The sequence below is a fragment of the Streptomyces sp. NPDC042371 genome (assembly GCF_056437465.1).
In genome coordinates, this window is sequence record NZ_JBWKAP010000008.1 from 114,051 (window position 1) to 339,997 (window position 225,947).

A 225,947-nucleotide genomic window follows, 5' to 3' on the forward strand; every position below is an offset into this window, starting at 1 on the left:
CCGCGACGATGCTCGTCGTCGGCGGGCACGTCTGGTACTCCTACGGCGCATCGGACAACATCGGGCGCGAGGTCAGGCCCTCGAACGCGATGCAGTGGCGGATGCTCCGCGATGCGTACGCCATGGGCGCCACGGTCTATGACCTGCGCGGCATCTCCGACTCGCTGGACGAGACGGACCACCTCTTCGGCCTGATCCAGTTCAAGGTCGGCACCGGCGGCGAAGCCGCCGAGTACATCGGCGAGTGGGACTTCCCGCTCAACAAGCTGCTGCACAAGGCGCTGGACATCTACATGTCGCGCCGCTGATCCCGCACAATTTCCTTCCATAACTCTGATACACCGCAGACACGAGAAAGGTTCCGGGATCCAGCCATGGCGCTCACGCTCTATGTCGACACCGCGCGCTGGCGGGCACACCAGAAGCACATGCTGGAGCAGTTCCCGGGCATCGTCCCGGTCTGCAAGGGCAACGGCTACGGCTTCGGGCATGAGCGCCTCGCCGAGGAAGCCACGCGCTTCGGCTCCGACGTGCTCGCCGTGGGCACCACCTACGAAGCCGCTCGCATCAAGGACTGGTTCAGCGGCGACCTGCTGGTCCTGACCCCGTTCCGGCGGGGCGAGGAGCCGGTGCCACTGCCCGACCGCGTCATCCGCTCCGTGTCGTCGCTCGACGGCGTGCACGGCCTCGTGGGGGCCCGCGTCGTCATCGAGGTCATGTCCTCGATGAAGCGCCACGGAGTCAGCGAGCAGGAGCTTCCGCAGCTGCACGCCGCCATCGAGGACGTACGCCTCGAAGGCTTCGCGATCCACCTGCCGCTGGACCGCACCGACGGCTCGGACGCCGTCGAGGAGGTCATCGGCTGGATGGACCGTCTGCGCGCGGCCCGCCTGCCGCTGCACACCATGTTCGTCAGCCACCTCAAGGCCGGTGAACTGGCGCGTCTTCAGCAGCAGTTCCCGCAGACCCGCTTCCGTGCCCGCATCGGCACGAACCTCTGGCTGGGCGATCACGAGGCCACCGAGTACCGCGGTGCCGTCCTCGACGTCACCGCCGTCGCCAAGGGCGACCGCTTCGGCTACCGCCAGCAGAAGGCTGCTTCCGACGGCTGGCTGGTCGTGGTGGCCGGGGGCACCTCGCACGGTGTCGGCCTGGAGGCCCCGAAGGCGCTGCACGGCATGATGCCGCGGGCCAAGGGTGTGGCGCGCGCGGGCCTCGCGACCGTGAACCGCAACCTCTCGCCCTTCGTCTGGGCGGGCAAGCAGCGCTGGTTCGCGGAGCCGCCGCACATGCAGGTCTCGATCCTCTTCGTGCCTTCGGACGCCCAGGAGCCGAAGGTCGGCGAGGAGCTGGTGGCCCACCTGCGGCACACCACCACGCAGTTCGACCGGATCGTCGACCGCTGAGGCGGATCGATCCAGCACGCGGAGGGGCCGGTACGACGACGATTCGTACCGGCCCTTCCGCGTTTGTGAACGGCTCTTCCGCGTGTGCGAACGCTCCTCAGCCCGGCAGATCGGCCGCCGAACCCCACTTCACGGCGGGCGCCTCCGAGGTGTGCAGTGCGGTCCGCCTCGAACGGCCCGCGTTCCCCAGCACGAAGACGTCCCGCGCGCCGTCCAGGACGCCCCCTGACGGGTCGTCGTCCCCTGCGATCCGCACCACGTCCCGCTCCGGCATCAGGATGTCGCGCACGATCACGGCACACAGGTACAGCGTGCCCAACAGATGCACGACGATGGCGAGTTGGTATCCCTCGGTCGGCAGCCCCTTGTGGGCGTCTCCGCTCGTCGTGTACGCCAGGTAGAGCCAGATCCCGAGGAAGTACGCGACTTCGCACGCCTGCCAGATCAGGAAGTCGCGCCAGCGCGGCCGGGCGAGCGCGGCGAGGGGGATCAGCCACAGGACGTACTGCGGCGAGTAGACCTTGTTGGTGAGGACGAAGGCGGCGACCACCAGGAAGGCCAGTTGTGCGAAGCGCGGGCGGCGCGGGGCGGTGAGTCCGAGGGCGCCGACTCCCAGACAGGCGAGGAGCATCAGCACGGCCGCCAGGGTGTTGACCGTGTCGGTGGTCAACGGGGAGTCCATCCGCTGGGAGAGGATCAGCCAGAAGGAGCCGAAGTCGACGCCGCGCTCCTGGCTGAACGTGTAGAACTTCGACCAGCCGTCGCTCGCGAGCAGTATCACCGGCAGGTTCACGACCAGCCAGGCGCCCACCGTGCCGAGCAGCGCGGTCCCGAACTCCCGCCATCTGCCCGCGCGCCAGCACAGGATCAGCAGCGGGCCGAGGATCAGTACGGGATACAGCTTGGCGGCCGTGGCGAGCCCGAGGAGCACACCGAAAGCGACGACGCGCGCGCGTGACCACATCAGCATCGCGGCGGCCGTGAGGGCCACGGCGAGCAGGTCCCAGTTGATGGTGGCCGTCAGTGCGAAGGCCGGTGCGAGGGCGACGAGCAGCGCGTCCCAGGGGCGGCGCCGGTGGGTGCGTGTCACACAGACGGCGACGACCGCGGTGCAGGCCATCAGTATCCCGGCGTTGACCATCCAGTAGATCTTTTCCTGGTGCTGGATGGATCCGCTGCCGGGCGTCACCCAGGACGCCATCTCCATGAACACCCCGGTGAGGACGGGGTACTCGAGGTACTCCATGTCACCGGGGAGCCTGTCGAAGTACGGCACCAGGCCGTCGGCGAAACCGCGTCCCTGATAGAGGTGCGGGATGTCGGAGTAGCACGCATGCGTGTACTGCGAGCTGGCTCCGAAGAACCACGCACCGTTGTAGCACGGCATCTTCTGGATCATCCCGAGCGCGAACATCCCGAGCGCGATGAGCGCGATGACGCGCACGGGAGTCCACCAGGAGGCGGCGAACAGCACTCTTCGGCCTACCGGGCCGCCAACCAGCTCACTACCGGCCCGGGCGACCTCGTCCTCCCTCGTGGGCCGTACCGGCTCCTGTTCCTGCTCCTGCGGGCTCACAGGCTCGTACGCGCTCGTGCGCGGCGTCTCTGCGCTGGGGTCTGCACTGGGCATGCCCGACATCCTGCCGTACGCGACTGGGAACGCGGAGAGGGCCGCCGCACCCATCGGTGCGACGGCCCTCGTTTCACGTGAAACATCCGTGGGGGAGCGCCTCTATGGCGGCCCGCCGGGACTCTCCGGCATCTTCGGCTCAGCCTGTCGGCCCGCCGAAGATGCCCCCTCCGTTGCCATTGCCATTGTTGCCTCCGCCACCGGCCGGGTCCTCGGTCGCGGGTGGGGACTCCCCGCCCGGGCCACCGTCGACGCCGCCGTCGGCACCGCCGTTCTCCTGACCGCCGTTGTGGTTGCAGTCCCAGTCGAACGGATCACAGCTCTCGCCGGGATCGGGGCTCTGCGTCGGCGGCTTCGTGGTCTTGGTCTCCGTGGGCGTCGGCGACGTGGTCTCCTCCGGCTCCTCGGTCTTCGTCGGCGTCGGCGTCGTCGGCGGCGGCGTCTCTCCGACGACCTTGCCGATCGGCCCGGGCACCGGGAAGTTCATGACGGGCTTGCCCTTGAGCGCCTGCTCCATGTAGTCCTGCCAGATCTTCGCGGGGAACGAGGCGCCGTGGATCTTCTCCTCGCCACCCGTGCCGAACATCTCCAGGAACTTGCGCTTCTTGTTGGTCTCGTCGTCGTCGAGCCGGTACATGCTGACCGCCGTCGACAACTGCGGGGTGTAGCCGACGAACCAGGCGGACTTGTTGCCGTCCGTCGTACCGGTCTTACCGGCGACCTGACGGCCGCTGAGCTGGGCGGAGGTACCCGTGCCCTTGTCCACGACGGTCCGCAGGACGTCGGTCACGTTGTCGGCGACCTCCGAGCTGTAGGCCTGCTTGGGCTTGTTCTCGTGGCGGAAGACCGTGTCGCCCTCGTGCTCGACCTCCTTCACCGAGTACGGCTCGTTCTGCTTGCCGCTCGCCGCGAAGGTGGAGTACGCCCCGGCCATCCGGATCGCGCTCGGCGACGAGGTGCCGAGTGAGAAGGACGGATAGGTGGCGCCGGCCATGGAGCTGTCATCCTTGAGACCGGCATCCATGGCGGACTGCTTCACCTTCTCCAGTCCGACGTCCATGCCGAGCTGCACGTAGGCCGAGTTGACCGACTCCCTCATCGCCTCGCGGAGGTCGATCTGGAAGCTGGGCCGGTTGTACGACTGGTTACCGTCGTTCTTCTGGTTCCACTGCTTGCCATCGCGGTCCGTCCAGACGTCACCGTTGTACTTCTGGATCTTCAGCTCGTTCTTGCCGCTGTAGAGACTCTTCGGGTTGACGATGGTGCGCTCGGCCTCGGTCTGCTCCTCCGGGCCGTCCGGGTCACGCACGCCGTACTTGAACGCGGCGGCCAGCACGAACGGCTTGTACGTCGAACCGACCTGGGCACCGGTCTGGTCGGCGTTGTTCGTGAAGTGCTTGGTCGCGTCCTCGCCGCCGTAGATGGCCTTGATCGCGCCGTCCTTCGGATCCACCGAGGCCCCGCCGAACTGAACGTGCGTGTCCTTCTCCGGACGCACCTTCGGCTTGATCTTCTCCTTGCGGACCTTGTTCACCGACTCCTCGAGAGCCTTGACCTTCGTCCTGTCGAAGGTCGTGTGGATCTCGTAGCCGCCCTGCTGGAGCTGCTCGGCGGTGATGTTGGTGTTCCTGATGACGTACGCCTTGGCCAGGTCCACGAGGTAACCCGTCTGACCGGCCAGGTCCATGTTCGACCGCGGGTTCTGCAGCTTCGGGAACTCCTGGTACTCGGCCCGCTGCTCGGCGGTCAGGCGGCCGTCCTTGACCTCTTCGTCGAGGATCCACTTCCAGCGCTTCTTGGCGCGGGCGGTGTTGTCCTGCTTGTTCGCCCCGGGGTCGATCTCCGGGTAACCGGCGGGGTCGTAGTACGTGGCGCCCTTCAGCACGGTCGCGAGGAACGCGCACTGGCTCGGGTTCAGCTCGCTGGCTTCCTTGTTGAAGTACGCCCGGGCTGCCGCCTGGATGCCGTAGGCCCCACGTCCGTAATAGGCGGTGTTCAGATAACCGGCCATGATGTCCTCCTTGGACACCGTCCGGCCGACCTTTATGGAGATGAAGAGCTCTTTGAACTTCCTGGTGAACGTCTGCGACTGATCGCCGAGTCGCGCGTTCTTCACGTACTGCTGGGTGATCGTGGAGCCACCCTGGGTCTGCCCGCCCTTGGCCATGTTGACCACGGCCCGGGTGATGCCCATCGGGTCGACGCCCTTGTCCTTCTCGAACGTCTTGTTCTCCGCCGACATGACGGCGAAGCGCATCTCCTTGGGGATGTCGTCGTAGTCGATGATCTGGCGGTTGCGCTCACCACCGGTAGCGACCATCTGCTTGCCGTCAGCCCAGTAGTAGACGTTGTTCTGGGCCTTGGCCGCCTTGTCGACCTCCGGCACCTCCACCAGGGCGTACGCGATGCCCGCGACCGCCATCAGGCCGCCCATGAAACCGAGGAACATGCCGGTGACCAGGCGCCACGACGGGACCCAGCGGCGCACGCCGTCCTTGCCCACGCGCGGGTAGTCGATGAACCGCTTCTTACGGGGCGGCTCGGCACCGCGGCCCCTGCCACGGCCTGCCCCGCCCGGTCCGCCGGACCCGCCGCCACCACGGCGGCCTCCGCCACCGCCGCCCGCACGGCCACCACCGTCGGGCGCCCTTCGGCGACCGCCGCCGGAGCCGACCGAGCCGCTGCGCTGTGCGGCGCGTCGGGCCTCGGCCCTGCCGCCATAGGGGCGGTCCCCATCGTCCGGGGTCCCGGAATCGTGTCCCGGCCCCCCGTAGGAGGAAGAGGGTGATCCTGTGTCGCCCCGCGGTGCCGCGCGACGACCCGACGGCGCCCCTGGGGTGCCGCGCCGGGCCGCGGCGCGTCCGCCGCCCTGCGGCTGCGGCGGTTTGCGACGGTGCTCGCTCATCGAACGATTACTCCTCGGGCAGGCGCAGTTGTCCACGCCTGGAAACGGCGGCTGGTTTCCGGTCCCCCCGAAGTGCGGATGCGCCCGTTCCTGAACGCGCCCGCACTACACCGGGGACGACGACGCTCCCTGACGTCACTTGGTTCCCGGCGGCATGCATGGCGCACAGACTACGCACCGTCAAAACCCTCCTAGAGCCGAAGTTCACCCCAAATCAGGCAAGTTACTTCCTACGAATCGGTGATGTGACGCCGTTCACCGTGCCCCCTCTTGTATCAACCGGATCGCCGTTCTATCGTCTCGATGTATCGAGTCGATACATCAGCTCGGCATAAAGGCCGTACTGAGGGACCGTGGCAGACGGGAGGCGAAGATGAGCAGGCGCTCCGGCATCCTGGAATTCGCCGTGCTCGGTCTGCTTCGCGAATCCCCGATGCACGGCTATGAGCTGCGCAAACGACTCAATACGTCGCTGGGAGTGTTCCGCGCCTTCAGCTACGGGACGCTCTACCCCTGCCTCAAGACGCTGGTCGCCAACGGCTGGTTGATCGAGGAGTCGGGCAGCACCCCCGAAGATGCCCTGGCAGCTCCACTCACAGGGCGTCGCGCCAAGATCGTCTATCGGTTGACGGCGGAAGGTAAGGAGCACTTCGAGGATCTGCTCTCGCAGACCGGCCCCGATGCGTACGAGGACGAGCACTTCGCCGCCCGCTTCGCCTTCTTCGGGCAGACCTCGCGAGACGTTCGGATGCGGGTGCTCGAGGGCCGCCGCAGCCGACTCGAAGAGCGCCTGGAGAAGATGCGCGCTTCCCTGGCCCGTACCCGGGAGCGCCTGGACGACTACACGCTTGAGCTGCAGCGGCACGGCATGGAGTCCGTGGAGCGCGAAGTGCGCTGGCTGAACGAGCTCATCGAGAGCGAGCGAGCAGGGCGGGACCAGCAACGGTCCGCCCCCGGCAGCTCCGCTCAGCAGAACAGCACATCTGGGGAGTCGGCGGACCTGCCCCGGCGGCGGGAGAACGACCCGCCGCCGGATCCGTCCGATGACCCCGCCAAGTGAGACCCAGCGTTCCGCCGGGTTTCATCCGGAATACCGAGATCACACAGGGAGCAACCGGAATGGGTTCGGTTCGCGTAGCCATCGTCGGCGTGGGCAACTGCGCCGCCTCGCTGGTCCAGGGCGTCGAGTACTACAAGGACGCAGACCCGGACAGCAAGGTCCCGGGCCTGATGCACGTCCAGTTCGGCGACTACCACGTCGGTGACGTCGAGTTCGTCGCCGCGTTCGACGTCGACGCGAAGAAGGTCGGCCTCGACCTCTCGGACGCAATCGGCGCCAGCGAGAACAACACCATCAAGATCTGCGACGTGCCGAACTCGGGCGTGACCGTCCAGCGCGGCCACACCCACGACGGCCTGGGCAAGTACTACCGCCAGACCATCGAGGAGTCCTCCGAGGCCCCGGTCGACGTCGTCCAGATCCTCAAGGACCGCCAGGTCGACGTCCTCGTCTGCTACCTGCCCGTCGGTTCCGAGGCTGCCGCGAAGTTCTACGCGCAGTGCGCCATCGACGCCAAGGTCGCCTTCGTCAACGCCCTCCCGGTCTTCATCGCCGGCACCAAGGAGTGGGCGGACAAGTTCACCGAGGCCGGTGTCCCGATCGTCGGCGACGACATCAAGTCGCAGGTCGGCGCCACCATCACGCACCGTGTGATGGCGAAGCTGTTCGAGGACCGCGGTGTCCGTCTTGAGCGCACCATGCAGCTCAACGTCGGCGGCAACATGGACTTCAAGAACATGCTCGAGCGCGACCGCCTCGAGTCCAAGAAGATCTCGAAGACGCAGGCCGTCACCTCGCAGATCCCGGACCGCGAGCTGGGCGAGAAGAACGTCCACATCGGCCCGTCGGACTACGTGGCGTGGCTCGACGACCGCAAGTGGGCGTACGTCCGCCTCGAGGGCCGTGCCTTCGGTGACGTCCCGCTGAACCTGGAGTACAAGCTCGAGGTCTGGGACTCCCCGAACTCGGCCGGTGTCATCATCGACGCCCTGCGCGCCGCGAAGATCGCCAAGGACCGCGGCATCGGCGGCCCGATCCTCTCCGCGTCGAGCTACTTCATGAAGTCCCCGCCGGTCCAGTACTTCGACGACGAGGCCTTCGCCAACGTCGAGAAGTTCATCAAGGGCGAGGTCGAGCGCTAAACAGCTCTCTCCTTGTTGCTTGTCGAGGGTCCCCGGGCATTCCGCCCGGGGACCCTCCTCGTATGTGAGGCTGTGATCCATGGCTGTCGTCGGTGACCTGCGGATACTGCTGCGGCTGCGGGACTTTCGACGGCTGCTCGCCGTACGGCTGATCTCCCAGGGGGCGGACGGCGTCTACCAGGTCGCGCTCGCCACGTACGTCGTGTTCTCCCCGGAGAAGCAGGCCTCGCCGGGGGCGATCGCTTCCGCCATGGCGGTGCTGCTGCTCCCCTATTCGCTGATCGGACCGTTCGCGGGCGTCCTCCTCGACCGCTGGCAGCGCCGCCAGGTCTTCCTCTACGGCAACCTCCTGCGGGCCGCCCTGGCGTCCCTGACCGCCGTACTGATGCTGAGCAGCGTCCCCGACTGGCTCTTCTACGCCTCCGCCCTCTGTGTCACGGCCGTCAACCGTTTCGTCCTGGCGGGTCTCTCGGCCGCGCTGCCCCGGGTGGTCGACGCCGACCGTCTGGTCGTCGCGAACTCCCTCTCGCCGACCGCGGGCACGTTGGCCGCGACACTGGGCGGCGGCCTCGCCTTCGTGATCCGCATCGTGGCGTCGGACTCGGACGCGGCCGTGGTCCTGTGCGGCGCCGCCCTGTATCTCTGCGCGGCGCTCGCCTCGCTCCGCATGGCGCGCGAACTGCTCGGCCCCGACCCGGAACTGGTGCGGCCACGCCTCGGCGCCGCGCTCGCCGGAACCGCCCGCGGGCTGACGGCGGGCATGCGGCACCTGGCACAGCGCCCGGCGGCCGCCCGCACGCTGGCCGCGATGACGGTGATGCGGTTCTGCTACGGCGCCCTGACGGTCATGGTCCTGATGCTGTGCCGGTACGCCTGGTCGTCGACGGAATCCGACGGGCTCGCGCTGCTCGGGCTCGCTGTGGGGATCTCCGGCGCGGGGTTCTTCGTAGCCGCCTTGGTGACGCCGTGGGCGGTGGGGCGGCTGGGAGCGGCCGGCTGGATCGCCGTCTGCGCAGGGGCGGCAGCAGTCCTGGAACCGGCGCTCGGCCTCCCGTTCGCCCCCGTGCCCCTGCTCATCGCCGCCTTCTTCCTCGGCGTGACGACCCAGGGCGCGAAGATCGCCACCGACACGGTGGTGCAGTCCTCGGTGGACGACGGCTACCGAGGGCGGATCTTCTCGGTCTACGACGTGCTGTTCAACGTCGCCTTCGTCGGCGCGGCGGCAGTGGCCGCTCTGGTACTGCCGCCCGACGGGCGATCGGTTCCGCTGGTCCTGTTCGTGGCTTTGCTCTACGCGGCAGTTACTGGTGCCATGACCCGCTATGGCGCGCATGCAAGTAGTGCCTGACGGGCTTGGTGCGCCAGCGACCCAAATCCTGAAAGAGCTCCTGGCGCCCGGTCATTCCAGAGCGCCAGGAACAGCATCAATTCGACGACCCGGTTACCTGGGGTCGAATCGCCACGAGCTCAGGTAGTCCTTACCTCTACAGAAAGCCTTGGACATGGACAACTTGGGCGTTGCCCACTTTCCGTACACGGTGTAAGCGTCACCGCTGTACGGGTCGCAGACGGCGATGACACGGAACTGCCCCGACCCCGCACCGCAGGCCGAGTGGGCATACATCGGGTAGCCGTCCCGCTCGCCGCCCGTGAGGCAATTTCCAGGCTGCGCAGAGGCCGTCGCGGGCATCGCGATCATGCCGGCAACTACGCCCATGGTTGCCACGCCCATGGCCAATATTCGCTTCAACTGTTCCTCCTGGAGCACGCGTTCCACTGTCTGGATCATCTTCCGATGGATTCAGCACAGAAGAGGAAGCGTCACTCAAAGTGAGATTCATATCACTCAGGGCAGCCCCTTTGGGATATCGGGACGATCGCCACAACTGACCGACGGCTGCTTGACCGGCTTCACGCCGAGAGGCGCCACTCTGGTGGCGATTGCTGACGGTACGGATCGCTATGGCGCGACGTAAGTGTCACATCAGCGCCACAGAACCCCTCCCGACTTCAGATCCACCCCTCCGTATCGATAACTTACGCAGGTCTTATTCGCGCCATCGCGTTCTCGTTCGAGGGGGACCCCAAAAGTGACTTTTCCGCCGCCCCAAGGCCAGGCTCCATACCCACCCCAGGGCCAGAACCCTTACGGCCAGCCTCAGGGCAGCGCTCCGTACGGCCAGCCGGCTCCGGCCGCGCCGTACCCGCCACAACAGGGGCAGCCGCAACCGGGGCAGCCGGGCATACCCCAGCAGCCGTACATGCCCTTCAACCAGGGCGCCCCGCTTCCCCCGCCTCCGCAGCAGCGTCGCCCCATCAAGGCGTACCTGCGGGGAGCGGCGGTCGTCGTGGGCCTGATCGTGATCGCCGGTGGCTGGTGGGCCAGTCGGGATGATGCCGACACCGCCGCCGTAGGCGACTGCTTGAAGGCGGCCTCGTCCTCTTCGCAGCGCATGGAGGTCGTCGACTGCTCCTCCTCCGAGGCGGAGGTCAAGGTCATCAAGAAGATCGAGGGCCACTACACCTCCTTCACGGCGGAGACGGAGTGCCGCAAGGTCGAAGGTGCCACCGGGTTCTACGCCGAGACAGGGAAGGGCGAGGACTTCCTCTTCTGCACGAAGGAAGCCTGACCCTCGGCCGATTCCCGACATGACGTGCCGAGGGGCGTTGTTTCACGTGAAACAACGCCCCTCGGCACGTCCAGGACAGTGGATGTTTCACGTGAAACCGTGAGGCGCCCACCGCCCCTTCTCAGTTCTGCGCGGCCTCAGAGTTCTGCGCGGCCCACCACTCCTTGAGCGCAGCGGCAGCCGCGTCCCGCTCCATCGGCCCGTTCTCGAGGCGCAGCTCCAGAAGGAACTTGTAGGCCTGGCCGATCACCGGGCCCGGTCCCACGTCCAGGACCTTCATGATGTCGTTGCCGTCCAGGTCGGGGCGGATCGAGTCCAGCTCCTCCTGTTCCTGGAGGCGGGCGATGCGCTCCTCCAGGCCGTCGTACGCACGCGACAGGGCGTTCGCCTTGCGCTTGTTGCGCGTGGTGCAGTCGGAGCGGGTCAGCTTGTGCAGACGCGCCAGGAGGGGGCCTGCGTCGCGTACGTAGCGACGGACGGCCGAGTCCGTCCACTCTCCCGTGCCGTAGCCGTGGAAGCGCAGGTGGAGCTCGACGAGGCGCGAAACGTCCTTCACGAGCTCGTTGGAGTACTTGAGCGCCGTCATGCGCTTCTTGACCATCTTGGCGCCGACCACCTCGTGGTGGTGGAAGGAGACGCGGCCGTCGCTCTCGAAGCGCCGCGTCTTCGGCTTACCGATGTCGTGCAGCAGCGCCGCGAGCCGCAGCGTCAGGTCCGGGCCGTCCGTCTCCAGCGCCATCGCCTGCTCGAGGACGATCAGCGAGTGGTCGTACACATCCTTGTGGCGATGGTGCTCGTCACGCTCCAGACGCAGCGCGGGCAGCTCGGGGAGAACCCGATCGGCGAGGCCCGTCTCGACGAGGAGAGCGAGGCCCTTGCGCGGATGTACGGAAAGGAGCAGTTTGTTCAATTCGTCCCGCACGCGCTCCGCGGAGACGATGTCGATGCGCTCGGCCATCGCCTTCATCGCGGCGACGACGTCGGGCGCCACCTCGAAGTCCAGCTGCGCGGCGAAGCGCGCGGCCCGCAGCATCCGCAGCGGGTCGTCGGAGAAGGAGTCCTCGGGGGTGCCAGGGGTGCGCAGGACACGCTCCGCGAGGTCGTCGAGCCCGCCGTGCGGGTCCACGAACTCCTTCTCCGGGAGCGCCACGGCCATCGCGTTCACGGTGAAGTCGCGACGCACGAGGTCTTCCTCGATCGAGTCGCCGTAGGAAACCTCGGGCTTGCGCGAGGTCCTGTCGTACGCCTCAGAGCGGTAGGTGGTCACCTCGATCTGGTAGCCGTCCTTCTGGCTGCCGACCGTGCCGAAGGCGATCCCGACCTCCCACACCGCGTCGGCCCACGGCCGGACGATCTTCAGTACGTCCTCGGGGCGGGCGTCGGTCGTGAAGTCCAGGTCATTGCCGAGCCGGCCCAGCAGGGCGTCCCTGACCGAGCCGCCGACCAGGGCGAGAGAGAACCCGGCCTCCTGAAAACGGCGGGCGAGGTCGTCCGCGACAGGGGACACACGCAGCAGCTCACTGACCGCGCGGCTCTGCACCTGGCTCAGGGCGCTGGGATTGTCTTCATTGGCGTTCGGCACAACAGAAAAGGGTACGTGCCCCGGCCGCCCGCGGCCGACCCGATTCCCGCCGCGCCCCGCAGGGGGGCGTGCAGCCGCCCCTGCCGCGTCTTCCGATCACGTGGAGCAGTCCGCGGCACTTCGCCACAGCGCGCATCGTTACCATGCGTGGACGCACAACCGACGACCACTGACGACGAGGGACGGGCGAACGCGTGGCCGAGGCGGCAGACTTTCCGGGGACGAGCCCCTCACCTGCCAGCCGGTGGCTGCGGCGCACCGCAGCACTGCTGGTGGGTACCCCATTGCTGGCCGGACTGCTGCAGGCACCGGCGGGCACCGTGGCGCACGCCACAGTGCCCAGCACGAAGGCGGAGGCCGCGCAGTCACGCGTGAAGGCCGACGCCACCGGATCCCGCACCGTCGACGTCTCCCTGGACTCGCTCACCCCTACCGCGCCCGGTGAGGGCGACACGCTCACCGTCTCGGGCACGGTCACCAACAACGGCAAGCAGACGGTGACGGGGGCGCAGGTCGGGCTCCGCGTCGGCTCGCCCCTCAACAGCCGCAGCGAGATCGACAACGCCGCCAAGCGCACGGGCTTCCAGCCGGGAGCCGACGGCACGGAGGTCGGCGGGAAGTACGTCGAGAAGATCGCCCGGCTCGCACCGGGCGTGCGGCAGGACTTCAGCATCTCCGTGCCGGTCAAGGCACTGTCCCTCGGCGTCGGCGGGGTCTACCAGCTGGGGGTCTCCCTCACCGGTCAGAGCGCCGCCCAGCCCTATCCCCAGGTGCTGGGCATCGAGCGGACCTTCCTGCCCTGGCAGCCCGACGCCACCGACACCAAGACGAAGACCACGTACCTGTGGCCGCTCACCACCGCCACGCACCTCACGGCGAAGACCGGGTCCGACGACCAGCAGACGCCCGTCTTCAAGAACGACGACCTCGCCGACGAGCTCGCCCCGGGCGGGCGCCTGGAACAGCTCCTGTCCCTCGGCAGCCGGCTGAACGTCACGTGGGTCATCGATCCGGACCTGCTCGCCTCGGTCGAGGCGATGACGAAGAGCTACCGGATCGAAAACCCGGACGGAAAGACCACCCGGGCGGGCAAGCAGCAGACGGTCGCCAATCAGTGGCTCAACGACCTCCAGGCCGCCGTCAAGGACAAGAAGATCGTCGCGCTTCCCTTCGCCGACCCCGACCTGGCCTCCCTCGCGCACACCGGCAAGGCGGTCGGTGGCTCCCTCGGTCACCTCAAGGAAGCCACCGACGCGGGCTACAAGGCGGTCACGACGATCCTCCAGGTGAAGCCGAGCACCGACTTCGCCTGGCCCGCCGACGGAGCGATCGACCCGTCGATCGTCGACGTCGCCACCTCCGCCGGCGCCCACACGGTGATCACCCGCAGCGACAGCCTGCGCGAGACCAACGGCCTGCAGTACTCACCGACCGCGGCCCGGCCCATCGGCGGCGGCACCACCGCCGTGGTGACCGACGCACGGCTCTCCACGGCCTTCCAGGGGGACATGAGCGAGGCGGAGAACTCCACGCTCGCCGTCCAGGAGTTCCTCGCCCAGAGCCTGATGATCAACCTGCAGGACCCCGACAAGGGGCGGAGCATCGTCGTCGCTCCGCAGCGCATGCCCACGGCGAGCCAGGCGCAGACCATGGAGAAGGCGCTGAGCTCCCTCGCGGACGGAAAGTGGTCGCAGCCGCAGGACCTGGCCGCCGCGGCGAAGGCCAAGCCGGATCCGCAGGCCACCACCCGGGTCCCGTCGGCCGCTGCCTACCCCAACGCACTGCGCAAGCAGGAGCTGCCGCGGTCGGCCTTCGAGAACATCCAGGCCACCCAGAACTCGCTCGACCGCTTCCAGGTGATCCTCACCGAGAAGGACCGCGTGGTCACCCCCTTCGGGAGGGCCATAGACCGTGAAATGGCGACGTCCTGGCGCGGCCACAAGGTAGAGGGTCAGGCCTATCGGGACAGCGTCTGGGCGTACCTGAAGGACCTCACCAGGCAGGTGTCCCTGATCCAGAGGTCCGACGCGAAGCTCTCCGGGCGCAGCGCGACCATCCCGGTCTCGGTGCAGAACAACCTGGTCCAGGGCGTCGACCATCTGGTCCTGCGCCTGTCCTCCAGGAACCCCACCCGACTGAAGATCGGCGACGGGCAGTTCGAAGAGAAGCCGATCAAGATCGCGGGCGGCCACTCCCAGTCCGTGAAGTTCACCACCACGGCCAACGCCAACGGTCCGGTCCCGGTGTACGCCCAGCTGTACACGGAGGACGGAGAGCCCTACGGCAACGCCGTGCGCTTCGAGGTCAACGTCACCGAGGTCACCCTCACGGTGATGCTGGTCATCGCCGGTGGACTCCTGCTGCTCGTCCTCGCCGGGTTCCGGATGTACACGCAGCGCAAGCGCGCGGCCCGCAAGCGCGCCCAGGAGGGACCGGACGAGGGGCCGGATCAGGGCGCGGAGGAAGGCCCGGACAACGGCCCCGAGGGCGAATCCGGCGGTGAGCCCGGGACGGACGACCCCGAGCACCCGAGTGACCCGACACCGGACACCGCTCCGGAAAGCACCGACCCATCGGACACGGGTGAGAGAGTGGACCGTTGAGCGATGTCGTGGCCGGTGGGCCCGGGGACGATGAGGTGGGGTAACCATGAACGCGCCGTACGACGGTGACCGTGGCCAGGGCTCGGGCGGCTCCGCCTCGCCCGGGGGCCCGCCGCCCGGCTCCCCCGAGCACGGGCAGGTGCCCCCGCAGCCCGCGCCGGACATGTATCTCCAGGACGCCTACGACCAGGACCCCTACCGGGCACAGGACCTCTCCGCCCAGGACCCGGTGGCCGAGGCTCTCTACGACCGCGCGGCACACCCTCCGCCGCCGCCCGGCACCTACCAGCAGCAGCCGCCGCTCTACGCCCAGCCGCCCTCCCCGCAGCACGCCCCCGACCCGCGCATGTGGGCGCAGACCCCGGCTCCCGAGCCGGAGGGCCCGACCCGCCACCTCCCGTACGGCGACGACGCCCGCACGACCCAGTTCGTGGGCGTCGACGACCTGGTCACCCAGGCCGGTGAGGAGCACCACGAGCCCGACGCGTTCGCCCACCTCTTCCGGGACCAGCAGCCGGGCGGCTACCGCGGCCAGCAAGCAGGACACCAGCAGGCAGGTCACCAGCAAGCCGCCTACCCGCAGGACGGGTACCAGCAAGAGGGATACCAGCAGGGCGGCCATCAGCAGGCCGGATACCAGCAGGCGGGCCCCCAACAGGCCGGGTACCAGCAGGGTGGCTACCCGCAGGGTGCGTACCAGCAGGGTGGTTATCCCGAGAACGACGGCTACGCCCAGGGGAACGGCAACGGATATCCCCAGGGCAACGGATATCCCCAGAGCAACGACTACCAGCAGCCCGTCAACGGCGGATACCCGCCGGTCGAGCAGCCGGTCGTCCCGGGTCCCGCGGCCGCCCCGGTCGCCGCCCCCGCGCCCCCGGCCGCACCGGCGTCTGCCGCCAAGTCCGGAGGCCGCGCGTCCAGCCTGCTGAAGTCGAGCGCGCTCATGGCGGCGGGGACGATCGTCTCCCGCCTCACCGGCTTCCTGCGCACCCTGGTCATGGCCGCCGCGATCGGCGTCGGCACGCTCAACGACTCGTACCAGGTCGCCAACGTCCTGCCGACGATGATCTACGTCCTCGTCGGTGGCGGCGCCCTGAACGCGGTCTTCATCCCGCAGCTCGTGCGGGCCATGAAGAACGACGAGGACGAGGGCGAGGGCTACGCCAACCGGCTCCTGACCCTCGTGATGGTCCTGCTCGCGGCCGTCACCGTCATCTGTGTGGTCGCGGCGCCCATGCTCATCCGCATGATGTCGCCGACGATCGCCGACAACCCCGCGAAGATGGACGTCGCGGTCACCTTCGCCCGGTACTGCATCCCCACGATGTTCTTCATGGGCCTGCACGTCGTGCTCGGCCAGGTCCTCAACGCGCGCGGCCGCTTCGGCGCGATGATGTGGACCCCGGTCCTCAACAACGTCGTGGTCATCGCGACGTTCGGCGCTTTCATCTGGGCCTTCGGCAGCTTCACCGACTCCGGCGTCAACGCGGGCAGCATCACGCCCGACGGCGTACGGCTGCTCGGTCTCGGCACCCTGCTCGGCCTGACCGTGCAGGCGCTCTCGATGCTGCCGTACCTGCGCGAGGCGGGCTTCAAGCTGCGGCTCCGGTTCGACTGGCGCGGGCAGGGCCTCGGCAAGGCCGCGGGCCTCGCCAAGTGGACGTTCTTCTTCGTCCTCGCCAACCAGCTCGGCATGATCGTCGTGACCCAGCTGGCCACCAGCGCCGGTGCGACGGCCGAGGACCACGGCCACCCGGGCACCGGCATCACCGCGTACAACTACGCGCTGCTGCTGTGGCAGATGCCGCAGGCCATCATCACGGTCTCCGTGATGACCGCGGTCCTGCCCCGCATCTCCCGCTCCGCGAACGACGACGACCCCGCTGCCGTCCGGGACGACATCTCGTACGGCCTGCGGACCTCCGCCGTGGCGATCGTGCCGTGCGCCTTCGCCTTCCTCGCCCTCGGCGTCCCCATGGCCACGCTGCTGTACGCGGGCTCGGGCGCGGGTGCGCAGAACATCGGCTACACCCTGATGGCGTTCGGCCTCGGCCTGATTCCGTACTCGTTCCAGTACGTCGTCCTGCGCGGCTTCTACGCCTACGAGGACACGCGCACGCCGTTCTACAACACCGTGATCGTTGCGGCCGTCAACGCGGCGGCCTCGGCCCTGTGCTTCTTCGTCCTGCCCGCCCGGTGGGCCGTCGTCGGCATGGCAGCCTCCTACGGCCTCGCCTACTCGGTGGGCGTCGGCGTCGCCTGGCGGCGGCTGCGCGCGCGGCTGGGCGGCGATCTGGACGGCGCCCAGGTGGCACGCACCTACACCAGGCTCTTCGGCGCCTCGGTCCCGGCGGCCGTCGTCGGTGGCGGCGTCGGCTTCGCCATTCTGCAGGCGATGGGCACCGGCGCAATCAGCTCCTTCGTGGCGCTCGTGGCCGGCGGTGTCGCACTTCTCGGTGTCTTCTTCGTGGCTGCCCGAAAGATGCGGATTGCGGAGCTCAATTCCATGGTCGGCATGGTCCGTGGCCGTCTCGGCCGGTGAGATGAGCGGACCCGCACAACCATCGTCGGCCACCGTGTGTCGTGCATAGCGCCGGGTTGTGGGCACAATTGGCTTTGGCGTCTGACGGAGCGCAATGGATGGGGAGGCAGGAACGACGGTGGCAGAACGGAGCACGGCTGCCGTCGACGTGGCAGACAACAGTGGCGACGAGCCGCTGACCGCCAAGGCGGAGCAGGCCACGGCCGACGGGGTGGCCCAGACCCGGGAGCGGGACACGGCAGCAGACGAAGAGGCGGCGGAGACCGACAAGCCCATGAGCCGCGAGGCCTCCTCACCCCCAGAACTGCACAGTGGCCACAAGCTCGCCAGACGCTATCGACTCGAAGAGTGCGTCACCCGTCTGGACGGTTTCAGTAGCTGGCGTGCGGTCGACGAGAAGCTCCGCCGTGCCGTCGGCGTGCATCTCCTGCCCGCCGACCATCCGCGGGCCCGCTCGGTCCTCGCCGCGGCCCGTTCCTCGGCACTGCTGGGCGACCCGCGCTTCGTGCAGGTCCTGGACGCCGTCGAGGAGAACGACCTCGTCTACGTCGTGCACGAGTGGCTTCCGGACGCCACAGAGCTCACCGCGCTCCTCGCCGCGAGCCCACTTGAGGCCCACGACGCCTACCAACTGGTCAGCCAGGTCTCCCAGGCCATGGCCGCGGCCCACCGTGAGGGCCTCGCGCACCTGCGCCTGACGCCGGGCGCCGTGCTGCGTACGTCCACGGGCCAGTACCGCATCCGCGGCCTCGCCGTGAACGCCGCACTGCGTGGCATCAGCTCCGAGACCCCGCAGCGCACGGACACAGAGGCGATCGGCGCTCTCCTGTACGCCTCGCTGACCCAGCGCTGGCCGTACGAGGACGATGCGTACGGCCTCTCAGGGCTCCCCAAGGACGTCGGCCTCATCGCACCCGACCAGGTGCGTGCGGGCGTCCACCGCGGCCTGTCGGAGCTCGCCATGCGCGCGCTCGTCAACGACGGCGCGACCGCTTCCCGCCAGGACCCCCCGTGCACGACGCCGGAGGAGCTGGTGAAGGCGATCGGTGAGATGCCCCGCATCCGCCCGCCGGAGCCCGTGTTCACCGCGCCGCCCGAGTACCAGCGCACGACGTACCAGCAGGGCACGTACGGCCGCCCTGCGGCCCATCCCGGAGCCACCCAGCCCGTACCGACCCCGCTGCCTCCGCTGCAGAGCCGCACCGGCAGGGTCCTCAAGTGGGGTGTCTCCGCGCTGCTCATCGCCGCGCTCGGCCTCGGCAGCTGGCAGCTCGCGGACGCCCTGATGGACCGGGAGAACTCCGGGGACTCCGGTACGTCGCACACCAACGACGGTGGCGACAAGGGACAGCCGAAGCCCGCGAAGCCGATCCGTATCGCGAACGGCCAGGAGTTCGTCGTCAAGGGCGATCCTCAGGACCCGCTGAACGTCGGCCGCACCTACGACAAGAGCCCTACCTCGCTCTGGCGCACGAAGACGTTCAAGGCCGGGCCTGCGCTCGCCCCGTTCAAGCCGGGTGTCGGTATCGTCTACGACCTCGCCTCGGAGCAGGACGTCTCCGAGGCGTCGGTGGCGCTCCGGTACAGCGGCGACCGCACCACGATCTCCCTGTACGCCACGGACTCACTGACGCCTTCGGCGGGCATCGAGTCCATGAAGAAGATCGGCACCGGCACCACGTCGGGCAACACCGTGAAGATCAAGGCCAAGAAGCCCGTGAAGTCGCAGTACGTGCTTCTCTGGATGACCGAAGTGCCTAACTCGCCCGTCGACGGGTACTACGGAGCGGGTTTCAAGCAAGCGATCACGGACGTGAAGCTCAAGGGCTGAGGGATCGGCCCGCCACGGCTCACTGGGGGAGGGGGTTCGACGGTGGACAGCACCGCGCACGGTGACATGAGCGATCAGGACCTCCTCGCCGCCCATGTCGCGGGTGACACGGACGCCTTCGGCGAGCTGGTGCGGCGCCATCGCGACCGGCTCTGGGCCGTGGCGCTGCGCACCCTCGGGGACCGCGAGGAGGCGGCCGACGCGGTGCAGGACGCCCTCGTCTCCGCCTATCGCGCGGCACACACCTTCCGCGGGCAGTCCGCCGTGACGACGTGGCTGCACCGGATCACTGTGAACGCCTGCCTCGACCGGGCGCGCAAGGCGGCCTCCCGCAAGACCTCCCCCATCGACGACACGGAGCGCCTCGAGCAGCTCCTGGAACCGGAGGAGTCGGCCGCCGCTCCAGTCGAGCGGGGCGACCTCCACAGGGAGCTGGTGGAGGCTCTGGGCACCCTCCCGCACGATCAGCGCGCCGCTCTCGTCCTCGTCGACATGCAGGGCTATCCGGTGGCCGAGGCCGCCCGCGTCCTGGACGTACCCACCGGCACGGTGAAGAGCCGCTGTGCCCGCGGCAGAGCCAGACTGCTGCCGCTCCTCACCCATCTACGTACGGAGCCGCCTCCGGGCGGAGGGGACGGCGGCGACGCAGGAAGCAGGAAACCCCGCTCAGGAAGGAACCGGACGCAGGGGACATCCGTCCCACCGGCAGCAGGGCCACGGGATACAGGACCAAGTGATTCAGCTGCCGTGAAGGGCGGAGGTGGGCGAGCGTGACAGACACGACCGACTCGGCCGGGCACCCGGACGTCGCTGAAGTCTCGGATCTAACTGAGGGCCTGCTCTCCCCGTCGCGCACGAGTGACGTGCGACGGCACCTGGACGGCTGTGAGCTCTGCGCCGACGTCTACGCCTCCCTCGAGGAGATCCGCGGCATGCTCGGCACACTGCCCGGCCCCCCGCGCATGCCGGACGACGTCGCCGGACGCATCGACGCGGCGCTGGCGGCCGAAGCCCTGCTGAATTCCACCGCGCTCGAAGGCCTTCACGCGGAGGACGAGGCATCCGAGCCCGTGTCCGTCGTCTCGTCTTCACCCGCTTCTTCTTCCGTCTCGGCTTCTCCCGCTTCCTCCTCCTCGTCCGCGGCGGCGCGTGTTTCACGTGAAACAACGTCCGCCCCTGCCTCCTCCGGGGCTGCCGACCGCCCTGCGGGCCATGCCCGTGCGGCCACCGGCCCGGGCCGCGGAAGCCGTCTGCGGGGCATGCGCCGACGCACCGCGGTGCTCGGCGCCGTCTTCACCGCAGCCGCGATCGGTCTCGGCTCCCTGCTGATCCAGACCATGGGCGGCGATTCCGGAGGTACGACGGAAACGGCCTCGGGTCGGAGCCCCGAGAGCTCGTTCTCGGGAGAAAAGATCGAGGGCCGCGTCGCGGATCTCCTCCAGAAGAACGCCCCCAACAAGACCGGCGGGAAGACTGACGCCTCGACGCCGTCCTTCGACACCCGCTCCAGCCCGGAGTCCCCCAAGAAGAACTCTCCGAAGACTGCGATCCAGGTAGAGGTACCGGACTGCATTCAGCGCGGCATCGGTGACAGGACTCCGCTCGCGGCCGAAGAGGGTTCGTACGAGGGCAAGCGCGCCTACCTCGTCGTGGTGCCCCACGACTCCGACACCACCAAGGTGTCCGCGTACGTCGTCGACGCCGCCTGTGTGGGCAAGTCCTCACCGCCCGCAGGCAAGGTCCTCATGACGCACGCCTACCCGCAGAGCTGACGCCTCGACCTCTGCCCGAGACTCTTTCCGGGGCTCTTTCCTCGGGCTTTTTCCCGTGCCGTTCCACGGACACTCGACGCTGCAGCCAGCGGTCTTGTGGCGCATGGCACTCCTCACCCCGAAACGCTTCCGTGTGCTCGGACACTGAGGGGAATGCATGCCCCGTAGGATCCGTTGGGTGGGGTGAGAGCCATGAGACAGGCACCCACCAGCAGTACGCAGCAGTCCCCAGAGACGAGGAATCAAGCCGTGACCGACGTCCGTAACGTGATCATCATCGGCTCCGGGCCCGCCGGCTACACGGCGGCGCTCTACACCGCGCGCGCGTCGCTGAAGCCGCTGGTGTTCGAGGGCGCCGTCACCGCTGGCGGTGCGCTGATGAACACCACCGAGGTGGAGAACTTCCCGGGCTTCCAGGACGGTGTCATGGGCCCCGACCTCATGGACAACATGCGCGCCCAGGCCGAGCGCTTCGGCGCTGAGCTCGTGCCGGACGACATCGTCACCGTCGACCTCAGCGGTGAGATCAAGACCGTGACGGACACCGCGGGCACCGTGCACCGCGCCAAGGCCGTCATCGTCACGACCGGCTCCCAGCACCGCAAGCTCGGCCTGCCGAACGAGGACGCCCTCTCCGGACGCGGTGTCTCCTGGTGCGCCACCTGCGACGGCTTCTTCTTCAAGGACCAGGACATCGCCGTGATCGGCGGCGGCGACACCGCGATGGAGGAGGCCACCTTCCTCTCGCGCTTCGCCAAGTCCGTGACCATCGTGCACCGTCGCGACAGCCTGCGCGCCTCCAAGGCGATGCAGGAGCGCGCCTTCGCCGACCCGAAGATCAAGTTCATCTGGGACAGCGAGATCGCCGAGATCAAGGGCGAGCAGAAGCTCTCCGGTCTGGCGCTGCGCAACCTCAAGACGGGCGAGACGTCCGAGCTTCCGGTGACGGGTCTGTTCATCGCGATCGGCCACGACCCGCGCACGGAGCTCTTCAAGGGGCAGCTGGAGCTCGACGACGAGGGCTACCTGAAGGTCGACGCGCCCTCGACCCGGACGAACCTGACCGGTGTCTTCGGCGCCGGTGACGTCGTCGACCACACGTACCGCCAGGCGATCACGGCGGCCGGTACCGGCTGCTCCGCCGCTCTCGACGCCGAGCGCTTCCTCGCTGCCCTCACGGACAGCGAGACGGCGGCCGTCACCGTCTGACACCTCTTCCCCACCGCACCACCGAGTTAAAGGAGCCTTCCCGTGGCCGACCTTCAGAACGTGACCGACGACTCCTTCGAGGAGGTCGTCCTCAAGAGCGACAAGCCCGTACTGGTGGACTTCTGGGCTGCCTGGTGCGGCCCGTGCCGCCAGATCGCTCCCTCCCTCGAGGCGATCGCGAAGGAGCACGGCGACAAGATCCAGGTCGTCAAGCTCAACATCGACGAGAACCCCGGCACCGCTGCCAAGTACGGCGTCATGTCGATCCCGACCCTGAACGTCTACCAGGGTGGCGAGGTTGCCAAGACCATCGTCGGCGCCAAGCCGAAGGCTGCCATCGAGAAGGACCTGGCGGACTTCATCGCCGAGTAATCAGTGGCGATGTTTCACGTGAAACACGAATGGACCAGTCCCCGCGGGGGCTGGTCCATTCGTCGTTCAGGAGTCTGCTTCCCGACTCACAACGGCCGGAGCGCCGGTTCCTTCTGCACCGCTCCCAGCAGGCGGTCGAGCGCCAGCTCAACATCTTCCTTCCAGGAGAGCGTCGTACGCAGTTCCAGCCTCAGCCGCGGATAGGCAGGGTGCGGGCGGACCGTCTTGAAGCCGACCGCAAGAAGATGCTCCGCGGGCAGCACACACGCGGGCTTCGCCCACTTCGCGTCTCCGAAGGCCTCGATCGCCTTGAAGTTTCTGCGCAGCAGGTCCTTCGCGACCGTCTGGACGATCACCCGGCCGAGCCCCTGCCCCTGATAGCCCGGCATGATCCAGGCCGTCATCAGCTGGACCGCATCCGGTGACACGGGGCTCGTGGGGAAGGCCGTGGAGCGCGGAACGTACGCCGGAGGGGCGTAGAGCACGAAGCCCACCGGAACGTCGTCCACGTAGACGACCCGGCCGCAGGACCCCCACTCCAGCAGGACGGCGGAGATCCACGCCTCCTTCTCCAGCTCAGGAGTTCCGGCCTTTACCGCGGCCTGGCCGCTGACCGGGTCCAGCTCCCAGAAGACACATGCCCGGCAAGGCGTGGGGAGGTCCGGGAGGTTGTCCAGTGTGAGCGGTACGAGCCGACGCCCCATGAAGGCGGTTCCTCACTTCCGTCGGCCGCCGCGCTGCGGGCGGCTGTCAGCGCGCTGCGTTCCCTGAGCAGGCTGCCGACGAAGCCGCCGACCGCTCCCAGCCCGAGGCCCGCGGTCATCAATCCGGTGCGGCTCATCGTTCGCATGGCCCCCGCCTCCCCAATGAGGTGCCGTCAGGTGGATGCGCCATACCTGAACGCATCGTATCCACGATGAGATTGCATCGATACCGTAGGAAAGCAAAGAGCGGGCCGTGTTCCGGTACAGACCGGACACGGCCCGCTCTCGCGGTGCTGACCTGTGCGAATCAGGCCTTGCCGTCCTCGGAGGCGTCGTCCGAGGTGTCTTCGGCCAGCCCGTTCTTCAGGACCGGTCCCTCTCCCGGGGCCAGCGTGCTGAGGATGCGCTCCAGGTCCTCCAGAGAGGCGAAGTCAACGACGATCTTCCCCTTCTTCTGGCCCAGATCCACCCTGACCCGCGTCTCGAACCGGTCCGAGAGCCGGGTCGCCAGCGTGCTCAGAGCGGGCGAGAGCCGGGCGCCGGCACGCGGACCCTTGGCCTTCGGGGCGCTCTGGGGCCGCGAGCCCATGAGGGTCACGATCTCTTCGACAGCACGCACCGAGAGACCCTCGGCCACGATCCGGTGCGCAAGCCGGTCCTGCTCCTCCGAGTCCTCGACGGAGAGCAGCGCCCGAGCATGACCGGCGGAGAGAACTCCGGCGGCGACCCTGCGCTGCACTGCCGGCGAGAGCTTCAGCAGTCGCAGCGTGTTGGAGACCTGCGGGCGGGACCGGCCGATGCGGTCCGCCAACTGGTCGTGCGTGCAGTTGAAGTCCTTCAGCAACTGGTCGTAGGCCGCGGCCTCTTCCAGGGGATTCAGCTGAGCACGGTGCAGGTTCTCGAGAAGCGCGTCCAGGAGGAGCTTCTCGTCGTCCGTGGCCCGCACGATGGCGGGGATGCGCTCAAGACCCGCCTCACGGCAGGCCCGCCAACGCCGCTCACCCATGATGAGCTCGTAGCGTGCGGGGCCCAACTGACGCACGACGACCGGCTGGAGAAGGCCGACCTCCTTGATGGAGGTCACCAGCTCGGCGAGGGCATCCTCGTCGAACACCACACGTGGCTGCTGCGGGTTCGGCGTGATGACGTCGAGCGGCAGCTCGGCGAAGTACGCGCCGGCCACGGTCTGGCTCTCCGGAGCCTCCACGGCCTGCTGGGGCGGCTCCACCGTTTCATGTGAGACAGGGCTCTGCGGGAGCGCCGTCACCTTCGCGGCGGCCACGCCTCGCTCGGCGGTCAGCACCGGCACTGCCGAGGGAGAGGTCGAGCCTCCTCCCACGCTCTGCGAGGGCTGCTTCTCCGTCGGGGCTGCAGGGATCAAGGCACCGAGGCCTCGACCCAGTCCTCTGCGTCGCTCGCTCACTGCATCCCCTCCGTCATGCTGTGCTGGTCGTTCTGAGCGCCCATGTGGGCGTGCTGGACGTCGTAGTGCACTCCGACCCCTCGCAGCGCGATCTCACGTGCCGCTTCGAAGTAGGAGAGGGCGCCGCTCGATCCCGGGTCGTAGGTGAGGACCGTCTGACCGTAGCTCGGGGCTTCGGAGATGCGGACCGACCGCGGGATGCTCGTGCGTAGGACCTCGTCGCCGAAGTGGTTGCGCACCTCGTCCGCGACCTGCGAGGCGAGCCTGGTCCTGCCGTCGTACATGGTGAGCAGGATCGTCGACACATGCAGGTTCGGGTTGAGGTGGCCCCGCACCAGATCGACGTTGCGCAGGAGCTGTCCGAGTCCTTCCAGTGCGTAGTACTCGCACTGGATGGGGATCAGCACCTCCGCACCGGCCACCAACGCGTTGACCGTCAGGAGGCCCAGCGACGGCGGACAGTCGATGAGGATGTAGTCCAGCGGCTGCTCGTACGCCTGGATCGCTCGCTGCAGTCGGCTCTCCCGTGCCACGAGTGACACGAGCTCGATCTCCGCACCGGCGAGATCGATGGTGGCCGGGGCGCAGAAGAGACCCTCGACGTCGACGACCGGCTGGACCACGTCGGAGAGCGGCTTGCTCTCGACCAGCACGTCGTAGATGGACGGGACTTCGGCGTGGTGGTCGATACCGAGAGCCGTGGAGGCGTTGCCCTGTGGGTCGAGGTCGATCACCAGGACACGGGCGCCGTGCAGCGCGAGTGAAGCGGCGAGATTGACGGTCGTCGTCGTCTTGCCCACTCCACCCTTCTGGTTGGCGACCACCATGACGCGGGTCTGCTCGGGGCGAGGCAGACCCTCGCCTGCGCGGCCGAGCGCTTCCACCGCCAGTTGGGCAGCACGACCGATGGGTGTGTCGTCCATCGGGGTCGGTGTTTCACGTGAAACATCCTCCCCCGCCGACTCGGTACGGGGACCGGGGACCGGATCGGTCATCGGTCCCGCGATGTTGGCGTCGGACCGCAAGGATTCACTCTCCTCGACATCAGGCTCGCAATGAACAGAGCCTCCCATGCTTTGAGGGTCGTGAACCAGCGAGGCCCGGGCTTCTGTGGACGAATCCACCTCTGTGGACAACTCCGTGCCCTTATCGAGGGAACCGAGTGGTCGGCGGTCGCGAGGTTCCGCAGCGCGGCCGCGACTGATGATGCCATGCAGCAGTGAGCGACGTTTCACGTGAAACACGATGCACGGCAGCCGGGGTGCCGCTGGTGCGACACCCCGGTATGGGTACGTTTGACTGCTTTTGTGGAGTACGGCTCGTCGTCAGGACGGATGAGTGAGGACGGACCAGCGTCGGCGGATCGCGCGGCTCAGCGGCGGCGACGCGCGCGAGCGGCCTTGGCCCGCTTCGCCGCGAAGCGCACACCACCGGGGCTCTCCCCGACCTCGACGCGCACGACCGTGGACAGCGGGTCCACCACACCCTCACCGACGTGCAGCACGGACGTGTCCACCGCACCGAGCTTGCTCAGGGAGGCGCCTGCCGCCTTCACCTCTTCCTCGGCGGTGTCTCCCTTGAGGAGCAGCATCTCTCCGTACGGGCGGAGCAGCGGGACGCCCCAGGCCGCCAGGCGGTCCAGCGGTGCGACGGCGCGAGCAGTCACTACATGGACGGGCGGCAGCTTGCCGAGGACTTCCTCGGCACGGCCCCGCACGACCGTCACATGGTCGAGGCCGAGCAGCTCCACGACCTCGGTGAGGAAGTTCGTGCGCCGCAGCAGCGGCTCCAGGAGCGTGATCTTCAGGTCCGGGCGGACCAGCGCCAGCGGGATACCCGGCAGCCCGGCACCGGAGCCGACATCGCACACCGTGACGTTCTCGGGCACGACCTCGGACAGCACGGCGCAGTTCAGCAGATGCCGCTCCCACAGCCGCGGCACTTCGCGAGGGCCGATCAGGCCTCGCTGGACTCCCGCGTCGGCCAGCAGTTCCGCGTACCGGACCGCGTCCGAGAAGCGATCACCGAATACCGTTCGGGCCTCTTCCGGCGCCGGGGGGAGCTCCGCTGCCTCCGTCACGGGGACCGTCCTTCCGTACCGCACTGGGGTGGCTGTCTATCAGGCTGACAAAGATCGGCCCCGCCTGCGAACAGACGGGGCCGGTTGACGCTGTGCCGATCAGGCAGGGAGTACGACGACGAAGCGCTGCGGCTCCTCGCCCTCGGACTCGCTGCGCAGACCGGCGGCCTTGACCGCGTCGTGCACGACCTTGCGCTCGAACGGCGTCATCGGATCGAGCTTGGCCGGTTCACCGGAGCTCTTCACCTCGGCCGCGGCCTTGGCGCCCAGCTCCGAGAGCTCCTCGCGCTTCTTGGCGCGGTAGCCCGCGATGTCCAGCATCAGGCGGCTGCGGTCACCGGTCTCGCGGTGCACGGCCAGGCGCGTGAGCTCCTGGAGCGCCTCCAGGACCTCGCCGTCGCGGCCGACCAGCTTCTGCAGATCGCGGCCGCCGCTGTCGCTGATGATCGAGACAGCGGCCCGGTCGGCCTCGACGTCCATGTCGATGTCGCCGTCGAGGTCGGCGATGTCGAGCAGACCCTCGAGGTAGTCCGCTGCGATCTCCCCCTCCTGCTCGAGGCGGGTCAGGGTGTCGCCGGCCTCAGCTGCGGCGGAGGTGGTGGTGCCTTCCGTCACTGGATGGGCTCCTTCTACTTCTTGGAGGACGGGTGCTTGGGCCGCTGCTGGCCCTTGCGCTGTCCCGACTTCGCTCGGCTGCGCTGACCGGAGCTGGGCTGGTTGCCCTGCTTGTTGCCGCCGGCCTGCTTGGTCTTGGGGGAGTCGTCCTCGGGCTCGGCCGCGGTCTTCTCCAGCGAGGGCTTCGCGTCGGAGGGCTCGCCCGCCTTGGTGTCGTCGGCGTCGCCCTGGGCGGCACCGGCCGCTCCCTGCGCGGTGCCGGACTGACGCTTGGCCTTGCTCTGGCGCTTGGGCTGCTGGCGCTTGGGGCCGCCCGCCGGGGTGCCGTCCTCGGTCTCGGTGAGGACGGTGGTGTCGCTCTCGGTCACGGTGCCGTCGGTCTGGGCCGCGAGGCCCGCCTTGGTCAGGCCGTTGATGAACTTCCGCTCGAACTCGTTGCGGTCCCGGCCCTTGGCGACGATCGCCTTGATGACGTTCGTGTTGCCGCGCCCGCTCACCTTCTTGTGGTGCGTGATCTGCTTCTGCAGGCGCTCCAGGAACGCGGCCTGGGCCTTGGAGCCCGGAGTCGGGTTCCTGCGGATCACGAACATCTGCTGGCCCATGGTCCACACGTTGGTGGTCAGCCAGTAGACGAGGACACCGACGGGGAAGTTGATACCGAAGACGGCGAACATGACCGGGAAGACGTACATCAGCATCTTCTGCTGCTGCATGAAGGGCGTCTTGACCGTGGTGTCCACGTTCTTCGTCATCAGCTGGCGCTGCGTGAAGAACTGCGAGGCCGACATCAGGACGATCATGACCGCGGTGACGACCCGGACGTCCGTCAGGGTGGCGCCGAGGGAGGCGACCTTGTCGGCACCGTCGGTGAACTTCGCGGCCAGCGGGGCACCGACGATGTGCGCCTTACGCGCGCTCTCCAGGAGCTGATCGTCGATGACACCGATCGTCTTGCCCGTCGCGATGCCGTTCAGCACGTGGTACAGAGCGAAGAAGAACGGCGACTGCGCCAGGATGGGAAGGCACGAGGAGAGCGGGTTGGTGCCCGACTCCTTGTACAGCTTCATCATCTCTTCGGACTGGCGCTGCTTGTCGCTCTTGTAGCGCTCCTGGATCTTCTTCATCTCGGGCTGCAGCGTCTGCATCGCCCGAGTCGCCTTGATCTGCTTCACGAAGAGCGGGATCAGACAGATCCGGATGAGGATCACCAGGGACACGATGGACAGGCCCCAGGCCCAGCCCGTGTCGGGACCGAAGATCTTCCCGTACACCGAGTGGAACTGGACGATGACCCACGAAACTGGTGTCGTGATAAAGCTGAAGAGACTGGCAATCGTGTCCACTAATCAGGCTCCTTGAGCATGGGACGGGGTCTCGGTCTCGGCGGCCGTGCCCGGGGGAAGATCCCCGGTCGGCTCGCCTGCGGCGGAGGGCCCGCCCTTGCGTTCGCGCCAGGAAGCGCGCAGCATCTCGTGCCACCGCGGACGCTTGCGCGGCGGAACATGGTCGACACCACCGAGCGACCACGGATTGCACCGCAGGATGCGCCAGGCCGTGAGCGCCGTTCCCTTGAGCGCACCGTGCCGGTCGATGGCCAGGTAGCCGTATCGGGAACACGACGGGTAGTACTTGCACACTGGGCCCAGGAGTGGACTGATCGTCCACTGGTAGAGCTTGATCAGAGCCAGCAGCGGGTACTTCATCGCGCGCCCCCTCCCAGCAACCGCTGCAAGGCGGCGTCCAGGTCTCGGGCCAGCTGTGCATGGTCGGCGTCGCCCGCTCCGGGCAGCGCTCGTACTACTACCAGGCTACCGGGGGGCACCAGGGCCAGCCGGTCGCGCATGAGGTGACGGAGTCTGCGCTTCACGGTGTTGCGTATGACTGCTCCACCCACGGCCTTGCTGACGACGAAACCCGCACGTGTCGGGGGAGAGCTCTCCCCAGGCACGTGCGGGTCCGTTGCACCGCTACGTAGATGGACGACGAGAAGCGGGCGCCCGGCCCGGCGTCCTCGGCGTACCGCGGTCGCGAAGTCTTCGCGCCGCCTCAGCCGATGCTCGGTAGGCAGCACGACGTCATGACCTGACTGAAATCAGGCGGACAGGCTGGCGCGACCCTTGCCACGACGGTTCGCGAGAATCGCGCGGCCGGCACGGGTGCGCATCCGCAGGCGGAAGCCATGGGTCTTGGCGCGACGACGGTTGTTCGGCTGGAAGGTGCGCTTGCTCACTCGGGGGCTCCAGAAATGATTCGTTGGTGGCGGGACATCGCCTGGCTGTCACCGTGCGCCCACGAGAAGCTCGCGAATACGCACCGAGTGCACCGCTTCACAATCACAGATCGTGATCTTTGCCCATCGGAGGCAGGCGGCAGCAGCCATCGACAACTCGACCTGGTCACGGTACGCGGGGCTACGCCATCCGGTCAAACCGGCCGTCATGGAGAGACACTGTGCACAGCCTGTGGACAACAACTTGAACCGCACCGGTCGCCCTGACTACCGTGACTGGACTCCGATTCGTTCCCTTCCTTCACTCCATACCGAATTCCGTCCCATGAACCACACGTTCGTGGGACCCCGTGAGAGAGCGTGCCCTGTGGCTGACGTACCTGCCGATCTTGCCGCAGTGTGGCCACGAGTTCTGGAACATCTGCTGGGTGAGGGCCGCGGGCAGGGTGTCGAGGCGAAGGACGAGCGGTGGCTCCGGAGCTGCCAGCCCCTGGCACTCGTCGCGGACACCGCGCTGCTGGCCGTTCCGAACGAATTCGCCAAGGGCGTACTGGAAGGCCGTCTCGCGCCGGTGGTCAGCGAGTCCCTGAGCCGCGAGTGCGGCCGCCCGATCCGCATCGCCATCACGGTCGACGACTCCGTGGGCGAACCCGCGGGCCCGCCTGCGCCTCCGATGCAGCAGCAGCCCGCTCCACAGCAGTCGCCCCACCAGCACCGCTACGACGAGCCCGAACTGCCGCCCGCCTCAGGCCAGGGGCGCGACACGTACGACAGTTATGGACGCCGCTCCTCGGACGACCACCAGGACGGCTCCCGGCCCGGCCAGATGCCGACCGCACGCCCCGCCTACCCGGACTACCAGCGCCCGGGCCCCGGCGCCTGGCCGCAGCCCCAGGACGACTACGGCTGGCAGCAGCAGCGGCTCGGCTTCCCCGACCGCGACCCGTACGCGAACCCGGTCCAGCAGCCGCAGCACGACTACCGCTCGCAGCCGCCGCAGGAGCGCTCGCCCTACGAGCAGCAGCGCTCCGAGCCGCAGGACCGGCGCGAGCGTCATGACATGTCCGACCAGCACGGCGGCCCCAGGGGCGGCGGGCACGGCGGCCACGGAGTGCACAGGGGCGGACCGGTCGGCCCCACCTCGTCGAGCGGCGCTCCCGGCCCGCTGGCCGCGCAGCCTGCGCCCGCGACGGGCCCGGGTGAGCCCACCGCACGCCTCAACCCGAAGTACCTCTTCGACACCTTCGTCATCGGCGCGTCGAACCGTTTCGCCCACGCGGCCGCGGTCGCTGTCGCCGAGGCGCCCGCGAAGGCGTACAACCCGCTCTTCATCTACGGGGAGTCGGGTCTCGGCAAGACGCACCTGCTGCACGCGATCGGGCACTACGCCCGCAGCCTCTACCCCGGCACGCGCGTGCGGTACGTGAGCTCGGAGGAGTTCACCAACGAGTTCATCAACTCCATCCGCGACGGTAAGGGCGACAGCTTCCGCAAGCGCTACCGCGAGATGGACATCCTGCTCGTCGACGACATCCAGTTCCTCGCGGACAAGGAGTCGACGCAGGAGGAGTTCTTCCACACCTTCAACACGCTCCACAACGCGAACAAGCAGATCGTGCTCTCCAGTGACCGGCCGCCCAAGCAGCTGGTCACTCTGGAGGACCGGCTGCGCAACCGCTTCGAGTGGGGACTGATCACAGACGTCCAGCCGCCCGAGCTGGAGACGCGTATCGCCATCCTTCGTAAGAAGGCGGTGCAGGAGCAGCTCAACGCTCCCCCGGAGGTGCTCGAGTTCATCGCGTCGCGCATCTCGCGGAACATCCGTGAGCTGGAGGGCGCGCTGATCCGGGTCACCGCCTTCGCGTCGCTCAATCGGCAGCCTGTGGACCTGGGACTCACCGAGATCGTCCTCAAGGACCTGATCCCGGGCGGTGAGGACGCGTCTCCGGAGATCACCGCGCCGGCCATCATGGCGGCCACCGCCGACTACTTCGGTCTCACGGTGGACGATCTGTGCGGATCCTCGCGCAGCCGGGTGCTGGTGACGGCCCGGCAGATCGCCATGTACCTGTGCAGGGAGCTGACCGACCTCTCCCTGCCGAAGATCGGCGCGCAGTTCGGCGGCCGCGACCACACGACCGTCATGCACGCGGACCGCAAGATCCGCGCGCTGATGGCGGAGCGTCGCTCCATCTACAACCAGGTAACCGAGCTCACCAACCGCATCAAGAACGGCTGACAGCCTCCGTAGAACGTCGTTGAAGGCGCTCCAGGACTCCTCCTGGGGCGCTTTTTTCGTGTCGGCACGCGCGCGTGCGGTTCGCCGCTGTTCGATTTCCCCTGCTCAGGCGCCTGTTCTCCACAGATTGGGCGACTTTTTTCCTTCCACACCCTGGGGACTGGGAAGTTGTCCAGACACTGTCCACAGGGGAGGCTGCTGAGAGATCATCAGGCCAGGTCAGGCGACTGTGGATTCGTGGACGAAGACTCTCCACAGGCTGTGGAGAAAAATTTCGTCCACAGGCTGTGCATGAAGTTGTCCACCGGCGGCCCACAGGCTGCGGCTCGTTGTCCCCAGCTTTCCCCAGCTTCTCCACACGGCTGTCCACTGTTCGGCAACGCAACGCGCCCTCTCACCGGGTCGAGTGAAAGGCGTCACACCAAGGTGGTCGGTTGGCCTGTGGGGAAGCTGGGTAAAGCTGGGGACAGCGCTGGGGAGAAGTCGCCCCTGCCTGTGCATCGGGTGTGCAGAACTTTCGCCCGTCCACAGAAACACCCGGTTGTCCACGGGCTCCACCCACAGGGTCAGTGGATAAAAAACCGGGCCTGACCTGCGCTTTCGCGGTTATCCACGGTTTCCACAGCCCCTACTACTACTCCCAACTAGAGAGACCAGGGAAATGGTTTCGAAGTTGGGGCTGTGCACAACTCTCGCTCCGGAGCTCCGACACCGCTCGGCACGACTTGACCCCGACAGGCACCGACTGTCAGTGCGGTGCGTCAGACTGGTCCCCGGTGTCCTTCCCACGGCATGGCTGAGAGACACCGAGTCAGACGACGAGGGCCACAGGCCCAGCGGGCGAAAGCAGCCAGCAACAGCAGGAGGCGGCTTAGGTGAAGATCCGGGTTGAACGCGACGTACTCGCGGAGGCGGTGGCCTGGGCTGCGCGCAGCCTCCCGGCCCGGCCCCCGGCGCCTGTCCTCGCGGGCCTGCTGCTGAAGGCCGAGGAAGGCGCACTGAGCCTGTCGAGCTTCGACTACGAGGTCTCGGCACGCGTCTCGGTGGACGCGGAGATCGACGAGGAAGGCACGGTCCTCGTATCGGGCCGACTGCTCGCTGACATCTGCCGCGCCCTCCCCAACCGCCCGGTGGAGATCTCCACAGACGGTGTACGGGCGACGGTGGTCTGCGGATCCTCGCGATTCACACTCCACACCCTCCCTGTGGAGGAGTACCCCGCACTGCCGCAGATGCCGACCGCCACCGGCACCGTCCCCGGTGAGGTCTTCGCTTCTGCCGCCTCTCAGGTGGCCATCGCCGCGGGCCGCGACGACACGCTGCCCGTGCTGACCGGTGTCCGCATCGAGATCGAGGGCGACACGGTCACCCTGGCCTCCACCGACCGCTACCGCTTCGCGGTCCGCGAGTTCCTGTGGAAGCCGGAGAACCCCGAGGCGTCCGCGGTGGCCCTGGTGCCCGCCAAGACGCTCCTGGACACCGCCAAGGCGCTCACGAGCGGCGACACGGTCACCCTGGCCCTGTCCGGCTCGGGTGCCGGTGAGGGCCTGATCGGCTTCGAGGGCGCCGGTCGGCGTACGACCACGCGTCTCCTCGAGGGCGACCTGCCGAAGTACCGCACGCTGTTCCCGACCGAGTTCAACTCGGTGGCCGTGATCGAGACCGCCCCCTTCGTGGAGGCCGTGAAGCGCGTGGCCCTGGTCGCCGAGCGCAACACCCCGGTGCGGCTCAGCTTCGAGCAGGGCGTGCTGATCCTGGAGGCGGGATCCAGCGACGACGCACAGGCTGTGGAAAGGGTCGACGCCCAGCTCGACGGCGACGACATCTCGATCGCCTTCAACCCGACGTTCCTGCTCGACGGCCTCAGCGCGATCGACTCGCCGGTCGCCCAGCTGTCGTTCACGACGTCGACGAAGCCCGCTCTGCTGAGCGGCAAGCCGGCCCTGGACGCCGAGGCGGACGAGGCCTACAAGTACCTGATCATGCCCGTACGTCTGAGCGGCTGAGCCCACAGGTGTGTGCGTGCGTCCGGGCGTAGGCTCGGACGCAGGTACGAAAGTGCCGTAACGCCACCTCGCTAGTGAAGGAACCTCTGATGGAGCTCGGTCTCGTCGGCCTCGGCAAGATGGGCGGCAACATGCGCGAGCGCATCCGCCGCGCAGGTCACACCGTCATCGGATACGACCGCAACCCGGATCTCGCGGACGTCCCCAGCCTCGAAGCGCTTGTGGGCAAGCTCAAGGGCCCGCGCGTGGTGTGGGTGATGGTCCCGGCGGGGGCCGCGACCCAGGCCACCATCGACGAGCTGGGCGAGCTGCTGCAGCCCGGCGACATCGTCGTGGACGGCGGCAACTCCCGCTGGACGGACGACGAGAAGCACGCCGAGGAGCTGAAGGCCAAGGGCATCGGCTTCGTCGACTGCGGCGTCTCCGGCGGCGTCTGGGGCCTGCAGAACGGCTACGCGCTGATGTACGGCGGCGACAAGGACGACGTCGCCAAGGTGCAGCCCATCTTCGACGCGCTGAAGCCCGAGGGCGACTTCGGCTCCGTCCACGCGGGCAAGGTCGGCGCCGGCCACTTCGCGAAGATGGTCCACAACGGCATCGAGTACGCGATGATGCAGGCCTACGCCGAGGGCTGGGAGCTCCTGGAGAAGGTCGACTCGGTCACGGACGTCCGTGAGGTCTTCCGCTCCTGGCAGGAGGGCACGGTCATCCGTTCCTGGCTGCTCGACCTCGCGGTCAACGCCCTGGACGACGACGAGCACCTGGAGAAGCTGCGCGGCTTCGCGCAGGACTCCGGAGAGGGCCGGTGGACGGTCGAGGCCGCCATCGACAACGCCGTGCCGCTGCCCGCGATCACGGCCTCGCTGTTCGCGCGGTTCGCCTCGCGCCAGGACGACTCCCCGCAGATGAAGATGATCGCCGCGCTGCGCAACCAGTTCGGTGGCCACGCCGTGGAGTCCAAGAGCGAGCACTGATCCACAGCCTGTGCGCAACCCCAGCCGTTGTGCACAGGCCTCGCAGCAAGAGAAGTAGGCCGGGGGAGGTCGGCGCACACCATGCACGTCACGCATCTGTCGCTGGCCGACTTCCGCTCGTACGCCCGGGTCGAGGTCCCTCTCGACCCGGGCGTCACCGCGTTCGTGGGCCCGAACGGACAGGGCAAGACCAACCTCGTCGAAGCCGTCGGCTACCTCGCCACGCTCGGCAGCCACCGGGTCTCGTCGGACGCCCCACTGGTGCGCATGGGCGCCGAGCGCGCCGTCATCAGGGCCCAGGTGCGCCAGGGCGAGCGCCAGCAGCTGGTCGAGCTGGAGCTCAATCCCGGCAAAGCCAACCGCGCCCGCATCAACAGGTCCTCCCAGGTCAGGCCCCGTGACGTACTGGGGATCGTCCGCACGGTCCTGTTCGCGCCCGAGGACCTCGCGCTGATCAAGGGCGATCCCGGTGAGCGGCGCCGCTTCCTCGACGAGCTGATCACGGCGCGCTCCCCGCGCATGGCCGGTGTCCGCTCCGACTACGACCGGGTCCTGAAGCAGCGCAACACCCTCCTGAAGTCGGCCGCCCTCGCCCGGCGCCACGGCGGTCGCTCCATGGACCTGTCCACGCTCGACGTCTGGGACCAGCACCTCGCGCGCGTGGGGGCCGAGCTGCTCGTCCAGCGGCTCGACCTGATCTCGGCACTGCAGCCGCTGGCCGACAAGGCGTACGAACAGCTGGCACCCGGCGGCGGACCGATCACTCTGGAGTACAAGCCGTCGGCGCCCGGCGACGGGCACACGCGCGAGGACCTCTACGAACAGCTGACCGCCGCCCTCGAAGAGGCCCGCAAGCAGGAGATCGAGCGAGGCGTCACCCTGGTCGGCCCGCACCGTGACGACCTGGTGCTCAAGCTGGGCCAGCTTCCCGCGAAGGGGTACGCGAGCCACGGCGAGTCCTGGTCGTACGCCCTGGCGCTGCGCCTCGCCTCGTACGACCTGCTCAGGGCCGAGGGCAACGAGCCGGTGCTCGTCCTCGACGACGTCTTCGCGGAGCTGGACGCCCGCCGCAGGGAGCGGCTCGCGGAGCTGGTGGCCCCCGGCGAGCAGGTGCTCGTCACCGCCGCGGTGGACGACGACGTGCCGGGCGTGCTCACCGGCACGCGGTACAAGGTGGCGGACGGCGCGGTGGACCGCGTATGAGCTCCGAAGAGCCTGCCGAGGGCGCCTCCGCGGCCGGATCCGCGGGCACCCCGAACACGCCTGCTCCCAAGACCCCCGAGCCCTCCGGCGTCGACCTCGCCAGGGTCGCCCTGCGGGCCGCGAAGGAACAGGCACGCGCGCGTGGCGATGCCGCACAGCAGAAGAAGCAGGCCCGGCGCGGCGGTCTGCGGTCCGGCGCGCGCGCCGACGGACGCGATCCGCTGACGCTCGGCTCCGCGATCAACCGCCTGATCACCGAGCGCGGCTGGGAGACGCCCGCCGCGGTGGGCGGTGTGATGGGGCGCTGGCCGCAGATCGTCGGCGACGACCTGGCCAACCACTGCGTCCCCCAGCGGTACGACGAGGACGAGCGCGTCCTGACCGTGCAGTGCGACTCGACGGCCTGGGCCACCCAATTGCGCCTCATGGCCCCGCAGCTGGTCGCACGACTCAACGAGGACCTGGGCCACGGCACCGTACGTCTCCTCAAAGTCCTCGGCCCCGGTGGTCCCGCGCGCCGCTTCGGACCCTTGCGCGCACCGGGCAGCACGGGCCCCGGGGACACCTACGGCTGAGGCGGTCCGCGGCGGTAGCTCGTGGTTGACACCTCGAAGCGCTGAGTGCCGCTGTGAGCCTCTTAGAGCCCCGGGCCGCATATGGGGAGTCGGTCGAGGCCGGTTCAGGACGGCACATGCGGACTCAGGTACCGGCAAACCCCCATCACTGTCGGCGCTACCGGTAGACTGGAAGCTAATCCCGCCCCACTTGTGGGACGCACCGAGCAACGCTGACTATCGCTGAACGACGCAGCCGCTCCGGCCACCGCCGGGTGCTTGGCTTGTGCTGTGCCAGAAAGGGCGCTTCGTGGCCGATTCCGGCAACCCCAACGAGAACCTTCCGTCCAACGAGGCCCTGGCAGGAACCGCCGAGGCCTCAGCCACGGCGTACGACGCCAGCGCGATCACCGTCCTCGAGGGTCTGGACGCGGTCCGCAAGCGACCCGGCATGTACATCGGCTCGACCGGTGAGCGTGGCCTGCACCACTTGGTGCAAGAGGTCGTCGACAACTCCGTCGACGAGGCCCTGGCCGGGTACGCGGACACGATCGACGTCACGATCCTCGCCGACGGCGGCGTACGCGTGATCGACAACGGCCGAGGCATCCCGGTCGGCATGCACCCCGTGGAGAAGAAGCCGGCCGTCGAGGTCGTGCTCACCGTGCTGCACGCGGGCGGCAAGTTCGGCGGCGGCGGCTACGCGGTCTCCGGTGGTCTGCACGGCGTCGGTGTCTCCGTGGTGAACGCGCTCTCCACCAAGCTCTCGGTCGAGATCAAGACCGACGGCTACCGCTGGACGCAGGACTACAAGAGCGGCGCCCCGACCGCGCCCCTGGAGCGGCACGAAGCCACCCAGGAGACCGGCACCTCGGTGACCTTCTGGGCCGATGCCGAGATCTTCGAGACCACGGTCTACTCCTTCGAGACGCTGGCACGGCGCTTCCAGGAGATGGCGTTCCTCAACAAGGGTTTGACCATCAAACTCACTGATGAGCGCGAGTCGGCGAAGGCGACGGCGGGTGCGGACTCGGCCGAGGCGACCGACGACGCGGCCCCCGAGGCCCGCACGGTGACGTACCACTACGAAGGCGGCATCGTCGACTTCGTGAAGTACCTCAACTCCCGCAAGGGCGAGGTCATTCACCCGACCGTCATCGACGTCGAGGCCGAGGACAAGGAGCGCATGCTCTCGGCCGAGATCGCGATGCAGTGGAACTCGCAGTACACCGAGGGTGTGTATTCCTTCGCGAACACCATCCACACGCACGAGGGCGGTACGCACGAAGAGGGTTTCAGGGCCGCGCTGACGGGCCTGGTCAACCGCTACGCGCGCGACAAGAAGCTGCTCCGCGAGAAGGACGACAACCTCACGGGTGAGGACATCCGCGAGGGTCTGACCGCGATCATCTCGGTGAAGCTGGGCGAGCCCCAGTTCGAGGGCCAGACCAAGACCAAGCTGGGCAACACGGAGGCGAAGACCTTCGTCCAGAAGGTCGTGCACGAGCACCTCACGGACTGGTTCGACCGGAACCCCAACGAGGCCGCGGACATCATCCGCAAGGGCATCCAGGCCGCCACGGCCCGTGTCGCCGCCCGCAAGGCGCGCGACCTGACCCGCCGCAAGGGCCTCCTGGAGACGGCGTCCCTGCCGGGCAAGCTCTCCGACTGCCAGTCGAGCGATCCGACGAAGTGCGAGATCTTCATCGTCGAGGGTGACTCCGCCGGTGGTTCGGCGAAGTCCGGCCGCGACCCGATGTACCAGGCGATCCTGCCCATCCGAGGCAAGATCCTGAACGTCGAGAAGGCGCGCGTCGACAAGATCCTGCACAACCAGGAAGTCCAGGCGCTGATCTCGGCCTTCGGCACGGGTGTGCACGAGGACTTCGACATCGAGAAGCTCCGCTATCACAAGATCATCCTGATGGCGGACGCCGACGTCGACGGTCAGCACATCAACACGCTGCTCCTGACGTTCCTGTTCCGCTTCATGCGGCCGCTGGTCGAGGCCGGGCACGTCTACCTGTCGCGCCCGCCGCTGTACAAGATCAAGTGGACGCGGGACGACTTCCAGTACGCGTACTCGGACCGCGAGCGCGACGCCCTGGTGGAGCTCGGCCGTCAGGCCGGCAAGCGCATCAAGGACGACTCGGTCCAGCGCTTCAAGGGTCTCGGCGAGATGAACGCCGAGGAACTGCGCGTCACGACGATGGACCAGGAACACCGCGTGCTCGGCCAGGTCACCCTGGACGACGCGGCGCAGGCCGATGACCTCTTCTCGGTGCTGATGGGAGAGGACGTCGAGGCACGGCGCTCGTTCATTCAGCGCAATGCCAAGGACGTTCGCTTCCTCGACATCTGAGTCGGCCCGTACAAGCCGCACCTCGAAAGGACTTTGACCAGCAATGGCCGACGAGAACACCCCTGTGACGCCCGAAGAGGAACCCGCCGTTCCCGGCGTGGGCATGCGTGTCGAGCCCGTCGGGCTCGAGACGGAGATGCAGCGCTCCTACCTCGACTACGCGATGTCCGTCATCGTGTCCCGCGCGCTGCCCGACGTACGCGACGGCCTGAAGCCCGTACACCGCCGCGTCCTGTATGCGATGTACGACGGCGGCTACCGCCCCGAGAAGGGCTTCTACAAGTGCGCCCGCGTCGTCGGCGACGTCATGGGCACGTACCACCCGCACGGTGACTCCTCCATCTACGACGCCCTGGTGCGACTCGCCCAGCCGTGGTCGATGCGGATGCCGCTGGTGGACTCCAACGGCAACTTCGGCTCCCCGGGCAACGACCCGGCCGCCGCCATGCGGTACACCGAGTGCAAGATGGCGCCGCTGGCCATGGAGATGGTCCGTGACATCGACGAGGACACCGTCGACTTCACGGACAACTACGACGGCCGCAACCAGGAGCCGACGGTCCTGCCGGCGCGCTTCCCGAACCTGCTGATCAACGGCTCGGCGGGCATCGCGGTCGGCATGGCCACCAACATCCCGCCGCACAACCTCCGCGAGGTCGCGGCGGGCGCACAGTGGGCTCTCGAGCACCCCGACGCCTCGCACGAGGAGCTCCTCGACGCGCTTATCGAGCGCATTAAGGGCCCCGATTTCCCGACCGGTGCCCTAGTAGTGGGCCGAAAGGGCATCGAGGAGGCGTACCGCACGGGCCGTGGCTCCATCACGATGCGCGCGGTCGTGGCGGTCGAGGAGATCCAGAACCGCCAGTGCCTGGTCGTCACCGAGCTGCCGTACCAGACCAACCCGGACAACCTCGCGCAGAAGATCGCCGACCTGGTCAAGGACGGCAGGGTCGGCGGCATCGCCGACGTCCGCGACGAGTCGTCCTCGCGCACCGGCCAGCGCCTCGTCATCGTCCTGAAGCGGGACGCGGTCGCCAAGGTCGTGCTGAACAACCTCTACAAGCACACCGATCTGCAGTCGAACTTCAGCGCCAACATGCTGGCCCTGGTCGACGGCGTGCCGCGCACCCTCTCGCTGGACGCGTTCATCCGGCACTGGGTGACGCACCAGGTCGAGGTCATCGTCCGGCGGACGAAGTTCCGGCTGCGCAAGGCCGAGGAGCGGGCGCACATCCTGCGTGGCCTCCTCAAGGCCCTGGACGCCATCGACGAGGTCATCGCGCTCATCCGCGGCAGCCAGACCGTCGACATCGCGCGCGAGGGCCTGATGGGCCTCCTCTCGATCGACGAGATCCAGGCCAACGCCATCCTCGAGATGCAGCTGCGCCGCCTCGCGGCCCTGGAGCGCCAGAAGATCGTCGCGGAGCACGACGAACTCCAGACGAAGATCAACGAGTACAACGCGATCCTGGCCTCGCCCGAGAAGCAGCGCCAGATCATCAGCGACGAGCTCGCGGCGATCGTCGACAAGTTCGGCGAGGACCGCCGCTCCGCCCTGGTGCCCTTCGACGGCGACATGTCCATGGAGGACCTGATCGCCGAAGAGGACATCGTCGTCACCATCACGCGCGGTGGCTACATCAAGCGCACCAAGACCGAGGACTACCGCTCGCAGAAGCGCGGCGGCAAGGGCGTGCGCGGCACGAAGCTGAAGCAGGACGACATCGTCGACCACTTCTTCGTGTCGACGACGCACCACTGGCTGCTGTTCTTCACGAACAAGGGCCGGGTCTACCGCGCCAAGGCGTACGAGCTGCCCGACGCCGGTCGCGAGGCCCGCGGCCAGCACGTCGCGAACCTGCTCGCCTTCCAGCCGGACGAGCAGATCGCCGAGATCCTCGCGATCCGTGACTACGAAGCGGTGCCCTACCTGGTGCTCGCCACCAAGGGCGGCCTCGTCAAGAAGACGCCCCTGAAGGACTACGACTCGCCCCGCTCGGGCGGCGTCATTGCCATCAACCTCCGCGAGACGGAGGCCGGTTCGGACGACGAGCTGATCGGTGCCGAGCTGGTCTCCTCCGAGGACGACCTGCTGCTCATCAGCAAGAAGGCCCAGTCGATCAGGTTCACCGCAACGGACGACGCGCTGCGCCCGATGGGCCGCGCCACTTCGGGCGTCAAGGGAATGAGTTTCCGCGACGGCGACGAACTGCTCTCGATGAATGTCGTTCGTCCAGGTACGTTCGTGTTCACCGCTACCGACGGTGGGTACGCAAAGCGAACCAACGTCGACGAGTACCGCGTTCAGGGTCGCGGTGGCCTCGGCATCAAGGCCGCCAAGATCGTGGAGGACCGCGGCGAGCTCGTCGGCGCCCTGGTGGTCGAGGAGACCGACGAGATCCTCGCCATCACGCTGTCCGGCGGTGTGATTCGTACGCGAGTCAACGAGGTCAGGGAGACGGGCCGTGACACCATGGGCGTCCAACTGATCAACCTGGGCAAGCGCGATGCCGTGGTCGGTATCGCACGTAACGCCGAGGCCGGGCGCGAGGCCGAGGAAGTCGACGGAGACATCATCGTCGACGAATCGGACGCCGCGGAGCCGACCACCGGTACGGACGAGGGCGCGGACTCCTCGGCCGAGTAGCGCGAGGAGTGAGTCATCGTGAGCGGAGCCACGGGCGCCGGGGCTAAGCGGACCGGCACTACCGGCACGGACGGTGCCCGTGGCTCCGCCACTGATGAACACGACTCAGATGAGTCTCATGGATCCCAGGGGGGGACTGTGACGGACACCCGAGGGCCAGGGACTTCTGGTCAGGCTTCGGGCCAGTACGACACCTCGTACGCGGCAGGCAAGGGCAAGCAGGGAAGCGGGGCGCTGCCCGGGGAGCGGCAGCCTCAGCAGCAGTCGTCCCAGCCGTACCACCCGCCGCAGGCGTATCAGCAGGGCAACCAGACGGGCTCGGTGCGCCGACCGCGGACGGGGGCGCGCACGACCCCGCGCACCCGCAAGGCGCGTCTGCGCGTGGCCAAGGCCGACCCGTGGTCGGTGATGAAGGTCAGCTTCCTGCTCTCCATCGCGCTCGGCATCTGCACCATCGTCGCCGCGGCCGTCCTGTGGATGGTCATGGACGCGATGGGCGTCTTCTCCACGGTCGGCGGCACGATTTCCGAGGCCACGGGCTCGAACGAGTCCAACGGCTTCGACCTGCAGTCCTTCCTGTCGCTGCCGCGCGTTCTGATGTTCACGACGATCATCGCGGTCATCGACGTCGTCCTGGCGACCGCTCTGGCGACGCTGGGCGCGTTCATCTACAACCTCTCCGCGGGCTTCGTGGGCGGCGTCGAGCTGACCCTGGCCGAGGACGAATAGTCCCTGCTCCCCCGCGCGCGGGTATCGATTTTGGGACTGGCCCCCAGGTGCGCTAATCTTCAGAGGTCAGCGCGCGGGACACCGCAGCGCGGCGGGGCTATAGCTCAGTTGGTTAGAGCGCATCCCTGATAAGGATGAGGCCACAGGTTCAAATCCTGTTAGCCCCACAAGTACGGAACCCCCAACCGGTCACGGTTGGGGGTTTTGGCGTTTCTGAGGGGAAGCGGTGGGGGTGAGGGTGTGGGTTCCGGGGTGTGGGGTGCGGGGCGGGTGTGAGCCGGGAGCCGAGAACTGGTGGTCCTGTGGGCTTGCGCAAGAAGACCCCCGGCCTGTGGTGGCCGGGGGTCTTCTGAGGTTCAGGAGGGCATAGGCCCTGGGGGTGAGCCCTGGGCTACGGCTCTGGGGCGAGGCCTGGCTCCTGCGCGGTGGCGTCAGTCTCGGCTTCGGTGTCCGTCGTGGGCAGGTGCCGGCAGCTGGGGGACGAGCCATGGGCCTCGGCGCGGATGCGTTGCTTCATCGTCGGGGGCAAGGACCGTTCGTACGCCGCCGACCAGAGCGCCATCATCGGCGTGGGTGCGCACACCGTGGCGTTCCGTGCGTTCGTGGTCTCCTGTACCGCCGTGGCGGCCGTGGCCGTCGTGGTGAGCCCCATCGCGGCGAAGAGCGCGAGGAACGCGGTGACGATCGTGGTCCAGAGCTTCATGGCCTTGTTGCCGGTCATTGCCCCTCAATTCGGGTTGGGCGATTTGCGTACTTTCCTCATGATGTGTATGCGGAGCCGAGAGTGGGGGACCGACGCTCGCGTCGTGTCGATGTTCAGATGAACACCACCCGGATGGCCCCAAGGGCGCCAAGAAGGGGGCAAAGCGGCGAAAGTCACAGTGGATGGGTTCCGGGCCGGAGCTTCTGCATCCGTTTCTACTGCTGTATGCAGGGCGGGAGTTGAGGCCCAACCAGGTCACCGATCGATATCGCTCGGTGTGTATAGTCGGGCGCCAGAAGTCCCCTACGTCAAGGAAAGACGAGGTCGCGCGGTGAAGAAGCTTCTCCTGGTCGCACTGGCCGCCATCGGCGGGCTCCTCGTGTACCGCCAGATCCAGGCGGATCGCGCCGAGCAGGATCTGTGGACGGAGGCGACTGACTCCGTGCCCACGGGTTCGTGAGTACCGACACAGTCACTTCACAAGCCCCGGTCGCTTTTGCGGCCGGGGCTTTGTGCTGCCCGCGCCGCCCGGAATCCTGCGTGGTTCGCGCTCGTGAATGAATCACTTGCGTATGCGAATACGGGGGCGTAGGCGCGGCGGCGATACGAAGGTGTGGATGGCGCGGTTGCGCCGGTGACCTGCCTGTGGTGGTGTCCGCGCGGTGCCGGGCGGGCAGGACGGTCGGGACGGGTGGGACGGCTGGGTTCGCGGCGAGGGGTGACGCGTGATGGGGCGGCGGCTGAACGGGTGCCGGGGGACGGCGAGGCGGGGCCGCGGCCGAGCCGCTCCGGCGGTGTTGGTGGCCGCCGCGCTGTGCACGGTGGCAGGGCTTCCCGGGCAGGCAGGTGCCGCGGGGACGCCCGGCCCGTACGCGTTCGCCGAGGGGGCCGAGACGGTCGAGGGCGCGACGAGCAATGTCGAAGGACACCGTCTGACCCCCGGCAGGACGTACAAAAGCTCTCTCCCGCGCGTGGGACAGCGTTTTTACCGTCTGGAGCTCAAGGCCGAGGACAGCGCGTACGTCTCGGTGACGGCCATCCCCAAGGCCGACACCGCGGTCTCCTACGCCGACGGGATCGAGGTGTCCGTACAGGACTCCGACGGCAACAACTGCAGTCCCTTGGAGGCGGAAGAGGCGCGATTCGGCTCCTCGGAGAGCCCGCGTCCGATCACGGCCACGGCGGCGCGCAGGGCCGGTCCCAATGAGAAGAGCTGTACCGGCGCCGGTACCTACTACGTACTCGTGGAGCGGACCAGGTCCTCTGCGACCGGCCGGTCGGCGGCCGCGCAGGAGGACTGGGACCTGGAACTCCACGTGGCGTCAGAACCCGCGCTGCGGGCGGACGGTGAGACGACACCGCCGCGGACGTGGAACTCCGCGACCCCTGTGCCGCCCTCGGGGGAGCGCAGGCCGCGCGAGGGAGGAACGAGCTTCAACGATGCGCGAGCGATGGAGAAGGGGGTCTGGGGGGCCGGTATAGAGCCCGGGGAGACCCTCTTCTACCGCGTGCCGGTCGATTGGGGGCAGCAGCTCTCTGTCGCTGCGGAGCTCGGCAGTTCGAGCGGGGGCGGCGTTGGCGGCGGCAGCGTTGGCGGCAGCGGGGTCGGTGCCGGTGGGGCAGGGGGCGGGACGGCGCGGACGCCGAGGACCGCCCGGGACACGGGGTACGTCTCGTCCGCGTTGGTCATGTCGGTGCACAACCCGGTGCGCGCCCAGGTCGAGGACTCCGACACCGCATACGACGGCAAGCAGAAGTCGACGGCCATGGACCCGCTGCCGCCGGTCGCGTACGAGAACCGCTTCGGCCTCACCGACGAGGTGGCCGCGATGAGGTTCGCCGGTTGGTACTACGTGTCGGTCCACCTCAGCCCCGACGTCGCGGAGAAGTTCGGCGAGGCCCCACTGGAACTGACGCTGCGAGTGGACGTCGACGGGTCGCCGCGACCGGGGCCCGCGTATGCGGGGTCGCCCCGGCCCGCGGACGACTTCGGCGTATCGGACCGGGATACGGAGGCTGCGCAGAGGGGCGATACGGCGGAGGCCGGGAGCGGTGCAGATGGGCAGGGCGACGGGCGTGACGACGGGCTGATGGCGGTGGTCGCTGCCGGGGGAATCGGGACCGGAGTGGTGCTGCTCGCGATTCTCGGGGTGTGGACGCTGATTGCGCGGCGCAGGGCGGGGGCGGCGTTGGCTGCGGCGGCGGTGTCGGCGCCCGGGGGCGGGGCTGAGGGCGCGAGGGAGGCTGAGGCTGCGCGGTTCGGACCGCCGCCGGGGTGGTGAGTGGGGCGGTGCGGGGGCTCGGCCGTCAGAGCTGTGTGAGCGCCCAGACGCCTATCGCGATGCAGGCCAGCGCCACGAGCAGCATCGGGACCGCCACCTTCGCGGGGGGTCCAGGACGCCGCGGCGGGGTGGGCAGGGGCGTGGCGTGGGCCTGGGGAATTGGTTGGTTCAGGGGTGGAATCTGGGCGGCTTGAGCGCTGTATGGATGAGTAGAAGCAGGAGCGGCGGCGTGGGTGACGGCATGGGGGCGGCGTACCGAGGACGTCACGGCTTGTGCGGGGGCGCGGTGTGTGTACGGGGTGGGTGCATGGGGCGTGGGCGTGGGCGCAGGTGTGGGCGTGGGCGCGACTTGGTGGGAGGAGGGCACATACGTGGGGTCGGGTCCGGGTGCCCGCAGGGGCATCGGAGTGGGGGGAGTGGACGGCTGGGGAGGCTGAATGGGAGGAGGCTGCGGGGGCGGGGTGTGCTGGGACTGCGGGGCGTGAGCGGACTGCGGAGTGTGAGGGGGGTGCGGAGTGTGAGAGGGCTGCGAGGTCTGCGGAGGCGCGGGTTGTAGGGGCGGGGGCAGGTGGAAGCCGCCTGTGTGCGCCGGGACGGGCGGCAGCGGTGCCGGTGTTGATGTCGGTGCCGGACCTGGGCTCGGTGTGGGGGCGGTTCCCGGGGGCGTCGTCGGCGGTGGCGGCGGCATTGAGGGCTTGCCGGATGCCTCGGTCCCAGGAGCGGGGCGCGCGTGACGCGCGTGGCGGGGTGCGGAGCGCGGGCGCGGTGCTGGGGCCAGGGAGTGTCCCTCGCTTGCGGGACCGGCGCGACCGGCGGTGTTGGTGGGACCAGTGACGCCGTCGGGGCCGTTGGGGCCGTTGGGGCCGACGAGGTCGTCGGGGCCATGGGGGCCGAATCCGGTGGGAAGCGGGGCGAGTTGATCGAAGATTTCGATGAGCTCGTCGTCCGGGACCGGCTCGGGCAGCATCTCCGCGGCCGAGGCCAGCGCCTTGCGCGCACCCGTGGCGGTACGGAAGCGCGTCTGTGGATCCGGCTGGAGAAGGGTGGCGATGACCTGCCAGAGGGGCTCTGGAACGCCCTGCGGGGCCCGTGGCGTGCCGTGGTCGGCGAAGTGTTCGATCAGGGCCTTGGCGTCCGGCTTGGCGCCTTCCAGGAGGTACAGGGCGACCAGGCCGACGGCGAAGAGGTCGGCGGTGAAGTCCGGTTCGGCGCCCAGCATTTGTTCGGGGGCGAAGTAGCCGGGCGTGCCGACCACGTAGTCGGTCTCGGTCAGCCGGGGCTCGCCCTTCCGCATCGAGATGCCGAAGTCGGAGAGGCGCAGATGCGGGCGCCCGGCGCCGGTGGCTTCCAGCAGGATGTTGGCCGGTTTGATGTCACGGTGGACGACGCCTTCGGCGTGGACGGCGGCCAGGCCGGAGAGGAGCTGGTCGAGGAGGGTGCAGACGAACGGGGGCGGCAGCGGGCCGTAGTCCCCGATCACGTGCGCCAGCGAGCCGCCGCCGACGAGGTCCATGGTGAACAGGACCTTGTCGTCGTCGGCGGCCCAGCTGGCGGGCGCGAGTACATGGGGGTGGTCGATCCGTAGCGCTTGTTCCCGGACGAACCTCAACAGTGCGTGTGCGTCGCTCTGTTGGAGGACCTTGGCGGCCACGTACCGATGCCGCCTGTGGTCCCAGGACCGCCAGACCGCCCCGACTCCCCCGTGTCCGATCGGGTCGACCAGTTCGTACCGGCCGGCGAACACCTCACCCATGGTCGCGCTCCGCTCCCCCTCCGGGCCGCGCGGCCCGGTCGACGGCTCAGCTCTGGTGCGCCTCGTAGTGGGCCACCGCGTCCGCGGTGCGCCCGGCGCCGTACACCCGGAGGAACTCTGCCAGTTCCGGGTGGGTCGGGGCGAGGGAGTCAGCGGCATCGATGATGTCACCGGCTGCCGCGACGGAGCGCAGCAGGGACTGGATCTCGCGCACCACGCGCTTGACCGTGGGCGCGCCCGAACTGGTTGCCGTCTGGGAGGTGTTGGTGAGGACGGAGCCGCCCTGGGACTTCTTGATCTCGTCCATGCGGTCGGTGGCCTCGGCGGCGCTGACGCTGCCGTCCGCGACCTGGCCCGCCAGTTCCTGGAGGAGCTGGACGCGCTGGACGACCGCGGGGTTGCCGATCTTGGCACGCTGACCGCTCATCAGCTGGGACAGCATCGGCGCGGACAGGCCGAGGACTCCGGCGAGGCGTGCCTGGTTCAGGCCCAGATCATCGATGAGGCGACGGAAGAGCGCCCCCAGCGGCTCCCCGTACCAATTCCGCTGGAGCTCTCGTGCTCTCGCGGTGGTGTCTTGCTGTGCGGCGTCCATTGCGTCTCCCCATCGCTTCCCCTAAGACCGCGGTTCGCTGCCGCGAACCACGTCGAGCATCTTACGGAGAGTGGTCGTGGACCGGGACCCCCAATCCTTTTGCGGGATCCGGGGGGTGACCCGGTACTCTGGTCTGCGATGCACGTCGGGACGTGATTCTTCCGGTTCGGCGTATCCATCACGGGGCCTTAGCTCAGTTGGTAGAGCGCTGTCTTTGCATGGCAGATGTCAGGGGTTCGACTCCCCTAGGCTCCACAAGGTAAATGCCCTCCGACCTGCGGAAACGCAGGGTTTCGGAGGGCATTTTTCTTGCTCGGGGGAGATCCGTCCTTGGCGTACGCGGGCCGATGGCGCCGCGGGGGCCGGGGTTCTGCACGAGGGGTCAGTCGAGCCAGCAGGACTTGCGCATGAGGTCGCGGCCGCGCAGTTCGTTCGACTCACGCCAGGTCTGGATGTGGCGGGGGACGATGCGGAACCAGTGGTACGGAGCGGTCTCCTTGCGGGGGTCGAAGCCGGTGCGTGCGGTGAATCGGTCGCCCTGCTCCTGTGGTGGTTCGTCGATGCCGAAGACCTGGACCTCGCCTTCGATCATGGTCACGTCCCGGGTGCTCCCCAGGGCCAGCCGGGCGGTGCCGGTGGCGGTCAGGTTCCTGCCGGTCGGGCTGTCGGCCGGGGTCGCCACCCACAGCGCTTCGCCGTCCCAGTCGAAGGAGAGCGGCACCAGGTACGGGGTGCCTTCGGCCGAGGCACTGGCCACCCACACGTCGACGTCGTGGGCGAGCCGGTGCTCGGTGTCGTGGCGGCGCTGGGCGCGGGGGCGTGGGGCGACGCTCATCGGTCCTGCAGGAGGCCGAGGACGTTGCCGTCGGGGTCGGTGACGGTGGCCACCAGGCGGCCGCCGCCCACGTCGTGTGCGGCTTCCGTCAGGGTGGCGCCCGCGGTGGTCAGCTCGGCCAGCTTCGCCTCGATGTCCGGCACGTGCCAGTAGGCCAGGGACGAGGTCAGACCCTGCGGTCCGCCGGACGGCAGCAGTCCGATGTGCTGGCCCGCGACCTCGAATCCGACGTAGTAGGGCTCGTCGATCTGCGGCGGGACACCGAACAGTGCGGTGTGCACGGCCTTGGCCCGCGCCAGGTCGGAGACGGGGTGCAGCACGGTCTTCAGCCCCGTCGTGGCAGTGCTCGGGGTGGCAGTAGCCGGGGCGGGGGAAGTGGGCGCGGGGGTGCTGGGCATGGTTGCTCCTGTTGGGCGTGGATGTCCGACCGGGCGCTTGTTCTGCCGTCCCGGTCGCTGTTGGTCACAGCCTCGCCCGCACGGGGCGGCGTGCGCCTCCGTGCTGACCACGGAACCCACCACGGAACCGGCACGGAGCCGCCACGGATAATGGCTCCGTGTCCACTCCAGCTGTCTCGGCCCGGGAATCCGATGTGCTCGCGCTGCTCGGTGAGCACCTGAGTAACGCGGAGATCGCCGCGCGCCTGTTCATCTCCGTACGGACGGTCGAGTCCCACATCTCCTCACTGCTGCGCAAACTGGAGGCACCGGACCGGCGGGCGCTCTCCCGGCTGGCGCCTTCTCAGCGCGCGGCCGAAGTCTCCGGCGCCGAGCCGGTGCTCGCGGCTCCGGTGGCCCTTCCGGCACCGCTGACGGCGTTCGTCGGCCGGGTGCGGGAGCGCGGGGAGCTGGCCGGGCTCGTGAAGGCGCACCGGCAGGTCACCGCGGCAGGGCCGGGCGGGGTGGGCAAGACGCGGCTCGCCCTGGCGGTGGCGGCGGAGGTTGCCGACGACTTCGCCGACGGGGTGTGGTTCGTCGACCTGTCCCCGGTCACCGATCCGGCACGGGTCGGGGCGGCCGTGGCGGCGGCCCTGGGGGTGGGCGAGCAGCCCGGTCGCGGTGTCGACGAAGCGGTGGTCGCGTCCCTCGCCGACCGGCAGGCGCTGCTGGTGCTGGACAACTGCGAGCAGATACGCGACGGGGTGGCGCCGTTCCTGGAGCGACTCCTGGTGGCCTGCCCGCGGTTGAAGGTGCTGGCGACGAGCCGGGCTCGGCTGATGGTGCCCTTCGAGCGGGTCCACCAGGTTCCGCCGCTGTCCTGGGCCGACGGGGGCGAATCCGATGCCGTGACGCTCTTCATGGAGCGGGCGTCGGCGGCGGGCGCGGCGCCGGACCCCTCGCTGCGCGACCGGATCGCGGCCGTCTGCGAACGGCTCGACGGCATGGCCCTGGCGATCGAGCTGGCGGCGGCACGCTGGCCGACGCTCGGTCTCGACGGCCTCACAGCGGGCCTCTCCGACCAACTGCGTGTCCTGGCGGGCGGTTTCCGTGCCGAGGACCGGCACCGGTCGGTGCGGGCGGCGCTGGACTGGAGTCACGATCTTCTGGAGCCGCAGGACCGCGTGCTGCTGCGTCGGATCTCCGTGTTCGCCATGCCCTTCACCGTCGAGGACGCCGTCGCCGTGGCCGCCTTCGCCCCGCTGGAACCGGCCGCGGTGGCCGACGGACTGGGCAGGCTCGCCGAACAGTCCCTGCTCACCGCGGCGCCGTCAGCGACGCGGCATGCGGCCCGTTCTGCGACCGGGATGCGGTACCGGGCGCTGGAGACCATCCGCCAGTACGGGACGGAACGGCTCGCCGATGCCATCGAGCTGTCGGACGTCCGGTCCCGCCACGTGGAGTGGTGCCTGAACGGTGCGATCGAGCTGGCCGAACTCGGTGCCGACAGCGACGGTGACAGCGACGACGACAGCGACAGCGACAGGGACAGCTACAGGGACGGCGACGGGGACGGCGAAGGCGTGAACGCGCGTGCCCGGTTCGACGCGCTGGCGGATGACCTCCGCGCCGCTCTTGCCTGGGCCGCCGCCCAGCCCGAGCAGCAGGAGCCTGCCCACCGCCTCGCCCTGTCGCTGGCCGGACTGGCCTTCACCCGCAACCTGCTCGGCGAGGCACAGCAGCGCTTCGAGCAGGCCGCGGCGCTCGCCGATACCCCTGCCGGGGCGGGAGCCCTCGCCGCCGCCACGGCCCTGCGGGAGGCCGCCGCGGTGGCCGGTTGCCGCAGGATCGGCGAGGACATGTTCCGCCTGCACCGCGCCGCCGCGCTGGCCGCCCGTCGGGCCGGGGACACGGCCGGTGCCGGGCGCGATCTGGCGGCGGCGGCCACCAACGCGTACCGCTTCTCCGCCACGTTCACTCGGATCCCCGGCACGGACGAGGTGGCCGCCCTGCTCGCGGAGGCGCGGGAGCTGATCGGCGACAGCAGCGGCGACCTCGTCGGTGAGGCCGCCTTGGCGCTGGCCGAGGCGGCGGTGACCGCGGACGCCTACGGCGCGGTGCAGGGAGACGCCGACAACACCGCGCAGGAAACCGTCGGATACGCCGAGCGGGCCGTCGAGCTGGCCCGGCGCACGGGCGATCCGGTGGCCGAGTCCGCCGCCCTCGACGCGCTCTCCGGCGCCAGGAGCTGGGCCGGTGACTCCTTCGGCGCCGCGGCCGCGGCACGGCGCCGCATCGACATCCTGACCGCGGCACCGAGGACCCACGCCCACGCCCACAAGCCCGCCTCCGCCCCCACCAGCACGCACGAACGAATCGACGCCCTCGCCATGGCCGCCGGGAACGCCCTCGGCGTAGGAGACCTGCCGCAGGCCCTCCGGTGGAGCAGGCAGCTCGCCGACCACCCGCTGCTGGCCGAAGCGGGGCACCATGCCACGTCCTGGCTCCTGATCAGTGAGGCGTTCGCCGGTAACGCCGACGCCGTGCTCACGGGCAGCGTGCGGTTCCTCGACGCGTGGGAGCAGAGCGGGCGGCAGCGGTCGTTCGTGCTCGGCCCGGCCGCCGCGTCGGTCGCGATGGTCCACGGGTTGCGCGGCGACCAGGACGCCCGGGCGAGCTGGCTCGCGATCGCCGACCGTGCGGGCCCCGTCCTGGACCACCGCCACGGCTACGGAGCCGTCTTCGACGCGATGGTCCTGCTCCACGACGGGGATCCCGAGGCGGCGCTGGAGCGGGTCTCGCCCGAACCGGACGAGGTGTGGAAGTGGGTCTGCTGGGTCTGGCTGCACTGGTACGTGGCGGTGAGGGCGGAGGCGTCCGTGCTGGTCGGGCATCCGGACGCGCGGGACCGCATCGACGCCGCTCGGCGCATCGTCACCGGCAACCCGGTCGCCACCGCCCAGCTGGACCGGGCCGAGGCACTGCTGGACGGTGACCACGTCACACGGGATGCCCGGCAGTGATGTCACCCACGCCGTGCAGGGTCAACGGGGATCCCTGATCCGGGGCGTGGGCGGCGACCGGGTCGAGGAGGAACGCGACGTGGTCGCCTCCGTCGTACCGGTCGTGGATGCGGCCGACGAACCAGGCGAGGGAGTCGGACAGCACGAGGGCACCCTCCGGCCCCTCTTCCACGGCCAGTCCGGAGAACTTGTCGGTCCTGGCGCTGCAGAGAGACCCAAAACGCGCCGCGAGGTCATGCCGGTGCCGAGGCAGCTGATGCACCGCGAGCGTGGTCGCCGCGAGGGCGAGCCGGTAGGTGTGATTGGCCTTGGAGAGCCACACGGCGAACCGCACGGGCTGAATCGAGCACTGGCTCGCGTAGCCGACCAGGCAGCCCGCGCGCTGCCCGTCCGCCACGACGGTGACGACGTACGCGGACGAGTCCGCGAGCCCGGTGAAAGCCGCGATGCCCTCGCCCATGTCTCCAGTGAAGGCCGCGATGCCCTCGCCCACGTCCCCAGTGAAAGCCCCGATGTCCTCGCCCACGTCGTCCACGGCATCCCCATCGGTTCGTTGTTTCACGTGAAACACCGTGGGGCGGGAGCCTGATCGGCCCCCGCCCCACGGCGTCGTTCCACTGTCTGCGCGGCGTGGTCAGCCCCGCTTGTCCCGGTCGACCGCTTCGGCCTCGGCCTCCGCCTGCTTGGCCTGCACCTCGGGGTCGAGGGCGGCCTGGCCGCTGCCGTCGACGGAGGTCAGCGGCGTGCTGGCCGGGACCTCCGTGGCCGCCGGCGGCTCGACCAGCCAGTCGGGGTTGGCCTGCTTGTCCCACCACTTCCACGCGGCGACCGCGCCACCCGCGACGATGCCGATGACCGCGAGGCGCTTGGCCAGGCGGCCCGCCCGGGCCCTGCGCTGGTGCTTGCGGGCCAGGCGCTGGATCTCCTTCGCCGAGACCTGCCCACGCAGCGCGGCGAGCGCCGCCGTCCCGCGGGACGTGGCCTCCTCGCGGACGGGCTGCGCGGCGGCGACCGCGTGCTCGATGCGGGGCCTGGAGTAGTCGGCGGCCTGGCGGGCAGCCTTGCGGGTGCGGGCCGCGGCTTCGTGCGCGGCGTGGTCGACCTTCGGCGGCACGTGCGTGCGGGCCTGCTCGACACGGGGGGCTACGTGGGCGCTGTACTGGACACGGGCCTGATCGGCGGCCTGCTGGGCAGCCAGCGACACCTTGGGTGCGAGCCGTACGCGCGCTTCGTGGGCGTAGTGAGTGGCCCGGTCCTTGGCCGTGTCGGCGTAAGGTGCCACCGCGTCCGCGGCGTGACGCACGCTGTCCTTGGCCGAGCCGGTCGCGGCGCGCACGCTGTCGATGCGGGTCACGGGATCCTCCTCCTCGGTGGCGTATAGGTATGTCACCTTTCCACCCTTTCAGGGATCATGCCTTTCGGATCGCTCCGATGACATGCGAGGGCGGGCATCCGGGTCATGGAAGCTGACCCCGGCATCCTGAGTTCCATTTTCTGAGCGTTTCAGTCTCTGAACCAGGCAAAATCTCTGCAGCGGAGAGCTCTTGGCCGACAATGCCACGGATCCCTTCGGCGCGCGCCCACTCGGTGGCTACTCGTCCCAATCCGGTCCGTGCGAGGATCGGGGTGTCACAGAAGACAACGGAAGGCAGATCGTGGCTGAGCAGCTTTACGCCACCCTGAAGACCAACCAGGGCGACATTGAGGTCCGGCTTCTGCCGAATCACGCGCCCAAGACGGTCAAGAACTTTGTTGAGCTCGCTCAGGGCGAGCGCGAGTGGGTCCACCCCGCGACCGGCAAGAAGACCACGGACCGTCTGTACGACGGCACCGTCTTCCACCGGGTGATCAGCGGCTTCATGATCCAGGGCGGCGACCCGCTGGGCAACGGCACCGGTGGCCCGGGCTACGAGTTCGAGGACGAGTTCCACCCGGACCTCGCCTTCGACAAGCCCTACCTGCTGGCGATGGCCAACGCCGGTCCGGGCACCAACGGCTCGCAGTTCTTCGTGACTGTCGCGCCGACGGCGTGGCTGACCCGCAAGCACACGATCTTCGGCGAGGTCTCCAACGACGCCGGCAAGAAGGTCGTGGACGCCATCGGGGCGACGCAGACCAACCCGCGCACCGACCGCCCGGTCAACGACGTGGTCATCGAGTCCGTGGTCATCGAGACCCGCGACGCCTGACCTGCGCGTACCCACGCGTATCGCGAGGGAACCAAACCGCCCCGCCCATCCGTAAGGAAGGGCGGGGCGGCGCGTTGCCACGTGTGCCGTCACAGTGCCTTCGTACGGAGATTGAGGGGACCCCATGGACCAGGCGCCAGGCAGCCCGCAGGAGCCGCAGGGGGCGTCGGGTGTGCCCGGCTGCTATCGGCATCCGGACCGTGAGACCGGCATCACCTGCACGCGCTGCGAGCGCCCCATCTGCCCCGAGTGCATGATCAGTGCCTCGGTCGGCTTCCAGTGCCCCGAGTGTGTCCGTGACGGTTCGGGCACCGGTCACGCGCCGACGGCCAACCAGCCGCGCACGGTCGCGGGCGGCACGATCGCCGCCGACCCCCGCCTGGTCACCAAGGTCCTGATCGGGATGAACCTCGCGCTGTTCCTCGTGCAGCTGACGGTCGGGGACAGCTTCACCGACCGGTTCGACCTGCTGGGCCGGGCCTATGTCCCGGAGTTCGGCTCGGTCGAGGGCGTCGCCGAGGGCCAGTGGTACCGCCTGGTGACGGCGATGTTCCTGCACAGCAGCTATATGCACATCGCGTTCAACATGCTCAGCCTGTGGTGGATCGGCGGCCCGCTCGAAGCCGCCCTCGGCCGCGCCCGCTACCTCGTGCTCTATGCGGCCTCGGGTCTGGCGGGCAGCGCGCTGACGTATCTGCTCGAAGAGCCGTTCAGGCCCTCCGTGGGGGCGTCCGGCGCCATCTTCGGCCTGTTCGGTGCGACGGCGATCCTGATGAAGCGGCTGAACTACGACATGCGGCCGGTCATCGCGCTGCTGGCGATCAACATGGTGATCACCTTCTGGTGGCCCAACATCGCCTGGCAGGCGCACGTCGGCGGGCTCGTCGGCGGTGTCATCGTCGGTTACGCGATGGTGCACGCGCCCCGCGAGCGGCGGAGCCTCATCCAGTACGGCAGCTGTGCACTGGTGCTCGTCGCGGCTGTGGTCATGGTCCTCGTGAGGACCGCCGAGCTCACCTGACGTACCGACGTTGTCCACAGCGTGTGCCGGATCTTGTGCATGCTGTGGGGAACAACCGTGCCCCCTGTCCCTGACCTGGGTTTCCCCAGCAAGGACAAGGGGCGGGCGGCGAACAGAGTTCCGGTCGGCCAGTCACACCGGCGTCAACCGGCCGAAGGTTATCCACAGATCTTCAGACCTTTTCCCCATGTGGATAGCGCTGTGGATAACTCAGGGCAAGGCTTGCGTTCGGCCGGAGGCCTACTTCCACTGGGTGGAGACGCCGAACCCCGCGGCGATGAAGCCGAAGCCCACCACGATGTTCCAGTTGCCCAGCGGGTCGATCGGCAGCTTTCCGTCCGTGACGTAGAAGACGACGATCCAGGCGAGGCCGATGAGGAACATCGCCAGCATCACCGGAGCCACCCAGCTGCGGTTGGTCAGCTTGATGTTCGTCGCCTTCTTGGAGGGCGGCGGCGTGTAGTCGTCTGCCTTCTTGCGGATACGTGACTTCGGCACGAGGGTCTCTCCTGTCGATGCGCTGCGTGGCCGCGCAGGTAACTGTTGTCTGGCGCCGGGCGGGGCGTTACGGGGAGCTGAACCCTCCCCCGGGCGTCCGTTAGCGTAGTGCTTCCGCGGCGCCTAAGGAGATAAGGGTACGTTGAGCAATTCTGCCGACTCCCACAAAGGTCCCGTTCGGCGCCCCCGCTGGCGTCCGGTTCGGGTGCTTACGGGTGCTGTTTTCGCCCTTGCCGGGCTGATCTTCTTCACCAGTTTCAACACGGCCAAGGGCACCAACATTCGCACCGACGCCTCCCTGCTGAAACTCTCGGACCTCATTCAGGAGCGTAGCCACAAGAACGGCGAGCTCGACGAGTCCAACGGCACCCTGCGCGACGACGTCGAGTCGCTCGCCCAGCGCGACAGCGGCGGCACCAAGGCGGACGACGCCCGGCTCAAGGCGCTGGAGGAGAACGCCGGCACCAAGAAGCTCGGCGGCAAGGCGGTATCGGTCACCCTCGCCGACGCCCCGCCCAACGCCACCGCCAAGCTCCCCGGCTACCCCGAGCCCCAGCCCAACGACCTGGTCATCCACCAGCAGGACCTGCAGGCCGTGGTCAACGCCCTCTGGAAGGGCGGCGCCGAGGGCATCAAGGTCATGGACCAGCGACTGATCTCCACGAGCGCCGTGCGCTGCGTCGGCAACACCCTGATCCTTCAGGGCCGCGTCTACTCACCGCCGTACAAGGTGACCGCCGTCGGCGACCCCGACAAGCTCAAGAACGCCCTCGCGGCCTCCCCCGAGATCCAGAACTACATGCTGTACGTCAACGCGTACGGGCTCGGATGGAAAGTGGATGACGACGGGGCGGTGACTCTTCCCGGCTACTCGGGCACAGTGGATCTCCACTACGCGAAGCCCGTGGAGTAGCAGCCAGGGAGGGACCGTCCTGTGTCGGTGCGCGCGCTCGTCAGGACGTTCAGCGAACTGTGCATCACCGTCGGCACCTTGATCGTGCTCTTTGTCGTGTACGTCCTGTTCTGGACTGGCGTGAAGGCCGACAACGCCATGGACAGCCAGATCGACGAGCTGCAGGACCGGTGGGCGCAGGGGGCGGTCGCCGCGGGGACGGACGACAAGCCGACCGAGGCCTCGCCGGACGACTCGTTGGACGAACCCGCTCCCTACAAGGACGGCAAGGCCTTCGCGGTCATGTACATCCCGCGGTTCGGTTTCACGTGGAACAAGCCCGTGCTCCAGGGCACCGGCACCGACATCCTCAAGAAGGGTCTCGGCCACTACGCCTCCACCGCCCGGCTCGGCCAGAAGGGCAACTTCTCCGTGGCGGGCCATCGCCGCACCTACGGCGACCCCTTCAAGGACTTCCCGAAGCTGCGCCCCGGCGACCCCGTCGTCCTGACCGACGGCGCGTCCTGGTTCACGTACCGCATCGACAAGAAGCCCTACAAGACGCTCCCCGGCGACATCGACGTCATTGATCCCGTGCCGCGCAAATCCGGCTATGACGGCCCGGGGCGTTACCTCACCCTTACGACCTGTGAACCAGAGTGGGGCCACAGTCACCGGCTGATCGCCTGGGCACATCTGGACGCGACCCAGCCTGTGGAGGCAGGGAAACCGGAGGCACTGCGCCGTTAGTCTGGTGCGGTACGGCGAGGGGAGCCCGGCCGTACGCGACGGAAGGGACGGCATGTACGGCTGGATCTGGCGGCATCTGCCGGGAAACGCATGGGTGAGGGCGCTGATTTCCCTGGTGCTCGTCTTCGCGGTGGTCTATGTGCTGTTCCAGTACGTCTTCCCGTGGGCGGAGCCGCTGCTGCCCTTCAACGACGTCACCGTGGACGGCCAGTGAGCGCCGTGGGCGGCCGCGGCCGCAGTCGCATTCTCGTCGTCGACAACTACGACAGCTTCGTCTTCAACCTCGTCCAGTACCTGTACCAGCTGGGTGCCGAGTGCGAGGTCCTGCGCAACGACGAGGTCGAGCTGCGGCACGCGCAGGACGGCTTCGACGGCGTTCTGCTCTCCCCGGGCCCCGGCACCCCGGAACAGGCGGGCGTGTGCGTCGAGATGGTGCGGCACTGCGCCGCCACCGGCGTGCCCGTCTTCGGCGTCTGCCTCGGCATGCAGTCCATGGCCGTGGCGTACGGCGGCGTGGTGGACCGCGCCCCGGAGCTCCTGCACGGCAAGACCTCGCTCGTCCGCCACGAGGGCAAGGGCGTCTTCGCGGGCCTGCCGTCCCCGTTCACCGCGACCCGCTACCACTCGCTGGCCGCCGAGCCCGCCACCGTCCCGGCCGACCTGGAGGTCACCGCGCGCACGGAGGACGGCATCATCATGGGCCTGCGCCACCGTGAACTCGCGGTCGAGGGTGTCCAGTTCCACCCGGAGTCGGTGCTGACCGAGCACGGCCACCTCATGCTGGCCAACTGGCTGGTGGAGTGCGGCGACACCGGAGCCGTCGCCCGATCGAGCGGGCTGGCCCCGGTGGTGGGCAGGGCCACGGCGTGACGGACCTGCGCCCCGAGCGCGACTCCTCCGGAGCCCCGTACGACGCGAATGACGCGCACGGGGACGCCGGTGCGTTCGAGGCGGCGGTCGATCACCTGGCGGACCCCCTGACGGATCCGCTGCCGGGGCAGCACCCCTCGCCGTGGTTCCGCAGCGGCGCCGCGGAGCCGGAGCAGCCACCGGCGGAGCCGCAGGAACAGGAGTGGTACGACCCCGAGGGGTACGCCCGCGACTGGTACGGGCAGGAGCAGCCGCAGCCCACGCACGGGCAGGAGCAGCCGCAGGCCCCCGAGCCCACGTACGAGCAGCTGTACGGTGCGTACGCCCCCGAACAGCCCGCTCCCGCGCAGCCCGTTGCCGAACAGCCCGCTCCCGCCTACGAGCCCGCGTCGGACGACGAGACGATGGGGCTGCTGACCGACGACACGCGGCGAATAGCCGAGCCGGAGCCCGATCGCCCCACCGAGGGCCGGGCCGCCCGCCGCAAGGCCGCCAAGAAGGGCGGCACGCCCTCCACGGAGCCCCGGCCGGGCGCCGCCCCCCTTTCGCGCGTGGAGGCCCGCCGTGCCGAGCGTGCCCGCAGGCCGTCGCCGGGCGCGGTGATCAGCCGGGGGCTCGGCGAAGTCTTCATCACGGTCGGCGTACTGATGCTCCTCTTCGTCACGTACCAGCTCTGGTGGACGAACATCCGTGCCCACCAGCAGGCCGACGGTGCCGCCCGCGACCTCCAGGAGAGCTGGGCCAAGGGCAAGGGCAAGCCCGGCAGCTTCGAGCCGGGGCAGGGCTTCGCGATGCTGCACATTCCGCGCCTCGACGTCGTCGTGCCGGTCGCCGAGGGCATCGACAAGCATCAGGTCCTCGACCGCGGCATGGTCGGCCACTACAACGAGGGCGCCACCAAGACCGCGATGCCTGAGGCCAAGAAGGGCAACTTCGCGGTCGCGGGCCACCGCAACACACACGGCGAACCGTTCCGGTACATCAACCGCCTGGAGCCGGGCGACCCGATCGTCGTAGAGACGCAGGACAAGTACTTCGTCTACAAGATGGCGAGCATCCTGCCGCAGACCTCGCCCGGCAACACCGGCGTGATCGGTCCCGTTCCTCCGGGTTCGGGCTTCACCAAACCCGGGCGGTACATCACACTGACCACCTGCACCCCGGAATTCACGAGTAAGTATCGAATGATCGTCTGGGGCAAGATGGTCGAGGAGCGACCGCGCGACAAGGGAAAACCGAGCGCGCTCGTGAACTAGAACGGTGAGAACGGGGCGGAACCAGTGGCAGCCACGACCGATGACGAGCAGCAGGCGCAGGCGCCCGCGCCGTCCCCCGCACCACGGCGCCGCGCCCGCGGCCCCATCGCCACGGCGGTCAGCGTCTTCGGTGAACTCCTCATCACCGCGGGCCTCGTGCTCGGCCTCTTCGTCGTCTACTCCCTGTGGTGGACGAACGTCATAGCGGACCGCGAGGCGCACAAGCAGGGCGACCGGGTGCGCGACCGCTGGGCGGGCGGCCCCGGCTCCATCGACACCAAGGATGGCATCGGCTTCCTGCACGTACCCGCGATGGGCAACGGCGAGGTGCTGGTCAAGGAGGGCACCAGCAGCAAGGTCCTCAACGACGGCGTCGCCGGTTACTACAAGGACCCGATCAAGTCGGCCCTCCCCGGGGACAAGGAGGGCAACTTCACGCTGGCCGCGCACCGCGACGGGCACGGCGCGAAGTTCCACAAGATCGACAAGATCGGCAAGGGCGACGCGATCGTCTACGAGTCCCGGGACAAGTGGTACGTCTACAAGGTGTACGCGACGCTGCCCGAGACCTCGAAGTACAACGTGAAGGTCCTGAACCCCGTCCCCAAGGAATCGGGTGTGAAGAAGCCGGGCCGCTACATCACGCTGACGACCTGCACGCCCGTCTACACCTCCCGCTACCGGTACGTCGTGTGGGGCGAGCTGGAGCGCGTCGAGAAGGTCGACAACAAGCGGACGCCTCCGGCGGAGCTGAAGTAGCCCCACGGCGAACGCGGAAGCCCCGGTACCGCTCAGCGGTACCGGGGCTTCTCCACGTGGGTCACTCGGGGGTCAGTCCCACCAGTGGTTGCCGCCCCCGTGGCCGTTGTTGCCCTCGGAGAGACCGCCGACGATGCCGCCGTCGTCGTCCCCGCCGCCGATGCCGTTGTCTCCGCCGCCGCCCGCGGTGGTCAGGTTGACCGCCGAGCCGGGCTCGGCCTTCTCGCCGGCGTTGGGCGTGGACAGGACCACGAGGGCGTCGTCGTCCTGCGGGCCCGTGATGGTGCCGACCGTCAGACCCGCGTCCTCGATGGCCTTGCGCGCGTCCTTCAGCTTCTGGCCGGTGAGGGGCGGAACCGTCGACTCCGCGGCCTTCTTGGCGACCTGGACGTTGACCGTGGAGCCGGGGTCGGCGGGCGTACCGGCCGCGGGCGTGGTCTTGATGACCTTGCCCTCCTCGACGTCCTCACTGGCCACGTCCTGGCGGGCGGGAGTGAAGCCGTTGTCCGTGATCTGCTTCGCCGCGGCTTCGTAGTCGAGGCCGGCGACGTCCGGGACGGTCTCCTGCTTCTTCTCCTTGGCGACGGTGAGCGTGATCGTCTCGCTCTTCTCCGCCTTGGTGTCGCCCGCGGGGTCCTGACGGATGACCTTGCCGGGGGTCCGGTCGGACTCCTCGGTCGCCTTCTCGATGTTGGTGAAGCCCTTGTCCTCGAGCTGGCTCTTGGCCTCCTCGTAGCTGAGGCCCTGCACGTCCGGGACGGTGATCTTCGGCGAGCCCGTCGAGACGGTCACCGTGATGGTGTCGCCCTTCTTGACGTCGGCGTCGACACCGGGGTCCTGGTCGCAGACCTCACCCTTCGGGAACTTGGCGCACCGCTTGCGCTCGCCGACCTCAAACTTCAGGCCGACGTTCGTGGCGGACCTCTTCGCCTCGTCCTCGGTCTCGCCGATGAGCTTCGGGGCCTTGATCGACCCGTCGCCCCCGCCGTCGCCGCCGAAGGTGTACTTCCCGATGAGGATCGCGCCCACCAGGACCAGGATGCCCGCGAGGACGAGCAGCCACGTCGACGTGTTGCTCTTCTTCTGACGGCGGCCGCGGCCCTCGTCGTAGCCGTAGCCCCCGTCGTCCGGGTTGACCGGCGGCAGCATGGACGTCTGGCCCCCGCCGTTCTGCTGGCGGAGCATCGCGGTCTGCTGGTCGTCCGGGCCGCCGTAGCCGACCGCGCCCATGGCGGCGGTGGCCGCGACGGGCTGGCCGTCGAGGCAGGCCTCGATGTCGGCGCGCATCTCGTCGGCCGACTGGTAGCGGTAGTCCGGGTCCTTGGTGAGGGCCTTCAGGACGATGGCGTCCATCTCCGGCGTGATCTCGCCGTCGAAGACGCTCGGGGCCTGCGGCTCCTCACGTACGTGCTGATAGGCCACGGCGACCGGGGAGTCGCCCACGAAGGGCGGCCGGACCGTGAGTAGCTCGTAGAGGAGACAGCCGGTGGAGTAGAGGTCCGAGCGGGCGTCGACCTGCTCGCCCTTGGCCTGCTCCGGCGAGAGGTACTGCGCCGTGCCGATCACCGCGGCGGTCTGCGTCATCGTCATGCCGGAGTCGCCCATGGCGCGGGCGATGCCGAAGTCCATGACCTTGACCTGGCCGTTGCGCGTCAGCATGACGTTCGCGGGCTTGATGTCGCGGTGCACGATGCCGTTGCGGTGCGAGTACTCCAGGGCCTGGAGGATGCCGATCGTCATCTCCATGGCCCGCTCCGGCAGCAGCTTGCGGCCGGAGTGCAGCAGCTCGCGCAGCGTGGAACCGTCGACGTACTCCATCACGATGTACGGGATGGAGACCCCGTCGACGTAGTCCTCGCCGGTGTCGTAGACCGCGACGATCGCCGGGTGGTTGAGCGAGGCGGCAGACTGGGCCTCACGGCGGAACCGGGCCTGGAACGACGGGTCGCGAGCGAGGTCCACACGCAGCGTCTTCACCGCCACGGTGCGGCCGAGGCGGGTGTCGTGCGCGAGGTAGACCTCCGCCATCCCACCGCGGCCGAGCACCTGGCCCAGCTCGTACCGGCCGCCGAGGCGACGCGGCTCTTCCATAGCTATTCCAGCCCTCTCCGTCGGTCCCGACCGCACCGTTGTGTGGTCCGGCGGTGTGCTGTCCGGGCATACGGTACCCGGCTCCACTTACGTGACCCGGCCGCGACCGTCACCCGATACCGGACCGGTACCGCAACGTGCACCGATGTGGAGGGCTCGTGACGGGGGTCACTTCTTGCTGTCGATGACTGCCTTCATCACGTTCTTGGCGATGGGCGCGGCGAGGCCGCCGCCGGAGATGTCCTGGCGGCTGGCGTCACTGTCCTCGACCACCACGGCGACGGCGACCGGCGAGCCGGAGTCCGTCTTGGCGTACGAGATGAACCAGGCGTACGGGTTCTTGCTGTTCGCGACGCCGTGCTGCGCCGTACCCGTCTTGCCTCCGACAGTGACGCCGGGGATCTGGGCCATGGTTCCCGTGCCCGACTTGACGACCGTCTCCATCATTTCCTGGAGCTTCTGGGCGTTCTCCTTCGAGAGCGGCTCGCTCATCTCCTTGGGCGAGTGCTTCTCGACGACGTCGAGGTTGCGGGCCTGCAGCTCGCTGACCATGTACGGCTCCATGAGCGTGCCGTCGTTGGCGACCGCGGAGGCGACCATGGCCATCTGCAGGGGCGTCGTGGCGGTCTCGAACTGGCCGATGGAGGACAGCGCGGTCTGCGGCTTGTCCATGTCCTCGGGGAAGTTCGAGGCGTTCGAGCGGACCGGGACGAACTGCTCGGAGTTGAAGCCGAACTTCTTGGCCGTCTCCAGCATCTTCTCCTTGCCGAGATCGGAGCCGATCTTGCCGAAGACGGTGTTGCAGGAGACGCGCAGTGCCTCGCGCAGCGTGGCGTTCTTGCAGGGCAGGTCGCCCTCGTTGTTCAGCGGCTGCGTGGTGTTCGGCATCGTCCACGGAAGGGGCGAGTCCGTCTTCTCGTCGATGCCGTCGTACAGACCGTGCTCCAGGGCGGCCGCCGCCGTGACCACCTTGAAGGTGGAGCCGGGCGGGTAGGTCTCGCGCAGCGCGCGGTTGACCAGCGGCTTGTCCTTGCTCTTGTCGAGGTCGAGGAACTTCTGGGCCTCGGCGTTGGTGTTGCCCGCGAAGTCCCCGGGGTCGTACGAGGGAGTGGAGGCGAGCGCCAGGATCGCGCCCGTCGACGGGTCGATCGCGGCCACCGCACCCTTGCCGCGGCCCTTCAGGCCGTCGTACGCGGCCTTCTGGGCGGCGCCGTTGAGGGTCGTGACGACGTTGCCGCCCTCCTTCTTCTCGCCGGTCAGCATGTCGAGCGTGCGGCGGAAGAAGAGCCGGTCGTCGTTGCCGGTGAGGATGCCGTCGTCGATGTTCTCCAGCTGGTTGGCGCCGATGCGCTGCGAGGAGTAGCCGGTGACGGGGGCCCACATGGGCCCGTCCTTCCAGGTGCGCTTGTACTTCAGGTCGCTGCCCGGGGTGGCCTTGGAGCCGGTGATGGGCTTGCCGTCGACGATGATGTCGCCGCGCGGCTGGGAGTAGCGCTCGATGGTGACGCGGCGGTTCTTCTCGTGCTTGGCCAGGGAGTCGGCCTGCACGTACTGGAGCCAGTTGTCCCGGGCGAGCAGGGCGAGGACGAGCAGCCCGCAGAAGATCGCGATCCGGCGCAGGGGCTTGTTCACGGTCGGACCACCTGGGTCATTTCGGCGTCGGGGTTCGGGGCGGGGGAGGGGGCCGGACGGCGCGCGGTGTCGCTGATCCGGATCAGGATGCCGATCAGGGCCCAGTTGGCGATGACGGAGGAACCGCCGTACGCCAGGAAGGGCATGGTCATACCCGTCAGCGGGATCAGGCCCATGACGCCGCCGGAGACGACGAACACCTGGATGGCGAAGGCTCCGGAGAGGCCGATCGCGAGGAGCTTGCCGAACGGGTCGCGGGCGGCGAGCGCCGTGCGGACGCCGCGCTCCACGATCAGGCCGTAGATGAGCAGGATCGCCATCACACCGGCCAGACCCATTTCCTCACCGAAGGTGGCGAGGATGAAGTCGGAGTTGGCGGCGAAGCCGATCAGGTCGGAGTTGCCCTGGCCGAGGCCGGTACCGAGCACGCCGCCGGAGCCGAACGCCATCAGGGACTGGGCGATCTGGTCGGTCTGGGCGATGGTCTCCGGGGCGAACGGGTTCAGCCAGGCGTCCACACGCTGCTGCACATGGGGCTCGAACGTGGCCACGCCGACCGCGCCGACCGCGGACATCAGCAGACCGAACACGATCCAGCTGGTGCGCTCCGTGGCGACGTAGAGCATCACGACGAACATGCCGAAGAACAGCAGCGACGTACCGAGGTCGGTCTCGAAGACCAGGATCAGGATGGACATCGCCCAGACCACCACGATCGGGCCGAGGTCGCGTCCGCGCGGGAGGTAGAGCCCCATGAAGCGGCGGCTGGCCAGGGCGAGCGCGTCGCGCTTCACCATCAGGTACCCGGCGAAGAAGATCGCGATGACGATCTTCGCGAACTCGCCCGGCTGGATGGAGAATCCGCCGATGCTGATCCAGATCTTGGCGCCGAACACGTTCATGCCGAGGCCCGGCACGAGCGGCAGGAGCAGCAGTACCAGGGCGCCGACCATGGAGATGTACGTGTAGCGCTGCAGGACACGGTGGTCCTTGAGCAGCAGCAGCACGCCCACGAAGAGCGCGACGCCGATCGCCGAGTACATCAGCTGGTTCGGCGCGGCCTGGACGAAGTTGTCCCGCTGCTGGAGCTTCTCCGACTGGTCGAGCCGCCAGATGATCACCAGGCCGAGGCCGTTGAGCAGGGTCGCGAGCGGCAGGAGCAGCGGGTCGGCGTACGCGGCGAACTTGCGCACCACGATATGCCCGACGCCGGCCAGCAGGCCGAGCCCGAGGCCGTAGCCGAGCATGCCCGTGGGCACCTTGCCGTCGAGCGCGAGGCCCACGTTCATGTAGGCGAACAGCGGGATGACGACGGCGAACGCGAGCAGCGCGAGCTCGGTGTTGCGCCTGCTCGGCGCCCCGATCGCGCCGATCGTCGACGTGTGTGTAGTACTACTGCTCATGGCGTGCAGAGGCCCCCAACGGCTGCTTACTGCTTACCGCACAGCGGGACCAGCTTCTGCTCATCCTCGGAGAGGCTGGGGCCGGGTGTGGGAGTCGGTGCGGTCTTGGACTTGTTCTTGTCGGTCGAGTTGTTCTTGTCGTTCTTGTCGGTCCTGGCGTCCGTGCCGGGCGAGGTCGGGTCCGCGGTCGGCGCGGTGCGCAGGCCGGTCGTGCCGCCCGCTTCGCCCTCGCCGGTCTTGGCGTTGTTCTCGCGCTCGACCTCGCGGCGCTCCGCGTCCTTCTTGCACGCGGTGGCCTGCAGTCCCAGCTCGTCGATCTTGCTCTTGGCCTCGTCGAGGCTGTCCTCGACGATGTTGGCCTCGACCTGCTTGCGCTGGTACGGCGGCAGGTACTTGAGTTCGACCTCGGGGTGGTCCTTCTCGACCTTCGACAGGCTGACCCACGCGAGGTCCTGGTCGATGCCCCTGTAGAGGGCTACGTGCTTGTCCTTCGTGCCCACGTAGTACTGGGTCTGTGTCCAGCGGTAGCCGCCGTAGAGGCCGCCGCCGATGACGGCGAGAGCGAGCACTCCGTAGAGCGATCTCTTGAGCCACTTGCGGCCGCCGCCGGGCTTCACGAAGTCCTCGTCGCCGTACGTCTCGAAGCTGCCCTCGGGGACGTATCCGACGGTGTCGCCGCTGCCGGGCGGGCCGAAGCCGCCCCCTCCCTGAGGAGCCTGCGGCGGCACGGGACGGCCGAGGCCGGACGCACGGCCCGCGGGGGTCTGCATCGCGCCGTCGTCCTGCGACTGGAGCTGGTTCTCGGCGACCGCGCCGACGACCACGGGGGTGTCGGACAGCTGGCCTGCGAGGGTGTCGCCGCTGTCGATGTCCAGGACGTCGGCGACGATCACGGTGATGTTGTCGGGGCCGCCGCCGCGCAGCGCGAGCTGAATGAGCTCCTGCACGGTCTCCTGGGGGCCCTGGTAGGACGCGAGGGCGTCCTCCATGGTCTGGTGCGAGACGACTCCGGAGAGGCCGTCCGAGCAGATCAAGTACCGATCGCCGGCGCGCACTTCGCGGATCGAGAGATCGGGCTCCACGTGGTCACCGCTGCCCAGCGCGCGCATGAGGAGGGACCTCTGCGGGTGGGTGGTGGCCTCTTCCTCGGTGATGCGGCCCTCGTCGACGAGGCGCTGTACCCAGGTGTGGTCCTGAGTGATCTGCGTCAGGACGCCGTCCCGCAGGAGGTACGCGCGGGAGTCGCCCACGTGCACGAGCCCGAGGCGCTGTCCCGTCCACAGGAGCGCGGTCAGGGTGGTCCCCATGCCCTCAAGCTGGGGGTCCTCCTCGACCATCATGCGCAGCTGGTCGTTGGCCCGCTGCACGGCGGTGCCCAGCGACGTCAGGATGTCCGAGCCGGGGACGTCGTCGTCGAGCGTGACGAGCGTCGAGATGACCTCGGAGCTCGCCACCTCGCCCGCGGCCTGGCCCCCCATGCCGTCGGCAATCGCGAGGAGACGTGGGCCGGCGTAACCGGAGTCCTCGTTCCCCTCCCGGATCATGCCTTTGTGCGATCCGGCGGCGAAGCGCAAAGACAGACTCATGCGCACCTCGCCCGTCGGCTCCGGGTACATCCGCACGGTGCCCACCCTCCGGTCGGGAGCGCGCCGGCGTCCAGTGCCTGGACCGCCGTTTCGGCTCGCTCGCTCCGCTCGCGCTCTGTCATGACGTAGTACTACTTCCGCAGCTCGATGACGGTCTTGCCGATGCGGATCGGCGCGCCCAGCGGAACGGGCGTCGGGGTGGTGAGTCGGGTCCGGTCGAGATACGTGCCGTTGGTGGACCCGAGATCCTCGACGATCCACTGGCCGTCACGGTCCGGGTAGATCCTGGCATGCCTGCTGGAGGCGTAGTCGTCGTCCAGCACGATCGTGGAGTCGTGCGCACGGCCCAGCGTGATGGTCTGCCCCTGCAGCGCGACCGTCGTCCCGGCGAGGATGCCCTCGGAGACGACCAGCTTGCTGGGGGCGCCGCGCCGCTGGCGGCCACCGCCGCCCTGCTGCTGTCGCTGCTGTGGAGGTGCGGCCTGCTGTTGGCGGGCGGCCTGCTGGGGCCGCTCACGCCGGGAACCGCGCTGTGTGACGCGCGTTCCGAACAGGTCGCTGCGGATGACCTGGACGGCCACGATCACGAACAGCCACAGAACGGCCAGAAAACCTAGCCGCATGACCGTCAGGGTCAGCTCTGACATTGCCCCCGCTTCACCCTTCGGCTTGCCGATAAACGATGGTGGTTTGGCCCACGACGATCCGCGAGCCGTCGCGGAGCGTAGCGCGGGTGGTGTGCTGCCCGTCTACCACGATGCCGTTGGTAGACCCGAGATCCTGGATCGTCGAGGGCGTTCCGGTCCGGATCTCACAGTGCCGACGGGATACGCCGGGGTCGTCGATCCGCACATCGGCGTCGGTGCTGCGACCCAGCACCAGCGTCGGGCGGGAGATCTGATGGCGATTGCCGTTGATCTCGATCCAGCGCCGCACCTGGGCGCCCGGAAGTGGTCCGGCACCGGGGCCCGCGGGCCTGTTCGGAGCCGGGGACTGCCCGCTGGGGCGACCCGCGCCGGGCGGCGGCGCGGCGGGCATGGGAGGTGCGCCTCCGGGCGAACCGGAGGGCGGCTGCGGATAGCCGGCGGCGCCGGCCCCTCCGCCGCCACCTGCGCCGCGGCCGGGGGCCGCCGGGCCGCTGGGGCCCGCGGGGGCGCGCTCGGGCGCCTGGGAGCTGCTGGAGGCGAGGGTGCGGCTGCGCACGCGGTACAGGCCGGTGTCGAGATCCTCGGCCTTCTCCAGGTGGACCTTGATGGGGCCCATGAAGCTGTACCGCTGCTGCTTCGCGTAGTCACGCACCATGCCGGAGAGCTCGTCGCCCAGCTGGCCCGAGTACGGGCTGAGTCTCTCGAAGTCGGGGGCGCTGAGCTCCACGATGAAGTCGTTCGGGACGACGGTCCGCTCGCGGTTCCAGATCGTCGCGTTGTTGTCGCACTCCCGCTGGAGTGCGCCGGCGATCTCGACGGGCTGGACCTCGGACTTGAACACCTTGGCGAAGGTGCCGTTGACCAGACCTTCAAGTCGCTGCTCGAACTTCTTCAGGACTCCCATGGGGCACCTCCTCCGTCGTAGTCATCCTGGTACTGCTTACTGATCGTATCCACGCGCCGGGAAATCGGCTGGTTCCCCCTGTCCGCCCAGTCGACGAGTGTCGCCTCTCACAAGACATGCCCGCACCAGCGTCCAGGGATCCTCCCAGGACCCCTGACGGAGCCCTGATCCATGGCCCCGGAGCCCCTTACGGGCAACTGCTCGGGACGTCCGCTCGAGCCTCCTCTTACAAGGGATCGTAGAGGGGGCTCAAAGCCAGTGTCCCGCACCTGGCTGTGGACCTCGGTGAGCTCGGCCGAGGAGGGGTGAATACGGGACCGCGGTGCCGGACGGGTCCGGTTCGGTCTGTGGGGCGGCTGGGGCCCACCCCGGGCCGGGGCAAGGCTTCTGGGCCAGGTGCCCGCTGAATACGGATGTGAATCCACCTGCTGCAGCGTGCTAATCTTCTGGATGTCGGCAGGCGCTCACACCACACAGTGAGAGACCCAAAGACAGCACCCATGCGCGGGTGGCGGAATAGGCAGACGCGCTGGATTCAGGTTCCAGTGCCCGAAAGGGCGTGGGGGTTCAACTCCCCCCTCGCGCACAATGAGGAAGCGGTCCTCCTCCGGACGAAAGTCCGGAAGGGGGCCGCTTCTTTTTGCGTGCACGCGTGCGTGTGCGGTTGTGGAGCCTGAGGTGGTGATGTATGTCACCGAAGTTATCCACAGGCTCTGACGGCGGTCGGCGAGCGGCGGTACCTTCGAGGCCGGATTCGTGGTTGGCCGATGGCCGACGGGGGGCGATGAGCATGGTGGAGCAGGGCGGGAAGATTCCCGGGCAGCGGGGCGAGCGGCTTCCGCGGGTGTCGGGGTTCGCCGGGTGGCCCGCGCAGGGGTCGCCCAAGGCGGAAGGCAAGGCGCTGCGGCAGCGGGTGCCCCGTGCCGCGCACGCGGAGTTCGAAGTGGACGGTGGGCGGCCCGATTCCGTGGCCGCCGTGGAGGCGTCCAACCGCAGCCGGATCCCCGAGCTCACGCCGATCCGGGTCGGCAGGATGGCTGCCTCACCTTTCGCGTTCCTGCGGGGCTCCGCGGGACTGATGGCGTACGACCTCGCGCGCACCCCGCTCTCCGGCATCGGTGCGCAGATATGCGGTGACGCGCACGCGGGGAACTTCGGGTTGTACGGGGACGCGCGCGGCGGTCTTGTCATCGATCTGAACGACTTCGACGAGACGGTGCACGGCCCCTGGGAGTGGGACCTCAAGCGCCTGGCCGCGTCCCTGGTGCTCGCGGGGCGCGAGGCGGGGGCGAGCGAGGACGCCTGCGAGGAGGCGGCCCTGGACGCCGTCGGGGCCTATCGCCGCACGATGCGGCTGCTGGCGAAGCTTCCGGCGCTTGACGCGTGGAACGCCATCGCGGACGAGCAGTTGGTCTCGCACGCGGACGCGCGGGACCTCCTCGGCACCCTGGAGCGGGTCGCGGAGAAGGCGCGAAAGAACACGAGTGCCCGTTTCGCGGCGAAGTCGACGGAGCGAGCCGTGAGCGCGGACGGTGCCGAGGGGCGCCGCTTCGTCGACGCTCCGCCCGTGCTGCGGCGCGTGCCGGACGCGGAGGCAGCCTCGGTGGCGGCGGCCCTCGGGGAGTACGTGGGCACGCTGACCGAGGACCGGCTGCCGCTGCTCGCGCGGTATGCGATCCAGGACGTGGCGTTCCGCGTCGTCGGCACGGGCAGCGTCGGCCTGCGGTCGTACGTGGTGCTGCTGCTCGACCACCGGGGCGAGCCGCTGGTGCTCCAGGTCAAGGAGGCGCGGCCCTCCGCGCTGCTGCCGCATCTGCCGGTGGCGGGCTTCAAGGCGCCGGAGACCCTGCACGAAGGACACAGGGTGGTGCTCGGCCAGAAGCGGATGCAGGTCGTCAGCGACTTCCTGCTCGGGTGGACGACGGTCGAAGGGCTGCCTTTCCAGGTGCGCCAGTTCAGGAACCGCAAGGGCAGCGTGGACCCGGCCGAGCTGGCCGCGGACCAGCTGGACGACTACGGCCGCATGACCGGCGCACTGCTGGCCCGCGCGCACGCGCACAGTGCGGACCCGCGCCTCATAGCGGGGTACTGCGGGAAGAACGACGAGCTGGACGAGGCGATGGCGCGGTTCGCGTCGGCGTACGCGGACCGTACAGAGGCCGATCACGCGCTGCTGGTGCGGGCGGTCAAGGAAGGGCGGGTGGCGGCGGAGTCGGGGGTGTGACGGTGCAGGGTTCGGGCGTGGCGCGGGTGGGTTTCCTGGCTGGGGCCTTCTGTGGCCTAGGCTGGACGAGTGACGACCCCGGAAGCCGAGCCGACGCAGCCCGAGACTCCTGAGACTCCCCGAGAGGGAGCGCAGCAGTCGGGTTCCGAAGGGCGGCTCAAGGAGCAGCTGAAGGCGCGGCTCAGGGAGAGGGCCGAAGCGCGGTCGGGCGAGGGCGACGAGGGTCGTTCCGCCGAGGAGCCGCCCAAGGAACGCCCGGAGGAGCGGCTCGAGAGGGCCGTGCGCGCTGCCGAGCAGGCGTTGATCGAGTACGAGATCGCGCTGGAGACCTTCCGCGTGGAGGTGGAGAACTTCTCCCGCCTGCACCACCAGAAGCTCGGCCCGATGTACGCCCGGCTCGACGAGCTGGACGCGCAGATCGCCGAGGCCACCGCCGCCCGCACCGGCGACCCGGAGGACCGGCGCAAGGCCGAGGAGGCCCGGGCGCAGGTGATGCCGATGCCCGGCGTCGAGGAGCTGTTCCACGGCTGGATGGACAGTGAAGGGCTCTACCCCGAGGCCGCCGCGATGCTGACCGATCAGTCGGTGCGGCCGCCGCAGCGGGTGCGCCCCGGCGAAGAGGCCCGCAAGCTCTACCGCGAGCTGGCCCGCAAGGCGCATCCGGATCTGGCGCAGGAGGAGGGCGAGCGGCAGCGGCGCGAGGAGTTCATCACGCGGGTCAACGCCGCATACGCCCGCGGTGACGAGGCGATGCTGCGGGAGCTGTCCGAGGAGTGGGCCGCGGGCCCGGTCCCCGAGGAGCAGCGGCTCACCCGCAGCGAGGAGCTGTACGCCAGGCTCGAATGGCTCGCCCAGCGCAAGGAGCTCCTCACGGTCCTCGCCAAGGAGCTGGAGGAGAGCGCGATCGGCGGCATGCTGCGTCTCGCGCCCGACGACCCGGACACGCTGCTCGACGAGATCGCCGAGCAGTTGCTCGCGCAGGTCGGCGAGCGTGAGGCGGAGCTGGCGCGACTGCGCGACTGACGGCGCGGCCCTTCGGGTAGCGTCGGGGGCATGGTTTTCGGATCTCAGGTGCCCACGGTCGGCATCGACGACCTCACGAGCGGTGACTTTCTGCTGGACGTCCGGGAGGACGAGGAGTGGCAGGCGGGGCATGCCGCGGATGCGCTGCACATCCCGATGAGTGAATTCGTTTCCCGGTACGGCGAGTTGACGGAGGCCGCGCCGCAGGACGGCAAGGTCAATGTGATCTGCCGGTCCGGTGGACGCTCCGCCCAGGTCGCCATGTACCTCGGGCAGCAGGGCATCGAGGCGTTCAACGTCGCCGGTGGCATGGAAGCATGGGCAGCCGCCGGGCGGCCCGTTGTCGACGACAAGGGTCAGCCGGGCGCCGTGATCTGACCGCAGTCCTCGTCGCCGCCCCGGTGGCGGCCTCAGCCGAGTGCGTGGGCGGCCAGCAGGTCGCCCAGAGCCTCCTCGTGCGCCGCCGCGGGGCCGAGGGAGAGCTCCAGCTGCTTGGCCCAGGCGTGATAGCGGTGCAGCGGGTAGTCGGTGTCGGCGCCGAAGCCGCCGTGCAGGTGCTGGGCGGTCTGCACGACCCTTCGTACGCCTTCCGATGCCCAGATCTTGGCGACGGCCACGTCTCCCGTCGCGGGCAGGGCGCCGTCCGCCCCGGTGCTCACGCGCCAGACGGCCTGCCAGAGGGTGACCTCCATCGAACGCAGGTCGATGTAGCGGTCGGCCGCCTGCACGGCCACGGCCTGGAACGTGGCCACGGGGTGGCCGAACTGCTCCCGCTTGCTGACGTATTCACTCGTCATGCGCAGGACGCCCTCGCCGAGCCCGAGCGCGAGCGCACAGGTCCCGGTGGCGAGCAGGTCGCGCAGCCGCTCCCAGGCACCGTCGGCGTCGATGACGTCGGTCGCGGCGATGCGCACGCCCTCCAGGCGAAGCTCGCCGAGGCGCTCGCCGCTGGTGGAGATCTGCTCGGCGACGGTCAGACCTTCGTGGTCGCGGGGGACGAGCGCGAGGACGGTGTGGCCTTCGGGCGTGTGGGCGGGGACGGCCACGAGGTCCGCGTTCTGCACCCAGGGGACGCCTGTCTGGAGCCCGTCCAGGATCCAGCTTTCACCGTCGCGCTGTGCGGTGACGGCCAGGTCGGCCGGGTCGTGGCCGGTGCGGCCGTTGGCGGCGACCGTCAGGACCAGGTCGCCGCGCGCGGCCGCGGGAAGAACCTTCCGCTTCAACTCGTCCCCGCCATGGGCCTGGACCGCGAGCGCGGCGGCGCTGGCCTCCAGGAGAGGGACCCGCGCGAGCACCTTCGCGGACTCGCGCAGCACCAGGCACAGGGCGATGGCGTCCAGGCCCACGCCGCCGTGCTCCGGGGCGATGAGCACGCCCAGGAGGTCGGCGTCGGCGAGCCGGGACCACAGGGCGCGGTCGAAGTCCTCGGCGACGGCCCCGGGCGTGAGGGCGGGGCTCGGCACCCCGTCCGGCTCCACGCCCGCGAAGACTGCCTGCGCCGCCTCGACCACGGCCTGCTGTTCCTCGGTGAAGGTGAAGTCCACTGCCTGTCCTCCCACGCACCGGCCGACCGACGTGTCCGTCGTCTTTTCCGCCTCTTCGTTTCTGACGGAGCGTCAAGATAGAACAGGTTCTATGCGAAGGGAACAGGCAGGTGGGGTGTCAGCGGTCGAAGTCCAGCTCCACGGTGTCCGTGGCCGGACGGGACTGGCACGCCAGCACATAACCGGCCTCCGTCTCCTCCGGCTCCAACGCGAAGTTGCGGTCCATCCGCACCTCGCCCGAGACGCAGAAGGCCCGGCAGGTGCCGCATACCCCGCCCTTGCAGGCGTACGGAGCGTCGGCGCGGTTGCGCAGCACCGTTTCGAGGAGGGTTTCCCCGCTCCGCACGGGCCAGGTGCCCGAACGGCCGTCCAGGGTCGCCGTCATCGTGCTGTGCGCGGGCACGGATGCCGAGGGGACGGCGGCGACGGTGACGCCTCCGTCGTCCACGTGGAAGATCTCCTCGTGGACGCGGCGGCGGGGGACACCGAGGCCGCGCAGCGTCCGCTCCGCACCCTGCACCAGGCCGAACGGGCCGCAGAGGAACCAGCCCTCGATCTCCGACACCGGCAGCAGCGCGGGCAGGAGCTGGGAGAGCCGCTCCTCGTCGAGCCGTCCGGAGCCGAGGCCCGCCTGCTGCTCCTCCCGGGAGAGCACGGTGACCAACTGGAACCGGTCGGGCCAGCGGTCCTTCAGATCGGCGACCTCCTCCAGGAACATCGTCGACGCGGCGGAACGGTCGCTTCGGATGAGGCAGAAGTCCGCTTTCGGCTCGCGCTCCAGGAGCGTCGTGACGATGGAGAGCACCGGAGTGATGCCGCTGCCGCCGACGATCGCCGCATAACGCCCCGGCGCCGGGTCCAGCGTGAACCGTCCGGCGGGTGTCATCACCTCCAGCTCGTCGCCGACGGCGACTTCCTTGAAGGCGTACGTGGAGAAGGCGCCGTCCTCGACGAGGCGCACCCCGACGCGCAGGGCCCGGGGCTCCTCCGGGGCGTCCACGGGCGGGGCCGCGGAGCAGATCGAGTACGTACGCCGGATTTCCGTGCCGTCCGCGAAGCGGCGGATGGCGAGGTGCTGGCCCGGCGTGAACCGGTACTCCTCGCGCAGCGGCGGGGGCACGTCGAACGTCAGCGTCACGGAGTCGTCGGTGAGCCGGTCGACCGCCGCTACCCGGAGCGGGTGGAAGCGGGCCATCACAACTCCTTGAAGTGGTCGAAGGGTTCACGGCAGGAGGCGCAGCGGCGCAGCGCCTTGCAGGCCGTGGAGGAGAAGCGGCTGAGCAGTTCGGTGTCGGTCGAGCCGCAGTGCGGGCAGCGGATCGCCAGACTCAGCGGAACGGGCCCGTCGGCCGAGTGGGAACGCGGGGGAGCTATGCCGAACTCGGCCAGCTTGCGGCGGCCTTCGGCACTGATGTCGTCGGTCGACCAGGCGGGGGAGAGGACCGTGCGCACCGCGACGTCGGCCACGCCGTGCTCGTGCAGGACCTGCTCGATGTCGGCGGACATGGCCTCTATCGCCGGGCAGCCCGTGTACGTCGGGGTGAGCTCGACGTCGACCTTGCCCGGGGCGAGGACCCGCACGCCGCGCACCACGCCGAGCTCGGCCAGTGTCAGCACGGGCAGCTCGGGGTCGGGCACCGAGCCCGCGAGGGCCAGGAGCTCCGCCTCCAGCGCGGTGGGCGAGGTCGTCACCATGACGCCCCCGGGTGGCTGCGGTGCAGGTGCTGCATCTCGGCGAGCATCCGGCCGAACGACTCGGTGTGCAGACCCTCGCGCCCGGCGCCCGCCGTCCACGCGCCGGTCTGCGGGCCCTCGGGCACGGTCAGGGTCGCCCGCTCGAGGATTGCCGTCACCGACGTGGTCCAACTCTGCCGCAGCGCCTGCCAGTCGGCGTCCAGCCCCGGCACCGGCTTGAACATCTCGCCGGTGAACCGCCACAGCGCGTCGATACCGGTCTGCATCCGCGCGTGGCTCTCGTCCGTGCCGTCACCGAGCCGCAGGGTCCACTGCTCGGCGTGGTCCTGGTGGTAGGCCACCTCCTTGACGGCCTTCGCGGCCAAGGGGGCGAACTCGCTGTCTCCGGACGCCAACTCGCCGTACAACAGCGTCTGGTAGGTGGAGAAGTAGAGCTGGCGGGCGATGGTGTGGGCGAAGTCGCCGTTCGGCTGCTCGACCAGCTGGAGGTTGCGGAAGGCGCGCTCCTCGCGGAGGTACGCCAACTCGTCCTCGTCGCCTGCCATGGAGAGCAGGAGGCGGGCCTGGCCGAGCAGGTCGAGGGCGATGTTCGCCAGGGCGACCTCCTCTTCGAGGACCGGGGCGTGTCCCGCCCACTCACCCAGCCGGTGGGAGAGCACCAGCGCGTCGTCGCCGAGGGCCAGGGCGGGGAAGGCGGCCGGGGCGTCGGGCGAGGCCGGGGCCGGGGTGGTCACGGGTGCCTGGGCGGTCACAGGTGCTTCACCCCTTCCGGGATCTCGTAGAACGTCGGGTGGCGGTAGGGCTTGTCGCCGGACGGTTCGAAGAAGGAGTCCTTCTCGTCCGGGGAGGAGGCGGTGATCTCGGTGGACGGCACGACCCAGATGGAGACGCCTTCGCTCCTGCGCGTGTACAGATCGCGGGCGTTGCGCAAGGCCATCTCCGCGTCCGGCGCGTGCAGGCTGCCCGCGTGGGTGTGGGAGAGCCCACGGCGGGAGCGGACGAACACCTCCCACAGCGGCCAGTCGGTCGAGCTGCTCATGCTGTCGCCTCTCCGTGCTGTGCGGGGTCGTCCTGCGTGCTGTGTGTGCCGTCCCCGGCAGGTGCGGCCGGGTGCTGCGTGTCCGTGTGCCGGGCGGCCGTCTGCTTCTGCTGCTTCTCCGCATACGCGGCCGCGGCCTCGCGGACCCAGGCGCCGTCCTCGTGGGCGCGGCGGCGCTGGGTGATGCGCTGGTCGTTGCACGGGCCGTTGCCCTTGAGGACGTCCCAGAACTCGGTCCAGTCGATCGCGCCGAAGTCGTGGTGTCCCCGGGACTCGTTCCACACCAGGTCCGGGTCGGGGAGCGTCAGGCCGAGGGACTCCGCCTGCGGGACGCAGATGTCCACGAAGCGCTGGCGCAACTCGTCGTTCGAATGGCGCTTGATCTTCCACGTCATCGACTGCTCGGAGTGCGAGGACTCGTCGTCGGGCGGGCCGAACATCATCAGGGAGGGCCACCACCAGCGGTCCACCGCGTCCTGCGCCATATCGTGCTGGGCCTGGGTGCCACGGCTCAGGGCGAGCAACGACTCGTACCCCTGGCGCTGGTGGAAGGACTCCTCCTTGCAGACGCGGACCATCGCCCGCGCATACGGACCGTACGAACAGCGGCACAGGGGGACCTGATTGGTGATCGCCGCGCCGTCCACGAGCCAGCCGATCGCGCCGACGTCCGCCCAGGTCAGCGTGGGGTAGTTGAAGATCGACGAGTACTTCTGGCGGCCCGAGTGCAGCTTGTCGAGCAGCTCGTCGCGGCTGGTGCCGAGGGTCTCCGCAGCGCTGTACAGATACAGGCCGTGGCCCGCCTCGTCCTGCACCTTGGCCATGAGGATCGCCTTGCGCCGCAGGGAGGGGGCGCGAGTGATCCAGTTGGCCTCCGGCTGCATGCCGATGATCTCGGAGTGCGCGTGCTGGGCGATCTGGCGGACCAGGGACGCGCGATAGGCGTCCGGCATCCAGTCGCGTGGCTCGATGCGCTCGTCGGCTGCGACCGCCGCGTCGAAGACGGCCAGGTGCTCCGCTGAGGACGCGGCCTCGTCCGGCTCCGTCCCCGCCGCCCGGTGTGCGGCTGCTGTCGCCATCTCGGTCCCCCTCGACCTTGAGCGAACCGCCCGACCGATCGTTCGGTTCGTTGAATTCAATGGTGCGGCCCTCGGCCATAAGGTGTCAACCCTGTGGATAACTTCACGGACGCTGTGCGCGGTGGGCGGGCCTGAGTACCGTTCCGGCGGCAGGGTTCGGTGCGGGAACGGGGAACGGGGCGGAATGGACGGGAACGACAAGGGCTCCGGTGGTGGGCCCGGCGGTCCTGGCGAGGTCGGCGGGCCGCCAGGGGCCGACGATCCTGCCGGGTCCGACGAGGCTGTCGGGCCTGACGATCCTGCCGGGTCCGACGAGCCCGGACCCGGGGATCCTGCAGCCGGGGAGCCCGGACCCCAGGCGCCCGCACTTGAAGATCCCGCACCCGAAGATCCCGCACCCGAAGATCCCGCACCCGAGGACCCCGGACCTGAGGAGCCAGGACCCGAGGACCGCGGCCCGGTGGCCGAACGGGAAGCGCGGGTCGGGATCGCCGGGCTCAAACTCGGCTATCAGATCGCCGCCGCGTGCGCCCTCGCAGTCGTCGCCGTGGCCGCCTGCGTCCACATAGGAATGCTGTTCCTCCACGTCGCACCCTCGAACACGCTGACCAAGCAGCACGGGGACGTGGTCGACGAATGGATCTACCCCGAGTTCGAGCAGAACTGGAAGCTCTTCGCGCCCAACCCGCTCCAGCAGAACGTCGCGGTGCAGGCCCGTGCGGAGCTCCGGACCGCTGAAGGGGGTGTGCGGACCACGGAGTGGTACGGCCTTTCCGCCGCCGACGCCGCCTCCATCGACGGAAACCTCCTGCCCAGCCACACGCAGCAGAACGAACTCCGCCGCGCCTGGGACTTCTACGTGGGCTCGCACGACTCGCAGAATCGTCCCGTCGGTCTGCGGGGCCAGCTCTCCGAGCACTACGTCCGCCGCATCGCGTACATGCGGCTCGACCGGGCAGAGCCGGGACACAAGGGCGACGAGATCGCGCGCGTGCAGCTGCGCTCGAAGACCACGAACGTGCGGCCGCCGAAGTGGAGCGACGAGAAGGTCTCCCCCAAGCCGATCTACCGGGTGCTCCCCTGGTGGTCGGTGGGGCCCGAGGACCTGCCGCTCGCCGAGGGGAAGGGCCGCGCGGACACCGAAGGTCGTACGGATATCGAAGGCCGTGCAAACACCGAAGGCCGTGTGGCCGCCGACGCGGAGAGGGCTGCACGGTGAGTCGTATCGAACGCCCGCTGGTGCGAGGCATCAACAACGTCACGGGGTTCGCCCTCGGCCCGTACCAGACCGCGGTGGTCCGTATCGGGTTCGCCACCACCTGGCTGTTCTTCCTGCTGCGCGAACTCCCCCACCGCCACGAGATGTACGGGCCCGACGGCCCCTGGAACTGGGACATGGCGCAGCAGCTCATCGCGAGCAACGGCGCCTTCACCGCTCTGATGTGGTCGGACGGGCACGTCTGGTTCGAGATCGTCTATGCGGTGGGGATCATCAGCAGTGTCCTGCTGATGCTCGGGTGGCACACGCGCGCGATGTCCGTGCTCTTCATGATCGGTGTGCTGTCGCTGCAGAACCGCAGCATCTTCATGGGGGACGGCGGCGACAACGTCCTCCACCTGATGTCGACGTATCTGGTCTTCACGCGCTGCGGCCAGGTCTGGTCGCTGGACGCGCGGCGCGCGGCACGCGTACGTGCGCGTACGCGCGTGGAGGACGACGTCGCGGCCGTGGGGGACGGGGCGGTCGGGCCCGCTCTGTGGTGGGTGTTCGGGCTGGGTCTGTCCGTCGTGACGTTCATGGGGGAGCTCAGCGGCGGGTGGCTGCTGCTCTTCTGGGGGCTGTGGCTGGTGCACGGCTTCTGGTGGGCCGTGGGGCGGCGGGCTCCGCAGAGCGAGCTGCGCAAGCTCCTCGACGTCGTGGCGAACCTCGCCCACAACGCGGGCCTGCTGGTGATCATGGTCGAGGCCTGTCTGATCTACGCGACCGCCGGTTGGTACAAGATCCAGGGGAGTCGCTGGCAGGACGGCACGGCCGTCTACTACCCGCTGAACCTCGACTACTTCTCCCCGTGGCCCGCCCTCTCCGAACTGCTCTCGTCCCACGGCATCATGGTGCTCCTGGTGACGTACGGAACGGTCGCCGTCCAGGTGGCCTTCCCCTTCGCCCTCTTCAACCGCCGGGTCAAGAACGTCCTGCTCGTGGCCATGATCATCGAGCACTCCGTGATCGCGGTCGTCCTGGGATTGCCGTTCTTCTCGCTCGCGATGATCGCGGCCGACGCGGTGTTCCTGCCGACGTCCTTCCTGCGGCGGCTCGGCGGTTGGGCGGCACGCGCGCGTGGCGGGGCGGTATCCCGTCTTCCGCTCCCCCGCCGCGGTGACGTGCCGGAACAGCGCGCCGTGAACGGGACGCTGGGAGAGCGGCGGGAGGAGCAGCGGGGCGAGAAGTGGGGCGAGAAGCGGGGCGAGGAACCCACCGAACCCGCGCGCGTAGGCTTCACGCCATGAACAGGGCGGACGGGGCGACGGGGATGGACGGGGTGGGCGGGGCGGATGCCGAAGGCGCCGTGCGCGTCTGGCGCGGGCTCGCCGATACGTCCGTGCTGCTCGACGGCTTCCATGCGATCAAGCACGCGCTGCGCTTCGGCGCGGAGGTGCCGGTCGTGCTCACCAATGACCGGTCCGCCGTCCTGGCCCTCGCGGACGAGCTCGCGCCGGACGTGCGGGACGCCCTCGGCGGACTCCTGACGGAGGTCCCGGACGAGCGGCTGCGCGCCCTCGTGCCCCGGCTGCACCCCACGGCCGTCGCCGCCCTTGCGGTACGTCCCTCTCGTGCGGCCAACCTCGAAGCACTGCGGAGGGCATCGAGGTCCGCGCCGGTCGTCGTGCTCGACGATCCCCGCAACCTCGGCAACGCAGGGGCGGTGATCCGGCTCGCCGCGGGGTTCGGGGCGACCGGGGTCGTCACGACCGGCACGCTCGACCCCTGGCACCCCACGGTCGTGCGCGGCGGCGCGGGCCTGCACTTCGCGACCGCCGTGGAACGCATGGACGTGGCGGATCTCCCGCCGGGCCCGGTGTTCGCACTCGACGCGGAGGGCGAGGACATCAGGGGGCTGAAGCTCCCGGACGATGCCGTGCTCGCCTTCGGCTCCGAGCGCAGCGGTCTGTCGGCCGCGCTGCGGGACCGCGCGGACCACCTGGTGTCCCTGCCGATGCGCCCGCAGGTCTCCAGCTACAACCTGGCGACGAGCGTCGGCATGACGCTCTTCCACTGGTCGGCGGGCAGGCCCCCGGGACCGGAGGCCTGAACCCGCCGCGGACGTCGAAGGTCAGGCGTCCTTACGGATCTCCACCACGCGGAAGCGGTTGGCCACGAACGCGCCGTCGCACAGTGCGGCGTTCGCCGCGGGGTTGCCGCCCGAGCCGTGGAAGTCCGAGAACGCCGCCGTCTGGTTCACATAGACGCCGCCCGTGAGGTTCAGGGACAGCTGGGCGCACTCTTCGAGGCAGGTCTCCTCGACGGCGGCGGAGATCTCCTCCGACGTCGTGTACGCCCCGACGGTCATCGCTCCCTTGTCGCGCACCGTGCGGCGCAGCAGCTCCACCGCGTCCGCCGCCGAGTCGACGGCGACCGCGAAGGAGACCGGGCCGAAGCACTCGCTCAGATAGGCGGCCTCGGCGTCCGGCTTGGCGCCGTCCAGCTTGATGATCACCGGGGTGCGGACGACGGCGTCCGGGAAGTCCGGGTTGGCGATCTCCCGCGAGGCGAGGGCGACTTCGCCGAGGCCTGCGGCCGCTTCGAGGCGTGCCTTCACATCGGGGTTGACCAGCGCGCCGAGGACGCCGTTCGCCCGGGCGTCGTCGCCGAGCAGGCCGCTCACCGAGGCCGCGAGGTCCGAGACCACGTCGTCGTACGACTTCGCGCCTGCGTCGGTCTCGATGCCGTCGCGCGGGATCAGCAGGTTCTGCGGGGTGGTGCACATCTGGCCGCTGTACAGCGACAGGGAGAAGGCGAGGTTGGCCAGCATTCCCTTGTAGTTGTCCGTCGACTCGACGACGACGGTGTTGACCCCGGCCTTTTCCGTGTAGACCTGCGCCTGACGGGCGTTGGTCTCCAGCCAGTCGCCGAAGGCCGTCGATCCCGTGTAGTCGATCAGCTTGATCTCGGGGCGGACGGCGAGCGCCTTGGCGATGCCCTCGCCGGGCCGCTCGACGGCCAGGCAGACGAGGTTCGCGTCGAAGCCCGCTTCGGCGAGGACCTCGCGGGCGATCCGCACCGTGAGCGCGAGGGGCAGGACCGCGCGCGGGTGGGGCTTGACCAGGACGGGGTTGCCGGTGGCGAGCGAGGCGAACAGGCCGGGATAGCCGTTCCACGTCGGGAAGGTGTTGCAGCCGATCATGAGCGAGATGCCGCGCGCGACGGGCGTGAACCGCTTGGTCAGCGCGATCGGGTCGCGCTTGCCCTGGGGCTTGGTCCACTCGGCCGCGTCGGGGGTGCGGGTCTGCTCCACATACGCATAGGCGACCGCTTCCAGGCCGCGGTCCTGGGCGTGCGGGCCGCCCGCCTGGAAGGCCATCATGAAGGCCTGGCCGCTGGTGTGCATGACCGCGTGCGCGAACTCGTGCGTGCGGGCGCTGATGCGCGACAGGATCTCCAGACAGACCGCCGCGCGCACTTCCGCGCCCGCGTCGCGCCAGGCGCGCATTCCGGCGCGCATGGCGGGCAGCAGGGTGTCGATGTCCGGGTGGGGATACGTGATCCCCAACTCCGGCCCGTACGGAGAGACTTCGCCGCCGACCCAGTCGTCCGTGCCGGGCTGGTCGAGGTCAAAACGGGTGCCCTGGAGGGCGTCGAAGGCGGCTTTTCCTTCGGGCAGGCTCAGGCTGCCGCCCTCCCCGTACGCCTTGGGGTGCTCGGGGTGGGGGGACCAGTACGCACGCGTGCGGATGGTCTCCAGCGCCTGGTCGAGGGTGGGCCGGTGCTTGGCGATCAGCTGGTTCGCGGTGGGTTCGGCGGCCATGACGGGACCAACTCCTCCTCGGGCAGCTCTTCATCGAGCTGGCGAGCTGGGCAGGGACGGTGGGCAGGAACGCTCTGACAGGGCTAGAGTAACCGAACGATCGGTCGGGACAAGAGGGTCCGTCAAACCTGTGGACAACTTCTTGACGGCCACCCCCGAACCCTGCGGCCGACGGGCCGTGCGGGAGGATCGCGAACATGACAGCACTCGAGCTCAGCAGCGCCGTTGCCGTGGTCGGTACCGGAACCATGGGGCAGGGCATCGCCCAGGTCGCCCTGGTCGCGGGCCACCCCGTGCGGCTGTACGACGCGGCGCCCGGCCGCGCTAAGGCAGCGGCCGACGCGATCGGTGTGCGCCTGGACCGGCTCGTCGAGAAGGGGAGGCTCACGGCCGAGGACCGCGCCGCGGCCGGTGCCCGGCTCGCCCCCGCCGAAAGCCTCGCGGAGCTCGCCGACTGCGGTCTCGTCGTCGAAGCGATCCTTGAGCAACTGGAGGTCAAGCAGCGGCTGTTCCAGGACCTCGAAGAGGTCGTCGCCGAGGACTGTCTGCTGGCCACCAACACCTCGTCCCTCTCCGTGACCGCCATCGCGGGCGCCCTGCGCGGTCCGGGACGCTTCGTCGGCCTGCACTTCTTCAATCCGGCGCCCCTGCTCCCCCTCGTCGAGGTCGTCAGCGGCTTCGCGACGGACGGGACGGCGGCCACGCGCGCGTACGAGACGGCCAAGGCCTGGGGGAAGACCCCGGTGCGCTGCGCGGACACCCCCGGATTCATCGTCAACCGCATCGCACGGCCCTTCTACGCCGAGGCGCTGCGCCTGTACGAGGAGCGGGTCGCCGACCCCGCCACGATCGACGCCGTCCTGCGCGAGTGCGGCGGGTTCAAGATGGGGCCCTTCGAGCTCACCGACCTCATCGGCCAGGACGTCAACGAAGCCGTCACGCGCTCCGTGTGGGAGTCCTTCTTCCAGGACCCCAAGTTCACGCCGTCGCTGGCGCAGCGCCGCCTCGTCGAGTCGCGCCGCCTCGGGCGGAAGTCGGGGCAGGGCTGGTACGCGTACGGGGACGACGTCCCGCGCGCGGAGCCGCACACCGCGCCGCCCGCGAAGGCCCCGGAGTCCGTCGCCGTGCACGGCGACCTCTTCCCGGCGGACGCGCTGAGCGGCCTCATGAGGGAGGCGGGCATCCGGGTCGGCCGCGGCAAGGGTGTGCCCAGCTACCCGGGCTTCATCGAGCTCCCCAGCGGCGCCCAGCTCGCCCTGGCCGACGGCATGGCCGCCGACGCCGCGTCGGAGCCCACCATCCACTTCGACCTCGCGCTGGACTACCGTGCCGCGACCAGGGTCGCCCTCGCCCCTTCGAGCAGGGTGGACGAGCAGTCCCTGAAGGAGGCGATCGGCCTCTTCCAGGTACTCGGCAAGAAGGTCAGCGTCATCGGGCACACCCCCGGGATGATCGTGGCCCGCACGGTGTGGATGCTCGTCGACTTCGCCCTGGACGCCGTCGGGCGCGAGGTCGCGGAGGCCGAGGACATCGACACCGCCATGCGGCTCGGCGTCAACTACCCCGTCGGGCCCGTCGAATGGGGCCGCCGTCTCACCACGTACCGGGTGGCAGAGGCGCTCGACGCCCTGCACGACGAGTACCCCACCGGGCGATACGCGCCCTCCCAGGCACTGCGGCGCCAAGCCGTGCGAGAGGAGTACTCATGACCACCGCCCGGCGCGACACGTACACCCCGGAGACGCTCCTGAGCGTGGCCGTGCGGGTCTTCAACGAGCGCGGCTACGACGGCACGTCCATGGAGCACCTCTCCAAGGCGGCCGGCATCTCCAAGTCCTCGATCTACCACCACGTGGCGGGCAAGGAAGAGCTGCTGCGCCGCGCCGTGAGCCGGGCCCTGGACGGTCTCTTCGGGATCCTCGCCGAGGAGCACGCGCGCGTGGGCAGTGCGGTGGAGCGTCTCGAGTACGTGACGCGCCGCACCGTCGAGGTGCTGGTCGCCGAGCTGCCCTATGTGACGCTGCTGCTGCGGGTGCGCGGCAACACGGACACCGAGCGCTGGGCGATGGAGCGGCGCAGGGACTTCGACCAGCAGGTGGCGGCGCTGCTCAAGGAGGCCGTCGCCGACGGTGACCTGCGCTCCGACATCGAACTGCGGCTGGCGACCAGGCTGCTCTTCGGAATGATCAACTCCATCGTGGAGTGGTACCGGCCCGAGAGCCGGGGGGCCGCCAATGGCGAGCAGGTCGCCGACGCGGTCGTGCAGCTGGCCTTCGCGGGGCTGCGCACCGAACGCTGAGTCCGGCCTCGGCCGCGCGCCGGGGGGCGTGGACCCGCCGGGCCGCAGGGATCCGCCGGGCTGCCGTACCCCGTCGGGTCAGTTCTCCGGCTCCATGTCGTCCTCCTCGAAGACCAGCAACGTACGCGTGCTGAGTACTTCGGGGATGGACTGCAGCCGGGTCAGCACCAGTTCGCGCAGCGCCCGGTTGTCCGGCGTGTGCACCAGGAGCAGTACGTCGAAGTCGCCGCTGACCAGCGCGATGTGGGACGCACCGGGAAGTGCGCGCAGATGCTCGCGCACCGTGCGCCAGGTGTTCTGGACGATCTTGAGCGTGATGTACGCGGACGCGCCCTGCCCGGCGCGTTCGTGGTTGATGCGCGCCCCGAAGCCCCGGATGACGCCGTCGTCGATGAGGCGGTTGATGCGTGCGTACGCGTTGGCCCGTGACACATGGACCCGTTCGGCCACGGAGCGTATCGACGCGCGACCGTCCGTGTGCAGGATCTGCAGGATGTCGCGGTCGATGGCGTCCAGCGGCCGGGGATCCGCGGTCCGGGGGTCCGGGACGCGTGGCTCCGGGATGTGGGACTCGGGGGCGCGCGGCTCCGGGCGGTCGCCGTCCGGCCCCTCGGCCATTCGTTCAGATGCCATGTCCCCCCGCCTCCCTACCATGGACGTACTGCATCTATCCCAGGCTGTGCAGAACCGTTTGTCCACAGCCTGGAGGTGCCTGTAGCCAAAATGTGCCGACGACCGAACAATCGGTAGGTGAGGCGCATCACGTCAGCGCGCCTCTTTTGCCGCTCCCACGAGGAGACCGCTTCCCACAGGAGGTGCCGTCATGACGGTCATGGAGCAGCGGGGCGCCTACCGGCCCAGCCCGCCCCCCGCTTGGCAGCCCAGGACCGACCCCGCGCCGCTGCTGCCGGACGCGGAGCCCTATCGCGTCCTCGGCACCGATGCCGCCGAGAAGGTCGACCCCGAGCTGCTGCGCCGGCTCTATGCAGAGCTGGTGCGCGGCCGCCGGTACAACGCGCAGGCGACGGCACTGACGAAGCAGGGCAGGCTCGCGGTCTATCCCTCGAGCACCGGCCAGGAGGCGTGCGAGATCGCCGCCGCGCTCGCCCTCGAGGAGCGGGACTGGCTCTTCCCCAGTTACCGGGACACCCTCGCGGTCGTCGCCCGCGGCCTCGACCCCGCAAGCGCGCTGACGCTGCTGCGCGGCGACTGGCACACCGGGTACGACCCGCGCGAGCACCGCATAGCGCCCCTGAGCACCCCCCTTGCGACCCAGCTCCCGCACGCCGTGGGCCTCGCGCACGCGGCCCGGCTCAAGGGCGACGACGTCGTCGCGCTCGCCATGGTCGGCGACGGCGGCACCAGCGAGGGCGACTTCCACGAGGCGCTGAACTTCGCCGCGGTGTGGCAGGCCCCTGTGGTCTTCCTCGTGCAGAACAACGGCTTCGCGATCTCCGTGCCGCTCGCCAAGCAGACCGCGGCCCCCTCCCTCGCCCACAAGGCCGTGGGATACGGCATGCCGGGTCGCCTGGTGGACGGCAACGACGCGGCGGCGATGCACGAGGTGCTGGGCGAAGCGGTCGCCCGCGCGCGTGAGGGCGGCGGCCCGACCCTCGTCGAAGCCGTGACGTACCGCATGGAAGCCCACACGAACGCCGACGACGCCACGCGTTACCGGCAGGACACCGACGTCGACGCCTGGCGCGACCACGACCCGATCCTGCTCCTGGAGCAGGAGCTGACGGAGCGCGGACTCCTGGACGACGACATGAAGCGACGGGCGGGCGAGGACGCCGAGGCCATGGCCGCCGATCTGCGCGAGCACATGAACCAGGAGCCCGTGCTCGACCCCATGGACCTCTTCACGCACGTGTACGCCGAGCAGACCTCCCAACTCAGGGAGCAGGCGGCACAGTTGCGGGCCGAGCTCGAAGTGGCCTCGGAAGAGGCGGAGGAGGAAGCGCGATGACCACGGTCGCGGCGAAGCCGGTCACCAAACCGGCCACCATGGCGCAGGCGCTCGGGCGCGCGCTGCGGGACTCGATGGCCGAGGACCCGTCCGTCCACGTCCTCGGAGAGGACGTCGGAGCGCTCGGCGGTGTCTTCCGGGTCACCGACGGGCTCGCCAAGGAGTTCGGCGAGGACCGTTGCACGGACACGCCGCTGGCCGAGGCCGGGATCCTCGGCGCGGCGGTCGGCATGGCGATGTACGGGCTGCGGCCCGTCGTGGAGATGCAGTTCGACGCCTTCGCCTATCCCGCCTTCGAGCAGTTGATCTCGCACGTGGCGCGGATGCGGAACCGCACGCGCGGCGCGCTGCCGCTCCCCATCACCGTGCGCGTGCCCTACGGCGGCGGCATCGGCGGCGTCGAGCACCACAGCGACTCCTCCGAGGCGTACTACATCGCGACGCCTGGCCTGCACGTCGTCACCCCGGCCACGGTCTCCGATGCCTACGGCCTGCTGAGGGCCTCCATCGCCTCCGACGACCCCGTCATCTTCCTGGAGCCGAAGCGGCTGTACTGGTCGAAGGCCGAGTGGAACCCGGACGCCCCGGCGACCGTTGAACCGATAGGCCGCGCGGCGGTGCGGCGCGCCGGGCGCAGCGCCACGCTCATCACGTACGGGCCGTCCGTGCCCGTCTGCCTGGAGGCGGCCGAGGCCGCCCGCGCCGAGGGCTGGGACCTCGAAGTGGTCGATCTGCGCTCCCTGGTGCCGTTCGACGACGAGACGGTCGCCGCGTCCGTGCGGCGGACCGGGCGGGCCGTCGTCGTCCATGAGTCGGGCGGCTTCGGCGGCCCCGGCGGCGAGATCGCCGCGCGGGTCACCGAGCGGTGCTTCCACCATCTGGAGGCTCCGGTGCTGCGGGTCGCGGGCTTCGACATCCCGTATCCGCCGCCGATGCTGGAGAAGCACCATCTCCCGGGCGTCGACCGGATCCTGGACGCGGTCGCGCGGCTGCAGTGGGAGGCGGACAGCTGATGGCTCAGGTCCTCGAATTCAAGCTGCCCGACCTCGGGGAAGGGCTGACGGAGGCGGAAGTCGTCCGCTGGCTCGTCGAGGTCGGCGACGTCGTGGCGGTGGACCAGCCGGTCGTCGAGGTCGAGACGGCCAAGGCGATGGTCGAGGTGCCGTGTCCCTACGGAGGCGTGGTCACGGCCCGCTTCGGTGAGGAAGGCACGGAACTGCCGGTGGGCGCACCGCTGTTGACGGTCGCGGTGGGAGCGGAGCCCGGCGGTGCGGTTTCGGGCGGTGCGGTTTCGGGCGGGGCGCCCGAGGAGCCTGCCGAGCGGGCGCTGCAGACAGCCGCGGAGCACGCTGCCGCCGAGCAGGTCGCCGAGGAGCCCTCAGGGAACGTGCTGGTCGGGTACGGGACGGCTGCGGCGCCTGCGCGGCGGCGTCGGGTTCGGTCCGTGCGGGTCTCCGCCCCGGCGACCCCCGCTCCGGCTGCGCCCGCCCCGCCCGCTCCGGCTGCGCCCGCCCCGTCCGCTCCGGCTGCGCCCGCCGCGCCCGCTTCCGATGGGCCGGTTCCGGTGATCTCGCCCCTCGTGCGCAAGCTGGCGCGGGAGAACGACGTGGATCTGCGCAGCCTGGTGGGGTCCGGTCCTGACGGGCTGATCCTGCGGGCGGATGTCGAGTCCGCCGTCGAGGCGGGCCGGGCGGCGGCGCGGGCCGGGGCCTCCGACGAGGCACGCACGCGGGCGCGCAAGGCGGCCGTTCGGGAGGACGACGAGCTGATCCGCGCGGGGCGTCACGAAGCACGGCAGAGCGTGGCGGCCGGGGAGGAGCCGCGCAAGGCAGGCCTCTACTCCCGGCACCCGCTGACCGGACTCCGCGGCCTCGTCGCCGACAAGATGTCCCGCAGCCGCCGCGAGATACCGGAGGCGACCTGCTGGGTCGACGCCGACGCGACCGAGCTGCTGGCGACCCGCAAGGCCATGAACGACGCGATGACGGAACGCGACGGCCAGAAGGTGTCGCTGCTCGCGCTCCTCGCGCGCATCAGCGTGGCTGCCCTCACCCGCTTCCCGGCGCTCAACTCCGCCGTGGACATGGAGGCGCGTGAGGTGCGGCAGTTCGCCGACATCCACCTCGGCTTCGCCGCGCAGACCCCGCGCGGCCTGGTCGTCCCGGTGGTGCGGCACTCCCAGTCACGGTCGACCGACTCGATCAACGCGGAGCTGATCCGGCTCACGGAGTCCGCGCGCGCGGGAACACTCACGCCGGGGGAGCTCACCGGAGGCACCTTCACCCTCAACAACTACGGGGTGTTCGGGGTCGACGGCTCCACGCCGATCATCAACCACCCCGAGGCGGCCATGCTGGGAGTGGGCCGGATCGTGCCCAAGCCGTGGGTGCACCAGGGGGAGTTGGCGGTGCGGCACGTCGTGCAGTTGTCGCTCACCTTCGACCACCGGGTGTGCGACGGCGGTACGGCGGGTGGCTTCCTGCGGTACGTGGCGGACTGCGTCGAGCAGCCTGCGGTGCTGCTGCGCTCCGTGTGACGGGTTCCGGCATGAGGTGCGGGTCGGAAGCCGGGCGGGAGCCGGGGCGGGGCACGTGACGTAAGTCCCTTGCCTGTAGGGCCCTTCGCGGGGGTGTCAATGATCCTTCGTATGCCCATACTCGGGGTGTGACCACGAAAGAGGGCGGCCCGTACGACGCCGTCGTGCTCGCCGGGGGCGGCGCCGCCCGGCTCGGCGGCGCGGACAAGCCGGGGGTGCGGGTCGGCGGCCGGACGCTGATCGACCGTGTGCTCGCGGCCTGCTCCGGCGCCGGGACGACCGTCGTGGTGGCCGCGCCACGGCCGACCGCGCGCCCCGTCGTATGGGCACGCGAGGAGCCCGCGGGCGGCGGCCCCCTGGCCGCGCTCGGCGCGGGGCTCGCGCGCACGACGGCGGAGCGGGTGGTCGTGCTCTCCGCCGACCTGCCGTTCCTGGGCGAGCAGACGGTACGCCGACTCCTCGCCGCGCTGACCGAGAGCGGGCCGGACGGGCCGGACGGGCCGGACGGGCCGGACGGGCCGGACGGGGTGGAGGGTGCGGTCCTCACCGACCCCGACGGCCGTGACCAGCCACTCGTCGCCGCCTACCGCCGCGACGCGCTCCTGCGGGAGATCGCCGTGCTCGACGAGCGGGACGGCCACGGGGGCGGCGGGCTCGCCGGGCTGCCCCTGCGCCGCCTCACCGGGCGGCTCGTCCTCACCCGGGTCGCCGACCCCCTCGCCGCTTTCGACTGCGACACCTGGGACGACATCGCCTCCGCCAGGGCGCGGATCAGGGAGCATGGCAACGTGTTGGATGAATGGATTTCCGCAGTCAAGGACGAGCTGGGCATCGAGCTCGACGTCGACACCGGCGCCCTCCTGGACCTCGCTCGTGACGCCGCGCACGGCGTCGCCAGGCCCGCGGCGCCGCTGACCACGTTCCTCGTCGGGTACGCGGCGGCGCAGGCCGCGGCGCGCGGCGGAGCGGCGGGCGGTGCCGAGGCGGTGGCCGAGGCGACCCGCAGGGCCGCGGCCCTCGCGGCCCGCTGGGCGGACGAGGACCAGCAGGACGCGAAGCCCGGCTCCGCGGCCGGTACGCCTCCGGACGCCGGATGACCGGGCAGCCCGCCTCGGACGCCGAGCTCGACGAGGCGCTCGCCCTGGTGAACGGGCACCGCGACGCCCACGACGTCCCCGCGCACCGGCCGACACCGGGCTCGGCGCCGCCCCCGCCCCCCACGCAGGCATCGGCCCCGGCCCCGGGCCCCGCCCCGGCATCCACCCCCGCCGCCCGCTCCGCCACCGCGCACCCCACGACGCACCCCTCAACACGCCCCTCCACACCCCCCACCGCATCCCCCGACGGCTCCCCCGCCAGGGAAAAGCACCGCGACATCACCCCCTGGCCCGACGCCCGCGCCCGAGCGCAGCGGGCCGCCCCCGGACCCGGCACCGAGCCCGTCGGCGTACCGCTGCACCGGGCCCTCGGCCTGATCCTCGCCGCGCCGCTCGCCGCCCTCACGGACCTGCCGTCCTTCGACACCTCCGCGATGGACGGCTGGGTCGTCGCGGGCCCAGGCCCCTGGGACGTACGGGCCGACGGGATCCTTGCCGGACATGCCCGGCCGGACGCGCTCTCCGACGGCGAGGCGGTCCGCATCGCGACGGGTGCCCGGGTCCCGCAGGACGCCACCGCCGTGCTGCGCAGCGAGCACGGCAGGACCGACGGCAAGGGCACCGACAAGGGCAGACTGCACGCCCTGCGCGACGTGGTCACCGGCCAGGACATCCGTCCGCGCGGCCAGGAGTGCCGGTCCGGCGACCACCTCCTGCCCGCCGGAGCCCTGGTGACCCCTGCCGTGCTCGGGCTGGCCGCGGCCGCCGGGTACGACACGTTGCCGGTGTTCCGCAGGCCCCGCGCCGAAGTCCTGGTCCTGGGCGACGAGTTGCTGACGGAGGGCCTCCCACGCGAGGGGCTCATCCGTGACGCCCTCGGCCCGATGCTGCCGCCGTGGCTGCACGCGCTGGGCGCCGAGGTGATCGCCGTCCGGCGGCTCGGTGACGACGCCGATGCCCTCCACGACGCGATCACGGCCTCCACCGCCGACCTGATCGTCACGACGGGCGGCACCGCGTCGGGCCCGGTCGACCACGTCCACCCCACCCTGCGCCGGATCGGCGCCGAACTGCTCGTGGACGGCGTCGCGGTGCGCCCCGGGCACCCCATGCTGCTGGCCCGCATCCGGCCCGGCCGGTACCTCGTCGGCCTGCCCGGCAATCCGCTCGCCGCGGTGTCCGGCCTGCTCACACTGGCCGAGCCCCTGCTGCGTACGCTCTCGGGCCGCGCGGCAGGCTGCGGCGGGCCCGCCACGTACACCGCACCCCTGCGCGACGGCGTCCAGGGGCACCCGCACGACACCCGTCTCGTTCCCGTCGCCCTGCGCGCCGAGCGGGCCGTGCCGCTGCACTTCAACGGCCCGGCGATGCTGCGCGGGATCGCGGCCGCCGACGGGCTCGCCGTCGTGCCGCCCGGCGGGGCGCGGGAGGGCAGGGAACTGGAGGTTCTGGACCTGCCGTGGGCGGTTCCTGAGGTGGGCACCGGAACCGGCGCGGGCGCGGCTTTGTACGGTGGTCCGATGGACGGGGGTCAGGCCGAGGAGCAAGCAGGTTTCACGGCCGGAGCTGGAACTGGAGCTGGAGCCGGAATCGGCGCTGGAACCGGAGCCGGGCCCGAGGCGGGGGCTGGGCCCGGGGATGGGGCAGTCGTAGACGGCGAGGAGCGTTTCACGTGAAACTTCCCGGGCATGACGCCATCGCGCGTCACCCCGAAGAGCAGCACACGACACACCGCATCAAACTGCCGCAGCGCAAGGTCGAGCGCCCGTTGCGCCAGGTCACCCGCCGTCTCGCGATGGCACTGCTGGTGCTCGCTCTGACGACCTTCCTCGTCTGGGTCGACCGCGAGGGTTACCACGACAACTCGGACAACGGGGTCGACTTCCTCGACGCCGCGTACTACGCGACGGTCACGCTCTCCACCACCGGGTACGGCGACATCGTCCCGTACAGCGACAGCGCCCGGCTCACCAACATCCTTATGATCACGCCGCTGCGCGTGCTCTTCCTGATCATCCTGGTCGGCACGACCCTCGAAGTGCTCACGGAACGGACGCGTGAGGAATGGCGTCTGTCCCGCTGGAGGTCCAACTTGCGTGAACACACTGTCGTCGTCGGCTTCGGCACGAAGGGTCGCTCCGCGATCCAGACGGTCTGCGCGACCGGCCTGAAGCCGGAGCAGATCGTGGTGGTCGACCCCAGCGCGAAGGTCGTCGACGCGGCCACGGCGGAGGGGTTCGCGGGCGTCATCGGCGACGCGACGCGCAGCGACGTGCTGCTCCGCGCCGAGGTGCAGCGGGCCCGCCAGATCATCATCGCGACGCAGCGCGACGACACGGCGGTCCTGGTCGCCCTCACCGCCCGGCAGCTGAACCGCGGGGCGAAGATCGTGGCCGCGGTCCGCGAGGAGGAGAACGCGCCGCTGCTGCGCCAGTCCGGTGCCGACGCCGTGATCACCAGCGCCAGCGCGGCGGGACGGCTGCTCGGTCTCTCCGTGCTGAGCCCGAGCGCGGGCATGGTCATGGAGGACCTGATCCAGCAGGGCAGCGGCCTCGACCTCGTCGAACGCCCGGTGATAAAGGCCGAGGTGGGGCTGAACGTGCGGGAGACGGACGACCTGGTCGTGAGTGTCGTACGAGGGCACCGCGTGCTCGGATACGACGATCCGGCCGTCGGCAAGCTGGAGTTGACGGACCGTCTGATCACGATCGTCCGGGCGTCCCCCGGCACGACGGTCGCCCCGGACATCAAGCCGCTGCGCCCGAACTGAGACGGCGCGGGCCCGCGGGCGGCTCCCTCGCACGGACCTGCGGCCTGCGGCCGGACCCGGACCCGCGCCGCCCGCTCCCGCACCCGCACCCGGACCCGCGCCGCCCGCTCCCGCACCCGGGCCCGCGCCGCCCGGACCCGCACCCGGGCCCGCGCCGCCCGGACCCGCTCCCGCACCCGGACCCGCGCCGCCCGGACCCGCTCCCGCACCCGGCCCTTCACGGCGTACGCGAGTAGCCTCGCCAGCATGTATGCGATCACGATCCCCGAACCCGGTGGCCCCGAAGCGCTCGTCTGGGCCGAGGTCCCCGATCCCGTGCCCGGCGAGGGCGAGGTGCTGGTCGAGGTCGCGGCCAGCGCCGTGAACCGCGCCGATCTGCTGCAGCGGCAGGGCTTCTACAACCCGCCGCCCGGCGCCTCCCCGTACCCCGGTCTTGAGTGCTCGGGCCGGATCACCGCGCTCGGCACCGGCGTCTCCGGCTGGTCGGTCGGTGACGAGGTGTGCGCGCTGCTCTCCGGCGGCGGCTACGCGGAGCAGGTCGTCGTCCCGGCCGGTCAGCTGCTGCCCGTGCCCGACGGCGTCGACCTCGTCACGGCGGCCGCGCTGCCCGAGGTCACCTCGACCGTGTGGTCCAACGTCTTCATGATCGCCCACCTCAGGCCCGGCGAGACGCTGCTCGCGCACGGCGGTTCGAGCGGCATCGGCACCATGGCGATCCAGCTCGCCAAGGCCGTCGGCGCGAAGGTCGCCGTCACGGCGGGCAGCAAGGAGAAGCTGGCGTTCTGCGGCGAGTTGGGGGCCGACATCCTCATCAACTACCGCGAGCAGGACTTCGTTGAGGAGATCGAGCGCGCGACGGACGGCTCCGGCGCGGACGTCATCCTCGACAACATGGGCGCGAAGTACCTCGACCGCAATGTGCGCGCCCTCGCCGTCAACGGCCGTCTCGCGATCATCGGCATGCAGGGCGGCGCCAAGGGCGAGCTGAACATCGGCGCGCTGCTCACGAAGCGGGCCGCCGTCACCGCCACCTCGCTCCGTGGCCGCCCGGCCGCGGAGAAGGCGTCGATCGTGGCGGCGGTGCGGGAGCACGTCTGGCCGCTGATCGGCGGGGGCCATGTGCGGCCCGTCGTGGACCGGACGGTGCCGATGCACGACGCGGCGGCGGCGCACCGGGTCCTGGAGGAGAGCAGCCACATCGGCAAGGTGCTGCTCACGCGCTAGCCGGACGGGCGGTTCCCCGCGCCCCTCGGGGCGCGGGCCAGCCCCCAGCCAGCCCCCAGCCAGCCCCCAGCCAGCCCCCAGCCAGCCCCCAGCCAGCCCCCAGCCAGCCCCCAGCCAGCCCCCAGCCAGCCCCCAGCCTGCCCCTCCCTGACCGAGATGCCGGATGTGTCGCCCCATGTGACGCTGGTCCGGTGAAGGCTTCCTGGGCGGGCCGTCGCGCGACCCGAGTGGTCGCTGCCGTGGGCGCGGTCGTGATCATGCTCGTGAGCGCGGCGCTCCTCGCGGTCCTTGCGGCGGGCGTACCCGCCCTCGCCGCGTACGCCGCCCCCGACTCCCCACCTGGCTCCGTCCCCGGCTCCGCTTCCGGCTCCACCGTGACGACCGTCGACGAGACCTCGCGCGCCGGGAGCTCCGCGGGCGAGGGCCGCGAACGGCCCGGCGGGGCCCAGCCGCCCATCCTGGACCCGCCGCCCGTGCCCTACACGCCGCCCCCGGCCACCCCGCCCCCGCGGCACCCGAGGCCGACCCCCGCCGTGCACCGGGACACCGCATCCGACCCCACCGAACGGACGCCGGTCGGCCCCGTGCTCCCCAACCTCCGCGTCCTGCCGCTCGGCGGCTGTCTGGTCCTCATCGGCCTCGGACTCGGCTTCCTGGGGCTGCGGCTGCGCCGTGGCTGAGACAGGCTCTGGGGGTGGATCAGCAGCGATCGGGGGCACCACCGATGTGTGAAGTACGGGTGCGAGAGAATGGCGGCATGGAGATGCCGAGGAACGAACGGTCGCCGGAGAGCCCCCAGGTCCTGGTCGTGGGCCAGGACGGAATGGCTCTCGGTGGCGGCGGAGACGATGAATCCCGCGAGGTCCCGGTGACGGAGATGGTCGAACAGCCGGCCAAGGTGATGCGCATCGGCAGCATGATCAAGCAGCTGCTCGAGGAGGTGCGCGCGGCTCCTCTCGACGAGGCGAGCCGGGTCCGCCTCAAGGAGATCCACGCCAGCTCGGTCAAGGAACTCGAGGACGGCCTCGCCCCCGAGCTGGTCGAGGAGCTGGAGCGGCTCTCCCTGCCCTTCACCGAGGAGGCGACGCCGAGCGACGCGGAGCTGCGGATCGCGCAGGCGCAGCTGGTCGGCTGGCTGGAGGGCCTCTTCCACGGGATCCAGACGACGCTGTTCGCGCAGCAGATGGCGGCGCGGGCCCAGCTGGAGCAGATGCGCCGGGCGCTGCCGCCGGGCGTGGGCGGCGGCGAGGAGGAGGAAGAGGGCGGCGGCATCGCGGGCCGCACGGGAGGCCCTTACCTGTAACCCGCCAAGAACCGGCTTTACCCGCTGTACGCAGAGGGGCTCGGCACGCGGAATGCGTACCGAGCCCCTCTGCGTATACGTAAGAAGGCGGGCCAGGACTAGGCCGGATTGCCCGACGAAACGTCGAACTGGAGCTCAAGGCCCTTCGGGTCGACCTCCGTGCCTTCCTTCGGGGTCTGGCGCATGACCGTGTCCTCGCCGTAGGCGTTCTCGTTGACCTTGCGCTTGTCGAAGCTCCAGCCCGCCGACTGCAGGCAGGAAAGGACCGACTTCCAGTCCTTGAAGGTGAAGTCGGGGACCTTGATCTTGTCCTCGTCGTTGTACCCGACCTCGGGCTCCGTGCACTTCTCGGTTTCCATCGTCATGGTGCGGTTGGGGCCCTTGTGACCCGCCACCGGCTGCTTCGACTTGTCGCCGCTGGCTTCCTTGTCGCCGTCGCCGCCGCTCATCGTCAGGGCGGTGATCAGGCCGCCGATCGCGATGAGCGCGACGACGATCGAGCCGACGATCACCGGCATGTTCCGCTTGCCGCCACCAGAGCCGCCGGAGCCGCCCGCGCCGCCCGCGCTGCTCGGGGACGTCGCCGTGGCGGGCTGCGGCGCGAGGTTGTACGGCGGCGGGGTGTGCGCGCCCTGCTGCGGGGCGTACGCGTTGACGGGCGGCGGGGTCTGGTAGCCGCCCTGCTGCGGGTAGCCGTAACCCGGCGTGGGCGCGGGCGTGGGGGCCGGGGTGGCGGGACCGTACGAACCCGGCTGGTACGGCGTCTGGACGGCGCCGCTCTGCGGCATCGAGGTGTCTACCGGCGGGAAGACCGCGGCGCCGACGCCCGCACCGCTGGTCGTCTGCGCGCCCGGCACGATGCTGGGGGCCGAGGCCTGGAAGGACTGGGCGACGCGCAGGCACTCGTCGCGCATGGCCTCGGCGGTCGGGAAGCGCTCGTTCGGGTTCTTCTTCAGCGCGCGGGCGACGATCGCGTCGACCGCGGGCGGCAGGGAACGGTTGATCGAGGAGGGAGCGACCGGCTCCTCCTGCACGTGCGCGTACGCGATGGCGAGCGGCGAGTCCGCCTCGAACGGCAGCCGTCCGGTGGTCAGCTGGAACAGCATGATGCCGACCGAGTACAGGTCGGAGCGGGCGTCGACGCCGCGGCCCAGGGCCTGTTCCGGGGAGAGGTACTGCGGGGTGCCGACGACCATGCCGGTCTGGGTCATGGAGGTGACGCCGGACTGCATGGCGCGGGCGATGCCGAAGTCCATGACCTTCACGACGTTGCGCTTGGTCATCATCACGTTGCCGGGCTTGATGTCGCGGTGGACCAGGCCCATCTCGTGGCTGATCTCCAGGGCCGCGAGCACATCGGCGGTGATCTTCAGCGCCTGGTCGCTCGGCATCGCGCCGAACTGGGTGACGGACGCGTCGAGCACGGAGCCGAGCGGCTTGCCCTCGACGTACTCCATGACGATGTACGGCATCGTCGCGCCGTCCAGGTCGTCCTCGCCGGTGTCGAAGACCGACACGATGTTGGTGTGCGTGAGCTTCGCCACCGACTGGGCCTCGCGGCGGAAGCGCTCGCGGAAGGACTGTTCGCGGCCGAGTTCGGTGTGCAGTGTCTTGATTGCGACGTGACGGTCGAGCACGGTGTCGTAGGCGAGGTGCACCGACGCCATGCCGCCCTCGCCCAGCAGATCACGCAGTTGGTAGCGGCCACCGGCCAGCGAACGCCCCGCGTACCGCCCCTGTGCGCCGTCCTGGCTGCTCATCTCGTGCGTCCCCCATCGGCGCGGTTGCCGGACGGCTCCGCGGCTGGTGATCGATTACCGCTATTCCAGGCCAAGTCTGCCCCAGGACGATGACGCGTCAAGCTCGGTGCCCGTTCCGTGACCGTACGCGCAAGAAGCGTCTCGGAAGCGTTACAAGTTTGCGCACGGGACCCCCGGGCGGCTTTGATGTCCGGTCCACGCCGGACCGGCGGGTGGCGCGAAGGCTGTAGCGTGGCCGACTGAGTACCCCGTATCGCGACGTACTCGGCACCAAGTACCACGACCAGAAACGACGGCGAGGACTGATGGCACAGACGCAGCGCGCTCAGGGCCCGTCCGACCCCGAGGCGACTGGCGGCGGTATGTCAGACGCGCCTGAATTGTGGGGCAACGGCGGGCTCGTCGGTGACGGCCGGTACCGGCTGACCCACAGACTCGGCCGGGGCGGCATGGCCGAGGTTTTCGCGGCCGAGGACGTACGTCTCGGCCGCACCGTCGCGGTCAAGCTGCTCCGCTCCGACCTCGCTGAGGACCCGGTCTCCAAGGCGCGTTTCACGCGTGAGGCACAGTCCGTGGCGGGGCTCAATCACCACGCTGTGGTCGCGGTGTACGACTCCGGTGAAGACGCCGTCGGGCCGAACGTCGTCCCGTACATCGTCATGGAGATCGTCGAGGGCCGGACGATCCGCGATCTGCTGATCAACGCGGAAGCACCGGGTCCGGAGCAGGCGCTCATCATCGTGTCGGGCGTCCTCGAAGCCCTGGCCTATTCGCACCAGCACGGCATCGTGCACCGCGACATCAAGCCCGCGAACGTGATCATCACCAACGCCGGTGCGGTGAAGGTGATGGACTTCGGCATCGCCCGCGCCCTGCACGGCGCGCAGTCGACGATGACGCAGACCGGCATGGTCATGGGCACGCCCCAGTACCTCTCGCCCGAGCAGGCGCTCGGCAAGGCGGTCGACCACCGCTCCGACCTGTACGCGACCGGCTGTCTCCTCTACGAACTCCTCGCGCTGCGGCCCCCGTTCACCGGTGAGACGCCGCTCTCCGTGGTCTACCAGCACGTCCAGGACCAGGCCGTGCCGCCGTCCGAGGTCTCGGACGCGGCGCCGCCGGAGCTGGACGGGCTCGTCATGCGCTCCCTCGCCAAGGACCCGGACGACCGGTTCCAGACCGCCGAGGAGATGCGCGGCCTCGTCCAGTACGGGCTGCAGATGCTCAACGAGCAGGGCAGCCACACGGGGACCTGGAACACCGGGCCCGTGGCGATGCACGAGGGCGGCAACACCCCGGCCATGGGCGTCGCGGGCACCACCGCGATGGCGCATCCGGACTCCGGCACCGCGCAGATCCCCGGCCCCATGCTGCGTCCGCCGGGCGACGACGGCGGCTTCGACGGCGGGCACCGCGGCGGCAAGGGCGGCCGCGGCAAGATGTGGATCTTCGCCGTGCTCGCGGTGATCGCCATCGTGGTGGGTGTGGCGTTCGCGCTGAACGCGGGCGACAAGAAGGACGACAAGGACCGGCCGAAGTCTCCCGCGACGAAGCAGTCGCAGTCGAAGGAGCCGAGCAAGAGCGCGGACGAGGAGACGTCGGACGAGACGTCGGACCCGGACACGGGCACCGGCGGCGAGACGGACTACACCGAGCCGACGAACCGGCCGACCAACCCGACGTACCCGACGTCGCGTCCGACGACGCCCACCGGGGACCCGACGACGCCCACCGGGGATCCGTCCACGCCCACCGGGGAACCGACCGAGCCGACCGACAAGCCGACCGAGCCGACGGGCGACCCGACCGATCCCGGTGGCGACGACGAGGGCGCGGGCAACGGCGGCAACGAGGGCGAAAGCGGCGCCTGAGCCGCCGGGCCGGTCCTGCCGCCGGACGGTCTACAGGATGTGCTGGAGCTGCCGGTCATGCCCGGCGTACAGCCGGTGGACCGTGCTGAACTGCGGCTCTATCCGCAGATAGACCGGATCGAAGAGCTCGCCGTCCACATAGTGCGGGGTGGGTCCGAAGAGTTCGAGCTCGGCATTGGTCGGCTCGACCCGGTCGCAGACGCCGACGAACTGGACGGTCCACTGGCCGTCCTTCGCGCTCGCCACGTTCAGGTTGTCCGCGCCGTACGCGACGACGCTGCCGACGCAGGCCTCGTGGTAGCCGTATCCCTTGTGCATGCGCAGCAGGACCTTGCCGTCCACCACGATGTGCCGGGCCGCAGCGAGGAAGGGCAGCGCGCGCATGCTGGTCGCCACGCGGCCGTAGTCGGTGCGGCGGAGCAGTTCGAAGGCGAGCTGTTCGTCGGTGGGCATGACCCCACCTTGGTTCATGGACAGGGTGTCGGAAAAGGGGATCCCGCCCCCTTAAACCGAGGACGTAAGTCCCTCAACCGGTGACGGCTCCTTGCCGTCGCGTCAGTGCTGCCGCTCCGCCTGCATGCGCGCCACGTACGCAGCGGCCTGGGAGCGGCGCTCCATGCCCAGCTTGGACAGCAGGCTGGAGACGTAGTTCTTGATCGTCTTCTCGGCGAGGTGCAGTCGCTCGCCGATCACGCGGTTGGTCAGGCCCTCGCCGATCAGGTCGAGGATCTTCCGCTCCTGCTCGGTGAGGTTGGCCAGTCGGTCGTCGCCCTTGGGGCTGTTGCCGTCGCGCAGCCGCTCCAGGACCCGGGCCGTGGCGACGGGGTCGAGCAGGGACTTGCCCGCGGCCACGTCCCGCACGGCGGAGAGCAGCTCATTGCCGCGGATGGCCTTGAGGACATAACCGGAGGCACCGGCCATGATCGCGTCGAAAAGGGCCTCGTCGTCGGCGAACGAGGTGAGCATCAGGCATTTGATGTCCTCGTTCTGCGAACGGATCTCGCGGCACACCTCGACACCGCTGCCGTCCGGCAGGCGCACGTCGAGCACCGCCACGTCGGGCCGCGTCGCCGGGATCCTGACCAGGGCGTCTGCCGCGGTGCCGGCCTCGCCGACCACCTCGATGTCGGACTCCACGGACAGCAGCTCATGGACTCCACGCCGGACCACTTCATGGTCGTCGAGGAGAAAAACCGTAATTTTTCCGTCTTCGCGCACGGAGCCAGTCTCACACACGATCTCTTTGAGTGCCCGTGCGGAACCCTTCCCGTCCCCGGGGTGGCCGGGATAACGTGCCGGTGTTCCGGCCCCCTGCCAGGCTGTGATCAGTGCTGTGACCAGGAAGTGTTCCCGGTTCTCTCGATTTACTCGGATATCCGAGTAGTCGACTGACAGGTAATTTACTTGGAAATCCAAGCAAATTCGCAGGTCAGATAGGGTTTCACAGAAATGGGAAGCACTGGGTAACGTGCTTTGTGCAGGGCGCTCGCCGGGGCACCTGTCACGCCTGTTCCCGGCTGAGACGCACCCACCCCGTGCGCGGGCACGGACCAGGCGAGCCGTACTGGTTTTCCCGGTAATCCCGGGGGCCGGACCGACGGAGGAGCACACGTGACCGTGGAGAGCACCGCCGCGCGCAAACAACCGCGCCGCAGCACTACCGGCGGCGGTAAGCGCGCAAGCGCCAAGAAGCCCGCGCCGCAGAAAAGCACCGAGCCCGAGCTCATTCAGCTGCTGACGCCCGAGGGCAAGCGGGTCAAGGACGCGAAGAACGCGGTGTACGACGCGTACGTCGCCGACATCACGGCGGAGGAGCTGCGCGCCCTCTACCGCGACATGGTCCTCACCCGCCGCTTCGACGCCGAGGCCACCGCCCTGCAGCGCCAGGGCGAGCTGGGCCTGTGGGCGTCGCTGCTCGGCCAGGAGGCCGCTCAGATCGGCTCGGGCCGCGCCACCCGCGACGACGACTACGTCTTCCCCACCTACCGCGAGCACGGCGTCGCCTGGTGCCGCGGGGTGGACCCGACGAACCTGCTCGGCATGTTCCGCGGCGTGAACAACGGCGGCTGGGACCCGAACAGCAACAACTTCCACCTGTACACGATCGTCATCGGCTCGCAGACCCTGCACGCCACCGGCTACGCGATGGGCGTGGCCAAGGACGGCGCGGACTCGGCCGTGATCGCGTACTTCGGAGACGGCGCCTCCAGCCAGGGCGACGTCGCCGAATCGTTCACCTTCTCCGCGGTCTACAACGCCCCGGTCGTGTTCTTCTGCCAGAACAACCAGTGGGCGATCTCCGAGCCCACCGAGAAGCAGACCCGCGTGCCGCTCTACCAGCGCGCGCAGGGCTTCGGCTTCCCCGGCGTCCGGGTCGACGGCAACGACGTGCTCGCCGTGCTCGCCGTCACCAAGTGGGCGCTGGAGCGGGCGCGTACGGGCGAGGGCCCCGCGCTCATCGAGGCGTTCACGTACCGCATGGGTGCGCACACCACCTCCGACGACCCGACCAAGTACCGCAACGACGACGAGCGGGCGGCCTGGGAGGTCAAGGACCCGATCCTGCGGCTGCGGGCCTACCTGGAGTCCGAAGGTCACGCGGATGAGGGATTCTTCGCGGAACTCGACGACGAGAGCGAAGCGTTGGGCAAGCGAGTGCGAGAGGTGGTGCGGGCGATGCCGGATCCGGATCTGATGGCGATCTTCGAGAACGTCTACGCCGACGGGCACGCCCTCGTGGACGAGGAGCGCGCCCAGTTCGCCGCCTACCAGGCGTCGTTCGCGGACGCCCCCGCCGCCGGGGAGGTCAAGTAACCATGGCTGTCCAGAAACTGCCCATCGCCAAGGCGATCAACGAATCGCTGCGCACGGCGCTGGAGAACGACCCCAAGGTCCTCATCATGGGTGAGGACGTCGGCAAGCTCGGCGGCGTCTTCCGGGTAACCGACGGACTGCAGAAGGACTTCGGCGAGGAGCGGGTCATCGACACCCCGCTCGCCGAGTCGGGCATCGTCGGCACGGCCATCGGCCTCGCCCTGCGGGGGTACCGCCCCGTGGTGGAGATCCAGTTCGACGGCTTCGTCTTCCCCGCGTACGACCAGATCGTCACGCAGCTCGCGAAGATGCACGCCCGTGCGCTCGGCAAGATCAAGATGCCGGTCGTCATCCGCATTCCGTACGGCGGCGGCATCGGCGCCGTAGAGCACCACAGCGAGTCGCCCGAGACGCTGTTCGCGCACGTCGCGGGCCTCAAGGTGGTCTCTCCTTCGAACGCGGCGGATGCCTACTGGATGATGCAGCAAGCCATCCAGAGCGACGACCCGGTGATCTTCTTCGAGCCGAAGCGGCGCTACTGGGACAAGGGCGAGGTCGACAAGGAGGCCATCCCCGGCCCCCTGCACAAGGCCGTCGTCGCCCGCGAGGGCAGCGACCTCACGCTCGCCGCGTACGGCCCGATGGTGAAGGTCTGTCTGGAGGCGGCCGCGGCCGCCGCGGAAGAGGGCAAGTCCCTGGAGGTCGTCGACCTGCGCTCGATGTCGCCGGTCGACTTCGACTCCGTGCAGACCTCCGTCGAGAAGACGCGGCGCCTCGTCGTCGTCCATGAGGCCCCGGTCTTCCTGGGCACGGGCGCGGAGATCGCGGCGCGCATCACCGAGCGGTGCTTCTACCACCTGGAGGCGCCCGTGCTGCGGGTCGGCGGCTATCACGCGCCGTACCCGCCCGCGCGCCTCGAGGAGGAGTACCTGCCGGGCCTCGACCGGGTGCTCGACGCCGTCGACCGCTCGCTGGCGTACTGAGGGAGAGGGTCGTGACGACGATGACAGACACTGCTCTTGCCGAGTTCAAGATGCCGGACGTGGGCGAGGGGCTCACCGAGGCGGAGATCCTCAAGTGGTACGTACAGCCCGGTGACACGGTCACCGACGGCCAGGTCGTGTGCGAGGTCGAGACGGCCAAGGCGGCCGTCGAGCTGCCCATTCCGTTCAACGGCGTCGTGCGTGAGCTCCGGTTCCCGGAGGGCACCACGGTCGACGTCGGCCAGGTGATCATCGCCGTGGACGTGTCGGGCGGTGCGAGCGCGGGTGCCCCGGCGCCCTCGCCGGAGGCGGCGCCCGAGCCGGTCACGGTGCCGGAACCGGCGACGGCTCCCGAGGCCGAGCCCGAGGCCCCCCAGGGCCGCAAGCCCGTGCTCGTCGGTTACGGGGTGGCCGAGTCCTCCACCAAGCGACGGGCCAGGAAGACCGCCCCGACGGAGGCGCCCGCCGCGCAGCCGGTGCCGCAGTCGGCGCCGGAGCCGGTAGCCCCGCAGCCCCAGTCCCTGAACGGGCACAACGGCGCCCGGCCGCTCGCCAAGCCGCCGGTCCGCAAGCTCGCCAAGGACCTCGGCGTGGACCTCGCGACGGTCACGCCGTCCGGTCCCGACGGGATCATCACCCGTGAGGACGTGCACGCGGCGGTGGCCCCGGCCCCGGCCGCCGCACCGGCCCCGCAGGTGACCGAGGCGCCCGCCCCTGCGGCGCCCGCGCCCGCCCCCGTGGTGAGCACGGACGCCCGCGAGACCCGCATCCCGGTCAAGGGCGTCCGCAAGGTCACCGCACAGGCGATGGTCGACTCGGCGTTCACGGCGCCGCACGTCACGGAGTTCGTGACGATCGACGTGACGCGGACGATGAAGCTGGTCGAGGAGCTCAAGCAGGACAAGGCCTTCGACGGGCTGCGGGTCAATCCGCTGCTGCTCATCTCCAAGGCCCTGCTCGTGGCGATCAAGCGGAACCCCGACGTCAACGCGGCCTGGGACGAGGCGAACCAGGAGATCGTCCAGAAGCACTACGTGAACCTGGGCATCGCCGCGGCGACCCCGCGCGGTCTCATCGTGCCGAACATCAAGGACGCGCACGCCAAGACCCTGCCCGAACTGGCCGGGGCGCTCGGCGAGTTGGTGTCCACGGCCCGTGCGGGCAAGACCTCGCCCGGCGCCATGCAGGGCGGCACGGTCACGATCACGAACGTCGGCGTCTTCGGCGTCGACACGGGCACGCCGATCCTGAACCCCGGCGAGTCCGCGATCCTCGCGGTCGGCGCGATCAAGCTCCAGCCGTGGGTCCACAAGGGCAAGGTCAAGCCCCGCCAGGTGACGACGCTTGCGCTTTCCTTCGACCACCGCCTGGTGGACGGGGAGCTGGGCTCGAAGGTGCTCGCCGATGTGGCGGCCATCCTGGAGCAGCCCAAGCGGCTCATGACCTGGGCGTAAGCACAGAGAACGGAAGGAGGGCCCCGCCGCGGCGAACGCGGCGGGGCCCTCCTTCCGTGCTGTCGGCGTCAGCCGGGCGTCACGTCATGCGACCTTGAAGCCGTAGTCCATGAGCTTCTTCGCGTCCGCGGTGCGGTTGTTCAGCGAGGAAGAGGTCAGGACCGTGCCGATGACCGTCTTGCCGTTGCGGGTCGCGGCGAAGACGAGGCAGTACTTCGCCTCGGGGCCGGAGCCCGTCTTCACGCCGATGGCGCCGCGGTAGGAGCCGAGGAGGGTGTTCGTGTTCGTCCACGACATGTTGCGGTAGCCACCGGACTTCGTGGTGACCTTCTGCGTCGTCGACTTCGTCTTCACGACCGTGCGGAACGTGGAGTACTTCATCGCGTTGCTGGCGAGCTTCGTCAGGTCGCGCGGCGTCGAGTAGTTCGCGCCGTGCCCGATGCCGTCGAACGAGTCGAAGTGCGTGTTCCGCATGCCGAGCGTCTTGGCGGTCGAGTTCATCTGGCCGATGAAGTTCTTCACGCGCTTGGCGCGGGTCGTGCCCTTGCCGAACTTGTCCGCGAGCGCGTACGCAGCGTCGCAGCCGGACGGCAGCATCAGCCCGTAAAGGAGCTGGCGGACGGTGACCTTGTCGCCGACGATCAGGCGGGCCGACGAGGCGTAGTTGTTGCGGACGATGTAGTCGCTGTAGGCCTTGTCGACCTTGACCTTGGAGTTCAGATTGAGGTTCCGCTGGCCGAGGACCACGCGTGCCGTCATGATCTTGGTCGTCGAGCCGGTGGAACGGCGGGTGTCGGCGGACTTGGTGAAGAGGCTCTTCCCCGTCGCGTTGTTCATCACGTAGCCGCCCTTGGCGACGATGGACGGCTTCGGCGGTGCGGCCGCGTGGGCCGGAGTGGTGAGGGCGCCGCCGGCGAGCATCGCGCTCGCGGTGATGAGGACGGCCGATACGCGACGTACGCCCTTGATGCCGGTATTCAAGTTAAGTGCTCCAAATGCCCCTGGGCTGCGGCTGCATGAGGGTGCCGCTCACTCAATAGACGAACGAGAGGGGCGGATGGATGCGCAGTGATGTCAGGGAATTTCCACCCGTGCGGCACGCCCCAGGTGCCCGCCGTGCCCGCCATGTGGACAGCGGTACCTCTGTATACCTGTTGTATCTATGCTGTGCGCATGCCAGCCACCGCTCTCGCCGCCGTCAAGCGGCCCCCCGCCGCCGAGCGCGTCTACGCGCACGTCAAGCAAGCCGTCCTGGAACGCCGTTACGAGGGCGGCACGCTCCTCACGGAGGGCGAGCTCGCGGAGGCCGTGGGGGTGTCCCGCACGCCGGTGCGCGAGGCGCTCCTGAAGCTGGAGGTGGAGGGGCTGCTGCGGCTCTACCCGAAGAAGGGCGCCCTCGTGCTGCCCGTCTCCGCCCAGGAGATCGCGGACGTCGTCGAGACGCGGCTGCTCGTCGAGACGCACTCGGTGCGCAAGGCGGTCCCCGCGCCCGCGGGCCTGATCGGCCGCCTGGAGGAGCTCCTGGACCGGCAGCGCGCGCAGGCCGCCGCCGGGGACCTCGCGGAGGCCGCGGTCACCGACCGCTGCTTCCACGCGGAGATCGTGCGCAGCGGCGGCAACGAGATCCTCTCCCGCCTCTACGACCAGCTCAGGGACCGGCAGCTGCGGATGGGCGTCGCCGTGATGCACTCCCACCCCGACCGGATCGCGAAGACCCTCGCCGAGCACGAGGAGATCCTCGACGCGCTGCGCCGCGGCGACGCCGACGCCGCGGTCGCCGTGGTCACCCGGCACGTCGGCTGGTTCCAGAACCTGGCGCGGGGCGAAGTCCGATGAGCTCAGCCACGGCGCCCGTCTCCCTGCCCGGCGACCCGCCCGGTGGGAAGAAGGCCGTCCTCGTCTGGTCGATCGGCGTCGCCGTCTACTTCGTCGCCGTCATCTTCCGGACCTCGCTCGGCGTCGCGGGGCTCGACGCCGCGGACCGGTTCCACGTCAACGCGTCGGCGCTTTCGACCTTCTCCATACTCCAGTTGCTCGTCTACGCGGGCATGCAGATACCCGTCGGCCTGATGGTCGACCGGCTCGGCACCAAGAAGGTGCTGACCATCGGAGTCATCCTCTTCACGATCGGGCAGCTCGGCTTCGCGTTCTCGCCCTCGTACGGAATGGCGCTCGTCTCCCGCGCCCTGCTGGGCTGCGGCGACGCGCTGACCTTCATCAGCGTCCTGCGGCTCGGCACCCGCTGGTTCCCGGCCCGGCGCGGCCCGATGGTCGCCCAGCTCGCGGGCCTCGTCGGTATGGCGGGCAACCTCGTCTCGACGCTCGTCCTGGCCCGGCTCCTGCACTCCGTCGGCTGGACCGCGGCCTTCGCGGGCAGCGCGCTGTGCGGTGTCGTCGTACTCGTCCTCATGACGCTGTTCCTGAAGGACCACCCCGAGGGGCACGAGCCGGAGCCCGCGCAGCACAGCGGGGCGGCCTTCGTGCGCAAGCAGATCGCGCTGTCCTGGCGGGAGCCGGGCACCCGGCTCGGCCTGTGGGTGCACTTCACGACGCAGTTCCCCGCGATGGTGTTCCTGCTGCTGTGGGGGCTGCCGTTCCTCGTCGAGGCGCAGGGCCTGTCCCGGGCGGCGGCCGGTGAACTGCTCACGCTCGTCGTGCTGTCCAACATGGTCATCGGCCTCGTCTACGGCCAGATCGTGGCCCGGCACCACGCCGCCCGCCTCCCGCTGGCGCTCGGCACCATCGGGACGACGGCGGCGGCCTGGGCGGCCACGCTCGCCTATCCCGGGGACCACGCCCCGATGTGGCTGCTGATCGTCCTGTGTGCGGTCCTCGGCGCCTGCGGGCCCGCCTCCATGATCGGCTTCGACTTCGCGCGGCCCGCCAACCCGCCGGAGCGGCAGGGCACGGCGTCCGGCATCACCAACATGGGCGGCTTCGTCGCCTCCATGACGACGCTGCTCGCGATCGGTGTGCTGCTCGACGCGACCGGCGACAACTACCGCATCGCCTTCTCCGCCGTCTTCGTCCTGGAGGCCGTCGGGCTCGTCCAGATCCTGCGGCTCAAGTCACGGGCGGTGCGAAGGGAGCGGGAGCAGCTCGTCGCCAGCCGCGTCGAGGCCGTGCACGTCCCTGCCTGAAGCGGGCGCGCCCTCATCCGTCGGCAGGGTCAGGGAGTCACCGCGAAGTCCCGCAGGATCGCGTCCGCCAGCTCGTGGTCGCCCTCGATCTTGACGCGGTCCGCCACGGACGCGTACGTCACGCGGCCGCAGGCGAGCTTGAAGTACGTCTCCCAGTCGAGGCCGAGGGTGGCGAGCGGGCCCAGCGAGGGCGCGTTGTCCACGGTGCCCCTGCCGTCGCCGTCGATCCGGACCGTGCGCAGGAACTCGACGGGACCACTCACGTCGAAGACGACCGCCGAGTTGGCGGGGGCGCCCGCCTTCTCGCCGACGACCTTCGGGAGGCCCTGGAGGAGCAGGTCCCGGGTGACGTAGGCCCCGGGGGAGTCGAGGTGGCCGGGTTTGCGCAGCGTCGTGCGGAGGTCCTGCTCATGCACCCACACGTCGAAGGCCCGCAGCCGCATGGCCAGTTCGAGGGTCTGCTCGGAGCCGAGGGGGCCGCGGATCTTGGTGGAGGGTTCCCGCGACTCGTTCCGCAGCTGCCGGGAGCGGCGGATGATCGTGTACTCCAGCTCGGAGGTCATCTCCGGCGCGGTGTGGTGGCGCCGCACGTCGACCTGCATCTCCATGTACCGCTGGCTCTCGTTCTGCACGTGGTACAGATCGCGGGGCAGGGTGTGGATCGGGCGGGGGTCGCCCAGCATCTCGCAGTCGAGGCCTATGACATGGGAGATGATGTCGCGCACCGACCAGCCGGGGCAGGGGGTGGCCCAGTTCCACTCCCCCTCGGCGAGCGGCGACACCAGCTCGGATATCGCTTCGACGGAATGTGTCCAGGCATCGGCGTAGGTTTGCAGGCTGGGATGGAGACTCACGGGACCCCTTGCGGTTGTGCGCGGGCGGTGGGTGTCTGAGACGTTAAGTTACGCTGCCCGCAGGCACCCCGGCAGTGCTTTCGTGTGACGATCGTAGGCCCGTGTTGACGGCTCGAATGCCAGGACGGTGGTAGTGTGCGCGCCTCCCTCATCCAGATCGCCGTAGACGAGGACGAACCGGTCAATTCCCGTCGGTCGCGGGTTGCTTCACTTGTACGTGAAGTGAGCGCGCGGGACGGATCGGATCTGGTCGTTCTCCCCGAACTGTGGACGACGGGCGCCTTCGCGTACGAGTCCTTCGCGGCCGAGGCGGAGCCCTTGGAGGGCCCGACGTACGAGGCCATGTCGAAGGCCGCGAGCGAGGCGGGCGTCTGGCTGCACGCGGGCTCGATCCCCGAGCGGGACCCTGAGGGGCCGCTCTACAACACCTCGCTCGTCTTCTCCCCGGCCGGTGAGCTCGCCGCCGCCTACCGGAAGATCCACCGCTTCGGCTTCGACAAGGGCGAGGCCGTCATGATGGCGGCCGGTTCCGAGCTGGCGACGGTGCGTACGCCGGACACCACGTTCGGCCTCGCGACCTGCTACGACCTGCGCTTCCCCGAGCTCTTCCGGGGGCTCGTCGACGCGGGCGCCGAGATGTTCGTGGTGCCCGCGGGGTGGCCCGCGCGGCGCCGGGAGCACTGGCTGCTGTTCGCGCGGGCGCGGGCGGTCGAGGACCAGGTGTACGTGCTGGCGTGCGGGACCGGTGGTTCGCACGCGGGGGTTCCGCAGGCCGGGCACAGTGTCGTGGTCGACCCGTGGGGCGAGGTGCTCGCGGAGGCGGGTGACGGTGAGGAGGTCCTTACCGTCGACCTCGACCCCGCGAAGGTCGCGGCCACCCGGGAGCAGTTCCCGGCCCTGAAGGACCGCCTCCTCGGGCAGGCGCCGCCGCGGGGCGCGAGGCCCTAGCGGGAGATTTTCCTGCCGGGTGCGGGTGCGGGTGCGGGTGCGGGTGCGGGTGCGCGACTGCGGGTTCGTCGTGGCTGGTCGCGCAGTTCCCCGCGCCCCTTGAACGCGGCTCCGCCGCGATCTTCGGGGGCGGGTCCGGCACAGTCCCCCCCCCCGCGCCCTTGAACGCGGCTCCGCCGCGATCGTCAGTCGTCGTCTCCGTCTCCCTCCCGCTCCTTCTCCGCCAGCCGGATCACGCAGACCGCGACGGCGAGGAGGAGCGCGGGGTCGGCGTCCTCGCGGGTGATCTGCAGGCCGTACGTCTCGCGCACGTGGAACCAGCGGCGCGAGATGTCGGCGAGCAGCTCACCGTCGTACTCGATGGCGAACTCGCGGTCGAGGATCTTGCCGCTGACGTCCAGCTCGGTGCCGTCGACCAGCGCGACGCGGTAGTGGTTGCGCAGCAGCGACAGGCGTTTGCGCTTCACCCTGGCGAGCGGCTCGCCCTCCCGCTCGATGACCATCGTGTCGCGCAGGGCGAGCATCTTGGCGTGGATGTCGATGAGGACCCTGCCCTGCATGTCCTTCAGCTCGAAGGTGTCGCGCAGGCGCATGGCCTTGCCGTCGACGAGGAAGACCTTGCGGCCCTGGTCGTCCTCGATCCAGTAGTCGTCACCGATGCCGAGCATGCGGTCGCGTACGAGAAGTCTCATGGCGCATGACTACCCCGAAGCGCCGCACTTCGGACACGGTCGGCTGCTGTGGGGCGTCAGTAGTTGCGGGGCTGCTGGTCCGGGTCGACGACGGTCGTCTGGGCGACCGGCGGGACCACTGCCTTCCTGCGACGGGCGATGCTGGTGAAGACGGCGACACCGATGAGCCCCACGGCCATCATGATGACTCCGGCGACCGTGAGGTTGAGCCCCTCCATCTCCCAGTCGGTCGCGAACGTGAGGATGGCACCCACGGCGATCAGGATGATGCATCCGCCGAGACCCATATGGACCGCCTCCCTGCGTAGTGGCTACGGAGCCTCCGAGTACCCGGAGGCTCCGTACCCACACAGGCATTCGGAGCTCAGCCCTCCAGGAACGCCACCAGCGCGTTGGCCAGCATGTGCGGGTCGTCGGCGCCGCACAGCTCGCGCACGCTGTGCATGGAGAGGATCGCGACGCCGATGTCGACGGTCTTGATGCCGTGCCGCGCCGCGGTGATCGGGCCGATCGTCGTGCCGCACGGCATCGCGTTGTTGGAGACGAACGACTGGAAGGGAACGCCCGCCTTCTCGCACGCGGCGGCGAACACCGCGCGGCCCGAACCGTCGGTGGCGTAACGGTTGTTCACGTTGACCTTGAGGATCGGTCCGCCGTTGGCGCGCGGGTGGTGCGTCGGGTCGTGCCGCTCCGCGTAGTTGGGGTGGACGGCGTGACCGGTGTCGGAGGAGAGACAGACGGTCCCCGCGAACGCCCGCGCCTTGTCCTCGTACGACCCTCCGCGCGCGAACACGGACCGCTCCAGCACGCTGCCGAGCAGCGGGCCGTCGGCGCCGGTGTCGGACTGCGAGCCGTTCTCCTCGTGGTCGAAGGCGGCGAGCACGGGGATGTACGCGAGGTTCTCCTGGGCGGAGACGGCCGCGAGGGCCGCCGTCGCGGAGTGCACGGACAGCAGGTTGTCCATGCGGGGGCCCGCGACCAGTTCGCGGTCGCGGCCGAGGAAGGCCGGTGCCTCGATGGCGTACGTCATGAGGTCCCAGCCGGTGACGTCGCCCTCGTCGAGCCCGGTCTCGTCCTCCAGGAAGCCGATCAGGTCGCCCTCGTGGACGTCGTTGCCGAGCCCCCAGATGGGCTGCATGTGCTTCTGCTTGTCGAGCTTGAGCCCGTCGGTGTGCACGGACCGGTCCATGTGGATGGCCAGTTGGGGCACGCGCAGCAGCGGCCGGTCGATGTTCACGAGCCGCGTGGTGCCGTCGCGCAGCGTGAGGCGTCCGGCGAGGCCGAGGTCGCGGTCGAGCCAGGAGTTGAGCAGCGGCCCGCCGTAGATCTCGACGGCGACCTGCCGCCAGCCGTGGGAGCCCGCGTCGGGCTGCGGCTTCACGCGCAGGTTGGGGGAGTCGGTGTGGGCGCCGACGATGCGGAAGGGGGTGTGCGCGGACGCGCCCTCCGGGACGTACCAGGCGATGATGGCGCCGCCCCGCAGCACGTACTTCCCGCCGGTCGTGCCGTCCCAGGCGTCAGTCTCCTCGACCTGCCGGAACCCGGCCTTCTCCAGCCGCTCGGCGGCGCTCGCCACGGCGTGGTACGGCGAGGGGCTCGCCGCGAGGAAGGTCATGAGGTCTTCGGTGTGGCCGCGGTCGAAGGGGCCGGAGGGTGTGCGCATGGCTGCCAGCCTAATGGGGCCGGTGTTCGAGTGGCGGGGCGATCAGAGGCGGTGGTATTCGGTGAGGTCGATGTCGATCGTGAACGGCACCGAGAGCTTCAGCCGGTCGTGGTGGATGCCGGTGCACGCGTACGCGCCGGTGTGTGGGTCGAGCTCGTAGGTGTGGACGGCGGGCCGCTTGTTCTCGTCCATCCTGACCAGCCAGTAGTGCCGGATTCCGGCTGCGGCGTACTTGCGGGGCTTGGTGTCCTGGTCGCGGTCCTCGGAGTCGGGGGAGACGACTTCGACGGCGAGGAGGACGTCCGCAGCCTGGTAGCGAGTCATGCAGTCGTCGGCATCTGCCTCCGCGGTCACGACCACGAGGTCAGGCTCGGGTGCCTGCTTGCGGCCGAGGACGACGGCCATCTCGCGGCGGACGCGCAGGTGCTCGGGGACGGTGGCCCGTACGCCGTTCACCAGGAGGTCCATCGCCAGCGTATGGAACTTGCGCTGCGGACTCACGAAAACCAGGCTCCCGTCGATCAGTTCTGTGTGCGGCGGGAGGTCGAGCGCGAAGAAGTCGTCCGTCGTGTAGCCGTCCTGGGGCGGCATCGGCCACGCCGAGCCGTCGGGCTGGAGCGCTTGCAGCTCGTCGGTGTGGGGCTCGGCGGTCATGGTTCCTCCCATGGACGGGATTCTCGGCCGTTCACTCAGCGTACCCAGCCCATACGACAATGCCGCCACCCGAAAGGATCGGGTGGCGGCATCGCGCTGACGTGCGAGAGGAATCTGGTCGAAGCAGGTCGAACTAGAACGCCGCCTCGTCCAGCTCCATCAGGTCAAGCTCCACGCCCTCGGCGAGCTTCCGCTCGTTCGCGACGCCCGGCAGGACGTTCGTGGCGAAGAACTTCGCGGCCGCGATCTTGCCCTGGTAGAAGGCCACGTCCTTGGCCGAGGCCGTCTCCAGCTTCTCGGCTGCCACCGCGGCACCGCGAAGCAGCAGATAGCCGACGACGACGTCGCCCGAGGCCATCAGGAGGCGCGTGGTGTTCAGGCCCACCTTGTAGATGGCCTTCACGTCCTGCTCGGTGGCCGCGAGGTCGGTCAGCATGACGCCGACGATGGCCTCCAGCTCGACCGCGGCCTTGGCCAGCTCCTCGCGGGCGCCGGCCAGCTGCTCGCCGCCCGTGCCGACCGCGAGGAACTTCTTGATCTCCTCGGCCAGGCCGTTCAGCGCGGCGCCCTGGTTGCGGACGATCTTCCGGAAGAAGTAGTCCTGGCCCTGGATCGCGGTGGTGCCCTCGTAGAGGGTGTCGATCTTGGCGTCCCGGATGTACTGCTCGATCGGGTACTCCTGGAGGTACCCCGAGCCGCCGAACGTCTGGAGCGACTGCGCCAGCTGCTCGTACGACTTCTCCGAGCCGTAGCCCTTCACGATGGGCAGGAGCAGGTCGTTGAGGGCGTGCAGCTGCGACGCGTCCTCGCCCGCGGCCTCCTTGACCTGGATGTCGTCCTGGACGGCCGCGGTGTGCAGCACCAGGGCGCGCATGCCCTCCGCGTACGCCTTCTGCGTCATCAGGGAGCGGCGCACGTCCGGGTGGTGGGTGATCGTCACCTTCGGCGCGGCCTTGTCCATGAACTGGGCCAGGTCGGGGCCCTGGACGCGCTCCTTGGCGTACTCCAGCGCGTTCAGGTAGCCCGTCGAGAGCGCCGCGATGGCCTTCGTGCCGACCATCATGCGGGCGAACTCGATGATGCGGAACATCTGGCGGATGCCGTCGTGCTTGTCGCCGATCAGCCAGCCCTTGGCGGGGTGCTGGTCGCCGAACGTCATCTCGCAGGTGTTGGAGGCCTTGAGGCCCATCTTGTGCTCGACGTTCGTGGCGTACGCGCCGTTGCGCTCGCCCAGCTCGCCGGTCTCCCAGTCGAACTCGTACTTCGGGACGAGGAAGAGCGAGAGGCCCTTGGTGCCGGGGCCGTGGCCCTCGGGGCGGGCGAGGACGTAGTGGAGGATGTTCTCCGACATGTCGTGCTCGCCGGACGTGATGAAGCGCTTCACGCCCTCGATGTGCCAGGAGCCGTCCTCCTGCTGCACGGCCTTGGTGCGGCCCGCGCCCACGTCCGAACCTGCGTCCGGCTCGGTCAGGACCATCGTCGAGCCCCACTGCTTCTCGACGGCGATCGAGGCGACCTTCTTCTGCGCCTCGTTGCCCTCCTCGAAGAGGATGCCCGCGAATGCGGGACCGGAGGAGTACATCCACACGGCCGGGTTCGCGCCGAGCAGCAGCTCCGCGTAACCCCAGATCAGGGAGCGCGGGGAGGTCGTGCCGCCGATCTCCTCGGGCAGGCCGAGGCGCCAGTACTCGGAGTCCATGAAGGCCTGGTAGCTCTTCTTGAACGTCGCGGGCACCGGGGCGGTGTTGGTGGCGGGGTCGAAGACCGGCGGGTTGCGGTCCGCGTCCTCGTACGACTCGGCGAGCTCGTTCTCCGCGAGGCGGCGCAGCTCGTCGAGGATGCTCTTGGCGGTGTCGACGTCCATCTCCGCGAACGGGCCGGTGCCGTACAGCTTGTCGCGGCCGAGCACCTCGAAGAGGTTGAACTCGATGTCGCGGAGATTCGACTTGTAGTGGCCCATGGCGAAGGCTCCGTAAGCAGAAAAGGGATGAGTACCAGCAAGTAGACATGATGATGCTACCCGTCGGTAATAAGAAGCAACCCCTAACCGCCCATCTGTGACTCAGTACGCTTACGCGCATGTACGGCTACGACCAGAACCCCGGCGCCCAGCAGCAGTACGCCCCGCCGGGCGCGCAGCCGCCGCCGCAGCAGATGCAGGGCATGCCCGGCGGTGGCTACGGCCAGCAGCCTCCGCTCTATCCCGAGCCCTCGCCGCCGTCCCTCGCGGACGCGGTGCGCGCCTTCACGACGGGGTCGATGTCCGCCGAGGACTTCCAGCAGGCCTTCGCCACGTCGAAGGTCTACTGCCCGCGCGGCGACAACCCCGGCTTCCTCGCGCTGCACAACACCCAGCAGCCCGTGATCCCGATGTTCACCTCCCTCAAGGAGCTGCGCCGGTACGCGGGCAAGGACTCCAAGTACTTCGTGATCACCGGCGCGGAGGTCATCGACCTGCTCCCGACGGGGTACGGCTTCGTCCTGGACATGGAGGGCGAGCACCGCATGGTCTTCGACGCGAAGGCCGTGGAGCAGATGGTCGACTTCGCGATGCGTCGCATGTACGGCTAGGGCGCCGCTCGTAGTTCGTAGATCGTTTCTGGCCGCTCATGAAGCCCGGAGGGAATTCCCTCCGGGCTTCACTCGTTCCAGGTGGCAGAAAGTTCTACGTTCAACTAAAGTGAGTGCACAGGAGGTACCGACCATGCCTGCAGTGACTGTCGAGAACCCGCTGACCCTGCCCCGAGTGGTGGCGCAGGCCGATGCGACGCCGCGCCCCGTGCTCGCCGTGACCACGGCGCCGAGCGGATTCGAGGGCGAGGGCTTCCCGGTGCGCCGGGCCTTCGCGGGAATCAACTACAAGCACCTCGACCCGTTCATCATGATGGATCAGATGGGCGAGGTGGAGTACGAGGCGGGCGAGCCGAAGGGCACCCCCTGGCACCCCCACCGTGGCTTCGAGACGGTCACGTACCTGATCGACGGCACCTTCGTCCATCAGGACTCCAACGGTGGCGGCGGCACCATCAGGAACGGCGACACCCAGTGGATGACGGCGGGCAGCGGCCTGCTGCACATCGAGGCGCCGCCGGAGTCCCTCGTCATGTCCGGCGGCCTCTTCCACGGCCTCCAGCTGTGGGTGAACCTGCCCGCCAAGGACAAGATGATGGACCCCCGCTACCAGGACATCCGCGGCGGCCAGGTCCAGCTGCTCTCCACCCCCGACGGCGGCGCGCTGCTCCGCGTCATCGCCGGTGAGCTGGACGGTCACGAGGGCCCCGGCATCACGCACACGCCGATCACGATGATCCACGCGACCGTGCGGCCCGGCGCCGAGGTGACGCTGCCCTGGCGCGAGGACTTCAACGGCCTCGCGTACGTCCTCGCGGGACGCGGCAGCGTCGGCACCGAGCGGCGGCCCGTGCACATGGGGCAGACCGCGGTCTTCGGCGCCGGGTCCTCGTTGACCGTCCGGGCGGACGAGCGGCAGGACGCGCACGCCCCCGACCTGGAGATCGTGCTGCTCGGCGGGCAGCCGATCCGGGAGCCCATGGCGCACTACGGCCCGTTCGTGATGAACAGTCAGGCCGAGCTGCAGCAGGCCTTCGAGGACTTCCAGAAGGGCCTGCTCGGCACGGTCCCCGCCGTGCACGGCATGTAGGCGGTACGGGGTCGGCGGGCAGCCGTACATAACGTGCGGGGAGCCTGACCCCGTGTTCGGGTAGGAGAGGTGAGCACTCTCCTGCCCGAGCCCGCGCGCCGCGTCGCCGCCTGGTGCGTCGTCGCCCTCCTCGTCACCGGCGTGGCCGCCGTGGGGGTCTGGCTCTGCGTCACTTTCAAGACAGCCGTGACCCCGGTCCTCCTCGCGCTCCTCGGCACCGCGCTCCTCGGACCGCTGTACCGGCGCCTGCTCAGGATGAAGGTGCAGCGCTCCCTGGCGGCCGGGCTCACCTGTGCGGCCGTCGTCGCCGTCGTCGGCGGGGCCACGTACATCGTGGTGAATGCGCTGATCGACAGCGGCGACCAGATCATCGCCTCGCTCAAGCAGTCCGCCGAGGACCTGTCGAAGTACTTCGGGGCGGCCGGGACCTCGCTCGACGACATGGCGTCCAACGCCAAGGAACTCTTCGGCAAGTTCGGCGGAACCGCCGCGTCCGGAGTGATCAGCGGCCTCAGCACCGTCGGCGAGATGATGGCGATGGCCGTCCTCGCCCTGCTGCTCGTCTTCTTCTTCCTGCGCGACTCCGAGCGCGCGATGGGCACCCTGCGCCAGCTCGCCCCAGGCGACAGCGCCGACTCCATCGAGGCCATGGCCCGCCGCGCCTTCGAGGCCATCGAGGGCTTCATGCGCGGGACCACGATCATCGCGTTCATCGACGCCCTGTGCATCACCGTCGGCCTGCTGATCCTCGGCGTCCCCGGCGCCTGGGGCCTGGGCGCCCTGGTCTTCGTCGGCGCCTACATCCCCTACCTGGGCGCGTTCCTGTCCGGCGCGGTCGCCATCCTGGTCGCCCTCGCCGACCGTGGCTTCGCCATCGCGCTCTGGGCGCTCGGCGTGGTCCTCGCCGTGCAGGTCCTCGAAGGCCACATCCTCCAGCCGATGATCCAGAGCAGGACCGTGCAGATGCACCCGGCGGTGGTGATGCTGGCGATCACCGGGGGGGCCTCGGTCGCCGGAATCCTCGGCATGCTGCTCGCGGTGCCGCTGACGGCGGCCGCGTTCGGCATCGTCTCGGAGCTGCGGTCGCGTTACGCGGGTACGTCCGGCGAGTCGGGTACATCCGGTACGTCGGGCAGATCCGGCAGGTCGTCCACGTCCACATCCACGACCGCGGCCCCACCGGCCGCCCCGGGCGACCCCGCGTCCTCGTAGAGCTCGAACCAGATGCTCTTGCCGTCGCCGCGCGGATCCACGCCCCACGCCCCGGCGAGCAGCTCCATCAGGACCAGGCCGCGCCCCGACGAGGCGAGCTCGCCCGGGTGGCGCCGGTGCGGCAGGTCGTCGCTGCCGTCGGCGACCTCGGCCCGCAGCCGCCGCGCCCCGGGCTCGCCGGTCACCTCGGCGACCATCAGGGCGTCGCCGTCCGTGTGCACGAGGACGTTCGTGAGCATCTCGGAGACCATCAGGACCGCCGAGTCGACCTGGTCGTCGTCCGCCCAGTCGTGCAGCAGGTCCCGCAGGTGGCTGCGGGCCCCCGCGATGCGCTCCGGCTCGGCCTGGGCGACGGTCAGGACCGTGCGGCGGGCGTCCGCGTGCTGCTCGGAGCGGCCCGTCCTGCTCAGCAGCAGCACCGCTATGTCGTCCTCGCGGCGGTCCGCGAGCGGGCCCGTGGTGTGGTGCGAGGAGGGCCCGTGCACGGCCTGCACGAGCGCGTCGGCGAGCTGCTCCAGGCTGTCGGGCTCGCCCTCGCCCGCGTACTCCTCCAGCGTCGCCCTGATCCGCGCCCAGCCGCTGTCCAGGTCGTGGCCGCCGGTTTCGATGAGGCCGTCGGTGCAGATCAGCATGGTCTCACCGGCCTCCAGGACGAGCCGGGTCGTGGGGTAGTCGGCGTCCGGGTCGATGCCGAGCGGGAGGCCGCCCGCGGTGGGCCTCAGCAGAACCGTTCCGTCGGGCATGCGTATCGCGGGCTCGGGGTGGCCCGCGCGGGCCATCTCCAGGACGCCGGTCGCCGGGTCGGCCTCCACGTACAGGCAGGTCGCGAAGCGCGGGTCGTACTCGATGGCCTCGTCGGGGCCCGTGCCGCTCGACCCGTAGGTGATGGACTCCGTGATCCCGGAGAGGAAGCGGGTGGCGCGGGACAGGACCGCGTCGGGGCGGTGCCCCTCGGAGGCGTACGCGCGCAGGGCGATCCGCAGCTGACCCATCAGGCCCGCGGCCCGCACGTCGTGCCCCTGCACATCGCCGATGACGAAGGCGATGCGGCCGCTGGGCAGCGGAATCATGTCGTACCAGTCGCCGCCGACCTGCAGACCGCCGCCCGTCGGCACATAGCGGGCGGCCACGCTCATCCCGGGGATCTGCGGCCCGAGCATCGGCAGCATCGAGCGCTGCAGGCCCTCCGTCAGCTCCCGCTCGGACTCCGCGACCCCGGCCCGCGAGAGGGCCTGCGCCAGCATCCGCGCCACCGTCGTCAGGACCGAGCGCTCGTCGGGCGTGAACGAGACCGGATACGTGAAGGCGGCCATCCACGTGCCCATCGTGCGCCCCGCGACCGTCAGCGGCAGGAACGCCCACGACTGCCGCTCGAAGCGGCTGGCCAGCGGCCAGGAGGCGGGATAGCGCCTGCGGTAGTCCTCCGGCGTGGACAGATAGACGGCCCGGCCGGTGCGCACCACCTCCGCGGCCGGATAGTCGGTGTCCAGGGGCATCGCGGAGAAGGGGCCGTCGTCGCCGGGCTGGTGGCCGTGGTGCCCGATGATCGTCAGCCGCTCGCCCTCCACCCCGAAGACCGCGAGGCCGTCCGGCGAGAACCCCGGCATGGAGAGCCCCCCGGCGACCCTGAGGACCTCCTCCGTGGACCGCGCCTCGGCGAGCGCCCGCCCGGCGTCCAGCAGGAACGCCTCGCGGGAGCGGCGCCAGTCGCCCGTGACCGGGGTGCGGGCGGCGGACCCGGGCGTGGGGTCCGTGACCTCTTGCAGGGTGCCGATCAGCTCGTACGCCTCGGTCGTCCCGTGCAGCACGGGCTTGGAACGGCTGCGCACGATCCGCAGGACCCGCCGCCCCGTCTCGTCCATGATCCGCAGCCGGGCCTCGGCGAGGGTGCCCTCGGCGACGGCGAGCTGGACGGTTCCGTAGATCTCGTTCCAGTCGACCGGGTGAAAACGGGAGCGCACGCCGGCCTCGGTGAGGGTCTGGGCGCGGGCGGGCAGACCGAGGAGCCGGGCCGCCTCCGCGTCGAGCGTGACGGTCCCGGACGTGTTGTCCCAGCGCCACAGCCCGGTCGCGATGGCGGCCAGGACGTCCCGTACGGGAGGCAGGGAGTCGTCCCCCGCCTGTAGCAGGGGATCGTCGGTGCGCATTGACCCACTTTAGGAAGATGTACAGGCGAGCCGCCACCGAGCCCCGTCGTTCCGGGCCCTCCGGCGGGTGGCTCCCAGGAATATCCGGAAACCGATCTTCGGCCGGACGGTAGCCTTGTGGAGGTCTGCTCTCTCCCCTATTCGCGAAGACTGGATGAACGACGATGCATCGGTACAGGTCCCACACCTGCGGCGAGCTCCGCGCCTCTGACGTCGGCACCGACGTCCGGCTGAGCGGCTGGCTGCACAATCGCCGAGACCTGGGCGGCATTCTGTTCATCGATCTCCGCGATCACTACGGCATCACGCAGCTGGTGGCCCGCCCGGGCACCAAGGCCGCCGAGGTCCTGGACAAGCTGTCCAAGGAGACGGTCGTCCGCGTCGACGGCAAGGTCGTCTCGCGCGGCACGGACAACGTGAACCCGGAGCTGCCGACCGGCGAGGTCGAGATCGAGGCGAGCGAGGTCGAGGTGCTCGGCGCCGCGGGCCCCCTCCCCTTCACGATCAACGCCGAGGACGGCGTGAACGAGGAGCGCCGCCTGGAGTACCGCTTCCTGGACCTGCGCCGCGAGCGCATGCACCGCAACATCATGCTGCGGTCCTCGGTCATCGCCTCGATCCGTTCGAAGATGGTGGCCCTCGGCTTCAACGAGATGGCGACGCCGATCCTCACCGCGACCTCTCCCGAGGGCGCCCGCGACTTCGTCGTCCCGTCCCGGCTGAACCCCGGCAAGTTCTACGCGCTCCCGCAGGCGCCGCAGCAGTTCAAGCAGCTGCTGATGATCTCGGGCTTCGACCGCTACTTCCAGATCGCGCCGTGCTTCCGCGACGAGGACGCCCGCGCGGACCGCTCGCCCGGCGAGTTCTACCAGCTCGACGTCGAGATGAGCTTCGTGGAGCAGGAAGACGTCTTCCAGCCCATCGAGAAGCTCATGACCGAGCTCTTCACGGAGTTCGGCGGCGGCCGCGAGGTCACCTCGCCGTTCCCGCGCATCCCGTTCCGCGAGTCGATGCTGAAGTACGGCAACGACAAGCCCGACCTGCGCGCCAAGCTCGAACTGACCGACATCACGGACATCTTCGAGGGCTCCGAGTTCAAGGCGTTCGCGGGCAAGCACGTGCGCGCCCTGCCGGTGCCCGACACGGCGTCGCAGTCCCGCAAGTTCTTCGACGGCCTCGGTGACTACGCGGTCGAGCAGGGCGCGAAGGGCCTGGCCTGGGTGCGTGTCGCCGAGGACGGTTCGCTGACGGGCCCGATCGCCAAGTTCCTGACCGAGGCGAACGTCGAGGAGCTCACCAAGCGCCTCGGCCTCGAAGCCGGGCACGCCGTCTTCTTCGGCGCGGGCGAGTTCGACGAGGTCTCCAAGATCATGTCGGCCGTGCGCGTCGAGGCCGCCAAGCGCGCCGGGCACTTCGAAGAGGGCGTCTTCCGCTTCTGCTGGATCGTCGACTTCCCGATGTACGAGAAGGACGAGGACACCGGGAAGATCGACTTCTCCCACAACCCCTTCTCGATGCCCCAGGGCGGCATGAAGGACCTGGAGGAGAAGGACCCGCTGGACATCCTGGCCTGGCAGTACGACATCGTCTGCAACGGCATCGAGCTCTCCTCCGGCGCGATCCGCAACCACGAGCCCGACGTCATGCTGAAGGCCTTCGAGATCGCGGGTTACGACGCGGAGACCGTCGAGCACGAGTTCAAGGGCATGCTGAAGGCCTTCCGCCTCGGCGCCCCGCCGCACGGTGGCATCGCCCCGGGCGTCGACCGCATCGTGATGCTCCTCGCCGACGAGCCGAACATCCGCGAGACGATCTCCTTCCCGCTCAACGGCAACGCGCAGGACCTGATGATGGGCGCGCCGACCGAGCTGGACGAGTCGCGTCTGCGCGAGCTGAACATCTCGCTGCGCAAGCCCGCGGCGCAGTAGTCGCCGCCACGGCCTGAGAAGGGCCCCGGAACCGTACGGTTCCGGGGCCCTTCTTCCGTTCCGGGGCAACCCGTTCGGCGCGCCACCGCGTTCCAGGGGTGTGGGAGACCGAACGGAACGAAGGCGGGGGAGCGATGCGGGGCGACTTCGAGGAGTTCGCCGCCGCCGCGGGACCCCGGCTGCTGCGCGTGCGCGGCTGTGGCGTCAGGCGGCGTGGGTGGGAGAGGCGTGGGTGGGGGAGGCGTGCGAGGCATCGGCCTCGGCCCACTCGGTGACGAGCTTCTCGTACACGAGCCGCTCGTCCGGGCGGAGGCGGCCGCCTGCGCGCAGCCACAGCGCACGGATTTCCTCGTTGACCTCGTCGGCGGTGCGGCGCCGTTCGGAGGAGGGAGTCGTGGCCATGTCGTGAAGCTTACGTACGCAGGTGTGAAGGCGCCGTCAATTTAGGCTGCCTCTGCGCATGACTTAGCTCACCGTGATGCGTATCTCCCGTTTCAGTGGGCAGCCGGACCGAGCGGAACTCAAGGTGCCGTCGAGCCGAGCCGCGCCTGCAGCCCGTCGAGCACGCGCTGGAGTCCGTAGTCGAAGGTCTCCTCGCGCACCTTCTCGGGGTCCTTGGGGTCCTCGGGGTCCTCGGAGTCCTCAGGGGTCTCGGCGCCCGTGTCCCCCGCGCCGCCGCCCCGCAGGCTCTCCGCGAACTCCCGCTCCGTCCTGCCGCTCCGGGCGATCAGGGAGAGATACGCGGCCTCGCTCGTCGCCATCCCGATCACATAGGAGATGACGGTGCTGAGGGCCAGTTCGGTTTCGTTCTCGGGGAATCCTGCCGTCCGGTACACCGCGGCCATCCGCTCCGACATCTTCGCCACGTTCGGGCCGAGGTGGACGAGGCCGACCTGGCCGAGCACGGAGGCGACCCAGGGGTGGCGCAGGATCATCGCCCGCAGGCTGTAGGCGCTGCGGGCGGCAGCGTCCCGCCACTCCTCGGGACCGGCCGCGGTGGGCACCGCAAGCTCTCCATAGACCTCGTCGACGACCAGCTCGATCAGCTCGTCCTTGTTGGCGACGTGCCGGTAGAGCGAGGTGGCGCCCGCGTCGAGCCGGGTGCCGAGCTTGCGCATGCTGAGTGCCTCGATCCCGTCCGCGTCCAGCAGCAGCACGGCCTCGGCGACGATCTGCTCCCGGCTCAGCTGCTCGCGGCGGCGGCGCGGACGGGTCCAGACCGAGGCGATCTCGGGCTTCTGCTCGGCGGGCATGGGGGCCTCCTGGTGGGATGCGGGCGGTCGCGACCACCGTAGCGCACGCCGTACGCATCTTGCGTACGGTGGTCTCTGCCCGTACTGTGCGTACGGTGTTCGCAAGACGAGCACGACGTACGCATCGATGATCGTGGAGGACGCCATGTCGGAGACCCCGGAGACCCCGGAGACCCCGGAGACCTCGCAGACCCCGGAGACCCCGGAGATCAAGTTCGAACTCGCCCGCTGGCAGGCCCGGTTCGACGAGCTGCGCGCCGCCCACCACGTGCCGGGCGCCGCGCTCGCCGTCCTCGTCGACGGGGAGATCCACGAGCTGGCGAGCGGCGTGCTGCACCGCGGGACCGGCGTGGCGGTGACCACGGACTCGGTGTTCCAGTCCGGCTCGATCGCCAAGGTCTACACGGCGACGCTGATCATGCGCCTGGCCGACGCGGGCGAACTGGACCTGGACGCTCCGGTGAAGGGGATACTCCCGGAGTTCGAGGCCGCCGACCCGGAGGCGACGCACTCCATCACCACCCGCCAACTCCTCTCCCACACGAGCGGGTTGACCTGCGACTTCACCTACGACGCGGGGCGCGGCGACGACTGCCTCGCCCGGTACGTCGAGGCGGCCAGGGGCGTGGCCATGGACTGCCGCCCCGACACCGCCGTCTCCTACAGCAGCCTCGGCTACAACGTCCTCGGCCGGATCATCGAGGTGCTGACCGGACAGACCTGGGACCAGGCCCTCAAGGACCGCCTCTTCACCCCCCTCGGTCTGGAGCGCTCCATGACGCTGCCCGAGGAGGCGCTGTCGTACCGCGTCGCGATGAGCCACCTCGGGGAGCCGGGCCAGTACCCGGACCCGGCCCCCGCCTGGGACCTGATGCCGCGCTCGGCGGGCCCCTACGGCAGGGTCCTGGTCTCCGCGGGCGACGTGGCCCGCCTGGCCCGCCTGCACCTCGACGGCGGCACGGCCCCCGACGGGACGCGGCTGCTGACCGCGGGAACCGTCGATGAGATGCAGCGCCGCGTGGCCGACGTGCCCGACAAGTGGACGGTCAGCGCGGACGGCTGGGGCCTCGGCTGGACCCTCTACAACTGGGACGGCATCGCGGGCTACGGCCACGACGGCGCGGCGATCGGCCAGTACGGCTATCTGCGCGTGATCCCCGAGGCGGGCGTGGCGGTCGTGCTCCTCACCAACGGCGGCGGCGCCCGCGAGCTCTACGCCGCCCTCTTCCGCGAACTGCTCGGCGAGCTGGCGGGCGTGCGGATGCCGGACGCCTTCGAGCCGCCCGTGCAGGCGCCGGAGGTGGACTTCTCGCGGTACGTGGGCACGTACAAGCGCGCGGGCGTCGTCATCACCGTCTCCGAGCGCGACGGCGCGCCCCACCTGGTCTACGAGTTCGTGGACGGGATGAAGGACTTCTCGCCGCCGCTGGACGTTGACCTGTACGCCGTGACGGAGACGGCCTTCGCGGGCACCGGCGCGGGTCCGTCCTTCAGCGAGGGCTACATGCCGGTGGTGTTCTCGACGTTGAGCGACGGCACGGAGTGCTGCTACATCGGGATGCGGGTGGCCCCCAAGGTGGTGTGACCGCGCATCAGCTCGACGGCCCGCGAGAAGCTGTCCGCCCCGTGCCCGGCTTCCACGACGCGTCGGAAGATGTCGTGCACGGCCGCCGGGAACGCCGTGTCGACGCCCGCGTCGGAGGCGGTGTGGACGACGTGCTCCATGCTGGCCAGGCCCATGGCGGTGCGGTCGACGTCACCGGTGTGGTTGCCCGCGTCGATGCGGGCCGCGTAGAAGTCGACGAAGTGGCCCATGCCCGCGAAGTTCTCCGTGACGTACGGCGCGATCTCCCGGGCGGTGAGGCCGTGCGCGCCCGCGATGGCGGTGGCCTGCCAGAAGGCGATCATCGCGGGCCAGAAGACCGCCATGTTCAGCTGGTACATCAGCGCGGCGAGCCCCTGGTCCTCGCCCCGGTAGTCGGACCTGCCGGTGATGACTTCGAGGGCGGCGCGGTGCCGGTCGTACGCCTCGCGCGGCCCGCTGTAGAAGGTCGAGGTGTCCGGGGTGCCGATGAGCGGCGGCGGGTAGAGGACGCCGCCGGTCAGATGCGTCCCGCCGAGCCCGGTCACCCAACGGGCCCCCGCCCGCGCCTTCTCCGGGGTGTCCGAGCTGAGGTTCACGAGGGTGCGGCCCGCGATGGCTCCCTCGGCGGCTCCCGCGGCGGCTCCATCGGCGGACCCCAGGATCGCGTACATCGCGTCGAAGTCGGTGAGGCTGAGGATCACCAACTCGTTCGCAAGCAGGGCACCTTCCACACTCTCGGCGAGTATCGCCCCGCGCTCCACGAGGGCGTCGGCGCGGGACGGGGTGCGGTTCCAGAGGGTGACGCGGTAGCCGCGGTCGAGGTAGGCGGCGGCCATGGCCTGCCCCATGGGGCCGAGGCCGATCACGGTGACGGACTGTGCGGTGGAAGGCATGCGTGACTCCAGACGGTGACTAGAACGATCGCTCTATCCAGTGCGTGGAAGGAACGTAGCACGCCTCTAGAACGAACGCTCTACTTAGTGGTGGGTAGAGTGGGGGACATGGCCCAGCAGAGCTCAGCCCTCAGCACCCGCGACCGGATCGTCGTCGTCGCCGCACGCCTCATCCAGCGGCAGGGCTATGTGGGTACGGGCATCAAGCAGATCGCCAAGGAGGCGGAGGCCACGCTCGGCTCCGTCTACCACTTCTTTCCCGGCGGGAAGGAGGCCGTCGCCGTCGCCGCGATCAAGCACAGCGACGAGGAGTTCGCGGCGGTGCTGAGGGACGCGCTGGCGCGGGAGGCGGACCCGGGGGCGGCGGTGGAGGGCTGCGCGGTCCAACTCGCCGTCCTGCTGCGGGAGTCGGGGTGGACCGACGGCTGCCCGGTGACGGCGGCTGCCTTGGAGACGCTGGGGACGGAGTCGGAGATCCAGCAGGTGTGCGCGGACGCGCTGCGCGGCTGGGAGCGGATCGTGGAGGAGCGGCTCCTCGACGCCGGGTTCGCCGCGGACGACGCCCGCGAGGTGTCCACGACGGTGATCAGCGCGCTGGAGGGCGCCGAAGTAACGTCCCAGGTCAGCCGGAGCGAGGAGCCCTTGCGGGCGGCGGGACGGCAGTTGGGGCGGCTTGTGGGGTCGTACGGGCGCTAAGTCGTTGGCTCGGCGTTCGGCAGTGCTGCCGCTCACGTGGTCTTCCACTCCGGCGGGATCGCTCAACGGCGGGTCCGGCAGGAGCCTTTGGGAGGTCGGCGCCGCGTCTCCTTCCACGTCTCCTTCCGTGTTTCTTTCCGTGTCCCTTTCCGTTCGCGTACGCGATCATGATGACCTAGGCTGTGCGGCGTACCGCGGGGTGTGCAGAAGCCCCGCAGCTAGTGAACGGGGTTATGCAGTGCGGAAGTTGGCTTCTCTGCTGGGTGTCGTGGCGATGACGGGGGCCGCGTTTGCGGCCGGAACGGCGACGGCCAGTGCGGTCACGCCGGATGCCGCTCCCACGAGCGTGGCGAGCAAGGCGTGCGGCAAGGGGAACCCGATCAAGGCGAAGGAGAGCGTCAAGATCCGCAAGACGCGGAAGCTCAACTCGACGGCCGTGGGGCTGTACCCGAAGGGCGCCAAGGCCAAGTGGGCCGCGTGCGAGGTGAAGTACGGGCAGACCTACTCGATGTGCGGCTGGCACAACGACAACCGGTGGTCGTACATCAACTACCGGGGGACCAAGGGCTGGATTCCCACCGCCTGTGAGAACTTCATCGTCTGAGCTGACGCACGCATGAGGGGCCCGGAACCGCCGTCACGGTTCCGGGCCCCTCACATGCGCGTTGCGTCGCCGTAAGCGTTACGCCTCGCCGTGCTCCGGCGCGTCGGTGAAGAGCTCGTCGGCGTGGGTGACCGTGAGGGCACGGGTGAGCCAGTGGTCGAGGGTGTGCAGGTCGGTGCAGGCGCTGATCCGGAAGCGGGCGTTTTTCGGGATCGGGACCTGGCGCTGCTCCAGGAAGATCAGAAGGGCCTCGGCCTTTCCCTTGGCCTTTCCCTTGGCTTCGCCTTCGAGGTACTTCTCCTCGGCGAGCGTTCCCTGTCCGGGGTAGTAGATGTCCGCAGCCATTTTGATCAAGTCCCTCCATGCAGTCCTGGCCGGGATTTCTCCCAGACCCGCGTCAACCAGTTGCCAGTAGTGGTCGAACGTCTCCCTGTCCCCGGTCGCCCCCAGGGCGGTGACCAGTGTCTCCAGTATGGCCTTGCCGCCGGGACTGCGCCCGTGTGTCACGGCGGAGAAGGCGGCAAAGGCCAAGTCCTGCGCGGCCTCCTCGGGGTCGGTGATCATCGGCACGTTGTCGGGGCCGACGACCATGGGGTGCACGCTGAGGGCGGTCCAGTCGCTCAGGCCCATCCGAAAGGGGCCCTTGGCCCAGTCGGATGTGGTCTTGTCCTGGCACACGACGAGTAGCAGCGCCGGGATGCTGTACTTCGAGTGCAGGTAGGACAGGTAGTACCCCCAGCTCGCGGCCTTGTCCGGATCCCGGCGTCGCTGGGCCTCGATGGCCAGGAGGAATCCGTCACCATCTGGCTCATTGATACGGAGCAGGGTGTCGATCCGGCGTTCAAGAGGACGGGTCTCGGTGACGTCCGGTGTGATCACCTCGACGGACGGTCTCTCGGGAAGTGGTACGCCCAGGATGCGGAATACCGGTCTCAGTAGCTCCGGTTGCTCCTGGAAGATCCGGTGCGAGGCCTCGTGTTGTGATGTGACCATGCGTGGAACCTAGGTGGATCAAGGCCCGGGTGTCCCGGTCGGCAGGGTGCGATCACCCTTTCGAGTACGGAGGAAACGTTCCCCTCCACGCTACGGCTGTTGGCCGAGCGGCTTCCCGGCCCGGAGGGCGCGCAGGAGTCCCGCGAAGGTTTCCGGGTCGGTGATCAGTTCCGTGGCGGGGTCTTCGCTCTCGCGGAGGTGGATCTGTGGGCCGGTGGTGGCTAGTTCCACGCAGGTGTTGCCGTCACCGCCGTCGGAGAACGTGGACTTCTGCCAGGTGGGGGCGCTCATTGCTCGCTCGCCTTGATGGCGTGCAAGAGGCTGGCCAAGGCCGCCCGGCTGGTGAGCAGCTCGGTGGTGGGGGTCTTCGCTCTCGCGGAGGTGGATCTGTGGGCCGGTGGCGGCTAGTTCCACGCAGGCGTTGCCGTCGCCGCTGCCGGAGAAGGAGGACTTCTGCCAGGTGGCGGAGCTCATTGGGCGTTCGCTTTGAGGGTGCGGAGGAGGTGGGAGAGGGCTTTGGGGGTGGTGCGGAGTTCCTCGGTGGGGGTGTCGCTTTCGCGGAGGTGGATGTGGGTTCCGGTTCCGGTACTGGCCAGTTCCACGCAGTCGTTGCCGACACCACCGCCGGAGAAGGAGGACTTCTGCCAGTTGACGGGGGTGGTCATGACGTCACCTCATAGTTCCTTGGACATCCGGTGAATGAAGTCACGCGACTCCGTTGGGTCGAGTGACACTGCCTCCACCTTACGGAAGAGCGTTCGAAAGTGGTCCAGTTGGGCCGGGGCGTCGATGAAGGCGGTTCCGTGCGGGGCGTCACGTACGACAGTGTCCAGGCGCGGTACCGGCCCGCCGACGTACACCATCGTGCTGCCAGCACCCGCGAAGCTGTTCAAGCTGAACGGGATGACCCGTACGGTCACGTGTTCTGCCTCGGACAGCGCGAGTACGCGGGCGAGTTGCTTCACCGACGCGTTTCGGTCGCCCACCTTGATGCGTAGCGCTGCCTCATGGATTACGGCCTCGTATGCGATGGGGTTCGGCCTCTCGATGACTACTCGGCGCCTCATGCGATGGCTGACCATCAGCTGATGTTCCGTTTCGGGGAGTTCCGGTGCCATGTACGAGAACAGCTCGCGAGCATAGGGCTCGGTCTGAAGGAGCCCCGGAATGTGGATGACCGCTACGTCGCGTCGGAACGTCGCGTGGTGATCGAGTTCGGATAGATCCAGGAACGGCGAAGGCAATACGCCTCGGTACTCCTCCCACCACCCGCGTGTGCGATCGGTGGCGAGAGTCGCCAACGCGTTGATCAGTCCGTCGTCCCCACAGGCGCAATGTGCCGCCAGCCTGCGCAGCCGGTCCTCGCTGATACCGGAGCTGCCTGACTCGATCTGGCTCATGTGGGCCGAACTGGAACCGATCAGCCCCGCGACTTCCTTGGCCGACATGCCTGCGGCTTCGCGTAGTCGACGCAACTCCGTGCCCAGACGTACCTGGCGGGCGGTGGGCTCGTTCCGCATCGTCATCGGCCTGATCTCCTCAACGACCTTGGTGCCAGGTGTGGTTGTGCCACCCCTTTCGGGTGTCAGATTACGCGACCGCCTTGCAGGGGTAGTAATTTCTACCCTACCGTCAGTGACGCATCGCACACGCTGCGAGAACCGGGACCCCGGAAGCGCACCACCCCGTCATGCCATGACGAGGGTGCCACTGCCACCGCCCAGAGCCCGCCGCGTCCGGTAACTCTCCCCTGCCAACAGGAGTTCTCGCATGCCCGGAAGCGAAAGCGAACCCTGGGAGTACACCCTGTACATCCCCCACGACCTCCGCGCCGTCACGATCTGCCGCCGCTCCCTCCGCCTCATGCTCACCCTCCACTGTCTGCCCCAACTCACGGACATCGCAGAGCTGTTGGCGACGGAGCTCGTGTCCAACGCCGTGCGGCACACCAAGGGCCCCGCCGCCCTCCGCGTCCGCTACGCCGACGGAGTCCTCCGCATCGGAGCGTGGGACGCGGACCCTACGCCACCGGCCCCACCCCCATGCATCGCCGCTGTGGGTGCCGAACAGGGCCGGGGCCTCGACCTCGTGCGGGCCTGTGCGGATGGCTGGGGCTGGCACCCCGTGGCCATCGACTCCGGCAAGTTCGTCTGGTGCGAACTCGGCGTCGCCTAGCTGCTCAGGCGTTGGCGGTTGGTCGGTCTGCTGAGGGCCCGGCCCACGCCCGGATGACGTTCCCACGATTCCGCCCACCGCCGCCCCGCCCCGCGCCACCATGGTGCGGATGACAACCGCCGCAGACCTCTGGCACCACTACGGCCGCACCCGCGCCGAACACGACTCCGCCGTCCCCGACACCTTCCGCTGGACCTGGAGCCAACGCGATGGTCCGGGCCCCGAAATCCTCGGCGATCTGACGGGCAAGCGCGTCGCGGACCTCGGCGCGGGAGCCGCCCGGCACGCCGCCCACCTGGTCGCCCATCACCAGCCCGCCCAGGTCCACGCCGTCGATGCCTCCCCCGCCCAGCACGACATGGCCACCCGCCTCTACGCCCACCTCGCGCCGCGCCTGCGCATCGTCCCCACCGGCGCCGTACCGCACCTGCACACGACGCCGGACACCTACGACGTCCTCTACAGCGTGTTCGGGGCCCTCGACTTCACCGACCCACGCGAACTGCTGCCAGCCGCTGCCGCCGCACTCGCACCGGGCGGACGGCTCGTCTTCTCCACCCTGGCCCACTACCTCAACGGAGCTCCAGCCCAACCCGACGCCACACCGGCTGACATCTCAGCCAGAACCCCGAGCGGCGAGACCACCACCATGCGCCGCTGGGTCCTCCAGGAACACGTCTGGGTGAAACTCCTCGACGAAGCCGGATTCGTCGACATCAACGTCACCGTGCACCCGTCGACAGGCGACGATCCGCGCGCGGCAGACACCCTCCTGGTCACCGCCACGGTCGCGCCGGAGGGCGCGGGTATCACGGAGCGGGAGCGGAAGGCTCTGCATGCCCTGTGGCCAGCTCCTCACCCGAGCTGGGGCTGGGGCGAGAGCGAACAGGAGCACAAGGAGGGCGTGGAAGCGGCGTACAGGGAGGCGTCGCGGGAGGTCCGCGAGATCCTGCGTAGGCCGTTGTCCATCATGGCCGGTCACCTTGAGGAGAAGCGGATCGACCCCAGCAGATGCACCTGCTATCCGCGGCCATGCTGGTATCGGGAATGGCTCCTTGAGCGCTGCCCGCCGCTCTGCCGCGGGCGGCGGGACACCACGTCATAGGTGAGTCCCTGCAAGCACACCGTGTTTCACGGCGTGCTGCCGGAGCGGGGCACGCCGGAGCCGGGCGGGAGGCCGTCGTGATGAAGAAGAACCAGGTCGTCGACGTGTGGCACGAAATTGAGATGCCGGATGGTCTGCACGTCGAGCTGCTCGACGGTGAGCTCGTGACGCAGGCCAACCCGGGACACCTGCACGACTTGCCCGGACGGAGCCTCGTGCGGCACACCCCCGCCCCCTTCGAGGCCTGGTCGGAGCGAGGGGTTCTGGTAGCCGACACCCGAGGGGCCGGGAACCCGTGTGGTTCTCGGCCCCTCGGGCGTACGTGCGTGTCAGCGCTTACGCGTCCTTCTTCGGCTCCTCCAGGCGCGGGAACAGCACCGCGCCCTTCGTCACCGTCGAGCCGACGGGGAGCTGGCCCCACGTGGCGGCGTTCTGGACCGGCTGGGCGGACAGGGCGCCGAGGGTGGGCTCCGCGCCGAGGGAGTCCCAGAGCTTCTGGGACGTTTCCGGCATGACGGAGTTGAGGAGGACCGCCACCGCGCGCAGCGACTCCGCGGCCGTGTAGAGGATCGTCGCCAGGCGGGCCTTGCCCGACTCGGAGTCGTCCTTCGCGACCTTCCACGGCTCCTGCTCCGTGATGTAGCCGTTGACCTGCTTCACGAAGTCGAAGATCGCCAGGATGCCGCCCTGGAAGTCCAGCTCATCGCCGATCTTCCGGTCGGCCTCGGTGACGGCCTTGGTCAGGCCGTCCTGGACCGCCTTCTCCGCGTCACCGGAAGCCGTCGCCGCGGGCAGCTCGCCGCCGAAGTACTTGCCGACCATCGCCGCGACACGCGACGCGAGGTTGCCGTAGTCGTTCGCCAGCTCGCTCGTGTAGCGGGCCGTGAAGTCCTCCCACGAGAACGAGCCGTCGCTGCCGAACGCGATGGCCCGCAGGAAGTACCAGCGGTACGCGTCCACGCCGAAGTGCGAGGTCAGGTCCTGCGGCTTGATGCCCGTCAGGTTCGACTTCGACATCTTCTCGCCGCCGACCATCAGCCAGCCGTTGGCGGCGACGCGACCCGGCACCGGCAGGCCCTGCGCGAGCAGCATCGCGGGCCAGATCACCGCGTGGAAGCGGAGGATGTCCTTGCCGACCAGGTGGACGTTGGCGGGGAAGGTCGAGGCGAACTTCTCCTCGTTCGCGCCGTACCCCACCGCCGTCGCGTAGTTCAGGAGGGCGTCGATCCAGACGTAGATGACGTGCTTGTCGTCCCACGGGACCTTGACGCCCCAGTCGAACGTCGAGCGGGAGATCGAGAGGTCCTGGAGGCCCTGGCGGACGAAGTTCACGACCTCGTTGCGCGCGGACTCGGGCTGGATGAAGCCCGGGTTCTCCTCGTACAGCGCGAGGAGCTTGTCGCCGTACTCGCTGAGCTTGAAGAAGTAGTTCTCCTCCTTGAGGAGCTCCACCGGCTTCTTGTGGATGGGGCAGAGCTTCTGCCCGGAGAATTCGCCCTCACCGTCGATCAGGTCGCCGGGGAGCTTGTACTCCTCGCAGCCCACGCAGTACGGGCCCTCGTAGCCGCCCTTGTAGATCTCGCCCTTGTCGTGGAGATCCTGGACGAACTCCTGAACGCGGTCCGTGTGACGCTTCTCCGTCGTGCGGATGAAATCGTCGTTCGCGATGTTCAGGTGCTCCCAGAGGGGCTTCCAGGCTTCGGTGACGAGCTTGTCGCACCACTCCTGGGGGGAGACGCCGTTCGCCTCGGCCGTGCGCATGATCTTCTGACCGTGCTCGTCCGTGCCGGTGAGGTACCACACCTTCTCGCCGCGCTGACGGTGCCAGCGCGTGAGCACGTCCCCTGCAACGGTCGTGTAGGCGTGGCCCAGGTGAGGAGCGTCGTTTACGTAGTAGATGGGGGTCGAGACGTAGTACGCCTTCGCGTCTTCGCTCGTCCCCTGCTTCTCGGATCCAGTGGCCGCCATGGTCGAAATCCTAACGGCCTGATGAAGATCGACTCACATCGGTTTCGGCGGGGTCTCACGAGGTGGGCAGGTCCAGCGGGTCATCGGGGAAGAGGTCGTCGTCCGTGACCGTGAAGGCCGGGTGGTCGAAGTGGCCGGGGGGCGCGGGCGTCGTCGGCATGGGCCTGCCGTCCCGGTGGCCCAGCTCCGATCCGCAGGCGTGGAAGGGGCCGCGCGGGCTGAGCAGGACGGCCAGGTGGGGGTCGGCCTGGTGCAGCCACCAGTTGGACATGCCCAGCGCCGGATCGCTGCTGAGGTACTCGAAGGCACGCCAGAGGGCGGTGATACGGGCGACGGCCTCGGCATGTGCCCACCAGGACGGGCACCAGACATGGCTTCCGTCGTCGGTCCGGCGCTGGACGATCTGGACGAGGTAGTCGTTCACGAAGACCTCCACGGAGGGGAAGATCAGCGTGGCCCGCCTCTCCTCGTCCTTGAGGGTCTGTTCGTCCCGGGGGGCTTGTCCGTTGTCGGGGTTCTGGTTCTCCGTGGTCATGGGGTCTCCTCCGTCGTCGCGGCACTGGTGTCGGGGGCGGCGTCGCGGCGGTGGCGCGGCGGTGGTGCCAGGTTGTTGCGTACGTCCGCCGCCGCCGCGGAGCGGCCGAGACGGTCCAGCACGTCCGCGAGGCAGAACGCGGTGTCCCGCAGTTCCCACGCGTGGGCCGACCGGTCGGTGTTCCAGCGGCGGCGGCGGTCGAGGAGGGCTTCTTCCGCCGGGCCGAGCGCCTTGCGCGCCGTGTCCATGCTGCCGGTGCGGCGGGCGCACTCCAGGAGGGTCTGCGCCTGGGCGCGCAGCGTGGCGCCGATGTCGAGCGGGGCCTGTGCCGCGGCCGCTTCGGACCGGGCGAGTGCGACCCCCTCGGCCGCCAGCCGCTCGGCCCGCGCGCACTGACCGGCGTGGGCGTACGCGCGGGCGAGCTCGACGATCTCGGGGGCCAGCAGCGGCGCCTGACCGGGGCCGGCCACCCGCTCGCGGCGCAGGAGGGCGACGACCCGCTCCCCGCTGCGTGCCGCCTCGGCGTACCTGCGGAACCGGTACTGGGCATTGCGCAGCCGCACCAGATACGCACGCAGGTTGGGGGCGGCGGCGTCCGGCTCCGCCTCCCCCGCGAGCTCCTGGTCCCGTGCCACCGCTGCCTCCAGCGCGACCGCCTCCTGGAGCAGGGGCAGGCCGCGCCGCCGGAGACGGGTGTCGCGGTAGGCCTCCCCGAGGTCCGCGAGGCAGGCCGCGAGCGCGGGGCGCCGACCGGGGTCCTGCGCCGCGCGCCTGCGCAGCATGGGCAGGGCCGAGCGCAGGATGGCCCGCTGCAGGCTGACGGAGCCCGAAAGACGGTAGCCGTCGGCGAGGCCGTGGACGGCGTCCCACAGGTCGTCGTCGTAGGAATCGGTGTCGTCCGAACCGGCTGCGGCGGTGCGGTAGTGGTGCACGCTCTCCCTGTACGTCCGCAGCGAGGCGGTCCGCGCGGTCTGCCGGGTCTGCGCGTCGGGAGCGGCGAGGGCGAGGAGCTCGTGGCACCGGCCGAGCTGTGCCAGGTCCCCGGCGAGTTCGGCGTGCGTCTCCGGCCGGGGCTCCGCGGCGAGCACCCGCCGCTGGGCGGCCACGCCCTCCTGGCAGGCGTCGACGGCCCGGTGCGGCTCGTTCTCCTGCATCAGCCAGCGGCCGATCCAGTAGGCGGACGACCTGAGGTCGCGCCAGCTGCCGGTGCCCGGGTCGCTGGAGCAGCGGCGTCTGCGGATGTCGGTGGCCTCCAGCATGTGGGCGAAGGCCACGGCACGGTCGCCCCCGTCCAGCTCCAGGAGCGCCAGGTTGTGCAGCACCCGGGCCAGCGAGTGTTCGTACAACTCGGGGTACTCCGCCGCGTACCGACGGTAGATCTCTGCCGACCTGCGGCACAGCGGAATGGCCTCCTCCAGTCGGCCCGTGCTGTCGTAGTTGAGGGCCTGCGACTCCAGGGCGCTGGCGTAGGCGGGGGCGTGCGCGTCGGGGTTGACGGCCATCTGCTCGCCGAGGAGGCGCAGCGACTCGGTGGTGATGCGGATCGCGTCGGGGAACCGCTTGGCGTACCAGTGGCTGATGCTCAGGTTGTCCAGGATGCGGGTGAGCAGCCCCAGGTGCTGCCCCGGCTCGGACTCCTCCAGGAGACGGCTGAGCTCGGCGCCCTCGTCGTCGAGGCGGGCGGACTCCTCGCGGTCGCCCGAGTTCCACTCGATGTAGGAGGCGGTGCGCAGACAGCGCACCAGTTGCAGCCGGTGCTGCTCGGGGTCGTTGCGGTGGAGGCGGCGCTGGATGCGGAGCGACCGGCCGATGCGGTCCCGCGCCTCGCCGAGCTCCGCCTGGGAGACCGCGCGGGCGGAGAGTTCGTAGCTCGCCGCGAGATCGGGCTCGTACGTCTCCGGGTCCTCAAGCGCCAGTCGCCTGCGCAGGTTGAGCGAGGTCTCCGCGGCCTGCACGGCGCCCGCCCAGTCGGCCATGACCCGCAGATGGTGGGCGAGGTTGTGCAGGTCACCGGCCCGTTCGGCGTCGGAGGGCGGGTGGGCGCCGGCGCGCGCATGGCGGTCCACGACGACCTCGGCCATCCGCAGGGCGAGGCGGGAGAGCACGTGCGAGTCGGAGGGCAGCGCCTCCGAGCAGGCCCGCAGGGACGCGAGGCCCACCGGTGCCTCGTCGATGTGGTCCAGGACGTGGTGCAGCCGGTCGAGGACGGCGTGGGCCGCTTCGGGGCGGGACTCGTTGGCGTGCGCGACGACCGCGCGGCTCAGCACGGTGAAGGCGTGCGTCCACTGCTCGTCGGACGCGCCGTCGAGCAGCGCGGGGAGCAGGCCGGGGTCCTCGACGACCTCGGCGGACGCCTGGAACTCCGCGAGCCGGTCGGGGTGGAGCGTGCCCCAGTGGCGGTCGTGCGCCGCCGGATAGAGCGTGCCGAGCCAGCGGTCGAGCTTGTCGACGGGGACGGTGCCGGGGTGCGGCAGCCGGGCGAGCGTGGCGCGGCCCTCCGCGCGGTCGGCCGCCCCGCACAGGCTGGCGGCGGCCACCGTCCGGCGCAGCAGCAGGGCGTCGTCGACGTCGTGGTCGGCGTCAAAGCCGAGGGCGGCGGCGGTGCTCGACCAGTACGACGCCTCGTGGTCGAGGAGGGCGGGCTCCACGGAGCCGCGGCTCGTGGCGCCCACAGGATCTCCGGCCGCGTGGCCGAGCAGCGCCTCCAGGGCCCGCATCTGCAGGGAGAGCGGGGTCTCGTGGCCGTCGTCCAGGCGCGGGGTCGGGATGCGGGCGGCCAGCTCGGGCCAGTCCACGTCGCCGAGGCGGTGCGCGCCGGGCCTGACCTGGCCGAGGACCTGGGCCAGATCGGCCAGCGCGAGCCGGAACGCCTTGGCCGCGGGCCCCGGCGCCGTGTACATGGGGCGCAGCACGAACTCCGGTGTGCTGTCCCGCATTCCGTAGGCGAGCGCGGAGCGGCCCAGGGCGGTGTCCATCCACGTGCCCGTGGACCGGGCGAGCAGCAGGACGCGGAAGCGGTCGCGGGCGCTGTCGGCCAGGCCGATCAGATGGCGGACGAGGTCGGGCCGGGTCTCCGCGTAGTCGACGATGATCAGCAGGGGGCGGACGACGCCGCGCAGCGGCCGCAGCGTGTCGGCCGTGCCGTGGCTCCCGCCGCGCCGCACCGTCTCGTGCTGCAGCCTGCCCGCCACCCAGCCCTCCGCCCGCAGCCCGGCGGCCAGTTCACGCGCGAGCCGCGACTTGCCCTGGCCGCCCGGCCCCACCAGGGTCGCCACCTGGTGCGCGGAGTCGTCCGCCACGCACCAGTCCCGCAGCTCCGCCAGCTTCTCCTCCCGCCCCCGGAACGCCACCGCCTCCACATCCGCGCGCAACACCGTCAGCGGCGACCGCAGGTCGCGCTGTGGGGCGACGGGGGCGAGGAGCCCGGAGAGCTCGGCGGCCTCGGGCTCGGGCGGCAGTCCGCCGTTGTGCGCGCCGACGACGGCACGGAACTCCGGGTCGCCGAGCAGGTCCTCGGCCCGCGTCGCCGAGAGCCGTACGCCGGTCGCCGCGCCGCGGTCCGCGCGGACGACGCCCAGCAGCAGGACGCCGGGGCTCAGCTCGCCGGGGGTGCGGGTGGGGTCGGCGGTGAAGACGGCGGCGCCCGACATCCCGGCCCACGGCGATCCGGTGTCGTGGGCGGCGCCGAACGTGCTGGTGGCGCCGGTCAGTTCGTACCGGCGGGCCGGGAATCCGGTGAAGGGGTTGATGCGGGCGGAGAGCTGTTCCAGGCCGACGTCACCGGCCGCGCCGCGCTGCATGCGGGCGAAGCCGTGGCAGCAGACGGGCTGGCCCATGGTGTCGGTGACGAGGCGGCCCCAGCGCTGGGGCCGCCGTCCGGCGGGGCCGTGGAAGGACGGCGGCGGCTGCCAGGCGGGGTCGGTGATCTCCAGCAGGGCGGCGTCGGGCCCGCCGTCGTACGCACCTGCGCGGGCCGTGGTCCAGCGCAGGGTGGTGGCGTACGTATGGGCGTACGAGGTTGGGTCCTGGTGCGGCGCCGGGGCGGCCTGCGCCGTGGTGACGCGGGGGGCGGCGGCCGGGTCGTCGGGGACGAGGTGGGCGGCGGTCAGGACGAGGCGGGGCGCGATGAGGTAGCCGGTGCCGGAGGGGCCGCGGGGGGCGGGGCTCCGCGGGACGATGCGTACGACGCGGTCGACGTCCACGCCGGGTTACTCGGCCCAGTCGCCGATGGCGATGTCCCCGGAGCCGGTGCCGGGGCCTGGGCCGCGTGGTTTCAGGGTGAGGCTGACGCGCTGGGTGGTCCTGCGGGCGTTCTCCTGGCGACCGTCCGCCTGGACCACGGCGAAGCGGAGGCCGCCGCCCGCGGCGCGGGTGCGGTGCAGCTCCAGCTCGAAATCGACGCTGATCTCGCCCACCTCGAAACGGATGTCCGCGGTGCGGGCGCGGTGCTGCGACTCGGCGATCTGGGCGCGGAGCAGGTCCAGGGCGTCGGCGAGGTCGAGCCACTCCTCCGGCGACGCGTCCGACGACGCGGCGTCGCGATCCGGTCCTTGCACCATCGCGGTTCCCCCTGAGCGCGTCGATACGTGTGTCAACACCATAGGTACGAGGGGGAGTTGATGCCATGGGTAGGGGGCGTGGGACGACGGAGGCGGGCCACCGGGGCGAGGGCGTCGCTTCGGTGGCCCGCCTTCGGGGGTGCGGGGGTGGGGCCTGGTTTGGGGCCTGTTCTGGGGCTTGGTCAGGCTTCCTGGCGGGCCAGCCACTCGGGGTAGGCCGCCAGGAGGCCCTCGTACAGCTCCTTGTCCGTGAGCTCGCGGGGGGTGGGGCCCGCGTGGAAGAAGGCCGCGTTGTCCGCCTTGAGCTTGCGGAGGTAGTCGAAGCCCTTCGCGTCGTGCTCGCCGAACGCGACGAACTGGAAGAACAGGGGGTGCGCGGCGGCGTCCTTCAGGGCCTGGGTCGCCACGCCCTTCGCGTCCGGGGCGCCGTCCGTCTGGAAGACCACCAGGGCGGGCTCGGCCGCGCGGTCCGACTTCTCGTGGAGCGCCACGACCTCTTCGATCGCGCGGTGGTAGCTGGTGCGGCCCATGCGGCCCGCGGCGGCGTGCAGCTCGTCGACGCGGCCCTCGTGCTCGGGGAGCGTGAGGGTGCCGGTGCCGTCGATCTCCGTGGAGAAGAAGACGACGTGGACGGTGGCCTCGGGGTCCGTGTGCGCGGCGAGGGCGAGGACCTGCTCGCCGAGGCTCTGGGCGGAGCCGTCCTTGTAGTACGGGCGCATGGAGCCGGAGCGGTCGAGGACCAGGTAGACCTGGGCTCGGGTTCCTGTGAGGTCGTGCTTCTTCAGGGCGGTTCCGGCGGCGCGGTATGCGGTTGCTAGCCCCGGGGCTTTGGACCGCACCTTTGCCGCGGGGACGGCGGGCTTGCCCTGGGCGGCCCCCTGGCCCCCCTCGCCCTCCTGGCTGACCTCAGCCTCAGCCTCAGCCTCCGGCTCGGGCTCGACGTCCTGGCTGACCTCAGCCTCCGGCTCGGGCGTGGCAGCCTCCGGCTCGGGCGTGACCTCTTGGCTGACCTCAGCCTGCGGCTCGGGCTCGACCTCAGGGGTGCTCTCAGCCTTCGGCTCCGGGTCGGCCTCGGGAGCGCCCTCTTCATCGGCACCCTGCACCGGGGGCTGTGCCCACCCGTCCCGCCCAGCGGGACGATTGCCCACAGCAGTGGCGGCTGCGGTCTCTGCGGGGTCAGCCTCCGGCTCGGGGGCGGCCTGCGGCTCGGGCTCCGCGGGAGCGGTCTCAGCCTTCGGCTCGGCGGTGGCGGCTGCGGCATCTGCGGGGTCAGCCTGCGGCTCGGGGGCGGCCTGCGGGTCGGGCTCCGCGGGAGCGGTCTCAGCCTTCGGCTCGGCGGTGGCGGCTGCGGCCTCTGCGGGGTCAGCCTTCGGCTCCGCCTCCGCGGGGTCAGCCTTCGCCTCCGCCTCCGCGGGAGCGGCCTCCGCCTCCGCGGGGTCAGCCTTCGGCTCCGACTCCGCGGGAGCGGGCTCTGCCTTCGCGGGAGCGGGATCCGCCTCCTCGGGAGAGGTGGGCGTCTCCGTGAGTGGGTTCCGTTCCGGGGACGGAGGCGGGACCGTTACGTTGTCGAAGGCCGCCGCCACCAGGTCGTCCACCGTGGGGGTGGGTTCCTTGCTGGGGGACGGGAGCGTGGCCTTGGGGGCCGGATTCGGTTCCGGGGAGGGGGACGGGACCGTCACCGTGACCGGGGAAGCCGTATCCGGCTCCGCGGCAGGCTCCGGGGTCGGCTCGGGCGCAGTCGCACGCTCAGGCTCCCGTGCCTCCGGAACGCTCTCCTTGCGTGACCGTCCGAACGCGTTCCGCAGGCGGTTCAGAATGCCCATGTGCGCAACCCTTCGCGTGAGTTGATTCCCGAAAATCCCTGGCCAGGGCGGACACGTAAGGTTAGCCGCCGCTGTACGCGATCTTGGGCAGGGTCGCCCTCCGTCACCCGCGCGTGCCACGCACCCGAACCACCCGCCCGGGCCACCTTCCCCGTCACCCCACGAGACCTTCGCGGCAACTCCCTCCCATGCGCCACGGATTCACCCTCCGTTCACCCGCAGGCCGCCGCCGTGCCGGACCCCGCGCCTAGCCTCACGGCGGAATCAAGCCACAACGACGGAGGACTCGTGCCCAAGCTGCTGCCGATCATCACCTCGCATCAGGGGAGCGGCGGCCGTTCCGCCCTGACCTGCCGGTTCCGTTGCGGTGACGCCTGCTTCGGCGAGGTGCCCAACACCAGCGACAACGCGTACGTCGGCGACGTCATAGCCGGTGCGCTCAGCCGCCGTTCGATGATGCGCGCCGCCGCCGTCGTGACGGTCGCCACCGCCGCGGGCGGCGCGGTCCTGGCCGGGCCGGGGGCTGGAGAAGCGGCTGCCGCCGTGCCCGCGGCCACCGGGCGCGGCCACGGCGGGAGCCACAAGCACAAGGGGGCGCGCGGGCTCCGGTTCAGCCCCGTCGCCCCCAACACCGCCGACACCGTCACCGTGCCCGACGGATACGAGCAGAACGTCGTCATCCGGTGGGGCGAGCCCATCCTGCGCGGCGCGCCCGCCTTCGACGCCGGGAAGCAGACCGCCAAGGCCCAGGCCGGGCAGTTCGGGTACAACAACGACTTCCTGAGCCTGCTGCCGCTCCGGCGCGAGCACGGGCGTCAGGTCCTCGTCGCCAACCACGAGTACACGGACGAGATCCTGATGTTCAAGGGGTACGACCCCGAGAACCCGACCCGCGAGCAGGTCGAGATCGCCTGGGCCGCCCACGGCCTTTCCGTCGTCGTGGTCGAGGGGGAGCGGCGGAGCGGGAAGCTGCGCGCCGTCTCCCGGCACCATCTCAACCGGCGGCTCACCGCCACCAGCCGGTTCCGCCTCTCCGGGCCCGTCGCGGGCAGCGAGCTCGTCCGCACCCAGGCCGACCCGCGCGGCACCACCGTCCTCGGCACCCTCAACAACTGCTCGGGCGGCACCACCCCGTGGGGCACGACCCTGCACGGCGAGGAGAACTTCAACCAGTACTTCGCCAACGCCGCGAAGGTGACCGACCCGAAGACCGCCGCCCGCCTCAAGCGGTACGGCGTCACGGGCGAGGCCTCCGAGCGCAAGTGGGAGCGGTTCGACCGGCGCTTCGACCTCGCCCAGGAGCCCAACGAGGCCAACCGCTTCGGCTGGGTCGTCGAACTCGATCCGTACGACCCGGACTCGACCCCGCGCAAGCGCACCGCGCTCGGCCGCTTCAAGCACGAGGCCGCGCAGCCGCGCCTCACGCACGACGGCCGCCCGGTGGTCTACATGGGCGACGACGAGAAGTTCGACTACTTCTACAAGTTCGTCAGCAGCAAGCGCGTCGCCAAGGGCACGTCCCGCGCCGCCCACGAGCACAACCTGAGCCTCCTCGACGAGGGCACTCTGTACGTCGCCAAGCTGACCGGCGACTCCCCCGCCGAGGAGATCGACGGCAAGGGGACGCTCCCCGCGGACGGCGAGTTCGACGGGAGCGGGACGTGGATTCCGCTGGCCACCGCCGGTCCCGGCGGGAAGGCCGTCTCGCACGTCGAGGGCATGACCGCCGAAGAGGTGTACGTCTTCACGCGCTTCGCCGGTGACAAGGTCGGGGCCACCAAGATGGACCGCCCCGAGGACATCGAGCCGTCGCCGCACACCGGCAAGGTGTACGTCGCGCTGACGAACAACTCCGACCGCGGCAAGGCGGGCAAGGCCGGTGTCGACGAGGCCAACCCGCGCAACCTCAACAAGCACGGGCAGATCCTGGAGCTGACCGAGCGCCGCAACCGCGCCGAGGCGACGACGTTCGCCTGGTCGCTGTTCCTCGTCGCGGGTGACCCGAACGACCCCTCGACGTACTTCGCGGGCTTCCCCAAGGAGCGGGTCTCCCCGATCTCCTGCCCGGACAACGTCGCCTTCGACCCGCACGGCAACCTGTGGATCTCCACCGACGGCAACCAACTCGGCTCGCACGACGGCCTGTTCGGCGTGGCCACGCGCGGTGAACGGCGTGGTGAGCTCAAGCAGTTCCTGACGATGCCGACCGGCGCGGAGACCTGCGGTCCGCTCGTCCAGGACCGGCGCGTGCTCGTCTCCGTGCAGCACCCGGGCGAGGTCGACGGGGCTTCGGTGGAGAAGCCCGCGAGCGCCTGGCCCGACGGCCCCGGCAAGATCGTCCGCCCGGCGGTCGTCTCGGTGTGGCGCGAGGACGGCTGCGACATCGGCGTCTGACCCGTACGCATGCGAAAGGGGCACCCCGTTCTTGCGGGGTGCCCCTTCACGTACTGCTGCCTGCCGATGATCAGCCGTTCTGCTTGCGGCGGTACAGCGCGAAGCCGAGACCGGCCGCGCCGACGGCCGCCATGCCACCGCCCGCCGCGATCAGCGGGGCGTCGTCCGAGGACTGTGCCTTCACGCCGTCGGCGCCCGCCTTGACGCCGCCCTTCGGGACGACCGCGGTGCCGTCCTTCTTGGGCTGCGGCTTGACGCCGTTGTGGTGGGTGTTGCCCTCGACCCAGCCCTTCATGGTGCCGTCGGGGTTGAGCACGAAGTGGGCGCCGTTGTGCTGGCCGTACGCCGCCTTGCTGCCGGACTGCTTCAGCGTGTCCCAGACCGTCTTCTTGCCGGTGTCGGGCGACTTGGCGAGCAGGTCGGCCTCGTAGCCGTTGGTGACCTTGTAGACCTTGGCGTCGAAGCCGCTGCCGCCGAGGTTCCTGTACTCGCGGACGAAGACGCGCTTGTGGTCCGGCTTCGGCTTCGGCGGGGTCGGCTTGCCCTGCATCGTGATGGTGCCGGTGGGCGTGAGGGTGAAGGTGTTGCCGTCGATCTTGGTGGTCGCGGACTTCTCGTAGGCGGTGAGGGAGCCCTTGGCGGATCCGTTCAGGGAGATGGTGGCCTTGGCGGTGCGGGCGGAGGCGTTGACGTCGACCTTCGCGGTCCAGCCCTTGCCGAGGTTCGTCGTGCCCTTGGACTCCCAGCCGCCGGGGATCGGCTTGTCCTTGTCCTTGTCCGTCAGCTTGGCGGTGGCCGTGCCGTCGGGGGTGAGGGTGAAGGTGTTGCCGTCGATGGTGGTGGTCGCGGACTTCTCGTAGGCGGTGAGGGAGCCCTTGGCGGAGCCGTTCAGGGAGATGGTGGCCTTGGCGGTGCGGGCGGAGGCGTTGACCTGGATGTTCGCGGTCCAGCCCTTGCCGAGGTTCGTCGTGCCCTTGGACTCCCAGCCGCCGGGGACGGGCTTGTCCGTGTCCTTGCCCGTCGTGTCCTTGTCCGTCTTGTCCTGGCCGGTCGTGTCCTTGCCGGTCTCGTCCGGGTTGGACTTGTCCTGGTCCTTGCCGGACTGGTCCTGGGTGCCGGTCTGGTCGTCCTGCGCGACCTGGCCGTGCGGCGTCGACGGCGCGTCCGCGGCGAACGCCGCCGTGGTCGGGACGGCGAGCGCGGCGATGGCTCCGGTGGCGATGGCGGCGGTGCGGAAGGTACGGCGGGTGGCGCGCATGGTGGTGACTTCCCTCGTTGGATACAGGGTCGAGCTGTCCGTGTTCGTGCCCCTTTGCGGTGGCGACAGATACGAAGTTACGGGCGCCATGTGTGCGTCATCCGTAGGGAACGTAACAAGTGGACTCAGGACGTGACCCAGTACCGTAAATCGAGCGAAAACGCAGGTCAGAAGGGGTTTTGCCGAAGGTCACCGGCTTGCGGGGACCAAGGTCCCGCCGGTCGTCCCCCGGGTGTCGCCGGACCGAAGCAGCCACTCCGTATAGGCGTGCGCCTGCCGGGCCGCCTCCCAGTAGGCGGCCTCCAGTTCCCCGTACACCGCGTCGATCTCCTCCTCCGTGCGCGCCGCCACGATGAGGCGTACGCCGAGGGGGTCGCCGTACAGCGGGCGTACGGCCATGTCGGTCCTGCCGTGCGAGGTCGGCTGGCAGAGGGCGACGACCTCGCCGGTGGCGACGAGGGACGCCGCGGTGAGGTAATCCCCGTGCAGGACACGGGGGTTGAGCCCGGCCGCGGTCAGGACACGGCGCAGGCCGTCCCATTCGCCGTCGACCGTCGGGTCCACCATCCAGCGGTCCTCCGCCAGGTCGGAGAGGCGTACGACGGGACGGTCCGCCGCCGGATGGTCCGCGGCGAGGGAGACGAACTGCGGCTCCCGGTCGAGGAGGACCCGTCTTCGAAGGCTCTCCGGCAGCCGCAGCGGGCACCCCTCCACCTCGTGCACGAAGGCGATGTCGAGCTGTCCGGTCTCCACCATGCGCAGGAGCGCGTTCGCGGACACGTCCATCTGGAGCGACATCTCGGTCCCCGGCAGGCGCGCGCGCAGCCTGCGCAGCCAGCCCGGTATGGCGCGGCTCGCCGTGGAGCCTATGCGCAGCTGCGGCCCCTCGGCGGTGCGCGCGGCGGCCGCCTTCGTCTCGGCGACCAGCGACCGCATCTCCGTGACGAGGGGGCGGGCGCGGCTGAGGACCACGCGGCCGAGCTGGGTGGGACGGCAGCCGGTGCGTTCGCGGGAGAAGAGCTGGCCGCCGAGCGCATGCTCGATCCGCCGCAGCTGGGTCGTCAGCGACGGCTGGCTCATGCCGAGCTGCCGCGCGGCCTTGTGCAGGCTGCCGGTATCGGCGATGGCGCACAGCGCGCGGAGGTGCCTCACCTCGAGCTCCATGGCCGATGAGCGTAGAGGCGGTACGGCCGCCGCACCAGACGCTCAAACCCCACGAGAACCGGCCGTTCTGGGCAGGCCGGGTCCCGGCGATAGCTCCGGGCTATCGCCAGTTGCCATCATTCCCACGCGCCTCAGGCTCCCCGACACTCACAGCTACCGAACCGTTCACCTTTCATCGATCGCCCCACGCGGTCGTGGAACGAGTAGGGAGCCCCCCCACACATGAACAAGCGTTACCTGTCTGTCGCCGCCGTTCTCGGTCTCGCCGTCGCCGGTCTCGGCGCGACCTCGGCCACCGCGTCGACCCCCGCGCCCGCCCCGGCGTCCGCCACCTCCTCGTACTCCCAGTACCAGGGCTCGGCGGCCGAGGCCAAGGCCAACAAGGCGTTCTTCGAGGCCGTCGTGAAGGCGGTCGCCGAGAAGCGTGCGGCGAACCCCGGCGCGAAGTCCGTGACCGTCACCTACGACGCGTCCGGTGCCCCCACCTTCGCCCAGCAGATAGCCAGCTCCACGTCCATCTGGAACGGCGCGGTCTCCAACGTCAAGCTGCAGGAGGGCAGTTCGGGCGCGAGCTTCGAGTACCGCGAGGGCGACGACCCGCGCGGCTCGTACGCGAGCACCGACGGCCACGGCAACGGCTACGTCTTCCTGGACTACAAGCAGAACCAGGAGTACGACTCGACGCGCGTCACCGCGCACGAGACCGGGCACGTGCTCGGCCTGCCGGACACGTACGACGGGCCGTGCACCCAGCTGATGTCGGGTGGCGGCCCCGGCCCGTCCTGCACGAACTCGCAGCCGGACGCGACGGAGCGGGGGCAGGTCGACCAGCTGTGGGCGAACGGGCTCGCGAAGGCGCTGCACAAGGTGAACGCGGCACGCTGACGCTAGGCGCTTTGCCTGAGCGGTTGTTTTGAGGTTTGGCGGGGAGCTGCGGGCCGGTTGTGTCTGGCCGCGCAGTTCCCCGCGCCCCTTTTCGGCTAGCCTTCGGCTCGGTCGCGCCGTCCCGCGGCCTCACTCTTCGGCTCGGTTGCGCAGTTCCCCGCGCCCCTTTTCGGCTACCCTCCGGCCCGGTCGGGCGGCCTCGCGCCCCTACCCTTCGGCTTGGTTGCGCAGTTCCCCGCGCCCCTTTCTGCTCACCCTTCGGTCTGGTCGCGCAGTTCCTTGCGCCCCTTTACTCAGCCTTCGGGGATGCCACCGCCCTAGCCGCTGCTACTTCCTGGCGTAGGGGTTCCAGGACGCTGTCCTTGGGGGTGGCGGTGAAGTCCACGTGGCCCTTCTCCAGGACTACCGATGCGCGCAGGCGGTCTGCCAGGCCGCGTAGTTCGTGCGCCACTTCGGCCACCTCGGCCGGGGTCGGGGGCTTGGCGCCGTGCCGGATGCGGACCCTTGCCGCCGTCGTGGCGTCCAGGATGCGTTCCACGGCGACGACCAGTGGCCACCACGCGGCGGCGCGCGCTCCTGTGGGCGGTGGCTCGGTCAGGGCGCGCTGGAACTCGGAGCGGATGACGGACAGGTCGCGGTAGAGGCCGCGGCGCATGCGGGCGCGGGCGGCGGGGTCCGCGTCGGCGCCGAACGCGCACTCCACGTACCGGGCCGTGTCCGCCACCGCGTCGGCGAGCCGGTCGCCGATCCGGGTGCCCCAGCTCTCCGGCCAGAGCAGATAGCCCGCGACGAGCGTGATGGCGCAGCCGATCAGGCTGTCGACGAGCCGCGGTACGACGAGGCCGAGGCCCTGGTGGTTGAGGATGTCCGAGAGCAGCAGGATGACCGGGGTGATCGCCGCCGTCTGGTAGCCGTAGCCGCGGGTGGTGAGGGCGGGGATGAGCGGGGCCAGCAGCATCATCACCGGGACGTCCCACCAGCCGTGGGGGACTTCGGCGAGGACTGCTGCCGCGAGCACGAGTCCGGCGGCGGTGCCGAGGGCGCGCAGCACGGCGCGGGAGAAGACCGAGCCGAAGTCGGGCTTGAGGACGAACGTGACGGTGAGCGCCACCCAGTACGACCTGGGCACGTCGATGATCGAGACCAGGGCCTGGGCGATGCCGATGCAGAGCGCGAGGCGCAGGCCGTAGCGCCAGGAGGCGCCGGACAGGACGACGTTGCGGGCGGCGCGGCGGGCGCGGACGCGCAGGGCCGCGGGGCGGCCGAGGCGGTCGTCGGTCTCGATGACGCCGAGCGGGTCGGGGTCGGCGAGGGTCTCCGCGGCGTGCAGGACGGCGTGGTCGAGGGCCCGGGCGGCGTGGTCCTGGGGTTCGGGGATGCGGGCGGCGGCGCGGGCGGGGGTCCCTGCCGGGTCGGCGTGCGCGGTTCCGCCGCGCTCCACCGCGTCCGCGAGGGCGCGGACCGCGGCGGGTACTTCGGGCGGCAGGCGTACGCAGGCGTGGCGGGCGGCCTGGTCGGCGGCGGGGGCCGCCTCGATGACCGGGGTGAGGGCGTTCAACTGGGCGACGAGCCTGACCAGTTCGGGGGTGCGGCCGTGGTCGCGGGTGCGCCGGGCGAGGACGAGGTCGTAGCTCTGGTTCAGGGAGGCCGTCACCGCGGTGCGTGCCTCGCCGTACGTGTCCGTGCCCGCCGCGTCGAGCAGTGCGGCCACCGAGCGGTAGGAGGCGGCGACGGCGGCGCGTTCGGGGACGCCGGAGCGCAGCGGCCAGGCGAGCAGGGCGAGCGTGAGGACGAGGAGCCCGCCGCCGGTCATCAGGACGGGCGCGAGCCACCACTCCCCGGGCATGGGGAGCCCGGCGCCGACCACGCAGTTGAGCAGCAGGAGGAGGCCCGACACGGAGGCGACGGCGCCGATCGTCGACATCATCCCGGAGACGAGCGCGACGAAGGTGACCGCGCCGACCGCGACCCAGCCGTGCCCGAAGACGAGCGAGCCGAGGGTGACGCCGAGGGCGCCGAAGAGCTGCGGGACGGCGATGTTGAAGATCCGCATGCGGTAGGCGTCGGCGGTGTCGCCGATGACTCCGGAGAGGGCGCCCATGGAGGCGAGCGCGCCGTACGAGGGCTGTCCCGCGAGGATGCCGAGGGCGAGGGGGAGCGCCATCGCCACGGAGGCGCGGGCCACGGCCGCCCAGGGGATGGGCGCGGACTGCGGTTTGAGGGACCTGACCAGCCAGTCGGGTGGGGTGAGCGGGCTCAGTGAGACCGGACGGGCGGGGCGGGACTCTCGGGGCATGCGCCCATTATCGGCGCTTTACGTGGCTTGCCCTGGCCGGAGGATCAACGCTCTGTTTCGGCTTTGTGCAGGGTCAGTGTGACGACGAGCGCCCGGTGGTCGGTGTTTCCGATGTCCAGGAAGCGGGCGTCACGGGCCGAGAAGTCGGGTGTGGCGAGGACGTGGTCGATCTGTGCGCCGAGCGGGGCGGGCGCGGCGGCGGGCCAGCTCGGGGCGCGGGAGGACCCGGCGAGGCGGGCGGCGTCGCGCAGCTTCCCCTGGTCCAGGACCGAACGGAACGCCGCGTGGTCCTGCGTGGCGTTGAAGTCCCCGGCGATGATGGTGGGCCTGCCGTCCCCGGCGGCGGCGTACTCCCGGATCCTGCCGAGCTCGGACTGCCACAGGCCGACCTCGCGGGGCATCGGCGGCATGGGATGCGCGAGCTGCACCCGCACCGCGTGGCCTTCCACATCGGCGACGGCGCCGGGCATGCCGAGGGTGCCTTCGATGCCGTCCGCGCCCTTCAGCGGGACCTTGGCGAGGATGACGGAGCCCTCGGCGCCGGACGCCTCGACGGACTCGCGGTAGGGGTAGTCGGCGCGCGGCAGCTCCTTGCGCAGCAGCGCGGAGCAGGCGAAGTCGCACTCCTCGACGAAGAGCAGATCGGGCCTCTCCTCGCGGACGGCGTCGACGAGCCCTTCCGTACCGCCCCCGAACTCGACGTTCGAGGTCAGTACGCGCAGCTCGGCGACGGCAGGCCCGCTCGGCGCGTCGGTGTTCCCGTAAGGCTCCATGTACCAGGCGACGACACCGAGCACGACGACGCCCCACAGCATGCCGACGCGCCACCGCGCGAGCACGGCCATCAGCAGTCCGGCGACGGCGGGCACGAGCAGCCAGGGCAGGAAGGCGAGGATCTGCGGCACGGGCGTGAACCCGTCGGAGTCGGCCACCCGGAACCCGAGGACGACGCTGACCCCGGCCAGCAGCACCCCGGCCCCCCACGCCGCGACCCGCCCCACCCGCCGCCGGGGCTCCCGCGCGTCGAACTCCTCCTCGACGCCGGGGCCTACGGTCACCCGGTCCGCGCTGTCCAAGAATCCGGCCCTCTCGTCGTCGCTGAACTGCCACATTCCGCCTGCTCGAATCCTCTCTCAAGGACGAGACGGGGCGGACGGCGGTTGCCCGACGGCCACCGGAGGGTCAGGTACGGCGGCGCAGCCGCGGCAGGAGCCACACCGCGAGAGCGACGACCAGCATCACCCCGATGATCACCCACGCCGTCACCCGGAGCGTCTCCGTCAGGGCGTCGAACACCGCGCCCGCGGCGTCGACGGAGACGTCGGAGGGTAGGTCGTCGAGGGTGAGGGCGCGGCCGACGGCGACGGCGAGGACCAGGGCCGCCGCGGCGAGTGCCATGCCCAGTGCCGTGCGGACGACCGCCCTGCGGCGGCGGACGGAGAGCAGGATGCCCGCGGCGGCCAGGACGGCCGCCGCCACCGCGGGCCAGACGCCCGCCACCTGAAGCGCGTGGAAGCTCTGCCAGAGCCAGCCGAGGTCCTTGGACTGCAGGACCGTGACCTCGGTGTGCTTCACCGGGATCTTCGACGCGAACGGCACGCCTTCGTCGACCAGTTGCCGTTTGACCTGCTCGGTGATGGGCGCGAGGTCGATGGTGACCTCGCCGTTCGAGTCGTCCGAGTCGTCGTTCAGGGCCGACTGCAGGGCGTCGTGCGCCGCCCGGTTCGCCGCGTTCCAGGCGGTCCTGTAGGACCCCGTCTCGGTGAACGACCCCACCGCGTCGCGTACGAACGACTCGACCGTGCCCTGCAGCGGGCCCACGTCGATCTCCTTCATCACGGAGCGGGTGACCTCGTCCGCGACCGCCGCGCGCACCGAAGGGTCGGAGGAGAGCGGTGCCATCGTGGCGACGTAACTGTCCCGGTCGCCGATCTCGTACTTCGCCCAGATGGAGAGCACGCCCAGCGGGACCAGCACGCAGGCGAGGACCAGCAGGACGGCGGACAGCGGACTGCGGACGGTTTTCGGCACGCCTCCAAGGCAAGGCCCCGGTCACGCGGGGCGCGACCGGGGCGACTGCATATGGGGCAACGGCGTCCGCCGCGGGCGGACAACAGGCCCTACTTGCGGTTGTACAGACGCATCGTCACCGGACCGAACACCGCCACCAGGAGCAGCGCCCAGCCGAGCGTCCACGCCAGCTCCGTCGTCGGCGACGTGCCGTCCATCAGGGCGCGGACCGCCGACGAGCAGTGGGTGATGGGGTTGTTGTTGACGAAGGCCTGCAGCCAGCCCGGCATCGTCTCCGGCTTCACGAAGATGTCGCTGAGGAAGGTCAGCGGGAAGATCACCATCATGCTGACGCCCATCACCGACTTCTCGGTGCGCAGCAGCAGCCCGAACATCGTCCAGATCCACGAGAAGGCGAAGGAGAAGACGAGCAGCACCGCGATGCCGCCCACGACACCGACGAAGCCGCCGTCCGGGCGGTAGCCCATGATGAGGCCGACGGTGAGGATGACGACCGACGCGATGGCGTAGCGCAGGGCGTCGCCGAGGAGGTAGCCGACCATCGTCGAGGGGCGCCAGATCGGCAGCGTACGGAAGCGGTCGAAGACGCCCTTCTCGATGTCGGTGTTGACCGAGACGCCCGTGTACATCGTGATCATCACGACGGACATCACGAGGATGCCGGGCAGCAGGTACTGGATGTACTCGCGCGGAGATCCCGCCAGCGCCCCTCCGAAGAGGTACGTGTACATCAGCACCATCATGATCGGGAACGCCGTGACGTCGAAGAGCTGCTCCGGCACGTGCTTGATCTTGAGGATGGCGCGCCAGCCGAACGTCAGACAGGCGGACAGCGCGGTGGGCCTGGGCGGCCGCTCGGTGGCGATGAGGAGCTCGGCGAGGGACTCGGTCCTGACGGGCGCGAGATCCTGGGCCTCGACGGGGGCTGCGGTGCTCATGCCGTGGCCTCTTCCTTGACGTCGTTCGAGCCGGTCGCGGGGGTTGCGGGGGACTGGTGGGCGGCGTCCGTGCCGGTCAGGGCGAGGAAGACCTCGTCGAGGCTCGGCTGGCCCAGCGAGAAGTTGTCGACGGTGATCCCGGCCCGGGCCAGCTCGGCGAGCGCCCGCGAGGCCTGCTCGGCGGCTCCGCGCCCGTCCGCCCCGGCGACCCCGGTGGCCCCGTCCGCCCCGACCCGGGCCGTCAGCGCGACCGGGTCGGGCTCCAGCTGCACCTGGGCGTCGAGCACCGCGCCGAGCAGCCGCGCGGCCTCCTCGCGCTGTGCGGCCTCCCGCAGCCGCACGTGCACCGAGCCCGCGCCGACCGACGCCTTGAGCTCACCCTTGGTGCCCTCGGCGATGACCTTGCCCCGGTCGATGACGGCGATGCGCGCCGCCAACTGGTCGGCCTCGTCGAGGTACTGGGTGGTGAGGAGGACCGTCGTGCCGTGGCCGACGACCGCGCGCACGATGTCCCAGACCTGGTTGCGGCTGCGCGGGTCGAGGCCCGTCGTCGGCTCGTCCAGGAAGAGCAGGTCGGGTGTGTTCAGGATGGACGCGGCGATGTCGATGCGGCGCCGCATGCCGCCTGAGTAGTTCTTCACCTGCCGCGCGGCCGCCTCCGTCAGCCCGAAGGCCTCCAGGAGCTGCCCGGCACGGCCGCGGGCCGCCTGCTTGGAGTGGCCGGTGAGACGGCCGAGCAGGATCAGGTTCTCCAGGCCGGTCAGGTCCTCGTCGACCGACGCGTACTGCCCGGTCAGGCTCACCCTGCTGCGTACGGCATCCGCCTCGCGCACGACGTCGTGACCAAAGACGTGCGCCTCGCCCCCGTCGGGCCGCAGCAGGGTGGCGAGCATCTTGACCGCCGTGGTCTTGCCCGCTCCGTTCGGTCCCAGTACGCCGTAGACCGTGCCGGCCGGGACGGAGAGGTCGATGCCGTCGACCGCGCGGTTGTCGCCGAAGGTCTTCACCAGACCCGCGGTCTCGATGGCCATGCTGCTCATGTCCGCCCGCCTTCTCACAGGAGCCGAGGAGTAAGGAGTAAGGAATTCGTCAGTCATGAGGGCAGACCGGGGCCGCCCCGGAAACTCATCGATTTCAGCCTGGGAAAGCCTCCGGTGGAGCGCTCGGCCGAACGGGTGTTTCCTGGATGAGGGGGCGAGGAGGCCGATCATGCGAATCGCTCTGAGGGTGGGGGCGGTCTGCGCGGTGACCGTACTGAGTGCGGGAACCGCCGCCACAGCCGTCGCCCACAACGACGACAGCGTCATCTGGGGCACCGTCGTGTCGGGCCCTGACCTGAAGGTCAGGGACGAGCCCAGCACCCACGGCTCGATCCTGGCGACGATGCCGTACGGCAGCCAGGACCGCGTCAGATGCGCGGTACAGGGCACCTCCATCCACGGCAACCCGCACTGGTACTGGCTGGAGGGCGTACGCGGCTGGGTGAGCGCGGCGTACGTCGACACCGGCGGCCGCCACGTGCCGGGCTGCGCCTCGTCCGAGGACCCGTGCCCGCAGTGGCGCGACTGATGTACGGAGAGACGTAAAGAGAGACGTACGGAGAAGGGAACCGTCATGGCACACGCCGCACCCGTCCACTACGTGCCCGGCGCACGGACGACCCCGACCTCGACCTCCGCGTCCCGCTGGGCCGGACTCGCCCTGCTCATGGGCGTCGTCTACGGCCTCTGGGCCTGCGCGATCCGACGCGACGGCGGGCCGATCACCACCGGGAACGTCATGTTCGGAGTGGTGACCGGCCTGGTCTTCGCCGCCCTGATGTTCGCCCTGCACCGGATCGCGCCCTCGCTCCCGCGCGAGCTGCGCGCGCTGTCTTGGACGGCGTTCGCGGGCATCGCGTTCGGCTATCTCTACAGCCTGGGCGGGGCGAGCGTGCTGCGGTCCACCGTGATGGCGCTGGTGGTCGCGGCGGGCGTCTTCGCGGTGACGTTCTACCGCTACTACACGACCGAGTGAGCGGGCGCCTCACCCGTGGGCTTCGCCGCCCCGCGCCCCAGCCGGTACGCCACGAGCAGTGAAGCGGCAAGCACCAGCGCCGAGTTGACGGCCACCGCCACGCCCACCCCGGACAGGACCGCCTGCGGGTCACCACCCGTACCCGGCCCCGTCCGGGCCGCCACGATCGCGCTCATCACCGGGATGCCGAGGGTGATGCCGACCTGCTGGGTCATGGTCGCCAGACCGGTCGCCAGGCCCTGCTCGGAGTCGGCGACACCCGACGTCGCGGTCACCATGAAGCCCACGATGACCAGCATGTTGCCGACACCGCCGACGAACGTGGCGGCCAGCAGCAGATACAGCCAGCCGCCCGACGTCCCGAGCGCGACCAGCGACAGCGTGGCGGCGGCCTGCACCACGCCCCCGCCGAGGATCGCCGCCCGGCCGCCGAACCGGCTCACCGCCCGCCCGCCGAGCATCCCCCCGGCCACCGTGCCCGCACCGAGGACACCGAACGCGAGCCCCGTGGCGAGCGCCGAGTACCCAAGCACTTCCTGGAGATAGAGCGTCATGAGGAAGACCAGCGAGGTCTCGGTGGCGAAGGCGATCAGGCCCGCCGTGTTGCCCCAGACGACCGAGCGGCGCCGCATGATGCGGACGGGGACGAGCGGCGCGGGCGAGCGCTGTTCCACGAACCAGAACGCGACGAGCAGTCCCGCGCCCGCGAGCAGCGCGCCGAGCGCGACGGGCTCGGTCCAGCCGCTCTCACCCGCCCGCGTGAGGCCGTAGACGAGGGCCAGCAGTCCGCCCGTGACGGTGACCGCGCCCGGCAGGTCCAGACGGTGTCTGCAGACGATCCGCGAGTCGGTGAGGAGGGACGGCGCGAGGGCGACGACGGCGGCCGCGACGGGCACGTTGATGAAGAACGCCCAGCGCCAGGAGAGCAGTTCGGTGAGGAGCCCGCCGAGGATGGCGCCGGTGGTGAAGCCCGCCGACATCAGCGCGCCGTTCAGACCGATCGCCCGGTCCCGCAGCGGCCCCTCGCGGAACGCGGTGGTGAGCAGGGCGAGCCCCGCCGGGGTGACGGCCGCCGTGGCAAGACCCTGCAGCACGCGTGCCGTGAGCAGCACCTCCGGCGAGGTGGCGAGGCCGCCGAGGGCCGAGGAGAGGCCGAGCAGCGCCATGCCGCCGATGAAGAGCCGCTTGCGCCCGAAGAGGTCGGCGATCCGGCCGAAGAGGAGCGTGAAACCGGCGGCGGCGAGCGCGAACGAGGTGGCGATCCACTGGAGGTCCGCGAGGGAGAAGCCGAGCCCTTCGCCGACCACGGGCAGGGCGACGTTCAGGATGGAGAAGTCCACGGCGATCATGAACTGGGAGCCGAGGAGAAGGGCGAGGACGAGCTTCTGACGACCGCTCATGGCGGCGCCCATGGCTGTGTTCGTGGTCATCACAGGGTCTCCAGGTCCACCGCGTGGGCCATGGCCCGGTAACCGGCGTCGTTCGGGTGCAGGTGGTCGCCGCTGTCGTAGGCGGGGGCGAGGCGCTCCGGGTCCTTCGGGTCGGCGAGGGCCTTGTCGAAGTCGACGTACGCGTCGTACTCGCCGGAGGTCCGCACCCACTGGTTGAACGCGTCGCTCACCGCGGCCGCGCGCTTGCCGTAGTGGTCGGACCCGCCGAGGGGGAGCAGCGTGGCGCCGACGACCCGCACGCCCTTCGCGCGCGCCTCGCGGATCAACGTGCGGTGGCCGTTGATGAGTTCGCGGGCGGAGACGACGGGGGCGGGCTTGTAGGTGGCCTTGTCGGTCTCGCTGAAGCCGATGTCGTTGAGGCCTTCGAGGACGACGACGGTGCCGACGCCGGGCAGGTCGAGGGCGTCCCGCGAGAAGCGGTTGGCACTCTTCTCGCCGTACCAGGCCGAGTCGTTGAGGACCAGGTTGCCGCCGATGCCCGCATTCAGGACCGGGCGCTGCTTCCCCGCCTCGTCGAGGCGTTCGGCGAGGGCGTCGGACCAGCGGCGGTTGCGGTCGGTGGAGGAGGCGAAGCCGTCGGTGGTGGAGTCGCCGAAGAGGACGACGCCGTCGCGCTTCGGGGCGCTCCCGGAGCCGCTGACGTCCACGCCGGAGAGGTAGTACCAGGACTCCGTCGACTCGCCGAAGGCCCCGGCGCCCGCGTCGGCGGTGTGGTCGCCCTGGGCGCGGTAGCTGGTCGCGAAGGACTGGGCGTGGAAGGTGGCGGGGCCCGTCGTGCCCGAGAGGTGCAGGGTGACGGTGACGGACTCGAAGGGGTCGAGGTCCAGGCCCGCGGCGTCGCTGGAGAGTTGGCCGTACGCGGGAACGGTGACCGCGGACTTCCCCCGGAAGGTGAGCCGCCGCACGGACCCCTTCTCGACCGCGGCCGAGGCCGGAGCCCCCTTCTTCGTACGGGCGATCGTGGCGCTCTCGATCCGCAGCGGCGAGCTGCCGTACGCGTTGGAGAGCCGGATGCGGGCTCTGTCGCCGCCCTCGGTGACGCGGACGACCTGGCGCAGGGTCTGGCCGTCGAAGCCTGCCTCCGACCAGTTGGGCTTGAAGCCGGTGCTTGGCCGCTGCGGGGCGCTCGCCCAGGCGGCGCTCCACGAAGGCTCCTTCCCCTTGCCGTGGTGCCCGGAGGAGGCCTGGGCGCCGGTCACGGCGAGCCCCGCGGTCAGGGCGAGGGCGGTGGCGGTGGCGGTGACGGCGAGGGACGTGCGGGCACGCGAAATCATCGTGAGCTCCTGGTGGTTGAAGAGAGGGTGTCCGTCCGGCGGGCCGCCGTCCTGACTCCTCAAAGATCCGCCGAGCGCGCTCCCCCATCAATGGCGATCTGTGGAACGATCGACACGCTCAGGCTTATCGATGCAGGTCACAGGGGGTATGCGGTGGAGCGGCAAGAGCTGGAGACCTTCTTGACCCTGGCCGAGGAGCTGCATTTCGGCCGCACCGCGGAGCGCCTCCTGCTCTCGCAGGCCCGGGTCAGCCAGACGCTGAAGAAGCTGGAGCGCAAGATCGGCGCCCCGCTCTTCGAGCGCACCAGCCGCGTGGTGCGGATGTCCCCGCTGGGCCGTCAGCTGTACGAGGATCTGGCGCCGCTCCACAAGGAGATGGAGGCGGCGGTCGCCCGCGCCAAGGACTCCGCGCGGGGCGTCGGCGGCGAGCTGAACGTCGGCTTCCTCGGCGCGGGCGCGGGCACGCTGACCGGCCCCGTCCTCGCCCTCTTCCGGGAGCGCCGCCCGGGTGTCGAGGTGCGGATGCGGGAGACGCAGTTCCAGGATCCGCTGGGCGCGCTGCGCGGCGGCGAGTTCGACGTGCTCTTCACGTGTCTCCCCGTCGAGGAGCCGGACCTGACGGTGGGCCCGGTCGTCATCAACGAGCCGCGCCTGCTCGCGATGCCGCTCGGCCACCCGCTCGCCGGACGGACCTCCGTCTCGCTGGAGGAGCTGGCGGGCGAGACGTTCTTCGGCGTCGTGAACGGCGCGCCCGCGTACTGGTGGGACTTCCACGTCCCGCCGCGCACGCCCAGCGGCCGCGAGATCCACCGGGGGCAGGCCGTCGCGTCCTTCCAGGAGCTGATGACCCTCGTCGCGGCGGGCCAGGGCATCTCCCCGGTCGTCGCGTCCGTGGAGAAGTACTACGCGCGCCCCGGCGTCACCTTCGTCCCCCTGGACGACGTGCCCCGCGCCGAGGTGGCGCTGATCCACCGCACGGAGGGGACGAACGCGCGCGTGGAGGCGTTCGTCCGGGCGGTCGGGGACACGGTCGAGGCGAACGGCGGCCCGGCGGCGTTCTAGGGCGTACGCGGCATCGGCGGGGTTCTCGGACCTGCCCCGCAGGGCCGGGCAGGATGCCCCCATGACCGCTCTGAGCTATTCCGCCGCATTCATCACGTTCTTCTCCGTGGTCGGGCCGCCCAAGGTGCTGCTCGCCTTCGCCGGGCTCGCGCAGAACCACTCCACGGCCGAGCTGCGGCGGATCGCGCTGATCTCGTCGGCGGCCGCGGTCTTCGTCGGCCTGGTGACCGGCATCGCCTCCCCCTGGCTCCTCGACCTCTTCCACATCTCGACGCCCGCGCTGCAGCTCGCGGGCGGGGTCATCTTCTTCATCTACGCCGTCGGGCTCGTCCTCGGCATCCACCTCGGCTCGGACGGCTCGGGCACCGACGCGCCCGACCTGGTCAGCGGCGTGCGGCAGTTGCTCATGCCGTACGTGGTGAGCCCGCTGGCGATGACGGCCGTACTGATCGAGGGGGCGGCGCGCGACTCGTGGACGTGGCGGTCCACGGTGGTCGGCGCGTACGTCACCGTGATCGCCATCGACCTGCTGTGCGTGGTCGTCCTGGCCCGCGTCCTGCAGCGCACGCACCACGCCACCATCGAACTCCTGGGCCGCCTCCTCGGGTTGCTGCTCGCCGCGGTCGGCGTGGACCTGGTCCTGGACGGCCTGACGTCCCTGGGGGTCGCGGTGGCCCGCGACGGCCACTGAGGCGGTCCACTACGGGATGGAGGACAGCAGCGCGTCGCGTTCGGGCTGCTCGAAGTGCTGCTCGATGGCGGTGCGGACCGCCTCCGGAGCGGCCTCGGCCATCTCCGCGAGCACCTTTCCCCTGCGCACGGCAGGAGCCCACGCCGAGGCGTAGACGAGTGTGTCGACCCACTCCGCGTTCGCGGCGGTCAGGGCACCGGCATGGGCCCAGAGCCAGCCCGGGTCGTAGTCGCGGAACGTCAGCGGGGTGTCGCCTGGCCCGGTACCGGCGAGCGCGAGCTCCTTGGTCAGGGTGAGGGCCGCCCCGTCCACAGGGGCGCCCGCGGTGTCCACCACCAGCAGCCTCTCGTGCAGCAGCAGGGCCGCGCTGTCGAGCAGGGATGACGAGGGTCGGCGCGGGTCCGGGGTCCTGGCCAGCCACTCGCGGCGCCCGGCCACCGAGCCCGCGAGGAGTTCGGCTCCCGTGGCGTGCCGCTCGTTGGTGAAGAAGTCGTAGGCCGCCCGCACCAGGAGCGGGTCCTCGGCGCTCAGCAGACCGGCCACGGCCCGGCTCAGTACCGGCTGTTCGGCGCCGAGCAGGCGATGGAGCCGGGTGATCCACCGGACGTGCAGTTCGACACCGGGCGGATCGAACGGTGGGCGCAGGGCCGCCTCGACGACCAGAGCGTCCCAGTCGGTGGCCTCGTCCAGCCGCACCCCGTCGAGTACGGAGGGGAGCTCGAAGTCGGGGTGCCCGCCGCACACCCAGTCCGTGAACGCCGGGTGCAGGTCGTCCGATTCGGACCCGATCCGGTAGCTCCAGACCGTGTCCCGCCGGTGGCATCCGCAGGCGTAGCGCCGGTGCTCTCCGTCGGGCAGCACTTCCGACCGCACCGGTTCACCACAGCTCGTGCAACGCAGCGCGTTGCAGCCCACGAGGGACGCCCAGCCGAACTCGAACGGCTCTGTCGGCAGCCAGAAGCGCGCGCCCACCAACTCGGGGTAGGGACCGCAGAATTTCGTCATGCTCTAGTTCCCGCTCCCCGTATGCGCAGGTTCCCCGGGGAACCTGCCGTCCTTGCCGCAGGCCCGCAGTTCGTCCTCGGTGAGGGGCTTGATGTTCCGGTATATCCCCTGCGTCGGATCGTACTCACAGCCGAACGGCTCGGCCGCGGCCATGATCTCGACGAGGGTGTGGTGACTGGCCCCGACGAGGAACGCGACGGACGCGAGCCGGGCGCCGTACTTGTCCGCCTGGAGCGCCTTGGCGGCGCTCATCATCGTGTTGGTCGTGCCGGACGGTCCGCCGCCGAGCGGCAGGCTGAGCTTGCGCTGCGCCTCCACCCAGGTGTTCTTCTCGTTGATCATCCAGACCTTCGCGCCCGCGAGCCACTTCAGGGCGTCCTGCTGCACGTCCCAGCTCGGGTCGTCCTTCGTGTGCACCGCCTTCTGCCGGTCACTGAAATCAAGACCGGTCTCCGCGACCGTGTGCCCGGCGCGCCCGGTATCGCCGGGTTCCTGGTCGGGGTCCAGGGCCTTCAGCACGTCGTTGCGCCGGACTCGCGCGTCATCCTTGTGCACCACCGCCGAGCCCGGGGGAATGGGCGCGATGTCAAGGGTGGAGACGCTCGCCGGAGTGCCGTTGGCCTGCAGCATCGCGCGACGACGGTCCTGAAGGAAGGGCATGTTCAACTTGGCCTCCTTCATGCGCTGGTCGATCTCCTCCCGCTTCGCGGAACTGGCCAGGTCCCGGGCCAGTACCTCGGTGAAGAAGCGCACGACGTGGGTGTACTGCTCGCTCAGCGTGCCCGAGTCGAAGACGGCCATCACATCGGCGACCGCGGTACCGACGAAGCCCGACTTCTCGACGCCTTCCTGACCGACGGTGCTGAAGATCTCGGCCAGCTGCTGATCGGCGTGGTCCCAGGCGCCGCCCACCCCGCTCCGGATGTACGCCTTGGCCTTCGTCGCCATGTCGGCCATGGCGCCCTTGGCGGCGGCGTGCGAGGAGGCCTTGGCCGCGAGCTTGCGCTCGAAGGCCATCGCGTCCGCTTCGAACGCCGGGTCGGCGGCACGCGACTGCCCGCTGGTGTTGGCGCCGAGCGTCAGGCCGTCGTCCGTGCGCTGCACGGACTCCGTACGCTGCACCGACAAGGAGGCCGTCCCGCCTTCGCCCCGCTCCCCGCTCCCTAAGTGCCCGGACCCCTGGAGCATCCCCACCACGGCCCTGTTGCCCAAGCTGCGCTGCAGAGCCATCAGTCCTGGTTCGGGCCGACCAGTTCGCTGCGTACGTTCATGAGTGGATGGACGTCCTGCCTCGGAGCGGCCCGATGTCCCACTGTCTCGCTTGTAGCCCATGGCTCCTCATCTCGCGGGCCTGCACCCGGTCGCGGGCCGCCCAGTCCTCCGAACAACCTATGTCCAGGCGGTAGTTGGGGCTACGTACCAAAGGGCACACTCGGGTGCCTCCATCGGGCAGAGCGGAAATCCCGGTTCACATACGGGTTCCGAGGGGGGCCGCCGGGACCGGCTCCTCGATCAGCATCTCCGGGCGCCCGGTGACCAGGAGCCACGCGGGCAGCGCCGCCACGCACAGCACGGGCAGCAGGGCCATGTCCATCACGACCACGGCGGCCGTGAAGAGGCTGAGCCAGCCCTGGCGGGTGGTGGCGAGCAGGATGCCGAGAACGGCACAGGTGATGGCGAGGGAGACCGGCACGGCGGCCACGAGGGCGTGCGCGAGCATCCCGAGGGCGACGCCCACGAAGACCGCGGGGAAGATCCGCCCGCCCCGGAACCCGCAGGTCCCTGCGACGACCAGCGCCGCGAGCTTGACGAGGGCGAGGAGCAGCAGGTTCCCGGCGCCGTGCGCGTCGGCGTGCGAGGTCAGCTCCTTCATCTCGTCGAGGCCCTTGAAGAGCGTGAGGTGCCCGCCGAGCGCGCCGAGCGCCCCGAGGACGAGCCCGCCGACGGTCAGCATGACCACGGGGTGCCCGAGCTGCCGGAAGGCCCGGTGGAAGAGCGGAAACGCATACACGGCGGCGAGCCCGACGGCCGCGGCGGCCGAGCTGATCACCATGGCGGAGACCACGTCGATCAGCCGCGCCCCTGGGTAGGCCGGTACGTCGATGCGGAACGTCGGATGCGCGACGAGCACGGTGGTCAGCGCCCCGGCCCCCGCCGCCACCAGCGGCGCGAACAGCCGGTCCCACAGCGGCCGCGGGTCGTCCCCCACGGCGGTCTCGGAGAGGATGAGCGCGGCGGCGACGGGCGTCCCGAAGAGCGCGCCGACGGTCCCCGCCGCCGCGAGCCCGACCCAGTCCGCGGCGCGCGAGCGGGGCATGGCCCGCATCCCGAGCGCGTACGCGAGGGCGATGTTGATGGCCGTGATCGGGTTCTCCGGACCGAGGCTCACACCGCCCGCGAGCCCGATGACCACGGCGAGCGCGATGCCGGGCAGCAGCCGCAACGGCAGCGGCGGATCGACGAGCCCCATGGTCGCCGGATCGGGCCCCGCACGCCCCGGCACCTTCCACACCACGAGCCCCACGACGACACCCACGACGGTGAGCGTCCCGAAGATCCAGCCCGCGGACGTCCCGCCCACCCCGAACGCGTCGGGCAGCCGCTCCCACAGCACGTCCTGCAGCCGCTCGGCGACCCAGCTCAGCCCGAGCAGCAGCAGACTCGCCCCCACCCCGACGAGCAGGGCGGGGACGATCAGCGGAACGAGCGCGCGGGCCGCGGGCGGCAGGCCCACGGCCCGGCCGGGCACGGTCAGGGCCCGGCGACGTCGGAGCGGTCGTTGCAGAGCGCCCAGATCACGAAGACGCCGATCGCGATCGAGATGAGCGCCCAGACGGGCGTGTACGGCAGCCAGAGGAACTGCGCCACGATGGCCAGCGCCGCGAGAGCGACGCCGCTCGCCTTGGCCCAGCTCGCGCCCTTGAGGATCCCCATGCCGACGACGGCCACGAGGATGCCGAGCACGAGGTGGATCCAGCCCCACGTGGTGAGGTTGAACTTGTAGACGTAGTCGCCGATCCGCTCGTAGACGTCGTCCTTGGCGATGCCCGCGATGCCCTCGAAGATGCCGAGGATGCCGTTCACCATCATCAGGACACCGGCGAACATCGTCCCGCCGGACGCCCAGAGAGCGGTGTCCTTCTCGGGGTCGCGGTCCGGCTTGTGGGGTGCGGTAGCGCTGCTCATGTGCGCCGCCCCTTCTCTTTGGTCGGGAACTCACAGCGTCGGACGGCGGGTGGGGAGGAGCGAGCGGGCGTGGGCCGAATGGGTGACATGACGAGTTACGTGATTTCCGTCACCTGAGTGCGATCGGCTGATTACGCTGTGCACATGGTCAAACTGCGCGACCTCGATCCCAGCGCGTCCCCCCTTGACTACTACGGCTCGGAGTTGCGCCGCCTCCGGGAGGCGGCGGGCCTCAGTCAGCCGCAGTTGGGCTCCTGCGTCTTCGTCACGGCGTCACTGATCGGCCAGGTCGAGACGACGAGGAGGGTGCCGACGAGGGACTTCTCGGAGCGGGTGGACGCGGCGCTGGGGACGGACGGTCACTTCTCGCGGCTGGTGGGCCTGGTGCTGCGGAGCCAGTTGCCGACGTGGTTCCAGGCGTATGCGGAGATGGAGGCGCGGGCGGCCTACATCTCAACTTTTCAGGCCCAATTGGTATACGGACTTCTTCAGACCGAGGAGTACGCACGCGCCGTACTGGGGGTCACGACGGATGACCACCTCGATGCTCGCACTGCGGCACGGATGGAGCGGCAGCGCATTCTTTGGGGAGAAAACCCACCGTTGATGTGGGTGGTGCTCAGTGAGGCGGTGCTGTGTCAGGAAGTGGGCGGCAAGCAAGTCATGCGCGACCAACTCGCGCACTTGCTCGACCTGCCGAAGCGGCGGGAGTGGGTAAGGGTGCAGGTGCTGCCGTTTGCAGCGGGCGCACACGCCGGGCTACCCGGCACATTCAACCTGCTGCGCTTTGAGAGCGACCCTGATCTCGTCTACACGGAGGACTTCGTCCAAGGCCATATGACCGCCAATCCCCAAGCCCTCAAGGAGGGTTCGCTCCGTTACGATCATCTGCGAGCCGCCGCACTCTCCGTGGAGCACTCGGCGGCGTTGATCGCCCGCGTAATGAAGGAGCGTTATGGGGACAAGTCAAAAGCTGACAGCGTGGCGTAAGTCGTCCTACAGCTCGGACACCGGCGGCGACTGCATCGAGTGCGCCCCCCTCAACGGCGCCACGTGGCAGAAGTCGACGTACAGCGGTAACACCGGCGGCGAGTGCATAGAGCTCGCCCAAACCCCCCGCAACGCCACCATCACCATCCGCGACAGCAAGAACCCCGAAGGCCCCACCTTCACTGTCACGGACGCCGCCTTCACCCACTTCGTGACCGCCACCGTCAACGGAGATCTGCACGAACCCTCTCGGTGATCACCGAGGCCATCCGACGGATACCCGGCGAACGCACCGGGCACGGCCGGGACTTGGCCGTGGTCGGCGCCAAGCAGAAGTGCAGGTAGTCGTCCCCGCTCCGGTGCAGCGCCGCGCGGCCCGAGCCGCAGTACGCCGAGTGCGACTGCTCGTACGCCGTGCAGGGCAACGACTCGACCCACGTATAGCGGTCGGACGCGGGAGCGACCGACCGCCCCGCGTCGGCGACGAGGCCGCCCGAGGCGCGGGCCTGCGCTTGGTAGATGGCGTTGACGCGGCGCACGCGGTCGGGCGTGATCGCGTCGGGTCCCTGGAGGACCCACACGACACGGGTCCGCTCACCGCCCGCGCCCCGGATCTGCGCGGCGAGCCGACGCGCGTCCGCGGCGTACCGGTCGAAGTACTTGTCCCGCTGCTGGTCGTACGTGATGCCCTTCATGCACGGCGTGTAGCCCCACGCGTTGCCCCAGAACTGGAGGACGACGTAGTCGGGCCGCTGCGCCCGCACCAGGGCGGCCGCCTTGTCCTTGTCGGGGACGAGGGAGTCCTCGCCTGTGCCGTCGAGGTAGTCGCAGAGGGTCGTCCCCGAGTACGGCGCGCTGCGGTACCGCGCACCGAGGCGGTCCTTCAGCTGCTGGCCCAGGACGTCCTGGTTCTCCATGGCGAGGGAGTCGCCGAGGTAGAGAACCTTGGGGGCGGGCTTGTCCGGGGCGTCCCGGGCCGCACGCTGCCGGGTCGTGGCGGAAGGCGACGAGGGCGACGAGGGCGACACGGACGGGTCAGGACGCGCCGCGCTGCTCGGGGCCTCCGGAAGGTCGGCCGGTGCCGCGTCCCCGGACCCCGGGTCCCCGCACGCGCCCAGTAACAGCAGCCCGGCCAGTACCCCCGCGCTCCAAAGGTTCCGCTTCCGCATGCGGCAACTCCCGCCCCAGACAGCCGAAATGGTCCTCAGGCAAACACACGAGCGACGGGGAGGGAAGTGCTCCGCCTGCCAAGTCCGCACGGGCTCTCAGCGGGCGGCAGCCCCGCGTTCCGCCCGCTCGAAGCGGCGGGCCAGCGCGCGGAAGGACTCCTTCGGCTCCCAGTGCCAGGGGGACTCGGGGTCCGCGGGCCGCTTCCGGACCGCCTTGGCCAGGCCGTAGCTGGCCATGTCCAGGTCGTGGCGCGGCGAGTCGGGCCGGTGCGGAAGCTCGGGGCTCACGAACTGATACACCAGCGCCGCGTGCAGGTTCATGGACTCGAAGACGTCGAAGACGTCCGAGAGGTACGCGGCCTGGGTGCCCTCACTCCGCTTCAGCCCGCCCGCGATCTCCGGGGGCTCCTTCGTGTAGTCGATGGACTCGTACCACCCCATGCCACCGTCCTGCGGCGCCCCTTCGTACGTGCAGGACCCGCACTCGGTGATGGCCACCGGCTTCCCCCAACGCGTGTGCGGGGTCAGGTCCTTGACGTAACCCTTCGCGCTCCCGTAATACGCGTAATAGTTCACGCTGACGACGTCGAAGAGCGACCAGTCGACCTCGTCGTCGTGCGCGGCGCCGTACGTCAGCGGCCCCCGGAAGACCGCACGGCCGGTCTTCGCGGCCAGCTTGATGAAGCGCCGCGTCCTGCGGACCATCTGCTGCGGGTCGTAATTCCCCTTGAGGATGTTCTGGACCCGCTCCAGCGCGTCGGCGCCGGGCACGATCCCGGGCACGAACAGCACGAACTCGCACCCCACGCTGAGGTACACGCGCGCCCCTTGCCGCCGCAGCCGCTCGGCCTCCCGCCCGGTCTCGGCGAGGTGGTCGAGGATGTCCCGCTCCGGCACGTCCCCGAGGCGCGGCTGCAGCCAGACGTGCAGGCCGCGCTCGGCGGCCTCGGAGGCGGTGGCGGCGAGCCGCTCGACCCCTGTCCCGTACACCGAGACGGAGTTCGCGTGCAGCTCGTGCCGGATGCGGCGCAGGTCGCGGCGCATGCGCCCCGCACTCCACGCGGTGGCGGGGCCTTCCCCGTCCCCGACCTCGTAACAGACCCCGCGGTAGTCCAGTCCCCGCCGTACCCCCGTCCCGGCGGGGACCGGCACGGGAGTGCCACGACGTTCCGTACCGACGGCTCCGGCCCGACCGGCCCCCACCAGCCCTCCGGCGGCGACCGCGGCCCCCACCGTGGCGGCCCCCGTCAGGAACCGGCCCCTGCTGATCCCACCGTCGTTGCGCACCACGTCGTCCCGCACAGCGCCTCCCGTGATCCCGATCCGGCGGCGACCCTGCCGCCGCCGTCCGGTGATCCCGAGCATGCCGATGAGCGCACGGCGCGCTCATCGCACTTTGGTCTATGCGTGGGCGCCGAAGGTTTCGACCGGCGGCCCCTCCGCGCCCGTCGGCGGGTTCGTCAGCGGGCGACGAACTGCGTGAGGATCGCCTGCACCTCGTAGATGTCGACGCCCTTCGTGAACGTCTTCTGCATCGGCGTCGGGTTGCTGGAGATCCAGATCTTCAGCTCCGCGTCGAGGTCGAAGTGCCCGGCCGTCTCCACGGCGAAGTGGGTGATGCTGCGGTACGGGACCGAGTGGTACTCGACCTTCTTGCCGGTGATCCCCTGCTTGTCGACCATGATCAGCCGACGGTCGGTGAACAGCATGGTGTCGCGTATCAGCGTGTACGCGGCGTGCACCTGCTCACCGTGCCCGAGCAGCCGCCCGTACTCGCTCTGCGCCTTCGCCGGGTCGACGGTGTGCGCGTTTCCGAACAGTGCCATGACAGGCCCCCCACTCGATGGTTCTGTAGCCCCCGCACCCCGGGTGAAGCGTGAAATGCGGGAGCTTGCCACTGTATACGGGGCCGGGTGAGCGCAGTCGAAGGTCTGTGCGAGGGAGGGCGTGGCGGGGTTGCGGGGACTTCAGGCGTCGTCGTACGGGGGTCGCTCTACGGGAGTCGCTCAGGGTCCAGCTCGCCGCCCCGCGCGAACGCCTCCGCGTAGGCGCTCTCGCCGAGGGCCGTCCGAGCCGCCGCCGCGATCCGGTCGACGTCGCCGCGTTCGGCGGGCGGCAGCGGGGCCCCCACGCTCCTGCGGGCCGCGTCCGCCGCGCCGAGGAGCTCGGCGGCCCGCTCCGCCGTGCCGGACACGGCCGCCGCGCCCGCGAGGCCTTCCAGGGAGAGGGCGACGGCTCGTGGCTCTGCGAGGGCGCGGGCGGTCTTGAGGCCGAGGAGGTGGTGGGCCTCGGCGGTCGGCCCGTCGCCGCGTAGCTCCGCGATGAAGCCGAGCTCGGCGTGGTGCAGGTGGTCGCCCGCGGGGGAGGACACGTCGGCGTGACGGTCCCGGATGCGCGTCAGGTGCGCTTCGGCCGCGGAGAGGTCGCCGGAGCGGCGGGCGCCGAGCGCGAGGCCCATCTCCGCGTGGATCTGGCCGTAGCGGTATCCGTACCGCTCCGCCAACTGCCTTGCCTCCTCGTGCAGTTCACGCGCCCGTTCCCAGTCGTGCGTGAGCAGCGCGAGACGGCCGAGACCGGAGAGGCGCGCCGCGACCTCCGCCTGAAGGCCGAGCTCGCGCGCGATGGCCAGCCCTTCCTCCTGCCCGCGCACGGCCTCCTCGTAGTCGCCCCGGATCTCGGCGAGCGCGGCGAGCGGCGCGACCGTCTGCAACTCGCCCCACCTGTCGCCTAGTTCGGCGAAGAGTACGGCCGCGCGCCGCCCGTCGCGGCCGATGGTGTCGAGGTCGCCGCGGATCAGCGCGTGCATCGCGCGCAGGGCGAGGGCGGCGGCGGTGGTCCACCGGTCGTCGGTGCGGGTGGCGAGCGCGAGGGCCTGTGCGTTGGCGTCCTCGCTGGCGGCCGGGTCGCCCGCGCTGAAGAGGGCGTAGGCGTGGAGCCAGCGGGTGCGGGGGTTCCGCGGGGTGATGGTGGCGGCGGTAGCGGCGGTGGCGCTGCTGGGGGCGGGTGCGGGGTGCAGGTCGCCCGTGAGTAGGCGGAACACGGTGTGCAGGAGGGCGAGTTGGCCGTCGCCGGGTGGGGTGGCGGCCGTGTCGCGGTGGGCGGCGGCGACGGCGGCGGTGGGTGTGGTGTCGTGTGCGGCGCCGGGGGTGGTGTCGCCCGCTTCGCCGGGGGCCGTGGTGGTGGCGCTGCGGGGAGCGGCGCCGCGTACCGTCGCCAGCGCGTGCCGTGCCTCCGTGAGGCGGCCCCGTAGCAGCCACCACCACGTGAGCGCCGTGGCGAGCCGGGCCGCCTCGTCCCCCGAGGAGCGCCGGACCGTCTCGTCCAGCGCTGAGCGGAGGTTGGCCGCCTCCGCGTCCAGGCGGGCCAGCCAGACCCGCTGGCCGCCGTCGCGCAGTCGGGGCTCGGCCCGTTCGGCGAGGTCCAGATAGTGGAGGAGGTGGCGTTCGCGTACGCCGGTCAGGTCCTCCATCGCGTGCAGCCGCTCCATGGCGTACGCGGCCACGGACTCCAGGAGGCGGTAGCGCGGCGCCGTCCCGGCGGGACCGGGCGCCATGACGACCAGGGAACGGTCGACGAGCCGGGTCACCAGGTCGAGCACCTCGTCGCGGGTCACGCCGTCGCCCGCGCAGACGGCCTCCGCCGCGTCCAGCGTGCAGCCGTCGCGGTGCACGGCGAGGCGGCGCAGCACGATGCGCTCGGGCGCGGTGAGCAGCTCCCAGCTCCAGTCGATCATCGCCCGGAGCGTCTGCTGGCGGGCGGGGGCGCCGCGCTGCCCCGAGGTGAGGAGCCGGAACCGGTCGCCGAGCCGTTCGGCCAACTCCCCTACTCCCAAGGCCCGTACGCGCGTGGCGGCGAGTTCTAGCGCGAGCGGGATGCCGTCGAGGCGGCGGCAGATCTCCGCCACGGCAACCTCGTCGTCCCCGCCGGGAGGCAGTGAGAAACCGGGTGCCGCGGCCGCGGCACGGGCGGCGAAGAGCTGGACGGCGTCCGCGGCGGGAAGGGGCTCCACGAGGAACACGGTCTCGCCGGTCAGGCCCAGGGGTTCCTGGCTCGTGGCCAGGACGCGGAGTCCGGGCGCGGCACGCAGCAGGGTGTCCGCGAGCGCGGCGGCCTCCTCGACGACCTGCTCGCAGTTGTCGAGGACGAGGAGCGTGCGGCGGTCGCGGAGGGCGGTGGTCAGGCGGTCGAGGGGGGTGGTGGGGCGTGCGGTGGTGGGTGAGGCCGAGGGCATGTCGTCGCGGAGGCCGAGGGCTGTGGAGACGGATACGGCGAGGTCGGCGAGGGTGCTGTTGCCGCGCAGGGCGGCCAGCTCGACGAGCCGGACGTCGTCGGGGGAGTACGCAGGCAACGCGGACAACTGGGCCGCGGCTTCCAGCGCGAGGCGCGTCTTGCCGACACCGCCGGGGCCGGTGAGGGTCACGAGGCGTCCGACGGCGAGGAGTTCACCGACTTCCGCGACGGCTTGGGTGCGGCCTACGAGGGGGGTGAGGGGGGTGGGGAGCGGGGCGGGGCTCGGGCCGAGGGGCGGGTTCGGGTGCGGGCCGGGGCCTATGGCCGGGTGCGGGTGCGGGTGCGGGTTCGGGTGGCCGGGGCCCATGACCGGGTGCGGGTGCGAGCCGGGGTTCGGGCCGAGGGCTGTGTTCGGGTGCTGGCCAACGGCCGGGTTCGGGCTCGCGCCGGGGTGCGGGGCCGTGTCGGGGTGCGGGGCGACGCCAGGGTTCGGGCTTGTGCCGGGGCGCGGGTCCGCGCCAAGGTTCGGGGCCGTGCCGGGGTGTGGGGCGACGCCAGGGTTCGGGCTTGTGCCGGGGCGCGGGTCCGCGCCAGGGCTCGGGGCCGTGCCGGGGTGCGGGGCGGCGCCAGGGGGCGGGCCCAGGGTCGGGACCGGGCTCAGGGTCGGATCCGGGGTCACGGACGGGCCCGGGGTCACGGACGAGCCCGGGGCCGGGTCGAGAGGGCGTCGCGACAGCGACGGATCCTGCCGCAGGATCGCCTCGTGCAGGGCCGCCAGTTCCGGCCCGGGATCGAGCCCCAGCTCCTCCGACAACTGCTTCCGCAGCCCCGCGTACGACGCGAGCGCCTCGCTCTGCCGCCCCGCGAGGTACAGCGCACGCAGCTGCACCGCCCGCAACCGTTCCCGCAGGGGGTGCCGGGCCACCAGGTCCGCCAACTCCCCCGTGAGCAACGTATGGTCGCCCGCCGCGAGGCGCGCCTCCGCCTGCTCCTCCACCACGGCGAGGCGCTGCTCCGCGAGCCGGTCCGCGGCCGCGCGTACGAACTCCTCGTCGGCCAGATCGGCGTACGCGGGCCCCCGCCACAACGCGAGCGCCTGCCCGAGCGCATCGGCCCGGGACCGCGGGTCCGGCGCGCGCCGCGCCTCCTCGACCAGGGCGCGGAAGCGGTCGGCGTCCACCTCGTCGCCCGCCGCCGGGTCGAGGCGCAGCCGGTAGCCGGGCGGCTGGTGCACCACGCGGTCGCGGCCCAACGCGCGGCGCAGCTGGGAGACCTTGGACTGCAGGGCGTTGGCCGGATTGCCGGGCGGCGCGTCGCCCCACAGGTCGTTGATGAGCCGGTCCGCGGAGACGGGCCGCCCCTCGTGCACCAGAAGGTCGGCGAGGAGCGCCCTGACCTTCGCCTCGGGGACCTTGACCGGCTCCCCCTCGCCGTCCCGCACCGCCAGTGGACCGAGCACCCCGAAACGCATGCGGATCACCGTACACAGCGAGCCCCTGACCAGGCCTCGCCGGACCATCAGCGAACTATCAGCGAACCGTCAGCGACCCCGAAGCGCTCCCGAGCAGAGTCGTCCCCGTCAGCAGCCGACGGAGGACGGAGCAGGGCGGATGACCAAGTACGCAGGCAGGAAGGCGGTGGTGGTCGGCGGGGCGACCGGGCTCGGCCTCGCCATCGCGAAGCGGCTCGTCGAGGGCGGCGCCGAGGTCCTGGTGACCGGCGGCCCCGGGGCGGACCTAGACGAGGCCGCCGTGGAGGTGGGCTCCCGCGCCCACGTCGTCCGCTGCGACCCGGCGGACCCCGTGGCCGTCGAGGCGCTGGCCCCCGCGGTCGGGGCGCGGCTCGGCCGCGTCGACCTCCTCTTCGTCCACGCCGACGACGGCCTGCCCGCGCCGCCCGAGCCCGGCCTGCTCCAGCTCCTCGCGGACGACGGCTCGCTCGTCCTCACCGGCCCGACGGCCGACGACCCGGCGGCGAACTCCCTCTCCCCGGTGGTCTGTTGCCGGGGCCCCGCCGACGAGACGGCCGAGGCCGCGCTCCGCCTGGCGGCGCTGACTCCGCGTACTCCGCAGACCCCTCGTACCCCGCAGTCCTCCAACACCCCCCGAACCCCTCGTACGCCTGTGACCCACCGATAGGACGCCAAGCGATGCCCACCCTGCGCACCACCAAAGAAGCCACCAGCACCAAAGAAGCCCCGAATCCCACGAACCCGGCGCCGCCCCAGAAACTCCCCCTCCTCGCCCTCCTGGCCCTGGCCACCGCCGTCTTCATCACCAGCCTCACCGAGACCCTCCCCGCGGGCCTGCTCCCCGCGATGAGCGCCGACCTCGGCGTCGGCGAGTCGGCGACCGGGCAGACGATCACCGTCTACGCACTCGGCACCGCCCTCACCGCGATACCGCTGACCGCGGCCACCGCGGGCTGGCGCCGCAAGCGGCTGCTCCTCGTGGCGATGGCGGGCTTCGCCGCCGCCAACACCGTGACCGCGCTCTCGCACGACTACACCCTGACGATGGCCGCCCGCTTCGTCGCCGGTGTCGCCGCGGGACTCGCCTGGGCCCTGCTCGCCGGGTACGCCCGCCGCATGGCGCCCGCCCACCTCCAGGGCAAGGCGATCGCCATCGCCATGGCGGGCATCCCGGTCGCCCTGTCGCTGGGCGTGCCCGCCGGGACGTTCCTCGGCAAGGTGCTCAGCTGGCAGGTGGCGTTCCTGGTCATGACCGGGCTCACCGTCGGCCTGCTGGCCTGGATCGCCGCGCTCGTCCCCGACTACCCCGGGCAGGAGCCCGGCGGCGCGAGGACCCCGATGCTGCGCACCCTGCGCGTGCCCGGCGTGACCCCGGTCCTCTTCGTCACCCTGGTCTTCGTCCTGGCCCACACCGTCCTCTACACGTACATCGCCACGTTCCTCGACGAGCTCGGCATGGGCGGCTCGACCGACCTCGTCCTCCTCGTCTTCGGCGCCGCGTCCCTGGTCAGCATCTGGATCGTGGGCGCGCTGATCCACCGCAAGCTGCGCGTGCTGACGCTCGCGAGCGTGCTTCTGGTCGGCGTGGCGGCGGCCGTGCTTGCCGTCTTCTCGGACACCCCGGCGCTCGTGTACGTCGCCGTGACGCTGTGGGGCCTCGGCTGGGGCGGCGCTCCCACGCTCCTGCAGACCGCCGCGGGGGACGCGGGCGATGCGGCCGGTGCGGCGGACGCCGCCCAGGCCATGCTCGTCACCCTGTGGAACGTCGCCATGGCGGGCGGCGGTGTCTTCGGCGGCATCCTGCTCGGCCTGGTCGGCACCTCGTCCTTCCCCTGGACGATCCTGCTGCTCCTGATCCCGGTCCTGCTGGTGGTGACCGCGGCGCGGAGGCACGGGTTCCCGTTGCGGAACCGGGCCTGAGAAACTCTCGTCTTCGACGGAGACCTCGAAGAAGAATTCGACGGAGAGTTCGACGGAGAAGGGGGGAAGCCGATGATGATCGTGCTGCTCTACATCGTGATGCTGGTCGTGGCCCTGGGGCTCGTGGCGGTCGTCTGGGCGGCGCGGGGCGGCCCTCGCTGGGTCCAGGGCGTGTCGAAGGCGACGCTGGTCTCCGCGGAACTGGTCTTCGCGATGGCGAAGAGGAGCGGCCGGAGCCGCGGCAACTCGGGGAGCTCGGGCAGCGACTTGGGCGCCACGGGAGACTCGGGAAGCTGACGCGCGGCATGGCCGACCCCACCGGGACGCACCGCGATGCCGGGGCCGATGCCGGGTCCGACGCCGACGCCCGCTGGCTCGCGACCCAACGCCCGTCCCGCATCCGTGAGGTGCAGGCCGGGCGTCTCGCATGGACCCGGGTCGACCTGCTCGACATCGAGGAGGGCGGCGCCCGCGCCCTGCGTGACGCCCTCGAAGTCTTCGGCGTGCAGGTCACCTACGTACCGGTGGGCCAGCCCCGCCACCTGATCGCGGCGCTGAGCGGCGACTCCGCACCCCGCCCCGTCAGGACTCAGAACTCGTCGGCTCCGTTGCGCAGTTCGTACGTCCAGTAGCCGGTCAGTGTCTTCGCCGGGTCGACGGCGATGCCGCCGCTGCCCGGGGCCCTGACGGCAGCCATGCCGCCGCCGCCCTGCAGCGTCACCGAGAAGGCGGAGACGGGCTCGTTGCTCTCGTCGACGCCGCCGTCCGACACCTTGACCAGCGCGTAGGCGGGGGCACCGGCCTTCAGGACGACGGGGGCCGCGGGCTTGCTCTTGGCGACGGCGGGCACGTTCTGCTTGTGGCTCTCCAGGAACTGGATCTCCGGGAAGCCGGTCATCCTGCAGCTGTGGCCCGACGTGTTCTTCGCGGTCAGGACGATGTGGGTGTAGGGCGGCCCGCCGTGGCGCGCGGCGCTGATGGCGACGTCCTTGGTGGTGCAGACGGGAGCGGCCGCGGCGGCCTGCTTTCCGCGGGGGGCTGAGGCCTTGGTGGCGTCGGAGGAGCCGGACGAGCCCGCGGTCTTCGCGGCGTCGGCGTCGGCGTCGGTGCCGTGGGACGCGCCCACCGAGACCGTCGTCTCGGGCGTCTGCGCCCCGGCGGACTCGGCGTCGGAGCCGCCCCCGCCGCAGGCGGTGAGGGAGAGGGCGAACACGGCGGCGCCGGTGGCGGCGAGAACGGTGGAGCGGCTGCGGAACGTACGCATGGGAATTCCCCCGGGAGTGATGGAGCGGTGACGCGCCCTGCTGACCTGCGGACTTGCTGACACGCATCACTCTGGGCGACACCGCTCACGTTCGGCTGCCGTGCCGCTCACGTCCCGCTGCCGAGTCGGACCCGAGGTCAGTCCGACGGATCCGTGAGCGTGGGATCGGCGTGCCCGTCGACCACCTCGCGTGCCACGTCGTGCAGCAGCCGCCGGTGGGACCGCGTGTACGAGCGCATGGCCTCGAAGGCGCCCTCCATGGTCAGCGACCTGCGCGTGGCGATCACCCCCTTGGCCTGCTCGATGATCACGCGGCTGGTCAGGGCCCGCTCCAGCTGACGGGCGAGCGCCCGGCCGTCCTCCGCCTCGCGCGCCCGCTGCAGCGTGACGGCGGTGAAGTCCGCGAGAGACCGGCCGAGGGCCAGGTCGCCCGGGGCGGGGACGCCCTCCTGGCCGGAGAACAGGACGAGCGCGCCGAGGGTGCGGCTGGGCACGCGGAGCGGGAGGGCGGCGACGTGGGTGTGGCCCAGCGCCAGGGCCCCCGGTGTGTAGCGCGGCCAGCGCTGCCGCGCCGCGGGGCTGGCGAGGGGCGTGGGGGCCGCGAGGTGCGCGTCGGTGCGGTGCGGGCCGTGGCCGGGGCCCTCGCGCCAGGAGAGTGCCTCGCGCTCCAGGAGGGTCACGTCGGGGTCGGATCCGTTCGCCTGCGGGGCCTCGCCGCTGCCGGGGGCGTACACGACGGAAGCGGCCGTCGTGCCGAGGAGGGACGGGCTGCCGTCGACCAGGACCGCGAGCGTCCCGGGTACGTCCAGTGCGCCTTCCTGCGAGCTGCCGACCAGGGCCACGAACATGTCGGCCAGCTGCTGTTGGGGCGTCATGCCGAGCTCCTCAGGGAGTCAGAGATAGGGATCCCCGTTCAGGATCCGTCGGGCGATCGCCTCGGTCGTCGTCTCTTCGGCGAACGCGCGTGCCTTGATCAGTGCCAGTGCGTCGCTGATGCTGCAGTCGACCCGCACGGAGAGGACGCCCGACGCCTGCTGGACGGCTTCCCTGTGGTCCGTTCCGCCATAGAGCTCCGGGTCGGCGTCCGGGCCGAGCAGCACGATGCGGGTGAGGGCTTCTGTGACCTCGGCGAGACCCTCGGATCCCACGAGGCCGGGGCGCGGGTCGAACACCGTGAGCGCCCCGAAACAACTGGTCTGCGTCTCCAGCGGGACCGCGAGCACCGACGTGATGCCCAGGGACGTGAGGCCGGGCCCGTACCCGGGCCAGCGGCGCTCGATCTCCTCGCCCGTCGAATGGACCGGGCGGCGCCGGTACGACGCTTCGCGGCACGGTCCCTCACCGAGCACGTACTCCAAGTCCTGCGCGGCCAGGGCCGGTTCGTCGGAGACCGCGACCGCCAGCTGGTTCTGCGTGGAGTCGACCAGGGTGATCGCGGCGCTCTTCGTGCCCAGCGCATCCGCGACGCCCGTCATGAACCGGGGGAGGCTCCCTTTGCCCCGGGCCCACGCCACCGTACGGTCGGCGAAGGCGGCGTGGAGGGCGGCCGATGAGCGGTGGCAGGCGGCGGACCGCCGATGCGTCTCGGCGACCTGCGCGTGGAACTCGCCGCCCTCGGGGTCGGACGCCAGCCGTTCGTGACGCGCGGCCGAGGCCGCGGCGCGCTCCGCCCGCTCCAGCGCGCGGGCGGCACGTCCTCGTGCGGTCGCCACCACGCCGAGGGCTTCGTCGTACCCCTGCGGCTCCATATCGGAAGCGTACGCCCGCCGGGTCATTCGGTGGAGGGGATTCGGCTCTCTTCCATCATGAGGACGACCCCGCCGTTGTGCCCGTCGAACGGGGAGCAGAAGACGTCGCATGTGATGGGCCGCCCGATCCTGCTCAGGGCGTGCACAGGGATGGGCCCGGTGCGCTTGCGGTTCTTCAGGCACTCCTGCACCAGAGGCTTCAGCTTGTCCGTCGGCAGCCCGAAGTCCAGGTCGAAGAAGGTCTCGTTGACCACTTCGTCGCTGCGCAGGCCCCACAGGTCGACGGCGCCCCGGTTCCAGCTCTTGACCCTCAGCTTGTTGTCCAGCACGACGACGCCCGCCGCGATGCTGGTCAGTACGGCCTCCAGGAACGCCCTGGCCTCGTCCAGCTCCTCGGTGCGGATGCGCATCTCGTCATTCATGGTCTCCAGTTCCTCGTTGCCGGACTGGAGCTCTTCGTTGGTGGTCTCCAGCTCCTCGTTCGTGGACTGGAGTTCCTCGTTGGTCGTCTCGAGCTCTTCGATGCTGGACTGGAGCTCTTCGTTGGTGGTCTCCAACTCCTCGTTGGTCGACTGGAGTTCCTCGTACGCCGTCTCGAGGTCCTCGCGCACGCGCTTGACCTCGGCCTTCAGTCGCGTGGCCACGGTGACGTCGGTGAACGAGATCGTGGTCGCGACATGCAGGCCGTTGGGCCCGGCAAGCGGCTGGATGAGGATGTCGAGGTACTGGACCTCCTCGCCGACCCGCCGCTCCACCCGGTTGACCCGCAGCGTCCGGCGCTCGTGGGTGGCCTGGTCGATCAGGGAGCGCAGCTCGACCGGCCGGTAGGAGATCTCCAGATCCTGGAAGGGACGGCCCACGTCGCCGGAGCTCAGTCCGAACTGGATCCGCGCCTGACTGTTGATCACCACGACGGCGCCGTCGCCGTCGATCGCGATCCAAGGCATCGGCCCCGCGTCGAGGACCAGGTCGCGCAGCTGCCGGGTGCGGGCCACGGAGTGCAGCTCGAGCCCCGAGCTGCTCCTGACCTTCAGGGGCGCGGGCTGGTAGGGCAGCCCGGCCTCGCCGGTGCGGCGCCGGAAGACCCGCTGCCGCATGTCGGCCACTTCGAACCGGTCGGCGTCGTTCAGCAGCATCTCGGCCTTGCCGAGGAAGAGGAAGCCGCCCTGGCGCAGCGCGAAGTGGAAGCGGTCGACGATCTGCGTCTGGGCCTCGACGTTGAAGTACATCAGCGTGTTCCGGCAGATCAGCAGGTCGAGCCGGGAGATCGGGGCGTCGCGGGTGATGTCGTGCCGCCCGAAGATCACCCGGCGCCGAAGGTCGGGGCGGAAGATGAGCCGCGCGCCGTTCTGCTCGAAGTACTTGTCCCGCAGCTCCGTGCTGAGCGGCTCCAGTGCCTTCGTCGGGTACAGGCCCGACCGGGCCTCGCGCAGCGCCTCCTCGTCCACGTCGGTGGCGTAGATCTTGACGCGGCGCAGACACTCCTCGATGCCGAGCGCCTCCGCGAACATGATGGCCAGTGAGTACGCCTCCTCACCGCTTGAGCAGCCGGCGCTCCACACCCGGATCTCCTGGTCGGGCGCGAGGTCCGCGATCAGCTCGGGGACGACCTCGTGCTGGAGGAAGGTCCAGGCGTCCGGGTCCCGGAAGAAGGAGGTGACGTTGATGAGGATGGTGTTGAAGAGAGCGCTGAATTCCTCGGCGCTGGTCTCCAGGAGGTCCTGGTAGTCCTGGTAGGACTCGATGCCGACGTCGGACATCCGCTTGTGGATGCGCCGCCCCAGGGTGGAACGCTTGTACCCGGTGAAGTCGAACCCGCGCGCCTCCCTGATGAAGAGCAGCAGCTCTTCCAGGGCTTCATTGGGCTCCGCTTTCTGAGGTTCTTTGCGAGGTTCTTTACGCGTTTCGTTCATCATTGCCCCGTGGCATCGAGAAGGCCGCGGACGACTGCCGCGATCTCCTCAAGAGGTAGCACGAAATCCACCGCGCCCGTGTTCACGGCGGCCTGGGGCATTCCGGAGAACTCCGCGGTCCGCGGATCCTCGGCGATCACGGTGCCGCCGCGCGAGTGCACGGCCTCCACGCCCATCGCCCCGTCCAGGCCGGTCCCGGTCAGCACGCAGGCGATGGCCCGGGGCCCGTAGGCCGCGGCGACCGATTCGAAGAGGAGGTCGGCGGAGGGGCGCACGAAGTGGACCAGCTCGGCGTCGGACAGGGTCAGGTCGCCGTCCGCCCCGATGAGCAGGTGCCGCCCGGGGGGCGCGATGTGGACGGTGCCGGGGATCGGTTTCTCCCCGGCCTCCGCGAGTACGACAGGAAGGTCCGTGCGTCGCGAGAGGACGTCGGCGATCACGGTCCGGTGCCGTGGATCGAGGTGCTGGACCACGAGCACCGGCACCGGGAACTCGGGGCCCAGGCCGCCCAGCAGTTCGCTCAGCCCTTGGATGCCACCCGCGGACGAGGCGACAGCGACGATGGCGTAGGGGCCCGCGGTGGGCTGGTCGGCCGACACGGTCCGAGCCTATCGGAGCTTCGTCCGTCGGGTGAGGGGGGAAAGTGGCCTTTGCATATGCCAAGAGGCCTTTTCGGCCGCCCACGCACCCGGCGTACCCGGCTCACTCCCCTGTCCCGCCCTACTCGGCGAGGAACGTGATCCGGCCGGGGGCGGGCGGGTCGAGGGGAGCGTCCGGAGCGGAGTTGTTCTCCAGGTAGTGCACCAGCGCGTCGAGGTCGGTCACCGAGCCGCCGTCGCGCTCCGTCCCCTTGGTGAACGTGGTGAAGCCGTTGCCCCCATTGGCGAGGAAGTCGTTGACGGTCACGCGGTACTTCCCGGTGGGCCGCACGCGCTCGCCCTTCACCTGCACGGTCTCGGTCAGGAGCCGCTCGGCACCGGACCGCCCCATGTCGACGGAGTACTTGAGCGCGGAGGACAACTGCAGGAACCGCGGTTCCTGGGCATTGGCACCGGAGAACTGCTCCCGCAGCGCGGTGAGGAGCTGGTCACCGGTGAGGGTCATGGTGACGAGAGGAGTCCCGAAGGGCTGGGTACGAAACGCATCAGCGAAGGTGACAGCCCCATCCCCCTTACGGACGAGGTCGGCGCGCATGCCGCCCGGGTTGAGGAGGGCCAGCTCGGCACGCTCGCCCAGGGTGGCCTCCGTCTGCGCGTCGGCGAGCAGACTGCCGAGCGGGGTCTCCTTCTCCTTGGAGCCACGACCTGGCATGTCGGCGGAGATGTGCCCGACGGTCCGGTCGGCGACCTTGGCGGACCGCGCGCGCCAGGTCTCGATGAGCTTGCGCATCGCGGACTGCTTGGCCCCGTCGGCAGGCACGACCCGATTCCGCGCTTTCACGGACGCCCGCACGACATCACCGCTGTCCCCATCCACCCGGAACCGCAGATCGGTGAAGGACCGCCCGAAGGAATCGGCCTGGGTCACGGAGCGGGGCGCACCGGCGGGATCGGTGACCGTGCACTCGTACGAGTCGTGAGAGTGCCCGCTGACAATGACATCCACCGCACTGGGCGTCCGCTCGGCGATCTCCTTGATCCGCCCCCGGAGCCGCGCCCCGGGCCCGCCGTCATCACAGTCCCCGCGCCCGGCGACCCCGTTCGCGGCCTCCCCTTCATGCACGAGCAACACCTGAGCCGCGACGCCGAGCCGCGCCAACTCCGCGGAGTACCGCTTCACCACAGGAACTTCCTCGTGAAACTCGACGTCACGAACCTGCGAGGCATTGATCGCCTGAGGCGCATCCTTGGTGACAACCCCGATGAACCCGACCCGCTGCCCACCGGGCAAGGTCTTGACGGCATACGGCTTGAGCAGCGGCTCGCTGCCCCCCGCGCGAGTCACGTTGGCGGCGAGATACGGAAAGTCGGCCCCGTCGTACTTTCCCCCGGGCGCACACCCGTCCTCCGGATGACACCCACCCTTGGCCATCCGCTCCAGCTCCCGCGGCCCTTCGTCGAACTCGTGATTCCCGACGGAACTGACATCGAGCCCGAGCCGCTCCAGAGCCTGAACGGTCGGCTCGTCATGGAACAGCGCGGACAGCAGCGGGCTCCCCCCGATCATGTCCCCCGCGGCAACGGTCAAAGAGTTCCGCTGCCCGCGCCGCGCCTCCCCGACCAACTTGGCCATCTGCGCAAGCCCCCCGGCCTGCACGCCACTGTCCTTGCCGTCGCCGTTCTTGCCGTCGCCGTTCTTGCCTTCGCCGCGCTGGACGCGTCCAGCGGGGCCCTCGACGGGGTCGAGATTCCCGTGGAGGTCGTTGAGGGCGAGGAGTTGGACGGGGGTGTCGGGGCGGGGCGCGGCGGAGCTTGCGGCGGAGGCCCCGGGAGCACTGAGGGCGAGCCCTGCGGTGACGGCGACTGCGGCGCAGGAGAGGGCGGTTCGCTTGAGTGCGGTGTGCTTGAGCGCGGTGTGCTTGAGCGCGGTGTGCTTGAGCGCGGTGGGCTTGGAGGACGTGGCGGGGGGCGTGGTGCGGGACGTGGTGCGGGCCGAGGGAACACCCGAAGCGGATTGAGTCACGCCCCGAAGCTACGAACCCCCGAATCGAACACATGCGGGACACGCCAGGGGGCGTGGGTTGTCCCCCGTACGCCTGGCGAGAGTGCGGCGGAGAGGCCCATTGCTAGGCCTCGGCGTCGAGGTCGAGCGCCTCCGCATCGACCGCGAGATAGGTGTCCGCGGTCGCCGCCTCCAAGAACCCGTCCTCTCCCGGACGCGTGAGCTGGGGTGCCCGGTCGATGAGGTGCAGCCAGTAGGCGCTCGATCCCTCCCTGAACCCGGCGCGCACAGAGCGGAGTTGCTCGTCCCGCTGCTCCCGCCGGACCGCGCGCACATACTCCTGGGTCTCAAGAATCCTGTTCTCGTATGCGCGGTCGCTCACCACCGGTCGGGACATCGGCTCGGCTTCACCGTCTGTGGTCCACAGCCTGCGAGGCAATTCGACTGTGTATCCAGGCCGCTCCTCCCGGACCCGGGCGGCGACGCGGCGCTCCGACTCGGCCAGCGCACGGCACGCCCCGTACAGACGACGGGACATACCCAACATGAGGTCCGTTCCCGGCAGCCTCGCCGCGAGCATGTCCAGGCCGTGCCGCTGCCTGATGGCCTCGTCCCCGGATCCCGGCGCGATGGTGCGGCGCAGCGCGGCCGTGGCGCCGTCGCTCTCCAGCAGCCGGAGCCCACCCCGTCGCTGCGTCACGGGTCCTTCTTCCGGTCTGCCGACGGGCGTGACGCGCAACCGCTCCCGGGGCAGCGACGCCAGTGCAAGGTAGGTCAGCACGCGCGACCGGGCGAGTTCCAGGAGAGCCTCGTCGTCCTGTTCCAGCGCTTGCTCGTCCGCGTCGTCCGTGGAGGCGCCACCGGCGCCCTCGACGTCGATCATCATGAACAGGCGCCGTTCCAGGCTGGTGCCGCAGAGCACTTTCGTGTGCGGCGCGGGCACCAGAGGGCCGACGTCCAGCTGTTGCGCCCCCTTGACACGCGCACGTAGGCCGAGCCGACGACTCCCTTTCGCCTCGACCAACCAGAGCTCGGCGGCGGTCGGATGGGTGCCGAACAGGTCCGGCAGACTGCGTGTATCGGCCCAGCCGGGCGCCGCGCCCTGTGGCACTGCGCTTTCGGCATGCGTGGTGGGGCCGAGCCCCATCATGCGGCAGGCCCACTCGGCCATCGTCATGCCGACGTGGTAGCCGAATGCGGTGCGGGTCGAGCTCTCCGTCCCGTGCGAGTAGACGACGCTCGGCACGACTTCGCCCCCGGACCGGACGAGATAGGCCGAGAGCGGATACCGACGCGCCATGATTTCGCGCCGGGCGAGGCGGGGCGTGGCGGCGATCCAAGGGGTGATGTCCCGCCCCACGGTGGTCGTGGCGTCGAGGAGAGCACGCCACGTCGTGCTGACCAGATACGCGCCGTCCGCCGGGATGCCGGGGCTCTTGGGCCAGGGTTTGAGGGCCGAGGCCACCTCCGGGGGAGAGGGACGTGGCGCAGGGGTCAGCGGGGAGCTGTGACGGAGGAACACGGGCACATCGAAGGCGTCGGGCGCGGATATCGGGACGTCCACGCCCCCGGCTCCCACAGGCGGCTGCATGCGCTCACTGTGCCACCGGTCCTGTGCCGCACGCGGCGGAATCCGGTGCGGCAGTCGCTGCCGCCAGGCCTGCCACGGATCGAGCTCGGCGTCGGGCAGGGCCCGGCCCACGGCGACAGGTCCCGGAACCGAAAGGCAGGAGGCAGACTCCTGGACCATGGCGAACAGCGGACTGTGGGTCGGCGTCCTCACCGCGTTGACCGCGCTCGGAGCCAGCTGCGTCACCGCGCGGGCGACCTCGCGCGCTGCGCTGGCCCAAGTCGGAGCACGTACACCAGATGGCCCGCCGCGTACAGCCGCGGCTCAAGGAACTCATAGGCAACGACAGCCCCGACCGAAGGCACGCCTACGACGCCGCGTTCGTGGACTTTCGGGACGCGTACGTCACGTTCATCGGCCTGGCGAGACAGGCGTTGCAGGTCGAGGAAGAAGAAGGGTGACTGGCGCAAGGCGGAACCTTCAGCGACCGGACCCTGGTGTGGGTCCGGCCTGAATCTCCTGTTGCACACGGCCCAGCCGGGCCCCGCGGGCGGCCTTGCGGCCGGATCAGCAGGTGGAGCTGCGGACCTTGGCGAAGGCGTTGTTGGCGACCTTCACGTAGATGGTCTTCTTGTTCTTGCGGTTGTAGTTCCTCGAGAAGTCACGGCCCGGGGTGAGCTGGAAGTCGACCTTGAAGCAGCGCCCCTTCTTCACCTGGAAGACGTCCCAGTCCTGACTGCCCTTGGTCCGCTCCCCGGCCTTGAGCCAGTTCCTCTTCTGGTTGTTGCAGGTCGGCTTCTTGGTGGTGTAACTGCCGGTGCTCCCACTGCTCTTGCACCAGTTCTTCAGGGCGTAGAAGCCCTTCCCGCTGTCGTTCCAGGTCTGCGAGCACAGGGGCGGACTGCACGAACTGCCCGCGCTCGCATCGGGCGCCGGGCCCGCCAGAGTGGCGGCGGTCGCGATCGCCACCACGGCGGCCGCGGTTTTGACGTGCTTGAGTACGGGCTTCGAGGACACGCTCACGTTCTTCCCCCTTGTACGGTGACCGGCCCTCATGGACCGGTAGGCCCGACGTTAAGGCGGTCGCGAGGGCCGTCACCAGGACTTTCGGGCGGGGCCGAAACTCGGCCGACCGAGAGGCCGAGCTCCTGGTCAGACGAGGTTCACGCCGTCGTGGGCGCGGACGGCCGGTGGGGAGGCCCCGTCGCGGTGGGCTCGCGGCGGAAGACCAGGGAGACGACCAGGCCCGTCATGTTCTTGTAGACGCCGGTGAGGGTCGCGGGGAGCGCGATCGAGATGCCGGTCTCTTCGAGGACTTCGCGGCGCAAGGCCTCGGGGATGGTCTCGTCGCGTTCGAGGACCCCGCCCGGGGGCTCCCAGTGGCCGTTGTCGCGACGCTGGATCAGGAGGGCCCGGCCCTGCTCGTCGACGATGACTCCGGAGACGCTCACGGAGTGCGGGCGGTCACTGCTCACGGAGTCCTCGGCCGTCGCCCGGGACCGTGCGGATCCAGGCGCGGAGTTTCCAGCAGGTCACCACGGGGCCCAGCAGCATCGCGAGCATCCACAGGGCCACGCTCGCAGGGGAGATCAGGTAGTACTCCCAGCGTGCCGGAAGCAGGGTGGGGGCGGCGATCGCCAGGACGAGGGCGAGCCACGTGCCCAGCGTCGTGAGGATGGCTTTCGAGATGATCACGGCCGTCCGCAACGGTTCCCCCTCGTCTCCGTGTCCGCCGGTCCTGGGGGCGCCGATCCGCTCGATCCGGTGCGGTTGGGGTGCGGAGCCAACCGACCATAGCTGACGGCCGATCACCGTCGCGCCGGGTGTCAGTGCCGATGGCTATCGTCTCTGGCGCGCGGTCGGCTTCCGGGGGTTCCAGCTCTGAGGGGAATGGTTGCATCCCTGGCCTGTCTGGGGGCGGCCCGGAGACTCGTCCGGGACCTAACCGACGGCTGGGCTTCGTCGATGGCCAAGCAGTGACCTGCCAGCGCCGACCGCGCACCACCTCTGGCCCGCTCCCAGGTGACTACCTACTGACCTTCAAAGCGTGGTGTGGTGCGAGCGTCGGGTGTTTGGGGAGCGGCTTCGGACTGAGTCGGCCGAGCGATTCGCGCGCGACGACGACACCCCGACACCCGTCGTCGTCGCTCATGACCTGCGGGTGAGTGTTCGCTCGGTGCAACGCTGGCGGAGAGCGTGGGCCGGGGTGGGACGCGGGCTCTTGCATCGAAGGGACCGGCGTCCCTGCCGCTGCTGAGCGATGACCTTTTCACAGTCCTGAAAAGGGAGTTGGGAACCTGAAGTCGCTCAGCGGTAATCTGGGTCTGGGGATCGTCCGGTGCCGCGGCAAGACCGGCACTTCACGAACCACTGCCCAGCGCCTCGGAATTGGCCTGCGCCATTGCAGGCCACGCATCGTCGGCGGTTTCGCACCGCCGCCTTCGCCGTCTTCTTCGCTTCCTTCGCCGCCTCCTTCGCCCTGTCTTCGGCCGCCCACTCATTGACCCACTGGTTAATTCGCTTCCAAAGCGAAGGACTCTCGAGCCGCTTCAGCGTCTGGACGTACCCACGGCGGGCGGTTGCTAGATCACGCAGCGTCTCCAGGCTCTGGCGAGTGCTCGGCATGCTGCGTACCTGCGTCTCGAGTTCGCCGATGCGCGCGAGTTTGCCTAGGCAGTAACGGATCTGCTCTGCGGGTGTGAGATTCTCGAATGCCATGGTCTGGGCACTTCCAAGCGGGCTGCGGGGGTCAAGACAGGTCGTCGGCTAGTTCAACCAGGGCCACACGCGCCGCAATGGTCAGGCACAGTAAGCCCGGTGCGGATGACACGACAACGGCGAATCTCAGCAAGCCCCAGAGACACGCCGTCCACAGCGCCACGCTTTGAAGGTCGGTAAGCCCTACGCGCGCCGTTTTACGAAGCGCCCAGCACCGCCTTGATGGCGTTGATCACTGGGACTCCCGCCTCTCCGATGACTGTTGCAACTCCAGCCACCCGTTGGAGCGCCCCGCTAAATCGCTCCCTGGATGGATTCGAGTTGATTTCCTCCATAGCAGCGTCCATCTCTGCCTGACCGCCCTCCCCCAGGTGCCGCCTCAGCGCCTGGACTTCCCGGAGGAGATTCTCGATCGCCAATTGCCCTGAAACTGAACCATCGATCTTTCCTCCAGCCACAATGTCTCCGGAGCCGCTGTGCTCAGCCTTCCCGATACTCCCAGGCCCGTACTGCTGAATGTGGTCGCCGCTCATGAGGTGCCGATGTTGCCGGAGCCGCTGTGCCAAGCCTTGCCGATGCTCCCAGCCCCGTACTGATTGATGGTGTCCCTGGACGGTTCGTGCAGGTGATAATTCAGCTGCGCGATATCCGGGTGGCCGATAGCCTTCGTGATCTCTTGGACGAGGTACTCGATTTCCCTGGGGTCCAGAGACCACACGGCCTCGTGCTGGACGCCGGCAGTGTTGATGATCAGGCCGTACAAGGGTGGTTTGCTGAGGGCCGCAACGAGGCGCCAGATCAGCAGCGCCTCCACGGCGAGCCATAAGATCCCCTCGCCGGTCCCTAGGTAGGCCAGCGCACTACCGAATATCAACCAGAGGAGCGTACGCAGGATGAACTTCTTCCAGGTTGCCCTTTTGTCGACTTCCGCAATTCGCTGACCAACGTGGGAGATGGTGCGCAGTGGATAGGCTTCACCCGCCACCCACAGCACGCCTTCTTCCACCCGTACCTGGACTTCTATCGTTCCACTCGCCATAACCCCTCTCCCCCTACCTACCATTTGATGTCAGCGGCGAAATCTGACGACACAATGCACAGTAAGGCGAGTGGCGCAATATAGATATATTTTAACGATTATTCACCCGGACGAGTCATTACGGAAATGGCACTTCTGTATTTTTTCTTGTCGATTTGTTGGCGGTGGGGGTGGCGGTGGGGGTGGGGTGAGGTAGGTGGTGAGGCAGTCGGCCCTTGTTCCTCCCGTGTCCCGGTCGTGGCTGTGCGGGTGACCTCTCCGCTCGGCGCCGCTTCGAACTCATCCGTCGTCAGTAAGCCCTCATGCAAGGTGAGTTGACCGACACGGGTCTGATGCGAAGGAGGTGAGTGATGGCTGGCAAGAAGAGAACCGGTGGCAGCTCCGGGGGTAGGGCCCGGAGCGCCGACACCGGCCGGTACGTGACCAAGAGCTATGCGAAAGCTCACCCGCGTACCACGGTGATAGAGACTCCGACGAGGCATTCCGGTAAGAAGTGACCTCTTGAAGTCCAAATCAGGGGGTGTCGCTTCAGGGCAACCCTCGAAACCGCAGCGCGGTGTGTCAGCGGCAGTTGCAGCCCACGCGCGCGCTCTGCGGATCGGCGCCCTGCTCCTCGCTGGCGCAGCAGCCGTAGCCACTGCCATCGGCTTGGGCGCTCTTGCCGAGGGTGTCGGCGTCGGCCTTGACGACGTAGACCTCCCAGGGCTCCTGGCCGGGGCCGTGGACCCAGACCTTGTCCTGGAGGGCGTAGCAGCAGGAGGTGTCGTTCTCCTCGAACGTCGCCAGTCCCGCGTCCTTGAGGCGGCCGGTGGCCGCGGTGACCTGGTCGGTGGACTCGACCTCGACGCCGAGGTGGTCAAGGCGGGTGTCCTGCCCCGGCTCGCCCTCGATGAGTACGAGCTTGAGCGGGGGCTCGGTGATGGCGAAGTTGGCGTAGCCCTCGCGCCGCTTGGCCGGTTCGGTGCCGAACAGCTTCGAGTAGAAGGTGATCGACGCTTCCAAGTCGCTGACGCGCAGGGCGAGCTGAGCACGGGACATGGCGGTACTCCCATTCGCTTGCATTGATGGCTTTCGATGCAACATTGCGCCCTGGATCTAAGGGTGTCAATATAGAGGAATGTCGAATCAAGAGCTTGTGGTGCTGGGGCAGGCCAGTGGGGCCGACGCGTGCTGCCCGGGGCTGCTGACCGCCCCGCTGGACGAGGAACAGGCCGTTGACCTGGCGAAGGTCTTCAAGGCGCTCGGCGACCCGGTGCGCTTGCGGCTGCTGTCGATGATCGCTTCGCAGGCGGGCGGGGAGGTCTGCGTGTGCGACCTGACCCCGGCCTTCGACCTGTCGCAGCCGACGATCTCGCATCACCTCAAGCTGCTGCGGCAGGCCGGTCTGATCGAATGCGAGCGGCGCGGCACATGGGTCTACTACTGGCTGCTGCCGGAGATGACCGACCGCCTCGCGGGCATCCTGACCCGCCCCGCCGGAGCTCCGCTGCCCGACCACGGTGAGACGGCCGGTGCTGCCTCGTGAGCGCTGCCGCACCTGAACAGAGCGTGGCCGGGCGGTTGTCGTTCCTGGACCGCTATCTGGCCGTGTGGATCCTCGCGGCGATGGCGGTGGGCCTCGGCCTGGGCCGCCTGGTCCCGGGGCTGGGGGACGCGTTGGCCACCGTGACGGTGAGCGGGGTGTCCCTGCCGATCGCGCTGGGCCTGCTCGTGATGATGTATCCGGTGCTGGCCAAGGTCCGTTACGACCGGCTCGACACCGTGACCCGGGACCGGCGCCTGCTGCTGCCTTCGCTGCTGCTGAACTGGATCATCGGCCCGGCCCTGATGTTCGCCCTGGCGTGGCTGTTCCTGCCGGAGCTGCCCGAGTACCGCACCGGCCTGATCATCGTCGGCCTGGCCCGCTGCATCGCCATGGTCATCATCTGGAACGACCTCGCCTGCGGACACCGGGAAGCGGCCGCCGTCCTCGTCGCGCTCAACTCGGTTTTCCAGGTGCTCGCGTTCTCCGCGCTCGGCTGGTTCTACCTCCAGGTGCTGCCCGGCTGGCTCGGACTGGAACAGACCGGACTCGACGTGTCCGTGTGGGAGATCGCCCGCAGCGTCCTGATCTTCCTCGGTATCCCGCTCGCGGCCGGATACCTGACCCGCCGCATCGGCGAGAAGACCAAGGGCCGCGCCTGGTACGAGGCGCAACTGATGCCGCGCATCGGCCCGTTCGCCCTGTACGGGCTGCTGTTCACCATCGTCATCCTCTTCGCCCTCCAGGGCGACGCCATCACCAACCAGCCGCTGGACGTGGTCCGCATCGCGCTGCCGCTACTGGTCTACTTCGCGCTCATGTGGGCCGGATCGATGCTGCTGGGCAAGGCCGTCGGCCTCGACTACCCGCGTACCACCACGCTCGCCTTCACCGCCGCGGGCAACAACTTCGAGCTGGCCATCGCCGTGGCCATCGCCACCTTCGGCGCCTCCTCAGGACAGGCCCTGGCCGGTGTCGTCGGCCCGCTCATCGAAGTGCCGGTCCTGATCGGCCTGGTCTACGTGGCCTTGTACGCGCGCCGCTACTTCACGACCCCAGCCACCGCCGCGCCGCAGGAAGAGCCCACCCATGCCTGACACCCCGCAGCAGCCGTCGGTGCTGTTCGTCTGCGTTCACAACGCCGGGCGCTCACAGATGGCGGCGGCCTTCCTCACCCACCTCGCCGGGGACCGCGTCCAGGTCCGGTCCGCCGGATCCGCCCCGGCCGACACGGTCAACCCGGCCGTGGTCGAGGCCCTCGCCGAGGTCGGCATCGACATCACCGCCCAAGTGCCCAAGATCCTCACCGTGGAAGCCGTCCAGGCGTCCGATGTCGTCATCACGATGGGCTGCGGCGACGCCTGCCCCGTCTTCCCGGGCAAGCGCTACCTCGACTGGCAACTGCCCGACCCGGCAGGCCAAGGAGCCGATGCCGTCCGCCCCATCCGCGACGCGATCGAACAACGCATCCGCGCCCTGATAGACGACATCGCACCGGAGGCCCGCGCATGACCGGCACCCGGGGCGTTCGCATCGAGCCGCTGCGGCGCGAGCATGCCGACGATGTGTTGCAGATCTACCAACTCGGGATCGATGAAGGGAACGCCACCTTCGAGACCGTTGCCCCCACCTGGTCGGCCTTCGACGTCGCCAAACTGCCCGGTCAACGACACGTCGCCCTCGACCGCGACGGCATCGTGCTCGGCTGGACCGCCGCATCCGCGGTCTCGGACCGGTGCGCGTATGCCGGGGTGGTCGAGCACTCCGTGTACGTCCACCCCGATGTCCGCGGCCGGGGCGTTGCCGCCGCCCTGCTCGGGGCTCTCATCACCTCGACGGAGACGGCGGGCATCTGGACGATCCAGTCCGGCATCTTCCCCGAGAACACCGCCAGTCTCGCCCTTCACCGCAAGCTCGGCTTCCGCGAGATCGGCACCCGCGAACGCATCGGCCGACATCACGGAACCTGGCGGGACGTCGTCATGATCGAACGGCGGAGTTCGGTCATCGTGTGACCGTGGGTTGCGTGAGTCGGGCGCTCGATTCATGACCCCCGGGCCAATCCATGTGTGGGCGGGCTAACGACTCCGCATGGCATGAGTTCAGGGTTCTGGTGGTCTGGCGAGAGGCAAGAACACCACTGGGCGGACCGTCCACGTCACGCGCATGCCTGGCTCGGAGACACGCGCCTCACTTTTCCCCCGGCGGGATCAGGCGATCCGCGCTCTCTGCGTCGTCCACGTGGCCGTGGGCGTCGACCGTGATCGGGGTCGCCCGTCCTTTGGCGGTGACCAGCCAGGCCAGCACCTGCTCGGTCAGCGGTCCGTTGCCGGGTCCCTCGTCCTTCCAGTACGCGTGCCAGCCGCCCCCGGGGATGGCGGCGGCCACCTGGTCGGCCTGCTCCAGGTGCGAGAAGTCCGGGTAGCCCGTGACCGGTAGGCGGGTACCGCGCTGAGGATCGACCACGAGGGCCACGCCCGTCGCCTCGTCCCAGGCGTCCACGTGCACCGTTCGGCCGGTCATGGTCTCCGTGCCAGTGAATACTGCGAGCCAGCCCGTCTTGTTGAAATAGCGCATGTGGAGATGGTGCGGCAGCTCGGGAAGAGGCCGACTCCTGCTGGCAGGCGCCCGCCAGCAGGAGGGGGCTGACGGCGTGGGGCGGCGCAGCACCAGGCTCCGTTCAAGGGCGCCGGATTGGCCCGGGACATCCAGGCAGCAAAAAACCCCCGGGCCAATGACCTGGGGGCCTGAGACAAGAGCGGGTGACGAGAATCGAACTCGCACTCTCAGCTTGGGAAGCTCGGGTGATCTAGCGGGATTTGGGTGTCTGACCTGCGGCGGAGTGGACTGACGGCCGCCGACGCTGACGGCCCGTTGCCCCGCCGTTCCCCGTGGTTCCCCGCCCAACCTGGCACGGGTCTGGCACGACCTGAGTGGTGAGGTAGCCGACCCTTGTCGCACCCCGGGTCCCGGCCTTTACCGTGCGGACGACCTCACCACGCAACAGGTTATGCCTTCTGAACCGCAGCTTGATTAGAACGATCAGCTACGGCTAAGAGTCACCCTGGTTGATGTACTGCATTGAGCTGTAGTGCGCGATGGCCGCCATGGGTTCGGTATTGCAGCCAGCCATCCAGGACCTGAATGGCGATAAGGATGATCACAGCGATCACCAGCCATGTCGCTTGGCGCAAGATCGCAGACATGGTGTCGCCGTTGATCACGCAGCCCAGAATGGCGGCAATCAAGATCAAATGGCGGTTGCGACTGTCAGTGCCATGTGCGAGAGTGCGAGACATCATGCCTCCGCTTCGGCGGAGCGCATTCCGAGCCAGGGGTGACGCCATAGTTCTCCTTCGGTTCGTCGACGGGGCGCCCTGACTTCTTCGCGGGAGGCGGGCGCTTCGGTCGTTTTGGGTGTCAGCAACGCTATCGCACGACGCTGACAGGAATCCTCAACGGTCGGACACCGAGCGGGAGTTGCCTCGGTGCTGGCCGACCGTCGCCAATGTTGTTCCACCACTATCCACAGCCCCGCAACTTTTTCCGGCGAAACTCCGGAGTAGATGAACGCTCGGGCGTGTGAATGGATCTAGCGAGAATGCGCTGACGTGCAGCTTTTCGTATTTGATCTGGTGACGAAGGTCACATTCGACTCGGTGTTTTAACCCCCGTTTGTTGAACACCTTGCATTGTCGGTGCCGCCCCTTATACTGGTTGGTTTGCCTAATTCGGTGGCGTGTGAGGTTTGGTGATCACTCGGGATTGTCGGTGCTGCGCCTTATACTGAAAGCTTTTTCTCGGAGCGTTTGCCAGCCCCTACAGTCCTACGGCACGACACTGACAAATAAGGGGCCCCATTCCGCTTGGAGTTCTGAGCCGGTAGGCCACAGGCCGCCCTGAACCCGGTCTGTACTCCTGCACCCACCACTTTCCTCAGCTCCCATCCCGTCCGCCGTCGACCCACACACCGTGGAGCGGGCGTGGTGCATGGCGTCCAGGTGGAGCGCGCCACTGTACGAACGACCTGGACGCCATGGGCCTCGTCTGCTCGGCTTTGCCTGGGTCGATGGTGGACGGGATGGGAGCCCCCTCGCACGCCACGATGTGCCCGCAGTCGCGTACGGTGCCCCCTCCATCCCAGAGCCAGAGCGCCCCCGCCGGAGGCATTGCTTTTGCCCCTAGGCCGATGCGTCAGGTGATCGCCGGTTGGCCCCGGTCCTATCCGTGTGTGGGCGGGCGTCGGCGCAGCCGGGGCGGAGCGGGCCGAAGGCAGGAGCGGCAGCCCCGAGCGGAGCCGTGAGCCCGCCCGGCGGCGCGGAGCGGCGCCGGGTGCTTGAACAAGTAGAGAAAGTTGTAACTCAGTCGGGTCCGTGGGGCTTGGAGTCCAAGTGGGCTCCGCATGGCATGAGTTCAGGCTTCTGGTGGTCCGCGAGCGGTAGGAAGAGTACTGGGCGGATCGTCCACGTCACGCGCATGCCTGCGTAGGTCACTGAGAGCGTGCGGGGTTCGGCGTTGAGGAGGGCTCGTCTGGTGTCGATGCGGCTTTCGTAGAGCCAGTCCCACGTATCCGTGGGGGCGTCCGGGGTGAGTTCCTTCGTGATGACCCGGAGTGCTGTGGGGAGCCAGCCATCCGCCTGGGCTGCTGAGTAGGCGCCGAAGGCTGTCGTCACCGTCGGGTGGTCCGGAGTCGTGAGGTCCTCCGCCCAGCACTCGCACCAGAAACCGCGGTGGAGATCGGCAGCGCTCACATCGGTGTTCAGCATGAGTGCCCACCTGGAGGTTGTGAGTCCGTGAAGAGCTCCGCCGTCACCGTGTGGCCGTCGTCGGTGTTCCGCACCACCACCCGGTGGGCCAGCGCGCTGACCATGCCCAAGCCCCGCCCATGGGTCGCTTCCTCACCTGAGTGCGCGGCCTTCGGAGCGGTATCAGCGTCCCCGCCATCCGTGATCGACAGCGCGATGACCTGGGCGGAGACCTCCAGCGCCAGATGGAAGCTGCCCGCTGGCCGGCCACTCGCCGTGTGCAGGATCGCGTTCGCACTCAGCTCGCTCACGATCAGCTCGGCGTCCTCCGCCAGCGGCGAGCCCCGCAGGATGTCCCGCGTCCAGCGTCGGGCCCGGCTGACCTCTTCTGGGAAACCTGGGCAAGTGAGGCCCCAGACTCGGGTAGTGCTCGTATACTCGTGCATACAAGTTCCTTCGTGCTGGTAGGCCGCCATGTGCAGCGGGTTCGAGCTAGACGAGTTTCACGCCGTCGTGGGCGCGGATGGCCGGTGGGGAAGCCGCGTCGAGTGCGTCCAGGACACGGATTGCGTATGCCTCGTCGGCGAGTTCGGTGACCTCGTCGCGGGTGGCCCAGCGCAGAGCGCGGGTCTCGTCGCCGGTAGTGGGCGTACCGTCGGCGGCCTCACAGCGGAAGACCATGGAGACGATCAAGCCCGTCATGTTCTTGTAGATGCCGGTGAGGGTCGCCGGAAGCACGATCTTGATTCCGGTCTCTTCGAGGACCTCGCGTTGCAAGGCCTCGGGGATGGTCTCCTCGCGTTCGAGGATTCCGCCCGGGGGCTCCCACTTGCCGTTGTCCCGGCGCTTGATCAGGAGGGCACGATCCTGATCGTCGACGATGACTCCGGCAACGCTCACGGAGTGCGGACGGTCAGTGCTCACGGTCCTCGACCCTCTCGGATGGCTAGGCTTTCCACCGTAGCAACAACACTCGCCCACTCGTCTAGATACCTAAAGGAGTACACGTGACGTCACTCCCGAGCCTGCTCGGCGATATCGACCCCACGAGCGATCGTGCGGTCTTTCGACAGATTGCCGACCACCTGCGCGAGGCCATCGACCGTGGGCGATTCAAGGAGGGCGCGAAGCTGCCCTCCGAAGCCGAGCTTGTCGAGCATTACGGCGTTTCCCGGATGACCGTCCGGAACTCCTTCTCCGTCCTCACGGGCGAGGGCCTGGTCCACGCCGAACACGGCAAGGGCGTCTTCGTCCGGCCACGGCCGCCCGTCCGACGCCTGGCCTCCGACCGCTTCGCCCGGCGCCACCGCGAGCAAGGCAAGTCCGCCTTCATCGTCGAGGCCGACGCTGCGGGCAGTCATCCCCAGGTCGACAGCCTGGAGGTCAAGGAAGAGAAGGCCAGTCAGGACATCTCCACCCGCCTCGGCTCTGTACGGCGCGTGCTCGCTCGTCGGCGCCGGTACCTGCTCGACGGCCGCCCGGTCGAGTTCGCCACCTCCTACCTCCCGCTCGACATCGCGCGCGGTACGCAGATCGCCGAGCCCAACCCCGGCCCCGGCGGCATCTACGCCCGCCTCGAAGAGCTGGGGCATCACCTCGACCACTTCGAGGAGGAGATCCGGGCTCGGATGCCCGCCCCGGCAGAAGTACGGACGCTCCGGCTGGCCTCTGGTGTGCCTGTGATCCACCTGATCCGCACCGCGTATGACACCGAGGGGCGGGCCGTGGAGGTCTGCGACACCGTCATGGCGGCGGACGCCTACGTCCTGTCGTACCAGCTCCCGGCCACGTGAGGGCCTGACGGCCGTGGCGCGCGGGGGTCCGCTTCCCGAACTCGTATGCTCCAACAGGCCTACTCGTATAGACGAGTGGGCAAGTTGTGTGGCAACGTGGTCGCCGTTCCCGGAGATCGGGTTCGAAGGCTGCATCTTGTATAGACGAGTAGATGGGAAGAACCTTGCGAACCATTCGCGTGGAGACCTCGGCCGCGACGATCCTGCTCACTGAGGCGCCCGAGCCCAAGGTCCGCGACCGGCAGACCGGTGAGATCGCCAAGGACGTGAACAGCGGCGAAGCGCTGATGACGATCGGCGTCGTCTACATCGAGGAGGGGGAGTCGTCCCTGATCAAGGTGACCATCCCGGAGAGCGGAGTGTCCGACGGGCTGACGCTCGGTGCGCCGGTCTCGCTCCCGGGGCTCGTGGCCCGGCCGTGGGAAAGCGTCTTCAACGGCCAGCAGCGCCACGGCATCGCCTACCGCTGCGCCGCCGTCACTCCGGCCGCCTTCCCGGCCGCCATGGAGGCCTCGGCCTGATGACCGATCTGGCAACGCTTCTGGAGGTGGGTGGTCCTGTCGCCGCGCTCGGCGGCGGGGCTGCCTACACCCGGGCCAAGCACCCGGGGGCTTACTGGTCTGCGGTCGGCCTGCCGACGTCCACGGCCCGACTGTTCAGCTCGTACGGCTCGGTCATGGAGGCCTGCGGCCTGACCGTGACGCCGTCCCGGCTGCGGGCCCTGGCGGTCAAGGCCACCCGTGGGGAGGTTCGGCCCGTACCGCCTCGTCGCGGGATCATCCGCCCGACCACGACCGGGTTACGGCTCCGTCTGCGGCTGGCACCGGGCCAGGAACCCGCCGACGTGGCCGCCTCCGCCGAACGCCTGCGGCACGCCTGGGGAGTGCACGCCGTCTACGTGACGACGGTCAAGCCTGGCGTGATCGAACTGCGACTCGTCGGCTACGACGTGCTGCGCAAGGTCCGTATGCCGCGCAAAGCGGTGGGCGGGTTCCTGCAAGTGCCCGTAGCGCTGCGGGAGGACGCGACGCCCTTCATACGTGACTACCGCGTCGTTCCTCACGGCCTCAGCCTCGGCGCCACCCTGTCGGGCAAGTCCATGTACCTGCGGCATCTCGTTGCCGGACTCGCGCGGCAGTCCGTCGCCCTGGTCGGCATCGACTGCAAGCGCGGTGTGGAGCTGGCGCCCTTCGCCCCGCGGCTGTCGGCGCTGGCCACCGACCCCGAGCAGGCCGCCGAGTTGCTGCCCGTGCTCATCAAGGAGATGGAGGACCGGTACGACCTGATCAAGGCACGTCAGAGGATCGCACCGGGCACGCCGAACGAGGAGATCACCTCCGACATCTGGGGGCTTCCCGAGCAGCAACGGCCCGTTCCCGTGGTGCTGTTCGTCGATGAGGTGGCGGAACTCTTCCTCGTAGCTTCGAGGAAGGAGGAAGAGCGGCGGGACGAGATGGTCACTCAGCTCATCCGGCTTGCCCAACTCGGCCGCGCGGCCGGTATCTACCTGGAGGTGTGCGGGCAGCGATTCGGTGCCGAGCTCGGCAAGGGCGCCACGATGCTCCGAGCCCAGTTGACCGGTCGCGTCTGCCACCGCGTGAACGACGAAGCCTCCGCGAAAATGGCGCTCGGCGACATCGCCCCCGAAGCGGTCTCCGCCGCCTGCGCCATCCCTGCCGAACAGCCCGGTCTCGCCGTCGCCGGTGATTCCTCCGGTGGCTGGTCCCGTATCCGTACGCCGTATCTCTCGCTGACAGACGCCGCCGAGACCTGCCGCGCGTCGGCGCACCTGGTCCCCGACCTTCCGGCGCTGAAGCCTTTCCGGCCCTCCGTTCCCGTGCAGCCGGTCGAGCCCCCGGCCCCGGTCGTGCAGCCGCGACCGATCACCGGCTGAGCCGTACCTTCCCACTCCGGTCGGCGTGACCGTCTCGCGCCACGTCCCTACCCCTGCCATGCCTGAATCCGGAAGGAGCCGCAGCATGCGCGCCCAACTGGCCCGTATCGATGCGGTACTCGTCCAAGCCGTCATCGCCGCCGCCCTGTCCTTCGCCCACCTGCACGACGTCGCCTCGGCGGCCGGACAGGACGGGTGGAAAGCGTGGGCCTATCCAGTCTCGGTCGACCTGCTGCTCGTCGCCGCCTGGCGTCGACTGCGGACCGGTGAGGCCAAAGCCGCGGGCTGGTGCTGGTTCGTCATTGCGCTCGCGGCCTCTCTGGGCGCGAATGTCGCCACCGCCGGTCTGCTCGACCTGAACTATGTGCCGTCCTGGCTCCGCATCCTCGTCGCGGGCTGGCCTGCGGTCGCCTTCCTCGGCGGCACTCTCCTCGCTCACTCGACGCCGACCCGGCACGAGGTGACCGAAGAGGACGGCCGAGAGCCCGAGCGCATCGACGACCAGGAGGACGGCGACCAAGAGGACGACGACCAGGAGGACGCGCCCGATCCCACACCGGAGCTCCCGCCGCCACCGGCCACCGAACCCGCGCCCACCCCGACCCCTCCAACCCCCGTCTCCGTCCCGGCCGCCCTGGTCGAGCACGCCCGCAAAGTCGCCACCGAGCACCACACCCGTACCGGCACGGCCATCGACACCACGACCCTGCGCGCCCGCCTCGGCGTCCCGATGCCCATGGCCGACGCCATCGCCGCTCAGCTCTGAAGGCTCGGAACCTTCCGAAGGGAGATCCACATGAGCGCCAACCGCCGCTTCCGCTCCGTCGCCCGCATCGGTCCCGTCCAGATCGGCACGTCGTACGACGGCCGTGGCCGCGAGAAGCACACCGCCGCCTGCACGGCCCCGCGCTGCGGCTTCTCCGCCGACTACGACAGCCGCGCCGCCGCCGAGCTGGCCGCCCGTACCCACCGCTGCTCCGCCCGCTGAAAGGACCCGCCTCCGTGACCGTCAGCCTGCCGCTTGTGTTCGTCCTCGGCCTCTTCGCCTGGGGAGCGGTCAAGTTCCTCGGCGTCCGCACGTGGATCGTCGTGGTGATCGCACTGTTCGGCTTCTGGCTCTCGCACACCTTCATGGCCCCGGCCATCGAATCCGGCACGCGCTCCGGCGTGGACGTCGTAAACGGCTCACATGACTAGACGAGTAGGTAAGGAGAGCTTCGCCGTGTTCCTGCCCAAGTACCCCGACAGCCCGACGCCGCCGCCCGTCCACCACCACACGGTGGCCGACCCGACCCCCATGCGGCGGTCCGCGCCTCAGATCTCCATCACGAGCGGGGCGGTCGTGGCCGTCCTCGTCGGCGGCGTCGTACTGACCGCGCTCCTGGCCGCCGTCGCCGTCACGGCCATCTCCGTCGCCGTGTGCGCAGTCGTCATCCGCTCGATGCTCCGCGACCAGCGTCGTCGCTAGCGCTACTGCCAGACCCCCGGGGCGGCCCTGATACCGCCAAGCATCCGCCGCCCCGGGGGCCCTGTCCCTCCTGACCGAAGCCAGAAGGAGAAGCCATCATCACCCGCACCACCCCGCCCCCGCTCAGCGAACTCGGTCAACTGGCCGCAACCGGCACCATGCCCGCGCTCCTGCGTCAGCTCTCCGGCCTCGGCGGCTGCACGCACCCGATCCGCCTCGACGGCCACCGCACCGAGCACACCGTCAACACCCGGACGGGCGAGATCGGCAACCTCGTCCACCACCTCGACTCGGCCACCCTCCCGGCCGGTCACCTCCTGGTCCGCTGCAACAACCGCCGTACGACCCGCTGTCCGGCCTGCGCGGAGGTCTACCGCCGCGACACCTTCCACCTGATCACCTCCGGCCTGCGCGGCGGCAAGGGCGTCCCCGAACGCGTCGCCGCCCACCCCCGCGTCTTCGCCACCTTCACCGCCCCCGGCTTCGGCCCGGTCCACAACCGCCCCACCGGCCCGACCCGGACAGTGCGCCCTTGCCGCTGCGGCATCCTCCACGACCAGGACGACACCGTCCTCGGCACCCCGCTGAACCCGGACACCTACGACTACGAAGCAGCCGTGCTCTGGAACGCTCACGCGGGCCTGCTCTGGCGGCGCTTCTCGATCTACCTCCGCCGGGAGGTCGCCAAGCGTGCGGGCCTCACCCAACGTGCCTTCCGCGAGTACGCCCGGGTCTCCTTCGCCAAGGTCGCCGAGTACCAGAAACGCGGTGCGGTCCACTTCCACGCGGTCATCCGCATCGACGGCCCGGCCGGAGGCGACAGCCCGCCCCCGGCCTGGGCAACCCCCGAGCTGCTGACCGACGCCATCCGCGCCGCTGCGACCGCTGCCCGCGTGGATGGCCCGGTCATCGACAACCGCGCGCACACCTTCACCTTCGGCCGCCAACTCGACGTACGCACCATCCGATCCGCCGACTTCGACGGCGGCCATGCGCTGACCGAACGGGCCGTCGCCGCGTACATCGCCAAGTACGCGACCAAGGGCGCGGAGACTGCCACGGGTGCGCTGGACCGCCCCCTCAAGTTCCTCGCCGAACTCGCCCAGCTCGACATCAGCGACCACGCCCGCCGCATGATCCGCACCGCATGGACCCTCGGTGCACGCAAGGAACTGGAAGAACTCCGGCTCCGGGCCTGGGCCCACATGCTCGGCTTCCGCGGCCACTTCTCGACCAAGTCCCGCCGCTACTCCGTGACTCTTGGCGCGCTCCGCGACGCCCGAGCCGAATGGCGCCGAGCCCAAGCCGTCACCGACGACCATGCCGCCCCGGACTCGACCCTCGTCCTCGCCCACTGGGTCTACGCCGGAACCGGCCTCACCGACGCCGAAGCCTGGCTTGCCGAAACCCTCGAACCCGCCCCCGGAACGGAAGGGGAACCCACCCGTGGCTGAGCGTCACCTCTCCGTCGACCAGGTCGCCGAGCTGCTCGGCACGACGGCCCGCTTCCCGCGTCGGCTCATCGAGGAGCGACGCATCCGGTACGTGAAGGTCGGCCGCCATGTGCGCATCCCGGAAAGCGCGGTCGAGGAGTTCATCACCTCCCACACGGTCGAGCCGATCAAGCGGTCTCGTGCTCGCTACGGGAGGGCTGCCTGATGGCGAACAGCAGGGGGAGGCGTCGCCGCTTCGGTGCGATTCGGCGGCTGCCGTCCGGCCGCTACCAGGCGCGGTACCCGGGGCCGGACGGAGTCATGCGCCCGGCACCGTCCACCTTCGAGACGACGGCCGACGCCGATGACTGGCTGGCCGAGAAACAGACGGAGATTCGCAGGGGCGATTGGCGAGACCCGGAGGCCGGGGCCGTCAACCTTCGCGCCTACGCAGACAAGTGGGTCGAGGAGCGCGAACTCAGCGTGCTCACGCGCGACCTGTACCGGTACCTCCTGGACCGCCACATCCTCCCGACCTTCGGTGATGACGACCTCGACGAGATCACCGCGCCCCGCGTCCGCACCTGGCGCACCGAGCGTCTCCGCACTGGCGCCAAGACGGCGACCGCCAAGGCGTACCGCCTCCTCAAGGCCATCATGGAGACCGCCGTCGACGACGACCTGATCCGCCGCAACCCGTGCCGGATCAAGGGCGCTGGTGCCGAGAAGGCACAGGAACGGCCTACGGCTACCGTCGCGCAGGTCGATGCCCTCGCCGAAGCGGTCGGCATGCGGTGGCGTCTCATGGTCTACCTCGGCGCCTACGGCCCGACTCGCCCCGAGGAACTGGCCGGGCTCCGCCGCCGGGACGTCGACCTCGACGCTCTGCGCATCACGGTGCGGACGGCCGAACCTGAGAGGACGAACGGGCGACGCGCGCCCGGCGACACCAAGTCGGACGCCGGTACCCGCACGATCTACCTGCCCGCGTTCCTGGAGCGTGAGGTCCGCTGGCACATGGAGTCGTTCGCCGAGGAGGGACCGAACGGCCTCGTCTTCGTCGGTGATCGGGGAGCGCCATTCCGGCGGAGCACCTTCGGCAAGTACTGGCGCAGGGCGCGCACGGTCGCTGGTTTGCCGGGCAACTTCCGGTTCTACGATCTCCGCCACACCGGACACACCCTGTCGACCCGATCCGGTGCGACCTTGAAGGACACGATGGTCCGCGCCGGGCAGTCGTCCGAGAAGGCGGCGATGATCTACCAGCACTCCGAGGAGGAGCGTCAGCAAGAGGTCGCCGGGATGCTCGATCGGAGTGTTCGGAAGGCCCGCCGGGCTGTGGCACGGAAGCCGGATGATCAGGCATCTGGCACAGATGTGGCACGCGACGACTGAGAGAAGGCGGACAGCAAAAAGGCCCGGGTCGATGACCTGGGCCTTCTTCATGGAGCGGGTGACGAGAATCGAACTCGCACTCTCAGCTTGGGAAGCTGATGTTCTACCACTAAACTACACCCGCGAAAGACGCCGTAGGAACCGGTGTCGAACGTCGCACACTCTACCTCATCCCGGGCCCCCGGCGCTCTCGCCGCGGGGCCCGAGCGCTGTCCGGGAGGTGGATGCGCCGTGCGTCCGCAGGGAGTTGGGGCGTACCGTGGATCGCGGTCGTGCCGCTTGGATGGACGCCCCTTTCGTACCGTAATGTGGCCTTTCGTCGTCGGCTCGGAGACGAGCGAGAGACGAGTTGGTACGGGTATGTACGAGCTCACCTACGACTGGGGAAGGGACTCAAGGACTTGATGGAGCGCACCGTCGTCCGATGTGCCGAAGGGCACGTGTTCAGCACCGCTTCGTTCCCGATGCAGCAGGCGGACCGGCTCGGTCCCGGTCGGCTCATCCGGTGTCCGCGATGTGCCAGGCTCCGGCACGCCGTGCCGGTGACCTTGCAGAGGCGGTAGCGAACTCAAGCAGACGCAAGCAGACGCAAGCAGACGCAAGCAGACGGAAGCAGTTCGGCGCGCGGGTCCTGTCCGATTGGGGAGGGCCCGCGCGCTCTGCGTATCCTCGGTGCGTGCTTCTCTCAGACAAGGACATCCGGGCCGAGATCGACTCCGGACGGGTGCGGATCGACCCGTACGACGAATCCATGGTGCAGCCCTCGAGCATCGACGTGCGGCTGGACCGCTACTTCCGGGTGTTCGAGAACCACCGCTACCCCCACATCGACCCCTCCGTCGAGCAGGCCGACCTGACGCGGCTCGTGGAGCCCGAGGGCGACGAGCCGTTCATCCTCCATCCCGGGGAGTTCGTGCTCGCGTCGACGTACGAGGTCATCAGCCTGCCGGACGACCTCGCCAGTCGGCTCGAGGGCAAGTCCAGCCTCGGGCGGCTCGGGCTCGTCACGCACTCCACCGCCGGGTTCATCGACCCGGGATTCAGCGGACACGTGACCCTCGAGCTGTCGAACCTCGCCACGCTGCCGATCAAGCTCTGGCCGGGCATGAAGATCGGGCAGCTCTGCATGTTCCGGCTCACCTCGCCCGCCGAGGCCCCCTACGGGTCGGAGCGGTACGGGTCGCGTTATCAGGGACAGCGGGGCCCCACCGCCTCCCGGTCCTTCCTCAACTTCCATCGGACACAGGTGTGACATCCAGCATGAGTGACGTGCGCGAGAACCTTACGTACGAGAAGTTCGGCGGCGCTGTGCGCGATCTCGCGCAGACGATCGCCGACGACGGGTACCAGCCCGACGTGATCATCTCCATCGCCCGCGGTGGCGTCTTCGTCGCGGGCGGGCTCGCGTACGCACTCGACTGCAAGAACATCCACCTGGTGAACGTGGAGTTCTATACGGGGGTCGGGACCACCCTCGAGATGCCCGTCATGCTCGCCCCCGTGCCCAACGTCATCGACTTCACCGACAAGAAGGTGCTGATCGCCGACGACGTCGCCGACACGGGGAAGACGCTGAAGCTCGTCCACGACTTCTGCCTCGACCACGTCGCCGAGGTGCGGTCCGCCGTCGTCTATGAGAAGTCGCACTCCCTCGTGAAGTGCGAGTACGTGTGGAAGCGCACCGACGAGTGGATCAACTTCCCTTGGAGTGTCGAGCCGCCCGTCGTGAAGCGTGCGGGTCAGGTTCTCGACGCCTGACGTGAGTATGTGAGTACGTGAGTAAGGGCCCGGCGGACAGTTTTCGTCCGCCGGGCCCTTACCTATGCGCGCTCTGCGCGTACGTACTAGAACGTGCCCAGCTTGATGATCGACAGGATCGCCAGCAGCTGGATCGTCGACGCGCCCAGCGCCTTCGGCCACGGCAGGTCGTGGGACTTGCTGACCATCGTCGTGAGCAGCGCGCCCGCCGCGATCCAGGTCGCCCAGCCGAGCAACTGCACGAACGGCTGGCCGCCGCCCAGGAACATCGCCACGACCACGCGGGGCGCGTCCGTCAGCGACATGATCAGCATGGAGAGGCCGACCGTCGGCTGCCAGGCGCCGTCGCCGCCGAGCTGGCGGGCGAGGGTGTGCGTGACCACGCCCAGGATGAACGCGCTGATGGTGATCGCGATGCCGGTGGTGAGGACGAAGGGGACCGCCGACGACAGCGTCGCGTTGATCGCGTCCTCGCGGGCGTCGTCGAAGCCGAAGATCGCGAGCGCGCCGTAGAGGAACGTGACGATGAGGGCGGGGCCCCACATCGCGTAGTCCCGCATCTGGAAGAAGGTGGGACCGGGACGCAGTACGACGCCGCGGAGCAGGTCCTTCCAGTGCAGGCGCGGGCCCATGGGGGCGGCGCTCGCCTGGCCTGCGCGGTAGGTATCGCTCTGGTTGTACGGGTCCTCGCCGATGGAGAAGGCCTGAGTGCTCCCGGGGTTGTTGGCCGCGTACGGGTCATAGCCGCCCTGCGGACCACCGTGGCCGTGGCCGCGGTCGTCGGGGCCGCCGAAGTACTCCGGCTCGCCGTGGTTGCCGCCGCCCGCCTGGGGCCACTGCTGGTTGCCGCCGCCACCCCCGCCGTACTGCCGCGCGCCGCCCCCGCCGTACTGCTGCGGGTGTTGCGGGTGCTGCGGGTTTTGGGGGCCCGACGGCGCAGGCGGGTAGCCGTACGGCTGCTGCCCTCCCTGGGGGGCCTGCTGTCCGTACGGCTGCTGCCGCGCTTGTTGTTGCGGTCGCGGGGCGCGGTTGTCCCGGCCGCGTCCGATCCTGAATCCAGCCACGAATCGAACGTACCTGGTCTTCAGGGGTGGGGTCGTCCCTCCTCGGGAGGAGACGTGCTTTGCGGCCGACCTGTGACAACCCCTAGGGGTACCCGGAAGGGTCCTACTGGATACCCGTCCTACCGGACACCCGTACGAGTTCTAGCGGGCCAGCGACGCTCCGTACGTCAGCGGGCCCGAAGACGTCGGCAGACCCAGCGAGTTCGGGGTGACGACTGACGCGCCCGTCGTGCCGGTCGCGAGGTGCGGGAGGTTCCAGACGCCGCCCGCCGACGCGTTCTCGCCGGGCGCGGCGGCCGAGAGGTCCGGGCTGCCGTCGCCGTTGTGGTCCGCGAAGCCGAGCGCCGCGCCGAACAGGTCGCCCGCCTCGGCGCCGCCCGGGACGCCGGGGGAGTTCTGCTGGTACGAGACCGCGCCCACCGCCTTCCCGTCCTCGGTGAGGATGCCCTTCGCGCCGCCCTTCAGGACCGTGATCGCACCCGCGCGTGCCGCGCCGCCGATGGCCTCACCCGGGGCGCCCGCGATCAGGTCGTCCTTGCCGTCGCCGTCGATGTCCGCGGCGGCGAGGGCGTTGCCGAAGTCGTCACCCTTCTCGGCGACACCCGGGACCCCCGGAGTGTCCTGGTTGAGGGTCTGGCCCTCCCAGACGAGGCCGTCGCCGTCCCCGTAGTGGATGTGGATGCCGCCGCCCTTGGTGAGCTCTTCGGGGCCGCACGGGTCGTCGATGTTCTCGTCGGCGATCTCGCGGCAGTTGCCGAGGGCGAGGTCGTCGTGGCCGTCGCCGTTGAAGTCGCCGGTGGCCAGCGCGTTCGCCGCGCTGTTGTCGCTGCTCCAGGTCAGGCCGAACCGCGTCTCTTCCTTGAGGTAGCGGAAGAGCTGGACGTGGGACTGGGTGTAGGGCTGGTTCTGTGTGTAGAAGGCGACGGCCAGCTCGGGGTGGCCGTCGGAGTCGAAGTCGCCGGTCGTCATGACGGGGGCGCGGCCGCCCATGCGGTCGCCCATGAGCGGGTCGGTCCGTGCGGCGAGGGGGTTGTAGTTGACGACGACCTGGTCCTTGCCGCCGATCGCCAGGTCGACGTCCGTGTTGCCGGTGAAGTCGGCCGCGGTCAGGGCGTTTCCGTATGCGTCGCCCGCCTTCGTGCCGCGGGCCGCCGTGTTGGCCAGCGCGAAGCCGTCGCCGGTGCCGTACAGGACGGTGACGGAGCCCGCGTCCGCCTTGGCGTCGATGTCCTCACCGGGAGCGCCGATGACCAGGTCGGCGTACTTGTCGTCGTCGATGTACGCGGTGGTGACGGCGGCACCGAAGCGGTCGCCGGTCTCCGGGGTGCCGGGGACCTCGACGGTGGCCTGTGTGATGCGCCGTACGTTGCTCGACCCCGGGCCGCCCTCGCCGCCGAAGACGACGCTCACGTAGCCCGCCTTGGCCTTGCCGTCGACGGTGCCGCCGGGCACGCCGACGGCGAGGTCCGCGTATCCGTTGCCGTCGAAGTCACCGGTGACCCGGGAGGGCGCGGCGGTCGCGGTCGTCGTGAAGGGGAGGGTCAGGCCGGTCGCGGCCAGGACGGTCGCCGCGGCCAACGCCAGGGTGTGGGTACGTGCGCGCATGAGGGCTCCGGGGGGGGGAGGAGGGAGGGGGCGGAGGGGCTGGGACGGGCCCGCACCGGCGGTGCGGGCCCGGTGTTCAGGGGGGCGGGGTGACCCGTGGGGATCAGTCCGAGAAGTTCGCGCCGAGCCGCGGCGTCCCCGTCGCCGAGATCCCCACCGTCGACGTGTAGACGCCCGACGAACCGGTGAGGGTGCCGTTCGGCTTGCTGGTCAGGGGATAGAACGCGCCGTTCGTGCTGTTCTCGCCGTACGCGCCCACCGTGACGTCGCCCCGCCCGTCGCCGTTCAGGTCGTCGACGTGGACGTCCGAGCCGAAGAAGTCGTACTTCTCGTTGGAGTTGGGGACGCCGGGCGTGTTCTGGTCGAGGAAGACCGCACCGGTCGTGGAGAGGCCCGAGCCGTCCGCCTTGCCGTAGATGACGGTGACCGAGCCCGCGTCCTTCACGCCGTCGAGGTCCTCGCCCGCCGCGCCCACGACCAGGTCGAGGTTGCCGTCGCCGTTGACGTCGCCGAGGTCGAGCTCGGTGCCGAAGGAGTCGCCCTTCTCACCCGTGCCGGGCACGCCCGCGCTGTCCTGGGTGAAGACCTGCGTGTCGCCGTACGGGCCGTTCGCCGCGCCGTGCACGACGTGCACCGAGCCGCCCTTGTGCGCGCCCGCGATCTCGTCGTCCCACTCCAGGCCGATGACGATGTCGCCGTAGCCGTCGCCGTCCGTGTCGCCGACGTCGGTGATGGTGCCGCCGGGCAGCCGCTGCTGGTGGGTGGTCTTGAGGCCGCCGGAGGTGCCGGGGACCCAGAGGTTGGCGTTGTAGTTGTCGGCGGTGGAGTAGCCGTCGACGATGAGGTCTTCCCTCTTGTCGCCGTTCACGTCGCCGGAGTGCAGGTTGAAGGGGCCCGCGCCCTCCCCGCTGTGGATGGCGGGCTTGACCGTGTAGCGGCTGCTGCCGGTGCCGCTGGTACGGGAGATCTTGCCGTTCAGGACGTCGATGGTGGCCGCGCCGGAGCGGGCGCCGATGGCGAGGTCGGCGTCGCCGTCGCCGTCGAAGTCGCCGGCCTCGATGGGCCCGCCGAAGAAGTCGTGGCTGCCGGGGCGCGGGTCCTTCACCGTCGTACCGCCGAAGAGCCCGTTCGCGGAGCCCCACAGGATCTGCGCGGTGCCGCCGTCCTTGTCGCTGCCGACGTCCTCGCCGGGGGCGGCGACCGCGAGGTCGTCGAAGCCGTCACGGTCGAAGTCGCCGTACGCGGTGTCGTAGCCGAAGGTGTCGCCCGTCTCTGCGGAGCCGGGGACGCCCGTGCTGTTCTGGCTGAAGGTCTTGTGGCGCAGGGTGCTTCCGCCGTACGTGACGACGACCTGGCCCGCCCCGCTCTTGCCGCCGACGGTGGCGCCGGGCGCGGAGGTGGCGAGGTCGGCGACGCCGTCGCCGTTGAAGTCGGCCTCGTGCGAGGGCAGCGGCTCGGCGGGTGCGGCGGATGCGGTGGCGCCGGTGACGGCGAGCAGTCCACCGGTCAGCGCGGCCGTGGCGGCCGTCGCGGCGGCGAGCCGCGAGCGTCTGGAGCGGGCGGGGGCGGAGGTGCGCTTGTGCTTGGCCATGCGGTTCTCCTGCAGCGTGCGGGGATGCCTGGCGGGCATCCGCAGTCGATGGGGTGCGACGGGCGAGTTCACCGGGCATTGGCCCGGGCGTCACGCCGCGGTCGGCGAAGGAGAGACCGCCGGAGGGGAGTAAGGGTTGTACGGACGGGCTGAGTTGGGAGTTCAGCCCGTCCGGTGTCCTGGGAATTCAGCCCGTCCGGCGTTTGAGGACGAACTCGGCGAAGCCGGTGATTCAGCGGTGCGGAGTCCTACGGTGCGGGATGGCCGACGGCGCCCGACCTACCGACCCAGAACCATCCCGTACTCCCGCGCCCCCGCGAGACCGAGCTTCCCCGGCGTCACGGACGTGACCGCAGGACGCGGGCCGCCGTCCTTCGGGGACTGGGCGTACCAGACGCCGCCCTTCTGGCCGTCCTCGCCGGGCGCGCCCACCGCGGCGTCCGGGTAGGAGTCGCCGTTGTAGTCGCCGGTCGCGACGGACGCGCCGAGGTGGTCGTCCGCCTCCGCCGTGCCCGCGACGCCCGCGGTGTTCTGGCTGAAGGCGGGGCCCGTCAGGGGCTTGCCCGCGCCGCTGGAGGCGAGGAGCCAGTACGTGCCCGCGTTCTTCACGGTGCCGACGGCCTCCGCGTCCGCGCCGACGACCAGCTCGTCGCCGCCGTTCCGGTCGAGGTTGCCGACGGCGAGCTGCGCGCCGAAGTTGTCGTCGGCCTCGGCCGTGCCGCCGACCTCGGGCGAGGCCTGGGTGGTGCACGCGGTACCGCCGTCGCCGAGGGCGCCGCCCTTCTTGCCGTGGACGGTGAGGATCGCGCCGCCGAGCCGGTCCTCGCAGTTGGTCTTCTCGGACTCGGGGTTGGGCTGTACGTTGCCGACGGCGAGGTCGGTCGTGCCGTCCCCGTCGAAGTCGCCGGTGGCGAGCGCGCTGTCCGTGCGGTCGCCGGTGGCCCACGTCTCCTTCCACTCGCCCGTCGCGCGGTTCAGGACGGTCGTACCGCTGATCTCCATGCCCCGGTACGAGACGGCGAGTTCGTCGCGGCCGTCCCCGTCGAAGTCACCGGAGGCCAGGGCGGTGGCGTCCGTGAAGTGCCAGCCGGTGACCCGGGAGACCTTGGCGGGCGAGCCCGCGGTGAACGGTCCCGGCCGCGTCACGACCGAGCCGACCTCGTCGAAGTGACGGTTGAAGGCGATGTCCTTGTTGCCGTCCTTGTCGAAGTCGCCGGTGGCGAGCTGTGCTCCGAACCGGGAACTGCCGAAGTCGCCGTTGGCCGCGGTGAAACCGCCCTTGAAGCCGCCCGCACCGCCCCAGACGACCGCGACGGTCCCGACGCTCAGGCCGACGGAGGTGTCCTCCTCGGGCGCGCCGACGATCAGGTCGCTGTAGCCGTCGCCGTTCATGTCGTCCGATGCGACGGCGAAGCCGAACGCGTCGCCCGCCTCGGCGGTGCCGGGCACCCCGGACGTGGACTGGCTTACCGTGGTCGACCCGTGCTTGCCGAGGCCCGACGCGCCGCCCCAGACGACGTTGACGTATCCGGCCTTGGCCTTGCCGTCGACGGTCGCGCTCGGCACGCCGACCGCGAGGTCCACATAGCCGTCGCCGTTGTAGTCGCCGCGGATCTTCGAGGGGGCGTCGGCGTGCGCGGGGGCGGCGGAGGCGTTGGCCGCGGTCAGGCCGGTGACGCCGAGGGCGGTGGCGGCGCAGAGGGCGCCCGCCGCGAGGAGCTTGTTGCGTGCGTGCGTGGACATAGAGACGCCTCCAACGAGGTGTGGTAGTGCGGTAGTTGCTGGGAAAAAAGCAGGAGAGTGGGAGAGCGGGAGACCGGCCTCGGGTCAGCGCAGTGCGCGACCGAAGCCCGCCCCCGTGCCGCCGACCCCGAAGTCCGTGCCGTTGAACGAGGCCGCGGAGGACGTGGTCAGGCCCGTCGACGTGCCGCGCAGGACCCACACGGCGCCGACGTCCCGCGTCGTGCCGATGTCCTCGCCGGTGGCGCCGGTGGCCAGGTCGGCCTTGCCGTTCTTGTTGATGTCCTTGAGGCGGACGGACGTACCGAAGTGGTCGTCCTGCTCGGCGACGCCCGGCACGCCCGCGGTCTCCTGGTGCCAGGCACGGCCCGAAGTGAGGGCGCCACGCACGGACTTGAGCAGGGTCACGCTGCCGCTGCCGGACACCCCGTCGACCGTCTCGCCGGGCGCGCCCACCGCGAGGTCCGCGAGGCCGTCGCCGGTGACGTCGCCCGCGGAGACGGCCGCGCCGAAGCCGTCGCCCGCCTCGTCGGCGCCGGGCACGCCCGCGCTGTCCTGGGTGTAGGACACAGGGGCGCCGAACTTGCCTTCGCCGCCGCGCCGCACGGTGACCGAGCCGCCCTTGCCGCCCGCCGCGTCCTGGGAGTTGCCGGTGATCAGGTCGTCGTAGCCGTCGCCGTCGACGTCGCCCGCGGTGGCCGCGTCGCGCGTCGCCGTCGGGTCGCCGCCCTCGGCGATGACCTCGGCCTGATAGCCGTAGTCACCGACGCCGCCGTTCATGTGGGCGGTGTAGGCACCACCGTCCGCGCGCTCGCCGTACAGGACGAAGCCGACGCCGTCCTTGTACTTGAAGTTGCCGGAGATCATGCCGTCCAGGCGGACGCCCTCGGGCAGGAAGTCGACCTCGAGGCCGAGCGCGCGGCCGTCCTCGCCCGAGCCGGAGTAGTAGTACCAGTTGTCGCCGCTGATGACGGCCAGCTGGGGCGAGCCGTCGTAGTCCAGGTCGGTCCAGACGGCGGCCTCGCCGAAGCGGCCCGAGGTGTCGGCCGGGGAGTTCAGGGCGCGGCCGCCGGAGGTGAAGACCCTCTTGCCGCCGTAGACGATGGAGACGGAGCCAGACGGCTTGCCCGTCACCTTCTCGCCGGGGGCGCCGACGATCAGGTCGGCGAAGCCGTCGCTGTTCACGTCGCCGCTGATCACGTTCTCGCCGAACTCGTCCTCGGGCTCGGTGGCGCCGGGCACTCCGGAGGTCTCCTGGGTGACGGTGACGGACCGTCCCTGCGACACCCCGCCCGCCGAACCAAACGTCACGGTAACGGAGTTGGAGTCGGGAGAACCGATCGCGAGGTCGCGGTAGCCGTCCCCGTTGAAGTCGTCCTTCAGGGCGGAGGCGGCGCTCGCCGTACCGGCCATGGGTAGCGTGAGCCCCGCGGCCGCGAGGGCCGCGACGGTGGCGGTGACGGCCAGGCTTCTTACGCGCACGTGGGTCTCCCGGAAGTGAGCCTTGGGATGAGCCTTTGGGTATGGCTTCCGAGGGGTGTGACTCGTGAGGCGTACGAAGGGTTGTGTGCGGGGAGTTGCGCGGTAGCCGTCAGATGAACGGCAGTTGGTCAGACAGATGGTCAGACCGTTGATCACTCCCCGCTCAGCGCCAGGAACTCCGCCGTGGAGAACGTCACCCGCGGGTCGCGCGCCACGAGGTCGCCCTTGCGGCCCGGGTACACGGCCACGATGTCCTGGCTGTCCCCCCGGTACGTACGCACGACCAGGTCGGCCCGCTTGTCGCCGTCGAAGTCCGCGACCTTGAGGACCTGGGCCGTGCCCTTCTTCAGCGGCCGGACGAGCGCGGTGGCGTTGGGCGCGAGCTCCGACGTACGGCCGCGGAAGACCCGCACGTCCCACGCGCCGCCCCCGGACCCGCTGCCCGCGCCGCTTACGACCAGCTCGCTCAAGCCGTCGCCGTCGAGGTCACCCGTGTCCACGGCCACGTCCTTCGCCTCCATGGAGCCGCGCAGGGTGCCCGGCACGTCGTAGCGCAGGGCGATGCCCGTCGGTGAGGCGATGGCCGCGTCCATGCCCTTGCCCTCGCCGAAGCGGCCGAAGGCGATGTCCTTGCCCGCGGGGAAGAGCACGCCGGTCTCGTCGGGACCCTGGGGGCCGCCCATGACGAGGGCACCGGCGGCGGCACCCTGCGCGTTGGCGGCCTTGCGCACGAGCACGTCGTCGTAGCCGTCGCCGTCGATGTCCGTGGCGCGGCCGGTCACGAGGTTGTTGCCGGGCGCGGTGACGGGCTTGCCCGCGGCGCGCGGGGCGCCGCTCCGCTTGAACGGGCCGCGCAGGAAGGTGAGCCGGGCGCCGCTCGCGTGCAGTACGAGGTCGTCGGCGCCGTCCCCGTCGAAGTCGCCGCAGACCGGCTGGTCCGGCCAGTCATTGCCGAAACGTGCCTGCGTGGGCACCTTGAGCTTTACGGCCTTACCGACCAGCCCCTTCGGCGAGCCGAAGAGGATCTGCAGCGGCACGGGGGGCTGCCCCTGCCCGTCGTACGGCGGATCCGTCGACACGATGAGATCGCTGAAGCCGTCCTCGTCGAGGTCGCAGGAGGCCTCGGAGTCGAAGGCGGCGGGCAGCTGCCCCTTCGTACGGGCACCGTTGGCGTGGGCGCTCACGAGTTGCCGCGCGCCGGGGGCGAGCCCGCCCTTGCCTCCGTAGACGATCCCGATGCCCGCGTCGTCGCCGTGGTCGGGGTGCACGAGGTCGTCGAGTACGAGGTCACGGGCGCCGTCCCCGTTGAAGTCGTCCTCGACCCTGTTGCCCCTGCCGCCCTTGCCTCGCGGGACGGGCTGTTGGGCGGCGCCCTTGCCCGCCATGCTCACGGGCTTGTGCGAGGCGTCACCGGACCCGGTGTCGTCGTCGTGGCTGCCGCAGCCCGAGAGGAGGAGCGCGCAGCTCACGGCGGTGGCCACCGCGACGGACCCGCCGCGCCACATGCCTCGTCCCGCGCCCCGTCCCGCGCCCCGTACCCCGGCATTCCGCATGCCCCTCACCCACCCCGAACGCCACAGTCGACAACAACCAGCCCATGATGCTCCCGCTCCCCTCGCGGGAGGAGTCCGAGGCGGTCCCGTTTCCATCACGCCGGGGCGCGAGCGTGTGGTTTGGGGCGGGTTGTCGGCGACTTCGGCGGGCCTGCGCCGTTTGGCCACCGGGGCCGCCCGGCTTTTCCGGAGTGTGGCGGTTCCGGGCCGGAAGTAAAGGGCGCTCCTGCGTCGCGTCGGCTGCGCCGATTCCGCTGCGCTCCACCCTTGACTCCCGCCCCTCCACCGCACGTGAACTTTGACCCGGACGGCCAGGGGTGGGGGCTACGGGTCCGGCTGGGATGGGTCATCCCCTCGCGCTGCCGGGTGCGGACCGGCCCAACGTGAGTCACCCTCACCGCACGCGTGCGGCCTCGCTGCCCGGGTCATCGGCTCTCGCGGCCGGGTGCGGTCCGGCCCATCGTGCGTCGCTCTCACGGTTTGGGGTGGGTCAGCCGCTCTCGTCGCCGGGTGCGGCCCGGCCCATCGCGCCTCGCCGTCACCGTCACCGTCGCGGTTGGGGTGTGGGTGTGGGTGCGGCATGGCGTGCGGGCGGCGACCGCCCCGCCCGAAGCACCACCAGCCCTCGGCCCTGGGCCCCGGGCCCTCCGGCACCTACTTTGGGAAAGTTGCGAACCGACCCGCCGCGCGCCCCCTTCCCGCACCCCGCGCGCCGTCCCGCCCACCACTCATCTCCCGCATCCGGCAGGGCAAGCCCGCATGCGCGGGGGCCGCATGGGGCTTGGATGGGGGGCGCGCGGCGATCCCCTTCGCAACTTTCCCAAAGTAGGTGCCGGAGGGGGCGGCCCGACCCAACCACCCGCTCCCACCTCGCCCATCCGGCAGGGCACGCCCGCATGCCCGGGGCGCATCGGGCATGGGTGGGGGGCGCGCGGCGGGTCGGTTCGCAACTTTTCCAGAACAGGTGCCGGAGGGCCCGGGGTCTGGCGGCCCATCGGCAGATCGACCGTCGCTCCCGCCCACGATGGGCCGGTCCGCACCCGGCAACGAGAGCTGCTGACCCGACCCGAACCGTGACACCCGCTCACGTTGGGCCGGTCGGCACCCGGCCGCGCGAGCGGATGGCCCGAGCGGCGAGGCCGCGCGGCTGGCCGAGCCGCGACCGTGGCCCACACACCCGTTGGGCCGGTCCGCACCCGGCAGCGCGAGGGGATGACCCATCCCAGGGGTCCCCGTAGCCCCCACCCCTGGCCGTCCGGGTCAAGGTCTGCGTGCGGTGGAGGGGCGGGAGTCAAGGGTGGAGCGCAGCGGAATCGGCGCAGCCGACGCGCAGCGCAGCGGAGCGCCCTTTACTTCCGGCCCGGAACCGCCACACTCCGCAAAAAGCCGGGCGGCCCCGGCGACCATCCAGTGCGGGCCCTCGAAGTCGCCGCCTTGCCGGGGCCTGGACCGTGGCACCCACTCACGGAGTCAACAGCTTCCTGAGGAGGGCGGAGAGGGCGGCGGGGGTGAGGGTGAGTGTGTGGTCGGGGGCGTCGCTCTCGCGGAGGAGCAGGTTGGTCTCGTCGCGGGCGAGTTCGATGCACTCGTTGCCGTCGGCGCCAGCGGAAAACGAGGACTTCTGCCAGTGGGTCATGGCCCACACCGCCTTGGTCATTTGCGGGTCACGTCCGGGTGCGTAGCGTGCGATATCAGAGCGGAGAGGGCGTTGGGGGTGAGGGCGAGCCTGCGGTCTGGGGTGTCGCTTTCGCGGAGCAGCAACCCGTGCTCCCCCTTGGCCAGTTCGATGCACTCGTTGCCGTCGCCGCCCCCGGAGAACGAGGACTTCTGCCAATCGGGCACGGCTTAGAACTCCTTCAGCACGCGGTGGATCAGGTCCTGCGAGGGGCCTGGTTCAAGGGCCATCGCCTCTACCTTACGGAAGAGTGTTCGCATGGACAGGAGCTGGGCGGCGGCATCGATGAAGGAAGAGCCATACGGTGCATCACGCTGAACGGTGTCCAAGGCAGCTACCGGGCCGCCTGCGTAGAACAGCGTGGTTCCCGCCCCCGCGAAGCCGTCGACATCGAACGGCACCACGCGCACGGTGACGTTTGGCATCTCTGACTTGCGGAGGATTTCCCCGAGTTGGGCACGGCTGACGCCACGGTCGGCGACGCGGGTCTGCAACACGCTTTCATGCAGGACGGCGATGTACGGCGCCGCCCCTTCACGATCGAGCACTGCTGCACGACGCAGTCGGTGTTCCACTCGTGGGGTTAGCTCGCTGTCCGGGAGCTCAGGGCGCCAGAAGGCGAATACCGCCCGCGCGTAGTCGGCGGTCTGGAGCAGGCCGGGAACCTGCGCGGTACCGATGACGTGCATGAAGTGTGCGTGATGTTCCAGCTCGGCCAGGTCCAGGAACGCCGGGGGCAACACGCCCCGGAAAGTTTCCCACCACCCGCGCGTGGTGTCGGCGGCCATGTCTGCCAGGCAGGCGACCAACTCGGCGTCCGCGCAGGCGTAATGCGCCGCGAGCCGACGCACCCGCTCCTCGTTGATCCCCGCGTTGCCCGCCTCGAACTGGCTCATCTGCGCCTGCTTGACCCCGAGCAGCCCCGCGGCCTCACCGGACGAGAGCCCGGCGCTCTCCCGGAGTTTGCGCAGCTCAGCTCCGAGGCGCCGCTGTCGGGCGGTTGGCTGAATCCTTGCTGGCACGCGACTGCTACCTCCGCCAACGACCGTGTTCGAACGTGGGGTTGATGCACCCCATTCGGGTGTCAGGCTACGCGAGCGACTTGCGGGGGAGAATATTTTAGCCCTACCGTCAGTGACGCGTCGCACACGCTGAGGTCCCGGACCAACGGAAGCGCACCGCACCGCCCTGCCATGGCGGCCGCGACACAGCCACCGCCAGGAGACCGCCGCGGCAGTCCAACTCCCATCCTGAACAACGGAGTTCACCGATGCCGGAAACCGAGACCTGGGCCTACACCCTCACCATCCCCAACGACCCCCTCGCCATCCCCGTGAGCCGCCACACCCTCCGCCTCATCCTGAAGGCATACGGTCTGCCTCACCTGGCAGAAGCCGCCGAGCTCGTCGCCACGGAGCTGATCGCCAACGCCGTGCAGCACACCAAAGGCCCCGCCGCCCTGCGCATGCAGTGGGCGGGGGCGGTGCTCCGCATCGGGGTGTGGGACACGGACCCCACGCCCCCGTCCCCGACCAGGGGGGCCACCGGGTGGGACGAGACGGCGGGCAGAGGGCTCGGGCTCGTACGGGAATGTGCCGACGGGTGGGGGTGGTGCGCACGGGAGCGGCAGGGGGAGGGCCGGGGCAAGCTCGTGTGGTGCGAGTTGACCGGGGTCGCAGCCGCCTGAACGGCGAAGACCCCGCCCCCTCCGCGAGGAGGGAACGGGGTCTTCGGAAAGCTCGCCCGGGGCTACTTCACCGGCTCGGGCTCCGGCTCGTCCGCGGACTCCGTCTCGCCCGCCGGGTCGACCGGCGTCTTGACCGAGTCGAGCAGGAGCTGAGCGACGTCCACGACCTGGAGGGTCTCCTTGGCCTGGCCGTCGTTCTTCTTGCCGTTGACGGAGTCGGTCAGCATGACCAGGCAGAACGGGCACGCGGTGGAGACGATGTCGGGGTTGAGGGACAGCGCCTCGTCGACCCGCTCCGTGTTGATCCGCTTGCCGATCCGCTCCTCCATCCACATGCGCGCACCACCCGCGCCGCAGCAGAAGCCGCGCTCCTTGTGGCGGTGCATCTCCTGCTGGCGCAGGCCGGGGACGGCGGACATGATCTCGCGCGGGGGCGTGTAGACCTTGTTGTGGCGGCCCAGGTAGCAGGGGTCGTGGTAGGTGATGAGGCCCTCGACGGGCGTCACCGGGATCAGCTTGCCCTCGTCGATGAGGTGCTGGAGCAGCTGCGTGTGGTGGATGACTTCGTAGTCACCGCCGAGCTGCGGGTACTCGTTGGCGATGGTGTTGAAGCAGTGCGGGCAGGTCGAGACGATCTTCTTCGCCGTCTTCGGCTTCTTCGTCGACTCGTCCTCGTCATCCTCGCCGAACGCCATGTTCAGCGTGGCGACGTTCTCCTGGCCGAGCTGCTGGAACAGCGGCTCGTTGCCGAGGCGGCGCGCGGAGTCACCGGTGCACTTCTCGTCGCCGCCCATGATCGCGAACTTCACGCCCGCGATGTGGAGGAGCTCGGCGAACGCCTTCGTCGTCTTCTTGGCGCGGTCTTCGAGGGCACCCGCACAGCCGACCCAGTAGAGGTACTCGACCTCGGTGAGGTCCTCGATGTCCTTGCCGACGACCGGCACCTCGAAGTCGACTTCCTTCGTCCACTCCAGGCGCTGCTTCTTGGCAAGGCCCCAGGGGTTGCCCTTCTTCTCCAGGTTCTTGAGCATCGTGCCCGCCTCGGAGGGGAAGGCCGACTCGATCATCACCTGGTAGCGGCGCATGTCGACGATGTGGTCGATGTGCTCGATGTCGACCGGGCACTGCTCGACACAGGCGCCGCAGGTGGTGCAGGACCACAGGACGTCGGGGTCGATGACGCCGTTCTCTTCGACCGTGCCGATGAGGGGGCGCTCGGCCTCCGCGAGGGCGGCCGCGGGGACGTCCTTCAGCTGCTCCTCGGTCGCCTTCTCGTTGCCCTCCATGTCCTTGCCGCCACCGGCGAGCAGGTAGGGGGCCTTCGCGTGCGCGTGGTCCCGGAGGGACATGATCAGGAGCTTCGGGGAGAGCGGCTTGCCCGTGTTCCAGGCGGGGCACTGCGACTGGCAGCGGCCACACTCGGTGCACGTGGAGAAGTCGAGGATGCCCTTCCAGCTGAACTGCTCGACCTGGGAGACGCCGAAGACGTCGTCCTCGCCCGGGTCCTCCCAGTCGATCGGCTTGCCGCCGGACGTCATGGGCTGCAGCTCGCCGAGCGCCGTGCCGCCGTCCGCCTCGCGCTTGAACCAGATGTTCGGGAAGGCCAGGAAACGGTGCCAGGCCACGCCCATGTTGGTGTTCAGGCCGACCACGATCATCCAGATGAAGGAGGTCGCGATCTTCAGGCCCGCAAAGAAGTACGTGAGGTTCTGGAGGGTGGAGAGGTCCATCCCGCCGAACCAGGAGACGAACGGGTACGAGATGAAGAACGACGCCTCGTAGCTGTCGACGTGGTGCTGGGCACCCTCAAGGGCGTGCAGCGTGAAGATGCAGACGCCGACGATGAGGATGACGGTCTCGACGAAGTACGCCTGACCGGTCCTGGAGCCCGCGAAGCGGGACTTGCGGCCCGGCTTGTCGGGGCGGTTCAGCTGCCGGATGACGATCAGCGTGAGGATGCCGAGCACGGTCATGGTGCCGATGAACTCGACGAACATGTTGTACGGCGCCCAGTCACCGATGATCGGCAGCATCCAGTCGGCTTTGAAGAGCTGGCCGATGGCGTTGACGATCGTCAGCAGCAGCGAGAAGAAGCCCACCGCCACGAACCAGTGCGCGAAGCCGACGATGCCCCACCTGTTCATGCGCGTGTGGCCGAGGAACTCCTTGGCCACGGTGACGGTGCGCTGGAAGGGGTTGTCGGTCCTCAGTCCCGCGGGCACGGGCTGACCGAGCCGCACGAACTTGTAGATCTGCACGATGGCACGGCCGAACAGCGCGACGCCGACCGCGATTAGGACCAGCGACACGATGATCGCGGCGAGTTGCATTTGGGGGCTCCTCGGGCCTGCGAGGCGAACTATTACTAAGCGGTAACTTATGCAGTCCGTCTGAGACTATCCACTTACTCCGCCGCACTGTAGCCAGCAAGGCGGTGATCTGCGTCGCTCAGGCAACCCTTCGCGCGTACGGGGCGCCGGGCGCGATGCGCTTTTAGAGGCGCGGGGAACTGCGCGACCAGCCCCGACGCGCCCGCAGACGCAGACGCCACCCCCGGAAGGGGCTCCTACTTGCGCGTAAGGGCCGGATAAGAGTTGAGCCCCCTCGACTCACATCTGTTGACGCCAGCGCGGCGACCATGCATCCTTGAGTCAGATCCACTCAAGAAGTACATCTGGAGGAACCGAAATGGCACGTGCGGTCGGCATCGACCTGGGCACGACTAACTCCGTCGTCAGCGTTCTCGAAGGCGGCGAGCCCACCGTCATCACCAACGCCGAAGGCGCCAGGACCACGCCGTCCGTCGTCGCTTTCGCGAAGAACGGCGAGGTGCTCGTCGGCGAGGTCGCCAAGCGCCAGGCGGTCACGAACGTCGACAGGACCATCCGGTCGGTCAAGCGCCACATGGGCACCGACTGGAAGGTGGACATCGACGACAAGGGGTTCAACCCCCAGCAGATCTCGGCGTTCATCCTGCAGAAGCTGAAGCGCGACGCCGAGTCGTACCTGGGCGAGAAGGTGGCCGACGCGGTCATCACCGTCCCGGCGTACTTCAACGACTCCGAGCGCCAGGCCACCAAGGAGGCCGGTGAGATCGCGGGTCTGAACGTCCTGCGCATCGTCAACGAGCCCACCGCCGCCGCCCTGGCGTACGGCCTCGACAAGGACGACCAGACGATCCTCGTCTTCGACCTCGGTGGCGGCACCTTCGACGTGTCCCTCCTGGAGATCGGCGACGGCGTCGTCGAGGTGAAGGCCACGAACGGCGACAACCACCTCGGTGGTGACGACTGGGACCAGCGCGTCGTCGACTACCTGGTCAAGCAGTTCAACAACGGCCACGGCGTGGACCTGGGCAAGGACAAGATGGCGCTCCAGCGCCTGCGCGAGGCGGCCGAGAAGGCCAAGATCGAGCTGTCCTCCTCCACGGAGACCACGATCAACCTGCCGTACATCACGGCGTCCGCCGAGGGCCCGCTGCACCTGGACGAGAAGCTCACGCGCGCCCAGTTCCAGCAGCTCACGTCCGACCTGCTCGAGCGGTGCAAGAACCCGTTCAACAACGTCATCAAGGACGCGGGCATCCAGCTCTCCGAGATCGACCACGTCGTTCTCGTCGGTGGCTCCACCCGCATGCCCGCCGTCGCCGAGCTCGTCAAGGAGCTCACCGGCGGCAAGGACGCCAACAAGGGTGTGAACCCGGACGAGGTCGTCGCCATCGGCGCCTCGCTCCAGGCCGGTGTCCTCAAGGGCGAGGTCAAGGACGTCCTGCTCCTCGACGTGACCCCGCTGTCCCTCGGCATCGAGACCAAGGGAGGGATCATGACCAAGCTCATCGAGCGGAACACCACGATCCCGACCAAGCGCTCCGAGATCTTCACGACGGCCGAGGACAACCAGCCGTCCGTCCAGATCCAGGTCTACCAGGGCGAGCGCGAGATCGCGGCGTACAACAAGAAGCTCGGCATGTTCGAGCTGACCGGTCTGCCCCCGGCGCCCCGCGGCGTCCCGCAGATCGAGGTCTCCTTCGACATCGACGCCAACGGCATCATGCACGTGACCGCGAAGGACCTCGGCACGGGCAAGGAGCAGAAGATGACCGTCACCGGTGGCTCCTCGCTGCCGAAGGACGAGGTCAACCGGATGCGCGAAGAGGCCGAGAAGTACGCGGACGAGGACCACGCCCGCCGCGAGGCCGCCGAGTCCCGCAACCAGGGCGAGCAGCTCGTCTACCAGACCGAGAAGTTCCTCAAGGACAACGAGGACAAGGTCCCCGGTGACGTGAAGACCGAGGTCGAGGAAGCCGTCGGCGAGCTGAAGGAGAAGCTCAAGGGCGAGGACTCGGCCGAGATCCGCACCGCCACCGAGAAGGTCGCCGCCGTCTCGCAGAAGCTGGGCCAGGCCATGTACGCCGACGCCCAGGGCGCCCAGGCCGCCGGTGGTCCCGAGGGCGCTGCCCCGGGTGCCGAGCAGCCCAAGGAGGACGACGGCGTCGTCGACGCCGAGATCGTCGACGACGAGAAGCCCGGTGACGCGAAGGGCGGCGCCGCCTGATGACCGAGGAGACCCCGGGCTTCGGCGAGAACGCCGAGAAGCCTGACGTCCCCTCCGGCGCCACCCCTGATGACGCCGCGCCGCAGGCCGCCGAGCCCTCCACCGAGGAGGGCCCGGCGGCCCCGGCCGGGGACGCAGCGAACAAGACGTCCGCACAGGATGTGGGCCTGACCGCCCAGCTGGACCAGGTGCGCACCGCGCTCAACGAGCGCACCGCGGACCTCCAGCGGCTGCAGGCCGAGTACCAGAACTACCGCCGTCGGGTGGAGCGGGACAAGGTGACGGTGAAGGAGATCGCCGCGGCGAACCTCCTCTCCGAGCTCCTCCCGACCCTCGACGACATCGGCCGCGCCCGCGAGCACGGCGAGCTGGTCGGCGGCTTCAAGTCGGTCGCCGAGTCGATGGAGACGGTCGTCGCCAAGCTGGGCCTGCAGCAGTTCGGCAAGGAGGGCGAGCCCTTCGACCCGACGATCCACGAAGCCCTGATGCACAGCTACGCACCGGACGTCACCGAGACGACCTGCGTCGCGATCCTGCAGCCCGGGTATCGCATCGGCGAGCGCACCATCCGCCCCGCGCGGGTGGCCGTCGCCGAGCCGCAGCCCGGCGCGCAGACGGTCAAGGGCGAGGGTGCCGCGGAGGGCGCCGACTCCGCTCCGGACGCGGCTGCGGACGAGAAGGAGACCGGTGGCCCTGACGAGGGCTGACGGTCACGACATGAGTGAGGAGGGACGTCGGGGATGAGCACCAAGGACTTCATCGAGAAGGACTACTACAAGGTCCTCGGCGTCCCCAAGGACGCCACCGAAGCCGAGATCAAGAAGGCGTACCGGAAGCTCGCACGCGAGAACCACCCGGACGCCAACACCGGCAACACCAAGGCGGAGGAGCGCTTCAAGGAGATCTCCGAGGCGAACGACGTCCTCGGCGACCCCAAGAAGCGCAAGGAGTACGACGAAGCGCGTGCTCTCTTCGGCAACGGCGGATTCCGGCAGGGTCCCGGAGGCGGCGGCGGTTCGTTCAACTTCGACCTGGGCGACCTCTTCGGAGGCAACGCGCCGGGTGGCGGTGGAGCGGCCGGCGGCGGCTTCGGGGGCGGCATCGGTGACGTCTTCGGGGGCCTGTTCAACCGGGGCGGCGGCCCCGGCGGGGGTACGCGTACCCAGCCCAGGCGCGGCCAGGACATCGAGTCCGAGGTCACGCTGAGCTTCACGGAGGCGGTGGACGGCGCGACGGTGCCGCTCCGCATGTCCTCCCAGGCGCCCTGCAAGGCGTGCTCCGGCACCGGCGACAAGAACGGCACACCGCGCGTGTGCCCGACCTGCGTCGGCACGGGCCAGGTCTCGCGGGGCGGCGGCGGAGGGTTCTCCCTCACCGACCCGTGCATGGACTGCAAGGGGCGTGGGCTGATCGCCCAGAACCCCTGCGACGTCTGCAAGGGCTCGGGCCGCGCCAAGTCGTCGCGCACGATGCAGGTGCGGATTCCGGCGGGCGTCAGCGACGGCCAGCGGATCAGGCTGCGCGGCAAGGGAAGCCCTGGTGAACAGGGCGGCCCGGCCGGTGACCTGTACGTGGTCGTGCACGTCGACACCCACCCGGTCTTCGGCCGCAAGGGCGACAACCTCACGGTCACCGTCCCGGTGACGTATCCGGAGGCGACGCTCGGCGGCGAGGTGAAGGTGCCCACGCTGGGCGGCCCGCCCGTCACCCTGAAACTGCCCGCAGGCACGCCGAACGGCCGTACCATGCGGGCCCGGGGCAAGGGCGCGGTCCGCAAGGACGGCACCCGGGGCGATCTGCTCGTGACGGTGGAGGTGTCGGTTCCGACCTCCCTGTCGGAGTCGGCGAAGGAAGCCCTGGAGTCCTACCGCAAGGCGACTGCGGGCGACGATCCGCGGGCAGAACTGTTCCAGGCCGCGAAGGGAGCGTGACCCCATGGACAGGGTCGGCCGTCGTCGTAATCCGTACCAGCTGACCGACGAGACGCCGGTGTACGTCATCTCGGTGGCAGCCCAGCTGAGTGGTCTCCATCCGCAGACCCTGCGGCAGTACGACCGCCTCGGCCTGGTCTCCCCTGACCGCACCGCGGGCCGCGGCCGACGCTATTCCGCCCGCGACATCGAGCTGCTGCGCACCGTGCAGCAGTTGTCGCAGGAAGAGGGCATCAACCTCGCCGGTATCAAGCGCATCATCGAGCTCGAGAACCAGGTCACGGCGTTGCAGGCCCGTGTCGCGGAACTCTCCACGGCTGTGGAGGGCGCCGCGGCTGCCATGCAGCAGCGCGAAGCGGCGGTGCACGCCTCGTACCGCCGCGACCTCGTCCCCTACCAGGACGTGCAGCAGGCCAGTGCGCTGGTGGTGTGGCGGCCGAAGAGGTCGACGGAGCAGTAGGTTTCGTACCCTGATACAGGGCCGGGAGGTGTCAACCTCCCGGCCCTGTATCGCTGTATAGGGGTGGGCAAAGTGGCCCATGGTGAGGGGAGCCGTTCATGGCCATGGTGGGGCTGTTCTGGATCGCCGAGGGCGATGTGTACGTGGGCGCGAAACCGGCCGGACTCGCCCCCGGAGTGCGGCTGACCCCGGAAGGCGTGCTGGCCCTCGGCGACAAGCAGTCCGGCATGTGGTCCTGGGAGGACGTGCACGGGCTGACGATCGACGACGTGCCGGTGAAGACCCTGAAGCGGCACGTGGGCGCGGCGGTCGACATGGTGCTCTCGGTGGGCCTCGGCGGCGGCGAGGAGGCGCCGACGATGACGGTCCGCCTGGCGGACGCGGACGGCGACGACACGGAGCTGACGGCATACACCGCGGCGGCGGTCGGCTACTCCCAGACGGAGTACGACCTCTCCCGCGACCTCCTGGCCCGCTTCACGGAGGGCGCGGGTTCGCTCCTCACCACGCTGACCGCGATGTCGGAGTGGGGCCGCCGCCACGAGGGCGGGTCGCCCCGGGCGGCGGAGCGGGAGGCGTTGCTGCGGGAGTGGGCGGCGGCGGCCGGGCCGGTCAGGGACGATCGAGAATCCCCGACTGACCGATGAGGTAGCCGAGCTGGGCGCGGCTGCCGCTGCCGAGGGTGGCGGCGAGCTTGGCGATGTGGACGCGTGCGGTGCGTACGTTCATGCCGAGGCGGTCCGCGATCTCCGCGTCGGTGAGGCCCTCGACGAGAAGGCCCGCGATGGCGTGCTGGCGCGTGGTGATGCCGTTCTCGGACGGCTGGGGCGCCGCCTGCGGCCACATGGGCGTGGCGAGGCGCCACAGCCGCCAGAAGGTGGTCGCGAAGTACTCGACGAGGGCCGGGTGGCGGAGCTCCAGAGCGATGCTGCGGTCCTTGCTCGCGGGGATGAACGCCACGGTCCTGTCGAAGACGAAGAGGCGCTCGGTGACCTCGTCGAGGGTGCGCGCCTCGGTGTCGCCGTCGAGCTGTTCGAAGTAGGCGAGCACCGGCAGAGAATGGCGCGTTGTGTGCTGGTAAAGCGTCCGCATGCGGCAGCCCCGGGTCAGGATCGCCTGGTCCCGGGGGAAGACTTCGGCCAACGTCTCGGGCGGCCGGGTGCCGCCGGGCTGGACGGCGAGGAACTCCTCGGTGGCCTCGTTCATGGCGCGGTCGATGGCCGAGTTGATGCGGGCGATGCCGTCCAGGACGGTGATGGACGGGGCGTCGTCGGCACCGGAGCCGATGCGCAGGTCGAGAGAGGCGAACGGCTCGAAAGCGGCGCTGAGCCGCAGCTCACGGCGGCGCGGCGGCTCGTGGCGGGCCTCCATGGACCGGAGTAGACGGGGCAGTGCGAGCGCGGAAGCGGTGGGGTGCAGCCACTGCGGGTCGTCGCGTCCTGGCTGAAGAAGGCCCAGGTCGACGAGGCAGGGGGCCGGTTCCGCGGCACTGTTGTCGATCCGGCCTTCGCGCAGGGCGCGGGCGTAGACGGACAGCCCTGTCTCACAGAGTTCTTCGACGGTGTGCGGTAAGTGCTTCGTGGCCATGCGAGCCCCCTCCTGCCTGGTTGAAGCGTCGCGATTCTATGCAGGCTGAGAGAGACCGGGCCGGATGCCGTAGGTGAGAGTGACTGCTTCTGGACGGGGGGTCAGCGTCCCTGATCGAGGATTCCGGACTGTCCGATGAGGTAGCCGAGCTGGGCGCGGCTGTTGCTGCCGAGGGTGGCGGCGAGCTTGGCGATGTGGACGCGTGCGGTGCGGATGTTCATGCCGAGGCGGTCGGCTATGTCGGCGTCGGTGAGGCCCTCGACGAGGAGTTCCGCGATGGCGTGCTGGCGGGTGGTGATGCCGGTGTCCGTCGGCTGGGGTGCGGTCCGGGGCCACAGGGGGGTGGCGAGGCGCCACAGTCGCCAGAAGGTGGTGGCGAAGTACTCGACGAGTGCGGGATGGCGGAGTTCCAGGGCGATGGTGGCGTCCTGGCTCGCGGGGATGAACGCCACGGCCCGGTCGAAGACGAAGAGGCTCTCGGTGACCTCGTCCAGGGTGCGGGCCTGGATGTCGCCGTCGAGCCGCTCGTAGTGGGCGAGCGTGGGCAGGGAGTTGCGGGTCGTGTGCACGCGGAGCTTCCGCAGCCGGGCGCCGCGGGACAGGATCTCCTGCTCGCGGGCGTCGATGCGTTCCTGCGTCGCCGCCGGTTGGACCCCGCCCGGCTGGATGACGAGCACTTCGTGCCCGGCCTCGGTGATGGCCTGCTCGATGGCGGCCTCGATCCGGGGCATGCCCTGGAGGACGCTGATGGCGGAGGGCTCCCCGTCGGGCACGGCGACGTCGTCGAGCCCGAGGAAGGACTCGAACACCGCGGTGAGGTTCTCTTCGCGGCGGCGGTGCCTGGCGACCCGGTTCTCGATGGTGCGCAGCAGCCGGGGCAGGGCCACGGCAGGGGCGGTCGGGTGCAGCCACCGCATGTCGTCGGGGCCGGGGTGGAGAAGCCCGAAATCGATGAGGCAGGGGGCCTCTTCGGCGTCGCTGCTGCGGATCCCGCCCTCGCGCAGCGCGCGTGCGTAGACGGCCGCACCCGGCTCGCAGAGGTTCTCCACCCCGTGCGGTATGTGCTCCTCGGACACGCTGCGCTCCCTGCCGGTTTGGTTGAAGGGCCGGTGAGTCTATGCGCAGTCGTCCCGGATCAGCATGCCGGACTGCCCGATGAGATAGCCGAGTTGAGCGCGGCTGTGGCTGCCGAGGGTGGCGGCGAGCTTGGCGATGTGGACGCGTGCGGTGCGGATGTTCATGCCGAGGCGGTCGGCTATGTCGGCGTCGGTGAGGCCTTCGACGAGGAGGCCCGCGATGGCGTGCTGACGGGTCGTGATGCCGTTGTCCGAGGGGAGCCTGGCCGTCTGCGGGAACATGGGGGTGGCCAGGCGCCAGAGGCGCTCGAAGATCGTGACGAGGTACTCGACGAGGGCCGGGTGGCGGAGTTCCAGGGCCATGCTGCGGTCCTTGTTCGCCGGGATGAACGCCACGGTCCGGTCGAAGATGAAGAGCCGCTCGGTCACCTCGTCCAGGGTGCGGACCTCCGTGTCGCCCCGCAGCTGTTCGTAATAGGCGAGGACGGGCAGCGAGTGGCGGCTCGTGTGCTGGTAGAGCGTCCGCATGCGGCCACCGCGGGAGAGCAGGCCCTGCGCGTGCGCGTGCGACTGGGCCAGCGCCTCGGCGAGCCGGACGCCGCCCGGCTGGATGACGAGCGACTCCCCGCTGGAGGAGTCCAGCGCGTCGGCGACGGCCTGCTGGATGCGGGGGAATCCGTTCAGGACGGTGACGGAGGGGGCCACGGAGGGGTCCTTGGCCGGTGTCCGGCCGCTGCGCGCGATCTCCATCAGCGGTTCGAACTGCGCGGCCAGGCGGACTTCGTGGCTCAGCTCGTCGGCGATGTGCTTCTGGATGGCCTCGCGGAGGCGGGGGAGTGCGACGGCGGGCGGGGTGGGGCGGAGCCGGTCGGGGTCGTCCGTGTCGGGGCGCAGCAGCCCGAACCCGAGCAGGCAGGGCGCCCGTTCGGCGTCCGCGCGCGATATACGCCCCTTCCGCAGGGCACGCGCGTACAGCTCCGAACCCGCCTCGCACAGCTCGTCCGGGCCGTGGGAGTGGGGTTCGGGGGTCACTTCGGGCGGTCCTGATCGAGGATTCCCGACTGGGCGATCAGATACCCGAGCTGAGCGCGGCTGCCGCTGCCGAGGGCGGCGGCGATCTTGGCGATGTGGGCGCGGCAGGTACGGACGTTCATGCCCAGGCGCCGGGCTATCGCCTCGTCTACGTGCCCCTCGATGAGGAGTTTGGCTATGGAGCGCTGTACGCCGGTGATCCCGTCGGTCGACGGGGCGTAGGGGACCTCGTCGAGCAGCGGGGTGGCCTTGCTCCATTGGTGCTCGAAGACCTTGGCGAAGTACTCGATGAGGCCGGGGTGCCGGATCTCCAGGGCGGCCTGGCGGTCTTCGCGAGCGGGTATGAGGGCGACCGTGCGGTCGAAGATCATCATTCGGTCGATCAGTTCCTCGAGGGTCCTGATCTGTACGTTGCCCGCGGCCATGCGCGCCGCATACGCCAGCGTTCCCTGACTGTGCCTGACCGTGTGCTGGTAAAGGGTGCGCATTGTGATGCCGCGGTCAAGTACGGTCTGTCCGCGCTGGAGCGCCACGGTGAGGGAACCCTCGCTGCGGCCGCCGCCCGGCTGGGCGGTGAGGATCTCGTAGGTGCACTCGGCCGTGGCCTGCTCGATGGCGGCGTCGATGTGCCCGTCGTTCTCCAGAACGGTGATCGCGGGGGACGTCGGCTCGGCCCGCGCGGTGATCGCCATGAATGGCTCGAAAATGTCTGTGAGCTGCACGGCGAGTCTCCGCCGGTCGCGGATCTCCCGTTCGAGCGGGTTGAGCCGCTGGGCGAGCGCGGCGGCCGGAGCAATCGGACGCAGCCACTCACTGTCGTCGGGATCCGGGCGCAACAAACCGGATTCGAGGAGGCAGGGCGTGTTCTCGGCCTCCGGCCGGTCCAGACGGCCATTGGCCAACGCATGTGCGTAGAGCCTCGCACCTTCGTCGCAGAGAGGCGTCGAGGGGTGAGGATGTGTCGGTTTCGCACCTGTTGTAAGCAAATCTCCACCCCCCAGGGTCCTGAACGTGCAGGAACATGATGCATCGACCCTGTGGCTTTGACGTGCTCAATTGAGACATCGTCTCTAGAGCCGGGGGAGAGAAATCTACCAAGTGAGGACGAAGCCGATCATGTTTAAGCGCATGCTTCGCTCGGTGCTTGTCACCACCTTCTCCGTCGGGCTGGGCCTGGGTGCGGTGACCACTCTCGATCTCTCCTGGCACAGCGAGCCGGCGGGCGGGACTTCGGTCGCCGCGGCGGGGTCAGATCTGTCCTGGAGTACCCAGGATCTGTCCTGGGGCGTGAAGGCGGAGGGCAAGGCATGAGCACGCCTCCCGACGACCGCACGTTCCGCCGGGAAATGGCCACCGCCTACCGATCCGGATGGCACTTCATCGACCTTGTGACCGCGATCCCCCACCGCGGCGACTCGTTGATGGTGACCTTGCTCGGTGAGCCGATCGTCGTCACGCGTGACGACGAGGAAGAGATACGGGCCTACAGGTGCCTGCGAAGGCCCAGAGGAGCGCCGCAGCCCGTGCGGTGCGCGATTCGGTACGGGATGGTCTTCGTCAATCTCGACCGGCGCGACCACCAGATGGTCGGGCAGCAGGAACAGCAGGACCCGGACGCCGTGAGCGTCCCGGACAACATCACAGCCACCCCCCGCAGTGCCTGACGCGATTCCCCCGTCGTTGTAAATCGCGCAGGTACTTCCCCCAGCAGCGGCGTCACCGTGGACCTGAACACGGTGGCGCCGCTGTGGTGTGTGCGGGTGTGCCGCGTGCGGGCGTGCCGCGCTCAGGTCTTGCCCAGCGCTCGCGTCAGCCTGATCTCGATCAGGACCCGGTCCGGGTTCGGGGACGGGCGGCGCTCGTAGCGCTCCTCGTAGCGGCGCTCCGCTTCCGCTATCTCCGCCGGATCCGTCCGTATCTCCGCGAGACCCTCCAGCGTCGCCCAGCGCCGCCCCTCGAACTGGCAGACCGCCACCCGCGCCCCGGGGCCCTCCGCGGCCGCCGCCGCCAGGATGTGCACGACCTTCCGGCTCGTCCTGCGCGCGAGGATCCGGGCGACCTGCGCCTCCGGGTCGTACGTCACGCCGACCGGCACCACGTGCGGGGTGCCGTCCGGGCGCAGGGTCGTCAACGTGCAGACGCGCCGTTCGCGCCAGAAGCTGAGGTAGGGCTCGGGAGGATCGGACAGGTCGATGCGACGGGACGCGGGCGTGGAGGGCAGGGCCGTGGAGGCCGAGGGTGCCGTGGGTGCCATGGGTACGGAACATAGCCGCCCGGACTTCCCGCTTCCTCCTTGAGTGGAATAGACTCAACTTTGTGCAGGTTGAGTAAGTCAGTGTTGGCGGGGGACCCGTGGTGGGGACCCGCCGGATCAGGACCTCATGACAGTGGATGACAGTGGTTGGACCCCGTAAGGAGGAGAAACGCCCGTGGACGCCGAGCTGACCAACAGGAGCCGGGACGCGATCAACGCGGCCACCAGCCGTGCCGTCAAGGACGGTCACGCCGATCTGACCCCCGCGCATCTGCTGCTCGCGCTGCTGGAGGGACAGGACAACGAGAACATCGTGGACCTGCTCGCAGCGGTCGACGCCGACCAGGCCGCCGTGCGCGCGGACACCGAGCGCGCGCTGGCCGCGCTGCCCAGCGTGACGGGGTCCACCGTCGCGCCGCCGCAGCCCGACCGCGAGCTGCTTGCCGTCGTCGCGGACGCCGGGAAGCGCGCCAAGGAGCTCGGGGACGACTATCTGTCGACCGAGCACCTGCTCATCGGCATCGCGGCCAAGGGCGGCAAGGCGGGTGACGTACTCACCGAGCACGGAGCAAGCAGCAGGAAGCTGCTTGACGCATTCGAGAAGACCAGGGGAGGGCGCCGGGTGACGACACCCGACCCCGAGGGCCAGTACAAGGCCTTGGAGAAGTTCGGCACCGATTTCACCGCCGCCGCCCGCGAGGGCAGGCTCGACCCCGTCATCGGGCGGGATCAGGAGATCCGGCGCGTGGTGCAGGTGCTGTCGCGCAGGACCAAGAACAATCCCGTGCTGATCGGCGAGCCCGGCGTCGGCAAGACCGCCGTCGTCGAGGGCCTGGCCCAGCGCATCGTGAAGGGGGACGTCCCCGAGTCGCTGAAGAACAAGCGGCTCGTCTCGCTCGACCTGGGCGCCATGGTCGCCGGTGCGAAGTACCGCGGCGAGTTCGAGGAGCGGCTCAAGACCGTCCTCTCCGAGATCAAGGAGAGCGACGGACAGGTCATCACCTTCATCGACGAGCTGCACACCGTCGTGGGCGCCGGGGCCGGTGGTG

209 protein-coding genes, 4 tRNA genes and 4 pseudogenes (2 of these 217 cut by a window edge) are annotated in these 225,947 nt (G+C 69.9%); 106 read left to right on the forward strand and 111 right to left on the reverse strand.

Annotated elements, in window-relative coordinates; genetic code table 11:
* Both AC068B_RS24680 and AC068B_RS24685 read left to right on the forward strand, forming a co-directional pair.
* Positions 1 to 308, forward strand: partial view of a lipid II:glycine glycyltransferase FemX gene (locus tag AC068B_RS24680; protein WP_055565790.1) — the 3' portion only. 814 nt of this gene lie to the left of the window's left edge; the window shows 308 of its 1,122 coding nt (coding positions 815-1,122); its start codon lies off the left edge, out of view; its stop codon occupies positions 306 to 308.
* A 66-nt stretch (positions 309 to 374) separates the two neighbouring features.
* Entirely contained in the window at positions 375 to 1,406 is a 1,032-nt protein-coding gene (locus tag AC068B_RS24685; protein ID WP_468565652.1) for an alanine racemase, read from the forward strand.
* Positions 1,407 to 1,503: 97 nt separating this feature from the next.
* On the opposite strand, the gene AC068B_RS24690 is transcribed toward AC068B_RS24685, so the two are convergent.
* Together AC068B_RS24690 and AC068B_RS24695 are read right to left on the reverse strand one after the other, a co-directional pair.
* Positions 1,504 to 3,036: a glycosyltransferase family 87 protein gene (locus AC068B_RS24690; protein WP_478673843.1), complete on the reverse strand. Its 1,533-nt coding sequence runs from the start codon at positions 3,034 to 3,036 to the stop codon at positions 1,504 to 1,506.
* Positions 3,037 to 3,175: 139 nt separating this feature from the next.
* Positions 3,176 to 5,941, reverse strand: coding sequence for a transglycosylase domain-containing protein (locus tag AC068B_RS24695; RefSeq protein ID WP_478673844.1), 2,766 nt, complete (start codon positions 5,939 to 5,941; stop codon positions 3,176 to 3,178).
* A gap of 373 nt (positions 5,942 to 6,314) precedes the next feature.
* On the opposite strand from AC068B_RS24695, the gene AC068B_RS24700 reads away from it, so the two are divergent.
* The 4 genes from AC068B_RS24700 (at position 6,315) to AC068B_RS24715 (ending at position 10,773) form a co-directional block, all read left to right on the forward strand.
* Positions 6,315 to 7,001, forward strand: coding sequence for a PadR family transcriptional regulator (locus AC068B_RS24700; RefSeq protein ID WP_468565658.1), 687 nt, complete (start codon positions 6,315 to 6,317; stop codon positions 6,999 to 7,001).
* 59 nt (positions 7,002 to 7,060) lie between these two features.
* The gene (locus AC068B_RS24705; protein ID WP_478673845.1) at positions 7,061 to 8,143 is read left to right on the forward strand and encodes an inositol-3-phosphate synthase; all 1,083 of its coding nucleotides are present in this window, start codon (positions 7,061 to 7,063) and stop codon (positions 8,141 to 8,143) included.
* A 79-nt stretch (positions 8,144 to 8,222) separates the two neighbouring features.
* Positions 8,223 to 9,491, forward strand: a complete 1,269-nt coding sequence (locus tag AC068B_RS24710; protein ID WP_478673846.1) for an MFS transporter — start codon at positions 8,223 to 8,225, stop codon at positions 9,489 to 9,491.
* 913 nt (positions 9,492 to 10,404) lie between these two features.
* Complete coding sequence (locus tag AC068B_RS24715) at positions 10,405 to 10,773, forward strand: LppU/SCO3897 family protein (protein WP_478673847.1); 369 nt, start codon at positions 10,405 to 10,407, stop codon at positions 10,771 to 10,773.
* Between the two features lie 121 nt (positions 10,774 to 10,894).
* On the opposite strand, the gene AC068B_RS24720 is transcribed toward AC068B_RS24715, so the two are convergent.
* On the reverse strand, positions 10,895 to 12,355 hold the full coding sequence (locus tag AC068B_RS24720) for a CCA tRNA nucleotidyltransferase (RefSeq protein ID WP_478673848.1): 1,461 nt from the start codon (positions 12,353 to 12,355) through the stop codon (positions 10,895 to 10,897).
* Between the two features lie 194 nt (positions 12,356 to 12,549).
* Here AC068B_RS24720 and AC068B_RS24725 point away from each other — a divergent pair, with 194 nt between their 5' ends.
* From AC068B_RS24725 to trxA, 7 genes are all read left to right on the forward strand, one after another.
* Positions 12,550 to 14,958: a DUF6049 family protein gene (locus AC068B_RS24725; RefSeq protein ID WP_478673849.1), complete on the forward strand. Its 2,409-nt coding sequence runs from the start codon at positions 12,550 to 12,552 to the stop codon at positions 14,956 to 14,958.
* Positions 14,959 to 15,004: 46 nt separating this feature from the next.
* Positions 15,005 to 17,503, forward strand: a complete 2,499-nt coding sequence (murJ, locus tag AC068B_RS24730; RefSeq protein WP_478673850.1) for a murein biosynthesis integral membrane protein MurJ — start codon at positions 15,005 to 15,007, stop codon at positions 17,501 to 17,503.
* Between the two features lie 118 nt (positions 17,504 to 17,621).
* A complete protein-coding gene (locus tag AC068B_RS24735) occupies positions 17,622 to 19,334 on the forward strand; it encodes a protein kinase family protein (protein WP_478673851.1) in 1,713 nt (570 codons plus the stop codon).
* Positions 19,335 to 19,376: 42 nt separating this feature from the next.
* Positions 19,377 to 20,108, forward strand: a complete 732-nt coding sequence (sigM, locus tag AC068B_RS24740) for an RNA polymerase sigma factor SigM (protein ID WP_478673852.1) — start codon at positions 19,377 to 19,379, stop codon at positions 20,106 to 20,108.
* Positions 20,105 to 21,106, forward strand: a complete 1,002-nt coding sequence (locus AC068B_RS24745; protein ID WP_478673853.1) for an anti-sigma factor family protein — start codon at positions 20,105 to 20,107, stop codon at positions 21,104 to 21,106. Before sigM ends, AC068B_RS24745 begins: the two co-directional genes overlap by 4 nt.
* A 249-nt stretch (positions 21,107 to 21,355) precedes the next feature.
* On the forward strand, positions 21,356 to 22,315 hold the full coding sequence (gene trxB, locus AC068B_RS24750; RefSeq protein ID WP_356261061.1) for a thioredoxin-disulfide reductase: 960 nt from the start codon (positions 21,356 to 21,358) through the stop codon (positions 22,313 to 22,315).
* A gap of 42 nt (positions 22,316 to 22,357) precedes the next feature.
* A complete protein-coding gene (trxA, locus tag AC068B_RS24755; RefSeq protein WP_150217426.1) occupies positions 22,358 to 22,687 on the forward strand; it encodes a thioredoxin in 330 nt (109 codons plus the stop codon).
* A gap of 86 nt (positions 22,688 to 22,773) precedes the next feature.
* On the opposite strand, the gene AC068B_RS24760 is transcribed toward trxA, so the two are convergent.
* The 9 genes from AC068B_RS24760 to rpmH all read right to left on the reverse strand — a co-directional run bounded on the left by AC068B_RS24760 (position 22,774) and on the right by rpmH (position 29,739).
* Entirely contained in the window at positions 22,774 to 23,391 is a 618-nt protein-coding gene (locus tag AC068B_RS24760; RefSeq protein ID WP_356261057.1) for a GNAT family N-acetyltransferase, read from the reverse strand.
* A gap of 307 nt (positions 23,392 to 23,698) precedes the next feature.
* Complete coding sequence (locus tag AC068B_RS24765) at positions 23,699 to 24,814, reverse strand: ParB/RepB/Spo0J family partition protein (protein WP_478673854.1); 1,116 nt, start codon at positions 24,812 to 24,814, stop codon at positions 23,699 to 23,701.
* Entirely contained in the window at positions 24,811 to 25,887 is a 1,077-nt protein-coding gene (locus tag AC068B_RS24770; RefSeq protein ID WP_356261051.1) for a ParA family protein, read from the reverse strand. Before AC068B_RS24770 ends, AC068B_RS24765 begins: the two co-directional genes overlap by 4 nt.
* Positions 25,888 to 26,186: 299 nt before the next feature.
* Positions 26,187 to 26,894: a 16S rRNA (guanine(527)-N(7))-methyltransferase RsmG gene (gene rsmG, locus AC068B_RS24775; RefSeq protein WP_356261048.1), complete on the reverse strand. Its 708-nt coding sequence runs from the start codon at positions 26,892 to 26,894 to the stop codon at positions 26,187 to 26,189.
* Positions 26,895 to 26,993: 99 nt separating this feature from the next.
* On the reverse strand, positions 26,994 to 27,509 hold the full coding sequence (locus AC068B_RS24780; RefSeq protein WP_478673855.1) for a Jag family protein: 516 nt from the start codon (positions 27,507 to 27,509) through the stop codon (positions 26,994 to 26,996).
* 14 nt (positions 27,510 to 27,523) lie between these two features.
* A complete protein-coding gene (yidC, locus tag AC068B_RS24785) occupies positions 27,524 to 28,852 on the reverse strand; it encodes a membrane protein insertase YidC (protein WP_478673856.1) in 1,329 nt (442 codons plus the stop codon).
* A 3-nt stretch (positions 28,853 to 28,855) separates the two neighbouring features.
* Entirely contained in the window at positions 28,856 to 29,212 is a 357-nt protein-coding gene (gene yidD, locus AC068B_RS24790) for a membrane protein insertion efficiency factor YidD (protein ID WP_478673857.1), read from the reverse strand.
* Complete coding sequence (rnpA, locus tag AC068B_RS24795; RefSeq protein WP_150169940.1) at positions 29,209 to 29,580, reverse strand: ribonuclease P protein component; 372 nt, start codon at positions 29,578 to 29,580, stop codon at positions 29,209 to 29,211. The genes yidD and rnpA overlap by 4 nt, the downstream gene beginning before the upstream one ends.
* 21 nt (positions 29,581 to 29,601) lie before the next feature.
* Complete coding sequence (gene rpmH, locus AC068B_RS24800; RefSeq protein ID WP_006381191.1) at positions 29,602 to 29,739, reverse strand: 50S ribosomal protein L34; 138 nt, start codon at positions 29,737 to 29,739, stop codon at positions 29,602 to 29,604.
* A 367-nt stretch (positions 29,740 to 30,106) separates the two neighbouring features.
* On the opposite strand from rpmH, the gene dnaA reads away from it, so the two are divergent.
* The 9 genes from dnaA to AC068B_RS24845 all read left to right on the forward strand — a co-directional run bounded on the left by dnaA (position 30,107) and on the right by AC068B_RS24845 (position 42,620).
* Entirely contained in the window at positions 30,107 to 31,978 is a 1,872-nt protein-coding gene (gene dnaA / locus AC068B_RS24805; protein ID WP_478673858.1) for a chromosomal replication initiator protein DnaA, read from the forward strand.
* Between the two features lie 875 nt (positions 31,979 to 32,853).
* Positions 32,854 to 33,984, forward strand: a complete 1,131-nt coding sequence (gene dnaN, locus AC068B_RS24810; protein ID WP_359352943.1) for a DNA polymerase III subunit beta — start codon at positions 32,854 to 32,856, stop codon at positions 33,982 to 33,984.
* An 89-nt stretch (positions 33,985 to 34,073) separates the two neighbouring features.
* Positions 34,074 to 34,958, forward strand: a complete 885-nt coding sequence (gene gnd / locus AC068B_RS24815; RefSeq protein WP_055565811.1) for a phosphogluconate dehydrogenase (NAD(+)-dependent, decarboxylating) — start codon at positions 34,074 to 34,076, stop codon at positions 34,956 to 34,958.
* A gap of 81 nt (positions 34,959 to 35,039) precedes the next feature.
* Positions 35,040 to 36,161, forward strand: a complete 1,122-nt coding sequence (gene recF, locus AC068B_RS24820; protein WP_478673859.1) for a DNA replication/repair protein RecF — start codon at positions 35,040 to 35,042, stop codon at positions 36,159 to 36,161.
* Positions 36,158 to 36,736 carry a DciA family protein gene (locus tag AC068B_RS24825; protein ID WP_478673860.1) on the forward strand — a complete coding sequence of 193 codons (579 nt, stop codon included), beginning with the start codon at positions 36,158 to 36,160 and terminating at the stop codon, positions 36,734 to 36,736. Before recF ends, AC068B_RS24825 begins: the two co-directional genes overlap by 4 nt.
* 265 nt (positions 36,737 to 37,001) lie before the next feature.
* Complete coding sequence (gene gyrB, locus AC068B_RS24830) at positions 37,002 to 39,077, forward strand: DNA topoisomerase (ATP-hydrolyzing) subunit B (RefSeq protein ID WP_478673861.1); 2,076 nt, start codon at positions 37,002 to 37,004, stop codon at positions 39,075 to 39,077.
* A 43-nt stretch (positions 39,078 to 39,120) separates the two neighbouring features.
* Complete coding sequence (gene gyrA, locus AC068B_RS24835) at positions 39,121 to 41,724, forward strand: DNA gyrase subunit A (protein ID WP_468565695.1); 2,604 nt, start codon at positions 39,121 to 39,123, stop codon at positions 41,722 to 41,724.
* An 18-nt stretch (positions 41,725 to 41,742) separates the two neighbouring features.
* On the forward strand, positions 41,743 to 42,453 hold the full coding sequence (locus tag AC068B_RS24840) for a DUF3566 domain-containing protein (protein WP_478673862.1): 711 nt from the start codon (positions 41,743 to 41,745) through the stop codon (positions 42,451 to 42,453).
* Positions 42,454 to 42,546: 93 nt separating this feature from the next.
* Positions 42,547 to 42,620: transfer RNA gene (locus tag AC068B_RS24845), tRNA-Ile, on the forward strand.
* Positions 42,621 to 42,844: 224 nt separating this feature from the next.
* Here the strand turns inward: AC068B_RS24845 and AC068B_RS24850 are convergent.
* Positions 42,845 to 43,174, reverse strand: coding sequence for a DUF6344 domain-containing protein (locus AC068B_RS24850; protein ID WP_306332319.1), 330 nt, complete (start codon positions 43,172 to 43,174; stop codon positions 42,845 to 42,847).
* 313 nt (positions 43,175 to 43,487) lie between these two features.
* Here AC068B_RS24850 and AC068B_RS24855 point away from each other — a divergent pair, with 313 nt between their 5' ends.
* Together AC068B_RS24855 and AC068B_RS24860 are read left to right on the forward strand one after the other, a co-directional pair.
* On the forward strand, positions 43,488 to 43,616 hold the full coding sequence (locus AC068B_RS24855) for a DLW-39 family protein (RefSeq protein ID WP_003999697.1): 129 nt from the start codon (positions 43,488 to 43,490) through the stop codon (positions 43,614 to 43,616).
* 361 nt (positions 43,617 to 43,977) lie between these two features.
* On the forward strand, positions 43,978 to 45,438 hold the full coding sequence (locus tag AC068B_RS24860) for a hypothetical protein (RefSeq protein ID WP_478673863.1): 1,461 nt from the start codon (positions 43,978 to 43,980) through the stop codon (positions 45,436 to 45,438).
* A 25-nt stretch (positions 45,439 to 45,463) separates the two neighbouring features.
* Here the strand turns inward: AC068B_RS24860 and AC068B_RS24865 are convergent, their stop codons facing one another.
* Positions 45,464 to 47,191, reverse strand: coding sequence for a serine/threonine-protein kinase (locus AC068B_RS24865; RefSeq protein WP_478673864.1), 1,728 nt, complete (start codon positions 47,189 to 47,191; stop codon positions 45,464 to 45,466).
* A 46-nt stretch (positions 47,192 to 47,237) separates the two neighbouring features.
* Positions 47,238 to 47,786, reverse strand: a complete 549-nt coding sequence (locus AC068B_RS24870; protein ID WP_055563954.1) for a helix-turn-helix domain-containing protein — start codon at positions 47,784 to 47,786, stop codon at positions 47,238 to 47,240.
* A gap of 182 nt (positions 47,787 to 47,968) precedes the next feature.
* Here AC068B_RS24870 and AC068B_RS24875 point away from each other — a divergent pair.
* Positions 47,969 to 48,041, forward strand: a tRNA-Ala gene (locus AC068B_RS24875).
* Between the two features lie 127 nt (positions 48,042 to 48,168).
* On the opposite strand, the gene AC068B_RS24880 is transcribed toward AC068B_RS24875, so the two are convergent.
* Positions 48,169 to 48,621 (reverse strand): pyridoxamine 5'-phosphate oxidase family protein, encoded by a 453-nt coding sequence (locus AC068B_RS24880; protein WP_478673865.1) that lies wholly within the window; start codon positions 48,619 to 48,621, stop codon positions 48,169 to 48,171.
* Positions 48,618 to 49,019, reverse strand: coding sequence for a VOC family protein (locus AC068B_RS24885; RefSeq protein ID WP_478673866.1), 402 nt, complete (start codon positions 49,017 to 49,019; stop codon positions 48,618 to 48,620). The genes AC068B_RS24880 and AC068B_RS24885 overlap by 4 nt, the downstream gene beginning before the upstream one ends.
* A 158-nt stretch (positions 49,020 to 49,177) precedes the next feature.
* On the opposite strand from AC068B_RS24885, the gene AC068B_RS24890 reads away from it, so the two are divergent.
* Positions 49,178 to 52,021: an ATP-binding protein gene (locus AC068B_RS24890; protein ID WP_478673867.1), complete on the forward strand. Its 2,844-nt coding sequence runs from the start codon at positions 49,178 to 49,180 to the stop codon at positions 52,019 to 52,021.
* Here the strand turns inward: AC068B_RS24890 and AC068B_RS24895 are convergent.
* Together AC068B_RS24895 and AC068B_RS24900 are read right to left on the reverse strand one after the other, a co-directional pair.
* The gene (locus tag AC068B_RS24895; protein ID WP_478673868.1) at positions 51,999 to 52,583 is read right to left on the reverse strand and encodes a flavin reductase family protein; all 585 of its coding nucleotides are present in this window, start codon (positions 52,581 to 52,583) and stop codon (positions 51,999 to 52,001) included. The two genes, AC068B_RS24890 and AC068B_RS24895, sit on opposite strands and share 23 nt — an antisense overlap.
* Before the next feature lie 72 nt (positions 52,584 to 52,655).
* Complete coding sequence (locus AC068B_RS24900; RefSeq protein WP_478673869.1) at positions 52,656 to 53,375, reverse strand: DUF5324 family protein; 720 nt, start codon at positions 53,373 to 53,375, stop codon at positions 52,656 to 52,658.
* 301 nt (positions 53,376 to 53,676) lie between these two features.
* On the opposite strand from AC068B_RS24900, the gene AC068B_RS24905 reads away from it, so the two are divergent.
* Positions 53,677 to 54,210 (forward strand): peptidylprolyl isomerase, encoded by a 534-nt coding sequence (locus tag AC068B_RS24905; RefSeq protein WP_468565712.1) that lies wholly within the window; start codon positions 53,677 to 53,679, stop codon positions 54,208 to 54,210.
* 124 nt (positions 54,211 to 54,334) lie between these two features.
* Positions 54,335 to 55,231 (forward strand): rhomboid family intramembrane serine protease, encoded by an 897-nt coding sequence (locus tag AC068B_RS24910; protein WP_478673870.1) that lies wholly within the window; start codon positions 54,335 to 54,337, stop codon positions 55,229 to 55,231.
* Positions 55,232 to 55,471: 240 nt separating this feature from the next.
* On the opposite strand, the gene crgA is transcribed toward AC068B_RS24910, so the two are convergent.
* Positions 55,472 to 55,729, reverse strand: a complete 258-nt coding sequence (gene crgA, locus AC068B_RS24915) for a cell division protein CrgA (protein WP_098243661.1) — start codon at positions 55,727 to 55,729, stop codon at positions 55,472 to 55,474.
* Between the two features lie 142 nt (positions 55,730 to 55,871).
* Here crgA and AC068B_RS24920 point away from each other — a divergent pair, with 142 nt between their 5' ends.
* Genes AC068B_RS24920 through AC068B_RS24945 form a run of 6 tightly spaced genes read left to right on the forward strand, consistent with a single transcriptional unit; the run spans position 55,872 to position 60,256 of the window.
* Complete coding sequence (locus AC068B_RS24920) at positions 55,872 to 56,642, forward strand: DUF881 domain-containing protein (RefSeq protein ID WP_356260980.1); 771 nt, start codon at positions 55,872 to 55,874, stop codon at positions 56,640 to 56,642.
* 27 nt (positions 56,643 to 56,669) lie between these two features.
* Positions 56,670 to 57,371: a class E sortase gene (locus tag AC068B_RS24925; protein ID WP_478674162.1), complete on the forward strand. Its 702-nt coding sequence runs from the start codon at positions 56,670 to 56,672 to the stop codon at positions 57,369 to 57,371.
* Between the two features lie 52 nt (positions 57,372 to 57,423).
* Positions 57,424 to 57,585, forward strand: coding sequence for a hypothetical protein (locus AC068B_RS24930; protein ID WP_107097924.1), 162 nt, complete (start codon positions 57,424 to 57,426; stop codon positions 57,583 to 57,585).
* Positions 57,586 to 57,590: 5 nt separating this feature from the next.
* A complete protein-coding gene (locus tag AC068B_RS24935) occupies positions 57,591 to 58,241 on the forward strand; it encodes an aminodeoxychorismate/anthranilate synthase component II (protein WP_478674163.1) in 651 nt (216 codons plus the stop codon).
* 5 nt (positions 58,242 to 58,246) lie between these two features.
* Positions 58,247 to 59,497 carry a class E sortase gene (locus tag AC068B_RS24940; protein WP_478674164.1) on the forward strand — a complete coding sequence of 417 codons (1,251 nt, stop codon included), beginning with the start codon at positions 58,247 to 58,249 and terminating at the stop codon, positions 59,495 to 59,497.
* A 24-nt stretch (positions 59,498 to 59,521) separates the two neighbouring features.
* Positions 59,522 to 60,256, forward strand: a complete 735-nt coding sequence (locus AC068B_RS24945; protein WP_478673871.1) for a class E sortase — start codon at positions 59,522 to 59,524, stop codon at positions 60,254 to 60,256.
* Between the two features lie 72 nt (positions 60,257 to 60,328).
* On the opposite strand, the gene pknB is transcribed toward AC068B_RS24945, so the two are convergent.
* The 6 genes from pknB to AC068B_RS24975 form a co-directional block, all read right to left on the reverse strand.
* Positions 60,329 to 62,347, reverse strand: coding sequence for a Stk1 family PASTA domain-containing Ser/Thr kinase (gene pknB / locus AC068B_RS24950; protein WP_478673872.1), 2,019 nt, complete (start codon positions 62,345 to 62,347; stop codon positions 60,329 to 60,331).
* 168 nt (positions 62,348 to 62,515) lie between these two features.
* On the reverse strand, positions 62,516 to 63,979 hold the full coding sequence (locus AC068B_RS24955; protein WP_478673873.1) for a peptidoglycan D,D-transpeptidase FtsI family protein: 1,464 nt from the start codon (positions 63,977 to 63,979) through the stop codon (positions 62,516 to 62,518).
* Positions 63,976 to 65,382, reverse strand: a complete 1,407-nt coding sequence (locus AC068B_RS24960; protein ID WP_478673874.1) for an FtsW/RodA/SpoVE family cell cycle protein — start codon at positions 65,380 to 65,382, stop codon at positions 63,976 to 63,978. The genes AC068B_RS24955 and AC068B_RS24960 overlap by 4 nt, the downstream gene beginning before the upstream one ends.
* 26 nt (positions 65,383 to 65,408) lie before the next feature.
* A complete protein-coding gene (locus AC068B_RS24965; protein ID WP_478673875.1) occupies positions 65,409 to 66,968 on the reverse strand; it encodes a Stp1/IreP family PP2C-type Ser/Thr phosphatase in 1,560 nt (519 codons plus the stop codon).
* Positions 66,969 to 67,099: 131 nt separating this feature from the next.
* Positions 67,100 to 67,615 (reverse strand): FHA domain-containing protein FhaB/FipA, encoded by a 516-nt coding sequence (locus AC068B_RS24970; RefSeq protein ID WP_055563971.1) that lies wholly within the window; start codon positions 67,613 to 67,615, stop codon positions 67,100 to 67,102.
* Positions 67,616 to 67,625: 10 nt separating this feature from the next.
* On the reverse strand, positions 67,626 to 68,519 hold the full coding sequence (locus AC068B_RS24975; protein WP_468565734.1) for an FhaA domain-containing protein: 894 nt from the start codon (positions 68,517 to 68,519) through the stop codon (positions 67,626 to 67,628).
* Between the two features lie 502 nt (positions 68,520 to 69,021).
* Between AC068B_RS24975 and AC068B_RS24980 the strand changes: the two genes are divergently transcribed.
* From AC068B_RS24980 to AC068B_RS24995, 4 genes are all read left to right on the forward strand, one after another.
* Positions 69,022 to 69,105, forward strand: a tRNA-Leu gene (locus AC068B_RS24980).
* A 198-nt stretch (positions 69,106 to 69,303) separates the two neighbouring features.
* The gene (locus AC068B_RS24985) at positions 69,304 to 70,743 is read left to right on the forward strand and encodes a DUF2252 domain-containing protein (RefSeq protein WP_478673876.1); all 1,440 of its coding nucleotides are present in this window, start codon (positions 69,304 to 69,306) and stop codon (positions 70,741 to 70,743) included.
* A 69-nt stretch (positions 70,744 to 70,812) separates the two neighbouring features.
* On the forward strand, positions 70,813 to 71,766 hold the full coding sequence (locus AC068B_RS24990; protein ID WP_478673877.1) for a hypothetical protein: 954 nt from the start codon (positions 70,813 to 70,815) through the stop codon (positions 71,764 to 71,766).
* A gap of 48 nt (positions 71,767 to 71,814) precedes the next feature.
* Positions 71,815 to 72,144, forward strand: coding sequence for a rhodanese-like domain-containing protein (locus AC068B_RS24995; RefSeq protein WP_468565940.1), 330 nt, complete (start codon positions 71,815 to 71,817; stop codon positions 72,142 to 72,144).
* 32 nt (positions 72,145 to 72,176) lie between these two features.
* On the opposite strand, the gene AC068B_RS25000 is transcribed toward AC068B_RS24995, so the two are convergent.
* The 6 genes from AC068B_RS25000 to paaA all read right to left on the reverse strand — a co-directional run bounded on the left by AC068B_RS25000 (position 72,177) and on the right by paaA (position 77,123).
* Positions 72,177 to 73,310 (reverse strand): acyl-CoA dehydrogenase family protein, encoded by a 1,134-nt coding sequence (locus tag AC068B_RS25000; protein WP_478673878.1) that lies wholly within the window; start codon positions 73,308 to 73,310, stop codon positions 72,177 to 72,179.
* A gap of 118 nt (positions 73,311 to 73,428) precedes the next feature.
* Positions 73,429 to 74,505, reverse strand: a complete 1,077-nt coding sequence (locus AC068B_RS25005) for a 2Fe-2S iron-sulfur cluster-binding protein (RefSeq protein WP_478673879.1) — start codon at positions 74,503 to 74,505, stop codon at positions 73,429 to 73,431.
* The gene (gene paaD, locus AC068B_RS25010; protein WP_478673880.1) at positions 74,505 to 75,005 is read right to left on the reverse strand and encodes a 1,2-phenylacetyl-CoA epoxidase subunit PaaD; all 501 of its coding nucleotides are present in this window, start codon (positions 75,003 to 75,005) and stop codon (positions 74,505 to 74,507) included. The genes AC068B_RS25005 and paaD overlap by 1 nt, the downstream gene beginning before the upstream one ends.
* Positions 74,999 to 75,739 (reverse strand): 1,2-phenylacetyl-CoA epoxidase subunit PaaC, encoded by a 741-nt coding sequence (paaC, locus tag AC068B_RS25015; protein ID WP_478674165.1) that lies wholly within the window; start codon positions 75,737 to 75,739, stop codon positions 74,999 to 75,001. The genes paaD and paaC overlap by 7 nt, the downstream gene beginning before the upstream one ends.
* Positions 75,740 to 75,753: 14 nt before the next feature.
* On the reverse strand, positions 75,754 to 76,044 hold the full coding sequence (gene paaB / locus AC068B_RS25020; RefSeq protein ID WP_328888047.1) for a 1,2-phenylacetyl-CoA epoxidase subunit PaaB: 291 nt from the start codon (positions 76,042 to 76,044) through the stop codon (positions 75,754 to 75,756).
* A complete protein-coding gene (gene paaA / locus AC068B_RS25025) occupies positions 76,041 to 77,123 on the reverse strand; it encodes a 1,2-phenylacetyl-CoA epoxidase subunit PaaA (protein ID WP_478673881.1) in 1,083 nt (360 codons plus the stop codon). The genes paaB and paaA overlap by 4 nt, the downstream gene beginning before the upstream one ends.
* A gap of 184 nt (positions 77,124 to 77,307) precedes the next feature.
* Between paaA and AC068B_RS25030 the strand changes: the two genes are divergently transcribed.
* From AC068B_RS25030 to AC068B_RS25040, 3 genes are read left to right on the forward strand one after another with little or no spacing between them, the layout of a single operon-like run.
* A complete protein-coding gene (locus tag AC068B_RS25030) occupies positions 77,308 to 78,342 on the forward strand; it encodes a DUF5819 family protein (RefSeq protein WP_478673882.1) in 1,035 nt (344 codons plus the stop codon).
* Positions 78,339 to 79,631, forward strand: a complete 1,293-nt coding sequence (locus tag AC068B_RS25035; RefSeq protein ID WP_478673883.1) for an HTTM domain-containing protein — start codon at positions 78,339 to 78,341, stop codon at positions 79,629 to 79,631. The genes AC068B_RS25030 and AC068B_RS25035 overlap by 4 nt, the downstream gene beginning before the upstream one ends.
* Before the next feature lie 23 nt (positions 79,632 to 79,654).
* The gene (locus AC068B_RS25040; protein ID WP_478674166.1) at positions 79,655 to 80,434 is read left to right on the forward strand and encodes a TrmH family RNA methyltransferase; all 780 of its coding nucleotides are present in this window, start codon (positions 79,655 to 79,657) and stop codon (positions 80,432 to 80,434) included.
* Between the two features lie 21 nt (positions 80,435 to 80,455).
* Here AC068B_RS25040 and paaN read toward each other — a convergent pair whose 3' ends face one another.
* The gene (gene paaN, locus AC068B_RS25045) at positions 80,456 to 82,147 is read right to left on the reverse strand and encodes a phenylacetic acid degradation protein PaaN (RefSeq protein ID WP_478673884.1); all 1,692 of its coding nucleotides are present in this window, start codon (positions 82,145 to 82,147) and stop codon (positions 80,456 to 80,458) included.
* A gap of 197 nt (positions 82,148 to 82,344) precedes the next feature.
* Between paaN and AC068B_RS25050 the strand changes: the two genes are divergently transcribed.
* Both AC068B_RS25050 and AC068B_RS25055 read left to right on the forward strand, forming a co-directional pair.
* Positions 82,345 to 83,856, forward strand: a complete 1,512-nt coding sequence (locus AC068B_RS25050) for a 3-hydroxyacyl-CoA dehydrogenase (protein WP_478673885.1) — start codon at positions 82,345 to 82,347, stop codon at positions 83,854 to 83,856.
* Positions 83,853 to 84,446, forward strand: a complete 594-nt coding sequence (locus tag AC068B_RS25055; RefSeq protein ID WP_356260933.1) for a TetR/AcrR family transcriptional regulator — start codon at positions 83,853 to 83,855, stop codon at positions 84,444 to 84,446. The genes AC068B_RS25050 and AC068B_RS25055 overlap by 4 nt, the downstream gene beginning before the upstream one ends.
* Before the next feature lie 78 nt (positions 84,447 to 84,524).
* Here AC068B_RS25055 and AC068B_RS25060 read toward each other — a convergent pair whose 3' ends face one another.
* Complete coding sequence (locus tag AC068B_RS25060; RefSeq protein ID WP_478674167.1) at positions 84,525 to 85,064, reverse strand: Lrp/AsnC family transcriptional regulator; 540 nt, start codon at positions 85,062 to 85,064, stop codon at positions 84,525 to 84,527.
* Between the two features lie 205 nt (positions 85,065 to 85,269).
* Between AC068B_RS25060 and pdhA (AC068B_RS25065) the strand changes: the two genes are divergently transcribed.
* The 9 genes from pdhA (AC068B_RS25065) to AC068B_RS25105 all read left to right on the forward strand — a co-directional run bounded on the left by pdhA (AC068B_RS25065) (position 85,270) and on the right by AC068B_RS25105 (position 95,345).
* The gene (pdhA, locus tag AC068B_RS25065) at positions 85,270 to 86,415 is read left to right on the forward strand and encodes a pyruvate dehydrogenase (acetyl-transferring) E1 component subunit alpha (protein WP_478673886.1); all 1,146 of its coding nucleotides are present in this window, start codon (positions 85,270 to 85,272) and stop codon (positions 86,413 to 86,415) included.
* A complete protein-coding gene (locus AC068B_RS25070) occupies positions 86,412 to 87,428 on the forward strand; it encodes an alpha-ketoacid dehydrogenase subunit beta (protein WP_356260926.1) in 1,017 nt (338 codons plus the stop codon). The genes pdhA (AC068B_RS25065) and AC068B_RS25070 overlap by 4 nt, the downstream gene beginning before the upstream one ends.
* Positions 87,428 to 88,951 carry a dihydrolipoamide acetyltransferase family protein gene (locus AC068B_RS25075; RefSeq protein WP_478673887.1) on the forward strand — a complete coding sequence of 508 codons (1,524 nt, stop codon included), beginning with the start codon at positions 87,428 to 87,430 and terminating at the stop codon, positions 88,949 to 88,951. Before AC068B_RS25070 ends, AC068B_RS25075 begins: the two co-directional genes overlap by 1 nt.
* 128 nt (positions 88,952 to 89,079) lie before the next feature.
* Positions 89,080 to 90,048, forward strand: a complete 969-nt coding sequence (locus AC068B_RS25080) for a DUF6457 domain-containing protein (protein WP_478673888.1) — start codon at positions 89,080 to 89,082, stop codon at positions 90,046 to 90,048.
* Entirely contained in the window at positions 90,045 to 91,724 is a 1,680-nt protein-coding gene (locus AC068B_RS25085) for a molybdopterin molybdotransferase MoeA (RefSeq protein WP_478673889.1), read from the forward strand. Before AC068B_RS25080 ends, AC068B_RS25085 begins: the two co-directional genes overlap by 4 nt.
* Positions 91,721 to 92,818 carry a potassium channel family protein gene (locus AC068B_RS25090; protein WP_478673890.1) on the forward strand — a complete coding sequence of 366 codons (1,098 nt, stop codon included), beginning with the start codon at positions 91,721 to 91,723 and terminating at the stop codon, positions 92,816 to 92,818. The genes AC068B_RS25085 and AC068B_RS25090 overlap by 4 nt, the downstream gene beginning before the upstream one ends.
* A 246-nt stretch (positions 92,819 to 93,064) precedes the next feature.
* On the forward strand, positions 93,065 to 94,042 hold the full coding sequence (locus AC068B_RS25095) for an NAD(P)H-quinone oxidoreductase (RefSeq protein WP_356260915.1): 978 nt from the start codon (positions 93,065 to 93,067) through the stop codon (positions 94,040 to 94,042).
* Positions 94,043 to 94,233: 191 nt separating this feature from the next.
* Positions 94,234 to 94,722, forward strand: a complete 489-nt coding sequence (locus tag AC068B_RS25100) for a hypothetical protein (RefSeq protein WP_478673891.1) — start codon at positions 94,234 to 94,236, stop codon at positions 94,720 to 94,722.
* A 77-nt stretch (positions 94,723 to 94,799) separates the two neighbouring features.
* Positions 94,800 to 95,345 (forward strand): bacterial proteasome activator family protein, encoded by a 546-nt coding sequence (locus tag AC068B_RS25105; RefSeq protein ID WP_466138810.1) that lies wholly within the window; start codon positions 94,800 to 94,802, stop codon positions 95,343 to 95,345.
* 98 nt (positions 95,346 to 95,443) lie between these two features.
* Here AC068B_RS25105 and AC068B_RS25110 read toward each other — a convergent pair whose 3' ends face one another.
* On the reverse strand, positions 95,444 to 97,105 hold the full coding sequence (locus AC068B_RS25110) for a protein kinase domain-containing protein (RefSeq protein WP_478673892.1): 1,662 nt from the start codon (positions 97,103 to 97,105) through the stop codon (positions 95,444 to 95,446).
* Between the two features lie 305 nt (positions 97,106 to 97,410).
* Here AC068B_RS25110 and AC068B_RS25115 point away from each other — a divergent pair, with 305 nt between their 5' ends.
* Complete coding sequence (locus AC068B_RS25115) at positions 97,411 to 98,976, forward strand: protein kinase domain-containing protein (protein WP_478673893.1); 1,566 nt, start codon at positions 97,411 to 97,413, stop codon at positions 98,974 to 98,976.
* Between the two features lie 30 nt (positions 98,977 to 99,006).
* On the opposite strand, the gene AC068B_RS25120 is transcribed toward AC068B_RS25115, so the two are convergent.
* Together AC068B_RS25120 and AC068B_RS25125 are read right to left on the reverse strand one after the other, a co-directional pair.
* Entirely contained in the window at positions 99,007 to 99,429 is a 423-nt protein-coding gene (locus AC068B_RS25120) for a pyridoxamine 5'-phosphate oxidase family protein (RefSeq protein ID WP_478673894.1), read from the reverse strand.
* Positions 99,430 to 99,531: 102 nt separating this feature from the next.
* Positions 99,532 to 100,194 carry a response regulator gene (locus tag AC068B_RS25125; RefSeq protein WP_478673895.1) on the reverse strand — a complete coding sequence of 221 codons (663 nt, stop codon included), beginning with the start codon at positions 100,192 to 100,194 and terminating at the stop codon, positions 99,532 to 99,534.
* A 393-nt stretch (positions 100,195 to 100,587) separates the two neighbouring features.
* Here AC068B_RS25125 and pdhA (AC068B_RS25130) point away from each other — a divergent pair, with 393 nt between their 5' ends.
* From pdhA (AC068B_RS25130) to AC068B_RS25140, 3 genes are read left to right on the forward strand one after another with little or no spacing between them, the layout of a single operon-like run.
* Positions 100,588 to 101,790: a pyruvate dehydrogenase (acetyl-transferring) E1 component subunit alpha gene (gene pdhA / locus AC068B_RS25130; protein ID WP_468569349.1), complete on the forward strand. Its 1,203-nt coding sequence runs from the start codon at positions 100,588 to 100,590 to the stop codon at positions 101,788 to 101,790.
* A gap of 2 nt (positions 101,791 to 101,792) precedes the next feature.
* Positions 101,793 to 102,773 (forward strand): alpha-ketoacid dehydrogenase subunit beta, encoded by a 981-nt coding sequence (locus AC068B_RS25135; RefSeq protein ID WP_478673896.1) that lies wholly within the window; start codon positions 101,793 to 101,795, stop codon positions 102,771 to 102,773.
* 20 nt (positions 102,774 to 102,793) lie between these two features.
* Positions 102,794 to 104,227 (forward strand): dihydrolipoamide acetyltransferase family protein, encoded by a 1,434-nt coding sequence (locus tag AC068B_RS25140; RefSeq protein ID WP_478674168.1) that lies wholly within the window; start codon positions 102,794 to 102,796, stop codon positions 104,225 to 104,227.
* A gap of 84 nt (positions 104,228 to 104,311) precedes the next feature.
* On the opposite strand, the gene AC068B_RS25145 is transcribed toward AC068B_RS25140, so the two are convergent.
* Complete coding sequence (locus tag AC068B_RS25145) at positions 104,312 to 105,208, reverse strand: D-alanyl-D-alanine carboxypeptidase family protein (protein ID WP_478673897.1); 897 nt, start codon at positions 105,206 to 105,208, stop codon at positions 104,312 to 104,314.
* A 192-nt stretch (positions 105,209 to 105,400) separates the two neighbouring features.
* Between AC068B_RS25145 and AC068B_RS25150 the strand changes: the two genes are divergently transcribed.
* Complete coding sequence (locus AC068B_RS25150) at positions 105,401 to 106,063, forward strand: GntR family transcriptional regulator (RefSeq protein ID WP_478673898.1); 663 nt, start codon at positions 105,401 to 105,403, stop codon at positions 106,061 to 106,063.
* Positions 106,060 to 107,367, forward strand: a complete 1,308-nt coding sequence (locus AC068B_RS25155; RefSeq protein ID WP_478673899.1) for an MFS transporter — start codon at positions 106,060 to 106,062, stop codon at positions 107,365 to 107,367. Before AC068B_RS25150 ends, AC068B_RS25155 begins: the two co-directional genes overlap by 4 nt.
* A gap of 29 nt (positions 107,368 to 107,396) precedes the next feature.
* Here AC068B_RS25155 and AC068B_RS25160 read toward each other — a convergent pair whose 3' ends face one another.
* Complete coding sequence (locus AC068B_RS25160) at positions 107,397 to 108,221, reverse strand: maleylpyruvate isomerase family mycothiol-dependent enzyme (RefSeq protein WP_478673900.1); 825 nt, start codon at positions 108,219 to 108,221, stop codon at positions 107,397 to 107,399.
* 135 nt (positions 108,222 to 108,356) lie between these two features.
* Between AC068B_RS25160 and AC068B_RS25165 the strand changes: the two genes are divergently transcribed.
* Positions 108,357 to 109,169 carry a carbon-nitrogen family hydrolase gene (locus AC068B_RS25165; protein WP_478673901.1) on the forward strand — a complete coding sequence of 271 codons (813 nt, stop codon included), beginning with the start codon at positions 108,357 to 108,359 and terminating at the stop codon, positions 109,167 to 109,169.
* A gap of 185 nt (positions 109,170 to 109,354) precedes the next feature.
* Here the strand turns inward: AC068B_RS25165 and AC068B_RS25170 are convergent, their stop codons facing one another.
* The 5 genes from AC068B_RS25170 to AC068B_RS25190 form a co-directional block, all read right to left on the reverse strand.
* Positions 109,355 to 109,861 carry an LURP-one-related/scramblase family protein gene (locus AC068B_RS25170; RefSeq protein WP_478673902.1) on the reverse strand — a complete coding sequence of 169 codons (507 nt, stop codon included), beginning with the start codon at positions 109,859 to 109,861 and terminating at the stop codon, positions 109,355 to 109,357.
* A gap of 56 nt (positions 109,862 to 109,917) precedes the next feature.
* Complete coding sequence (locus tag AC068B_RS25175; protein WP_478673903.1) at positions 109,918 to 110,148, reverse strand: DUF6458 family protein; 231 nt, start codon at positions 110,146 to 110,148, stop codon at positions 109,918 to 109,920.
* Positions 110,149 to 110,225: 77 nt separating this feature from the next.
* Positions 110,226 to 111,524 (reverse strand): M18 family aminopeptidase, encoded by a 1,299-nt coding sequence (locus tag AC068B_RS25180; RefSeq protein WP_478673904.1) that lies wholly within the window; start codon positions 111,522 to 111,524, stop codon positions 110,226 to 110,228.
* Positions 111,525 to 111,566: 42 nt separating this feature from the next.
* The gene (locus AC068B_RS25185; RefSeq protein ID WP_478673905.1) at positions 111,567 to 112,178 is read right to left on the reverse strand and encodes a Uma2 family endonuclease; all 612 of its coding nucleotides are present in this window, start codon (positions 112,176 to 112,178) and stop codon (positions 111,567 to 111,569) included.
* A gap of 133 nt (positions 112,179 to 112,311) precedes the next feature.
* Positions 112,312 to 114,138: an acyl-CoA dehydrogenase gene (locus AC068B_RS25190; RefSeq protein ID WP_478673906.1), complete on the reverse strand. Its 1,827-nt coding sequence runs from the start codon at positions 114,136 to 114,138 to the stop codon at positions 112,312 to 112,314.
* 119 nt (positions 114,139 to 114,257) lie between these two features.
* Here AC068B_RS25190 and AC068B_RS25195 point away from each other — a divergent pair, with 119 nt between their 5' ends.
* From AC068B_RS25195 to AC068B_RS25205, 3 genes are all read left to right on the forward strand, one after another.
* The gene (locus AC068B_RS25195; protein ID WP_055563227.1) at positions 114,258 to 114,749 is read left to right on the forward strand and encodes an SseB family protein; all 492 of its coding nucleotides are present in this window, start codon (positions 114,258 to 114,260) and stop codon (positions 114,747 to 114,749) included.
* Positions 114,750 to 114,882: 133 nt separating this feature from the next.
* Positions 114,883 to 115,839 carry a pirin family protein gene (locus AC068B_RS25200; RefSeq protein WP_356260860.1) on the forward strand — a complete coding sequence of 319 codons (957 nt, stop codon included), beginning with the start codon at positions 114,883 to 114,885 and terminating at the stop codon, positions 115,837 to 115,839.
* A 69-nt stretch (positions 115,840 to 115,908) separates the two neighbouring features.
* Positions 115,909 to 117,051 carry an AI-2E family transporter gene (locus AC068B_RS25205; protein WP_478673907.1) on the forward strand — a complete coding sequence of 381 codons (1,143 nt, stop codon included), beginning with the start codon at positions 115,909 to 115,911 and terminating at the stop codon, positions 117,049 to 117,051.
* Here the strand turns inward: AC068B_RS25205 and AC068B_RS25210 are convergent.
* Positions 117,018 to 119,198: pseudogene (locus tag AC068B_RS25210) on the reverse strand (ATP-binding SpoIIE family protein phosphatase); the annotation flags it as partial. The gene AC068B_RS25205 and the pseudogene AC068B_RS25210 overlap by 34 nt on opposite strands.
* 164 nt (positions 119,199 to 119,362) lie before the next feature.
* Here AC068B_RS25210 and aspS point away from each other — a divergent pair.
* Positions 119,363 to 121,126: an aspartate--tRNA ligase gene (gene aspS, locus AC068B_RS25215; protein ID WP_478673908.1), complete on the forward strand. Its 1,764-nt coding sequence runs from the start codon at positions 119,363 to 119,365 to the stop codon at positions 121,124 to 121,126.
* A gap of 204 nt (positions 121,127 to 121,330) precedes the next feature.
* On the opposite strand, the gene AC068B_RS25220 is transcribed toward aspS, so the two are convergent.
* Together AC068B_RS25220 and AC068B_RS25225 are read right to left on the reverse strand one after the other, a co-directional pair.
* The gene (locus AC068B_RS25220) at positions 121,331 to 121,528 is read right to left on the reverse strand and encodes a hypothetical protein (protein ID WP_478673909.1); all 198 of its coding nucleotides are present in this window, start codon (positions 121,526 to 121,528) and stop codon (positions 121,331 to 121,333) included.
* A gap of 119 nt (positions 121,529 to 121,647) precedes the next feature.
* On the reverse strand, positions 121,648 to 122,379 hold the full coding sequence (locus AC068B_RS25225) for a TetR/AcrR family transcriptional regulator (protein ID WP_478673910.1): 732 nt from the start codon (positions 122,377 to 122,379) through the stop codon (positions 121,648 to 121,650).
* Positions 122,380 to 122,524: 145 nt separating this feature from the next.
* Between AC068B_RS25225 and AC068B_RS25230 the strand changes: the two genes are divergently transcribed.
* Positions 122,525 to 123,964, forward strand: a complete 1,440-nt coding sequence (locus tag AC068B_RS25230) for a serine hydrolase domain-containing protein (protein ID WP_478673911.1) — start codon at positions 122,525 to 122,527, stop codon at positions 123,962 to 123,964.
* On the opposite strand, the gene AC068B_RS25235 is transcribed toward AC068B_RS25230, so the two are convergent.
* Complete coding sequence (locus tag AC068B_RS25235) at positions 123,928 to 124,857, reverse strand: NAD(P)-dependent oxidoreductase (protein WP_478673912.1); 930 nt, start codon at positions 124,855 to 124,857, stop codon at positions 123,928 to 123,930. The genes AC068B_RS25230 and AC068B_RS25235 overlap by 37 nt on opposite strands.
* A gap of 108 nt (positions 124,858 to 124,965) precedes the next feature.
* On the opposite strand from AC068B_RS25235, the gene AC068B_RS25240 reads away from it, so the two are divergent.
* Together AC068B_RS25240 and AC068B_RS25245 are read left to right on the forward strand one after the other, a co-directional pair.
* Entirely contained in the window at positions 124,966 to 125,553 is a 588-nt protein-coding gene (locus AC068B_RS25240) for a TetR/AcrR family transcriptional regulator (RefSeq protein ID WP_478673913.1), read from the forward strand.
* A gap of 247 nt (positions 125,554 to 125,800) precedes the next feature.
* A complete protein-coding gene (locus tag AC068B_RS25245) occupies positions 125,801 to 126,157 on the forward strand; it encodes a hypothetical protein (protein ID WP_478673914.1) in 357 nt (118 codons plus the stop codon).
* A gap of 78 nt (positions 126,158 to 126,235) precedes the next feature.
* On the opposite strand, the gene AC068B_RS25250 is transcribed toward AC068B_RS25245, so the two are convergent.
* From AC068B_RS25250 to AC068B_RS25270, 5 genes and pseudogenes are all read right to left on the reverse strand, one after another.
* Entirely contained in the window at positions 126,236 to 127,150 is a 915-nt protein-coding gene (locus AC068B_RS25250) for a hypothetical protein (RefSeq protein WP_478673915.1), read from the reverse strand.
* A 90-nt stretch (positions 127,151 to 127,240) separates the two neighbouring features.
* Positions 127,241 to 127,441 carry a DUF397 domain-containing protein gene (locus AC068B_RS25255; RefSeq protein WP_478674169.1) on the reverse strand — a complete coding sequence of 67 codons (201 nt, stop codon included), beginning with the start codon at positions 127,439 to 127,441 and terminating at the stop codon, positions 127,241 to 127,243.
* 114 nt (positions 127,442 to 127,555) lie between these two features.
* Positions 127,556 to 127,624 (reverse strand): annotated as a pseudogene (locus tag AC068B_RS25260) (DUF397 domain-containing protein); the annotation flags it as partial.
* The gene (locus AC068B_RS25265) at positions 127,621 to 127,815 is read right to left on the reverse strand and encodes a DUF397 domain-containing protein (RefSeq protein ID WP_478673916.1); all 195 of its coding nucleotides are present in this window, start codon (positions 127,813 to 127,815) and stop codon (positions 127,621 to 127,623) included. The pseudogene AC068B_RS25260 and the gene AC068B_RS25265, both read right to left, overlap by 4 nt.
* A gap of 9 nt (positions 127,816 to 127,824) precedes the next feature.
* Entirely contained in the window at positions 127,825 to 128,676 is an 852-nt protein-coding gene (locus AC068B_RS25270; RefSeq protein ID WP_478673917.1) for a helix-turn-helix domain-containing protein, read from the reverse strand.
* A 244-nt stretch (positions 128,677 to 128,920) separates the two neighbouring features.
* On the opposite strand from AC068B_RS25270, the gene AC068B_RS25275 reads away from it, so the two are divergent.
* Positions 128,921 to 129,325 carry an ATP-binding protein gene (locus AC068B_RS25275; RefSeq protein ID WP_478673918.1) on the forward strand — a complete coding sequence of 135 codons (405 nt, stop codon included), beginning with the start codon at positions 128,921 to 128,923 and terminating at the stop codon, positions 129,323 to 129,325.
* Positions 129,326 to 129,434: 109 nt separating this feature from the next.
* Positions 129,435 to 130,109 (forward strand): annotated as a pseudogene (locus tag AC068B_RS25280) (class I SAM-dependent methyltransferase); the annotation flags it as partial.
* A 347-nt stretch (positions 130,110 to 130,456) separates the two neighbouring features.
* Here the strand turns inward: AC068B_RS25280 and AC068B_RS25285 are convergent.
* The 6 genes from AC068B_RS25285 to AC068B_RS25310 form a co-directional block, all read right to left on the reverse strand.
* The gene (locus AC068B_RS25285; protein WP_478673919.1) at positions 130,457 to 130,654 is read right to left on the reverse strand and encodes a hypothetical protein; all 198 of its coding nucleotides are present in this window, start codon (positions 130,652 to 130,654) and stop codon (positions 130,457 to 130,459) included.
* 112 nt (positions 130,655 to 130,766) lie between these two features.
* Entirely contained in the window at positions 130,767 to 132,398 is a 1,632-nt protein-coding gene (gene metG / locus AC068B_RS25290) for a methionine--tRNA ligase (protein WP_478673920.1), read from the reverse strand.
* 55 nt (positions 132,399 to 132,453) lie between these two features.
* On the reverse strand, positions 132,454 to 132,933 hold the full coding sequence (locus tag AC068B_RS25295; protein WP_478673921.1) for a DUF4913 domain-containing protein: 480 nt from the start codon (positions 132,931 to 132,933) through the stop codon (positions 132,454 to 132,456).
* Positions 132,930 to 137,135 (reverse strand): trypsin-like peptidase domain-containing protein, encoded by a 4,206-nt coding sequence (locus AC068B_RS25300; RefSeq protein WP_478673922.1) that lies wholly within the window; start codon positions 137,133 to 137,135, stop codon positions 132,930 to 132,932. The genes AC068B_RS25295 and AC068B_RS25300 overlap by 4 nt, the downstream gene beginning before the upstream one ends.
* A gap of 6 nt (positions 137,136 to 137,141) precedes the next feature.
* Positions 137,142 to 137,492 (reverse strand): trypco2 family protein, encoded by a 351-nt coding sequence (locus tag AC068B_RS25305; RefSeq protein ID WP_478673923.1) that lies wholly within the window; start codon positions 137,490 to 137,492, stop codon positions 137,142 to 137,144.
* Positions 137,493 to 137,674: 182 nt separating this feature from the next.
* A complete protein-coding gene (locus AC068B_RS25310; protein WP_478673924.1) occupies positions 137,675 to 139,171 on the reverse strand; it encodes a VWA domain-containing protein in 1,497 nt (498 codons plus the stop codon).
* A gap of 432 nt (positions 139,172 to 139,603) precedes the next feature.
* On the opposite strand from AC068B_RS25310, the gene AC068B_RS25315 reads away from it, so the two are divergent.
* Positions 139,604 to 141,709, forward strand: coding sequence for a PhoX family protein (locus AC068B_RS25315; RefSeq protein WP_478673925.1), 2,106 nt, complete (start codon positions 139,604 to 139,606; stop codon positions 141,707 to 141,709).
* 70 nt (positions 141,710 to 141,779) lie between these two features.
* Here AC068B_RS25315 and AC068B_RS25320 read toward each other — a convergent pair whose 3' ends face one another.
* Together AC068B_RS25320 and AC068B_RS25325 are read right to left on the reverse strand one after the other, a co-directional pair.
* Entirely contained in the window at positions 141,780 to 142,967 is a 1,188-nt protein-coding gene (locus AC068B_RS25320) for a hypothetical protein (RefSeq protein WP_478673926.1), read from the reverse strand.
* A 189-nt stretch (positions 142,968 to 143,156) separates the two neighbouring features.
* Complete coding sequence (locus AC068B_RS25325) at positions 143,157 to 144,131, reverse strand: LysR family transcriptional regulator (RefSeq protein ID WP_478673927.1); 975 nt, start codon at positions 144,129 to 144,131, stop codon at positions 143,157 to 143,159.
* Between the two features lie 222 nt (positions 144,132 to 144,353).
* Between AC068B_RS25325 and snpA the strand changes: the two genes are divergently transcribed.
* Complete coding sequence (gene snpA, locus AC068B_RS25330; RefSeq protein WP_478673928.1) at positions 144,354 to 145,016, forward strand: snapalysin; 663 nt, start codon at positions 144,354 to 144,356, stop codon at positions 145,014 to 145,016.
* Between the two features lie 289 nt (positions 145,017 to 145,305).
* Here snpA and AC068B_RS25335 read toward each other — a convergent pair whose 3' ends face one another.
* The 5 genes from AC068B_RS25335 to AC068B_RS25355 form a co-directional block, all read right to left on the reverse strand.
* The gene (locus AC068B_RS25335) at positions 145,306 to 147,312 is read right to left on the reverse strand and encodes an FUSC family protein (protein WP_478673929.1); all 2,007 of its coding nucleotides are present in this window, start codon (positions 147,310 to 147,312) and stop codon (positions 145,306 to 145,308) included.
* Between the two features lie 44 nt (positions 147,313 to 147,356).
* On the reverse strand, positions 147,357 to 148,424 hold the full coding sequence (locus AC068B_RS25340; RefSeq protein WP_478673930.1) for an endonuclease/exonuclease/phosphatase family protein: 1,068 nt from the start codon (positions 148,422 to 148,424) through the stop codon (positions 147,357 to 147,359).
* 70 nt (positions 148,425 to 148,494) lie between these two features.
* Positions 148,495 to 149,343: a hypothetical protein gene (locus AC068B_RS25345; protein WP_478673931.1), complete on the reverse strand. Its 849-nt coding sequence runs from the start codon at positions 149,341 to 149,343 to the stop codon at positions 148,495 to 148,497.
* An 89-nt stretch (positions 149,344 to 149,432) separates the two neighbouring features.
* On the reverse strand, positions 149,433 to 150,281 hold the full coding sequence (locus tag AC068B_RS25350; RefSeq protein WP_478673932.1) for an ABC transporter permease: 849 nt from the start codon (positions 150,279 to 150,281) through the stop codon (positions 149,433 to 149,435).
* Positions 150,278 to 151,321 carry an ATP-binding cassette domain-containing protein gene (locus tag AC068B_RS25355; RefSeq protein ID WP_478673933.1) on the reverse strand — a complete coding sequence of 348 codons (1,044 nt, stop codon included), beginning with the start codon at positions 151,319 to 151,321 and terminating at the stop codon, positions 150,278 to 150,280. The genes AC068B_RS25350 and AC068B_RS25355 overlap by 4 nt, the downstream gene beginning before the upstream one ends.
* Positions 151,322 to 151,490: 169 nt before the next feature.
* Here AC068B_RS25355 and AC068B_RS25360 point away from each other — a divergent pair, with 169 nt between their 5' ends.
* Positions 151,491 to 151,850, forward strand: coding sequence for an SH3 domain-containing protein (locus AC068B_RS25360; protein ID WP_478673934.1), 360 nt, complete (start codon positions 151,491 to 151,493; stop codon positions 151,848 to 151,850).
* A 45-nt stretch (positions 151,851 to 151,895) separates the two neighbouring features.
* On the forward strand, positions 151,896 to 152,297 hold the full coding sequence (locus tag AC068B_RS25365; protein ID WP_478673935.1) for a hypothetical protein: 402 nt from the start codon (positions 151,896 to 151,898) through the stop codon (positions 152,295 to 152,297).
* Here AC068B_RS25365 and AC068B_RS25370 read toward each other — a convergent pair.
* Together AC068B_RS25370 and AC068B_RS25375 are read right to left on the reverse strand one after the other, a co-directional pair.
* A complete protein-coding gene (locus tag AC068B_RS25370; protein ID WP_478673936.1) occupies positions 152,282 to 153,727 on the reverse strand; it encodes an MFS transporter in 1,446 nt (481 codons plus the stop codon). The genes AC068B_RS25365 and AC068B_RS25370 overlap by 16 nt on opposite strands.
* On the reverse strand, positions 153,727 to 155,022 hold the full coding sequence (locus AC068B_RS25375) for an SGNH/GDSL hydrolase family protein (RefSeq protein ID WP_478673937.1): 1,296 nt from the start codon (positions 155,020 to 155,022) through the stop codon (positions 153,727 to 153,729). Before AC068B_RS25375 ends, AC068B_RS25370 begins: the two co-directional genes overlap by 1 nt.
* A gap of 153 nt (positions 155,023 to 155,175) precedes the next feature.
* On the opposite strand from AC068B_RS25375, the gene AC068B_RS25380 reads away from it, so the two are divergent.
* Both AC068B_RS25380 and AC068B_RS25385 read left to right on the forward strand, forming a co-directional pair.
* Positions 155,176 to 156,084, forward strand: coding sequence for a LysR family transcriptional regulator (locus AC068B_RS25380; RefSeq protein ID WP_478673938.1), 909 nt, complete (start codon positions 155,176 to 155,178; stop codon positions 156,082 to 156,084).
* Positions 156,085 to 156,145: 61 nt separating this feature from the next.
* The gene (locus AC068B_RS25385) at positions 156,146 to 156,775 is read left to right on the forward strand and encodes a MarC family protein (protein WP_478673939.1); all 630 of its coding nucleotides are present in this window, start codon (positions 156,146 to 156,148) and stop codon (positions 156,773 to 156,775) included.
* Positions 156,776 to 156,784: 9 nt separating this feature from the next.
* Here the strand turns inward: AC068B_RS25385 and AC068B_RS25390 are convergent, their stop codons facing one another.
* The 4 genes from AC068B_RS25390 to AC068B_RS25405 form a co-directional block, all read right to left on the reverse strand.
* A complete protein-coding gene (locus tag AC068B_RS25390; protein ID WP_478673940.1) occupies positions 156,785 to 157,780 on the reverse strand; it encodes a hypothetical protein in 996 nt (331 codons plus the stop codon).
* A 3-nt stretch (positions 157,781 to 157,783) separates the two neighbouring features.
* Entirely contained in the window at positions 157,784 to 158,908 is a 1,125-nt protein-coding gene (locus tag AC068B_RS25395; protein WP_478673941.1) for a hypothetical protein, read from the reverse strand.
* A gap of 340 nt (positions 158,909 to 159,248) precedes the next feature.
* A complete protein-coding gene (locus AC068B_RS25400) occupies positions 159,249 to 160,529 on the reverse strand; it encodes an ion channel protein (RefSeq protein WP_478673942.1) in 1,281 nt (426 codons plus the stop codon).
* A gap of 2 nt (positions 160,530 to 160,531) precedes the next feature.
* On the reverse strand, positions 160,532 to 160,966 hold the full coding sequence (locus AC068B_RS25405) for a DUF7144 family membrane protein (protein ID WP_478673943.1): 435 nt from the start codon (positions 160,964 to 160,966) through the stop codon (positions 160,532 to 160,534).
* A gap of 144 nt (positions 160,967 to 161,110) precedes the next feature.
* Between AC068B_RS25405 and AC068B_RS25410 the strand changes: the two genes are divergently transcribed.
* Positions 161,111 to 161,956: a helix-turn-helix domain-containing protein gene (locus AC068B_RS25410; protein ID WP_478673944.1), complete on the forward strand. Its 846-nt coding sequence runs from the start codon at positions 161,111 to 161,113 to the stop codon at positions 161,954 to 161,956.
* The gene (locus tag AC068B_RS25415; RefSeq protein WP_478673945.1) at positions 161,922 to 162,212 is read left to right on the forward strand and encodes a DUF397 domain-containing protein; all 291 of its coding nucleotides are present in this window, start codon (positions 161,922 to 161,924) and stop codon (positions 162,210 to 162,212) included. The genes AC068B_RS25410 and AC068B_RS25415 overlap by 35 nt, the downstream gene beginning before the upstream one ends.
* Here AC068B_RS25415 and AC068B_RS25420 read toward each other — a convergent pair.
* From AC068B_RS25420 to AC068B_RS25435, 4 genes are all read right to left on the reverse strand, one after another.
* On the reverse strand, positions 162,181 to 163,125 hold the full coding sequence (locus tag AC068B_RS25420; RefSeq protein WP_478673946.1) for an SGNH/GDSL hydrolase family protein: 945 nt from the start codon (positions 163,123 to 163,125) through the stop codon (positions 162,181 to 162,183). The genes AC068B_RS25415 and AC068B_RS25420 overlap by 32 nt on opposite strands.
* 96 nt (positions 163,126 to 163,221) lie before the next feature.
* Positions 163,222 to 164,412 carry an abortive phage infection protein gene (locus tag AC068B_RS25425; protein WP_478674170.1) on the reverse strand — a complete coding sequence of 397 codons (1,191 nt, stop codon included), beginning with the start codon at positions 164,410 to 164,412 and terminating at the stop codon, positions 163,222 to 163,224.
* Between the two features lie 173 nt (positions 164,413 to 164,585).
* A complete protein-coding gene (locus tag AC068B_RS25430; protein ID WP_478673947.1) occupies positions 164,586 to 164,951 on the reverse strand; it encodes a PH domain-containing protein in 366 nt (121 codons plus the stop codon).
* Between the two features lie 167 nt (positions 164,952 to 165,118).
* The gene (locus AC068B_RS25435) at positions 165,119 to 168,826 is read right to left on the reverse strand and encodes a BTAD domain-containing putative transcriptional regulator (RefSeq protein WP_478673948.1); all 3,708 of its coding nucleotides are present in this window, start codon (positions 168,824 to 168,826) and stop codon (positions 165,119 to 165,121) included.
* Between the two features lie 139 nt (positions 168,827 to 168,965).
* On the opposite strand from AC068B_RS25435, the gene AC068B_RS25440 reads away from it, so the two are divergent.
* From AC068B_RS25440 to AC068B_RS25455, 4 genes are all read left to right on the forward strand, one after another.
* Positions 168,966 to 169,493, forward strand: coding sequence for an SDR family NAD(P)-dependent oxidoreductase (locus AC068B_RS25440; protein WP_478673949.1), 528 nt, complete (start codon positions 168,966 to 168,968; stop codon positions 169,491 to 169,493).
* A gap of 11 nt (positions 169,494 to 169,504) precedes the next feature.
* Complete coding sequence (locus AC068B_RS25445) at positions 169,505 to 170,746, forward strand: MFS transporter (RefSeq protein ID WP_478673950.1); 1,242 nt, start codon at positions 169,505 to 169,507, stop codon at positions 170,744 to 170,746.
* Positions 170,747 to 170,818: 72 nt separating this feature from the next.
* Complete coding sequence (locus AC068B_RS25450; protein WP_478673951.1) at positions 170,819 to 171,043, forward strand: hypothetical protein; 225 nt, start codon at positions 170,819 to 170,821, stop codon at positions 171,041 to 171,043.
* 8 nt (positions 171,044 to 171,051) lie between these two features.
* Entirely contained in the window at positions 171,052 to 171,378 is a 327-nt protein-coding gene (locus AC068B_RS25455; RefSeq protein ID WP_478673952.1) for a hypothetical protein, read from the forward strand.
* On the opposite strand, the gene AC068B_RS25460 is transcribed toward AC068B_RS25455, so the two are convergent.
* From AC068B_RS25460 to AC068B_RS25490, 7 genes are all read right to left on the reverse strand, one after another.
* Positions 171,336 to 172,010 carry a DUF4232 domain-containing protein gene (locus AC068B_RS25460; protein WP_478673953.1) on the reverse strand — a complete coding sequence of 225 codons (675 nt, stop codon included), beginning with the start codon at positions 172,008 to 172,010 and terminating at the stop codon, positions 171,336 to 171,338. The two genes, AC068B_RS25455 and AC068B_RS25460, sit on opposite strands and share 43 nt — an antisense overlap.
* Before the next feature lie 137 nt (positions 172,011 to 172,147).
* Positions 172,148 to 172,885: an ANTAR domain-containing protein gene (locus AC068B_RS25465; protein WP_478673954.1), complete on the reverse strand. Its 738-nt coding sequence runs from the start codon at positions 172,883 to 172,885 to the stop codon at positions 172,148 to 172,150.
* A gap of 18 nt (positions 172,886 to 172,903) precedes the next feature.
* On the reverse strand, positions 172,904 to 173,758 hold the full coding sequence (locus AC068B_RS25470; protein WP_478673955.1) for a GAF domain-containing protein: 855 nt from the start codon (positions 173,756 to 173,758) through the stop codon (positions 172,904 to 172,906).
* A gap of 23 nt (positions 173,759 to 173,781) precedes the next feature.
* Positions 173,782 to 175,674: a CheR family methyltransferase gene (locus AC068B_RS25475; protein WP_478673956.1), complete on the reverse strand. Its 1,893-nt coding sequence runs from the start codon at positions 175,672 to 175,674 to the stop codon at positions 173,782 to 173,784.
* Positions 175,671 to 176,270 (reverse strand): chemotaxis protein CheB, encoded by a 600-nt coding sequence (locus AC068B_RS25480; protein ID WP_478673957.1) that lies wholly within the window; start codon positions 176,268 to 176,270, stop codon positions 175,671 to 175,673. Before AC068B_RS25480 ends, AC068B_RS25475 begins: the two co-directional genes overlap by 4 nt.
* A 121-nt stretch (positions 176,271 to 176,391) precedes the next feature.
* Positions 176,392 to 178,293: a bifunctional metallophosphatase/5'-nucleotidase gene (locus AC068B_RS25485; protein WP_478673958.1), complete on the reverse strand. Its 1,902-nt coding sequence runs from the start codon at positions 178,291 to 178,293 to the stop codon at positions 176,392 to 176,394.
* Positions 178,294 to 178,396: 103 nt separating this feature from the next.
* A complete protein-coding gene (locus AC068B_RS25490) occupies positions 178,397 to 180,022 on the reverse strand; it encodes a hypothetical protein (protein ID WP_478673959.1) in 1,626 nt (541 codons plus the stop codon).
* A gap of 119 nt (positions 180,023 to 180,141) precedes the next feature.
* Between AC068B_RS25490 and AC068B_RS25495 the strand changes: the two genes are divergently transcribed.
* Entirely contained in the window at positions 180,142 to 180,303 is a 162-nt protein-coding gene (locus AC068B_RS25495) for a hypothetical protein (protein ID WP_478673960.1), read from the forward strand.
* Positions 180,304 to 180,409: 106 nt separating this feature from the next.
* On the opposite strand, the gene AC068B_RS25500 is transcribed toward AC068B_RS25495, so the two are convergent.
* From AC068B_RS25500 to AC068B_RS25530, 7 genes and pseudogenes are all read right to left on the reverse strand, one after another.
* Positions 180,410 to 180,865, reverse strand: a complete 456-nt coding sequence (locus tag AC068B_RS25500) for a hypothetical protein (RefSeq protein ID WP_478673961.1) — start codon at positions 180,863 to 180,865, stop codon at positions 180,410 to 180,412.
* 129 nt (positions 180,866 to 180,994) lie between these two features.
* Positions 180,995 to 181,293 (reverse strand): annotated as a pseudogene (locus AC068B_RS25505) (NUDIX hydrolase).
* A gap of 13 nt (positions 181,294 to 181,306) precedes the next feature.
* The gene (locus tag AC068B_RS25510; RefSeq protein ID WP_478673962.1) at positions 181,307 to 181,537 is read right to left on the reverse strand and encodes a hypothetical protein; all 231 of its coding nucleotides are present in this window, start codon (positions 181,535 to 181,537) and stop codon (positions 181,307 to 181,309) included.
* Positions 181,538 to 182,149: 612 nt separating this feature from the next.
* A complete protein-coding gene (locus tag AC068B_RS25515) occupies positions 182,150 to 182,560 on the reverse strand; it encodes a hypothetical protein (RefSeq protein ID WP_478673963.1) in 411 nt (136 codons plus the stop codon).
* Positions 182,561 to 182,757: 197 nt separating this feature from the next.
* A complete protein-coding gene (locus AC068B_RS25520) occupies positions 182,758 to 183,093 on the reverse strand; it encodes a hypothetical protein (RefSeq protein WP_478673964.1) in 336 nt (111 codons plus the stop codon).
* Complete coding sequence (locus tag AC068B_RS25525) at positions 183,090 to 183,599, reverse strand: DUF6232 family protein (RefSeq protein ID WP_478673965.1); 510 nt, start codon at positions 183,597 to 183,599, stop codon at positions 183,090 to 183,092. Before AC068B_RS25525 ends, AC068B_RS25520 begins: the two co-directional genes overlap by 4 nt.
* Positions 183,600 to 184,160: 561 nt before the next feature.
* The gene (locus AC068B_RS25530) at positions 184,161 to 184,637 is read right to left on the reverse strand and encodes an ArsI/CadI family heavy metal resistance metalloenzyme (RefSeq protein ID WP_478673966.1); all 477 of its coding nucleotides are present in this window, start codon (positions 184,635 to 184,637) and stop codon (positions 184,161 to 184,163) included.
* Positions 184,638 to 184,716: 79 nt separating this feature from the next.
* Here AC068B_RS25530 and AC068B_RS25535 point away from each other — a divergent pair, with 79 nt between their 5' ends.
* From AC068B_RS25535 to AC068B_RS25550, 4 genes are read left to right on the forward strand one after another with little or no spacing between them, the layout of a single operon-like run.
* Positions 184,717 to 185,124, forward strand: coding sequence for an ArsR/SmtB family transcription factor (locus tag AC068B_RS25535; protein ID WP_478673967.1), 408 nt, complete (start codon positions 184,717 to 184,719; stop codon positions 185,122 to 185,124).
* Positions 185,121 to 186,218, forward strand: a complete 1,098-nt coding sequence (gene arsB / locus AC068B_RS25540) for an ACR3 family arsenite efflux transporter (protein WP_478673968.1) — start codon at positions 185,121 to 185,123, stop codon at positions 186,216 to 186,218. Before AC068B_RS25535 ends, arsB begins: the two co-directional genes overlap by 4 nt.
* Positions 186,211 to 186,633 (forward strand): arsenate reductase ArsC, encoded by a 423-nt coding sequence (locus tag AC068B_RS25545; RefSeq protein WP_478673969.1) that lies wholly within the window; start codon positions 186,211 to 186,213, stop codon positions 186,631 to 186,633. Before arsB ends, AC068B_RS25545 begins: the two co-directional genes overlap by 8 nt.
* A complete protein-coding gene (locus tag AC068B_RS25550) occupies positions 186,630 to 187,136 on the forward strand; it encodes an N-acetyltransferase family protein (protein ID WP_478673970.1) in 507 nt (168 codons plus the stop codon). Before AC068B_RS25545 ends, AC068B_RS25550 begins: the two co-directional genes overlap by 4 nt.
* A 175-nt stretch (positions 187,137 to 187,311) precedes the next feature.
* Here AC068B_RS25550 and AC068B_RS25555 read toward each other — a convergent pair whose 3' ends face one another.
* From AC068B_RS25555 to AC068B_RS25575, 5 genes are all read right to left on the reverse strand, one after another.
* Positions 187,312 to 187,698, reverse strand: a complete 387-nt coding sequence (locus AC068B_RS25555; RefSeq protein WP_478673971.1) for a hypothetical protein — start codon at positions 187,696 to 187,698, stop codon at positions 187,312 to 187,314.
* Between the two features lie 482 nt (positions 187,699 to 188,180).
* Positions 188,181 to 188,423 (reverse strand): hypothetical protein, encoded by a 243-nt coding sequence (locus AC068B_RS25560; protein WP_478673972.1) that lies wholly within the window; start codon positions 188,421 to 188,423, stop codon positions 188,181 to 188,183.
* A 1,059-nt stretch (positions 188,424 to 189,482) separates the two neighbouring features.
* The gene (locus AC068B_RS25565) at positions 189,483 to 189,887 is read right to left on the reverse strand and encodes a hypothetical protein (RefSeq protein ID WP_478673973.1); all 405 of its coding nucleotides are present in this window, start codon (positions 189,885 to 189,887) and stop codon (positions 189,483 to 189,485) included.
* The gene (locus tag AC068B_RS25570) at positions 189,881 to 190,312 is read right to left on the reverse strand and encodes an ATP-binding protein (RefSeq protein WP_478673974.1); all 432 of its coding nucleotides are present in this window, start codon (positions 190,310 to 190,312) and stop codon (positions 189,881 to 189,883) included. Before AC068B_RS25570 ends, AC068B_RS25565 begins: the two co-directional genes overlap by 7 nt.
* A gap of 46 nt (positions 190,313 to 190,358) precedes the next feature.
* The gene (locus AC068B_RS25575) at positions 190,359 to 190,766 is read right to left on the reverse strand and encodes an NUDIX hydrolase (RefSeq protein ID WP_478674171.1); all 408 of its coding nucleotides are present in this window, start codon (positions 190,764 to 190,766) and stop codon (positions 190,359 to 190,361) included.
* 107 nt (positions 190,767 to 190,873) lie between these two features.
* On the opposite strand from AC068B_RS25575, the gene AC068B_RS25580 reads away from it, so the two are divergent.
* The 10 genes from AC068B_RS25580 to AC068B_RS25625 all read left to right on the forward strand — a co-directional run bounded on the left by AC068B_RS25580 (position 190,874) and on the right by AC068B_RS25625 (position 197,849).
* A complete protein-coding gene (locus tag AC068B_RS25580; RefSeq protein WP_478673975.1) occupies positions 190,874 to 191,659 on the forward strand; it encodes a GntR family transcriptional regulator in 786 nt (261 codons plus the stop codon).
* A 164-nt stretch (positions 191,660 to 191,823) separates the two neighbouring features.
* A complete protein-coding gene (locus tag AC068B_RS25585) occupies positions 191,824 to 192,180 on the forward strand; it encodes an SCO3933 family regulatory protein (protein ID WP_478673976.1) in 357 nt (118 codons plus the stop codon).
* Positions 192,180 to 193,553 (forward strand): FtsK/SpoIIIE domain-containing protein, encoded by a 1,374-nt coding sequence (locus AC068B_RS25590; protein WP_478673977.1) that lies wholly within the window; start codon positions 192,180 to 192,182, stop codon positions 193,551 to 193,553. Before AC068B_RS25585 ends, AC068B_RS25590 begins: the two co-directional genes overlap by 1 nt.
* Positions 193,554 to 193,638: 85 nt before the next feature.
* Entirely contained in the window at positions 193,639 to 194,319 is a 681-nt protein-coding gene (locus AC068B_RS25595; protein ID WP_478673978.1) for a DUF2637 domain-containing protein, read from the forward strand.
* A gap of 30 nt (positions 194,320 to 194,349) precedes the next feature.
* Entirely contained in the window at positions 194,350 to 194,541 is a 192-nt protein-coding gene (locus AC068B_RS25600; RefSeq protein WP_478673979.1) for a mobile element transfer protein, read from the forward strand.
* A gap of 14 nt (positions 194,542 to 194,555) precedes the next feature.
* On the forward strand, positions 194,556 to 194,750 hold the full coding sequence (locus tag AC068B_RS25605; RefSeq protein WP_205034603.1) for a hypothetical protein: 195 nt from the start codon (positions 194,556 to 194,558) through the stop codon (positions 194,748 to 194,750).
* Between the two features lie 25 nt (positions 194,751 to 194,775).
* On the forward strand, positions 194,776 to 195,021 hold the full coding sequence (locus AC068B_RS25610) for a SpdD protein (RefSeq protein ID WP_478674172.1): 246 nt from the start codon (positions 194,776 to 194,778) through the stop codon (positions 195,019 to 195,021).
* Positions 195,022 to 195,179: 158 nt separating this feature from the next.
* Positions 195,180 to 196,475: a replication initiator gene (locus AC068B_RS25615; RefSeq protein WP_478673980.1), complete on the forward strand. Its 1,296-nt coding sequence runs from the start codon at positions 195,180 to 195,182 to the stop codon at positions 196,473 to 196,475.
* Positions 196,468 to 196,680: an excisionase family DNA-binding protein gene (locus AC068B_RS25620; protein WP_030788957.1), complete on the forward strand. Its 213-nt coding sequence runs from the start codon at positions 196,468 to 196,470 to the stop codon at positions 196,678 to 196,680. Before AC068B_RS25615 ends, AC068B_RS25620 begins: the two co-directional genes overlap by 8 nt.
* Entirely contained in the window at positions 196,680 to 197,849 is a 1,170-nt protein-coding gene (locus tag AC068B_RS25625; protein ID WP_478673981.1) for a tyrosine-type recombinase/integrase, read from the forward strand. Before AC068B_RS25620 ends, AC068B_RS25625 begins: the two co-directional genes overlap by 1 nt.
* A gap of 50 nt (positions 197,850 to 197,899) precedes the next feature.
* Here the strand turns inward: AC068B_RS25625 and AC068B_RS25630 are convergent.
* A tRNA-Gly gene (locus AC068B_RS25630) sits at positions 197,900 to 197,973 on the reverse strand.
* Between the two features lie 552 nt (positions 197,974 to 198,525).
* Between AC068B_RS25630 and dcd the strand changes: the two genes are divergently transcribed.
* Together dcd and AC068B_RS25640 are read left to right on the forward strand one after the other, a co-directional pair.
* On the forward strand, positions 198,526 to 199,101 hold the full coding sequence (gene dcd / locus AC068B_RS25635) for a dCTP deaminase (RefSeq protein ID WP_055565996.1): 576 nt from the start codon (positions 198,526 to 198,528) through the stop codon (positions 199,099 to 199,101).
* A gap of 8 nt (positions 199,102 to 199,109) precedes the next feature.
* Positions 199,110 to 199,607: a phosphoribosyltransferase gene (locus AC068B_RS25640; protein WP_478673982.1), complete on the forward strand. Its 498-nt coding sequence runs from the start codon at positions 199,110 to 199,112 to the stop codon at positions 199,605 to 199,607.
* A gap of 86 nt (positions 199,608 to 199,693) precedes the next feature.
* Here AC068B_RS25640 and AC068B_RS25645 read toward each other — a convergent pair whose 3' ends face one another.
* From AC068B_RS25645 to AC068B_RS25685, 9 genes are all read right to left on the reverse strand, one after another.
* Positions 199,694 to 200,671 (reverse strand): Yip1 family protein, encoded by a 978-nt coding sequence (locus AC068B_RS25645; protein WP_478673983.1) that lies wholly within the window; start codon positions 200,669 to 200,671, stop codon positions 199,694 to 199,696.
* A 141-nt stretch (positions 200,672 to 200,812) separates the two neighbouring features.
* On the reverse strand, positions 200,813 to 202,276 hold the full coding sequence (locus AC068B_RS25650) for an FG-GAP-like repeat-containing protein (RefSeq protein WP_478673984.1): 1,464 nt from the start codon (positions 202,274 to 202,276) through the stop codon (positions 200,813 to 200,815).
* A gap of 103 nt (positions 202,277 to 202,379) precedes the next feature.
* Positions 202,380 to 203,867 carry an FG-GAP repeat protein gene (locus AC068B_RS25655; RefSeq protein ID WP_478673985.1) on the reverse strand — a complete coding sequence of 496 codons (1,488 nt, stop codon included), beginning with the start codon at positions 203,865 to 203,867 and terminating at the stop codon, positions 202,380 to 202,382.
* A 279-nt stretch (positions 203,868 to 204,146) separates the two neighbouring features.
* Positions 204,147 to 205,610 carry an FG-GAP-like repeat-containing protein gene (locus AC068B_RS25660; protein ID WP_478673986.1) on the reverse strand — a complete coding sequence of 488 codons (1,464 nt, stop codon included), beginning with the start codon at positions 205,608 to 205,610 and terminating at the stop codon, positions 204,147 to 204,149.
* A gap of 84 nt (positions 205,611 to 205,694) precedes the next feature.
* Positions 205,695 to 207,089, reverse strand: coding sequence for an FG-GAP and VCBS repeat-containing protein (locus tag AC068B_RS25665; protein WP_478673987.1), 1,395 nt, complete (start codon positions 207,087 to 207,089; stop codon positions 205,695 to 205,697).
* A 152-nt stretch (positions 207,090 to 207,241) separates the two neighbouring features.
* Positions 207,242 to 208,642 carry an FG-GAP-like repeat-containing protein gene (locus AC068B_RS25670; RefSeq protein ID WP_478673988.1) on the reverse strand — a complete coding sequence of 467 codons (1,401 nt, stop codon included), beginning with the start codon at positions 208,640 to 208,642 and terminating at the stop codon, positions 207,242 to 207,244.
* A gap of 1,462 nt (positions 208,643 to 210,104) precedes the next feature.
* On the reverse strand, positions 210,105 to 210,278 hold the full coding sequence (locus AC068B_RS25675) for a DUF397 domain-containing protein (RefSeq protein WP_478673989.1): 174 nt from the start codon (positions 210,276 to 210,278) through the stop codon (positions 210,105 to 210,107).
* Between the two features lie 17 nt (positions 210,279 to 210,295).
* A complete protein-coding gene (locus AC068B_RS25680; protein ID WP_478673990.1) occupies positions 210,296 to 210,484 on the reverse strand; it encodes a DUF397 domain-containing protein in 189 nt (62 codons plus the stop codon).
* Positions 210,485 to 210,487: 3 nt separating this feature from the next.
* On the reverse strand, positions 210,488 to 211,339 hold the full coding sequence (locus AC068B_RS25685) for a helix-turn-helix domain-containing protein (protein WP_478673991.1): 852 nt from the start codon (positions 211,337 to 211,339) through the stop codon (positions 210,488 to 210,490).
* 248 nt (positions 211,340 to 211,587) lie between these two features.
* Between AC068B_RS25685 and AC068B_RS25690 the strand changes: the two genes are divergently transcribed.
* A complete protein-coding gene (locus tag AC068B_RS25690) occupies positions 211,588 to 212,004 on the forward strand; it encodes an ATP-binding protein (RefSeq protein WP_478673992.1) in 417 nt (138 codons plus the stop codon).
* A 62-nt stretch (positions 212,005 to 212,066) separates the two neighbouring features.
* Here the strand turns inward: AC068B_RS25690 and AC068B_RS25695 are convergent, their stop codons facing one another.
* Entirely contained in the window at positions 212,067 to 214,334 is a 2,268-nt protein-coding gene (locus AC068B_RS25695) for a (Fe-S)-binding protein (RefSeq protein ID WP_478673993.1), read from the reverse strand.
* 358 nt (positions 214,335 to 214,692) lie between these two features.
* Here AC068B_RS25695 and dnaK point away from each other — a divergent pair, with 358 nt between their 5' ends.
* The 5 genes from dnaK to AC068B_RS25720 all read left to right on the forward strand — a co-directional run bounded on the left by dnaK (position 214,693) and on the right by AC068B_RS25720 (position 219,596).
* A complete protein-coding gene (dnaK, locus tag AC068B_RS25700; RefSeq protein ID WP_356260644.1) occupies positions 214,693 to 216,558 on the forward strand; it encodes a molecular chaperone DnaK in 1,866 nt (621 codons plus the stop codon).
* Positions 216,558 to 217,265: a nucleotide exchange factor GrpE gene (gene grpE / locus AC068B_RS25705; RefSeq protein ID WP_478673994.1), complete on the forward strand. Its 708-nt coding sequence runs from the start codon at positions 216,558 to 216,560 to the stop codon at positions 217,263 to 217,265. The genes dnaK and grpE overlap by 1 nt, the downstream gene beginning before the upstream one ends.
* A gap of 33 nt (positions 217,266 to 217,298) precedes the next feature.
* Entirely contained in the window at positions 217,299 to 218,489 is a 1,191-nt protein-coding gene (gene dnaJ, locus AC068B_RS25710; RefSeq protein WP_478673995.1) for a molecular chaperone DnaJ, read from the forward strand.
* 4 nt (positions 218,490 to 218,493) lie between these two features.
* Entirely contained in the window at positions 218,494 to 218,949 is a 456-nt protein-coding gene (locus tag AC068B_RS25715; protein ID WP_268772458.1) for a heat shock protein transcriptional repressor HspR, read from the forward strand.
* 98 nt (positions 218,950 to 219,047) lie between these two features.
* The gene (locus AC068B_RS25720) at positions 219,048 to 219,596 is read left to right on the forward strand and encodes a hypothetical protein (RefSeq protein ID WP_478673996.1); all 549 of its coding nucleotides are present in this window, start codon (positions 219,048 to 219,050) and stop codon (positions 219,594 to 219,596) included.
* Here the strand turns inward: AC068B_RS25720 and AC068B_RS25725 are convergent.
* From AC068B_RS25725 to AC068B_RS25740, 4 genes are all read right to left on the reverse strand, one after another.
* Positions 219,562 to 220,536: a helix-turn-helix transcriptional regulator gene (locus tag AC068B_RS25725; protein WP_478673997.1), complete on the reverse strand. Its 975-nt coding sequence runs from the start codon at positions 220,534 to 220,536 to the stop codon at positions 219,562 to 219,564. The genes AC068B_RS25720 and AC068B_RS25725 overlap by 35 nt on opposite strands.
* Before the next feature lie 101 nt (positions 220,537 to 220,637).
* Complete coding sequence (locus AC068B_RS25730; RefSeq protein ID WP_478673998.1) at positions 220,638 to 221,612, reverse strand: helix-turn-helix transcriptional regulator; 975 nt, start codon at positions 221,610 to 221,612, stop codon at positions 220,638 to 220,640.
* Between the two features lie 39 nt (positions 221,613 to 221,651).
* Positions 221,652 to 222,644, reverse strand: coding sequence for a helix-turn-helix transcriptional regulator (locus AC068B_RS25735; RefSeq protein ID WP_478673999.1), 993 nt, complete (start codon positions 222,642 to 222,644; stop codon positions 221,652 to 221,654).
* A complete protein-coding gene (locus AC068B_RS25740; RefSeq protein WP_478674000.1) occupies positions 222,641 to 223,630 on the reverse strand; it encodes a helix-turn-helix transcriptional regulator in 990 nt (329 codons plus the stop codon). The genes AC068B_RS25735 and AC068B_RS25740 overlap by 4 nt, the downstream gene beginning before the upstream one ends.
* A 142-nt stretch (positions 223,631 to 223,772) precedes the next feature.
* Here AC068B_RS25740 and AC068B_RS25745 point away from each other — a divergent pair, with 142 nt between their 5' ends.
* Positions 223,773 to 223,955, forward strand: coding sequence for a hypothetical protein (locus AC068B_RS25745; RefSeq protein ID WP_478674001.1), 183 nt, complete (start codon positions 223,773 to 223,775; stop codon positions 223,953 to 223,955).
* The gene (locus tag AC068B_RS25750) at positions 223,952 to 224,308 is read left to right on the forward strand and encodes a Rieske (2Fe-2S) protein (protein ID WP_079074827.1); all 357 of its coding nucleotides are present in this window, start codon (positions 223,952 to 223,954) and stop codon (positions 224,306 to 224,308) included. The genes AC068B_RS25745 and AC068B_RS25750 overlap by 4 nt, the downstream gene beginning before the upstream one ends.
* Before the next feature lie 122 nt (positions 224,309 to 224,430).
* Here the strand turns inward: AC068B_RS25750 and AC068B_RS25755 are convergent, their stop codons facing one another.
* Positions 224,431 to 224,898 carry a pyridoxamine 5'-phosphate oxidase family protein gene (locus AC068B_RS25755; RefSeq protein ID WP_478674002.1) on the reverse strand — a complete coding sequence of 156 codons (468 nt, stop codon included), beginning with the start codon at positions 224,896 to 224,898 and terminating at the stop codon, positions 224,431 to 224,433.
* Positions 224,899 to 225,073: 175 nt separating this feature from the next.
* On the opposite strand from AC068B_RS25755, the gene clpB reads away from it, so the two are divergent.
* Positions 225,074 to 225,947: the 5' end (the start) of an ATP-dependent chaperone ClpB gene (gene clpB / locus AC068B_RS25760; protein WP_478674003.1), read on the forward strand. The gene runs 1,733 nt beyond the window's last position; only the first 874 of its 2,607 coding nucleotides appear in the window; its start codon is at positions 225,074 to 225,076; its stop codon lies beyond the right edge, outside the window.

What these genes read in the sequence shown, in the direction of transcription:
- AC068B_RS24685 (WP_468565652.1), top strand. Translation starts at nt 375, where the DNA reads ATGGCGCTCACGCTCTATGTCGACACCGCGCGCTGGCGGGCACACCAG.
- AC068B_RS24690 (WP_478673843.1), bottom strand. Translation starts at nt 3,036, where the DNA reads ATGCCCAGTGCAGACCCCAGCGCAGAGACGCCGCGCACGAGCGCGTAC.
- AC068B_RS24695 (WP_478673844.1), bottom strand. Translation starts at nt 5,941, where the DNA reads ATGAGCGAGCACCGTCGCAAACCGCCGCAGCCGCAGGGCGGCGGACGC.
- AC068B_RS24700 (WP_468565658.1), top strand. Translation starts at nt 6,315, where the DNA reads ATGAGCAGGCGCTCCGGCATCCTGGAATTCGCCGTGCTCGGTCTGCTT.
- AC068B_RS24705 (WP_478673845.1), top strand. Translation starts at nt 7,061, where the DNA reads ATGGGTTCGGTTCGCGTAGCCATCGTCGGCGTGGGCAACTGCGCCGCC.
- AC068B_RS24710 (WP_478673846.1), top strand. Translation starts at nt 8,223, where the DNA reads ATGGCTGTCGTCGGTGACCTGCGGATACTGCTGCGGCTGCGGGACTTT.
- AC068B_RS24715 (WP_478673847.1), top strand. Translation starts at nt 10,405, where the DNA reads ATGCCCTTCAACCAGGGCGCCCCGCTTCCCCCGCCTCCGCAGCAGCGT.
- murJ (WP_478673850.1), top strand. Translation starts at nt 15,005, where the DNA reads ATGAACGCGCCGTACGACGGTGACCGTGGCCAGGGCTCGGGCGGCTCC.
- AC068B_RS24760 (WP_356261057.1), bottom strand. Translation starts at nt 23,391, where the DNA reads ATGGGGCGTCGGCTCGTACCGCTCACACTGGACAACCTCCCGGACCTC.
- AC068B_RS24770 (WP_356261051.1), bottom strand. Translation starts at nt 25,887, where the DNA reads ATGGGAGGCTCTGTTCATTGCGAGCCTGATGTCGAGGAGAGTGAATCC.
- yidD (WP_478673857.1), bottom strand. Translation starts at nt 29,212, where the DNA reads ATGAAGTACCCGCTGCTGGCTCTGATCAAGCTCTACCAGTGGACGATC.
- gnd (WP_055565811.1), top strand. Translation starts at nt 34,074, where the DNA reads ATGGAGCTCGGTCTCGTCGGCCTCGGCAAGATGGGCGGCAACATGCGC.
- recF (WP_478673859.1), top strand. Translation starts at nt 35,040, where the DNA reads ATGCACGTCACGCATCTGTCGCTGGCCGACTTCCGCTCGTACGCCCGG.
- AC068B_RS24825 (WP_478673860.1), top strand. Translation starts at nt 36,158, where the DNA reads ATGAGCTCCGAAGAGCCTGCCGAGGGCGCCTCCGCGGCCGGATCCGCG.
- gyrA (WP_468565695.1), top strand. Translation starts at nt 39,121, where the DNA reads ATGGCCGACGAGAACACCCCTGTGACGCCCGAAGAGGAACCCGCCGTT.
- AC068B_RS24850 (WP_306332319.1), bottom strand. Translation starts at nt 43,174, where the DNA reads ATGACCGGCAACAAGGCCATGAAGCTCTGGACCACGATCGTCACCGCG.
- AC068B_RS24865 (WP_478673864.1), bottom strand. Translation starts at nt 47,191, where the DNA reads ATGGGTGAGGTGTTCGCCGGCCGGTACGAACTGGTCGACCCGATCGGA.
- AC068B_RS24870 (WP_055563954.1), bottom strand. Translation starts at nt 47,786, where the DNA reads ATGGACGCCGCACAGCAAGACACCACCGCGAGAGCACGAGAGCTCCAG.
- AC068B_RS24880 (WP_478673865.1), bottom strand. Translation starts at nt 48,621, where the DNA reads ATGAGCGTCGCCCCACGCCCCCGCGCCCAGCGCCGCCACGACACCGAG.
- AC068B_RS24885 (WP_478673866.1), bottom strand. Translation starts at nt 49,019, where the DNA reads ATGCCCAGCACCCCCGCGCCCACTTCCCCCGCCCCGGCTACTGCCACC.
- AC068B_RS24910 (WP_478673870.1), top strand. Translation starts at nt 54,335, where the DNA reads ATGGACCAGGCGCCAGGCAGCCCGCAGGAGCCGCAGGGGGCGTCGGGT.
- AC068B_RS24930 (WP_107097924.1), top strand. Translation starts at nt 57,424, where the DNA reads ATGTACGGCTGGATCTGGCGGCATCTGCCGGGAAACGCATGGGTGAGG.
- pknB (WP_478673872.1), bottom strand. Translation starts at nt 62,347, where the DNA reads ATGGAAGAGCCGCGTCGCCTCGGCGGCCGGTACGAGCTGGGCCAGGTG.
- AC068B_RS24960 (WP_478673874.1), bottom strand. Translation starts at nt 65,382, where the DNA reads ATGAGCAGTAGTACTACACACACGTCGACGATCGGCGCGATCGGGGCG.
- AC068B_RS24965 (WP_478673875.1), bottom strand. Translation starts at nt 66,968, where the DNA reads ATGAGTCTGTCTTTGCGCTTCGCCGCCGGATCGCACAAAGGCATGATC.
- AC068B_RS24970 (WP_055563971.1), bottom strand. Translation starts at nt 67,615, where the DNA reads ATGTCAGAGCTGACCCTGACGGTCATGCGGCTAGGTTTTCTGGCCGTT.
- AC068B_RS24975 (WP_468565734.1), bottom strand. Translation starts at nt 68,519, where the DNA reads ATGGGAGTCCTGAAGAAGTTCGAGCAGCGACTTGAAGGTCTGGTCAAC.
- AC068B_RS24985 (WP_478673876.1), top strand. Translation starts at nt 69,304, where the DNA reads ATGAGCATGGTGGAGCAGGGCGGGAAGATTCCCGGGCAGCGGGGCGAG.
- AC068B_RS25005 (WP_478673879.1), bottom strand. Translation starts at nt 74,505, where the DNA reads ATGGCCCGCTTCCACCCGCTCCGGGTAGCGGCGGTCGACCGGCTCACC.
- paaD (WP_478673880.1), bottom strand. Translation starts at nt 75,005, where the DNA reads ATGGTGACGACCTCGCCCACCGCGCTGGAGGCGGAGCTCCTGGCCCTC.
- paaB (WP_328888047.1), bottom strand. Translation starts at nt 76,044, where the DNA reads ATGAGCAGCTCGACCGACTGGCCGCTGTGGGAGGTGTTCGTCCGCTCC.
- paaA (WP_478673881.1), bottom strand. Translation starts at nt 77,123, where the DNA reads ATGGCGACAGCAGCCGCACACCGGGCGGCGGGGACGGAGCCGGACGAG.
- AC068B_RS25030 (WP_478673882.1), top strand. Translation starts at nt 77,308, where the DNA reads ATGGACGGGAACGACAAGGGCTCCGGTGGTGGGCCCGGCGGTCCTGGC.
- AC068B_RS25040 (WP_478674166.1), top strand. Translation starts at nt 79,655, where the DNA reads ATGGACGGGGTGGGCGGGGCGGATGCCGAAGGCGCCGTGCGCGTCTGG.
- paaN (WP_478673884.1), bottom strand. Translation starts at nt 82,147, where the DNA reads ATGGCCGCCGAACCCACCGCGAACCAGCTGATCGCCAAGCACCGGCCC.
- AC068B_RS25050 (WP_478673885.1), top strand. Translation starts at nt 82,345, where the DNA reads ATGACAGCACTCGAGCTCAGCAGCGCCGTTGCCGTGGTCGGTACCGGA.
- AC068B_RS25055 (WP_356260933.1), top strand. Translation starts at nt 83,853, where the DNA reads ATGACCACCGCCCGGCGCGACACGTACACCCCGGAGACGCTCCTGAGC.
- AC068B_RS25060 (WP_478674167.1), bottom strand. Translation starts at nt 85,064, where the DNA reads ATGGCCGAGGGGCCGGACGGCGACCGCCCGGAGCCGCGCGCCCCCGAG.
- pdhA (WP_478673886.1), top strand. Translation starts at nt 85,270, where the DNA reads ATGACGGTCATGGAGCAGCGGGGCGCCTACCGGCCCAGCCCGCCCCCC.
- AC068B_RS25070 (WP_356260926.1), top strand. Translation starts at nt 86,412, where the DNA reads ATGACCACGGTCGCGGCGAAGCCGGTCACCAAACCGGCCACCATGGCG.
- AC068B_RS25075 (WP_478673887.1), top strand. Translation starts at nt 87,428, where the DNA reads ATGGCTCAGGTCCTCGAATTCAAGCTGCCCGACCTCGGGGAAGGGCTG.
- AC068B_RS25085 (WP_478673889.1), top strand. Translation starts at nt 90,045, where the DNA reads ATGACCGGGCAGCCCGCCTCGGACGCCGAGCTCGACGAGGCGCTCGCC.
- AC068B_RS25095 (WP_356260915.1), top strand. Translation starts at nt 93,065, where the DNA reads ATGTATGCGATCACGATCCCCGAACCCGGTGGCCCCGAAGCGCTCGTC.
- AC068B_RS25105 (WP_466138810.1), top strand. Translation starts at nt 94,800, where the DNA reads ATGGAGATGCCGAGGAACGAACGGTCGCCGGAGAGCCCCCAGGTCCTG.
- AC068B_RS25110 (WP_478673892.1), bottom strand. Translation starts at nt 97,105, where the DNA reads ATGAGCAGCCAGGACGGCGCACAGGGGCGGTACGCGGGGCGTTCGCTG.
- AC068B_RS25115 (WP_478673893.1), top strand. Translation starts at nt 97,411, where the DNA reads ATGGCACAGACGCAGCGCGCTCAGGGCCCGTCCGACCCCGAGGCGACT.
- AC068B_RS25120 (WP_478673894.1), bottom strand. Translation starts at nt 99,429, where the DNA reads ATGCCCACCGACGAACAGCTCGCCTTCGAACTGCTCCGCCGCACCGAC.
- AC068B_RS25135 (WP_478673896.1), top strand. Translation starts at nt 101,793, where the DNA reads ATGGCTGTCCAGAAACTGCCCATCGCCAAGGCGATCAACGAATCGCTG.
- AC068B_RS25140 (WP_478674168.1), top strand. Translation starts at nt 102,794, where the DNA reads ATGACAGACACTGCTCTTGCCGAGTTCAAGATGCCGGACGTGGGCGAG.
- AC068B_RS25150 (WP_478673898.1), top strand. Translation starts at nt 105,401, where the DNA reads ATGCCAGCCACCGCTCTCGCCGCCGTCAAGCGGCCCCCCGCCGCCGAG.
- AC068B_RS25155 (WP_478673899.1), top strand. Translation starts at nt 106,060, where the DNA reads ATGAGCTCAGCCACGGCGCCCGTCTCCCTGCCCGGCGACCCGCCCGGT.
- AC068B_RS25170 (WP_478673902.1), bottom strand. Translation starts at nt 109,861, where the DNA reads ATGAGACTTCTCGTACGCGACCGCATGCTCGGCATCGGTGACGACTAC.
- AC068B_RS25175 (WP_478673903.1), bottom strand. Translation starts at nt 110,148, where the DNA reads ATGGGTCTCGGCGGATGCATCATCCTGATCGCCGTGGGTGCCATCCTC.
- AC068B_RS25180 (WP_478673904.1), bottom strand. Translation starts at nt 111,524, where the DNA reads ATGCGCACACCCTCCGGCCCCTTCGACCGCGGCCACACCGAAGACCTC.
- AC068B_RS25185 (WP_478673905.1), bottom strand. Translation starts at nt 112,178, where the DNA reads ATGACCGCCGAGCCCCACACCGACGAGCTGCAAGCGCTCCAGCCCGAC.
- AC068B_RS25190 (WP_478673906.1), bottom strand. Translation starts at nt 114,138, where the DNA reads ATGGGCCACTACAAGTCGAATCTCCGCGACATCGAGTTCAACCTCTTC.
- AC068B_RS25195 (WP_055563227.1), top strand. Translation starts at nt 114,258, where the DNA reads ATGTACGGCTACGACCAGAACCCCGGCGCCCAGCAGCAGTACGCCCCG.
- AC068B_RS25200 (WP_356260860.1), top strand. Translation starts at nt 114,883, where the DNA reads ATGCCTGCAGTGACTGTCGAGAACCCGCTGACCCTGCCCCGAGTGGTG.
- aspS (WP_478673908.1), top strand. Translation starts at nt 119,363, where the DNA reads ATGCATCGGTACAGGTCCCACACCTGCGGCGAGCTCCGCGCCTCTGAC.
- AC068B_RS25220 (WP_478673909.1), bottom strand. Translation starts at nt 121,528, where the DNA reads ATGGCCACGACTCCCTCCTCCGAACGGCGCCGCACCGCCGACGAGGTC.
- AC068B_RS25225 (WP_478673910.1), bottom strand. Translation starts at nt 122,379, where the DNA reads ATGCCCGCCGAGCAGAAGCCCGAGATCGCCTCGGTCTGGACCCGTCCG.
- AC068B_RS25230 (WP_478673911.1), top strand. Translation starts at nt 122,525, where the DNA reads ATGTCGGAGACCCCGGAGACCCCGGAGACCCCGGAGACCTCGCAGACC.
- AC068B_RS25235 (WP_478673912.1), bottom strand. Translation starts at nt 124,857, where the DNA reads ATGCCTTCCACCGCACAGTCCGTCACCGTGATCGGCCTCGGCCCCATG.
- AC068B_RS25240 (WP_478673913.1), top strand. Translation starts at nt 124,966, where the DNA reads ATGGCCCAGCAGAGCTCAGCCCTCAGCACCCGCGACCGGATCGTCGTC.
- AC068B_RS25250 (WP_478673915.1), bottom strand. Translation starts at nt 127,150, where the DNA reads ATGGTCACATCACAACACGAGGCCTCGCACCGGATCTTCCAGGAGCAA.
- AC068B_RS25255 (WP_478674169.1), bottom strand. Translation starts at nt 127,441, where the DNA reads ATGAGCGCCCCCACCTGGCAGAAGTCCACGTTCTCCGACGGCGGTGAC.
- AC068B_RS25265 (WP_478673916.1), bottom strand. Translation starts at nt 127,815, where the DNA reads ATGACCACCCCCGTCAACTGGCAGAAGTCCTCCTTCTCCGGCGGTGGT.
- AC068B_RS25270 (WP_478673917.1), bottom strand. Translation starts at nt 128,676, where the DNA reads ATGACGATGCGGAACGAGCCCACCGCCCGCCAGGTACGTCTGGGCACG.
- AC068B_RS25275 (WP_478673918.1), top strand. Translation starts at nt 128,921, where the DNA reads ATGCCCGGAAGCGAAAGCGAACCCTGGGAGTACACCCTGTACATCCCC.
- metG (WP_478673920.1), bottom strand. Translation starts at nt 132,398, where the DNA reads ATGGCGGCCACTGGATCCGAGAAGCAGGGGACGAGCGAAGACGCGAAG.
- AC068B_RS25295 (WP_478673921.1), bottom strand. Translation starts at nt 132,933, where the DNA reads ATGACCACGGAGAACCAGAACCCCGACAACGGACAAGCCCCCCGGGAC.
- AC068B_RS25305 (WP_478673923.1), bottom strand. Translation starts at nt 137,492, where the DNA reads ATGGTGCAAGGACCGGATCGCGACGCCGCGTCGTCGGACGCGTCGCCG.
- AC068B_RS25320 (WP_478673926.1), bottom strand. Translation starts at nt 142,967, where the DNA reads ATGCGCGCCACCCGCCGTACCTTCCGCACCGCCGCCATCGCCACCGGA.
- AC068B_RS25325 (WP_478673927.1), bottom strand. Translation starts at nt 144,131, where the DNA reads ATGGAGCTCGAGGTGAGGCACCTCCGCGCGCTGTGCGCCATCGCCGAT.
- snpA (WP_478673928.1), top strand. Translation starts at nt 144,354, where the DNA reads ATGAACAAGCGTTACCTGTCTGTCGCCGCCGTTCTCGGTCTCGCCGTC.
- AC068B_RS25335 (WP_478673929.1), bottom strand. Translation starts at nt 147,312, where the DNA reads ATGCCCCGAGAGTCCCGCCCCGCCCGTCCGGTCTCACTGAGCCCGCTC.
- AC068B_RS25340 (WP_478673930.1), bottom strand. Translation starts at nt 148,424, where the DNA reads ATGTGGCAGTTCAGCGACGACGAGAGGGCCGGATTCTTGGACAGCGCG.
- AC068B_RS25350 (WP_478673932.1), bottom strand. Translation starts at nt 150,281, where the DNA reads ATGAGCACCGCAGCCCCCGTCGAGGCCCAGGATCTCGCGCCCGTCAGG.
- AC068B_RS25355 (WP_478673933.1), bottom strand. Translation starts at nt 151,321, where the DNA reads ATGAGCAGCATGGCCATCGAGACCGCGGGTCTGGTGAAGACCTTCGGC.
- AC068B_RS25360 (WP_478673934.1), top strand. Translation starts at nt 151,491, where the DNA reads ATGCGAATCGCTCTGAGGGTGGGGGCGGTCTGCGCGGTGACCGTACTG.
- AC068B_RS25365 (WP_478673935.1), top strand. Translation starts at nt 151,896, where the DNA reads ATGGCACACGCCGCACCCGTCCACTACGTGCCCGGCGCACGGACGACC.
- AC068B_RS25370 (WP_478673936.1), bottom strand. Translation starts at nt 153,727, where the DNA reads ATGACCACGAACACAGCCATGGGCGCCGCCATGAGCGGTCGTCAGAAG.
- AC068B_RS25375 (WP_478673937.1), bottom strand. Translation starts at nt 155,022, where the DNA reads ATGATTTCGCGTGCCCGCACGTCCCTCGCCGTCACCGCCACCGCCACC.
- AC068B_RS25385 (WP_478673939.1), top strand. Translation starts at nt 156,146, where the DNA reads ATGACCGCTCTGAGCTATTCCGCCGCATTCATCACGTTCTTCTCCGTG.
- AC068B_RS25390 (WP_478673940.1), bottom strand. Translation starts at nt 157,780, where the DNA reads ATGACGAAATTCTGCGGTCCCTACCCCGAGTTGGTGGGCGCGCGCTTC.
- AC068B_RS25405 (WP_478673943.1), bottom strand. Translation starts at nt 160,966, where the DNA reads ATGAGCAGCGCTACCGCACCCCACAAGCCGGACCGCGACCCCGAGAAG.
- AC068B_RS25410 (WP_478673944.1), top strand. Translation starts at nt 161,111, where the DNA reads ATGGTCAAACTGCGCGACCTCGATCCCAGCGCGTCCCCCCTTGACTAC.
- AC068B_RS25415 (WP_478673945.1), top strand. Translation starts at nt 161,922, where the DNA reads ATGGGGACAAGTCAAAAGCTGACAGCGTGGCGTAAGTCGTCCTACAGC.
- AC068B_RS25420 (WP_478673946.1), bottom strand. Translation starts at nt 163,125, where the DNA reads ATGCGGAAGCGGAACCTTTGGAGCGCGGGGGTACTGGCCGGGCTGCTG.
- AC068B_RS25430 (WP_478673947.1), bottom strand. Translation starts at nt 164,951, where the DNA reads ATGGCACTGTTCGGAAACGCGCACACCGTCGACCCGGCGAAGGCGCAG.
- AC068B_RS25435 (WP_478673948.1), bottom strand. Translation starts at nt 168,826, where the DNA reads ATGCGTTTCGGGGTGCTCGGTCCACTGGCGGTGCGGGACGGCGAGGGG.
- AC068B_RS25440 (WP_478673949.1), top strand. Translation starts at nt 168,966, where the DNA reads ATGACCAAGTACGCAGGCAGGAAGGCGGTGGTGGTCGGCGGGGCGACC.
- AC068B_RS25445 (WP_478673950.1), top strand. Translation starts at nt 169,505, where the DNA reads ATGCCCACCCTGCGCACCACCAAAGAAGCCACCAGCACCAAAGAAGCC.
- AC068B_RS25450 (WP_478673951.1), top strand. Translation starts at nt 170,819, where the DNA reads ATGATGATCGTGCTGCTCTACATCGTGATGCTGGTCGTGGCCCTGGGG.
- AC068B_RS25455 (WP_478673952.1), top strand. Translation starts at nt 171,052, where the DNA reads ATGGCCGACCCCACCGGGACGCACCGCGATGCCGGGGCCGATGCCGGG.
- AC068B_RS25460 (WP_478673953.1), bottom strand. Translation starts at nt 172,010, where the DNA reads ATGCGTACGTTCCGCAGCCGCTCCACCGTTCTCGCCGCCACCGGCGCC.
- AC068B_RS25465 (WP_478673954.1), bottom strand. Translation starts at nt 172,885, where the DNA reads ATGACGCCCCAACAGCAGCTGGCCGACATGTTCGTGGCCCTGGTCGGC.
- AC068B_RS25470 (WP_478673955.1), bottom strand. Translation starts at nt 173,758, where the DNA reads ATGGAGCCGCAGGGGTACGACGAAGCCCTCGGCGTGGTGGCGACCGCA.
- AC068B_RS25475 (WP_478673956.1), bottom strand. Translation starts at nt 175,674, where the DNA reads ATGATGAACGAAACGCGTAAAGAACCTCGCAAAGAACCTCAGAAAGCG.
- AC068B_RS25490 (WP_478673959.1), bottom strand. Translation starts at nt 180,022, where the DNA reads ATGGTCCAGGAGTCTGCCTCCTGCCTTTCGGTTCCGGGACCTGTCGCC.
- AC068B_RS25495 (WP_478673960.1), top strand. Translation starts at nt 180,142, where the DNA reads ATGGCCCGCCGCGTACAGCCGCGGCTCAAGGAACTCATAGGCAACGAC.
- AC068B_RS25515 (WP_478673963.1), bottom strand. Translation starts at nt 182,560, where the DNA reads ATGGCATTCGAGAATCTCACACCCGCAGAGCAGATCCGTTACTGCCTA.
- AC068B_RS25520 (WP_478673964.1), bottom strand. Translation starts at nt 183,093, where the DNA reads ATGAGCGGCGACCACATTCAGCAGTACGGGCCTGGGAGTATCGGGAAG.
- AC068B_RS25525 (WP_478673965.1), bottom strand. Translation starts at nt 183,599, where the DNA reads ATGGCGAGTGGAACGATAGAAGTCCAGGTACGGGTGGAAGAAGGCGTG.
- AC068B_RS25530 (WP_478673966.1), bottom strand. Translation starts at nt 184,637, where the DNA reads ATGTCCCGTGCTCAGCTCGCCCTGCGCGTCAGCGACTTGGAAGCGTCG.
- AC068B_RS25535 (WP_478673967.1), top strand. Translation starts at nt 184,717, where the DNA reads ATGTCGAATCAAGAGCTTGTGGTGCTGGGGCAGGCCAGTGGGGCCGAC.
- AC068B_RS25545 (WP_478673969.1), top strand. Translation starts at nt 186,211, where the DNA reads ATGCCTGACACCCCGCAGCAGCCGTCGGTGCTGTTCGTCTGCGTTCAC.
- AC068B_RS25550 (WP_478673970.1), top strand. Translation starts at nt 186,630, where the DNA reads ATGACCGGCACCCGGGGCGTTCGCATCGAGCCGCTGCGGCGCGAGCAT.
- AC068B_RS25555 (WP_478673971.1), bottom strand. Translation starts at nt 187,698, where the DNA reads ATGCGCTATTTCAACAAGACGGGCTGGCTCGCAGTATTCACTGGCACG.
- AC068B_RS25560 (WP_478673972.1), bottom strand. Translation starts at nt 188,423, where the DNA reads ATGATGTCTCGCACTCTCGCACATGGCACTGACAGTCGCAACCGCCAT.
- AC068B_RS25565 (WP_478673973.1), bottom strand. Translation starts at nt 189,887, where the DNA reads ATGCTGAACACCGATGTGAGCGCTGCCGATCTCCACCGCGGTTTCTGG.
- AC068B_RS25570 (WP_478673974.1), bottom strand. Translation starts at nt 190,312, where the DNA reads ATGCACGAGTATACGAGCACTACCCGAGTCTGGGGCCTCACTTGCCCA.
- AC068B_RS25590 (WP_478673977.1), top strand. Translation starts at nt 192,180, where the DNA reads ATGACCGATCTGGCAACGCTTCTGGAGGTGGGTGGTCCTGTCGCCGCG.
- AC068B_RS25595 (WP_478673978.1), top strand. Translation starts at nt 193,639, where the DNA reads ATGCGCGCCCAACTGGCCCGTATCGATGCGGTACTCGTCCAAGCCGTC.
- AC068B_RS25600 (WP_478673979.1), top strand. Translation starts at nt 194,350, where the DNA reads ATGAGCGCCAACCGCCGCTTCCGCTCCGTCGCCCGCATCGGTCCCGTC.
- AC068B_RS25615 (WP_478673980.1), top strand. Translation starts at nt 195,180, where the DNA reads ATGCCCGCGCTCCTGCGTCAGCTCTCCGGCCTCGGCGGCTGCACGCAC.
- AC068B_RS25625 (WP_478673981.1), top strand. Translation starts at nt 196,680, where the DNA reads ATGGCGAACAGCAGGGGGAGGCGTCGCCGCTTCGGTGCGATTCGGCGG.
- AC068B_RS25640 (WP_478673982.1), top strand. Translation starts at nt 199,110, where the DNA reads ATGAGTGACGTGCGCGAGAACCTTACGTACGAGAAGTTCGGCGGCGCT.
- AC068B_RS25650 (WP_478673984.1), bottom strand. Translation starts at nt 202,276, where the DNA reads ATGCGCGCACGTACCCACACCCTGGCGTTGGCCGCGGCGACCGTCCTG.
- AC068B_RS25655 (WP_478673985.1), bottom strand. Translation starts at nt 203,867, where the DNA reads ATGGCCAAGCACAAGCGCACCTCCGCCCCCGCCCGCTCCAGACGCTCG.
- AC068B_RS25660 (WP_478673986.1), bottom strand. Translation starts at nt 205,610, where the DNA reads ATGTCCACGCACGCACGCAACAAGCTCCTCGCGGCGGGCGCCCTCTGC.
- AC068B_RS25670 (WP_478673988.1), bottom strand. Translation starts at nt 208,642, where the DNA reads ATGCGGAATGCCGGGGTACGGGGCGCGGGACGGGGCGCGGGACGAGGC.
- AC068B_RS25675 (WP_478673989.1), bottom strand. Translation starts at nt 210,278, where the DNA reads ATGACCCACTGGCAGAAGTCCTCGTTTTCCGCTGGCGCCGACGGCAAC.
- AC068B_RS25690 (WP_478673992.1), top strand. Translation starts at nt 211,588, where the DNA reads ATGCCGGAAACCGAGACCTGGGCCTACACCCTCACCATCCCCAACGAC.
- AC068B_RS25695 (WP_478673993.1), bottom strand. Translation starts at nt 214,334, where the DNA reads ATGCAACTCGCCGCGATCATCGTGTCGCTGGTCCTAATCGCGGTCGGC.
- dnaK (WP_356260644.1), top strand. Translation starts at nt 214,693, where the DNA reads ATGGCACGTGCGGTCGGCATCGACCTGGGCACGACTAACTCCGTCGTC.
- grpE (WP_478673994.1), top strand. Translation starts at nt 216,558, where the DNA reads ATGACCGAGGAGACCCCGGGCTTCGGCGAGAACGCCGAGAAGCCTGAC.
- dnaJ (WP_478673995.1), top strand. Translation starts at nt 217,299, where the DNA reads ATGAGCACCAAGGACTTCATCGAGAAGGACTACTACAAGGTCCTCGGC.
- AC068B_RS25715 (WP_268772458.1), top strand. Translation starts at nt 218,494, where the DNA reads ATGGACAGGGTCGGCCGTCGTCGTAATCCGTACCAGCTGACCGACGAG.
- AC068B_RS25720 (WP_478673996.1), top strand. Translation starts at nt 219,048, where the DNA reads ATGGCCATGGTGGGGCTGTTCTGGATCGCCGAGGGCGATGTGTACGTG.
- AC068B_RS25725 (WP_478673997.1), bottom strand. Translation starts at nt 220,536, where the DNA reads ATGGCCACGAAGCACTTACCGCACACCGTCGAAGAACTCTGTGAGACA.
- AC068B_RS25745 (WP_478674001.1), top strand. Translation starts at nt 223,773, where the DNA reads ATGCTTCGCTCGGTGCTTGTCACCACCTTCTCCGTCGGGCTGGGCCTG.
- AC068B_RS25750 (WP_079074827.1), top strand. Translation starts at nt 223,952, where the DNA reads ATGAGCACGCCTCCCGACGACCGCACGTTCCGCCGGGAAATGGCCACC.
- AC068B_RS25755 (WP_478674002.1), bottom strand. Translation starts at nt 224,898, where the DNA reads ATGGCACCCACGGCACCCTCGGCCTCCACGGCCCTGCCCTCCACGCCC.